Source organism: Mammaliicoccus sp. C-M13 (assembly GCF_022386845.1).
In the GTDB taxonomy this organism is placed as follows: domain Bacteria; phylum Bacillota; class Bacilli; order Staphylococcales; family Staphylococcaceae; genus Mammaliicoccus; species Mammaliicoccus lentus.
Genome location: NZ_JAJNHQ010000002.1, coordinates 57672 through 271431, shown reverse-complemented (window position 1 = coordinate 271431; position 213760 = coordinate 57672). Strand labels below are relative to the sequence as shown.

Genomic DNA, 213760 nt, shown 5'->3' with positions numbered 1-213760 from the left:
CACCTCTACAATATTTTCTTAGTCGATTACATTGTACTAAAGTGAGCTATATTTGGCTCTTTTTTTATTACACAATTATATGGACATATTCCACGTGGACCTCGTCTTGCAACATTCAGAGGCTTTATGTTGCACGTGGACTTCGTCTTGCAACATTCGAGGGCTTTATGTTGCACGTGGACCTCGTCTTGCAACATTCGCTACTTTATTTACACAAATAAGAGGCTGAGACAATTTATTTGTCTCAGCCTCTTTATGAATTACTTCTTATCTTTAAAGTAATAATTTATGATATCTCTACCTAAGTCCCCACCTGGTAACCATGGTTCTGGTACTGGTTGGTTTGTATATGTGATTGAGAATGATAACTCAGGGTCTTTAGCTGGTGCATATCCTACATATGTTGAGTTAACCTGTGGTTTACCATCTTTAAATACTTCTGCTGTTCCAGTCTTACCTGCTGATCTAACTACAGTATCATGGAAACTAGAATACCCTGTTCCTTCTTCTTTATTAAATGCCATATCGAAACCTTTTTGGACTTGTTTTATTTCTTTATCATTATTGTTTACTTTGTTCATCACTTCACCTTTAAATGATTTCTTAATAGGTCCAAGTGAATCTTCATTAGTAGAATTTCTAATTTCTTTTGCTAAGTGTGGTTTTAAGCGGTAACCATCGTTAGCTATTGTAGAAACATATTGTGATAATTGTATTGGTGTATAAGTATCAAATTGTCCAATTGCTAAATCAATATAGTTACCTGGATTATCTTTAATAGGTTCGATTTGACCTGCTGTTTCATTTGGTAAATCTATACCTGTTTTAACACCTAACCCTACTTGGTTTAACCCTTTTCTTAATTTAATACCGGCTTCTTCCACATCAGATGGTAATGACATACCACTATTATATGGTGTGCCCGCTAATAATAATGCTGTTTTATACATAAACACGTTAGATGAATGCATAAGTGCTTCAGCATCTGTTATTCTCTTCGTACCATCTTGGTTAAAGTAAGAACGTTTTGTTAAACCACCACTAAATTTTAATGGTTCATCGACCATTGAATCTCCAACTTTTAATGCATCGTTTTGATAACCCGCTAATAAAGTAGCGCCTTTTACAGATGAACCAACTGTATATTGACTTGTAATATTTCCGATATGATTGTCAGTAATTTTGCCATTTTCATCAATATCTCGACCTGCCATTGCAAGTACATCACCATTTCTTGGGTCTTGTACAACAACCATCACTCGATCCATATCTTTGGCACCTTTATTTCGTAATGATTCTATATGTTTATCAACATATTCTTCAACTTTTTTCTGTAAATCTATATCGATTGTTAAGACAAGATCATTACCTCTAGATCCTTCAGATATAACTTCAGAACTTGTTATTTTTCCGGATTTATCAGTAACGTATTTCATTTTTTTCTTAGAACCTTTTAGAATATCTTCATATTGGTATTCTAAATATGATTTACCTACTCTATCGTTTCTTGAATATCCTTTTGATAAATAGTCGTTTACTAATTCTTTCGGTAAACCTTCCTCTTTGCTAGAAACATCACCAAATAATGTTCTTAGTGTTTCTTCATATGGATATCTTCTTTCCCAGTCCATTGTCGTATTAACACCTGGTAATTCAGATAAATGTTGAGATACAGCTGCGTATTCTTCATTGCCTACATCTTCATTTTTTATGACTACCGGACTTAACTGAGAACCTGAATTCATCTCTCTAAAAATAGCTAAAACTTGTAAATCGTCTTTAGATAATTCATCTGTATATTTCTTCGTCACTTTATTGTATAAAGCTTCATCATAATCATCTTGACTTATGTTACCGTCAGAGAAAAGTGCTTGTTCATCTTTCATAAGCTTTTGCACTTTATCTTGATTTTTGATAATCCAGTAATCTTGTTTATCTCGATCTGTGATACGAGAAGTATCCATTTTTATTAAATGAGATAATTTTTCTGCAATATCTAAAATATCATCCTGACTCGTTCTTCTATCTCTTGTATATGTAATTGCTTTCTTAGATTCATTATCGACTAGTACTTTTCCATTTCTATCGTAAATTCGACCTCTAGGGACCGATTCGTTCACAGTTATTGATTCTGTACTATCAATTGTTCTCTTATACTCAGCACCTTTTACAATTTGTAAATACCCTAATCGCATAATTAAGACTGAGAATAAAATGACAACTATCCCTAAGATGATACTTACGCGTTTATTCATTAAAAGTCGAAATTCTTCTTCTTTAGATTTCTTTTTTAATCGTTTCAAGAACTAAACCTACCTTTTCAACTCTAATATAATACTTTCATAATATATGATTATAGCTAACAATGCCATTGATATAGTTGAAATTTTATAAAAAAAGAGAGCGAGAGGAAAATCTCTTTTTTCTAAAAAGATTTCGTTGTCTCACCCCAGCTTGGATGATTAGGAATGAAAAAAGCTTGATATAAGAGAATTTCAATCCAATCAACTACTGCCAATAAAAAAACAAGTCCGGGACAATTAATTATGCCCCGGACTCTATTAATAAATTATTTTGCTGCTTGGTATAATTCGTTTACTTTATCCCAATTTACAACATTCCAGAATGCACTGATATAATCTGGACGTTTGTTTTGGTATTTCAAGTAGTAAGCGTGTTCCCAAACATCTAATCCTAATACAGGAATTTTACCTTCAGATAATGGGTTATCTTGGTTTGGAGTTGAAACGATTGATAATTCACCGTTATCTACAACTAACCATGCCCAACCTGAACCGAAGCGTCCAGCTGCTGCTGCTGCAAACTCTTCTTTAAATTTGTCTAATGAACCGAAAGTAGAACTGATTGCATCTACTACTTCGCCTGATGGTTCAGAAGCATTTGGAGTTAACATCTCCCAGAATAATGAGTGATTGTAATGTCCGCCACCATTGTTTTGAACTGCAGTACGGATATCATCTGGTACAGAATTTAAGTTTTTAATAATATCTTCAATAGATTTACTTTCTAAGTCAGTACCTTTAACTGCATCATTTAGTTTTGTTACATAAGTGTTATGGTGTTTCGTATGATGAATCTCCATTGTCTCTTTATCGATGTGTGGTTCTAATGCATCATACGCATATGGTAATTTTGGTAATTCAAAAGCCATAAATAATCATCCTCCTCATTTGTTTTACATACTTATCTTATCAAGTTTATTCTATTTAAACAAATCTTTTGTTTATTAATATTCAAAATATTTAGTTTAGTATTTAATCATGTTGCACTTAAATCGATTTATCATTATTATTAATTAAGAATGAGGTGAACGCATGCAATATGTTAATGAATTAAAGAGATTGATTAAGCATCCAAAAAAATATCCCATGTATAGAATTACTAAATTGAGATATGTTTTTCTACATATATTACTACTGAGTATAATTCTAATTATACCGAATACTATTCAGTATTTTCAAATCACTCAAAATATATCTACATTAGCTCACGAAGAAGTTGATGAAATTCCTAAGTTTAAAATACATAATAATGAAATGAAACTGTCTGAAGAAAAAATCATTAAATTAAATGATAAACATTCTATTGTATTTACTAAATCACAACAATTTAAAATGAAACCCGAACATCTAGTCGTCTTTAAACCACAGGACATAGAAATTTCAAATTATAATGATCATACTAAAATAAGTTATGGTTCTTTATCAAGTGTAATTCATGATGAAAAGGATTTATCTAGTTTTATCGATACTATTAATGATTCCAAATATTTTTATTTCTCTATCATTATCTTACTATTATTGTTTATACAATTTATGAGCATTTCATTTAAAATTGCTATAGTTGCTTTTATAGGTCACTTAATTAGTATCCTGTTAAATAAAAAATCTAGATATATGACTTGGTTTAAAATGATAACATTTATTATATCTATTCCTACTTTAGTTTTATTATTAGGTATTCTTATTGGGAACGCTTTATTAATGTTTGTATCATGGTGTATAATAATTGTGGGCATTATTGTTACGGCGTATTATTTACCAAACGGAAAGAAACGTGCTAGTCTTAAACAATAATAAATTAAATAAAGGGGTCTTATCATGTCACAAATCACTCATCGTACTAAAACGAAGCCAGTTAAAGTGGGCAATTTAACAATAGGCAGTTCTGATGAAGTCGTTATTCAAAGTATGACGACTACTAAAACACATGATGTTGAAGCAACAGTAGCAGAAATCAAACGTTTAGAAGAAGCAGGTTGTCAAATAGTCCGTGTAGCTTGTCCTAACGAAGAAGATGCTTATGCTATTAAAGACATAAAGTCACAAATTAACATTCCACTTGTCGTGGATATACATTTCAATTATAAATTAGCATTAATTGCAATTGAAAACGGTGCTGATAAGATTCGTATCAATCCTGGTAATATAGGTAGAAGAGAAAAGGTAGAAGCCGTTGTAAAAGCATGTAAAGAAAAGAATATTCCAATAAGAATTGGCGTTAATGCTGGCTCTTTAGAAAAACATATTATAAAAAAATATGGTTACCCTACTGCAGATGGTATGGTAGAAAGCGCATTACACCATATTAAAATACTAGAAGATTTAGATTTCCATGATATTATCGTATCTATGAAAGCTAGTGATGTTAACTTAGCTATAGAAGCTTATACTAAAGCAGCACAAGCTTTTGATTACCCGTTACATTTAGGTATTACAGAAAGTGGTACGTTATTTAATGGTACTGTTAAATCATCAGCAGGCTTAGGGGCTATTTTAAGTCTAGGCATTGGAAATACTTGTCGAATTTCATTATCTGCTGATCCAGTTGAAGAAGTTAAAGTAGCTAAATCTTTACTTAAAGCTTTCGGCTTAGCTAGTAATGCGGCTACTTTAATTGCATGCCCTACTTGTGGACGTATTGAAATTGATTTAATATCCATTGCCAACGAAGTTGAAGAATACATTTCTAACCTTCAAGTACCTTTAAAAGTAGCGGTATTGGGTTGTGCAGTAAATGGTCCTGGCGAAGCTCGTGAAGCTGATATAGGTATCGCTGGAGCACGTGGAGAAGGACTTTTATTCATGAAAGGTAAAACAGTTCGAAAAGTGCCAGAAGAAACAATGGTGGAAGAATTAAAAAAAGAAATCGATAAACTGGCAATAGAAATGGAAAAAGCATAAAGTTCAACAAAACAGAAAAAACAAATTAAGGCACAATAAATTTTATTTATTGTGTTTTTATTAAATTTATAAAAAGGTGATTTAAATGACTCGGAAACCAAGATTAGGAATAGATATTGATGGTACAGTTACATGTCCCAAAACTTTCGTTCCTTATTTACAAAAAGATTTTAATGAGAAATTACGTTATGAAGATATAACTGAATACAATTTAGCTAATGTATTAAAGTGTGAGGAAGAAGAAATGTTAAACTGGTTCAAAAATAATGAATCTTATATATATCAAAATTCCCCAGTTGCTGAAGGCGCTAAAGATATATTAAACCAGCTAAAACACGAATATGAATTATATTACATCAGTGCCAGACACCACTATTTAGAAGATATAACTAAGACTTGGTTTGATACACACAATATTCCTTTTGATCAAATCATATTAACAGGGAGCCACGATAAATTAAAGGTTACTAAAGAACAACGTATTGATGTATTCTTTGAAGATAAATTAGATAATGCTTTAGATATTAACGAAAAGCTTAATATCCCGGTCTTTTTATTCGATACACCTTATAATCAAAAATCACTTAATAAAGGCATATATAGAATTAATAATTGGCATGACGTATCAAGCATTTTAAGTAAAATATAAAAAAGGACTTCTTCACTAGATTTAACAACTAATGAAGAAGTCCTTTTAATTTATCCCGTTTTACAATTTTCGCATTTACCGTATACTTCTAATTTATGTGAAGTAATTTCAACATTTCCTAACTGTTGTTTGATTACATCCATTGGACAAAAATCAATAACTTTTGTGTTTCCGCATGATTCACAAATAAAGTGATGATGGTGATGATCCTGACATGAAATTCTAAACTTCATTTCTCCATCTATTTCCGTACTTTCTATAATATTTAGAGATTTAAATAAATATAAGTTTCTATAGATAGTATCAAACGATAAACCTTTGTAATCATCTTTCAAAGCTTCTTGAATATATTTAGCCGTTATATATTTATCTTCATTAACAAATAATGAAATAATATCGCGACGTTTATTTGTATATTTATGTCCTTCACTCTTCAAGATTTGAATGGCCTCTTCTACTTTCAAGATGATAGCCTCCTTTTTTTATCAATACTTTACTATAAGTAATACTTCCTAATAACTCTATTATCAATAAACCTACTATAATACCACCCGGAGAAATATTCAAATAGAATGAAAGTATTAATCCCAGTATTACAGATAATTCACCAAATAAGATACTTAATCCTATTAGTTGTTTAAAGCCTTTTGCTAGTCTCATACTCGTAGCAACTGGTAAAGTCATTAGACTACTGACTAATAATATTCCTACAACTCTCATTGAAGCGGAAATAACTAGCGCTACAATGACAATGAATAATAATTGAATCCACTTAGGCATCCCTATTACTCGAGAATATTCTTCATCAAATGATAAAACGAAAAGCGATTTATACAGCAACATAACAAATATTAATACGATGATTGTTATAGCCAATATCGTAAATAAGTCACTTAAATTTACAGCACTAATTGATCCAAATAAATAACCAAATAAATCTTGATTAAAGCCACTAGCTAAAGAAATAAAAATAACACTTATTCCAATACCTGCGCTCATAATAATTGGTATCGCGATTTCTTGATAATGTTTGTATTCAGTTCTTAACTCTTCAATTAATAAAGCACCTGCTATCGAAAAGATAATACCGAACCATATAGGATTTACAGCAGCAAATACTGGACTAATGCTCATAAAGAACAGTCCCATAGAGATACCACCAAGCGTCACATGGCTCAATGCATCCGCGATAAGAGATAATCTTCTTACAACGATAAAAGCACCAATTAAAGGCGCAATTAGCCCAACAAGAATACCACTAATAAACGAATATCTTATAAAATCAAAATTCATAAAAGCATCGATCATACACAGCACGACCTTTCGAGCTCATATGATTGTGTATGCTGTTCATACGTAACCCAATACGCATTAGAATCATTGGGTGTACCTTCCATATATCATAACTCCTAACCATTTTTGTTTTGTTTATTATACTTTAGTTTATGTAGCAAGAAGCTAATCACTTAAAATCATATTTATCCTATTAACTAACATTTTCATTTAAGTTACACAATTCTTACTTTTTTATTAATAATTTTTATAGTCATTTAAAGTACTATTAGTAGTGTAAATCGTATTCATTACTAAATCAACCTTAATTGTTTTATAAAATAAAGTTTTAACCTCAATGTATTATTTTAAAATAGTAATAAAAAATAGCCGCTTGTGTAGCACCACAAACGACTAAACTTTAATAAGCTATGGTAAAGTAGACCTATTATTATCTATGGCCTAACATTTTACACTTAGTACACCACCCAAAGCTACTGAGTGTTTTTAGATTTATATAGTAACATTACATTTTGTAATGCGCAATATTTTTTGTCTATTCGCTTATGGCTTCTTCTTCAACACAACAACTTCTATCGTGCTGATGGTCTACGAACTGGACTGGATGTCCATATATTTTAGAAATAGCTACTTCATCTAATGATTTGAATGATTCGCTTGTTCCATGGAAATGTAAGTGTTGGTTTAGGCATGCTACTTTACTTGCCGTGTCTGCAACTACACCAATGTCGTGTGTTACTAAAATAATTGTGATTCCCTCTTCTTTCAGTTGTGTTAATAACTGATAGAATTCTGATACGTGTCGTGCATCTATACCAACAGTTGGTTCATCTAATATTAAAATGCTTGGTTTAGATATTAAAGCACGTGCGATAAAAGTTCTTTGTTGTTGCCCTCCTGATAATTGGGCTATATTTTCATTTTTTAAATTACTTATATTTAAACGTTCTAATATTTCATCGACTTTTGCTACATCATCTTTATTAAACCATTTAAACAAACCTTTATTTTTAGTTAATCCACTCATAACAACTTCTTTTACAGTTGCAGGAAATCCTGAACTAAATGCGTTAGATTTTTGAGATACATAACTTATTTTTTCCCATGATTTATATTGGTTTATTTTTTTACCACTTATATATATATCACCCTTTTGTAAAGGTAATAATCCTAAAATTAATTTTAATAACGTAGACTTACCTGATCCGTTCGGACCTACAATAGCTAAAAAGTCTCCTCTGTATATTTGGATATTAATATCTCTTAATGCTAATTTACTAGGATAACTATAACTTATGTTTTTTAATTCGAAAATTGGTGTTTCATTTTCCACATTATTCACCTCGTCAATAGATTACTATACAACGATTATTTATAAATGTAAATAGTAATGTTTACGAATAAAAAAAGAATGCTATATGATTAGCATTCTTTTTTTATTATTGATTAAATATTTTATCTTTTAAATCTGGATCAAATGTACCATTCTTTATCATTTCAATCTCAAATTTATATGGTGGTTTTTTATTTTTCTTATCATCACCGACATATGGTGTTTCTAATATTTTTGGCACGTCATTGAAAGCTTCATGGTTTACAATATAATGTAATGCATCATAGCCAATAGAACCAAAACCTATATTTTCGTGTCTATCTTTTCTCGCACCTTGTGGGTTTTTACTATCGTTAACATGTAGCACTTTAATTCTATCAAGCCCTACAATTTTATCGAACTCATTTAATACACCGTCAAAGTCTTCTTTAACATTATATCCAGCATCATTTGTATGACATGTATCAAAACATACTGATAACCTTTCGTTATGTTCTACACCATCAATGATTTGAGCAAGTTCTTCGAAAGTTTTACCACATTCTGAACCTTTACCTGCCATTGTTTCTAAAGCAATACGAACATCATTATCGTTAGTTAAAACTTCATTTAAACCTTCAATAATTTTTTTAATACCTTTTTCTTCTCCAGCCCCAACGTGAGCGCCTGGATGTAAAACAATATCTTTCGCCCCAAGTGCTTCAGTACGTTCAATTTCAGATTGTAAAAATTCTACGCCTAAATTAAACACTTCAGGTTTCGTTGTATTCGCAATATTAATAATGTAAGGTGCATGAACAACAATATTTGAAAGGCCATACTCTTTCATAGCTGCTTGACCATTTTCAATATTTAAATCTTCTATTTTTTTGCGTCGTGTGTTTTGAGGCGCTCCAGTATAAATCATAAATGTTGAAGCATTATAACTAGCAGCTTCCTCTGCTGCTTGAAGTAACATCTTCTTACCACTCATAGAAACGTGAGATCCAATTAACATATCTGACACCTATCCTTTTCTACTTTGCTTTTTTGTACGTTTAGAATGTGCTTTTTTCTCTTTGAATTTCAGCTCATCTAATTCTTTCTTGAATTTCTTTTTATATCCTGGTTTTACTTTATTTTTGTTGTTACGTTTAATTCTTTGTTTTAAACTTTGTTCTATATTATCTTCTTTTTTAACACGTCTTGTACGTTTTTGACGATCTTTAATCTCGACAAATTCACCATTTTTTATATCAACGTGATTAAATTTATAGTTTTTCTTTTCGATTTGCGTAATTAAATCATCTTCATCAGGCGTATATAAAGTTATAGCAATACCTTTATAGTCTCCACGACCTGTACGACCAACTCTATGTGTAAAGAAGTCAATTTCTTTTGGCAAGTCATAGTTAATAACATGGCTTACACCTTCAATATCGATACCTCTTGAAGCTAAGTCACTCGCAACAACAAATTCGAAGTCTAACTGCTTAACACGTTTCATTTGTTGTGTACGTTCTCTTGGTGATAATCCACCATGAATAACACCAACTTTATAACCATGTTCAGATAAATAAGCCACTAACTCATTTGCTCTATCACGACTATTAGCAAAAATAATTGCTAAGTATGGATTAATAACGTCCATTACTTTTAACATTTTCGCTTGTTTCTCTTCACCTTTAGTAGGTATTAAATAAAAATCTATATTATCTTTATTAGATGATTCTGTTTCTATTTCAACAAATTCTGGTTTATCTAAATATTTATTTAAAAATGGATGTAATGCTTTAGGTATAGTTGCACTAAACACAGAAATTTGAGCAGATTTATCAAGTCTGCTAGCAATGCTGTCTACTTTAGGCATAAATCCTAAATCAATCATTAAATCCGCTTCGTCAATTACCACTGATTTTGCTAAATGTAAATCTAATGCTTTTTCTACAGCCATATCATCAATTCTATTTGGAGTTCCTACCACAACTTGTGGCGTGTTCTTAGACTTATCTATATCTCTTGATTTATCTGTACCACCAATATATAAATTGACTTTTATACCTTTTTTATATTCCGCTAAATGAGATGCAGCGTCATACAATTGTTTAGCTAACTCTCTTGTTGGAGCTAATATAATAACTTGTGGCTCTTTTAAATCTACATCTATTTTATCAAATAGTGGTAATAAAAATGCATGAGATTTACCCGTACCAGTTTGTGATTGTCCTATTATATTTGAACCCTTTTTAATTTTTGGTATTACACGTCGTTGTACTTCTGTCGGCTGGTTAAATTTCAAATCTTTAACTGCCTCAACTAATTCATTTTCTAATTGAAAATGTTCAAACGGATGCTTAGACATAAGCGACCCTCCTCGTTTCTTTTTCACTTCATATATTATATAGTAAATGAAAGTAATATGATAGAGTTTAAGGTTATTTTGATACTTTAATTAGTTTCAATCATTCTTGACACTTGTTATAATGATTAAGAATAAGGGGGGCTTTGTATGGAAATCGTTAAAATAACGCCTAGAGGATATTGTTATGGTGTTGTAGATGCCATGGTTATTGCACGAAATGCTTCATTAGATAAAACGTTACCGCGTCCGATTTATATTTTAGGTATGATTGTTCATAATAAACATGTGACTGAAGCTTTTGAATCTGATGGTATTATTACTTTAGATGGCCCAAACAGACTAGAAATTTTAGAACAAATCAACGATGGAACTGTTATATTTACTGCGCACGGTGTTTCTCCAGAAGTTAAACGTCGCGCCAAAGAAAAAGGGCTTGTATGTATTGATGCCACTTGTCCTGATGTAGAAAACACACACCAATTAATTAGAAATATGAAATCAAATGGCTATAACGTTGTTTATATAGGTAAAAAAGGCCATCCAGAACCAGAAGGTGCAGTAGGAGTAGCACCAGATATTGTACATTTAGTTGAAACAATTGATGATATTAATGCTTTACCCGAGTCTTTAAAAGATAAAAAATTAATCGTAACTAATCAAACTACAATGTCTCAGTGGGATGTTAAACACCTTATGGACGAATTAAAAGAACAATATCCAAATATCGAAATACACGAAGAAATCTGCTTAGCGACTCAAGTTAGACAAGAAGCTGTTGCTAACCAAGCAAACCAAGCTGATTTATTAATTGTTGTTGGCGACCCAAAAAGTAACAACTCTAATAGATTAGCACAAGTCTCTAAAGAAATTGCACATACAAATGCCTATAGAATTTCAGATATAAGCGAACTAAAAATTGAGTGGTTGCAAGGTGTAAGTACCGTTGCAGTAACAGCAGGTGCTTCCACTCCTACACCAATTGTTAAAGAAGTAATTGATTATATTAAAAATTATGACCCAACAAATATTGACGTTGAAAAACTTAAAAGTAATGTGCCAGTTGAAAAAATATTACCAAAAATTAAAAAACCAAAGCCTGTAGAAATTATGAAGTAATAATGATTAAATATTATAAGTTGCAGTGAAAGATTCCAAATCGGTGGAGTTTTTCACTGCTTTTTTATAGGGTAAGTATTAAATAGATAAGTTTTATTGGATTAATTAAATAAAAAAGTCTGCGACACAAACAAATGTCCCAGACTAATTGATTAAACCTATTAATTGTACTTTTAGTTTATTACATATATTCGTAAGGATCAGTATTAATATTTGAAGATACAACGTTTATTTCACCATTAGTCCAATCTTCTAGTAATGATTTTAATCCGTCTTTCATGACATATTCACTATAGTGATTGGCATCTAATACGTTTATACCATCCATTATTGAATCTAAAGCTTCATGATGTTTCACATCTCCTGTAATAAATAAATCAGCCTGTTTATTTTTAGCGATATGAGCATAACCAATACCTGCTCCACCTACTATAGCAATTCTCTTAATAGTAGCTTTTTTATCACCTATAAAACGAACTGCTGGTATATCTAACTGTGTTTTATAATGTCCAACAAAATCCTCTACAGAAAGTTCTTGTGGTAATTCTCCTATAATACCTAAACCTACTGAAGAAGCTTTCTCCATTTTAATAAAATCAAAAACAGGTTCCTCATAAGGATGATATTCGTATAATAATCGTGTTGCTAAAGCTTTATCTTTCCCATCAATCATTAACTCTAATTTCGTTTCATAAACTATTTCTGTTTTATTAGATGTACCTATATGGGGATTAGCATTTTCACTTGGCTTGAATTGGCCTTTACCTTGTGATTGGAAAAATACATTACTATATTCTTCTGTTTGAGCTAATTGATGATTATCAAATGCCTTTTTCATTTCTTCTACGTTTTCATCTGGTATAAATATTTGCAGTTTATAATATGTTTCATTTTGCTTATCTAAAATTTCCATATTAGTAAGTCCTATTTTCTGACCTATCATATAACTTACACCTTTATCATACACATCTAAATTTGTATGAAGAGCAATTAATTGTATGTCATTTTGGATTAATTTTCTTATAATCGGTCCATAACTATCATTTGTGATGTTTTGAACACCTTTAAAAATTAAAGGATGATGTGCGATAATCGTATTGATATTTTGTTCAATTGCTTCATCTACTACTTCATTCGTGCAATCGAGAGCTGTTAGTATACCATTCACTTCATTTTCTTGGTTACCAATCAACAAACCTACATTATCCCATGATTCACTACTTGAGAATGGTACATGCTTATCTATTACTTGTAATAAGTCTTTAATAATCATCATAGCACCTCTTTAATCTGTTTTATTTGCGCCTGTATTTCATTATAACGAGTTTGGTCTTTATGATTTTTTAGCTGATTACTAATATTCTCTAAAGATTCAATTTCTCTTTCCCATTTATCATAAAATAATTCATCTTTTTCTATCATTAATTTAGGACCAAACTTTAATTCATTCTCACTTAATTGCATTTTCCCTTTTTTAGCAACAATAATCTCGTATATATGCTTTTTATCTTTAATCAATTGCTCTGCTTCAATGTTGTATCCTAACTTTTGCAATACTTGTCTAATTGGTAACGCATGTATATTAGCTTGTAATATTAAATCAGGGTAATGTGTCAATTTTTCTTTACCTTCATCTAATATTTGAGCAATTAAAGGTCCACCCATACCACATATTGTAATAACATCTACCGTATCATTTACAACTTCTAATCCATCGCCTAACTTTATCTCAATAGACTTCGAAAGTCCGTGTAACTCGGTGTTTTTTTGAGCTGATAGAAATGGCCCTTTAACAACTTCCCCTGCGATAGCTTCTTTTACTAAATTATTTTGAATGGCGTAAATAGGCAAATAAGCATGGTCTGATCCTATATCTGCTAATTTATTATGATTTAAGTACTCACTAACTTTTGTTAAACGTTTATTTATTTGGATCATGACATTTTCCTTTCATTAAAAAAATCTTTTGCCAAGGCAAAAGATTTTTTATTATTATTTAGCATCTTCTTTTAAATATTTGACAAGTGTGTCTAAATCTTTGTCTGAAATAGTCGCTTCGTCATGCGCAGGCATTGAACCTTTACCATCACGGATGATTTTTTTCATTTCACCAGCGTCTTTAGAACTACCAGCTAATTTAGGACCCATTCCACCTTCAAGATTTTGTCCATGACAACTTGTACAATTATCTTTTGCAAATGTTGCAGCGTCAAACTTCTCAGTTTTTTCACCGCCACCTTTGCCTTCTTTTTCTTCATCCTTGTTAGCACCATGTGCTGACATGAAGAATATTAATCCCACACCGAGTAATAAAATCAGAATAAACGGGAAAACAGGATTACGATTCATTCATACAACCTCCCTTTTATTAAACCTTCATACAATTATATTTTATATTAAAACAACGCATTGTCAAAGGCTTTTTGGGATTAATATTAACTTTTACAAATTAGTCCATAAAATCTTTCAAGCGTTTACTTCTTGATGGGTGTCTTAATTTGCGTAAAGCTTTTGCTTCGATTTGTCTAATACGTTCTCTTGTTACACCAAATACTTTTCCTACTTCTTCTAAAGTACGTGTACGACCGTCATCAAGACCAAAACGTAATCTTAATACATTTTCTTCTCTATCCGTTAATGTGTCTAAAACATCCTCTAATTGCTCTTTTAATAATTCATAAGCAGCGTGGTCAGAAGGACTTTGTGCATCTTGATCTTCTATAAAGTCACCTAAATGACTGTCATCTTCTTCACCAATAGGCGTTTCAAGTGACACTGGTTCTTGAGCAATTTTTAAGATTTCGCGTACTTTTTCTGGTGGTAAATCCATTTCTTCACCGATTTCTTCTGGTGATGGATCTCTACCTAAATCTTGTAATAATTGTCTTTGAACACGAATTAATTTATTAATCGTTTCTACCATGTGTACTGGAATACGTATAGTACGTGCTTGGTCAGCTATAGCTCTAGTGATAGCTTGACGAATCCACCATGTAGCATAAGTTGAGAACTTGAATCCTTTGTTAAAGTCGAATTTTTCTACAGCTTTAATAAGCCCCATGTTACCTTCTTGAATAAGGTCTAGGAATAACATACCTCTACCAACGTAACGTTTAGCTATACTTACTACAAGTCTTAAGTTCGCTTCAGCTAAACGAGACTTCGCTACTTCATCGCCTTTTTCTATTCTTTTAGCTAATTCAATTTCTTCTTGTGCTGTTAATAGATTTACACGTCCTATTTCTTTTAAGTACATTCTTACTGGGTCATTTATTTTTACACCTGGAGGAGCACTTAAGTCATTTAAACTTAATTTATCATCAGTATCAGTAGAATCTTTTTCGTTAATAAGGTTGATTTCATTTTCGTTGATCAAATCAAAGAAATCATCCATTTGATCTGAATCCATTTCATAATTTTGCAATTTATCAGCAATTTCTTCATGACTTAAATGTCCAGCTTTTTTACCTTGTTCAATTAATTGATGCTTAACTTGTTCAATTGTTAAAACTGCTTCATTGTTAGCGCTATTGATTTTATTTAATTCTTTGTCAGACATGAATAGGCCTCCCGGTTATTTAACTCTTACATTCTATTCCGATTATATTGTACAATTTGTTCCAAATACTGTCTTTGCAACGCCATATCACCTGATTGCATTGCTTTATTTAATTGTTCATTTAAATATTCGATTGTATTTTCTTTAATTTCTTCAGGACTGATTATATTAATATAGTCTTCAATTTCTTCACTTTCTGGATCGTCATTAATAAGCAATGAATCGAGGTACATAACGGTTTCCATAATATTATGATCTTCAATGTAACTCGAAAAATCACTAATATTAAAGACATCGTTATTCTTATAATACCCATTTAAACGTGAAAAAATCACTCTATTATTCAATGAAGTAAAATCTTCTTGATTAATCCTAGAATGATATTCTAAAAATAACTGTTTTTGATTCATAAAATGTTTTATTAATGCTTGTTCAGCTCTACCGACTTTATCTAGTTTTTTTTCCTTGAAATCCGGAACATATTGGTCGTAATCGATAGTATTTTGAACTATATTAGGCGAGAGTTGATTTTTTAGACTGTTAACATCTACTTTATACAAATCAGCAACTTGTTGCAATACTTTTTTTCTTAAAAAGTCTGAGCGAATAAGATTTATATCATTAATTAATTCTTCTAAGTGTTGCTCGTGTTTTAAATCGTTGTTTTCATTAGCATAATATAATTGTTGTGCTTTAAATCCAACAAATGATTGTTTTTGGCTATCTACAAACGATTTAAACGCTTCGTTTCCGTACTCTGTAATATAATCATCAGGGTCCATTTTTTTAGGTAAATGAACTACATAAACATTTATGCCTTCATTTAATAATATTTTACCTACATTTAAAGCCGCTTCATTCCCTGCGAAATCTCCATCATACAGCAAAGTTACATTAGATGCCAGTTTTTTGACCATAATAATATGTTCTTTTGATAAAGCTGTTCCCATTGTTGCTACAACTTGCTTTATATCCGCTTGATCTGCTTTAATAACATCCATAAAGCCTTCTAATAATATCACTTCATCGTTTTGTCTAATAAACTTTCTTGCACGATCGATATTATAAAGCATTTTTCTCTTTTGAAATATAGGAGTTTCTGGGCTGTTTAAGTATTTAGGTGTCTGATCTGTATATGTACGCCCTGAGAACCCAACTGTTTTACCTTGAAAGTTTAATAACGGGAATATTATTCTATCTCTAAATCTGTCGAAATAATCAAAAGTTTCATCATTTCTACTTAATAACCCTGCCTCAAACGCTAATACTGCATCATATCCATTTTTTTCAAGAAAATCATGAGTAAATTTAGAATGGTTAGGTGAATAACCAATTTTTCTATCATTAATTAATTCATCTGTAAATCCTCTAGATTTTAAATATGCTAAAGCTTCTTCGCCTTCTTCAGTATGTTTCAAAATATAATGAAAGTTATTTGCCATTAGTTCGTGCATTTCAATCATTTTTATATGATCGTCTACTATTGCCTCAGAAGAACTCGGTTCATTACTTTCAACATGAATATCTACTCTACTTCCAAGTTCTTTTACTGCTTCAACAAATGGAATATCCTTAATTTCTTGAATAAATTGAAAGACGTTACCACCTTTTTTACAACCAAAACAATGACATATTTGTTTATCTTCAGAAACAGAAAAGGACGGTGTTTTTTCATCATGGAAAGGGCAAAGTCCAATATAATTACGACCTCTTTTTTCTAACTTTACATATTCACTTACAACATCTAATATGTCATTTTTTTCCCGAATTTCGTTTATTGTTTCTTGTTCAATTCTCATTATTTCACCCTTTAGCGGTTTTGTTGAGTAATGATTTTTATAATATCATTAGCTGTTTCTTCTATTGCTTTATCTGACACATCAAGTACAGGACAGCCAATTTTATCAACTACTTCTTCAAAATAGTGTAACTCTTCTTCAATACGGTCATCTTTCGCATAATTTGCATCATCACTTAAACCTAATTGTATTAATCTCGCTCTTCTAATGGCATTTAAATTTTTTTGATTAATTTTAAGCGCTATACATTTTTTTGGATCAATATCAAATAATCCTTCTGGAGGTGCTACTTCCGGAACTAATGGAACGTTCATCACTTTATATCTTTTGTGAGCTAAGTATTGCGATAAAGGGGTTTTAGAAGTTCTAGATACGCCTATTAGTACAATATCTGCTTTAGGTAATCCTCGTGGGTCTCTTCCGTCATCATATTTAACAGCAAATTCAATAGCTTCTATCTTCTTAAAATAATCTTCATCTAATTTATGAATATTGCCTGGTTCATTAAGAGACTTTTCATTTAACTCATTGCTCAGTATTGTCATTAATGGCCCCATAATATCTACGTTTTCTATGTTATGTTCTTCTAGTTGTTCCTTTAAGTAATTTCTCATATCAGGTTTAACCAATGTATATACAACGATTGATTTTTGTTCTAAAGCGAGTGATACTACTTCATTAATATTATTTTCATTTTCGATGTAAGGCAATCTAACAATATCCAATGCATTACCTTCTGTTTTAAATTGTGAAGTACATGCTTTAGTTACAAGTTCAGCTGTTTCTCCTACTGAATCAGATGCAATGATTATTCTAATTTCTTCCATTTGAAATATTCCTCCTACTCGTCTTCGATAAGTGAAACAAAAGCCCTAGTTATAGTAGTTTTTGTTATTCTACCTTTAACCTTCAATTTATTATCTTTTACTTTTTTCACTACTGGTAATGCATCGATTTGCTTATCAATTAATAATTTAGCAGCATAGATTAATAAATCTTCTTCTAAACAAACTGTAATGTTTGGCATGCGGCTCATATTTATACTTACTGGTGTCTCTTTTAAGCTTTGACCACCAATTGCTGCTCTTAAAAGGTCTTTTCTTGAACATACACCTATTAAATAACCTTCTTTATCGATAACAAACAATGTTCCTACATCTTCTAAAAACATTTTACAAATTGCTTCATATACTGAAACACTTTCTTCTATAACAACTGGTATAGCCATAGATTCTTTAATTGTTATTTTTTTGATAGAATCACTTAATAATTGTGTACTAGATTTCCCTGTATAAAAATACCCTACCCTCGGTCTGGCATCTAAATATCCAGCCATTGTTAAAATAGCGAGATCCGGTCGTAAAGTTGCTCGCGTTAAGCTTAATCGTTGAGCAATTTTTTCTCCTGTTATCGGGCCATTATTTTTCACAATTTGAACGATTTGCTCTTGTCTTTGATTTAATTCGATTTCTCTCACCCCTTCAAACACAACTCAGTTATATTGATTATAACATGACTGATAAAATATACTCAATTTGAATACTTGTTTTTACTTGATTAGTACCAGATTGCGTGCTATATTTTAATTAACTTTGAAATTAAAAGCGAGTTAAGGACGGTGAAAGCTTAACAATAAAGTTTTGGCTTACAAATATATATATAAAGTGAGTGGCTACACTAATTTGGGTGGAACCGCGGGTAATATACTCGTCCCAAGGCATTGATACTTGATGTCTTGGGGCTTTTTTAATTAAATGAGGAGTGAATTTTTTTATGGCAAAAGATATGGATAAGATAGTTACGTTAGCGAAACACAGAGGTTTTGTATTCCCAGGAAGTGAAATTTATGGTGGTTTAGCTAACACATGGGATTACGGTCCTCTAGGTGTAGAATTAAAGAATAATATCAAAAAAGCTTGGTGGCAAAAATTTATTCAGCAATCTCCGTATAACGTTGGTTTAGATGCTGCAATTTTAATGAATCCAAAAGCTTGGGAAGCATCAGGACATTTATCAAACTTTAACGACCCAATGATTGATAACAAAGATTCAAAAATTCGTTATAGAGCAGATAAACTAATTGAAGATTACATGCAAAATGTTGAAGGCGATGAGAACTTTATTGCTGATGGCATGAGCTTTGATGAAATGAAACAGTTAATTGAAGACAAAGGTATCACTTGTCCAGAAAGTGGAACAGCTAACTGGACTGACATTAGACAATTCAATTTAATGTTTAAAACTTTCCAAGGTGTAACAGAATCATCTACAAACGAAATTTTCTTACGTCCTGAAACTGCACAAGGTATTTTTGTTAACTACAAAAATGTTCAGCGTTCAATGCGTAAAAAATTACCATTCGGTATTGGACAAGTTGGTAAATCATTTAGAAATGAAATAACACCAGGTAACTTTATTTTCAGAACAAGAGAATTTGAACAAATGGAACTAGAATTCTTCTGTAAACCAGGTACTGAAATTGAATGGCAAAATTACTGGAAAGATTTCGCAGCAAATTGGTTAACAGATTTAGGTATTAAAAAAGAAAATACTAAAATGCGTGATCATGATGAAGATGAATTAAGTCACTATTCAAATGCTACAACTGATATTGAATATAAATTCCCGTTTGGTTGGGGAGAACTATGGGGTATCGCTTCAAGAACAGACTATGATTTAAAACAACATAGTGAATTCAGTGGTGAAGACTTCAATTATCACGATCAAGAAACAAATGAAAAATACATCCCTTATTGTATTGAACCATCACTTGGTGCAGACCGTGTAACATTAGCATTTTTATGTGATGCTTATGAAGAAGAAAACGAAGGTGAAAAAGAGCAACGTACAGTAATGCATTTCCACCCTGCTCTAGCACCATATAAAGCAGCAATTTTACCATTAAGTAAAAAGCTATCACCTGACGCTATTAAAGTTTATGAAAAATTAAGTGCAAACTTCGCAATCGACTTTGACGAATCACAATCTATTGGTAAACGTTACCGTCGACAAGACGAAATTGGTACACCTTACTGTATTACTTTCGACTTCGACTCATTAGAAGATAATCAAGTAACAGTACGTGACCGTGATACAATGGAACAAATTCGTATGCCAATTGATGAAGTTGAAAACTTCTTAGCGGAAAAAATTAAATTCTAATTTTTAATTTAGAAAACATACACCCCTTAAATGAGATTTAAACGCTCATTTAAGGGGTGTTTTTATATTTTTAAATTTTCAAGTTGCTTTATTAACTTTTTGGTTTTAAAAATAACGCCTATATATTCATCGTACATATTATCGATAAGGTTTTGTATTTCTTTTTTTATATCATCATTGATTTTAAAACTATTTAAATTCTGTATTGGTAATTGATACATTAAATTCATAAGATACAATGCTCTATTTGAAATTCTAAATGCATGCTCATCATGAATTAATGCCTGATTACTTAAGGGACCATTATATATAAAGCTGTAAGCATTAAGTTGTTGTTGATCCATATCACCTGTTACAACACATGCATTAAACCTTGGTTCATAACCATATTTAGGCATACATTTTAAAGCGACAATCATACTCATTGTGTCAGCGTCGACACCCTTCTCTACCGCTTGAAAAACACCTAGCAATAATTCATAGAAAAATGCATCATGCTCTTCAGCTTCAAGTGCTTTATCTATTACTTCTATGCAATAAGCACCATAAGCGCTTTTAAATATATCACTTTGCATCATTCTATGACTATTAATAATGTCAGCAGAAGTTAAAGTGCCCATTCCTTTAAATTTAGAAAAAATAAACAAGCCATGTACAAAGGGTTGAGTAGCACCTTGTAAATGATGACTTGTTTTTTTTGCACCTCTAGCCATAAGCGGAACTTTATGACCATGTTCATTTAAAATTGTAATGATTTTATTATTTTCACCGTAATCTACAGAGCGAATGACAAAACCTTCTTGTTTATAAAGCACTTTATCATCGCCTCCATTCTCATTAATACTCGTCTTCGCGATAACCCATTTGCTTAATAAAGTTAGGTTTATTACGCCAATCTTTTTGTACTTTAACCCATAAATCTAAATAAACTTTAGAACCTAACAACATTTCAATGTCTCTACGTGCCCGTTTACCTATTTCTTTAAGCATTTTTCCACCTTTACCGATGATAATACCTTTTTGTGAATCACGTTCTACATAAATTGTTGCTTCTACATGAACTTTTTCATTTTCAGCTTTTGTCATTTTATCGACATTTACACCTACTGCATGTGGTATTTCTTGATTCGTCAAATGCAAAGCTTTTTCTCTGATTAATTCTGCTACAACAAATTGTTCCGGGTGATCAGAAATCTGGTCTTTTGGATAATACATTGGACCTTCTTCAAGATATTTTTTGAATTGAGCTAATAACGTTTCAATATTTAAGCCTTCTAAAGCTGATATTGGAACAATTTCTGCAAATTCCATAGTTTTTTGATATTTTTCAATTTCAACTAATAATTGGTCAGGGTGTATTAAATCAATTTTATTTAAAACTAAAAACACTGGTGTTTTAGTTTGTTTAAGTAACTCAATGATATATTCATCACCTTTACCTATGCTTTCATCAACATTTACCATAAACATGATTAAATCCACTTCTTTTAAAGTGTTTTTCGCTATTTTCATCATGTAATCTCCTAAAGCATGTTTAGGTTTATGAATACCTGGAGTATCAATAAATATCATTTGTGCATCATCCGTTGTTAATACACCTTGTACTTTATTTCTAGTAGTTTGTGCTTTATCTGACATAATCGCAACTTTATGACCTATAACTTTATTCATAAATGTTGATTTGCCGACATTAGGTCTACCTATAATAGATATAAAACCTGATTTAAATTCGCTCATTTATCCTAAATCCTTTCCTGAGAAACCGAGTGGTAATAATTCATTAACAGTCGTTTCAATTCTTTCTTCTGTTTGATTTGTTAAAAATACTGGCATATCATCGTCACATAGTTCTTTAAGTACTTGTCTACATGTTCCACATGGTGAAGAAGGTTCATCAGCATCAACTGTAATTGTAATACATTTGAAATCACCAGGTCTATAACCATCTGACATTGCCGCCACTAAAGCTGATCGTTCTGCACAAATAGTTGATGGATAGGCTGCGTTCTCAATATTTGCGCCATAGTATGTTTTCCCGTCTTTCGTTATTAAATAAGCACCTACATTAAATTTAGAGTAAGGTGTATACGCTCTTTTTTGCGCTTCCCTAGCACCTTCATACCATTCTTTTAAAAACTCCATATTTTCCATCCCCTTAAAAAATATTTAACAATTTAGGTAAAAATATTATTATCCCGATAATGATAGCCATAATAGATGCTAATAATACTGCTAAAGCAGCTGTATCTTTAGCGTGCTTTGCTAGTATATGAAAATCATCAGTGTACATGTCTACAATGTATTCTATTGATGTATTGAGCACTTCTGTTATTAAGACTATAAAAATGGCAATTAAAACAAATAACCATTCATACATATTTAACTTAAAAACAAAACTCAAAACAATAACAATCAGTGCCATTAATAAATGAAATAAAAAATTATTATCTTTCTTTAGAATCGTAAAAAGTCCTACTACAGGAAATTTAAACCTATTAAAAAATTTATTCACGTGTAAGTCCAAACTCAGTTAAAATTTCATCTTGTCGTGAAAACATTTCTTTTTCTTCTGATTCTGTCATATGATCATAACCTAGTAAGTGTAAAAAGCCATGTAATGCTAAAAATCCTAATTCTCTACTTAAGCTATGATTATATGATTCTGCTTGCTCTTTAGCAACTTCTAAACAAATTATGATATCACCTAATATTCTAGGCATATCTAATCCTTCAATCTCTGGTTCATCTTCTTCTAGAGAAAATGAAATAACATCTGTTACTTTATCTTTATCTCTATAGTCTCTATTGATTGCTTGTATTTCGCTTTCATCGACAAATGAAATAGATAATTCTGCTTCTTCTTCAATTTTTTCCTTTTTAGCAGCAAATTTTAATAGTGATTCTATTTGTTCTTTCGTATCTTGATTAATGACGTTGTGATCATCAATAAAATCCATTGTTAACATGTTATTTCTCCTCTTCATAAGCGTTAATTATTTTACCAACTAATGGGTGTCTGACAACATCAGTTTGTTCTAAGTAAGTAATTTCAATACCTTTAATACCACTTAGCTTTTGGTCCGCTTCAATTAAACCACTTTTAACGCCTTTAGGTAAGTCAATTTGTGTTCTATCACCCGTGACTACCATTTTTGAGCCAAAACCTAATCTTGTTAAAAACATTTTCATTTGCGGTAAAGTTGTATTTTGGGCTTCGTCTAATATAACGAATGCGTCATCAAGCGTACGCCCTCTCATATAGGCTAAAGGAGCAATTTCAATTGTACCTCTTTCTATTAAGCGCGCTGTTTGCTCAGTCCCTAATATAGTGTGCAAACCATCATAAAGTGGTCTTAAATAAGGGTCGACTTTTTCTTTTAAATCGCCAGGTAAGAATCCTAAAGATTCTCCAGCTTCAACAGCTGGTCTTGTTAATACGATTCTTTTAACTTTACCTAATCGTAACGCTCTTGCAGCCATTACGACAGCTAAGAATGTTTTTCCGGTACCTGCTGGTCCTATACCAAACACTAAATCATTATTCTTAATGTTATTAATATATATTCTTTGGCCCATTGTTTTGGCTCTAATTACTTTACCATTACTATCTTTCGCAACTTCTTCGTCGTATAAATTGACTAATTTATCAATTGTACCTTTTTCAGCCATTTTCACTGCTGCTTGTACATCATTTATCGTTATATTCGAACCACTTTCAATTACTTTAAGTAAATTCATTAATACACGTTCAGCTTTTTCAACATTTTCTAAACGTTTACCACGAACACTTATTTCTTGTCCTCGTGTTAAAATATCCACCTCGAGTTCTTCTTCAATATATTTTATATGCTCATCTCCATTACCTAGTAATGCTTGAGCTTGATCCATACTCTCGATTTGAATTAGTGTAGGCATTAAATAACTCCTTTATTAGTTGAATTGTCACCACTTTAAATGTACCAAACCTTTGTCTAACGTGCAATCTTATGCACTTTATTTTGAATATTATTTAAGTTTTCCTGTGATTTAATCATTTTATTTATTTTTTGAAATTCACGTAACCTATTACTATTATTTAACTTAATATTCGGATTGATTCGAATTAATGTAATAATAAATTCTCTTTCTTCTATTGGAGAAACTTTTTCTATAATTTCTCCTTTGTATACTATTTCTATCATACTATTTCCTTCGATAGATTTCGCCATATTTAACTGTTCAATATTAAATATATTATATGTTTTTTTGAAAAGACCTCTACGTATAGTCAAGAAGTGTTCTTTTACACTATATCTCTCTAGAAGTATATTAATTATAATTAAAAACACTAGAACAAAAGTAATAAAAATTAGTAATTTATTACTTATAAGTAACGGAATTAAAGATATTAAAAATAGCAAAATTGATATCATTATAGATGAAACACTTAGTTTCTTTTTAAATATCATTTTTATCACACCTTTGTTCTTACTAAGTTTATTGTAATTCTAAATCTACAATTTGTGAATAAAAACTAAAGGTATTATCAAAATAAAAACTCAGAGAAAATTCTAGTTGTAAGAATTTCCCCTGAGTTATGCTACTCTAATAAATGTTAATCTCTAGCTATTCAACTTATTTGATGCCCTCTGGTCTTTTAAGAATTTCTGACCAAATAATACCATTAACAACATTGTTCTCGTCAATATTTACAGCTTCATCATTAAATTTATGTTTACTATTTAAGTAGAGTTGTTTAACCATCGTTCTTCTAGTTCTTTCAGAAAGTTGAGTATTATGAATAATCTCATTAGCTTCTTCTTCAAGTTTTTCAAAGCTTTCCTGTTGAACTTTAGATAAAGATTGTTTTTCTTCTTTACTAAATTCTAATAAATTTTTGATTGCTTCTTTTTGACGCTTTGGTTTATTTTTATGAATTTCTTCTTTTCTTTTATTAATCAATTCATTTTCATGAGCATCTGTTGACTGAGCTTGGCTTTGAGTTTGTGGCTGAGTTTCACTATTATTTTGCTTTGTATTTACTTGCTCAACATCTATCCCTTGTTTCTCTAGATGAGTGGATAGTTGTTTAGCTAATTGTTTATAGTGGTTAGACATTCGATCAGTCGAACTAGTTTCAGCCTTTTCTTTATAGGAATAGAACTTTTTAACTAATTCTTGTAATTCTAGTTGAGCATTATCCACTTGATTACTAGCTTGTCTTTGGACTGGCTTTTTACTCGGATTTGGATGTGCAGGCCATTGAGTATTTTGCTTTTTCTTTTTATTTTTAGCGCCATTTTCAACTATGCCACTAATCACACTAATAATAATCCAAATAACAAAGATTATAATGCCTATCTCCATTTAAATCACCTCTCTTATTCGTTCGGTGAATTTGCGTCTTGTGGATTAGTACTCTTATTTATAGCTTCTCTCATACCAGTATCAGCTTCTATATTTTTTAAATTATAATAATCTTTAACGCCGATATTGCCTGATTTAAGTGCTTCAGCCATTGCAAGAGGTACTTCAGCTTCAGATTCAACAACTTTAGAACGCATTTCTTGTACACGTGCTTTCATTTCTTGTTCTGTAGCTACAGCCATTGCACGACGTTCTTCAGCTTTAGCTTGTGCAATATTTTTATCTGCAAGTGCTTGCTCAGTTTGAAGATCTGCACCGATGTTTTTACCGATATCCACGTCTGCGATATCTATAGATAAGATTTCAAATGCTGTACCTGAATCTAAACCTTTACTTAACACTGTTTGTGAAATACTGTCTGGATTTTCAAGTACTTTCGTATGGTGTTTACTTGAACCAATTGTTGATACAATACCTTCACCAACACGTGCGATGATTGTATCTTCACCAGCACCACCAACTAAGCGATCAATATTTGCTCTAACAGTAATTCTAGCTTTCGCTTTAACTTCAATACCGTTCATAGCAACACCAGAAATAAATGGTGTTTCAATTACTTTAGGGTTAACTGACATTTGTACAGCTTCTAGAACGTCACGACCAGCTAAATCGATAGCTGCACCACGTTCAAATGCTAAGTTAATCTCAGCTCTTTGTGCTGCAATAATCGCATCTACTACTCTATCAACATTACCTCCAGCTAAATAGTGAGATTCTAATTGATTTGTAGTTAATGCTAAACCTGCTTTATGTGCTTTAATTAACGGATTAATAACTCGTCTTGGTGAAACACGTCTTAAACGCATCCCGACTAATGTTCCTATTCCTACTTTAACGCCTGCAGCTACAGCTGAAATCCATAATCCAACTGGTACAAACGAGAATAGAATCATAAGTAATACAATAACAATTACCGCAATAATGATTATGGCGATTAAACCTGATAACATATGCAACTCTCCTTAATTTAAATTTCTCTTACGACTACTCTTGTACCTTCAACCTGTACAATTTTAACTTGTTGGTCTTTTTGAATAAAATTACCATCAGAAACAGCATCTATTCTATCATCATCAACAAGGATAATACCTGAGGGTCTCAACGCTGTAAAAGTTGTACACACTTTACCAATTAAATGACTTCTATCATCATGTGATGTATAACCTGACTCTTTGTTTGTAGAATCTCTAAGAATGACTTTTTCAAAGAATGGTATTTTTCGATTAAAACCTTTCACTAATATCACCCACTCTATAGTTGTTAAAATTAAAGCAACTGCAATAATAGCGCCCATGATTAATAAATTATCACCAACTAATATAAAACTGCCGATAATTGCAATAAAACCAAGGATACCAAGTACAGCGCCTACAACAAATAATTCAATAATGACTAAAATAACACCAATTGAAAACAATAAAACGGACATTAAACTAATTTCATCAACTATTACAAAACCTATAAAAAATATAAGTGTACATATAAAACTTGCAATGCCGGCAAAGTTTATACGTTCTGAATATAGTTGATAAAGTGCGCCTAGAAAAATAATACAAGTCAAAATCAATGTAATAATTGGCGAAGATATAAAGTCACCAAATGAAGAAACACTTTGACTTGAAACAATACCTAAATTTATGTTGTTTTGAATAAACATAAGTATGTATTCATACGCTGATGTCAATATTACCACCCCTCTATTTCATTATACAATAAATCACCAGTGAACTAAAACGTATATATCTTTTATTCTAAATATTTTATAGAAATTTTTTTATTTTCAATTTTTTCTAAAAATATCTTATACCCATGAATAGGATTGAAAAAGCTTGATATATTTATATTTTACTTAAGTCAGCTATTGCCTATATAAAAAAGCAGTCCGAAACCTATAGGTCTCGGACTGCTTTAACATTTAATTTACGCAAATAGATTTCATTATAATTAATTAATATTCTTTGAGGGAGTTCAATAGAAAATTAATTATTTAAATTTACGTTTGCGAGCTGCTTCTGATTTCTTCTTACGTTTAACGCTAGGTTTCTCATAGAACTCACGTTTACGCACTTCTTGAATCGTACCGCTTTTTGAAACTGTACGTTTAAAGCGACGTAATGCATCTTCGATTGATTCGTTTTTACGAACTACTGTTTTAGACATCTGTATTTCCCTCCCTCCAAATATCAACAAAGCTTTATATGTCAGTTACATAGTAAATATATTACTATGTACTTAAACATTATAAAATAAGTCATTTTTTAAGTCAATAATCATTTGCAATGAATCTTAATATGCAACTAATCTTTCGTCTTTATTTGTTGCATGATTGATTACTTTTACAAGTTTTCCTTTATTAATTGGATAACCTGGTTCTATTACTTTAACTTTTACTAATTCTCCAATTAGAGATTCATCTCCATCAAATTCTATCTTCATGTAATTATCTGCATAACCAACTAATTTACCATCTTTAGAGCCTTTTTCTTCAGGAATGACTTCTAATACAGTTTGGTCGAATTTTGATGCATAATCTTTTGCAAGTTGATTTGATAGTTCTATAAGTCTATGAACACGGTCATTTTTAATGTCTTCATCTACTTGATCTGTCATTCTTGCTGCAGGTGTACCTGTTCTCATTGAATATGGGAAAACATGCAGTTCAGAGAATTGATGCTTAACTATGAAATCATAAGTTTCTTGGAATTCTTCTTCAGTTTCACCTGGGAAACCAACTATAACATCACTTGTTACTGCTAAACCAGGTAATGCTTTATGAAGTTTTTGTAGTCTTTCTGAAAAATGAGCCATAGTATATTTTCTTCTCATACGTTTCAATACAGAATCAGAACCGGATTGTAATGGAATATGCAAATGCCTTACGACTTTTGTAGATTTATCGATAACATCGATAACTTCATCTGTTAATTGACTCGCTTCTATAGAAGAAATTCTAATTCTTTCTAAGTTTTCTACTTCTTCTAAATCACGTAATAATTGCGCTAAGTTATAATCTTTTAAATCTTCACCATATCCACCTGTGTGAATACCAGTTAATACGATTTCTTTATATCCTGAATTTACAAGTGTTGTCGCTTGGCTAACTACTTGTTTAGGATCTCTTGAACGCATTAATCCTCTAGCCCATGGAATAATACAAAAAGTACAGAAATTATTACAGCCTTCTTGAATTTTTAATGAAGCACGAGTTCGGTCAGTGAAATAAGGTACTTCTAGTTCTTCATATTTTCTATTCTTCATGATGTTTCCAACACCATTTATTGGCTGTCTGCTTGTCTTATAGTCTTCAATATAAGAAATTAACTTATGACGATCTTGAGTACCTACAACGATGTCTACCCCTGGTATCGCCATGATTTCTGCTGGAGATGTTTGCGCATAACAACCTGTTACACATACTACTGCATCAGGGTTTTTACGAATAGCTCTTCTTATAACTTGTCTACTCTTCTTGTCTCCTGTGTTAGTCACTGTACAAGTATTTATAATAAATACATCAGCGTTTGTTTCAAACTCTACTCTTTCGTAATCATTTTCCTTAAATAATTGCCAAATTGCTTCAGTTTCATAATGGTTAACTTTACAACCTAAAGTATGGAATGCTACTGTAGCCAACTATATTCACCTCATTAATTCTAATTGATAGCTTAAAGCAGCTAAAGCATACAATGGAGCGGTTTCAGCCCTTAATATTCTCGGTCCTAGACTTATGTTATATCCATCTTCAAATAAAGCAACTTCTTTTTCAGAAAGTCCACCTTCTGGCCCAAAGATGATTAAAACTTTTTGTCCCTTTTTTAAGTTAGAACCAATTTGATGTAAATTACTTGTTCCCCCACGTTTAGCTTCTTCTTCATAAGCTATTAATACATAATCATATTCATTTATAATATCACAAACAGAATTAAAATTCGACATATACCTGATATCTGGGATAGTCAAACGCATGCTTTGCTCACTTGCTTCTTTAATGATTTTTTGCCATCTATCAATCTTTTTAGACTGCTTTTTATGATCTAATTTAACTACAGAACGTTCAGATTGAACAGCAATAAAATGGTGTGCGCCCATTTCTGTTGCTTTTTGAATCATCCACTCATATTTATCGCCTTTTATTAATCCGCTAGCGATTGAAATCTCGACAGGTAATTCTGTCTGTCTCGTCGTGTCTTCTAATGTCAGTACTTCTATATTTTGTTCATGAAAATCTATAATTTTGCAAATCATCGATTTTTGATCATTAAAAGTGATGATAATCTCATCATCAACTGTCATTCTCATTACATTTTTTATATGGTGTATGTCTTCGTTATTATGTAGAAAAAAACGCTGATTTAACTCAGCGTTTTCAAGTAAGAAGTATCTTTGCATTGTTCTCCTACTTTCTAGCTCTTATTGAAACCCAGCCGTTTTCTTTTAAAACTTTCTCAATTTTAAAACCAACTTCGGTTAATCTATTAGTGATTTCATCGCATTTCTCATCAATGATGCCAGATGTTATAAAGAAACCACCATCGTTAAGTCTATCGTAACTATCTTCTATCATTAAATCTATAACATGCGCTAAAATATTTGCAATAATAACATCGTATTGCTCAGTTTCTTCTGTTAATAAATTCCCAGTCTCAACTTTTATACTATTTTCGCAATGATTTTTTTCAAAGTTTTCTTTAGCAACTTTAACAGCTAAGTCATCTAAATCAATAGCTTTGATAGATTTAACGCCTAATAAATAGCACCCAATGCTTAAAATGCCTGAGCCGGTACCAACATCAATCACTTTATGATTTGGCTCTACAACTTCTTCTATGTGTCTTAAACACATACTTGTAGTTGGATGATCTCCCGTACCAAAAGCCATCCCTGGATCAAGTTCTATACATAAACTGTCATCAGTGTTTTCATATTCTTCCCAACTAGGAACAATCGCAAAGCATTCTGAAGCTTTAAAAGGATGAAAATAATTCTTCCATTCATTTTCCCAGTCTGATTCTTGAATGACTGTCTTTGAAAAAGCCAATACTTCCGGTTTAATACCATCAATATTTGAAATTGTATTTTTTATTTCTTGTTCTAGCGATTCAGTAAATACTAGTTCACTAAAATAACATTTCACTCTAATATCATGATCTGGGTAATCATCAGGATTTAATTCATATATTTCACCATAAACATCGACGTGTTCTTTATCTAGTTCAGATGAATCTTCAATAACAACACCATTTGCACCTAATTCATTTAATAGTGCTGTTACGACAGGTTCTGATTCTTCATTTATCATTATAGAATACTCAATCCAATTCACGGGCTATTCTCCTTTAAAGAACTTTTTAGCTCTATCTTTTAAACTTGAAGGTTGTTCTGTTAATGTTTCTCCACCAATTTCAGCGAATTCACGTAGTAATTCTTCTTGACGTTCTGTTAATTTATCCGGTGTTACAACTTTTACAGTTACGAAATAATCACCTTTACCATAACCATGAACATTTTGAATACCTTTTTCACGTAATCTGAACTGCTTACCAGTTTGTGTTCCTGCAGGTACTGTTAGTGCCACGCTGCCATTTAATGTCGGAACAGTTACTTCATCACCTAATGCTGCTTGAGGGAATGATAGATTTAAGTCGTAGAATATATCGTCTCCATCACGTTTGAATTTATCATGAGGTCTAACTCTAAATACCACATATAAATCACCTGCTGGACCACCATTAACACCTGGTCCACCTTTGCCTGCTAAACGAATTTGTTGATCATTATCTACACCTGCTGGTACTTTAACTTTGATTGTAACTTTTTTATTTTGAGTACCTTTACCGTGACAATCTGGACATTTCTCTTCAAATTCTTGTCCAGTACCATTACATTCAGGACAAACTTTTTGCGTTTGCATTCTACCAAGAATTGTATTTTGTTCTACTGTTACATGACCTTGTCCATTACAATATGAACATGTTTTCTTCTTAGTTCCTGGTTTAGCACCATTACCATGACAAGTATCACATTCTACATCTTTACGAACTGTAATATCTTTTTCAGTACCAAATACTGCTTCTTCGAAAGATAACGTCATGCTATATTGTAAGTCATCACCTTGTCTCGGTGCATTAGGATCTCTTCTTGCACCGCCACCAAAGAATGAACCAAATATATCTTCGAATCCACCAAAGCCAGAGAAGTCTTGACCTCCAAATCCTTGTGATCCTCCACCAAATCCTTGTTGTGATGCATTATGTCCAAATCTATCATATTGAGCACGTTTATTTTCATCACTAAGAATTTCGTATGCTTCAGATAATTCTTTAAATTTGGCGTCAGCACCTTCTTCATGGTTTATATCTGGGTGATACTTTTTTGATAATTTTCTATAAGCTTTTTTAATTTCATCTTGTGAAGCATCTTTAGATACACCGAGTACTTCATAGTAATCTCTTTTAGCCAAAAAAATCTCTCCTTTACACATTGATATATTACTAGAAAAACTTGAATTAAAAAAGCCAAAGCCAATCACATTGACTTTGACTTTTTAATGAGTAATATTATTGTTTTTTATCTTCGTCGTTAACTTCAGTATACTCTGCATCTACTACATCATCATCTGAATTCCCTTGTCCTTCAGCTGATTCTGCACCTTGTTGTGCTTGAGCAGCTTGTTCATACATTTTCACTGATAATTGTTGAACGATTTCTTCAAGAGCATCTTTTTTAGTTCTGATATCTTCAATATCGTCGCCTTCTAATGCTTTTTTCAATTCTTCTTTAGCATCTTCAGCTTTAGTTTTTTCACTTTCGTCAACATTATCACCTAAGTCAGATAATGTTTTATCTACAGTGAATACCATTTGGTCTGCTTCGTTTCTTAAATCGATTTCTTCACGACGTTTTTTGTCTTCTTCCGCATTTTTCTCTGCGTCTTTAACCATACGGTCGATTTCATCGTCTGATAGTGAAGAACTAGATTCGATTGTGATTTTTTGTTCTTTATTAGTACCTAAATCTTTAGCTGTAACATTTACAATACCGTTTTTGTCGATATCGAATGATACTTCGATTTGAGGTACACCACGTGGAGCTGGTGGTATATCAGTTAATTGGAATCTACCAAGTGTTTTGTTATCAGCTGCTAATTGACGCTCACCTTGTAATACGTGAATGTCTACCGCTGGTTGGTTATCAGCTGCTGTAGAGAATACTTGAGATTTAGATGTTGGGATAGTTGTGTTTCTTTCGATTAATACTGTAGAAACGCCACCCATTGTTTCAATACCTAATGATAATGGTGTTACGTCTAATAATACAACGTCTTTAACATCACCAGTTATAACGCCACCTTGAATAGCAGCACCCATTGCTACTACTTCATCTGGGTTAACACCTTTGTTAGGATCTTTACCGATTTCTTTTTTAATTGCATCTTGTACAGCTGGTATACGAGTAGAACCACCTACTAGAATTACTTCATCGATATCTGAATTAGATAATCCAGCATCTTTCATAGCTTGTCTAGTTGGACCCATAGTTTTTTCTACTAATTCACTAGTTAAAGCTTCGAATTTAGCTCTAGTTAAAGTAGTTTCTAAGTGTAATGGGCCATTAGCGCCACCTGAGATAAATGGTAATGAAATTTGTGTTGAAGATACACCTGATAAATCTTTCTTAGCTTTTTCTGCAGCGTCTTTTAGACGTTGTAAAGCCATTTTATCTTGTGATAAATCAATGCCATTTTCTTTTTTGAATTCTTCAGCTAAATATTGAATGATAACGTCGTCAAAATCGTCACCACCAAGTTTATTGTCACCAGCAGTTGCTAATACTTCGAATACACCGTCGCCTAATTCTAGAATAGACACGTCAAATGTACCGCCACCAAGGTCAAATACAAGTACTTTTTGATCTTGCTCTGTTTTATCTAAACCGTATGCTAAAGCTGCTGCAGTTGGCTCGTTAATAATACGTTCTACTTCTAAGCCAGCGATTCTACCAGCGTCTTTAGTTGCTTGACGTTCAGAGTCATTAAAGTAAGCTGGAACTGTGATTACTGCTTTAGTTACGTTTTCGCCTAAATAACTTTCTGCTGTTGATTTAAGATTTTGTAGAATCATTGCTGAAATTTCTTGTGGAGTATACTCTTTATCTTCTACTTTTTCTTTGTAATCAGTACCCATATGACGTTTTACTGATTGAATTGTATTAGGGTTTGTTACTGCTTGACGCTTAGCAACTTCACCTACTTGAGTTTCACCGTCTTTAAATGCTACTACTGATGGTGTAGTTCTGTTACCTTCAGGGTTTTGAATAACTTTAGGTTCTCCACCTTCTAATACTGATACTACTGAATTTGTTGTACCTAAGTCTATACCTATTACTTTACTCATAAGAAAATTCCTCCAATTATTTATTTGCGTTTTAAATTCAATTAATTATTCATTTACTTTAACCATTGCTGGTCTTAAAACGCGTTCTTTTAATTTGTAACCTCTTTGTAGTTCTTCAGTAATAACACCTGATTCAAAATCAGGATTGCTATCTTGCATAACTGCTTGATGTACAGTTGGATCAAATTCTTTATTCTCTGACTCAATTTCTTCTAGACCATTTTCTTTTAATGATCTCAATAAGTCATCATAAACCATTTGTACACCTTTTTTAAATGATACGAAATCTTCTGATTCGCCTTCTTGTTTTAGTGCGCGATCCATGTTATCCAATGCTGGCAACACATCTGTTAAAACACGTTGTGCTTGGTAATCTTTCGCCACACTAGCTTCTTGTTTCATTCTACGCTTGTAATTTTCAAACTCAGCATACAAACGTAAGTATTTTTCTTCTTCTTCGTTTAATTTTTCTTTTAATTGTTCGAGTTCAGTTTCCGGAATTTCGACTGTTTTTTCAGTCTCTTCAACCTCTTCTACATTTTCAACTTCTTCATTTTCGTTACCATTAGTTTCTTCAGTGGCAACGTTTTGAGATTGTTCAGACGACTCGTCGAATTTTTCATTTTGATTTTCTTCCGTCATTTCATGCCCTCCATTTTCTTTCCTTATTTAAAAATGATTCAAAAGTTGAATCACTTTATTGTAATGCATTGCAGTTGGACCTATAACGGCTAAATGACCGCTTATATCTCCCGAAATCTCATAACTTGTACTTACTATTGAAATACCTTCTAAGTCCTGATTAATTTCTTGTCCAATGTTTACGCTAATGGAATCATTAGCTGTTTCGTTTAAAAATTGGGCAATTCGTTCAGATTCCAGATACTTTAAAATTGACTGTATCATGGACACATTCGAAACGTTTAACGCCTCAATCAAGTGCATTTTTCCACCTAAAAACATTTCTTCATTTTGATCATTAATTTGTGTAATTAGTGCGTACTTAAAATTATTTATAAATTGTTGATCAATAAATGACAACGTTAATGATTCTAACGTGTTTATCAATGTAGATAAAGTATTTTGCTTAAAATGTAGATTCAAGTAATTCATAAACTTTTCTATTTGTTCATGTGTTATGAGTTTAGAAATTTGTAAATGAACTTTCTCTACATATCCATCTGCAAAAACGATAACACTCATTAAATGATTAGGGTTCACTCTAACGAAATGAATTTCAAAAATATGTCTTGAAAATTTATTGGGTCCTAATACAACAGTCGTATAATGAGAGCGATTGGATATTTCCAAAGCTAACCATTTTAGCATTGCATTAACATCATATTGATTATCATCATAAAATTGGTTGAACCAGTCTATTGATTGTTTACTACGTGATTTAACCTTTAGTAATTGGTCAACATAATGTCTAATTCCTTTTTCAGAAGGAACTCTTCCTGATGAAGTATGTGTCTTCTCGAGGAGTTCTAATTCTTCTAATTGTTTCATCTCATTTCTAACTGTTGCTGGGCTTATAGGCAATTGATGCCTTTCAATAATCGACTTAGAACCAATTGGCTGGCCTAACTCAACATAATCCTCAACAATTACATTTAGTATTTGTAATTGTCTCTCAGTAATCATGTTATCACCTCGATTAGCACTCTATCTATCCAAGTGCTAATTATAATTTATCAAATTGGTCAAAGTAAGTCAACATTAAACCCTCGAATTTTTGAAAGATTTTTCATTCTTTTATTTAAGTTAATAAAAACTGCTCAAATACTTCGTTACCAATGATTTGACCACGTTCACTTAAGTATAAATAATCTTCATTTTCATTTAACAAACCATTTTCCAATAAATTATTAACCTTTTGACCAAATACTTCTTCAATCGTTTGATCAAATTTTTTATAAAATCTAGATTTTGAAACACCTTCAGTCATGCGTAAGCCTAAGAACATTTGCTCTTCCATTTGCTCTTTCAATGTAACTTCACTATTTTGCAGTACAGGCATTTCTCCATTAGTTAGTTTATTTATATATTGATTAACCGGATTAATATTACTATATCTCACACCGTTTATATATCCGTGTGCGCCAGCTCCGAAACCATAATATTCTTCATTCTTCCAATATACTTTGTTATGAAGTGATTCATGGCCTACTTTAGAAAAATTAGATATTTCATATTGATGTAGAGGTGATTTTTTTAATTTATTTTGTAAGTGTTGATACATTTCTTCACCTAAATCTTCATTAGGTAATTTTAATTTTCCTTTTCTATATAAATTATAGAATTGAGTTTTAGGTTCAAGTATAAGTGCATAGCTTGAAATGTGGTCAACATCAAGTGATAATGCTTTATCTATTGATTCATCAAATTGTTTCAACGTTTGACCAGGTAAGTGAAACATTAAATCTAAACTAACTGAGCCTATATTATGTTTTCTAGATAACTTAACTGCTTTTTCAATATCGTCACTATGATGTGTACGTCCTAAAATTTCTAATAAACCATCATCAAAAGTTTGCACTCCAAGTGATAACCTATTAACACCATATTTTTTTAAAAGTTGAATTTTACCTTCAGTTAGTTCATCCGGGTTTGCTTCAAATGTATATTCATCAGTTACAGTAAATAAATCATTTATTGATATTAGTAGTTTTTCTAATTGAACTTCTGATAATGCTGTTGGCGTCCCACCTCCAACAAAAATTGTTTCTACAACTTTATCTTTGCGAGTAGACATTTCTTTTATTAAGCAATCTAAATATTCATCAACAGGCTGATTGGCTATAAAAAACTTATTAAAATCACAATAAGTACAAATTCTAACGCAGAAAGGTATATGAATATATACACTTTTAGCCATTTAAATCCTCCTTTAAAAATAAAAACAGCTACTTAAACGCAGCTGTTTCTTGTTTAATCTTCATCCATTTTCAGTACTGCTAGGAATGCATCTTGTGGAATCTCAACGTTTCCGACTGACTTCATCTTAGCTTTACCGGCTTTTTGTTTTTCAAGTAATTTACGTTTACGACTAATGTCACCACCGTAACATTTTGCTAATACATTTTTACCCATAGATTTTATGTTTGTACGTGCTACTATTTTATTACCAATTGCTGCTTGAACTGGCACCTCAAATTGTTGTCTAGGAATTAATGTTTTAAGTTTATCTACAATTGCTTTACCTCTTTCGTAAGCAAATTCTTTATGCACAATAAAGCTTAACGCATCTACTTGGTCTCCATTTAATAAGATATCCATTTTCACAAGTTTACTTTCTTGATATCCGATTAATTCATAGTCGAAAGAAGCATAACCTTTCGTATTAGACTTCAATTGATCAAAGAAATCAAATACAACTTCAGATAAAGGAATTTCATAAATAATATTCACTCGAATATCATCTAAATAATCCATTGTAACGAAATTACCACGTTTTTTCTGACATAATTCCATTACTGCTCCTACATAGTCACTTGGTACCATCATAGTCGCTTTAACATACGGTTCATAAATCGTGTTGATTTTTTGTGGATCTGGGAATTGTGAAGGGTTATCAATTTCAACTTTCTCTCCATCTGTTAATTCACATTCGTAAATAACTGAAGGTGCAGTTGCTATTAATTCAATGTTAAATTCACGTTCAATTCTTTCTTGTATGATTTCCATGTGTAATAATCCTAAAAATCCAGTTCTGAACCCAAAGCCTAATGCTTGAGATGTTTCTGCCTCAAATTCTAAAGAAGCATCATTCAATTGAAGTCTTTCTAAAGCTTCTCTTAAGTCATTATATTTACTATTGTCTATTGGATAAAGCCCACAGAATACCATTGGATTCATTTTCTTATAACCTTGAAGTGGTTTGTCTGCAGGTCTGTCAGCATTTGTTATCGTATCACCTACGTCAGAATCAGCAACGTTTTTAATAGATGCAATTATATATCCAACATCACCTACTGATAAAGTTTCAACTGGTAATGGTTTAGGTGTATTAATACCTACTTCCGCAACTTCAAAAGTTTTACCTGTGGACATCATTTGAATTTTGTCTCCGGCTTTAACTGACCCTTCAACTATTCTAATTGAAGAAATTACACCTCTATAAGCATCGTAAGTAGAATCAAATATTAATGCTTGTAGTGGATTTTCTGGGTCACCTTCTGGTGGTGGTACTATTTCAACGACTTTCTCTAATATTTCTTCTATACCAATATTAGCTTTCGCACTTGCAAGTACCGCATCGCTCGCATCTAAACCAATAACATCTTCAACTTCTTGCTTTACCCTTTCCGGTTCAGCTGCAGGTAAATCGATTTTGTTTATTACTGGAATCAACTCTAAGTCATTGTCTAAAGCAAGATAAACGTTTGCTAAAGTTTGTGCTTCGATACCTTGAGCTGCATCTACGATTAGAATAGCCCCTTCACATGCAGCTAATGAACGTGATACTTCATAAGTAAAATCGACGTGTCCCGGTGTATCAATTAAATGTAGTATGTATGTTTCCCCATCTTTCGCTGTATAATTTAATTGAACAGCGTTTAATTTGATAGTTATACCACGTTCTCTTTCTAAATCCATTGAATCTAATAATTGAGACTTCATATCTCTCGTCTCAACACTTTTCGTATTTTCCAAAATTCTATCAGCTAATGTTGATTTTCCATGATCAATATGAGCAATAATAGAAAAGTTTCTTATTTTCTTTTGGCGCTCTAGGCGTTTCATTCTGTCCATTTGAACTCCAACTTTCTCGTTAATTTTACATCTTCAGATGTAAGTAGCATCTTTGATATGATACCTTCTTTATAGAATAAATGCAAACCAATTACCAAACTGTTCATAAAGTGTTAAGCTTTATAAGGAATATGTAAATAATGATTGCACTTAAGGCGTACATTTGATAAAATATTTTTTGTTGCAATCAAATTATTTGATCACGGACAACATATTTAGGAGGTGACTCTCATGCCAAACATTAAATCTGCAATTAAACGTGTTTCTGTAACTGAAAAGAAAGACGCTGCAAACATTTCACAAAAAAATGATATGCGTTCAGCTGTTAAATCTGCAAGAACTGCTATCGAAAATAATGCTGATAACAAAGGTGAATTAGTTTCATTAGCTATCAAAAAAGTTGATAAAGCTTCTAAAAAGAACTTAATTCATTCAAATAAAGCTAACAGAATTAAATCTAGCTTAATGTCTAAAGCTAACTAATTAACAAAAGCTACAGTTCATCTGTAGCTTTTTTATTTTTAAATTTTCAAGATAAACAACTCTAAAATTAAAACTTTATCCATGTATGAAGATTTTAATTCATAGTCAGTATCAGCACATATATCTATCGTCTTTAACAGTCTTTCTAAAGATAAATTTCTTATAATTCTTAAGGCTAGTTTCACTCTATAAGGATGTACTCCTATTGTTTTAGCAATTTGTTGCTCACTGTAACTTTTGCCGGCTAATATTTTACATTGATAGTACAATCTATAATTACTTGTTATTAATGCTAACAACTTAATAGGCTCTTCTTTCAAATTTATTAAATCTTTTAGCAATTCAATAGACTTCTCTTTTTTTCCTTTTTGTATATACTCCGTTAATAAAAATACATTTTGTTCAAGAGAACGGCTAACTATTTCAGTAACATCTTTTTTATTAATAACTGGTTCATCACCAATAAATAAAATTAATTTTTCTAATTCTGCATGTATAATATTAAATTGAATACCAGTTAACTCTAAAAATGCGACGAGTGCGTCTTCTTTAATGTCTTTATACTGCTCATTTAAATATGACTTAATCCATTGTTTCATTTCTTGTTCTGACATTTGCTCTATTTTATTTAGTGTTGCATTCTTTTTAACAGTTTTTACGAGTTTCTTTCTTTCGTCTAATTTTTCGTTACTTACATCAAAAACTACTAGCGTATCTCCATCATATTGCTCTATAAATTCAAGTAAAGCATCAGTACTATGGTTAATGCTATTATTCACTTTTTCACCTGTAAATAAGTAAGCATTTTTAATATGAACAACTTTCTTGTCTGAGAGGAAAGGTAAAGTTAACGCTTCTTCTATTGCATTAGAAATGGGTGTTTCGTATAAATCATATTTGGCGTAATTGAATTCATCACGCCCTTCTTTTAAATATTGATTGATAATTTCGTTAGATTTTTTCTCTATTAATGCATCTACTGCACCATAATTTAATACAATATTATCTTTCAAAATAAGTCTTCCTCTCTTATAAAGTTCTAATTAAGTATAGCATTTTTAAGCTTATTATCATATAATGAATGTAAGTATAGGAGGGAGTCATATGAACAGATTTGAAGGTGAAAATACTCAAGGGCGTAACAATGACGTTAAAGACTCTGGATTAGGTTTTATTGTAGGCTTCTTATTTTTAGCAGCGATTTATATCATTGCTCAAGTATTCAGCTTACTACCTAACTAATAGTACATATTTATATTTTTTAATCAAGGCTGGGACATAATAATGTCTCAGCCTGATTTATTGTAATCGTATAAACCATTAGTTGTTGATATCCCAGCTTTAGTCAATGTGATGGTTATTCCCCCTATATCTTGCGTGTTTAATATTTTACATTTATGGTTTTGAAGTTTTTTAATAGTTACTTTTTTAGGTAAGCCATATTTATTTCCTCTACCAGCACTTATAATACATAACCTAGGTTTCACTCGAGATAAAAATTCTTCAGTTGAACTCGTTGAACTACCATGATGTCCGACTTTTAAAATATCATATTGATGATCAATTTTATTTAAAACTGTTCGTTCATTATTCTGCGTTGCATCTCCTGTAGAAATTATCTTCTTATTGTAAACTTCTAATTCCGTTATGATTGAATTTTCATTTTTATCAGGATGACTTTTTGTATCTTGATTATAAAACCTATAAATCGCTTTACCTACTTTTATATTTTTCAACCCTACACTATCAATAATAGTTATTCCTTTTTGTTCAAAGCTACTAATTAGTAACTTCAATTCTTTGTTATCCCAAGTTCTTTTATTTATTATTAGATTTTTAATTTTTATTTTTTGGCTTAATTCTTCTAGTTCTCCCATATGATCTAAATGTGGATGTGATACAATTAAATAATCGATTTTTCGAATGCCTTTTTCATGAAGTTCAGGTATTAATACAGACTTTGTATAAGAAAGTTCATTATCTTTGATTTGCCAGTCTTTTTTATTTGATAACATTTTACCGCCTGTATCTATCATTACAATTTGATTTGTATCTTTATGATATGAAACCATTGCATCCCCTTGTCCCACATCCAAAAACCTTAATATCACTCTATCTTCTTTAAAATCATAAGTTACAGTTATAATAACTAATATAAAAATAATAATAGCTTTAAAAATTTTCTTTTTAAGAATATACATACTTATCATCACACAAATAATAAATATTAGAAAATACGATATATGAGAAAGATTCCTTACTACAATATCTTCTATATTGAAATTATTTATTATTTGTATAATATCAATAGTTATACTTAACATTAAATCTGTTAAATATATCAAAATATTAGGTACAAAGCCGATTGTTACATAGATAATCAAAAAAATCATAACTAGAGGGAATAATATTAATTCAAACCAAGGAATAAAAAAGAAGTTGGTTAATAAACCTAACCATTGAAAAGTATTAAAATGCATAATAAGAATAGGAAAAGTAGAAATTTGAGCTATTAAGTTAATACATATTAGTTTATAAATGAAATGAAATGTTTTAATAATGGGGATAGTAAGTAGTAAAAATGTAGAAACTAAATAAGATAATTGAAAACCTATGTCATAAATTATAAACGGTTTATACATGACAGACAAAATAAAGGTAATTGAAAGAATTTGTAGTGAATCAAGACGTGTAAACTTTTTAATCACAAGATATAACATTACAACAGCTACTGCTCTAATAACACTTGGGCTTAATCCTGTTAATACTGCATATATAGGTAATAAAATAAAAATAATCAGTTCTGCCTGATGATATCTTAGCTTAAATTTCAACAATATATTAAACAAAAACACACTGAGTAAAGCAACATGTGAACCACTTACTGCATACAAGTGGTATATACCTAAATGTTTTAATTCTTCAATTCGTTCGCTAGATAAATACTTCGTTTCGCCTAAAGTCAATGCAATAATATCTTCAATATATTCTGAATTTAACTTTTTTAAATTTAAAATAAGATGTTCCCTATGAAACTGCAATTTTTCTAAAAGATTCAATTTACTATTAATACAAGATTTGAGAAACGGTTGTTTAATTTTAATGATGCCTTCAATATCTTGTTGGATAAGATATTCTTTATAGTTAAACTTCAAACTATTAGTATTAGGTAAAGGGTCACTATAATCATAATAAACTTCACATTTTTTAAATAAAGGTAAGTTATTAAGGATTTTATCTTTTTCTTCTTTAGATTTAATTGTGTAATAAACTTGATAAGTTTTACCTTTTTGTTGAGCAATTGATTTAAATAAATCACCGTCAATTACCATATCATCTTTAAATTCTATAAAATCATGTAACGGTGCTTTGTTACGCTTTTCATGATTAAACGAATCCAATTGTGGTAGTTGTATTGACGGTAAAATTAAATAACCAATTACGACAAAGATAATACCAAGTATCGCAATTCTATATGATTTCAATTTGATCATACAACTTAGCATGACTATACTTAAAAATATCATCCCGATATAAATATTAAAGACAATTAAAATACCTGATAATAAATATAAGGCTAAGTAGAAATACATAACGCTGCGTAACCTATTATTTTAAATATTTCACAATATCTTCAGGGTGGAAATCAATTCTTTCAAAATGAACACCTGATTGTTCTAATAACTGAATCGCATATGTATGATTGTGATAATCGTCTGCATAATAAATTTGTTTAATGCCAGCTTGTATTATAGATTTAGTACAGTTTAAACAAGGAAAGTGTGTTACATATATTGTTGCATCTTCTGAAGATACACCCAATTTTGCGCACTGAATAATAGCGTTCATTTCAGCATGGATTGTTCTTATACAATGTCCGTCGACGACTAAACATCCATTATCAATACAATGTTCTTCACCTGAAACAGACCCATTATATCCCCCTGCAATCACTCTATTATCTTTAACGATAGTTGCACCTACCGACAACCTTTCACATGTTGACCTTAGTGATAACAAATGGCTTTGAGCCATAAAATATTCCTTCCACTTGATTCTTTCCATATTAATCATCCAACCTTTCATATACTATTATTGTAAGTATTATGTTTATGAAATGCAATTTCAATTTAAAATGACATATTCTTTCAAAGATTCTACTGTTTTATCTCCAAATCCTTTTATCTTCTTCATATCGTCTATAGATTTAAAATCTCCTTTTGCTTCTCTATATTTTATAATTGCGTCGGCTTTACTTGGTCCTATCCCGGGTATTTTCTGTATTTGTTCTTTAGTTGCAGTATTAATATTTACTTCAACATTTTCATTTTGACTACTTTGCTTATTCAAATTTGAAGGTATTTGTTCACCTTTCATTGGTACATATATACTCATTTGATCTTTTAATTTCTCTGAAAGATTTAATTTAGATAAGTCAGCTTGCTCATTTATTTGTGCTTTCTTTAAAACATCATTTATTCTTTCTGAAGATTTCATTTCATATGTTTTTGGAAATTTAACAGCTCCTTTAACATCTACAATTACTTCTTTAATATTTTCTTTAGATGATATTTCTCTCCTATCTATTTCTTGCTTTGATTCTTTACTTTCTTCATTTTCAATCATTCCACTATTATTTTTATTTATCGTTTCTATTGGCTCTTCATCTGGTTCATTCATTCCAAAAATTAATTTCAGTATGATAATCAAAGCTATAAATCCAATTAAAATATAACGATAATATTGCGAAAAATACTCCTTAATCATTTTGATTTTATCCAAAAAAACACCTCCTACATATATAAACGTAAAAGGTGTCAAAAATTACTTATTCATTTTTTGAGCAACGATAAATTGTCTATCGCCTTGTTCACTATACGTATCTATATCAAAATCAGTGAATTTTGTTTTAATTTCAAATCCTGCTAGTTTTAATAATTCTTCGTATAAACTTATTTCAAAAGTACATTGGTAGTGCTCTTCATCAAATCGTTCGTATAAACCATCTTCGCGTTCTACGAAAAATGACATCTGATGATAAACGCTATTAGGTTCTTCTCCTGTTATAGCCTGCCAAATTAGCGTAAGGCGTTCTTCTTCATCGATATAATTTTGATTATTAAATTGATGATTCATCTTATATATGCTATGGACATCAAAAATAAATATACCCTCGTCTTTTAAATATTTATCTATATAATTAAATACTTGTAATATATCTTCCGGTTCAGTCACATAGTTTAAACTATCACAAAATATAGTAATCATATCATATTGATTTGGTAGTTCTAAATCTCTCATATCTTGACAATACCAATTTATAGATGGATTACGAGACTCTGCTATTTCTAGCATTTCTTGACTAATGTCTACACCACTCACTTGACCATATTCAGTCAATTGTGAAGTTAATGTACCTGTTCCACAACCTATATCTAATATTTCATTTTCTGAGCTACTTATAAAATGCTCAACTATATATTTCCACTTATGATAAGGTTGATCAGCTGTCAACAAATCATAATAATCGCTCATTCTATTATAAGCCATTAAGACATAACCTCATTCAAGGTAATGATTGGTGCATCTTTGTATAATCTTTCCAAATTATAATAATCTCTTTCTTCTCTATGGAATACATGTACGACTACATTACCTAAATCGATTAAAATCCATCTTGCTTCGTTAAAGCCTTCTAGTCTTTTGACATTAACTTCATTGATTTCCGCTTCGTCTTTAACATTTCTAGCGATAGCTTGTACTTGTTTATCACTATTACCATGACAAACTACAAAGTAATCAGCAACATCACTAATACCTTGCATATCGATTGCTATTATATCTTCTGCACGTTTATCATCACATGCAATTAAACTTTGTTTCATTAATTCATTCGAATTCATTTAATCATTCCTTTATTGTTCTGTATGCATATTATAATAATTTAAGCATTCAATTGTTTTTAAATGTACAGTTTTATCTTTACCAACTAAATGTAACACTGTTCGTTTAGATATTTCATAAATCGCTTTATCTAAATTTTTATCTTTAAACACGATATCTCTAATATCATCTACACCAGGTTGCGTTCTTTTAGGTTCAATATAATCAGCGATAAAGATTATTTTCTCAGTTTTATTCATATGCGCTCTACCAGTAGTGTGGTTATATATCGCATAATATACTTCCTCATCATCAATTTCATATTCATCTTTTAATCTTGCAGCTGCCACTGGCCCATGTAAAATCTCAGATCCATAGCTTAATAAATCTTGACCTAAATCATACTTCGTTACACTTTGATACAACTCTGATAACTCTTCATATTTACATAAGTCATGTAGAATGCCTGCGAGCTCAACTTTTTTCGGATCTCCATCAAAAATTTCCGCCATTTTCTTACCAGTTTCTGCTACTCTTATTGAATGGTTATAACGTTTTGTGGGTAAAGTTTCTTCTACGAGTTTAACTACTTTTTTAATCTTCATACAACCGTCCCCTTTTGATATATCTTTCAATTCTTGGTGTAACTAACATCTTGACTGAATGATGATTTTTACAACGATTTCGTATATCCGTCGAGCTTATATCCATCCTTGGGATATTTAGGGATAACATACCACTATCAACATTTTGTTTATCTACTTCTCTATTGACCACTACAAACGTAACCATTTCTTTCAATTTATCAATATTTCTCCATTTATCTAAATTTACATATTGATCTGTTCCGATGATTAAATAGATTTGATATTCTGGATATTCATTTTGAATTTCACTAATAGTATCAAAAGTATAACTTGTTCCTTGTCTGTTTATTTCTCTTTTATCAATTACGCCGAATTCTAAATCTTCAATTGCTAACTTTAGCATGTCAATTCTTTCATTTTCTAACAACTGAGATTCATTGTGGCTTTTTAAAGGTGATTGATAACTTGGTAAAAACACAAACTCATCTGGTTTAACAAATTGATAGGCTTCACTCGCAACTAACATATGGCCTACATGTATTGGATTGAATTGGCCACCGTATATCATGATTTTTTTCATTTTATTTAAGGTAATTCTATTTTTTTGTTTTCTTTAGATTCTTTATAAAGAATAATGATACTACCTATAAGTTGAACGAGTTCACTTTCAGTTTGTTCAGATATTGAATTTGCTACTTCTTTATGATCATCCATGTAGTTTTGTAAAATGTGTACTTTAATTAATTCTCTTTTTTCTAATGCCTCGTTTAATTGTTCTATCATGTTTTCACTTATTCCGCCTTTACCTATTTGGAATATTGGATCTAAGTGATGAGCTTCTTTTCTTAAATATCTCTTTTGTTTACCTGTTAACATATTTATCTCCTTTTAAGTTCTTCTATAACTTTATTTTTCATTGATTTTATATCCGCAGTTTCACCTGTCCATATTTTAAAACTTTCTGCACCTTGGTATATAAACATATCTAAACCATTATATATAGTTAATCCTCTACTTTCACATGCTCGTAAAAGTGGTGTTTTGTCTGGGATATAAATAATATCACAGACTAAAGCATTTGCGTGAATTTCTTCTATAGGTATAATGAGTTCATCCGATGATTCATTCATACCAACTGGTGTCGTATTAATAATAATATCGAATTCGTTCAAAATAGGCTTTATTTTATCTAATTGATACTGATTAATATCTAAATTCCAATTTTCAAATCTTTCAAGACTGCGATTTGCTACAGAAATTTTCCTTTCAGTATACTTCATCATTTCAGCGACTATGCCTTTACTTGCACCGCCAGCACCTAGTACAAGTATATTTTTGCCTGCTATAGAACCATAATTATCTAGTAAACCTTTAACAAATCCAATACCATCTGTATTATAACCTGTCCATTTATCACCATCTATATGAACAGTATTAACAGCTCCTATATGCTCAGCATTTGTAGAAATTTCATCTAAGTATGGAATAATCGTTTCTTTATGTGGAATCGTAATATTAAATCCATCAAGTTCTTTTTCTTTTATGATATCTCTTATATGCTGCATATGTTTAGGGTCTATATCAAGTGATATATATTCATCATCTCTTTCTAACGCTTCAAAGTTATTTAAATGCATAATTGGAGAAAGAGAATGTCCTATTGGATGTCCTATAACTGCAAATTTCATGTCGCTCACCTCTTATAAAATTGATTTTCTTGATGTAACCTCTACCTCTTTAGGTGCTATTACGTTTATTTCTGCGCCTTCGTCCACTGTAATAAAGCCTAAACCAGAAATCATAATATCACGTCTTTCATCTTTAACAAATATTTCATTGTTTTTCAAATTATTAAAATCAAAATTTTCTTTAGAATATGGTGGTTTTAATAATTCCCCAATTTGGCGTTCCCATAGATCATCAGCATTTTCTAGCTTTGTTCTATGGATATTCAAATCATTTGAAATGAAACAAGTTAATGAACGACGTCCACCTTTTTTATAATCAACTCTTACTAGCCCACCTAAGAATAAAGATTGTTCTTCATTCAATTGATAAACTTTAGGTTTAATTTCTTTTTTCGGCATTATGACTTTTAATTCTTTATCTGTAACATAATGAGTCATTTGATGACTTTGGATAATTCCAGGTGTATCGAACATATAAGAATCATCATCTAAAGGTATATCTATCATATCTAAAGTTGTACCTGGAAAATGACTTGTTGTGATAACATCTTTTTCTCCAACACTCTTTTCAATCAAACGATTTATAAGCGTAGATTTACCTACGTTTGTCGTACCTACAACAAAGACATCTTTTCTATCTCTGATTTCTTCTATTGTGCCTAATAGTTCATCAATTCCTTGATTTTTAGCGGCAGAAATAAGTACAACTTTGTCAGGATTTAAACCATAATCTTTCGCTCTTTGTCTTAGCCATATTTCTACTCTCTTTTTATTAATGGCTTTTGGTAAAATATCCATCTTGTTTGCAACTAAAATCACTTTTTTCTTTCCTACAATATCCTTTAGTCGATGTATCATTGAACCTTCCAAATCAAATACGTCCACTACGTTTACAATCAAACCATCTTCATTATGAAGTGATTTCAACATATTTAAAAAATCATCACTTGTTAAATCTACATCTTGTACTTCATTATAATTTTTTAGTCTGAAACACCTTTTACAAATTACATCTTCTTTATTCAAGCTGGATTTTGGAACGTAACCCGCTTCGTTCGGGTGTTCTGATTGTAATGTTGCCCCACAACCAATACATTTTGCTGTTTCTGTCAAATTTATTCCTCCCAATTAATTAAACCTTTTCTTTTGAAACGATTTAATAATCTTCTTTCTATTAATCGATTAAATTTAGTAATTAAACCGTCTGTTTTTTTCACAGGAACAACCATAATTGTATATAAACCATTTCGGTTGCCTCCAAATACATCTGTTAACATTTGATCGCCTATTACAACCACTTCTGATTTTTGTACATTCATAAGATGAGAAGCTTGTCTAAACGCTTTACCTCTTGGCTTACGAGCTTTAAATATAAAATCAATGTTTAATGTTTTTGAAAATGATTCTACACGCTTTTGACCGTTATTAGAAACAATCGTTACAGTAATATCATTTTCTTTCATTCGTTCAAACCAATTTCTCACATCATCTGTTGGATCTTTAACATCCCAACCAACTAAAGTGTTATCTAAATCTGTAATAATAGCTTTTATGCCTTTACTTTTTAAATGCTCTGGACGAATATGATAAATTGATTCTACATATTCATTTGGTAAAAAATATTTTGTAAATATACCCATGTTTACACCTCTATATTATTTCTTATTCTAACATAAAAATAACTTAAATTTCTTTTACATAAAACAAAATAAAAGTGTTGCAAACCTTTAAAGATTTGCAACACTCAATATTATTCTGTAATTTCACGGTCAGAAGATTTTTCAACATCTGTATTCGCATAAATTACAAATCCAACAAGTGCTGTAGCAATGACAGCGATAGCCATTAATATTAACATTTTACTGCCTCCTTATGCCACTCTATTTAATAATAATTTTACAATTTTACTTGAGTTCACGCAAGCAACTTTTAAGAATTCATCAAAAGTCACATCTGATTCTTTATCAGCTAAATCTGAAACTGCTCTTGTTACTATAATCGGAACTTCATATTGATAACAAGTTTGCGCAATAGCGCCAGCTTCCATTTCAACGACACTAACTGTAGGGAATGTTTCTTTTATTACTCTTCTTTGTTCTAAAGAACCAATAAAACTATCAGCTGTTGCAACTTCTCCAACAACTCCGTTTAATTCTAATTCTTCAATTGTTGAACGCGCACTTTTAATTAAATGATTTTCTGTCGTATAAGATTCAGGCATGCCAGGAACTTGTCCCATTTTATACCCAAATGCAGTAGCATTTACATCATGATAGTAAACTTTATTACTTATAATAATGTCACCTATATTTAAATTAGGATCAATAGCTCCAGCTGAACCAGTGTTAATAATTAGATCTGGTTTAAAATCATTAATCATTAAAGCGGTAGTGATTGCTGCGTTAACTTTACCAATTCCACTTTGTGCAAGAACTATTTCTTTTCCTTCTAAATGTCCTTTATAGAATATAACATGTGCTTTTTTAATTGTTTCTTTATTTTCTATAGCGGATTTTAATATTTCAACTTCTTCTTCCATTGCTCCAATAATACCTATCATGTTAAATCACTCCATCATGTTCATTCTTATATATATTAACATAATAGACTTAATTATAGATATAAATTTAATTATTCCATAAATCTTGTAGACCTTGTAGAGATAAGACACCTGCTATCAATGTCGTTAATACAGCTATTACACCTATTACAAGCATCCAAGTTGGATGTCTATAATCTCCAACAATACTCTTTTTACGAGACGCTATTAAGATTGTTCCTAAAGTAACTGGTAATATTAATCCATTCATAGCACCTGCAATTATTAATAACTTAACTGGTTTACCAATCGTTAAGAAAATAATAGAAGAAATTACAATAAATAATATAATTACTAAGTTTTTATGGTTTTTAATTGATGGATGTAGCGATTGTATAAAAGTAGTACTTGTATAAGCACAACCAATAACTGACGATAAAGCCGCTGCAAATAATACAACTCCAAAAACTTGTTTGCCAACTGGACCTAGGACATGTTCAAATACCGATGCTGGAGGGTTATCTGGATTAAGTGTAAATCCAGTGACTACAACACCTAAAACAGCTAGAAATAAAAATGTTCTCATTACGCCTGTTGTTAATATACCCGAAATTGCAGCTCTGTTAACAAAAGGAATGTAATGCTTACCAGTTATACCGGCCTCGAGTAATCTATGTGCTCCAGCAAATGTAATATAACCACCTACCGTACCACCAACTAATGTAATAATCGGTACTATCAGCTTATTAATATCATCTGGTACTATCATTTTTTGAGCTGCTTCCATTACAGGTGGTTTTGTTAAAACCATAACATAAGCAACAATTGCTATCATTAGAACACCTAGTATTTGTGTAATAATGTCTACAACTTTCTGTGCATTTCTAACAATAAATATTAATATTGCTAATATACCAGTTATACCGGCACCTATCCGTACATCAATACCAAAAATTGCATTTAAACCTAGACCTGCACCTGCTACGTTACCAATGTTAAATGCAAGTCCACCAATAGCAATTAATACCGCAATAAATGTACCTAAACCTTTGAATACATCATTAGCAATATCTTGGCCGCCTTTACCGACTACTGTAATTACTCGCCATATATTAATTTGAGCACCTATGTCTATAATAATAGATGCTAAAATAGCAAAAGCAAAACTAGCCATAAACTGTTCTGTGAATACTGCCGTTTGTGTTAAAAATGCTGGGCCAATAGAAGATGTGGCCATCAAGAATACGGCACCCCATAGTATTCTACGATGTTTATTAGTATATTCAAATGGCTTGCTTAAATCATCATACCCCTTTTGTTCTTTCATGTACATTCCTCCTAGTTTAACGCTTTAATCTCAATACCTTCAGATTTAAATTGCTTTATTATTTCTTTTACAAAATTTAAAGCATGTTCACCATCACCATGAACACAAATTGTATCTGCTTCTATATCTATTTCTTTTCCGTTTATAGATGTTACTTTCGATTCTTTTACCATTTTTAATACTTGATTAACCGCTTGTTGTGTATCGGTTATTAGAGCACCTTCTTTCTTTCTAGAAACCAACTGTGCATCGTCTTCATAAGCTCTATCAGCAAAAACTTCACTTTTATATTTAAGATCAAGACGCTTACAAGATTTAATAAGTTCACTGTTAGACAATCCTACGAGAAATAACTGGTCATCAAAGTCTTTTACAGCCTTAACAATAGCATCAGCTATCTTTGAATCCCTAGCACCCATTTGGTACAAAGCGCCATGAGGTTTTACATGATAAAGTTTTGTATCATGTATTTTACAAAATGCTGACAGTGCACCTAATTGATAAATAACCAAATCATATACTTCTTGCGGTGTTACATCAATATTTCTTCTTCCAAACCCTATTAAATCTTGGTAGCCCGGATGTGCACCGATATGAATATTATGTTGTTTAGCAATTTCAACTGTTTGATTCATAACATGTTGATCACCTGCGTGAAAACCACATGCTACGTTTGCTGAAGTTATTAAAGGTAATATCGTCTCATCATCACCTAATTTATAATTACCAAAACTTTCACCTAAATCACAATTTAAATCAACTTGCATGATTCCCATCTCCTTTATACTATTTTATGTTCATGTAAGAATTTAATTGTTATATCATTGTCTATGTATGGTTGATAACTTAAGACTCGATACAAGAAGTCTAATGTAGTAGGAAATCCTTCTATTACAGTCTCTTCAAGCGTACCTTTCATTTTTTCTATAGCTTCTTGACGATTAGCCCCTTTAACAAGTATTTTAGCAACTAATGAATCATAATAAGGCGGTATTTCATAGCCATTATATAACATGCTATCTATTCTTGTATTAAATCCATTAGGTAAGTGAAGCGCATTCACTTTACCAGCAGCCGGTCTAAATTTCTTCTCAGGATCCTCTGCATTAATTCGACATTCAATAACATGTCCATTAAAATTAATATCTTCTTGTTTGATTTTTAAATGTTCACCATTAGCCATTAATATCTGTTGTTTAATTAAATCAATATCAGTTAATAGTTCTGTGACAGTATGTTCTACTTGAATTCTTGTATTCATTTCTAAGAAATAATAACCATCATCTGTCAATAAAAATTCAATTGTTCCTGCCCCTTCATAATCACAAGCTAATGCAGCTTTTACAGCATCTTCATGTAGTGAATCTCGTGTGTCTTTGTCTAAGGCCGCACAAGGTGCTTCTTCTATTAATTTTTGGTTCTTTCTTTGTATAGAACAATCTCTTTCACCTAAATGGACAGCTTCTTTATGTTTACTTCCTAAAACTTGTACTTCCACATGTCTTGCTTTATCTATAAATGCTTCGATATATACTCGTTTATCATTAAAATATTTTTCACCTTCAGATTGTGCTTCTTTAAAATATTTTTCTACTTCGGTTTCATCATTTACGATTCGAATACCTTTACCACCACCACCGCTAGCAGCTTTAATCACAAATGGATAATTAATTTCTTTAGCTATGTTTTTTGCATCGGCGACATCTGTAACCTCCCCAATAGATCCTGGGATAATTGGTACATCAGCATTATACATTGTTTCTCTAGCTTTAATTTTATCTCCCATCAAATCCATAGTGTTATAACTTGGACCTACAAATATAAGATTTTCTTCGTCTACTCTTTTTCTAAATGTAGTTGATTCAGATAAAAAGCCATAACCAGGATGTATTGCCTCAGCTTTACTCATTCTACATGCTTCTAAAATACGCTCGATATCCAAATAACTGTCTATAGATTGATTGGGTCCAATACAATACGCTTCATCTGCTAATTGTACATGTAAACTATCTTTATCTGCTTCTGAATAAATAGCTATGGTTGTGATGTTCATCATCCTACAAGTCCTGATAATTCTAACAGCAATTTCTCCTCTATTAGCTATTAATAAACGTTTAATCATTACAATTCCCCTTTTTTACTTTAATGTAAAGATTGTTTGTCCGTATTCAACTGGTTCTCCATGGTCAATATGTATTTCTTCAATAACACCATCTTCATCACTCGTTATTTCATTAAGAACTTTCATCGATTCTATATATCCTACTACTTGTCCTTTGTTTACTTTATCTCCTATATTAACTAATGGATTAGATAACGTTTCTTCATCTTGAAGATAAAAAGTACCAATAATTTCAGCATTTATAGATTTTGGTTCAGATTCTTCATTAGTATTTTGTTTAGTTGTTTCTTTAGGTTGTTGTACTACTTCTGAATTATGAGAATTTAAATCTAATTCAACTTGAAACTGTTCTTCTTTATATTTCATATAAGGAATATCATTCGTTTTCATTAAATTGATTAATTGTTCTACTTTTTCTATACTCATTTTTATTTCCCCTTTATTAATTGTCCTAATTTTTTAGATTTAGGTCTAATAAAATCTAATGATTTGAATTTTTTAATCTTTATTAGGTCTAAATCACATTTCACATTGTTTGAATATTCTTTGTATGATTCATTGGCTTCTTCGACTGAAATCCATTTAAATGTTATTTCATCATTTGCCTTTAATTGAGACAATCTTTCTCTGCCCACGAAACTAACTGTAGCTATCTTAGTGTAGCCACCTATTGTTTGTCTGTCGTTTAGAAGAATAATAGGTTGGCCATTGCTTGGTATTTGGACGCTACCAGGTGCAATTGGTTCAGATATAATATCCGCACTATCCAGATGTTCTAAGTTAGATTCTCCGATTATTCGATAGCCCATCCTATCTGACATATCCGAAATCTTATAAACTTGTTCTGTTAATAACCTTTTTGAAGCATCAGTAAACTGGTCGAATTGTAATCCTTTTATTATTGGTATAATATATTTTTCCTCGTCTTCTTCAACATTAAACTTATTACCTATGACGTCTTGGTTTAAATTTTTATCTTTAAAGCTTAAAGTGTCACCAGACTTTAATGTTCTACCTTTGTACCCACCTATACCACTACGTGTATGAGTTGATAAACTACCTAAAATAGGATCAATATTCAACAATTTATGAAATGCTAAGTATCCTCTTGTTCCTTTAGTGATTTGCTTAATATTTAAAACTTGACCTTTATCTACAAAAATTGCAGTATTTACCGGTACAGTTAAATCATCTAAATATATTTCAGCGTCATATGCGACAAATGTAATAATGTTTGCTTCTGAAAATTTCAATGTCGGACCATTTAAAGTAACTTCTAACACTGCTGAATTTTCATTATCTACCAATGCAGTAGCTAATTTATAAAAATATTGGTTCATAACGCCAGCAACTGAAAAACCATCTTTTTCATGTTTATACCTACCTAAATCTTGTACTGTTGTAAACAATCCAGGTTTTATTACTTTCATCTCACTTCACCAACTAACTGATTATAATCATACGTACCATCTAATATCTCTTTCTCAATTTTGTTATAAGTTTCTTCGTCTATTGATTCAAAAGAAATATAGTCTCCAGCTTCATATAAAATCATTGGATTACGATTTAAATTAAATACATCTATAGGTGTCCTACCGATAATTTGCCATCCCCCTGGAGATTCTTTAGGGTATAAACCAGTTTGGTTATTAGCAATCCCAACAGATCCAGCTGCAATTTTCTTTCTCGGTGTTTCCTTCCTCGGTGTATGTATTTTCTTGTCTAATCCACCTAAAAATGGAAATCCTGGTAAAAATCCTATAGCATATATTAAATATTGCCCACCAGTGTGAATATTAATAACATCCTCTTTTGTTATATTTGCATGATCTGCAACTACATTTAAGTCCGGTCCATATTGCTCCCCATAAACAACTGGTAATGTAATGCACTTTTTAGATTGGTTAGATGATTTTTTAGTTTTTTCTATTTCGTTTAATTTCAAGTCTTCTAACAATTGCTCATATGTAAAATTCAAACCATCAAACTCAACCATAATAGAATTATACGAAGTTGTAACACTTAGTACACCTGGATGATTTAATTCTTCTAGTTGCATAGCTAAAAATGAAATTTTTTCTTTTACATCAGGATTAATTTCATTTTTATCATAAATCATGAAATGTGTTTCGCTAATCGCTTTTATATTCAATTTTACACCCCTTTTTATTAGCCATAATAATCAGACTATTTAAATTAATACTTCACTATAATAACATGAATTAAATCAAAACAAAAAGGCTGTTTATACATTTAATGGAAATGCGTAAACAGCCTTTTTATATTTTGTAAAAATATTTAGTCTATTTTTACTATTTTAACTTTCATTTCATTACCATTTGGTAATGGAACATTTACTTCTTGATTTAATTTTTTACCTATTAATGCTTTAGCAATTGGAGATTCGTTAGAAATTTTACCTTCAAATGGGTCTGCTTCAGCTGAACCTACTATTTTGTAGCTTTCTTCTTCGTCGCCTGGTATTTCTGTAAAAGTAACTGTTCTACCAATTTGAATTTCATTTTTAGCACCATTATCTTCGATAATTTGAGCGTGACGAATCATATTTTCTATTTTTTGAATTTCTTGTTCAATAAAGCCTTGCTCATCTTTTGCTGCATCGTATTCTGAATTCTCAGATAAGTCACCAAAGCTACGAGCAACTTTTATTTTTTCAACGACTTCTGGTCGTTTAACTGTTTTTAATTCTTCTAATTCTTGTTCTAATTTTTCAAAACCTTCCTGTGTCATAGGAAATTCTTTTTGTGTTTCCATTCTTCCATCTTCCTTTACTTTGTAATTATTTAGATATTTTGGACTAATGATTGAATCTTAGTCGTCATGATGTCTATTGCAACCTTATTACTACCACCTTCAGGGATAATGATGTCTGCATATTTTTTTGTAGGTTCTATAAATTGAATATGCATAGGTCTAACAACTGATAGGTATTGATCTATTACTGAATCCATTGTACGTCCACGCTCTTTAATATCTCTCGTTAAACGTCGAAGTATTCTAAGATCAGCGTCAGTATCAACATAAATCTTAACATCCATCAAATCTCTTAAATCTTCATTTTCTAAAGCGAATATACCTTCAAGTATAATTACGTCTTTAGGTTCGAACCTAATTGTCTTATCACTTCTAGTATGATTTGAATAATCATAAGTTGGAACTTCAATTACATTTCCCTCTTTAAGATTTTTTAAATCATTCACTAACCTTTCGTTATCGAAAGCAAATGGATGATCATAATTTGTCTTCAACCTATCTTCAAAAGACATATGTGATTGATCTTTATAATAGTAATCTTGTTCAATTAAAGCAACACTATATCCATCTAAATCTTTCATTATCTCGGATGTTACAGAAGTTTTCCCTGAACCAGAACCCCCTGCAATACCTATTATTGTTGTCTTTCCCATCAAACTAATCCCTTTCTCATCATATTATTTGGGTATATTGGATGATCCACTTTAATTTGTATTATTTGTAGTGGATGTCTCGCTGCATCTAATTCCACGCCATCTTCGTCATATATTTTATCAATAACTTGTGTGAAATTATCAATTTCAGGTCCAAAGAATTCAATTTTCTGACCAGGCTTAAAATAATTTCTTTGTTGAATAGTTGCAATTTGTGATTCTGGGTCATAGTCTATCACTAAACCACAAAAATCAAAAGGTGTTTTTTTATTTGCTTCGCGGCCAAACATTTGCTCTTCAAAATGAGGGACACCTTCAAAGAATGCTGGAGCTGTATCTCTATTAGCACATTTATCAAGTTCAACTAACCATTCTGGATCAATTTTAAAGTTCTCTGGATCTTCAGCGTAGCTATCGATAACTTTTCTATAAACGGATACAACTGTTGCGATATAGTGCATAGATTTCATACGACCTTCAATTTTTAAAGAATCAATACCGATGTCCATCATTTTAGGTATAGATTCGATTAATTTCAAGTCTTTTGGACTCATTGCAAACGGTGTAGTATCTTCACCGCCAAAATAAGGCTCTAATTCGCCATCTTCTTCAACTGTTATTAAATCATAATCCCAACGGCAACTTTGACAACAACCACCTCTATTTGAGTCTCTCGCTGTCATATGATTGCTTAATGTACATCTGCCAGAGTATGCAATGCACATAGCACCATGGATGAAAGTTTCTATTTCAATATCTACTTTTTCTTTCATTTCACGCATTTCTTCAGCACTAGTTTCACGAGCTAACACTACTCTTTCTAAGCCTTCTTCTTTCCAATATTGAACAGCGCGATAATTAGATAATGACTGTTGTGTACTTAAATGAATTTCTAAATTAGGCGCAACACGTTTACATGTTTCAATAATAAGTGGATCGGCAACTATTATGCCATGAGCACCTGTATTACTTAATCCTTTTAAGTAATCTTCCAAGCCTGGAATATTCTCATCATGAGCAAATATGTTTGTCGTAACGTATATTTTAGCACCATATTTATCAGCAAACTGAACACCTTCAGCTATCTCTTCCATAGTGAAATTATCAGCATTAGATCTCAACCCATATTCTTGTCCACCTAAAAAGACAGCGTCTGCACCATAATGGACAGCAATTTTTAATTTTTCTAAATTGCCTGCAGGTGCTAGTAATTCTGGTTTTTTCAATTTTGATTTACGACTAGCGCCAATAGGTTCTAATACTTTCATTTTAATCATTCCTTTAATCTAACTTAGTAAACTGTTTGTTTAAATAAGAAACCTTGATCCATTGGACGATGATCTTTTTGAACATCTTCAATAGGCTCTAATAACATAAATTTTTCATCTTCATACAATTCTGGGTCTTCGTTATATAAATCGATGGCTTGTCTATACTGCTCTGTAGCTACATTTATATATTCTTCTGTTTGTAAAACACCATCAATTTTTAAACTGTCAATATTTGCTTCTAATAGCTCTTCTAAATCTTCAATTAAACAAATGTCATTAGGGCTCATAATATGCGTACCATTGCTATCTTCATAAATTGGATATTTATTACTTCGTTCTTCATCATACAATAGCATATCTTTATTTTCTTTTCTGTTTTCTATCTTCATTACTTTATCTTGATACATAAAGTAATTACCTAGCAGTTTACGTTTAGATTGGAACATACATGTCATTCCATGAACTTGCACTTCTATTTCCACATTGCTGTTTTTCTTTATTTCGATTACTTCTTCTATGCTTAGTTCACGTGCAAGAACTGCTCTATTAGCACCGCGTTCTCCCCAATAATTACATTGGAAATGATTTGTGACAATAGTTTCAGCATTCCAATTTAAAGGTATTGGGTTCTCTTGTTCTTTTACTGCCATCAATACTGCAGGATCTCCAAAAATAATGCGGTCAACGTTTAATTCATGTAATAAATCAATATATGCTTCTAGATCAGCTATATGTTCATTATGAAAAATAGCATTTACAGCTACATATGCTTTTTTACCATGTTCATGAATAATTTTAATAGCCTCACGTAATTCGGGTTCTTTAAATTCTCCTGCTAGTCTTAAGCCAAATTTTTCTTCACCAATGACAAACGCATCTGCACCTAATTCAATTAAAGTCTCAATGTGGTTGATTGACTTAGGCGTAACTAGTAATTCTGTCATACTTCTAACTCCTTTTTAGAAATAGCTATGCCATCTCCTACGTTCATTAAAGTTGTTTTATAGTCTCTGCGATTTATTAACCACTCATTATAATTTTTAACTTTTTTAACCATTTGTCTTACATTTCTACTTCTAACAATATCGATATCACTTACAAATCCATGATATAAAATATTATCAGTAATAATGACCCCATCATTTTTTAAAAATGGCTCATATAGCTCGAAAAACTTTTGTGATTGAGCCTTAGCTGCATCAATAAATATCATATCAAATTTAATTTCATTTGGAATGAATTTTTCTGCTTTTAAAGCATCAGCGAAAATGGGATGAACTTGATTTTCAAAACCATATTGTTTTATATTGCGAGCAGCTAGCTCATACATTTCTTCATTTCTTTCAATAGTCCAAACTTTAATATCGTTATGACATGAAGCGAAATGCATTGCACTATATCCAATAGCTGTACCAATTTCTAAAATATTTTTAGCTTCTTTTATTCTAATAATTTGTTTTACAAATTCGGTCGATATCTTATCCATAATTGGGACATTATGTTGAGCAGCATACGGTCTCAAATCATCAATTTGAGATGAGTTTTGAAATAACAATTGTTCAATATACTCTATATCTTTATCCATGTCATGACTTCCTTACACTTGAATATAATAAAAAACCCAACTAGCTTATATAACTAGTTAGTATGTCTCACTCATTTATTTATATGGTTTTATAAACATTAGATATTTTATCACATAATGACATAAATAGTAAGAGTAAATTTAAAACAAGAACGCTTATAATCAGTTTCAGCGTTCTTGCTTTAATATTTTATTTAGATTGGTTTTCTTTTTGTTCTTTTAAACTAGATGAGAATAATACTTTACCACTATTGTTTTTTGTAAAATAATAGTAATCCGTATCTGGTGGATTAATTGTTGTACTAGCTGTTTCTTCAGAAATATTGCTTATTGGTCCAATTGGAATACCCTTGTGTGTATAAGAGTTATATTTGGAGTCATTATTAAAGTCACTTTCTGACAAATCCTCATTTGGTTCTTTTCTAACTGCATAACTAACAGTCGCGTCAGAATCTAAAGCACTTTGCGGGTTATTTTCTATTCTGTTTATTAATAACGAAATATATCTTGATTTGTCAGTTATCTTCTTCATTTCCGACTCAACTATTGAAGATAATGTCATATATTCATGGAATGTAATTTCAGTTTCTTGGTAGTTTTTTGTTATCTTAAAAGCACCATTGTCTTTATATTTCTTAAATGTAGTGTCATAAGTATTCTTCAACATTTCATCTATAATATCATCTAATGATACATCACTTTCTGAATATTGATATGTATTCGGAGCTAAATACCCTTCTAAAGGATATCTAATATCTTTATTCATTATCTCGTCAGTTAACATGTCAGGATATTTTTTTTGGAATTTCTTTATGTAGTCTCTATCCCGCATTTTCTTCTTAAAAGTTTCTCTTGATATTGAAGTGTTCTCTTCTACTACTCCCGCTATTAGTTCAATTGTAGAACCTTCTTTTATTTCAAATTGAACAGCAGTTTTTAAATAAACTTTACCAGATTCTAAACTTTTCGCTATTTCTTTGAGCGTCATAGATGGCGAAAACTTATATTCACCTGCTTGAAAGCTAGAAATATTATTTAATTTTAAATAATATTTGAATGTCGTAGCGTTTCTTATAATATTTTTATCTGCAAGTTGGTGACTTAACGTTTCAGTCGTAGTATTTGGATTAACAGTTATGATGATTTTTTCATTGCTGTCAGCATTTACTGGTCTCGTATTTACTCCTGCAACAATTAACCCTATTAAAACTGTTAGTATAAATAATAAGAAAAGGATGACTAAAATCGTTAAACTTATATACTTAGATAACAACCTTGCATCTTTATAAATACTATTTTTCTTCATAAGCCACTTTTACTCCTTAGATAAATAAATTGTCCCTAATGATTATATCACATTAGGGACAAAGTGTACTATTACAAGTGAAGTTTAGATATCATCCATTTCAGTGTTTACGATTTCTTCAATCATATCCCACTCTTCATCTGTTTCAACTGGTAATAATTTTCCGCCTTCACCGTCATCATTAGCTTCATTAATCATTGGAATCAGTTCAATTTCTTCGTCTTGATCCGAACCTTCTTCTGCTAAGATGATATATTCTTTTTTGAATTCAGGATGGTAGAATTCTAACACTTTACGATAAAGAACTTCGTTATTATTCTCATCGATTAAAGTTAGTAATTCCTCTTCGTTATTAATTTCTAAATGTCCTTCATGATTTTGTTCACTCATTATTAATTCTCCTCTGTATGCGTTATTTAATAGAATCCAAATAACCTTGTAATATAAATACTGCAGCCATTTTATCTATTACTTTTTTTCTTTTTTTACGAGATACGTCCGCTTCAAGTAATGTTCGTTCAGCGCCGACAGTACTTAATCTTTCATCCCACAATTTCAACTTCAAATCAGGTCTTTTCTTCTCTAATAATTCTTTAAAGTAGATGGAAGCTTCACCACGTGGGCCGATTGAATTATTCATATTCTTAGGCAATCCAATAATGACAGTGTCAACATCATATTGATCTATAATTTTGATTAATTCATCAAAGCCAAAATCTTCTGTTTCTTCGTTAATTTGGAGTGTATCGATACCTTGAGCTGTCCATCCCATAGCGTCACTTACAGCTACACCTATAGTCTTACTTCCAACGTCTAAACCAATTATCCTCTTGTTAAGCATTGAATTCATTTTCTTGCTTTAAATAAGTTGATACTAGTTCTTCCATTATATCATCTCTGTCTAAGCGTCTTATTTGATTTCTAGCTTCATTGTGTCTAGGGATATACGCAGGATCACCAGAAAGTAAATATCCAACAATTTGATTCACTGGATTATATCCTCTTTCTTCTAAAGTGCGATAAACATTTTGTAGTACTGTTTTGACATCTTCTTTTGGAAATTCATCATAATTAAATTTCATTGTTTTATCAAAATTATTCATCTTTTTTTACACTCCTTAACTCCATTAACTTAGTATTAATTATATCATATTCCTTTAATACTTAAAATTATAGAGTTTTAATGTAGTTTTTAACAAACTGTAATGCTTCTGTTACTTTGGAAGGATCAGTACCGCCACCTTGTGCCATATCAGGACGACCGCCACCTTTACCATTTGTAATTTGAGCAGCTTCTTTAATGATATCTCCTGCTTTAACTTTATCTGTTAATGATTTTGGAACTGAAGCTACTAATGATACTTTTTCGCCGTTAACACTTGCTAACAACAATACGGTATCTTGCATTTTTGATTTATAGTCATCCATAATTGTTCTCAATACTTTTGGATTTTCTGCTTCAACTTGTGTAGACAATACTTTTATACCGTTAATTTCTTCTACACTTTCTTCAATATTACCTGTTTTTAAGTCCGTAATAACTTTATTTTTATGTTGAAGTTCTTTTTCTAAGTCTTTAATTTGTTGTTGAATTTGATCGATTTTTTCTATTGTTCTATCTTGCTCTTTTACTTTAACATGACTCATTACATCGTTAAGAATTTGCTCTGTTTCTTTTAATGTTTCGTATGCTACCTTGCCAGTTACTGCTTCTATTCTTCTTACACCTGCACCAGTACCTGATTCTGAAACGATTTTAAACAATCCAATTTCGCTTGTGTTTTGGACATGTATACCACCACAAAGCTCAATAGAGAATGGCGACATATCTACAACGCGTACAATATCACCGTATTTTTCACCGAATAATGCCATTGCACCTTTTTCTTTAGCTTTATCGATAGACATTTCTTCAATTTGGACTGCAATGTTTTCCCAAATTTTTTCGTTCACTATTTGCTCTATTTGTTCTAATTCTTCAGCAGTTACTTGTCCAAAGTGAGAGAAATCAAATCTTAATCTTTCGCTTTCAACTAATGAACCAGCTTGGTTAACATGATTTCCTAATACTTCTTTTAATGCTGCATGTAATAAATGTGTAGCAGAATGATTTTTTGTAATACTTCTTCTTTCATCTTTATTTACAAATGCATCAACTGTAGTGCCTACATGAACTTGTCCAAATGTAACATGACCAGTGTGTAAGTTTTGACCATTTGGTGCTTTAGTAACTTCTGTCACTGCAATTTCGAATTGATCATGTCTAATGATTCCTGTATCGGCAACTTGTCCACCAGAAATTGCATAAAATGGCGTTTCTCTTAAAATAAATTGTATCGTTTCTCCACTTTCTGCTTCTTCACATATTTCGCCGTTTAGAATAATATCTGTAATTTCTGTTTGTATTTCTGTTTTATCATAACCAACAAATGTGCTCGGTGTTGTTAATTTACTCAACACTTCATTTTGAACTTGCATAGATTGCGTTTTTTGACGAGCTGCTCTTGCTCTTTCTCTTTGCTGACGCATTTCATCCGCAAAGCCTTCTTCATCTATTGATATACCTTCTTGAGTTGTGATTTCTTCTGTTAACTCAATTGGGAAACCGTAAGTATCATAAAGTTTAAATGCATCTGAACCTGATAATATATGATTATTCTCTTTAGCTTTAAGCATCATCGTGTTAAGAATCGCAAGACCTTCTTCTAAAGTTTCATGGAAACGGTCTTCTTCTGATTTAACTACTTTCTTGATGAAATCGCTTTGTTCTTTTACATTTGGATAGTATGGTTCCATTATTTCTGCAACAATATCAACTAGTTTATATAAGAATGGTTCATTAATTTTTAAACTTTGGCTAAAACGTACTGCTCTTCTTAATAACCTTCTTAATACGTATCCACGACCTTCGTTAGCAGGTAGTGCGCCATCACTAATAGCAAAACTAATCGTTCTAATATGATCAGAAATAACTTTGAATGCTGTATCTTGTTCTTTATTTTCTCGATATTTCAAACCACTAATAAGTTCTACTTGTTCAATAATTGGAATAAATAAATCAGTATCATAGTTTGTTGGAACATCTTGAGCAATAGATGTCATTCTTTCTAGACCCAATCCCGTATCAATATTTTGATTAGGTAATGGTGTATATGTGTGATCACTATTATGGTTAAACTCACTGAATACTAAATTCCAAACTTCTAAGTAACGCTCGTTTTCTCCACCTGGATACATTTCTTCTTCAGGATCTTCTTGTCCATATGTTTCACCGCGGTCATAAAAGATTTCAGTATTAGGTCCAGACGGTCCTTCACCTATATCCCAAAAGTTACCTTCGATTCTAATAATTCTACTCTCTTCCAAACCAATCATGTCATGCCACAAATCATAAGCTTCTGTATCTTCTGGATGTATCGTAACGTACAGTTTTTCAGGATCCATAGCCATCCAACGTTCGCTTGTTAAAAACTCCCATGCATATTGAATAGCTTCTTTTTTGAAATAGTTACCAATTGAGAAATTACCTAACATTTCAAAGAATGTATGATGTCTTGCCGTAAACCCTACATTTTCAATATCGTTTGTACGAATTGCCTTTTGAGCGTTAACAATTTTAGGATTTTTAGGTATTTCACGGCCATCGAAATATTTCTTCAATGTCGCAACCCCAGAATTTATCCATAATAACGTATCATCATCGATAGGTACTAAAGGTGCTGATGGTTCAACCATATGCCCTTTTTCTACGAAGAAATCAATGTACATCTGTCTTATTTCACTAGCTTTTAAATTTTTCATTCAAATCACTCCTCAAAATAAATAAAAAACGCCCATCCCTAAAAAAGGGACGAACGTATCGCGGTACCACCCTAGTTATGACACAATGTCATCACTTTAAGTTTATTTGATTATAGTTCAAAGAAGCAGCGTTCAATAAATAATGTCATGTTTTTCACCAACCAACATGTCTCTCTAAGCGATTATTTATTTACTCCTCTTCTTTTCTTATTCTATTTGATTATAAGCAGAGTTATTTTGTATGTCAATTATTTCATGAAGTCATAAGGTGTTTTATTTTGCATGTTTATCATTGGATCAACTTCATACATATTTTCTTCTGTCAGTATCAAATTTTTGATTTCAGTTGGTTCCTCTGTATCATCATTACTAAAATACAGTTTAAGTTTTGTATCGAAAGACGTCATACGTCCATTTCCTAATGTTTTAATACCTTGATTAAAAGCATTTTCCTCACCACAGACAACTAAAGACTGTTTTGCTCTTGTTAAACCAGTATATAAAATGTTTTTCTGTAACATTCTAAAGTATTGTCTAACAATAGGCATGATAACAATCGGAAATTCCGAGCCTTGTGATTTATGAATTGAACAACAATATGCATGTGTAACCTCTGATAAATCTTGTTTCGTGTAAGTTATTTCATTTCCCTCATAATCAACGATAATAACATCTTTCCCTAAAGCATTTTCTTCAGCTTTATATACGCCTATAACAACACCAATATCACCATTAAACACGTTATCGTCCGGTCTATTAATAAGCTGTAGTACTTTATCCTGTTCACGATACTCTACTTCACCGTATTGTAAAAACCTTGTTTCTTCAGTTTTAGGATTTAAAATGTCTTGAAGTAATTGATTTAACTTATTGATACCTGCTGGACCACGATATATTGGCGCAAGAACTTGAATATCTTGCATATTATATCCTTTTTTAACTGCACCTTGAACAACTTTTTCAACGACTGAAGCAATTTGGTTACTGTTACAACTGATAAATGAGCGGTCATGATGTTTTTCATTAATAGAAACTGGAATATTATTTTTTATTTTATGTGCTAAATCAATGATTGATGAACCTTCTTGTTGCCTATATACTTCTGTTAAGTTCACACGTGGAATGACTTTTGAATCAATTAAATCTTTGAATATTTGACCAGGCCCAACTGAAGGTAATTGATCTTCATCACCTACAAAAATAATTTGCGCATAATCAGGTACTGCTCTTAAAAATTGGTACATTAACCATGTATCAACCATAGACATTTCATCCAATATAATTAAATGAGCATGTATATCATTATCTAATACATCATCAGGTTGAGTATCTTTACTCCAACCTATCAATCTATGGATAGTCATGGCTTCTAAACCAGTTGATTCACTTAATCTTTTAGCTGCTCTTCCTGTTGGAGCTGCTAAAACTATTGGAAAATCAGTTCCTTCTTGATAATCATCATAATCCAAACTAACGCCATGAATTTCAGAATATAGCTCACATATTCCTCTTATAACAGTCGTCTTACCTGTACCAGGACCACCTGTTAATAACATCATTTTATTATTGATGGCTGTTTCGAGTGCATTCTTCTGCCCTTCAGCATAAGAAACGTCATTCATGTCTTCTATTTCACCAATATGAAGTTGTAAATCACTTTTTTCAATTTCTTTTAAATCTTCTTGGTGTTGATACAATCTATGCATAATTTGAACACTTTTAGCTTCTGAGTAATATAAAGATGGCATGAAACAATTATTGTCTTCTATTATAATTTTACTTTCTTCACTCATCTCAACGATAACATCATTAATTTGCTCTTTTGCTACAACTTCAGGTTGGTTATGATTTAATAATTCATATGCACCATTGATTAAAATATCAATCGGTAAAAATGTATGACCGTTTTGTAACGATTGCTGATCTAAATAGTAATTCACACCCGCCACAACACGTTCATTATGGTCTTTTGAAATACCAATTTGTTCAGCGATTTGGTCTGCTCTTTGAAAACCAATACCATTTATATCCATAACTAATCGATAAGGAGACTGTTTTATGATGTTCATTGTTTCTTCTTTATACGTTTGATAAATACTCATGGCTAGTTTAGGTCCAAACCCTAATTCATTTAACTTTATCATTATGCGTTCTATCGCTTGATTTTCTCTTATAGATTCTACTATAGTACTACGTTTTTGTTTGTTTAATTTAGGTATTTCTTCTAATACATCTGGATCATCCAATATTTTTTGTAGTGCATTTTCACCCAATTTATTGACGATTGTCTCTGCAGTTTTCTTACCTATTCCTTTAAATAAATCACTGGACAAATAATGAATGACACCTTGTTTCGTTTGAGGTAATTCTTTCTCGAAAGTGTCAGCTTGAAGTTGCTTTCCATATTTAGGATGTTCAATAACCTTACCTTTAAAAAGATAAGTTTCACCTTCTACAATTTGAGGAAAATACCCTACTATAGTGACTTCATGGTCAAAATCTTCATTTGAATCCATCACATCAACTTTTATAACAGTGTAATAGTTATCACTATTTTGAAATAATATTCTAATAACTTCACCTTTAACATGTGAAAGATCAAATAAAGATAAATTTTCCAATGCTAGTCCTCCTCTGACATTTGTTCAAACATTTTAATTGCGTGTCCACTTAATAAATGGTCCGGTTGTATCTCTACTGCTTTATTGAAGTATTGTAACGCTTCTTCAGCATCTTCATTTTTCATATATTTTGCTAATCCTAAATTATATAATGCATCCACATGTTGTGGATCTTTTTCAAGCACATTTTCTAATTGGATTATGGCTTCTCCAAACATTTCTACTTGGCAAAGTGTTAAACCATATTGAAAAGCTATTTCTAAATCATCTGGTTTTAGTTCATGAGCTCTCATAACGTATGGCATTGCTTCAGTATGTGCTCCTAATTCGTTAAAACACATGCCTAACATAAAGTTAGTATCTGAATCATTTAAACCTTTTTGAATAGCAAATTGATATAGTTTAACAGCTTCATCAAATCTTTGTTGATTGTAATATAAATTCGCTAAACTATAATATGCACCACCGTGCTCTTCATTTATAGTAATAGCTTTTTGGAAGAATTTTTCTGCTTTTTCTAGTTCATCCGCTTCTGCCAAAATAGTACCCGCATTAATGTAATTCGTCACTTCATTTGGATTCTCTTCTATATTTTCAAATAAACATTTGAGTGCTTCATCAAATTTTTTATTTTCTATTAATTCTACGATTTCATTTTCGTTATGCATGATTTAACTCCTTTAAAATTATCATTGACTACCATTATAACAAAATTAAAAAGAGGTGTATCTTAAAAGATATCACCTCTAAAAATTTTATACCATATAATCTAATTGCTTTTCAGTTTTATATACTTCATCAATTGTAGCGCCACCTAAACAAACTTCACCATCATATAATACGACAGCTTGTCCAGGTGTAATTGCTCTTACTGGTTCTTCAAAAATGACTTTAATTTGGTTATCTGAAATTTTTTCTACTGTAACATTTGTATCTTTTTGTCTATATCTAAATTTTGCAGAACACTGAATTGGTGTGCTGAAATCTAATTCATTGATGAAAGAAATATCAGAAGCGATTAAGTAATCACTATATAAAGCTTCATGGTGAAAGCCTTGTTCAACATATAACACATTATCTTTAAGGTTTTTACCTACAACAAACCATGGATCTCCGTCTCCGCCAATTCCTAGACCATGTCTTTGTCCAATTGTATAATACATTAAACCAGTATGTTCTCCCATATCTAGGCCATCAAGTGTTTGCATTTTACCATTTTGAGCAGGTAAATATTGAGATAAAAATGTTTTAAAGTTTTTTTCGCCGATAAAACAAATCCCCGTAGAATCTTTCTTTTTAGCAGTTGCTAAATCTTGTTCTTCTGCAATTTTTCGTACTTCACTTTTTTCTAATTCTCCTAATGGGAACATAACTTTAGAAAGTTGTTCTTCTGTTAATTGGTTTAAGAAATAAGTTTGGTCCTTATTATTGTCTACGCCTCTAAGCATTTCTACTTTATCACCATCGCGTCTTACACGAGCATAATGACCTGTAGCAACATAATCTGCTCCAAGTTTTAAAGCATGATTTAAAAATGCTTTGAATTTAATTTCTTTATTACACATAACATCAGGGTTTGGTGTTCTTCCTTTTTTATACTCATCTAAGAAATACGTAAACACTTTATCCCAATATTCTTTTTCAAAATTTACTGCATAATAAGGAATATCTAATTGGTTACATACTGCAATAACATCATTATAGTCTTCAGTAGCTGTACAGACACCATTTTCATCAGTGTCATCCCAATTTTTCATAAATATGCCTACGACATCATAACCTTGTTCTTTTAATATATGCGCAGTTACAGAACTATCTACGCCCCCGCTCATACCTACGACTACACGGGTAGATTGATTATTCATTTTCTTCCTCCTTAAATTGATGATATATTTTCATAATTGCACTTACAATATAGTTAATCTCTTCTTCAGTTGTCTCTAATCCAAAACTAAATCTTACAGATTTTTTCGTTCTTTCTTCATTGCCAAACATCGCTTGTAGTACATGAGATGGTAGTGTAGATCCAGCTGTACAAGCAGAACCACTTGAAACATAAATATTAGACATATCCAATAACGTAAGCATTGTTTCAACTTCTATAAATGGAAAGTATAAATTCGTTATATGGCCGGTTGTATCTGTCATACTTCCATTAAGTTCAAATGGTATCGCATTTTGTTGTAATCCTACGATTAAATTTTGCTTTAAATTCATTAAGTGTACATTTTGGTAATCCATATTTTCATTAGCTTCAATTATAGCCGTTGCCATTCCACAAATATAAGGAACATTCTCAGTACCTGCTCTTCTCTTTAGTTCTTGTTCTCCACCTTGAATAAATGTATTAAACTGAATATCCTTTTTAACAAGCAAAGCACCTATACCTTTTGGACCACCAAATTTATGAGCTGTAATACTTAGCATATCCATAGGCATTTCATTAAAATCAATAGGCATATGTCCAATTGCTTGAACAGCATCGACATGGAATGTAATTTCTTGTCCTTCAATTATTTCGGCAATCTCATATAAAGGTTGAACAGTTCCAACTTCATTATTAACAAGCATAATTGAAATTAAAGTTGTATCTGGTCTAATGCTCTCTTTTAAATGTTCTAAATCTACAACACCATTTGGATGAACATCTAAATAAGTGACTTCAAATCCTTCACGCTCAAGTTCTTCAAAGACATGCAATACAGAATGATGCTCTATACTGCTTGTGATAATATGCTTTCCTTGATTTTCTTTTTTTCTCGCAACGCCTTTTATTGCCGTATTGTTTGCTTCTGTCGCACCACTTGTAAATATAATTTCATTTGGTTGAGACCCTAAAACAGATGCAATGTCTCTTCTCGCTTGATCTAAATATTTCCTCCCATCTCTACCTATAGAATGTATAGAAGATGGATTTCCATAATGCTCTGATAATATTTCTGTTATTTTTTCAGTAACAATAGGTTTTACTGGCGTGGTCGCTGCATAATCTGCATATACTTTCATCTTGAACGTCCTTTCTTAGTTTTCAATGTCACTATTCTAGCACCATTTTATAAAATTGACTAGAAGTCTGTTTCTTTATTTCTTTCATCTGTATATTGCTCTAATATTTTTAACTCATCCTTCATCGATTCAGCATCAATAGGTGTATTAATAGATACATTTTCATGAATGAGCTTACAGTTTTCAATCTTCCAAACTTGGTCTCTTATTTCATCTTTAAAAATTTCATCATGCGACACAATAATTACTGCACCATTAAAACTTTGGATTAATTGTATGATTTTCTCTTGCATACCAATATCAAAATAATTAGTTGGTTCATCTAAAATTAAGATGTGTGGGTTAGAAAAATATAATTTTACAAATTGTAACCTGCATTTTTCTCCCATTGATAACTGACGAACTTTATCATTCATCCTGCTCTTATCAAAATAAAAACTCGCTAAAATAGTCCTCGCGTCTGTTATCGTCATATTCTCAATATCCATAACTTCTTCTAATACCGAGTTATTTGGGTTTAAATTTTGAAAATCTTGCGAGAAGTATCCTATGTCTAAGTCTGGGTGCTTTTTGACAGCTCCACTCATTGGTAATAAGTTACCTAAAATTAATTGTATCAATGTAGATTTACCGGACCCATTTTTACCTTCTATAATTACAGTTTGATTTCTCTTTATTTCAAAATAAGTGTCTTTAAAAATTTCACGACTCTTATATGAAAATGAAACATTTTCGAATCTTACTAAATAATGTGATTTAAATTCATTATTTTCTATAGAAAAGGATTTATTTTCTTCTAACGGATTATCAGATTTTGATTCTTCTAATTTACGATTTAACTGATGTTCTTTTGATTTAAATCTTTTAGCTAATTTACTTAATTGTTTTTGAGCATATGGACTTCGAACAGAAGCTTTCTGAGCAGCTCTTTGATACCATTCTTTGTATTTCTTAATACTTTCTTCTATTGCTTTTTGTTCTTTCTGTTCTTTTTCATATTTTAATTTTTCTGTTTCAATTTCAATATCTATTTGATTTTTATAATCATCATAATGACCTGAATATCGAGTTGCACCATCTTTTGTGAGTTCTAAAATAGCATCTGGTGTTACATTTAAAAACTCTCTATCATGCGAAACGAATAGAATAGCTCTTTGTTCTGATTTAAAAGCTTTTATTAGCCACACTTTCATCTCTTTATCCATATGGTTAGTTGGTTCGTCTATTAATAATAATGGTGCATCTGATAAAATAACTTTTAAAAATGAGACTTTAGTTTGCTCACCACCACTTAAAGTGCCTATCTTTTGCTCAAAATGTGTTGATGATAATCCTAATTTATTTCCTTCAATAATAATGTTATTTTCAACGTTATATCCGTCTAATTCTATATAACTATTTAAAGAATCAATGTCAGATAAATCTTTTCTCAATTCAACTAACTTTGGATATGCAGACATGACATAATCCATAACATCAATATCATCATATTTACTTAAATCTTGTTCCATCATGGCTGTATCAATCAATTCATTTTTATGAATATGATGTAATAGCGTAGATTTACCAACACCATTAACGCCGATAATGGCTAAATGCTCATGGTCTTCGATATGAAATGACAAACGTTTTATAAGCTGTTTATTCTCAATTTCTAATGGTTTTTCTTCAAATAAAAATAGCATAATGTTGCCTCCCGACCCATGTATTACACATACAAGGACGCACCATTACACTATTCTCAGTAATGGTGGCTTACAATATTTAGACATATTTATCCAATCATCATTGTGTAATACAATGGTATTTTTACGTAATCAAATTAAGTGCGTAAAAATTATTGGATGTCCATGTCTAATATTGATGCCACCTTTCGCTAAATTTTCATATAGTATAACGAGAAGTTTTACATTAGTCAACTTTTAATGAGCAATTTCATAGAGCGCCTTCTTTACTATTGTTATACTTCGATTATATAAATAAGTAAGGAGAATTAAACATGCAATCACATTTCCCAATTTCTGCTTTGAATCTTGTTCCTTTAAGAAAAGGAGAATCAGAGCAAGAAGCGATTCAAAATATGGTACAACTTGCACAACATGTAGAAAAATTAGGTTACGAACGTTATTGGATAGCTGAACATCATAATGCACCTAATTTAGTAAGTTCTGCAACTGCTTTATTAATACAACATACTTTAGAACATACAGATTCAATCATGGTAGGTTCAGGTGGTATCATGCTTCCTAACCACGCTCCACTAGTCGTAGCAGAACAATTTGGTACAATGGCTACTATGTTTCCAAACCGTCTTAATTTAGGACTTGGTCGCGCTCCCGGCACTGATATGATGACTGCTTCTGCACTAAGACGTGATTCACATAAAGGTGTATATACATTCGGAGATGACATTAAACAATTATTAAAATATTTCGGTCCTGAAGAAAATCAATCATATGTAAGACCTTACCCTGGTGTAGATACAAATATCCCTATATACGTGTTAGGTTCATCAACAGATTCTGCACACTTAGCAGCTCGCCTTGGTCTACCTTATGTGTTTGCAGCTCATTTTGCACCACAACAAATGGCACAAGCTATAGAAATTTATCGTGATTTATTCGAACCATCTGAGTATTTAGATAAACCACGTGTGACAGTATGTTTAAATGTCATAATAGGAGAAACAGATGAAGAAGCAACATATTTATCATCCACTATGCATTTAATGTTCTTAGGTATTGTTAGAAATTCACGTTTACCATTACAACCACCAACAGATCAATTAGAAAACATTTGGTCACCTCAAGAAAAATATATGGCACAAGATAAAACAAACACTTCATTTATAGGTAGTGAAGAAACAGTTAAAAAACAATTTTTAGCATTCCAAGAAAAATATAATGTAGATGAAATTATGGCAGTTAGTTATATTTATGATTTAGATAAACAGTATAAATCGTTTGAATCATTCAAAAAAGTAGTAGACGAAATATACAGTGAGTAAATTAGATATAAAAACACACAGTCCGAGACATTTAAAAATGTCTCGGACTGTGTGTTTATGTTCTATTTTAAATTATTATTAATATATTCTTGTACACTTGAATTGAATAGGACTCCACTGTTATGTTCACCTGTAACGCCACCATAATGAATACCAATCAATTCTTTATTAGCGTTAAATATAGGTGAACCTGAGTTACCACCGTATGTGCTTAAATCATATGTAATGCTACTGCCTGAAGCGGATAATACATTACCTTTACTTTCCCATAAAGTAGCTAATGGCTTGTCACCAGGATAACCTGTAACTGTAATTGGATCACCTTTTTTCACAGATGATGTATCTACTGGACTTGAAGGTTGAACTACATCACCAATAGACTGTCCTTTACTATTCTTACCAACATGGACTACAGCTAAATCTTCTCCATCTGGCGCAGTTGTGTAATCAGTAGCTGTGAAAGTACCAAACGGGTAATTTCCTTCGCCATTTGCTCCTGGTGAGAATTTCAATTGAGATGCATCACCATTCGTAAAGTCTACTACATGTTTATTTGTTAAAATTGTATTTTTACCTACTACAACCCCAGATGCTATAGACGTACCGCCTATATCAGCAAATGCAACAGATTGGTAATGTCCAGAAGTCGTGTCTGTTATTTGCGTGCGGTCATTCTTAGGTAATATGACCCTTGGTTGTTTTGGTTCATTATGTGCATTTGCTTCTAATGGTGCACTAACTAGACCAACCATAATAACGGAGACTAAGGCCAACATAAATATTTTTAATCTATTCATTTAAAACACTCCTTTGTTGTAATGTACAATTATTTTAATATGAAATTAATATTCTAGGATAAAAATACCCTACTTTGATATTATTTATACCCAACTGTTAACTTTTATAGCAGTTTTTTACAGTTGGGCACTGAAATCGTACACTTAGGCATAAAAAAAGAGATTGAACGCGAGCGTTCAATCTCAATTATTTTTAAATATAGAACATATAACCTTCTAATTCATCTTGGTTTGTATAGTTCGCTAAATATTCTAAAGTCGTATTATCCAGCACTTCTTTAACAGCGTCACGTATTCTTATCCATAACTGTTGTTGAGCTGGAGGTTCATCTTCTATTCCTTCGACTGGTGTAATTGGTCCTTCTAATAACCTTATAACATCCCCAGCAGTGATTTCAGATGGTGATTTTTGTAATTCATATCCCCCTTTTGCACCTCTGACACTTTTAATAAGACCAGCATTTCTTAATGGCCCTACCAATTGTTCTAAATATAAATCACTTAAATTATTTTCTTCGGCGATAGACTTCAATGATGTACATCCTTGACCATAACGCTTGGTCAACGATATCATTAGTGTTAAGCCATATCGTCCCTTAGTTGAAATTTTCATGTACTACACCTCTTGTTTTCTTTAAAAAGTATTGTTTAACTTATTTTATCATTTTTTTGACAGTTTGAGTAATTAGAAAGGTTGATCACAGATGAAAAACGAACCGTTAGCATATAGAATGCGTCCAAAAACGATAGATGATGTCATTAGTCAAGATCATTTAGTTGGACCTAAAGCCATTATTAGACGAATGGTAGAAACTAAAAGATTAACGTCTATGATTTTTTATGGGCCCCCAGGAATAGGAAAAACAAGCATTGCACAAGCTATTGCAGGTAGTACACAATATAAGTTTAGACAGCTTAACGCTGTTACAAACACGAAAAAAGATATGCAACTTGTCGTAGAAGAAGCTAAAATTTCTGGACAAGTTATATTACTGTTAGATGAGATTCACAGATTAGATAAAGCGAAGCAAGACTTTTTATTACCTCACTTAGAATCGGGCAAAATAGTTTTAATTGGTGCAACCACTTCAAATCCATATCATGCTATTAACCCAGCGATTAGAAGTAGAGCTCAAATTTTCGAATTATATCCGCTAGAAGAGGAAAACATTATAGAAGCTTTAAATCGTGCATTAAACGATGAAGAAAATGGATTATTATCATATCAACCTGAAGTAGATGAAGAAGCAATCGCTTATTTCGCACAAGCTAGTTATGGTGATGTAAGGAGCGCTTTGAATGCATTAGAACTAGCTGTATTAAGCGCAGATATCGAAAATGATACTCGACACGTTACGGTTGAAGACGCAAAAACATGTATACAAAAAAGCGCTTTTCAACATGACAAAGATGGTGATCAACACTACGATGTCATGAGCGCATTCCAAAAATCTATTAGAGGTAGTGATGTAGATGCTGCACTACATTACTTAGCACGACTTATAGAAGCTGGAGACTTACCTACCATAGCTAGGCGTTTATTAGTTATTAGCTATGAAGATATTGGTTTAGCTTCACCAGGCGCTGCAGCAAGAACATTATCAGCAATTGAAGCAAGTGAACGATTAGGATTTCCCGAAGCACGTATTCCATTAAGTCAGGCAGTTATAGAGCTGTGCCTCTCTCCTAAATCTAACTCAGCTATTACCTCAATAGATTCAGCATTATCAGATATTAAAAATGGTAAAGCAGGTCTTGTGCCAAAACATTTAAAAGATGGACACTATCAAGGTGCTAAAGAATTAGGTAACGCAATAGGCTATAAATATCCTCATAACTATGAAAATAGTTATGTAAAACAACAATATTTACCTGATACATTAAAGCATAAACAATACTACCAACCAAAATTAACGTCCAAAGCAGAACAACAATTTGCAGAAGTCTACAAAAATTTAAAAAACAAAAACTAATATATAATAAAATCATCTAGAATATAAAGATAGGTGTCAGCACTTTACACAAACGTAGAAAATATAGATTTAATGGGCTTGTTTACAATCTCTAGCTCGTTAGAGAATGTAACGAGCTTGTCTTATATTTCTTGTACGTTAGAGAATCCATTATTCTCTTATTCATTATAAACAATAAGCTACACGTGCTTATATAATAAAAACAGGCTGGGACATATAAATGTCTCAGCCTGTTGTTTTTACTTATCTTTAACTCTCTTAACATGAATATCTTTTAGTATGTCATTCACTACATAACTTGCACAAATCAATCCTACTGTACTTGGTACAAAAGCATTTGAAGATGGTGGCATTTGTGCTTTTCTAACTTTAGCATTTTTATCTCCGACGACTTCATTAACATCTTCTCTTATTACAATAGGACTTTCATCACTAAATACTACATTTATTCCTTTATGAATTCCCATTTTTCTAAGTTTAAGACGAATAATTTTTGCCATTGGATCAGTATGTGTTTTTGAAATATCAGCAATTTCAAATCTAGTAGGGTCTGTTTTATTTGCAGCCCCCATACTTGAAATCACATTGATGTTTCTTTCTAAACATTCTTTCATAAGATGTATTTTGTACATAATTGTATCACTAGCATCTAAAAAATAATCTATATCGTATTCATTAAATAATGCTTCGTATGTTTCTTCTGTATAAAACATATGTAATGAAGTGACTTTGCAATCTGGGTTGATTAATCTAATGCGTTCTTCCATTAAATCAACTTTAGATTGTCCAATTGTTGTAGTAAGTGCATGTAATTGTCTATTCACATTTGTAATATCTACATCATCTTTATCGATTAAAATTATATGTCCTATATTCGTTCTTGCTAGTGCTTCAGCAGCAAAAGAACCAACGCCGCCTACTCCTAGTACAACAACTGTTTTGCTTTTAAGTAAATCTAATCCTTCTTTACCAATCGCTAACTCATTTCTTGAGAATTGATGTTTAGTCATATTTTTAACTCCTTTACACAAAAATACGCAAGACATAGAGTCTTGCGTACCGATAGAATCCAATTGTGCCGTAATATTGCGTGCTAGATCATTTTGGCCTGCTAAATACAGGTGGGTGCCCTGTTTCTTATTTTGCATGTCCTCCTTAAGAGGCGTATGCGCTATTAAGAAAACCCATTAGGCTCCCTTGATCGAAAGTGTTAGGTCAAAATACATAAAGCGTATCACGAACACTTCAGATGTCTACCTTATAAATTTATTTTATCATAATTCTTTTAAATAACAAGTATTTATACTTTTGTTATTCTTCGTCTAAATCTAATTGTAAATGTAATTCTTGTAATTGACTATTTGATACTTTGCTTGGTGCGTCAGTTAATAAACAAGATGCGCTTGCTGTTTTAGGGAAAGCAATTGTATCGCGTAAATTAGTTCTACCAGCCAATAACATAACAAGTCTATCCAACCCTAAAGCAATTCCACCATGTGGAGGTGCTCCATATTTAAACGCTTCTATTAAGAAACCGAATTGTTCTTGAGCTTCCTCATCTGTAAATCCTAAAGCTTTAAACATTTTTTCTTGTAAGTCAGATTTGTGGATTCTGATTGAACCCCCACCTAATTCAAATCCATTTAATACAATGTCATAAGCATTTGCTTCAACATTTGTAGGATCTGTTTCTAACATATCTTCGTGTTCTTTTTTAGGAGCAGTGAATGGATGATGGGCAGCAACATAACGGTTAGTATCTTCATCATATTCAAATAATGGCCAATCTGTAACCCATAAGAAGTTATATTGATTAGGATCTATTAAGCCACGTTCTTTACCAAGTTTATTTCTTAATTGAGCTAAACTAGCTGCAACAACATCTTTTTTATCTGCAACAAATAGAATTAAATCACCAGATTTTGCTTCTGTTTCCTTTAATAATTCTTCTGTGTGTGATTCATTAAAGAATTTGCTAATTGGACCGTTTAATCCTTCATCAGTTACTTTAACCCAAGCTAAACCTTTAGCTCCGTATATACTTGCAAATGATTGTAATTGATCAATATCTTTTCTTGAATAGTCGTCTGCTCCATTTTCAACAACTATCGCTTTAACTTCCCCACCGTTTTCAACAGCACCTTTAAATACTTTGAATTCCATTTGTGAAGCTAATTGTGATAAATTTATTAATTCCATACCGAAACGTGTATCTGGTTTATCAATACCATATCTCTCCATTGCTTCAGCGTAAGTCATACGAGGGAATGGTGTCGTAATATCGATTCCTTTAACGTCTTTCATAATACGTTTCATTAAACCTTCGTTCATTGTCATAACATCTTCTTGATCAACGAAACTCATTTCGATATCTATTTGAGTAAACTCAGGCTGTCTATCAGCTCTTAAATCTTCATCTCTGAAACATTTAACGATTTGATAATACTTATCAAAACCGCCTATCATTAATAACTGTTTAAAAATTTGTGGTGATTGAGGTAATGCATAAAATTCACCATCATGGACACGTGATGGAACTAAGTAGTCTCTAGCCCCTTCTGGTGTTGATTTCGTTAAAACAGGTGTTTCAACCTCAAAGAAATCTCCTTCATCTAAGTAGTTTCTAACAGAGCGTGTAATTTGATGTCTCATTTTAAATGTTTGAGCTAAACTTTCTCTACGTAAATCTATATATCTATATTTAAGACGAACATTTTCATCTATATCATTTACATCTGTAATTGAGAACGGTGGTGTTTCAGATTCATTTAATATTTCTATACTTGAAACTTGCACTTCTACTTTACCAGTTTTAATTTTATCATTAACTGATTTTTCATCTCTTTTAGTTACTTGACCTTTAACTTGTATAACATATTCAGAACGAACTTTATCAGCAATTTTTAAAGCTTCTTCTGAAAAATCTGGGTTAAAAACAATTTGTACTACGCCTTCACGATCACGTAAATCTATAAAAATAAGTCCGCCAAGGTCACGTCTTTTTTGTACCCATCCGTTTAAAGTTACTGTCTGTCCAATATATTCTTCTGTTACACTTCCACAATAAGTTGTTCTTTTATCCATTATGATTCCACCTTTAAATAATTCTCTAATTCTGAAAATGCTACTGGTTCACTTTCGCCAGTTTTCATATTTTTAACTTCTACTTGCTCTTTTTGTAATTCATCTTCACCAATAACAATTGTATAAGTTGCATTTAATCTGTCAGCTTGTTTCATTTGGCCTTTTAATTTTCTACTTAAGTAATCTTTGTCACAACTAATACCTGCTAATCTTAGTTTATTAAGTAATTCTACTGAATAATGATCAGCTTGTTCTCCCATAGTAGCGATAAATAAATCTATAGAGTCTTCTTGTTCTATTTCAATGCCTTCCGCCTCTAGAGCGAGCAATAGTCTTTCAATACTTAAAGCAAATCCTATACCTGTTTCTTTTGGACCATCTAATAATTCTAATAATCCATTATAACGTCCACCGCCACATAGAGTTGTAATAGCTCCGAATCCTTCTGCATTGCTCATTACTTCAAATGCAGTGTGCGTATAATAATCTAAACCACGTACTAAATTGCTATCAATTTCATATTCAATACCAATTTCATCTAATAGTGTTTTAACTTCTTCGAAATAACTTTTTGAATAATCATTCAAGTATTCAGTAATTTTCGGCGCATTTTTTACAGCTTCTTTATCTCGATCAACTTTACAATCTAGAATGCGCATTGGATTTGTATAAAGTCTGTTTTGACAATCTTGACAAAATGTATCAATGACTGGCTCAAAATGTTCTTGTAATGCTTTAGAATAATCTGCTCTTGATTCAGCATCACCAATACTGTTAATAACTAGTTTTAAGTTTTTCAAACCGAATGACTGATAAATGTGTACAAGCATTGCAATAATTTCAACATCGATTGCAGGATTTTCTGATCCAATTGCTTCTACTCCAAATTGAACGAATTGACGATAACGTCCTTTTTGTTTTCTTTCGTATCTAAACATAGGACCAGTATAATATAATTTTACAGGCTGATTCGCATTACCTTGCATTTTATTTTCTATGAAACTTCTCACTACACTAGCAGTACCCTCAGGTCTCAATGTGAGACTTCTATCACCTTTATCTTTAAATGTGTACATTTCTTTCTGTACGACATCAGTTGAATCTCCAACACCTCTACTAAATAAATCCGTGCTTTCAAATATAGGTGTTCTAATTTCTTTATAATTATAAATTTTCATCAGTTCGTGTAATTTATTTTCAATATACTGCCATTTATAACTATCTTTCGGCAAAATATCTTGTGTGCCACGTGGTATATTTATCATTTAATTTCCTCCTTAAAATTAAAAAAGTCCCTTGTATGCTTAATAAACATACAAGGGACGAAGATTCCGTGTTGCCACCCTAATTAGTATTCTCTAAAAAAGAATACTCACTTAACAACATTGTAACGGATGTCAATCGATCTTACTTTCATAAGATTCCCTCTTCTTGTGTTCAAAAGTATACGTGGCATCTTTATAACTTTCAGCACATGTTATAATCTCTGTGTTCAGCCTAAAGTGTATACTATTCAAGAATAAACGGTAAGTTTATATTTAGTAATTTATATTAATAGTAACCCCATACTTAATTTCAGTCAACATTTAATTTGAAAAGTAAACTTTCAAACCATCTACAATACCAGTTTCAACTATGTGTCTGTATTTGCGATCAACGATTAAGTTTTCATCAGTTGGGTTGCTTATATATCCAAGTTCTAATAATACAGCAGGTGACTTAGCTTGTCTAATAACTTGGAAGTTTTCATTTCTTACCCCTCTATCAGACAAGATAGACTTTTGATTGATTGAAGTGTGTAAAGTTTTTGCGAAATCTTTATGACTTTCATGATGATAATAAACTGTTAAACCATGTGGATTAGAAGATTCAAGTGCGTCATTATGTATGCTTATGAATACATCTCCATCAGCTTGTCTATCTTTTAATTTAACGTACTCATCTTTTGAACGTGTTAATTTTACTTTAGCACCTTCATCTTTTAACATTTTTTCCAATTCTTTAGCAGTTTTTAACGTCATTACTTTTTCTGTTACGTCTTTGTGTTTGGAGCTTGCCGCGCCTTGATCACTTCCACCGTGCCCTGGATCAAGTACAATGGTTTTACCCTTTAATGGTTTTTGGACTGGATCCACATCTTCTTTAATATCTAAATTTGTATGCCAACCAGCAATCCAACCCTTTTCATTGTCACTATTAATGACTTCAAACCATTTACCTTCTCTATCTATGATTTCAAACTTATCTCCATCTTTAACATCAAATATAATTGGATAAAATGCAGCTGGACCGGTTCTCAGTTCACCATCTTCTATCATAGAAAGTGACTTAGGTTCTTCATCTTCTTGTGTTAAGAGATTAATAATAATAATAATTAATGCTAATAATATTAATCCCACGATAATAATCGGTATTGGCTTTAGTTTCTTTTTTTTAAACCATAAGCTTATTCGGTTCATTGAATAATACCATCCTTGCTTTCGAAAATAATCGTTATTGGACCATCATTAACAAGTGATATATCCATATGTGCACCAAATTCACCACTTTTGACAGGTATACCATAAGAAGCTAATTGTTCATTAAAATATCTATATATATTGTTAGCTTCGGTTGGTTCTTTAGCATTCGTAAACCCAGGTCTATTTCCTTTTTTTACTGAAGCATATATTGTGAATTGTGAAATAGATAGTATTTCCCCATCAACTTGATGTATATCTAAATTCATTTTACCTTGGTCATCTTCAAAAATTCGAGTTTTGGCGATTTTTTTAGCAATGGCGTCAGCATCTTTATACGTTGACTCTTCACCAACTCCTACTAGCAATAAAAAACCTTGTTTAATTTCATTTTGAATATTTTCAGATGTCACTTTAGCTTGACTTACTTTTTGTAAAACAACTTTCAAAATATCACCTCTTAATTCCATACACGGGTAACTGTATAGATATCGCCTAATTGTTTTATTTTATCAACAATTCGATAAACGTCATTAACGTTTTTAACCATAACACTTATGTTTATAACAGCATTTTTATCTATATCAGCTTTACCTGAAACTTTTACTAATTGTACTTTAATTGAATTTACAACTTGCAAGACTTCATTTAACAAGCCATTTCGATCGTATCCTGTAATTTCCAGATCAACTTGGTAACTTTTTTGTTCATTTGTATTTTTAACCCATTCTACATCGATTAATCTTTCGGTTTCATTAATAATATTAGGGCAATCTTTTCTATGTACTTTTACCCCGTGTCCTTTTGTAATGTAACCGATGATATCATCACCAGGGATAGGGTTACAGCACTTCGATAATTTGATTAGCATATTGTCCAAGCCTTCTACATAGACACCTGTTTCAGTACGTATATCATTTTTAATCGGCATAGACTTACTGACTTCTTGAACTTGGTTTAATGACTGTTTTTTACGTTCTATTCTAATTTTTTCAGATAATCTATTAACAGCTTGTAACGCGGTGATGCCTCCAAATCCTACTGCTGCATATAAATCATCTTCGTTCGAAAAATTATATTTCTCATTTACATTTTTGATATTCTCAGAAGTTAATACTTCATCTACGTTGAAACCTTGTTCTTTAATTTCAGCTTCAATCATAAACTTGCCTTTTTCAATGTTTGCAGATCTATCTTGTTTCTTAAAGAAACTGCGAATTTTGCTTTTAGCACTTGAAGAACGCACAATTTTCAACCAATCTCGACTCGGTCCATATGAATGTTTACTCGTTCTAATTTCAACTATATCTCCAGTAGATAATTTATAATCAATCGGCACGATTTTACCGTTTACTTTTGCTCCTATCATCTTATTCCCCACTTCACTGTGGACAGAGTAAGCAAAGTCTATTGGTACAGCACCATAAGGAAGTTCTACAACATCACTTTCTGGCGTAAAGACGTAAACTTTATCACTTTGTAAATCATATTTTAATGATTCCATAAATTCTTCAGCGTCTGGAGATGTGTTATCTGTTTCAGCTATCTCTTGTAACCAACTCATTTTTTGTAAATATTCTTCAGATTTATTGCTTAAGTTTTTACCTTCTTTATAAGCCCAATGAGCAGCAACACCGTGTTCAGCTATTTCATGCATCTCATAAGTTCTGATTTGAATTTCTAAAGGATCGCCATTTGGTCCAACTACCGTTGTATGCAATGATTGATACATATTTTGTTTTGGCATAGCTATATAGTCTTTAAATCTGCCAGGCATAGGTTTCCAAAGTGTGTGCACTAAGCCCAATACAGCATAACAATCTTTAATAGATGGCACTATGACTCTAATAGCTAATAAATCAAATATTTGTTCAAATTGCTTTTTCTGTTTAACCATTTTTCTATAGATGCTATATATATGTTTAGGTCGTCCGCTTATGTCGCCAGAAATATCCATAACTTCCATTTCTGATTCAATATCTTTAACAGCATTAGCAATATATGTTTCACGTTCACTTCTTTTTTTCTTCATAAGATTAACTATTCTGAAATATTGAACGCTATCTATATATCTTAAAGAAATATCCTCCAGTTCCCATTTAATCGTATTAATACCTAATCTATGAGCTAAAGGTGCGTATATTTCTAATGTTTCTTTTGCTATTCTTTTTTGTTTTTCTTTTGGCATGGCTTTTAAAGTTCTGACGTTATGAAGCCTATCTGCTAATTTCACAAGTATAACTCTTACGTCCTTAGCGATTGCTATAAATAGTTTACGATGGTTTTCAGCTTGTTGCGTTTCTTTTGATTTATATTTTACTTTTTTAAGTTTTGTCACACCATCTACTATAATTGCAACTTCTTCATTAAACATTTCAACCAAATCATCGTAAGTATAAGGTGTATCCTCAATTACATCATGTAAAAATCCAGCAACAATTGTTGGGCCATCTAACTTCATTTCAGTCAAAATACCTGCAACTTGTATTGGATGCATAATATAAGGTAAATTATTTTTTCTAATTTGGCCTTGATGTGCTTTAAAAGCTAAATCGTAACTTTTTTCAACTAATTTGTAAGCTTCTTCGGATAAGTAGCTTTTAGCTTTATATAAAACATCATCAGCACTATAAGGATATTCTTTATTCATAGGGACACCACCTCATCACAAATTTCTCTTTAATATTACTATTATAGCAATTAATATAAGTAATATGCCACATATAATTATTATATTTAATCTAAAAATAAAATAGTCACAAAAGTGACTATTTTATTTTAGTATTTACATACTATTCATCATATGAAATTAAAGATACAACATCGTATCCTTTTAGTTTATCTATTCCGTGTAAATATTTCAATTCTATTAAGAAAGCAATACCTACTACAATACCACCTAGTGATTCCACCAAATGGATAGCAGCTTCTATTGTACCGCCTGTTGCTAATAAATCATCAGTAATAAGCACACGTTGACCAGGTTTAATTGCGTCTCTATGCATTGTTAAAACGTTAGAGCCATATTCTAAATCATATTCATAACGAATAACTTCACGAGGTAATTTACCTTCTTTACGAACAGGTGCAAAACCAATTCCCATAGCATAAGACACAGGGCACCCTATAATGAATCCTCTTGCTTCAGGTCCAACTACTACATCTACTTGTTTGTTTTTAGCATAACTTACAATTTGGTCAGTTGCATATTTATATGCTTCCCCATTGTCCATAATTGTTGTAATATCTTTAAAATTAACCCCTTCTTTTGGCCAATCTTGTACTTCTGAAACATATTGTTTTAAATCCATTAAACTTCCTCCTCAACGTTGCCTATCAATGACTGAATCCATTTGATTAAAGATTGACTATCATTATATAACAATGTCTTTTCAATTTCTATTTGTCTTTTCTTCTCTTGATACAACGGCGCACTTTGAATGCTATTCTTTTCCGCTTCTTTATTCACTTTTATTATACCATCATTTATTGTAATAAAGTCTAATTCATAAAAGCAATTTAATATGAATTTTAATTGATCAGGTTTAATTTTCAAAAATTGACAAAGTTGCATACCTTCAGTTTGAATATTTGTTTCTGCTTTACTGAGTAATGCTTTATATGTTTCTTTAAATTTTTGTTCATTAGGTAAACCTTCAAAGTATGAATTAGATTGACCTTTAAAAACTAAATAATATTTATCTGCATTAACTTGATTTAAAGTTGTTTTTAAATCATCTAAATCTTTTGGTAAATCTCTAAGCACACACGCTTCAACATTTCTTTCATATCCTTCTCCATAGAACACATATCTATCATTTAGTTTTTCTTCTGTTGAATTAACTACAAACAAAGCGTCTTTTTGATTAATTTTCAATAAGTCTTGTTTATTTTTACTTCTGTAATCGAATACTGTATGTTCATTACCTAACTCTAAATCTTTTACGATTATTTGTGGAGATTGGTGTCCATTCCATTCGTTTACATTTAAGCTGCCTGCTATATTAATAGTTGTTTCATTTGTTATGTCGTGTTGAAGATGTCCGAAATTCCAATGAAGTGCTGCAATATTTTTGTCGGTTAATGTAAGTTTTAAATGTTTTTCACTTTGTCCAATACCTTTCACCGAATTAACCTGCACATTTTTCACTGCAAATAATGGTGCAGAAATATCAGTTCCAAAAGGTCGTAATCTCTCTAAGTCAAAAATATTTTCAACTGAAATGTCAGATACTTGAATTTCTGAATCCACAGTTAATTGCGGTAATAGTGGTTTACCTTCTGTTAACTTATACATTTCATCATTTAAAGCTTTTTTTAATGATTCTATAGCATCAATATCTAACGTCATACCTGCTGCCATATGATGACCACCAAACTTTTGTATAAGTTCAGAGTTATTTTGAAGAAATTCAAACATAGATACTTGTTCAATACTTCTAGCTGATCCTTTAGCATGATTTTGCTCTATATCCACATTTAACACGATAGTTGGTAAATGATATTGTTCAACAATTCTTGATGCTACTATTCCGAGAACACCCTCGTTCCAATCTTCTTTTGCTAAAACTAAAAATTGTGCGTTGGTGTCAATTTGTTCTTGAGCGAGCACAAGAGCTTCTTCTGTAATAGTTTCAACTATTGCTTTTCTTTCCGTATTAAAATGATCCACTTCTTCAGCAAGAAATGTCGCTTCATCGCTGTCTTCACACATCAATAATTCACATGCTAATCTAGCATCATCCAGACGACCAACCGCATTTAATCTTGGGCCAATTATAAATCCTACAGTTTGTTCACTGACTTCATCAGTGTAATCTGCGACTTCTAATAGTGCTTTAATACCTGGGGAAGGTTTTTCATTTAAAATGTTTAAACCTCTCTTGACCATATATCTATTCTCATCAGTTAAACTCACTAAATCTGCAATAGTACCGATTGCTACAAGTCCAAGAAAATAATCGGGCAAGTCCGCCTTAAGTGCTTTACATAATTTATAAGAAACCCCTACACCTGCTAAATATTCAAATGGATAGTCGAAGTCAGGGTGCATAGGATGGACGATAGCATATGCATTGGGTTTTGTAATACCAAATTCGTGATGATCTGTTACGATAACGTCTATCCCTAATTCATTAGCAATATCTATTTCATGATGTCCTTGAACACCATTGTCTACTGTAATGATTAAAGTAACGTCTTCATCATGAGCATTTCGAAATGCCCCTTCACTTGGACCATATCCTTCTGTAAATCTATTCGGAATATACCAACCGACTTGAGCTCCAAGTGATTCTAATGTTTTTACGAGAATTGTTGTTGATGTCACACCATCAGCATCATAATCACCATATACTAATATTTTCTCACTATTTTCTATAGCTTTATGTATTCTTGAAACAGCTTTCTCCATATCACTTAACAACATAGGATCATGAAAAAGTTCTTCTTTAGAAAGTAAATGTTCGATATCAGTTTGTGTTGTATAACCTTTAGAAACTAATGCTTTTTCTAATAGCGGGGAAATATTAAATTTTTTAATTATCTGCTTGTCTATTTCTATAGTTTGTCTAGGTATAGACCATTGATAACGTGCTTTAGTCATAACAAATCTCCTCATTTCTACTCAAAACATTATACATGAAAAATTAATGATTCTCTACTAAACAAATTAAGCATATCAAAATAAATATTTTTTGCATAGAATTGATAAACTTCAACTGCATAAAAAAGCACTTATCAAAGCAGACACATAAAGTGTAGCTTTGATAAGTGCTCATGAATTTTAAACGAGTATTTTTTCGTCGTTTGATTTTTTCTCTTCGTAGACAACTAATTTGCCGTCATCAGAATTTTTAAGTTGTTTCTTTTTCAACATGCCCCATAGCGGAACTGCCACGAACACAGATGAGAACACACCTGAAATCAGTCCTATAAGTAATGCTAATGAGAAGTTGAATATACTTGATGATCCAAAGATTAATAGTCCAATTACAACTATTACAACGGTTAACACTGTATTAATTGATCTCGTCATCGTTTGTCTAATAGATGAATTTACAATCATATCAATTGTTTCTGGGTCTTTTATAACTTTGATTTTACGTAAGTTTTCACGAACCCTATCAAATGTAACGATTGTATCGTTTATGGAATAACCGATTATCGTTAATACAGCAGCAATAAATGTAATATCTACTTCTAATCTAAATAAGCTAAACACTGTTACAATCATGAACACATCGTGTAGAAGTGCTAATACTGCAGTAGTTCCCATTCGCCATTCGAATCTAAATGTAACATAAATGACGATACCAAGCGCTGCAATGCCTAAAGCTTTCAATGCGTTTACTGCGAGCTCTTGGCCAACTACAGGAGATACTGTACTAACATTAGGGTCATGACCTAAAGTATCTTTAAAATCAGATTTAACTTTTTTTATCTCCGATTTATCTAAAGCATCTTTAAACTGTACAGTAGCCATTTTATTACCCGAACCACTTGTCGTAACTTGAGAAGGTTCTAATCCCATATCTTTAAATTGTTTAGATACTTGTTCAGTTTTTATTGCATTATCAGATTGTAAATCAACTCTTGTACCACTTGTGAAGTCGATACCGAGATTTAATTTAAATATAGATATTATAATCGCACCAACAATAATAGTTATGATACTAAATGTTAAGAGCGGTTTTGCAAGTTTAACAAAATTAACTTTATCATAAGGTGTGCTTAAATCATGCACATCTAATTTTTCGCTAATATCATGTCTTGATTTTTTAGATATGCCGAACCAAGTATACTTTTTGTTAAAGTAATTTGAGTTAATCAAGATTGATAACAGTAATCTTGTTAAGAATACTGATGCTACAAAACTCATCAGAATAGATAGTAATAACATTGTTGCGAAACCTTTAACGGAACTTTCACCAAATACAAATAATACTAATGCAGCTAATATTGTCGTTAAGTTAGCATCTAGTATTGTAACAAATGATGAACCCGAACCTTTTTTGAAGGCTTGTTTCAATGTCCTTCCGATTCTTAACTCATCTTTTATCCGTTCATACATAATAATATTCGCGTCTACAGCCATACCTACACCTAACACCAGAGCAGCTAGACCAGGTAAAGTAAGAACACCTGAAATAAAGTTGAATGCTAATAATGTTAAATAAACATAAGCGCTTAATGTAACAACAGCAACAACACCAGGTAATCTATAGTAGATTAACATGAATAAAAATACGATACCTACACCAATTGTAGAGGCAAAAATCGTTTCATCTAAAGCATCTTGACCAAACTGAGCACCTACTGAAGTAGAATAAACTTCATCTAATTTAACTGGTAAAGAACCTGAATTTAATAAGTCAGCGATTTGTTTTGCTTCTTTAACGCCTTCTTCACCTTTAAATCCGCCTGATATTTCTACATTTTCAGAATTGATAGGCTGACTAACTGTCGCTGCAGAAATATACTTAGGCTCTTTGCCTTCTTGTTCTTTCTTAGCTTCTTTTTCGTAGCTATCTCCATTTTCGTAATCCATCCAAATAACCATTAGGTTTGGATTCATTTTAGATACTTTTTCAGTTACTTCTTTAAATTTTTCTGCATCTTTTAATTTAAGTGTAACTGCTACTTCGTTTGTATTATCTTTAAAACCTTGTTTAGCGCCACCTTGTACTAAATCTTTACCTGATAATAGTACATTATCTTTAGCATCTCTAATTGTTAAGTTAGCTTGAGTCGAAAGTACTTCACGAGCCTCGTTTTGATCTTTAATACCCGCTAATTGTACTCTTATTCTATTGCCTTCCTCAACTTGAATCTTCGGTTCAGAAACACCCAATACGTTAACACGTGATTCCAAAGTTTTGGCGGTCGATTTAACAGCGTCTTTATCTATTTTGTCACCTTTATCTAAAGGATTGACTTGATAAAGAACTTCAAATCCACCTTGTAAGTCTAGACCTAAATTTACATTCTTCGTTATATTTTTACCGGTTGATCCTATTAAAGTAAAAATCAACACCGAGAGAAGTAAAAAGGCTATAATTCTACTACGCTTTTTCACGATAACACCTCTTACTTTTTTTAGTTCACTATATATGTTATAGCATACATTACCAGTTTTTGAATAGTCATAACGTACATGTATCAAAAAAAGACATGGATAACCATGTCTTTAACGTTAAATATATTAAACTAATTCCATCAAAATGTAAACTTTTTTATGAAGGGTCTACTTGTTTGATAGCAGGTTTTTCAAAAGTAATTTCTTGGCCTTTGTCATTTACAGTAACAACAACGATTGATTCGTCAACTGCTCTAACTGTACCTTTAATTCCACCAATTGAAGTAACTTTTTGACCTACTTCTAAGCGGTTTAATAATTCGCGATGCTCTTTTGCTCTTTTTTGTTGTGGTCTAATCATTAAGAACCAAACAAGTGCAAATATCAAAATAATTGGTAATAATTGTACTAATACTTCCATAATCATACTCCTTTAAAAGTTTTTGGGGTTATCTACATTTAGTCCATATTGTTCGAAAAATTCATCTTTGAAATCAAGTAATCGATCTTCTCTTATTGCTTGGCGAACATTCTCCATCAATTTTAATAAGAAATACAAATTATGATATGTAGTAAGACGAATTCCAAATGTTTCATCTGCTTTAATCAGATGACGCAAATAAGCTTTAGTATAGTTTCTACATGTGTAACAATCACATTCAGGATCTAATGGTGATAAATCTGTTTGATATTTCGCATTTTTTATCACTACTCTACCTTGTGAAGTCATACATGTACCATTTCTAGCTATACGTGTTGGTAAAACACAATCAAACATATCGATACCTCTAATTGAGCATTCGATTAATGCATCAGGTGAGCCAACGCCCATTAAATATCTTGGTTTATTAAATGGCATTAACGGTGTCGTATGTTCAACCATTCTGTACATAACAGGTTTCGGTTCTCCAACTGATAAACCGCCAATCGCATAACCAGGAAAATCAAGTGAAACTAAATCTTTAGCACTCTGCTCTCTAAGATCGTTGTATTCCCCACCTTGGATTATACCAAATAGAGCTTGATCTTCAGGACGTTTATGAGCTTCAAGACATCTCTCAGCCCATCTAGACGTTCTTTCAATTGATTTCTTTACATAATCATACTCAGATGGCATAGGAGGACACTCATCAAACGCCATCATAATGTCTGAACCAAGATCGTTTTGAATATGCGTTGCCTTTTCTGGACTTAAAAACAATTTAGAACCATTTAAATGATGTCTAAAATGCACACCTTCTTCTTCAATCTTTCTCATATCACTTAAACTGAATACTTGAAAGCCTCCTGAATCAGTTAATATTGGTCCATCCCAATTCATAAACTTATGTAATCCACCCACCTTAGAAATGATATCACTTCCAGGTTGTAACCACAAATGATAGGTATTGCTTAAAATGATTTTCGCTTCCATTTGTTTAAGTTCTTCAGGACTCATCGTTTTTACAGTTGCTTTTGTACCAACTGGCATGAACATTGGTGTCTCAAATGAACCATGTGGTGTATGAACGATTCCCAATCTTGCACCAGACTGTTTACAAGTTTTAATATGCTCATATGTTACTGCAGGCATGTCTTTTTCTCCTTCACTATATAATAATCATTGCATCCCCAAAACTAAAGAATCTATATTCAGATTCAACAGCATGACGATAAGCATTTAAAATATTTTCGCGCGATGACAGCGCTGAAACTAACATGATTAAAGTAGATTTTGGTAAATGGAAATTTGTAATTAAGCCATCAATCGCTTTAAATTCATACCCAGGATATATAAAGATATCTGTCCAGCCACTTTCGGCTATGAATTTATCATTCCTACTTCGTATTGTTTCTAACGTTCTTGTTGAAGTAGTACCAACTGAAATAATTTTTTTACCATCGGCTTTAACTTTATTTAATAATTCAGCAGTATCTTCAGACATTTGATAATACTCTGAATGCATTTCATGTTCGTCGATATTATCTACACTTACCGGTCTGAATGTACCTAATCCTACGTGTAAAGTTATAAATGCAACATGTACACCTCTATCTCTAATTTCTTGTAATAGATTTTTAGTGAAATGTAGTCCTGCAGTTGGTGCTGCAGCTGATCCAACAGCTTTAGCATAAACAGTTTGATATCGGTCTTGATCATCTAGTCTTTCTTTAATGTAAGGAGGTAATGGCATTTCACCAAGTTCATCCAAACGTTCTTGTAAAATGCCTTCATACGAAAGTTTCATAATTCTACCACCTTGGTCTAACTCTTTAACACAAGTAGCAATTATTTTACCTTCCCCAAAAGATACACTTTGATTTATCTTTATACGTTTTGCAGGTTTGATAAGTACTTCCCATTCGTCATTCTCTTGTTGTGTTAGCATTAACATTTCAACTTTCGCACCAGTTTCTTCTTTAATTCCAAATAATCTAGCAGGCATGACTTTTGTATCATTTAGTACTAAACAATCTCCCGGTGATAACTGATGTATAACATCTTTAAATGTTAAATCTTCTAATTCACCTGTAACTTTATCGCATTTTAGTAGTCGACTACTTTCTCTATTAAGCAACGGTGTTTGAGCGATCAAAGACTCAGGTAAATCAAAATCAAAATCTTCAATATTCACAGGCTTTGCCTCTTTCCTCATTCTAATATTATTTCTTTATCTCAAAATGGTCATAACTCACTGCAGTTGCTTTTCTACCACGAGGCGTTCGTTCTATAAAGCCTTTTTGAATGAGATATGGTTCGTACACATCTTCTAATGTAATACGTTCTTCCCCAATGGTAGCAGCAATTGCATCTAGGCCAACTGGTCCACCTTTATAATTATTCAATATACAGTGCATAATTTTATAGTCAATATGGTCTAACCCTTCTTTATCAACTTGTAATAAATCTAATGCATGTTTAGTTGTACCAATTGTTATTGAATCGTCACCTTCAACTTGAGCAAAATCTCTCACTCTTCTTAACAATCGGTTAGCAATTCTTGGTGTCCCTCTGCTTCGTTTTGATAACTCATTTGTACTTTGGTCATCTATTTCAACATTAAAGACTTCAGCAGTACGTTTAATGATTTCTTTTAAACTTCCATCATCATAATATTCTAAACGTAAATGAACGCCAAATCGATCTCTTAAAGGAGCTGATAGACTTCCTACTCTAGTCGTAGCACCCACTAATGTAAATGGCGGTAAATCAATTCTAATACTTCTTGCTTCTTCACCTTTACCAACTACTATGTCTAAGAAAAAGTCTTCCATAGCTGGGTATAAAACTTCTTCTACTACACGACTCAAACGATGTATTTCATCTATAAATAGTACATCACCGGGTTGTAAAGCTGATAAAATCGCAGCTAAATCTCCTGGTCTTTCTATAGAGGGTCCACTAGCTGTACGTAAATTAACGTCCATCTCATTAGAAATGATGTTAGCAAGAGTCGTTTTACCTAAACCTGGAGGTCCATATAACAAACAATGATCAAGAGGTTCTTCTCTTAATTTCGCAGCTTTAATAAAAATATCTAAATTAGATTTAATATTATGTTGACCTATATACTGATTCAATGTGTCCGGTCTTAATGATAATTCATTTTGCAAATCTTCTTCAAGTTCATGTTCATCAACTACACGATCATCCAAAAAATCACCTCATTTATTGAATAAGTAGTGCTAAAGCCCTTTTAACACATGCATCTACAGTATCGAATGTTTCTTTTTCTAAAGATTTTTTAACCTTAGTAATTTCACGTTTAGAATAACCTAATGCTTCTAACGCTAATACCGCTTCTTCTAATACATCATTTTTACTTTCGTCAGCTTGAGCAAAGAGCTCTGATTCTTCGGTAATAGTTAATTTACCTTTTAAATCTAATATAATTTGTCTAGCTGTTTTCTTTCCTATACCAGGGAATTTTGTTAAATATGCTTCATTTTCATTCTCAATAGCAATTTTAACTTCATTCGGTGTACTGGCTGCTAATATTGCTAGTGCAGATTTAGGACCAATACCGGTAACTTTAATAAGATTTAAAAACATGTCTTTCTCTTCTAAATCTATAAAACCATATAATAGATGCGCGTCTTCACGTACAATTAGTTGTGTAAAGACTTGCGCCTCTTCTTCTAATTGAGATTGAAAACGATATGAATTTGGTGTTTGTATTTCATAACCTATACCGTTATTTTCAACTACTATATGTGTTGGATATAATTGAGAAATTTTACCTTTTATATATGCATACATTAGATAACTCCCTTTACATGCTCATTCCAATAACTTCAACTTCATCTACGTGTGGACTTTCTTTAATAGCATCCATCAATTCTTCTAGAGATAATTCTATATTAGAGGCATTTAATGAAATCGTTATAGTAGCTCTGTCTTTCATAGGTAAACTTTGATGAATCGTTAAAACAGATCCTTTTAATTCAGCAATTTTATTTAATACAAAAGCAAGCATACCTACTTCATCTTGAACATACAAAATTAAAGTTAAATTTCGTGTTTGTTCCTCTAATCTATCTATAGGGAAAATCGTATCCTTATATTTATAAAATGCACTTCTAGAAAGATTAAACTCTTTCACTGCATCATAAATAGTCAAATTGTTATTTTTCATGAGCGCATTTTTTACTTTTATAGTTTTTTGAACAGATTCTGGCAATACATCTTCCCTAATTAAATAAAACTTCTTTGTTGATTCATTTGATTTTTTCAATTAGAACACGCCCTATTCGACAAATTCAAATTCTCCACCTAATATTCTTACAATATCACCATTAGAAGCGCCTTTTTCTCTCAAGGCATCATCGATACCCATTGATCTCATCTGTCTAGCAAAACGTCTAACAGCTGCATCACGATTGAAGTCAGTCATCATGAATAATCTTTCAATTGAATCACCTGTAACAACATAAGCTCCATCGTCATCACGAGAAATAACAAAATGGTCTCTTGATTTTTCATGTTTATAGACAACTCTATGAATACCTGTTTCTTCTTCTATACTATCGAAATCTACACCTTCAGTTTCATCGAGTAAGTCAGCGATTTGATATAATAATTGATCAACATTTTCGCGTGTAACTGTACTAATAGGAACAATTTTTACATCTTCCTCAAGCTGTTCTTTAAACATCTCTAATTGTGCTTCTGAATCTGGTAAGTCCATCTTATTTGCAACAACTATCTGCGGTCTTCTTGATAAGTTTTCATTGTAAGATTTCAACTCTTGATTAATTGTAACATAATCTTCATAAGGGTCTCTGCCTTCCATTCCACTCATATCAATAATGTGAACTATCACTCTCGTACGTTCAACATGACGTAAAAATTGATGACCTAGACCTACACCTTCTGAGGCTCCTTCAATTAAACCAGGTAAATCTGCCATTACAAATCCTCTGCCATCTTTAGTTTGTACAACACCTAAATTAGGCTTAATAGTTGTGAAATGATAAGCACCTATTTTAGGTTTAGCTTTAGATACAATTGATAGGAGTGTCGATTTTCCTACGCTTGGGTAACCTACTAAACCTACATCAGCCATTAATTTCAATTCTAGAATAACTTCAATTTCTTCTCCAGGCTCACCATTTTCACAAAAGTCTGGTGCTGGGTTACTCGGTGATGCAAACCTTGAATTGCCTCGACCACCACGGCCACCTTTTGCTACTGTAGCACGTTGTCCATGCTCTACTAAATCGGCTAGCACTTCTTCATTTTCTACTTTTTTTATAATTGTGCCAGGTGGAACTTTTAATACTAAATCACCTGATCCTCTACCATGCATGTTACTGCTTTGTCCATTTTCACCTTTATCAGCTTTAAATTTTCTTTGGAATTTAAAATCTAATAAAGTACGTAATCCTTCATCTACTTCAAATACTACTGAGGCACCTTTGCCTCCATCTCCTCCGGCCGGACCACCAAACGGAACATACTTTTCACGACGAAAAGCAACTAAACCGTTACCGCCATCACCAGCTTTCAAAGATATCTTGACCTGATCTATAAACATGTTTACACCTCTAGTTCATTAATATTAATAAAAAATTCTAATTCACATATTTCTTGATTATACGAAATAATTTCTATATTATAGTTTGAAAAAATTTGTTTAATTTCATTTTCGTTTATCGTAATACCTTTAGCTGACATTATTAATGTAACAAATTCCTGTTCAATAATTAATCCGATATGTGTATCTAAATCGTCAATTTCATTGACGATATGATTCATCCATTTGTGATAAATATTTAACAAAATGTTATCTGATAGGAATAAATTCCTTTGATAATCTTCATCGCTATTACATTCAATTTCAAATGTCCATTTAGAGCCTGACAATGAGATTTTGTGTGAAAATACTTCTTGAACAAACTTTCTGCATGGTGCATTTAAAAATAATTGTTCTTGTTTAAGTTCTTGATACAATTCATCTATTAATGAATTAACTTTACTTTCTTTACCCAACTGTTTATAAGTGTATAACAGTTGAAATTGATTGACAAAATCGTGTCTCGACTTTAAATACACATCTAAATCATCCATTTTATCACCTATATTGTAAGTATTCATAAATACTATTATACCATTTTAATCATTTGATTAAAAAAAGAAACACCAGAAAAAATTCTGGTGTCTCAATTTAGTGATTATTCAGCAGCTGTATATACAGATACTCTCTTTTTGTCACGACCAAAACGTTCGAATTTAACAACGCCGTCGATTTTAGCGAATAATGTATCGTCTCCACCGCGACCTACGTTTTCACCAGCGAAAACTTTAGTTCCACGTTGACGATAAAGGATAGAACCACCTGTAACGAATTGACCGTCAGCACGTTTAGCTCCTAAACGTTTTGATTCAGAGTCACGACCGTTCTTTGTAGAACCAACCCCTTTTTTCGATGCGAAAAATTGTAAGTTTAATTTTAACATGAGTTACACCTCACTTGTAATTTAGTTTAATATATTGCCCGTATTCTTCTTCAATAGTCTTTAAAGAAATGATTAGGCCTTGTAATAAAGTTTGCGCTTGTTCATTTTCTAAGTTTACACTACGTATATGAAAATATCCACCATCGTCACTGTAATCTATATCAGGTGTTTCATCAGTTAAACCGATGATTGCATTAGTCGTACCAAACACGACTGCAGATGCGCCAGCGCAGACTATATCTTTGCCGTATTCACCTGAATCAGCATGTCCAGACATAATAATATCTGTAACTTGCCCTTCATCGTTTAAACTAATATCTACTTTAATCATTGCTTACGCGTTAATTTTTTCGATAGTTAATTTAGTGTAAGGTTGACGATGACCTTGTTTACGCTTGTAGTTTTTCTTAGCTTTGTATTTGAAGACAGTGATTTTTTTACCGCGTCCTTGTTTTTCAACTTTAGCAGTAACTGAAGCACCTTCAACAACTGGTGATCCAACTTTAACTGAATCTCCACCTACAAATAATACTTGGTCAAAAGTGAATGAATCACCTTCATTTACGTCTAATTTCTCAACCCAAATTGTTTGACCTTCTTCTACTTTAACTTGCTTTCCGCCAGTTTCAATTATAGCAAACATACTTGCACCTCCTAATTTTTTAAGTCACGCCATTCATAGGTGACGTTCGTACTTAATACCTATGATTGAGCGGTTGTATGTAGCTTGAAACTACTCAACTTCAATAGATTACCATCTACAGTTACTATTGTCAATATTCTTTAATTAATTTGTATTTCTTTCTAATAATTTCAAAACGAAAGGAAAAATAATAACTAAACAAATTAAATTAAATATTATTGTTGGAATTAATCGGAATAATATAAGATTAGCAAAATCTATTGAAATAAATCCTAATATGCCATAAAAAGCCATAACCCATATTTCTAATAATACCACCGAAATAATGAGTAAAATGACCATCATTAAAATATCTCTATAAAATACTTTGAATAATTTATCCATCATTACTACAAATAATGCATAACCAAATGTGTAAACACCATATACGCCGCCATAATAAATGTCAGTAAATATTCCAGTAACGATTGCTAGGATAATCGCTACTTTAGGGTTTTTATAAACTGCAATTATTAGTAAGTATAAGATTGTAAGGCGTGGAACGATAACGAATGTTTCATTAAATAGATGAATAGGTGATATTCTAGTTAATAAAGAATCTAGATAAAATAGTAAGACGCCAATCAGAGGAATAACATATAATCTCATTATTCCTCACCACTTTCGTCTGCTGAAGGGATAGTCTCAGGATCTCTATTAGCCACATAGACATGATTAAGGTCTTTAATATTTGTTGAAGTTTTTATGTATGCTACTTTAGACAATCCGTATTCGTCATTTTCGACTTTCTCAACTTCTCCTACCAATAAACCTTTAGGAAGTTGATCGCCTAAACCATTTGTTACTACTTTAGATCCTTTTTTAATTTTGTATTTATTATCGATATCACTAATAACGAGAAGCCCTTTTTCTTCGTCATATCGATTAATCATACCAAAGACATTTTCGCCTTCTTGTTGAATATCCACAGAAAGCTTACTCGTTTTTACACTTGTAGAAATCAGTTCAACTTGAGATGAAAATTGGTTAGCTTTTTTGATTCTTCCTACTAACCCTTCACTAGTGATTACAGCCATATTTTCTTTCATTCCACTTTTTTTACCTTTATCAATAATAATCGTGTTCATCCATTGATCTGGACTTCTTGCAATTACAGTAGCAGATATTGGATTAAATTGTGAAATGTCTTTCATATCAAGTTCTTTTTTTAATTCTTTGTTTTCTTTTTCCAAACGAGCTTTATCAGCTTTAATCTGTTCAGTGCGCTTTGCTTCTTCTTTTAATTTTTTAACATCATCTTCCGAAGTTGTTAAATTAGTGAAAAAGTTCGATACCATCGTCACAGGATAAGAAACAATTCTACCTCCAAATGATGATGTATCACTAGCATATTGTTCACTAAGCGATGCAGATTGTGCCCTCATTGAATACCCTACTATTACTATTAACAAAACCATGGAAATTAGAAAAAATACTAATTTATTATTTTTAAAAAAATTCGACAATCTAAACACCTCTTAATTTTCAAATGTCTAAATAACAATGATATTACTATTTTATCTTACAGTTCCATTTAAATAAAGTACGAGACTGTCGATATAGTAAAAAAGTTAATATGCTTCTTCAGGTAAGAGTTCAATATTTTGATTCATTTCATTTAAATCATCTTTCAAATCTTGCTCTGTGTGATAAACGTACATTTGTGGTTCACCAAATTTATATAGTATATATTCAGTGCCTCTTTGACCAGCTACGTAATTTTCATTATAGCCCATTCTTTCTAAATCAGACACAGCCATAAACTCTCTCTTATTAATCCAGCTAAAAGCTTGTTTCGTTTGTCCTAAAGGTACATTTCTTAACAAAGGTGTATCTTCTATTGTATAAGTAGAATTAGCTCTCCCAGGAACAACTTGTTCACTTTGTGGTGTTTCATCACTATGATCGAAAGGATTTAATTCACTTAAAGCAGGTACATTTCTATATACAATGATAATAATAACAATAATTGCTATTAATGCTAATAAATTTCTAATTAACCTAAATAACCATCTCAATTTTATGGCACCTCTCATTCAAATTTATTATACATAATTGTTTTAAAACTATCATCAGACTTGGGACCTAACTCTTTAATCATGCTGTAGTCTGATGTAAGATATGTTTGAAGCCTTTATAATGATATTAAGAGGTGAGAATTATGGAGTTAATTTATATTTTCATAGCAATATTATTGTTAATTATATTTTTTAGATTTTTCGTTGGAATATTAAGATTCGCTATAAAATTAGCTATTATCGCTTTAGTAATATATTTTGTATATCAAGGCGTTATGTATTTCATGTGAAATTTATATAATTTTTAAAGCCAACTATACGATTAAGGCCGTATAATTGGCTTTTAATTCTGTGAGAATATTCTTTATCACTTATTTAATAATTTACTTAAAATAAACAATGTAATAGAAACTAATAATCCCCACACAATCCCAGCACCAATACCACCTATAAATAAACCGAAATTGATATTAGTACTACTATCATTTATAGCAATTAAAATAGAACCTAGAAAGACACCAACTATACTCAATCCCATTACAACGCCATAATCCTTTTTAACAATAGCTCGTCTATTTTTATTTTGAAAAACAGTAATTATAAATAATACAGGTAAAATAACTAATATAAACGTAATAATTTGCAAAACTAAAACTCCTGACTTCATTTTACATATATTATAACATTGTATGATTATGAACGTTCAATAATTTCTAAATCTTCTTTTGTAATATAATCATCTTCAAATAAACTTATAAATTCTCCATCTCCTATAATGATATGATCTAGTAAATCAATTCCCATTAAATCACAACAATATAATAGTCTTTTCGTAGTTTTGATATCTTCTAAAGATGGAGTCGGATCTTATCAAGAGTAAATTACTAAAAATCCATTAACATCAATGTTTTTACTTTAAGAACATATATTTAACGTGTTAAATCAAATGAAAAAATACAATGTAATTATTAGATGACAATTGATTACGGTCAGAAGAATGTACCACAAATAAAAAAACTAATTCCTTTTTATTTTATCGAGGAATTAAGCTTTTGACCTGCAACAATCACGCCCAATTTCGGAATATCTATAATATGATTTCGATCTTAAATTATCTACTTTAACTGACGCTACCTGCTCGTTAAAGAAGACCTATTTAAAAAAGTTTATACTGCACCTGCCTTTATTATGTAAGTAAAAGTAGTAAAGCTTTAAATTGGTTTTCAAAAAAGTAGGGTTGATTATTTCTTTTTCATCAATTATTATTGTGTTATTATCACAATATGAGAAAGGAGGCAAAAAGTAATGGGAATTGATTTCATTAATGTCGAGTTTAGAAAGCATGTAAAAGTTTCAGGGGATTTAGGTACAACGGGATCAGTATGTCCTTTTTCACAAAAACAAAAAATGGAAACACTACCGGAAAACTTTTTGCCTCCTTTTATATAATGGGCAAAAATTTATGAATCTATTGCATTTGTAAAAATGCATACGAATGATTAGGCACCGGTTGTTAAACTGGTGCCTTTTTTTTGTTTGATCAGTTCAGTTAGTTTGGAGAACCGAATCTTTAATCATGCTGTAGAAATATGGTGAGTTCGTTGATTTGGTTTTACAATATAAATAGATATGAGGTGAGGTTTATGGTGAAAGCAGTGGATTTAGCCTCCTAAAATCACAATATATTTTAGGAGGAAATAAAATGAAAAAGGATAGTAAATCTAAAGAAATGATTCAATCTGAAAAAAGGGGTTCTACTAGGCTTTTAATGATGGTACTCTCCCTATCTGTACTTGTAGGTGCAATTACGGCTGATTTAGTCAATCCCGTACTTCCACTAATAAGCAAAGATTTAGAAGCTTCGAAATCTCAAGTGAGTTGGATAGTTAGTGGTATTGCACTTGTTCTTGCGATTGGAGTTCCGATTTATGGTCGAATCTCAGACTTTTTTGAGTTACGAAAGCTATATATCTTTGCCATTATGATTCTGGCAAGTGGTAGTCTTTTATGTGCAATTGCCCCGAACCTCCCATTGTTGGTTTTGGGAAGAATGGTTCAGGGTGCTGGGATGTCCGCAATTCCAGTTCTATCAGTCATTGCAATTTCGAAGGTTTTCCCACAAGGAAAACGTGGGGGAGCTTTGGGAATTATCGCAGGAAGTATTGGTGTTGGAACTGCTGCTGGTCCAATATTTGGTGGAGTAGTTGGTCAATATTTAGGGTGGAATGCCTTGTTTTGGTTCACATTTTTGTTAGCCATTATGATTGTTATTGGTGCCTACTACGCGTTACCGACAATTAAACCGGCAGAATCCGTAGGAAGCAATAAGAACTTTGATTTCATTGGTGGTTTATTCCTCGGCCTCACAGTAGGATTACTCCTTTTTGGCATCACTCAAGGAGAAACTTCTGGTTTTTCTTCGTTCTCATCGTTAACTAGCCTAATTGGTTCTGTTGTAGCTTTGGTGGGATTTATTTGGAGAATTGTTACCGCAGAAAATCCATTTGTACCACCTGTCCTGTTCAATAACAAGGATTATGTCAATACGGTCATAATTGCATTTTTTTCGATGTTTGCTTATTTCGCTGTTCTTGTGTTCGTCCCATTACTAGTCGTTGAGGTGAATGGACTCTCTTCTGGACAGGCTGGAATGATATTGTTGCCAGGTGGTGTGGCTGTTGCAATCTTATCTCCCTTCGTTGGCCGTCTTTCTGATCGATTTGGGGATAAACGTCTGATAATTACTGGGATGACTCTGATGGGGCTGTCTACCTTATTCTTGTCCACCTATGCATCTGGTGCTTCACCTCTGTTAGTTTCCGTGGGGGTCCTCGGAGTAGGGATTGCTTTTGCATTCACGAATTCTCCCGCAAATAACGCCGCAGTAAGTGCACTCGATGCAGACAAGGTTGGTGTCGGAATGGGGATTTTCCAAGGTGCTTTGTACCTTGGAGCAGGAACTGGAGCAGGTATGATTGGAGCATTATTATCCGCTCGACGTGATGCTACTGAGCCGATAAATCCATTATATATATTGGACGCTATGTCCTACTCAGATGCGTTCCTTGCAGCTACAGGGGCAATACTCATTGCCTTAATAGCTGGATTAGGTTTAAAAAAGCGTGGGTAATAACTTAGTTATGTAAAGATTAGTTATTGTTTAGTTCATCTTCTATAGTTTAAGCTGTAAATAAATAGCTTAGGAATCACGCAAATTTGAATTTCTTAGAATAGAATACTTTTAAGTAACTCAACTTTCGTACACTGTTTTATTGGTGCGAAAGTTGAGTATGTTAAGGATGAAACAATGAAAACATTGGTGATCGTTTCTCACCCAGATATGCCAAATTCTCGAATCAATAAAGTTTGGGTAGAAAAAGCAGCGTCTTATTCAAACGAAATTACCATTCATGATCTTTATAGAGAGTATCCTGATTTTATTATAAATGTAAAAAGAGAGCAGGAATTAGTTGAAAATCATGATAATATTATTTTTCAATTTCCATTATATTGGTATAGTTCTCCTTCATTATTAAAAAAATGGATCGATGAAGTGATTATATATGGATGGGCTTACGGATCAAAGGGTAAAAGAATATTTTATAATCGAAAATTAGGATTAGCTATATCAGCTGGCGTAAAAAAAGGTGAATTTACAAGTATGGGTAAAAACAAGCATACATTAACCCAGATGTTAACACCATTCAAATCTTTATGTGCATAGATTCATGCTGAATATGTACCAGAGTTTGTACTTTACGGTGCTAATTCGGATATGAAGGGCGAAGAGATACAGAAAAGTGCTAATGAGTATTTGCAATATATTAAAAAGTATTATTTAAGAGCATAAAACACTTCTGCGATCATGCCAACAATACTAGAAGAAAGCCCATTTCCCCTTAACACATTTAGGGAAATGGGCTATTGAAGTTATTGAAGGTTTTAGCGATTTCATTTTAGGTAGCCAATTCAAAGTGCCCAATAAATTCCAAGAAACACAAATCTGCTAAAACAGCTTGCCATGTAATTTTTGAACTTGATCCTTTAACCGTTCATTCTCTTCTTCTAACGCCTTTATACGGCTTTTTAAGGTTTTTATTAATACGTCCTCTGAACGAGGGCTTTTACTAGGTTTACGGGGGGTTAACTCACTTATCTGCATCCCTCTTAATGTCTCCACTCTAGTTCTAATATCTTTTTGTTTGTAAAGCCATGACTTTGAAACATTTGCTTTTTGTGCAACGGAATTAAAATTAATCTTCTCTTCTTTCAATGCCATCTCTGAAATTGTCTTTTCAACCCTAATTCTTGTTTTCTCCGACTTGTCTTTAGCTAGCTGAACTATGGCAGTTGTGTTACCTTTTCTAATCATTTTAATTCGTCTCCTTTAACGAATGAATAATCTGTTCTAATCTATTTTTAACACGTTCATTGGTTTCAACCTGACGCTGCCATTGGTTTTGTTTAGCCCTATTTAGTATTTCTTTAGTTCGCTCTAAGTGCTCTTCATGTTCAGTAAGAAATTGTTTACTTGTACAGAAATTCGTACAATCTAAACATGCATTTGCGTGAGGACATGGTCCTGCAATTACTGGTAACCGACAATAGCCATTAGGAAGTGCCTGTGCATTGATATTCTTTTTAAACCATTGAAGATCTGTATTGTCAGCTTCAGTATTTTCCTCACTTAAATCCAGAATGCTACCGTTATTCGTTACTAAGGTTTCCTTAAATTTCGTAAATTCCTTCTTTAGGGTTTCATCAAAAATATGTGCATATCTTGCCGTCATTTCCGGTGATTCGTGACCCAAGAACTTCTGGACAATATGTTGTGGCACTCCGTTATTTATCATTCTAGTGCCAACTGTATGCCGAAAGGCATGAGCATGAAAACGAAAAATTTCTCCGTTGCTGTCCGTTATCTTTTCTTCATAAGCTAGTTCATTTAATTTAACCCTAAAGGTATCTTGTTTCAATGGTGAGCAATCTTTTCGGGGAAACACATATACACATCCATCATCGAGTTCATCAGCCACCCTTTGCTCTTGAACTAATATCAATGCAGCAATTTCTTTAGAAATAGGAATGATATGCTCTTTCTTCATTTTCCACTGATAATACTTTAAAAAGCAATCCCCTTCTTTATCGGTTATGACGCTCCCTTTTTTCAATGTACAAAGTTCACTGATACGCATCCCGCATTCTTGAAGTACCATAACCATTGTAGCAATATAAGGTTCCAATTTATCTAATTTCCCATTTAATTGTTCAAGTATATGTTCATCAATATAACGTGGTAGTGCCTTCGGCACTTTAGGGTAATCTTCTTGAAAGATAAGGATCTTAGAAGGTGTATCCTTCCAGTCATATCTTTGAATTGTAGTAAAAAAAACGTCTAAAGTAGATATTCGTCCAGTTACAGTACTGGGTTTTAAACCTTTTAAATTAATATAATTAAAATATTGCTCAATTTCATTTCTAGTTAATTGATGAATCCTTTGTATACCTTCACAATTTTTGTTCATGAAATTAAAAAATTCTTTTAATTTTGAAGCTATATCTACTACGTGAGAAAAGCTAGCTGTGTTTAACATTAGTTTACAATATCGCTTAACTATTTCTTTAAAATAATTATTCTTAAAACCCTTAAAGTTGATCGTATATTCGTAGGATGTTGGGTTTACCTTATCTTCCGGTAATGATAATTTTCTTCGATTCCAAACATCTTTTTCCCATTCTTCCCCATCAAAATAGAAGTCCTCATAGAATTCCATAAACTGCTTAAGATGAGTAACGTAATAGGAATTCGCATGTACAGTAACTTTCTGCTGATTTACATCAAGTTTGTAATTAGTAGTCGTAGTTTTTACTTTTTGTTCTGTTAAGTAGGTCCGGTATTCTGTCAAAGCTTTTTTTATAGGCACTTCGGTTATCGATGTAATATTAGGATATTTTAAATTTAAAAATCCCATCATCCGGCTTATCACTGTTCCCTTTCTAATCCAAACGGATTTTGCATTCCAAGCTCCATTATTCAAGTGAAGGTAATAAAAATATTTTAATTCTGTTTTCAACCAGACATTTTCCACCTTATCGAAATTTACCCAACGATTTCTTAGTGACGGATTCTTACTTAACTCAATTGCACTAGGATGCGGACAAATTCTTATATCCCATCTATCTGCTGCCCAATAACCTTTTAAAACACTTGTCATATTAGCTATTTTTTTATTAATCTCTGTACTAGCGATAAGCTTTCGATTAGTTGCTACACTTGGAAATTTCATTGTCATGTTTCTCTCCCTTGAAGATACTTTTTATATTCATTCTTCATATCTTGATCAGAAAGATGAACATACGTATCAAGTGTTGTTTGTACATGGGCATGCCCTAATCTTTTTTGTACATATGCAGCATCCCATCCACTTCTAATAAGCTCTGTGGCATGCGTATGACGTAATATATGGGCAGTGAAAGTAATCCCTGTCCGTTTTCCTAGTCTTCTTATTAAGTCTAATACACTTTGATATTTTAGAGGGTGGCCAAAATAAGAATCTTTAAGATTAATAAATATATAATCATGATCTAAATCTTCCCCATATTCATGTACTAAGTAATCGGTATATAATGCCATTAATTCCTTACTTACATCAATAGTTCTTTCTTTTTTAAGTTTAATATAAGCTCCATTTTCATTATGATCTCTTGGCCTGATGTTAATCTGGTTATCCCATGTTGAAATATCTTCAATACGAAGGGATAATGCTTCTCCTATCCGAAGTCCCCCTTCATACATAAGCATAATAAGTAACTTATCTCTTTTGGTATGACATGCCTCAATTATTGCTTTGACTTGTCCATGTTCTAATACTTGTACAAGTTTCTTTTTGACCCTAAGCTTTAAAATATTTTTTTTATAGGATCTACCTTTAGAAATATGGTGAAGAAACCCCTTAAAGTTTCTTCCTCTTGCTTCTTTAGACATATCTATAGCTTTAAAATTTTCTGTGCGATTTAAATACTCTAAGAAACTAGTTACAGCGTTAAGTATGGAATTAACTGATGTTTCCTCTCTTTTAGCCTTCTTTGGTTGTATATCTATTACCTTTAAATGCCCTGCTGGATTTCTTAACCATCCTACAAAGTTTGCTAAATCCTCAAATTGTAAATCTCCTAATTCGATTCTACTTTGGCTCATAAATTCATAAAACAGCTTGAGATGATAACAATATGTTTTAATGGTATTTGGAGCTTTGCCCGTATTATCCAAGTACTTTATAAATCGCTTAACCGGTTCTATCACTTCAAATTCTTTATCTAGCAGTATGTATAACGGATATGATTTTTCCTCCACAATTACTTTCTGAACCTTCATCTTTCCACCACCTTTAAATACTTTAACTACTATTAATAATACCCTTATATATTTAATAGTTAAAGCACTGTAATTAAAAAATCCTAAACTTCGAGTACTTAGAGTACTCTAGTTTAGGATACTATGTTTAAAGGATCTCCACTAGGATGATTATGTGCTATTACAATAGACGCAGCTGAATGTTTAACCGCTTCTCTTAATAAATCACGTGGATGTACAATCGACATATTTAAAGAACCTATGAATATAGATTGCTCATGAATAATTTGATTTTTTGTATTTAATAAGAGTGCAACAAAATGCTCTTGCTTTAAATATCTTAATTTTTCCATAAGATAATCTGCAACATCTTGAGGTTCATTTATTTCTATTTTGTCCAATACAGTATTGCTATGCATTCTCTTTGCTAATTCTATCACTGCCAATATTGTCAAAGCTTTCTTCTCACCAATTCCATTTACACTTAATAACTCTGGTAATGTTAGGTGCCTTAAATCACGTAATTGATTTACAAGTTTTAGCACTTGATTTGCACAATCTATACTAGAAAATTGTTTACTACCTGAATTGATTATAATTGCTAATAATTCTCTATTTGTTAATCTATCAGCACCATATGATTTTAATCTCTCTCTTGGCTTGTCTTCTTGTTGTAAGTCTTTGATTTTCAATGACATATTAACCTCCTAAAAAATAAAGTAGTAATTGATTATTAAATATACATACACTTATTGATGAAATTGCTATATAAGGTACTAATGGAACTTTTGTTATAATAGATTTTTTAAATAAAATATAACTGATAGCAGAAATACCTGAAATGATAAAAGTAAACATAAATATAAGTAAAAATTGCTTCCAAGTTAAAATGAGACATAATATACAAAACAATTTCACATCCCCATAACCTATTCCACCTTTAGATAAAAAGTATAAAGTATGGATGATAAAAACGATTTCTAATGAAATTAATATATTTTCTAAATCGGGTTTGAATATCAAAATACCAGTTATAAACATGAGAATTAAAATATGATTAGGAACAATGTAGTATTTCATATCATATATAGCTAAAGGAATTAAAAATATAATTAAAAAATAATACAAATGAGGATTATGTATTTGAGGTGAAATTAGTGGCATAATAAATAAAATACTTAATAATATTTCAACAGTGATTAAATCTTTAGGTATGGACGTATTACAATATCTACATTTACCTTTGAGATAAATATAACTAAAAATTGGAATTAAATCTTTATATTCTAGTTTATGATTGCAATATGTACACTTTGAACGACATGTTAATGTTTTAAAATTGATGATTGTTGTACTTGTTAATTGATACATATAACTTGCTAAAATAGATCCTAAAATAAAGTATAAAAGCATTATTTATATCTCCTTAGTTGATATAAAATAATATATCAATTAAGGCCATAATATTCCTAATTTCATAAATTCAAAATTTTTAACTAACAAAATGAATAAGTTTTAAAACAGACAAAAAAACTTGAAAAAACCGCTATTATTAAGCAATTTCTTTCAAGTTTTTCATATTATTAATTAACTAGTATTAAAGCGACAAATATTCCGACCATACAAACGATTACCCATAGTAATAATAACTTCCATATAAATTTAACCCACTGTGTATACGGGATACCTGCTACAGCTAGTCCACCCATAAGTGAAGCAGAAGTAGGAAAAATACTATTACTAATTGCATCACCATATTGGAAAGCTAGTACAGCCATTTGTCTATTAATATTTAGGATATCAGAAATTGGTACCATTAATGGCATCGTTGTCATGGCTTGTCCTGAACCTGATGGTATAAAGAAATTAAGAAATAATTGAATAATAAACATCGTTCCAACAGTTATACTAGCAGGTAAATCTTGAATTGAATTTGTTAAATAGAAGACTATAGTATCAATTATTTTACCATCTTCCAATACAACTACAATTGCTTTAGCAAATCCTACTATTAACGCTCCAAACAAAATGGATTTCATACCATCGATTAGCGCATCAAATGTTCCATTGAAACCTAAACCACCAATAAATCCTGCCAGCAAACCTGCTACTAAGAAGTTTGCACTCATTTCATTGAATGACCAACCGAACTTGAATATCCCAAAGACATTAAAACAAATTGTACTTACAAGCAAAATTAAACATATAATTTGTCTTTTTGTAAATCGTTCGACTTTTTGGTTATCTTCACTTTCCTCAACTTCCTTTACTTCTATATCATATACTAAACTTTTAGAAGGGTCTTTTTTCACTTTTCTAGCATAGAACATTACGTAAAGTATGCCTACAATCAGAATAGCAATATAAATCGGTGTTCTTATTTCCCATCCTGAAAATAATGGCAATTCTGCGATCTTCTGTGCAACACCGACTGTAAAAGGATTGAGCATACCTCCTAGAAATCCAGCAGCTGCTCCCATTATAATCATAGCGGCTCCAGTCATTGCATCATAACCTGCTGCTCTTGCTATAGCTATTCCAATTGGTACAAATATAATCGTTTCTTCTGCTAAACCTATTGAAAATCCTAATAACGAGAAGATAAGCATCGTTAAAGGTATCATAAACTTACTATTTTTACCTAGCTTATTCATCGCTGCGTTTACACCGTTTGTGATAGTGCCAGTCTTATGTATTACGCCAAACGCGCCACCAACTAAAAAGATATAAAATATAATATCAGCACCACTTATTAAACCTTCAGGAATAGATCTAAAAATATCTAAAAAGCCAGAAGGTTCACTTTTTACAAAATGGAACGTCCCAGAAATTACTTCTTCTCTATCATTAACAGTTTTTCTATCAAACTTTCCAGCCGGTATAATATAAGTCAAAATAACACTTATCACGATAATGAATAACAAAATAGCATAAGTATGTGGATTTTTAAATGTGATATTTCTTTTCTTTTTTAACCCCATTAAATTCTCTCCTTCTTCGTTTGATTTTCTTTTACCCTATTATTCAGAAAATAATGAAAATATAAAAAAAGTATTGGATTAAAAACCCAATACTTTTTATCCATTATACAAGTAATTTACGAACTTCACTGATGAAATATAAACTACCAGTTATTATAAGCAAATCACCTTGATATGATTCAATGAACTCTCGATAATTTTTAACTTTCTCTATATGCGAATGCTCAACACTTTCATAAATTGTATCAATTGGTAATGCTTTTGGAAAATCAAATGTTGTAACGAAAAATCGATTCGCTATGTCTTCAAGACTATTTAACATTTTCCCAATAGGCTTTCCATCAATAGCAGCAAATAACACGTCAATCTTCTTATCTGAGTAATAATGCTGTAATGTTTTTACTAAAGCATCAATACTTTCTTTATTATGAGCACCGTCTAAAAAGATTAAAGGATTATCATTTATCTTTTCAATTCTTCCATACCACGTTACATTTTCAATTGCGTCAATCATCTTATTGAAGTCTAACTGGATTAATCCTCTTTGATACATTTCAATCAACGTTGTAATTGCTAGCGCAGCGTTTTCATGTTGATGATTACCTATCATTTTTAGTTTGATATTTTCTAATTCATAGTTGTCATAACGATACGTGAATTCTTCGCCTTCTGACACAACATATATATCCCTATCTAATTCCAAACCTTTATTATGATGATGTTCTACAACTTCTCTAATAAAATTCAAAGCATCTTTAGGTTTGATTGAATATACAAGAGGCACACTAGGCTTGATTACACCTGCTTTTTCACGTGCAATATCCATGTAAGTCTCGCCTAATATATTAGTATGGTCTAATCCGATGCTTGTTAATACAGTCATAATAGGTTGGAATACATTTGTTGAGTCGTTTAAAGCACCTAATCCCGCTTCTACTACAACAAAGTTAACTGGTCGAATTGTACCAAAATAAACAAACATAATTAATGTAATAACCTCAAATTCAGTTGCAGGACCTAGGTCTGTTTCTGCTTCAAGTCTTTCAGTTATAGGTTTGACTATTTGAACTAATTCAACTAGTTCCTCATTTGTAATTGGTTTACCATTTAAACTTATTCTTTCATTAAAAGTAATGATATAAGGTGAAGTAAAAGTACCGACTTCATATCCATTTGCTATTAGTGCATCACGAATATAACTAACTGTCGATCCTTTACCATTTGTACCAACTACGTGAATACCTTGTATTTTATCTTCTGGATGATCAAGCTTACTTAACATCCATTTCATTCGTTTTACACCTGGTTTTATCCCGAATTTAGTGCGTTCATGTATCCAATGTAAACTATCTAAATAATTCATAAGCCTTCCTAGCCTCTCAATTGTTCAATTCTTGCTAAAACACCGTCATATTTTTCTTGATAAGTTAATTTCTTTTCTTTTTCTTCGTTGATGATTTTTTCAGGTGCTTTTGCAACGAATTTCTCATTGCTTAATTTTTTGTTCACACGATCAAGTTCTTTTTGCCATTTGTCTAATTCTTGTTGCAATCTTTCAATTTCTTTATCCATATCAATTAAACCTTCAAGCGGTAATATTACTGTAGCACCATACACTACTTCAGTCATCGCTTTTTCAGGAACTTCAATTTTAGTATCAATTATTAACTCACTAGGATTACAGAAACGTTCTAAATAATCCTTATTGTTTATTAATTGTTCTTGTACTTTTTCATCTTTAGCTTCAATATGAATTGGCACTTCTTTAGACATAGGCGTATTAACTTCTCTACGTGCTTGACGAACTGATTTTATAATTTCAACTAATAATTGCATTGAAATTTTACTATTTTCATTAGACAATTCTGGTCTTACTTCTGGCCATGAAGCTTGGATAATCGTTTCGCCCTCATGTGGTAGAGCTTGCCAAATATGTTCAGTAACGAAAGGCATAAATGGATGTAACATACGCATAGTTTGATCAAGTGTATATGATAAAACAGAACGCGTCATTTGTTTTTTAGACTCGTCGTCACTATTCATAGGAATTTTACTCATTTCAATATACCAATCACAGAATTCATCCCAAATAAAGTTATATAATACGCGTCCAACTTCGCCAAACTCATACTTATCACTTAACTCTGTAACATGAGCGATTGTTTCATTTAAACGTGTTAATATCCATTCATCAGCAACTGATTTTTCTCCTGATAAATCAATATCCTCAACTTTAAATGATTCACCTATATTCATTAAGCTAAAGCGAGAAGCGTTCCAAATTTTATTAATAAAGTTCCATACTGATTCAACTTTTTCAGTTGAATAACGTAAATCATGTCCTGGTGAAGAACCTGTAGCTAAGAAGTATCTCAAACTATCTGCACCGTACTCATCAATCACATCCATTGGGTCTACACCATTTCCTAGTGATTTACTCATCTTACGTCCATCTTCAGCTCTAACTAATCCGTGAAGTAAAACATCATTAAATGGTCTTTGATCAGTAAATTCTAAACCTTGGAAAATCATACGACTAACCCAGAAGAAAATAATATCATAACCAGTAACTAATGTATTAGTTGGGTAGTAACGTTTGAAGTCTTCATCTTCTACATTTGGCCAACCTAAAGTTGAGAATGGCCATAAAGCAGAACTAAACCAAGTATCTAATACATCTTCGTCTTGAGTCCAATTTTCGATATCTGAAGGCGCTTCTTCGCCTACATATATTTCACCTGTTTCATTATGATACCACGCAGGAATTTGATGACCCCACCATAATTGACGTGAAATAGTCCAATCACGAATATTTTCCATCCATCTGTTAAATGTGCCTTCAAAACGGTCTGGTACAAAATTAATTCGTCCATCAGTCTCTTGATTATCTAAAGCTCGTTTAGCTAATGGTTCCATTTTTACAAACCATTGAGTTGATAAATATGGTTCTACAACTGCACCACTTCGCTCTGAATGACCAACAGAATGCTCATGCTCTTCAACTTTAATCAATTCACCAGAAGCTTTTAAATCTTCTACTAATTGCTTACGACATTCAAAACGATCTAAACCATTATATTTACCTGCTAATTCATTCATCGTGCCATCTTCGTTCATTACATTGATTTTTTCTAATTGATGACGTTCACCAATTTCAAAGTCATTTGGATCATGAGCAGGTGTAACTTTCATTGCACCACTACCAAATTCCATATCAACATAGTCATCAGCTATAATTGGTAGTTCTCTACCAATTATCGGTAAAATAACAGATTTCCCTATAGAATCTTTGTATCTATCGTCATTTGGGTTAACAACGATTGCAGTGTCACCAAGCATCGTTTCGGGACGTGTAGTTGCAATTTCAATAGAACCTTCTCCATCTTTAAATGGATAATTTATATGATAAAAATGACCAGTGATATCTTCGTGAATTACTTCGATATCTGAGATAGCTGTTTTTGTTTGTGGATCCCAGTTAATGATTCTTTCACCACGATATATAAGATCTTTTTTATACATCTCAACAAATACTTTCTTTACAGCTTGAGATAAACCTTCATCTAAAGTAAATCTTTCGCGACTATAGTCTAATCCAAGACCTAACTTTGCCCATTGAGCACGAATAAAATCTGCATACTCTTCTTTCCAAGACCAAGATTGTTCTAAAAATTTCTCTCTACCTAAATCATGTCTCGTTAAACCTTGCTCATTTAATTTAGCTTCAACTTTAGCTTGAGTAGCAATACCAGCGTGATCCATACCAGGAAGATAAAGTGTATCGTAGCCTTGCATTCTTTTCATTCTTGTTAAAATATCTTGTAATGTTGTATCCCATGCATGACCTAAATGTAGTTTCCCAGTAACATTTGGTGGCGGAATTACAATTGTATAAGTTTCTCTATCTTTATTCTCACTTGGTTTAAAATAATCATTTTCTAACCATTGTTCATAACGACCTTCTTCAACCTTTTTGGGGTTGTACTTAGGTTCCATTTCCATATAAATCACTCCTCATTAAAATAAAAAACCCGTCCTATAAACTAGGACGGGCTCAACCGTGGTACCACCTAAATTCAATATAAAATAAATTATATTGCACTCTTACGATTATCGCTCGCTCACGCGTTAACCTACTTAGTTTCAGATAACGTTCCAAACAAGGCTACCTTCAATCACCATTAATATGCATTTTCACCAACCATGCACTCTCTACCATTAATCAATGATTTACTCTTCCTCTTTAAATATTCGATTACTTTAATAATATAAGTACCGACTATATAAGTCAATATTGATTTATATTAATTCTTATAATTTTTAGATTGTTTTGTTAAAAATACTTTTATTAATGGCGCAACGATTAGCAAAATGAAAAATATTCTAAATATATGGTAACTGGATATCATTGCAACATCACCACCTGTTTCTAAAGCTACAACAATTATTTGTGCCATACCTCCAGGTGCAGCACTTAAGAATAAATCATTTATATTTTCATTAATAAATAGTTGGAATAAAAAGACGAGTAAAAAAGCACCAATAATAAGCATAATATTTTGAAATGCAATCGCAAAAATTGTTTTTTTCGTAATATTATCTATTAAATCAGCGATTTGAACCCCTATTCTAATACCAAATAGTATTTGAGCTATGATAATAAATTGATAATCTAAAGTGAAAACTTGGCCAGTTAATAAGTTCCAAGTTAACATGACTAAAATAGGAGATAATAAATAAGGAACTGGAAATCGGAATTTATAAAAAATGAGAAATGTTACTGCGATGCCAATTAAAATAATAAATAACTCTGGTATACTCAATACGTTAAATATAGAAGGTTCTTGTGCTACGTGACCACTTTGTTCACCATTACTACCATATATAGATGAAATAATAGGTACTAAAATAACTACGAACATAATTCTTGATGTTTGAGTTAAAGTAACTACTAATAAGTCAGCTTTTTTATTTTCTTCTGCCATAACAACCATTTGACTTAGCGCCCCAGGAATTGCACTTAACAAAGCAGTTTCAAATGTGACATTAGCAATTTTCTTAAAAACAATAGAAATTAATAATGCAATTAACAAAATGAATACTGACATTAGTACAATTTGTAACCATTCACCTTTAATATCATTTAATACGACAGGCGTAAAGGTTGATCCCATTTGTACACCTAATATTAAAAGACCTAAATTACCTAACCATGTTGGCCAAATAATTTTTCTTTTCATGAATTTGATTACAATTAAACTCGCAAATATTGGGCCAAACATCCATGGTAAAATCATATGGATTTTATCAAGGAAAAACCCTAGTACGATAGCAAGTACACTTACTAATAAAATATTCCATTTATTACTATTCATGAAATAACACCTCGAATAGATTATATCATTTTTACAATTAAAGACCCCGAAAAACGGATTATAATCCAATTTTCCGGGGATATATTAAACTTATTTTACAATTCTTGATAGAGCATTATCAAAAGCTTGGATTGTTTTTTCAATATCTTCTTTCGTATGTGAAGTAGATAAGAATGTACCTTCAAATTGTGAAGGTGGTAAAAATACACCTTCTTTAGCCATTTCTCTATACATATTACTAAATAATTCTAGATCAGATTTATTAGCTTCGTCAAAATTCGTAACTGGGCCTTCGTTTAAGAAGTAACCAATCATTGATCCAGCACGATTAACAGTTATTGGTACATTGTATTTACTGAATACATTTTTCAAACCTTCTTCTAATAAATCTCCTAATTCATTGAAGTATTCATAACTTTCTTCAGTCAATTGAGTTAATGTAGCATAACCACTCGTCATAGCAAGTGGATTACCAGATAATGTGCCCGCTTGATATACTGTACCTACTGGTGCTATTTGTTCCATAATGTCTCTTCTACCACCAAAGGCACCAACTGGCAAACCGCCACCAATCACTTTTCCAAGACAAGTTAAATCTGGTGTTACACCGAAATAGCCTTGTGCACAATTATAACCAACTCTAAATCCAGTCATTACTTCATCAAAAATTAATAAAGTATCATTTGATGTAGTTATTTCACGAAGTCCTTCTAAAAATCCGTCAACAGGTGGTACAACACCCATATTACCTGCAACTGGTTCTACTATTACAGCTGCAATATCATCACCATAATGTTCGAAAGCTACCTTAACTGATTCAATATCGTTATAAGGTACTGTAATTGTATTTTTAGCTGTACCTTCTGGAACACCTGGAGAATCTGGTAGACCTAGAGTGGCAACACCAGAACCTGCTTTAATAAGCAATGAATCACTGTGTCCATGGTAACAACCTTCAAATTTCAATATTTTATTTTTTCCTGTAAAACCTCTAGCTAAACGCAATGCTGCTAGCGTAGCTTCAGTACCTGAAGAAACCATTCTCACCATTTCTATAGATGGTACACGATCAATAACTAATTGAGCCATTTTATTTTCAAGAATCGTTGACGCACCGAAAGAAGTCCCTTTGTCCACCGCTTCATGTAATGAATTTCTCACTTTATCATCAGCATGACCAAGGATTAATGGTCCCCAACTTAATACATAATCTATATACTCATTACCATCAATATCATAAATCTTTGAACCTTTACCATATTCCATGAATATTGGATCAGTGTCTACTGATTTAAATGCACGAACCGGACTGTTAACACCACCAGGCATTAAATTTACGGCTTCGTTGTAAGCTTGTATTGATTTTTCATAACTCATATTAGTATTCTCCTTCATCTAGATATTTACAAATGTCTTTTGCAAAGTAAGTAATAATCATATCTGCACCTGCACGTTTCATAGAAATCATTTGTTCCATAACAATTTTTTCTTCATCTATCCAACCATTTAACGCTGCTGCTTTAGTCATGCTATATTCTCCACTTACATTATAAGCAACTACAGGTACATCAGTATTATTACGTACATCACGAATAATATCTAAATAACTTAAAGCCGGTTTAACAATCATCATGTCACAACCTTCTTTTAAGTCACTTTCTAATTCTCTAAAAGCCTCTAATCTATTACTTGGATCCATTTGATAAGTCTTACGATCTCCGAATGAAGGCGCACCATCTGCTGCTTCTCTAAATGGACCATAGAAACTTGATGCATATTTTATACCGTAACTCATAATAGGTATGTTTTTGAATCCTGCTTCATCTAAACCTTGTCTAATCTCCGTTACAAAGCCATCCATCATATTACTTGGTGCAATAATGTCTGCTCCTGCTTTTGCTTGTGATACAGCTGTCTTAACTAGTAATTTTAATGATTCATCGTTATCTACATCATGAGTCGTTTCATCTATAACACCACAGTGACCATGGTCAGTGTATTCACATAAACACGTATCTGCTACAACTAATAAATCAGGGAATTTACTTTTTGCTAAACGAGTGGCTTTCTGTATGATGCCGTCATCTACAAAAGCACCAGTACCACATGCGTCTTTTTCATTTGGAATACCGAAGAACATAACACCTCTTACACCTGAGTCATATGCTTCTTTAAGTTCTTCTTCTAATAAGTTTAAGCTTAATTGATATATACCTGGCATAGACGTTATTTCATTTTTAATGTTATCTTCTTCTATTACAAAAATAGGATAAATTAAATCTGCTTTATGAACATAAGTTTCTTTTACAAGATTTCTCATTGATTGTGAAGATCTTAATCTTCTATGTCTATCAAATTTCATTACTCTACCTCTTCCAATATTTTATTTAACATATCATTCAGTGTTGCACGTGGAGCAACTTTACATTCTTGATGGTATGTTTTTAATTTTTCTTCTGTTATTTCACCAATCGCATACACTTCAATATTATCAATCTTATTATACTTTTCAAAATAACTCGACACAGCAGATGAACTAGAAAATGTAACATGCGTTACTTCGTTATTTTCAATAAGTTCATGAACTTTATCTACATTTTCATAATTCGTTTTTGGTTCGTAAATATGAAGTCGTTGAACTTCATTGTCCCATTCTCTCAAATGGTCTGTTAATTTATTTCTTGCTAGTCTACTACAAGGGATTAATATTGATTGTTTATGCAATCGATTCTCTAAAGAATCCAATAAACCTTCTTGTGTAAATGTACTTGGCATAACTTCAATCGGTATTGAATAATCTTCAGCGAGTGCTTTAGTTTTTGTACCGATTGCTGCTATATGCTTTACATTTATTAAATTTAAATATGGCTGAAATAATTTAATGGCGTTTACAGACGTAAAAATAAGCCAATCATAGTATGGTTTTATACAAGATTCGTCAACTTCGATTGGAACAATATCTATAAAAGGATAATGTTTCAGTTCTATATCTTCGCGTTGAACAGTTCTTGTACTTGTAACCACTACAATTGGCTTCATTTTAACGACTCCTTATTACGCTTCTTCTTCATTTAGCTTTCTAATAATCTCATAAGCACCTTGGGCTTTTAACTCGTCAGATACTTCTTTACCTATTTCTACTGGATCAGTTCCAACTTTAGTAGATTCATATCTTTCTTTACCATCTGGTGACATTATTAAACCTGTGAATGTAATTTCGTTGCCTTCTTTAGTTGCATAACCAGCAATAGGCACTTTACAACTACCATCCATTTCACTTAAGAAAGTTCTTTCACTTGTAACACATGTTTTAACTTCTTCATCATGAACAGCATTTAATATATCTAGTAATTCTTTATCATCACTTCTACATTCAATGCCGAGCGCACCTTGACCGATTGCTGGCATCATCGTATCTTCACGTAAGTACTCTGTAACTATATCGTCACCCCAGCCCATACGTTTTAATCCAGCTGCTGCTAATATAATTGCATCAAAATCTTCAGTACGTAACTTTTCTAAACGTGTATCAATATTACCTCTTATCCATTTAATTTCTAGATGTGGGTATTTCGCTAAAATTTGAGCGCCTCTTCGTAATGAGCTTGTCCCAACAATACTGCCTGGTTTTAAATCAGCTAGTTTGACGTGATTGTTAGCTACATATGCATCAAAAGGTATTTCACGTGGTGGTATGCAACCTAATGTAAGACCATCAGGTAACACACTTGGCACATCTTTCAATGAATGAATAGCAAAATCAATTTCACGGTCGAATAAAGCTTGTTGAATTTCTTTAACGAACAAACCTTTTCCACCTACTTTAGATAATTGAACATCAATTATTTTATCGCCTTTAGTGACAATTTCTTTAATTTCAATATCTAAATCTGGAAATTTTTCTTTCAATTTATCAATAAATTGCTGACTTTGTGTCATCGCTAATTTACTTCTTCTTGAGCCGACAATAATTTTACGCATATTTTCCTCCATGATCATTTAGTTAAACCATTGATGAAATCCTGAAAATTTCGAAACCACCAAATAATTTATCATACAAACTAAGAATATCATAATATTAGCAACTACTAATGTCTTAGTTTTAACAGTTTTTCTTACTCGTAGGAATAAATATATACCATATAGCAATAAGACAATTAATGATCCAATTACTTTTAAGTCCAACCAAATCTCACTACCAATAATGATTAGACCCCATTGTATTCCTAATATTAAACTTATTAACAAGACTAAGAAGCCTACTAAAGAAAATCTAAATACATTTTGCTCTAGCTGTTCAATGCTTCCCATTCTAAAAAACTTTTGGTTAAATGTCTTTTCTTTTAAATTTTTTCTTTGTAATAAGTATAAAATTGCATGTGATGTACTCAATGCAAAGATAACATAACTCAAAATCGCTAATGAAATATGAATGAGTAATAATTCATTCATCATGTTTGCGGCAGTATTTTCGGCATCATATTGTTCAGGTCTGAAAGTATGAATTGTTAAAAATACAAAACCAATTAAATTAATTATAAATACTGTTAAGTCAGTTGATTTAAAATAGTTTAAAACTAACGAAACTGTAATAATCATCCAGGTGTAAAAATAAAAACCTTCAAATAGGGTTAATATCGGAAATTGTTTAGTCGTAATGATATACATGCATAAAAAGATTGTTTGAAATATCCAAACAATCCCTAATGCATAGTAACCAAGTTTTCGTACTTTATTATTCTTTTGAATAAAATCATAAAAGTAACACCCTAAACATATCATATAGATGATTAAAACAACCTCATGCAAACGTACTGCAATTATATCTTGCATAGCATCACCATTTAATTAAATTAAGATTCAACTGTATTAGGCGTCAATTGAACTTGTTTAGATTCTTTCTTTGTTTCTGTTTTATTTTCATTTATTCTCTCAACTTCATTTGTAATGTTGAAGATTTCTTGGAATAATTCTAATTTTTCATCAGATTTTTTATCTGTTGATAATTCTTTAGCTTGTGTAATAGGATCTTTAAGTAACTGATTGACGATGCTCTTCATATGTTTAGAGATTACTTTACGTTCTCTTTCAGTCATGTCAGGTAATTTTCTCTCAATGCTTGTCATTGTATCTTGTTGTATGTGAGAAGCTTTGTCTCTCAAAGCAGTTATTACTGGTACAACACCTAACATATTAACCCACTCTTCATGCTTATCAATTTCTTTAGCAATTAATAGTTCAATTTCACGCGCAGCTTTCTCACGTTCTGCTAAGTTTGCATCTACTAGACCATTTAAGTCGTCTACATCATAATTAAACATTAATTCTAAATCGTTAACTTCTGGATCAATGTCACGTGGAACAGCAATGTCGATAAGAACTAAAGGTTTATGCCTTCTAAATCTTTCAACATCTCTCATCATATCTTTTGTTAATACATATTGCTCAGCACTTGTTGAACTAATTACAATATCAGCTTCCATTAAAGAACATTGCAATTCGTTTATGCTTTTTGCTACACCTTTATATTGCATAGCTAAAGCCTCAGCTTTTGCAACAGTACGGTTTAAAACAGTTATATCTGTCACGCCACTACCGTTCAAATTCGCAACAGCTAATTCTGCCATCTCACCGGCACCTATGATTAACGCTTTTTTATTATCTAATCTGCCTAATACTTTTTTAGATAGTTCTACTGCAGCATAAGAAACTGAAACAGCATTAGATGCGATATCTGTTTCACTGTGAGCACGTTTAGCTAATGTAACTGCTTGTTTAAATAAACGATTAAACATCGTTCCAGTAGTTACTTCTGTTTGTGCAGTTTGGAAAGCGTCTTTCATTTGTCCTAAAATTTGAGTTTCACCTAATACCATAGAATCTAACCCAGATGTCACTCTGAATAGATGTTCTATTGCATCATTCTCAGTTAGAACATTTGTGTACGTCTTAATTGTATCTAATGATTGATTAAACCAGTCAGCTAAAAATGATTGTATATAGTATCTGCCTGTGTGTATTTGATCTACTACGGCATATACTTCTGTTCTATTACATGTTGATAAGATTACACATTCTAATATAGATTTTTTGTTACTAAGAGTTACAAGCGCGTTTTCAATTTCTTGATCATTAAACGCTAATTTCTCGCGCATCGCAACGTCTGCAGTTTTATAGTTTACACTTACTACAACTACATGCACTTCTAACGCCCCCATTAATTTATGTCCAATGTCTTAATTATAACATTTCTAATCTAGGAATGTGAGGAATTTGTTTAAATAAATTGTGACAATAATGCCCAAATATTGTCCGTCTTGTCTTTATTTAATGAAGAATAACTAATTAATACGTCCTCAGATTCTATTTCCAGTGTTTCTCGAATAATTTTGAGATGTTTTTGAACTTTACCTTTTGGTATTTTGTCTTCCTTAGTAGCAACTATAATCGTAGGTATTTCAAAATGCTTTAAGTAATCGTACATCAATATATCATCTTGTGTAGGTTTGTGGCGTATATCTATAAGTTGTATTACACATTTAAGTTCTTTTCTCGTTGTTAAGTACTGTTCAATCATCTTGCCGAATTGTTCTCTTTGTTTTTTACTTACTTTAGCATAACCATATCCAGGCACATCTACAAATATTAATTGTTCATCAATGTTAAAAAAGTTTAAAGTTTGTGTTTTACCTGGTTTAGATGAAGTTCTCGCTACTTTTTTTCTAGAAATAAGTGTGTTAATAAATGTTGATTTACCTACATTTGATCTTCCACTCAATGCTATTTCAGGTAAGCCTGTTTCCGGATATTGTTTAGACTCTACTGCACTAATTATAATGTCTACATTATTTGGATTTATTTTCATTGTAATCTCCTACATCATTCGTTTCTTTTATTATAGCTTAAATCATTAAATAATTAAACATAGCAATGTAGTGAAACAACAAGCTCTTATTTTTAAAAAGTCTTTGTAATGTCACCACTGCTAAAGAAAGAGTCCGAGACAATTATCATGTCCCGGACTCTAGATTTTATAATTTAAGCTGATGTTTTTTCATCGTTTAATAAGTTACCTTCGCTATCATATAAGCTTGGGTTCTTATGATCTCTAATTGTCTCTTCTGTTATAACGACTTTCGTTACATCATCGCTTGATGGAATATCAAACATGATATCAATTAGAGCTTCTTCAATGATTGAACGAAGACCACGAGCACCAGTCTTGCGCTCTATAGCTAATTCACTGATAGCACCTAAAGCCTCATCAGAGAATTCAAGTTCTACATCATCTAGCTCTAACATTTTAGTATATTGTTTAACTAAAGCATTTTTCGGTTTAGTTAAGATATTTTTAAGAGCTTCAACATCTAACGTATCTAAGTTAGCTACAATTGGAATACGACCAATAAATTCAGGAATTAAACCATATGACTGTAAGTCTTCAGGTCTAATTTGTGAAAGTAATGATTCTTCATCGCTGATTTCTTCTCCAGCACTACTAAAACCAATTACCTTTTCACCTAAACGACGTTTAATAACTTCATCGATACCATCAAAGGCACCACCAAGAATAAATAAGATATTTGTTGTATCAATTTGGATAAATTCTTGGTTAGGATGTTTTCTTCCTCCTTGAGGTGGTACGCTTGCTGTTGTACCTTCAAGAATTTTAAGAAGTGCTTGTTGAACACCTTCACCTGATACATCACGAGTTATTGAAGTATTTTCAGATTTACGTGCAATTTTGTCGATTTCATCCACATAGATGATTCCTTTTTCAGCGCTTTCAACATCAAAGTCTGCAGCTTGAATTAATCTTAATAATATATTTTCAACGTCTTCACCAACGTAACCTGCTTCAGTTAAACTTGTAGCATCTGCAATTGCAAATGGAACATTTAATGATTTAGCTAATGTCTGAGCTAGTAATGTTTTACCACTACCAGTTGGACCTATTAGTGCAATATTACTTTTTTGTAATTCAATACCATCTTCACTTTCTGAAGGTTGTTGAACACGTTTGTAATGGTTATAAACAGCTACTGCTAATGATTTTTTAGCGCTTTCTTGACCAATTACATAGTCATTTAATTGCTCTAATATTTCTTTAGGTGTAGGAACTTCAGTAAATTGTTCTGGTTCTTGTGATTTTAACTCTTCTTCTACTATTTCTGAACAAAGTTCTATACATTCATTACAAATGTAAACACCACTACCAGCTACAAGTTTCTTAACTTGATCTTGTTCTTTACCACAGAAAGAACATTTTAAGTTTTCTTCACCATCGTTAAATTTAAACATTTTTACACCCCTATTCTTCTTCTAGACTATACTAAAAGTACTTTATTATTTCAAATTAAACGGGTTAAAAAAGAATAGTAGCAGAAATATTCTGCTACTATGATCTATTTTAATACCGAATAACGATTATGCTTCTTTAGATTCATTAACTAATAAGTCGATAACTTTTTGGATTTTTAGGTCATTAACTAAGATATCATTATTACCTAAAGTAGATTTAATATCTTCTACAGATAATCCGAATTGTTCACTCATTTTTGTTAACTCAGCTTCAACATCTTCGTCTGAAATTTCAATGTTCTCAGCATCCGCAATAGCTCTTAAAGTTAAATTAGTTTTAACACGTTTTTCAGCGTCTTCTTTCATTTGAGCTTTAAGTTCTTCTTCTGATTGTCCTGAGAATTGATAATATAAATCAAGGTTTAATCCTTGTTGAGAAATACGTTGTTCAAACTCTTGCATCATACGATCTAATTCAGTGTTAATCATAGCTTCTGGAATATCTACAGTAGCATTATCAGAAGCTTTTGTAATTGCTTCTTCTTTTTCAGTAGCGTCAGCTTGGTTAACTTTAGCTTCTTCTAAGTCTTTACGTAATTTTTCTTTATATTCATCAACTGTTTTTACAGATTCATCAAGTTCTTGAGCTAATTCATCATCTAATTCAGGAACTTCTTTACCTTTAACTTCGTTGATTTCTGTTTTGAAAGTAGCTTCTTTACCAGCTAATTCTTCAGCGTGGTATTCTTCAGGGAATGTGACAACAACATCTTTGCTATCATTAGCTTTAAGACCGATAAGTTGTTCTTCAAATCCTGGAATAAATGAACCTGAACCAATTTCAAGATCATAACCTTCAGCTTGTCCACCTTCAAAAGCTTCTCCATCAACATAGCCATCAAAGTTAATGTTAGCTACATCACCTTCAGCAATTTCACCATCTTTAACTGTTAATTCAGCTTGACGACTTACCGCATCATTTAAAGCTTCTTCGAATTCTTCGTCAGTTACTTCACGGTCTTGCTTTTCAATAGCTAAACCTTTGTATTCACCTAATTCTACTTCAGGTTCTACAGTTACAGTTGCTTCAAAGATAAGTTCTTTACCTTTTTCCATTTGTGTAACATCGATTTCTGGACGATCAACAGGGTTGATTTCTGCTTCCTCTACTGCATTACCATATGCTTCAGGTAAAATAAAATCTAAAGCATCTTGGTATAATGATTCAACACCAAATCTTTGTTCAAATAATGGTCTTGGCATTTTACCTTTACGGAAACCAGGCACATTAATTTGTTTAACAACTTTTTTGAATGCTTTGTCTAATCCTTTATCTACTTCTTCTTTTGGAACCGTAACAGTTAATAAACCTTGGTTGCCTTCTTTCTTTTCCCATGTTGCTGTCATGAATAAAAACCTCCGTGATTATCCTAATTTATTAATTTTCAACTCTTTAATTATAACATAGCTTTTCAATGTTTCAACTATAGTGTTTATATTCATTCAAATTTCTGAATAACGCCAATAAATTGTTCCCAATCATCTTGGCTCACACTTTCATAGTTAGCGTCTATATTAAGGCGTTCTGATAAAAGTTTCAAGTAACATGCTATTAAAACTTCATTTTTAATAGATTTAAATTCGATTGGATAAAGTAAAATGGCATGTTGATTTAATATAGAGTTACTTAATTCTATAGACGCTGGGCTATCTATTTCAAGTTGTTCAATAATTTTAGGTATAATATTTATTTTAAAATCTGTTCTTTCAATGCCACTAAGTTCTGTAGGAACAATAGCTATATTTGTATCTATTTTATTAAATTTAACTTCAGCTGACCATTCTCCCAAACGTAAATACTCTAATATTAAGCTTTGAACATTTGGATGTAACGGTTCATTCTCAATAATTTGAGCTAATGTTAAATTGAAAATACCTAGATGGTTATCTATTAAATCTATTAATAATTGCACTTGTTCCTCAAAGTTTGTATCTTTAAAAGTCTTTAAAATTTCTGAAGCTTTAAGTTTCCTTTGTTCTAGCTTATCTTTTGCTAAATCTTGCATTGGTATTAAAGTCATTCTTGTTGCATGGTCAATAGCTTCATCTTTAATTTGATTTATGATTTCCACTACAGTTTGATACTGTTCTAATTGAAATAGGCTTTCTACAAAATATATTACAACTTGATCATATTGTTCGTGACCTTGGTTTAATAATATACTTGCTTCTTCTCTTAATTCTAGATAATGACCGCAAGACTTTAAAACTTCACATTTCATCAACGATAATTGTTCATCCATTTCAAAATGTTGTTCATATGTTTCGAATGATTCATATGCTTTATCATATTCACCATCTTGCATTGAAGTTTTAATATTTGTAATTAATTGATTCTTTAATTTAGGAAATGGAATGATATCAGACAAGGTCACTCACCTCTTCTATATAAGCCGTCTATAATTAAGCTACTCCATGTTTCATAATTTTTATTATTCGCTAAATCTGATTGTTTAACCCAATTAATTTTCAAGGTATCAGTTTCTTTAGCTTCAACACTTGATTCATTTACTTTTAATTTAAAAACTAATCCGATGTGTACTTTACCAACTTCGTTTTGGTCGTCATTAATAAAGCCGATTAGTTCCATATTTTTAACATTTTCTTTATCAAGCCCTACTTCTTCTTCTAATTCTCTTTCTGCATTATCTCGAATCACTTCTTCTACATTTGTAGCATTTGGAACATCATTCATATGACCGCCTACACCAATAGAACTTAAGCCATGAAGTCTACCTTCTCCTCCACCTGTTAGTCGTTCATATACAAGTATTTCATCATTTTCATTTTCTAAAATACAATATGAAATAAGTTGTTTATATGAAGGATCTTCTTCCATGTCCCCACGTCTTTTAACTTCGTACTCATTAATTGTTTCATAAATATATTTCGTTTCTTCATCTTGAATAGATTTAAAACCATCGAATTGATAAGCTTCATCTTTAAAAATTGTCTTTCTAGGGACAACTGTAATCATTTCATCAAATTTAGACATAGTATTCTCCTTATAAGTTGTTCTTCTTTATTTTATCAAAGCGTATATAAGGCGTAAAGAAGATACCTTTATATTAAATTTAATCTTCTTTATAAAAAAAGAGTCCAGGACATGGTAAATGCCCCCGGACTCTATATATATTTATTATTTTGCTAAAGCATCTTTAGCTTTAGTAGCTAATTCAGCAAAAGCTTTTTCGTCTGAAATAGCGATTTCAGATAACATTTTACGGTTAACTTCGATACCAGCTAATTTAAGACCATTCATTAAACGGCTGTAACTGATGTCGTTTTGACGAGCCGCAGCGTTGATACGAGCAATCCATAATTTACGGAATTCACGTTTTTTCTGACGACGGTCACGGTAAGCATAGTTACCTGATTTCATAACTTGTTGCTTAGCAACTTTGTATAATGTATGTTTTGATCCAAAGTAACCTTTAGATAATTTTAAGACTTTTTTACGACGAGCTCTCGTCACTGTTCCACCTTTAACACGTGGCATGATAATTCCTCCTTGAACTGGACCATTAGTCCAATAAATTTATTATTTTACGTACGTTAACATTTGTTTAACTCGTTTTACATCTGATTTAGATACTAAAGTAGATTTACGTAATTGACGTTTAGCTTTAGTTGATTTGTTTGCGAATAAGTGTGAAGTAAACGCTCTAGAACGCTTTAATTGTCCTGAACCAGTTCTTTTAACACGTTTAGCTGCTCCGCGATGAGTTTTCATTTTAGGCATTGAGTTTTCCTCCTAGTATTTCGGTTTATTTTTCGTTTGTGATAGGCGCTAACATTAGGAACATTGAACGCCCTTCCATTTTAGGTCTTTGCTCAACTGTTGCTATATCTTTACAAGATTCTGCAAAGCGTTCAAGCACGCGTTGACCAATTTCTTTATGCGTAATCGCACGACCTCTAAATCTAATAGATACTTTAACTTTATCTTCTTTAGATAAGAATTTTTGAGCATGTTTTAGTTTAGTTTCAAAGTCGTGTTCTTCGATAGTTGGACTCAATCGAATTTCTTTAACATTAACAACTTTTTGCTTTTTACGAATTTCTTTTTCTTTTTTCTGTTGTTCGAATTTATATTTTCCGTAATCCATAATTCTTGCAACAGGTGGTTTAGCACCAGGTGCTACGATAACAACGTCTAAATCTACTCTTTCAGCCATTTCAATAGCTTCTTGTTTAGATTTAACACCTATCTGTTCACCATCTTGGCCAATTAGTCGAAGTTCTTTTGCGCGAATTCTGTCGTTAACTTGAGTCTGATCTTTAGCTATGGTTGACACCTCCTAGATTTTTACGAAGTCGTCCAAGAAAAAAAGAGCGAATGCATAAATGCACCCGCTCTTATCCATAAACATTAAAGGTTTATTTTTACCTGCCAACTGCTTAAAGCGTCACTACAGGTGAGAAGCGGGTATGCTTCTACTTGGTCCGTTTCGTATTCAACATGACCTATCATACCAACTATAAACCTTTATGTCAATATTTATTTAATATTCTTTTCGAATTCTTCCATATCAACATCTTGACTTAAGTCCACTTTTTCTAATGGAATTAATTTCGTTTTATATTTTAACTTATGGAAAATGTAAAATACTAAGAATACAGGAATACCCATATAAGTAATGAAAAATCTTCTAGGATCAAATTCACCCGTTTGTATAAAGTCTACATCTTGGCCTACTATGACAATCGCACATAATATAAATGCGAACAATGGACCAAATGGGAATAATTTAGCTTTATATTTTAGTTTTGTTTTATCATAATCTTGTAAATCAAAAGCTCTTCTAAATCTATAATGACTGATCGCAATACCTAACCAAGCAATGAAGCCTGTCATACCTGAAGCTGCGATAATATATTCATAAGCGCCACCACTTAAATGTTCTATTATAAATATTAATACAACTACAAATGCAGTAGCGATTAACGCTGTATAAGGTACACCAGCTTTATTTGTTTTTGAAAATACTGGTGAAGCCAATTTATCTTTACTCATTGAAAACAGCATTCTTACAGAAGCATACATACCTGAGTTTCCTGCTGATAATACTGAAGTTAAGATTACTGCGTTCATAAATGAAGCTGCAAATGCTAATCCTGCATTTTCAAATACAAGCGTGAATGGCGATTTAGCAATTTCATCCCCACCCATTAGGTTCGGATTTGTGTACGGAATAATCATTCCTATTACAAATATAGCTAAAATGTAAAATAGTAATATTCTCCAAAACACTTGTTTAATTGCTTTCGGCACTGCTCTTTCAGGATTTTCAGATTCTCCTGCCGTAATACCAATAAGTTCTGTACCTTGGAATGAGAACCCTGCAACTAAGAATACTCCTAATGTTAATAAGAATGTATTCACATTTGAATCTCCTAGGAACGGTGCATCTCCTACAACAAAATTATCAAATCCTAAGTATTGACCACCTATAATACCAAATATCGTTAATAAACCGATACCGATAAAGATAATAACTGTTGCAACTTTAATAAATGCAAACCAGTACTCACTTTCACCATAAACTCTAACAGATAGTGCGTTAAGACCAAATATAATCAACATGAATATGATACTCCATAGCCATGAAGGTAATATTTCTAATGGTTCCCAATAGCTAATAACTTGAGAAGCAATTGTAATATCAGCTGCTACTGTAATAACCCAGTTAAACCAATAGTTCCAACCTAAAGCGAAACCTAATGATGGATCAACAAATCTTGTAGCATATGTACTAAATGATCCCGAAACTGGTAAATATGTTGCCATTTCTCCTAACGATGTCATAAGGAAGAAGACCATAATACCAACTACTGCATATGCTAATAATGCACCACCTGGTCCCGCGTCTCTTATAGCACCACCCGAAGTCATAAATAAACCTGTACCGATACAACCACCGATAGCAATCATAGAGATGTGTCTATCTTTTAACTTCCTTTGAATATTATTAGTTGTTTTTTCTTGCGACATTGATCTTTCCCTTTCTACAATTCCACAATAGAGCCACTAAAAAAGTCGCATACCCTATTCGATATGCGACCATATATGAACATTCCATACAAATTGGTAGCACATCACTTAGTGTGACAGTCCAGTATTTATTTAACACTGGCCCAATAAATAGCATTATGGTCACTATTTATTTCGGCAATATCCCCTTTCTACATTTCAACATATGTGCCATAACACTTCTGAATGTATAATCTTGAACATCGCAACCTCTAACTCATTACTGAGGAATATTAAATTAATTTTTACTATTAAACTATAACTGAAGAATCCGAAATTTTCAATAGCCTCTTATTTTTTCAAGCGAATTTCATCAACAAGATTCCAAATAAACTCGTCTTTTTCGACTGTTTTTGAATCTTTTGATCCATACTGTCTAACATTAACTTCTTGATTTTCTACTTCTTTGTCACCTACAACAAGCTGATAAGGTATTTTTTTCATTTGAGCTTCTCTTATTTTGTAGCCCATTTTTTCATTACGATCATCGATATGAACACGAACACCTTGTGATTTCAATTCATCTTGTAATAATCTAGCATAATCATAATGTAAATCTACGTTAACAGGTATAATTTCAACTTGATTTGGTGCTAACCACGTTGGGAATACACCTTTAGTTTCTTCTATTAAGAAAGCAGTGAAACGTTCCATAGTTGAAATAACACCTCTATGGATAACAACTGGACGGTGTTCATCTCCATCTTTACCAATATATGTTAAGTCAAAGCGTTCCGGTAATAGGAAATCAAGTTGCGCAGTTGATAAAGTTTCTTCTTTACCCATTGCAGTTTTCACTTGAACATCTAATTTAGGACCGTAGAATGCCGCTTCACCAATCGCTTCTTCATATGGTAATTCCATTTCATCTATTACTTCTTTCAATACTGCCTGAGCTCTATTCCACATTTCATCATCATCGAAGTATTTCTCTTTATCTTCAGGATCACGATAACTCAATCTGAAAGTATAGTCTTTGAATCCAAAGTCTTCGTAAACATCTAAAATCATGTTTACTACACGCTTAAATTCTTCTTTAATTTGATCTGGTCTAACAAAGATGTGCGCATCGTTTAAAGTCATACCACGAACACGTTGTAAACCTGATACTGCGCCACTTGCTTCATATCTATGCATCATGCCTAATTCAGCAATACGTATAGGTAATTCACGATAAGAATGACGACTATTTTTATAAATCATCATGTGGTGTGGACAGTTCATAGGTCGTAAAACTAACGATTCATTACCTACATCCATAGGTGGGAACATGTCTTCTTGATAATGATCCCAGTGACCTGATTTTTTATAGAAATCAACGTTAGCCATGATTGGTGTATAAACATGGTCGTAACCCATACTTACTTCTTTATCTACAATATATCGCTCTAATTCACGTCTAATTACAGCACCATTTGGCAACCATAAAGGTAGTCCAGCGCCAACATCTTGGTTAGTTGTAAATAGTTCTAATTCTTTACCGATCTTCCTATGGTCACGTTCTTTTCTCTCTTCTAAAATTTTCAAGTGAGCTTTCAAATCTTTTTTATCGAAGAATGCAGTACCATATATACGCTGCAACATTTTGTTATTAGAATCGCCTCTCCAATAAGCCCCTGCAGTTGATAAAAGTTTAAATTCTTTAATTTTCGAAGTTGAAGGTACGTGTACACCTCTACATAAATCAGTAAATTCACCTTGTGAATATAGTGTTACATTTTCGTCTTCAGGTATAGCATCAATTAACTCTAATTTATATTCATCGTTTTTGAAAAATTCTTTAGCTTCATCTCTAGATACAACTTTACGTTCAATTTTGAAGTTTTCATTTACGATTTGTTTCATTTCCTTTTCGATCGTTTCGAAGTCGTCACTAGAAATTTTGTGTTCTGTATCTATATCATAGTAGAAGCCACCTTCAATGACTGGACCAACACCAAATTTCACATCTCCATATAATCTTTGCAATGCCTGTGCCATTAAATGTGCAGTTGAGTGTCTTAACACTTCTAAAGCTTCGTCACTACCAGGTGTTACAATTTCAATATCCCCATCTTCCTCTAAAGGTCTAGTTAAATCGACTAGTTGTCCATTGAATTTACCTGCTACTGCTTTTTTTCTTAACCCAGGGCTAATAGATTGAGCAATATCTTCAGTTGTTGTGCCTTGTTCAAATCCTTTCACATTGCCATCTGGAAATTTGATATTTATTTCGCTCATAACGACTTCCTCCTCATTAAAATTATTAAAGAACATAAAAAAGAGACCTCATCCAAAGGGACGAAATCTCTCGCGGTACCACCCTCATTAACGCAAACTTATTGTGTTTACGATAACTCTACATAAGATAACGGTCTTGAGCCGAATGTGGATTAACACATCATGTATGAGGGAGTAACCGAATATATCGCATTATCTCAATTTCAGCTAGATGAGACTCTCTGTGAATGCTAAATAGACGTCATGTCCTCTAAATTTAAATATTCATTTAAGATAATTCAATTATACAACTCTATTATAAAATATCAAGCTAAAATTACGCTCTATAGTTTTTGCCTTCAAGTTCATAGTCTTCAGTAATTGTCTTAATTCGTTCCATAATTCTACTTGCTTTCGTTATTTCAGCACCTTGTCTCGTTTTGCTCAAATGAAATTCTAATTCTTCAAAATTAAAGTTCGAGCTAAAGAAAGTCGTTAGTTTATGGACCATTCTATAATGTAATAACGGACCTAATACTTCATCCCTTACCCAAGGGGTTATTTCTTCCGCACCAATATCATCAAGCATTAATACTTTTGCTTCTCGAGCAGATTCAAATCTTTGGCTAAATGAACCATCATTAAAACCATTTTTTAATACTCTAATAAATTCTGGTAAATATATAATTGTTGAAGCTTGGTTTTTCAATTTCAATTGATTAGATATTGCACCAAGTATATATGATTTACCTGTTCCAAATGGACCGTGTATATAAAGTCCTTTAGTATCTTCACCATTCACTATTTTATTACAAATTTCCATAGCTTTTTTAATAATAGTCATTCTCGCTTCATTATCTACGTATATATCTTTAATTGTTGCCTGTAATGTTTCTTCAGGCATTTGAAAAGATGTTACTAAGTTAGATTGGAAGCGTTGTTCATCATGTTCTATTTTATTCGGGCATGGTAAATATCTAATTTTAATGTGATCATTTTGAATGTATAATTCTGGAACATGCCCTTTAACAAAGTTAATGCATTTATTGTAACAATCACATTTTTCACAACTTTTCGACTGGTCTTTAAATGCTTGCAGTTGATCTAAATCTCTATCTATCATAGCATTTGTCAATTCAGATTGATGTGCTTCTATAAATGCTTTCACTTCTTTATTGGCAAGTGTATCCCTTTTTATTTTATCTAGTCTTTTTTGAAAATCTTTATTTTGTTGCAAATGCTGCCCTAGCGGTTCCATCAATGATCACCTTCTTTCCAAAATGCTTCCATTTCTCTTTGTAGAGCTTTTTTTCTTTTTTCAAATTCTTCATCAGTTTCATCTTGTTGTTTATCATTATTGGCGCCGTCTTCTTTTTCTTCACTCGATTTTTGTTTTAATAGCCAATCCGGTGTTTTTTCAATCGATTTCAATTTATATGAATTATAATTACCTTTTTCTTGACGTTGCTTTTTCTTTTCTTTAGTTTTCTTTTCAAATTCTTTAATGTAATTATAAGCTTCCTCTGCTGAACTTAGCTTTAACTTCTTCCAGTTAGAAGCGATTTCCTCAATATAAGCTTTCGGTAATTGCATGTTATTCTTGAACATAACATATTGTAATAGTATGTTCATAACCCCGTAAGGTAATTTTTCTCTAGTAATGATTTCTTCTACAAGTCTTTTCTGGGCAACGGTTGGCTCGGATTCTGTAAACGAAGATAACATTTCAATAGGGCTTGTAGTATCTAATAATTCATACCAAGATAATAATGAGTTTACTTCTTCACTTGGTTGTTCATTTTGACTTGATGTTATACTACCTTGCTTTACTTCTAATGCTGGTAAAGCACCTTCATGCTCTATTTGATAAATTGAGCGAGCATGTTTCCTTAAATCCTCTAAAGAGATTGTTTGGTTCTCTGTTATAGATTTTAAAATGATAGATTTCATATCTACAGGTGTTATACCATATAATGTAGCAATTTGTATAATTACTTCTTTTGTCTTTTTATTTAAAATCTCTTTAGAAATTAAATGATTATTCAGTAATAACTCAAGCATTTCAAAATCGAATTTTACATCGGATAAATCCAAACCTTTGTTTTTAGCATCTTGTTGTATTTCTATTGAATCTGTAGGCGCTACTTGTGACATATTAGGCACTTTAAAAACATCTGTGAAAGTTTTGGTAACATCGTTATAATCTGAAGTAGAAACACTTTTATCTTTATATCTATTTTTCAAGGCAACAAATCTTGCCTTACCTATTTGTTGGTATAAAAAAACTGATAATAAAGGATCATTAAAGAATTGTTCAGTTGTAGCAGGTTGTTGTAACGAGTATATAAATGTTTGCTCTTGTTGGTTTACTTTCATAAAAGTTTTAATTAATCCAATACCTTCTAATAAATCTAACGAATCTCTAAAATTTGATAAATTAATTTTTAAATCATTCATAATTGTATAATGACTATAAGCGTCATGTTCATTATGAAAATTAAATTGTGATAAATATAAATAAACACCTATTGCATCAGTACCAATTAACGGCGTATATAAGCTAGTTAATATGTCTTGATGGACATGTGTGTAATTATAATTTGATTTCACGTAAAAGCCATCTCCAGGCTTTATACCACTAAAATATTCCGCCATTAATAATCACCTTACTTTCGGTCTTTCAAAATACCTTGCATTGATTGTAGCAATTGATCGACATCTTTGAACTCTCTGTATACAGACGCGAACCTTACATATGATACTTGATCAACATCCATTAAATGTTCCATTACTTTTTCTCCAATATCATTAGAAGATACTTCAGTAACTCCTTCAGCTCTTAAGTCTTTTTCAACTTGGTTTGTAATATCTTCTAGTTTTTGAAAAGCAACTGGTCTTTTTTCACATGAACGAACGAGACCATTTAATATTTTATCTCTATTAAAAGTTTGTCGAGCTCCATCTTTTTTAACTACTATTAAAGGTGATAGTTCAACTCTTTCGAATGTCGTGAAACGAAATCCACATGATTCACACTCTCTTCTTCTTCTTATAGCAGTCAGATCATCAGCGTGTCTTGAATCCACTACTTTAGAATTATCATATTTACAATTTGGACATCTCATTCGTTTCACCTCTCAGAACTTATATTTTCATACATAGATTATACAGTAGTTTCGGATATTTTTAAACGCTCACTACTTTACATTTGTAAATCATCAAATAAAAACACAATGCAAATTTCAAAATTCGCATTGTGTTTATTAAGTATATCAATTATGAAATTTTTTGTTCTTGTGTTTCAGTTAAAATGTTTGCCACTTGCTCAGCTAATTCAACAACTCTCATTGAATATCCCCATTCATTGTCATACCAAGCCAATACTTTAACTTTATTATCTCCAATGACCATCGTAGATTGTTCATCAACAATAGCTGAATGTGGGTCAGTATTGAAATCAATTGAAACTAAAGGTTCATCGCTTACAGCCATAATCCCTGCCAATTCTCCATTACTTGCTTCTCTTAATGCATCATTCACTTTTTCTATCGTTACATCAGTTTTCAAATCAACAACTAAATCAACTAAAGAAACGTTTGAAGTTGGTACTCTTAATGCCATACCATGCATTTTACCTTCTAATTCTGGTAATACGAGTGATAAAGCTTTTGCAGCTCCAGTCGAAGTTGGTATTATGCTGTCAGTACAAGAACGTGCTCTTCTTAAATCTTTATGCGGATTATCTAAGTTCTTTTGATCATTTGTAAAAGCATGAACGGTTGTCATTAAGCCATTTTCAATACCAAACTTATCATTTAAGACTTTAGCTACAGGGCTTAAGCAATTTGTTGTACAAGAAGCATTTGAAATAATATCAAATTCTTTTAAATTAAGTTGATTATCATTTACACCTTTAACAATCGTTTGAACTTTTCCACCTTTAGCAGGACCAGTCAATATTACTTTTTTAGCACCTGCATCTATGTGTGAAACTGCTTTATCTCCATGGTTGAATTTGCCTGTTGCTTCAATAACAATATCAATATTTAATGTTCCCCATGGTAATAATTTAGGGTCTCTCTCTGACACTAATAAAATTTTATGATCATTTATTACAATTCCATCTTCAACTGCTTTTATTTCTTCATCTAATTTGCCATGTGTTGAATCATACTTAATTAAATGTGCAATTGTTTCTGGCGGATAAGACGCATTTATCGCAACAATATTTAAATCATCAGATTTAAGTGCACCTCTTAATACCATTCTACCTATTCTTCCTAATCCGTTAATCGCAATATTTTTTTTCATAATCGAGAACCCCTTTTAATGTGATATACTATTTGTTACAATTAGTATATCACATTAAAATCGTATTGAAAACGTTTACTATTATGTTTTTGAAAATTTTATTTTTATTAATAAAACTACGTTATTAAGTATTTTTACTCATATATTATATTTAGTATGTAACATTGAATTTTCTAGTAAAACAAAAATGCGCTCTTCAATTTAAACACTTAAAGTGTCTATCTTAAAGAACGCATCAAAATATCAGTAATTCAAACTTGAAATTATTATAAAATCATGTGGTTTTATAGTTTTTAGCAGTTAAAAATTGAATAATAGTCGATTCTAAATCTTCTTTTGTGCCATTGTTTTCAATAGTTTCATCTGCTAAATGTCGTTTTTCTTCAATTGGAATTTGTGAACGTATACGTGATAGTGCTTCGTCATCAGTCAATTGATTTCTTTCTTTCAATCTATTAATTTGGTTTGTTTCATTTGTATATACTAACCATGTTTCATCAACTGTATCTTGTAATTGGTTTTCAAATAATAAAGGGATATCCATTATAACGTTTTTTCCCTCGTTCAATGCTTGTTGTTTCTCATCTTCCATTATTTCACGAACTTTAGGATGTATAATGTTATTTAATTTATTTCTCATATTTTCATCATTGAAAACAATCTGGCCAATATACTGACGATTCATTTCACCATCAATAATTGCTTCGTCACCAAATACTTCACGCACTTCTTCTAATCCTTTACTGCCTTTTTCAACAGCTTTACGACTAGCTAAATCAGCGTCCACGATATGAAATCCATGTTTTTTTAGTAGATTAGATACTGTTGATTTCCCCGTAGCTATCCCGCCAGTTAAACCTATTACACGACTCATCTTTACACCTACTTTTGACAATTTGGACAATAGTGAGTGTTTCTTGTAGCTATAATTTCTTGTTCAATAGTACCACCACATTGTCCGCAAATATTTTTACCATATACAAGATGTCTTTCTTGCATCGTTCCTTTTTCTCCATCGGCATTATAATAATCCGAAATACTTGATCCACCGTTATCAATACCTTCTTGGAGAACTTTTACTACCTCATGAAAAACTTTTTCTTGTTCTTGTTCACTTAAATCTTTAACACTTCGACTAGGCAATACCCCCGCGCGCAATAAAGCTTCACATGCATATATGTTTCCACACCCAGAAATCACTGTATGGTCTAGTATTGCCACCTTTATAGGTTTATTAATAAACTTTTTTGTCTTAATTTGTTCTTTATAGTGATTAAAAGCTTCTTCAAAAAATGGCTCTGGCGCTATTTTTAATACTGAAGGATATTCTGTTAAATCTTTCAAAGCTCTTATTTCACCAAATCTTCGAATATCAGTATAAATAAGTTTAATTCCATTATCTAACTCAAAAATAACGTGCCAATGCTTTTTATGATTTGGTATCGTAATATCTTCTAATTGCGGAACTGTAAAGAAAGCACCTGTCATACCAAAATGACACATCATAATATGATGATTTTGATCTTTTTCTAATTCTATAAATATATATTTACTTCGTCTGTATACGTTCGTAATCGTATAATTTTCAATACGTGCTTTAAATTCTTCTAAAGAGGTACCTTTAACAATCGTTTCTTTACCTGTATCTTTACCTATTTTCACTTTATCTGAAAATTTAATATGTTGAATCGTTCTTCCAATTAATTTAGGTTCGATACCTCTCTTAACATGTTCTACTTCTGGTAATTCTGGCATTTTCAGTCTTCTTTCTCTTCATTATTTTGCATCATACCATGTGTCTCCATAACTTGATTCAACACTTAATGGTACGCTCAGTTCAAGCGCATTATCCATGATTTCCTCTACAAATGGCCTAAATTCATCTATTTCATCATTTGGTACTTCAAATATTAATTCATCGTGAACTTGTAATAATAATTTTGCATTAAAGTTTGTATCTTTAATTTTATGAGCAAACTGAACCATTGCAAGTTTGATGATATCAGCTGCACTACCTTGTATAGGTGTATTCATAGCTGTTCTTTCTGCAAAGCTTCTTAAATTAAAGTTTCTATTTGTAATATCAGGCGTATATCGTCTTCTATGAAGAAGTGTTTCTACGTATCCTTTTTGTTTTGCATCTTGCACTATTGTATCCATATATTCTTTTACTTTAGGGAAACTATCTAAATAGTCATCGATAAATTTCTTAGCTTCTTTTCTCGTAATACCTAAACTTTGACTCAACCCATAATCACTGATTCCATAAACGATACCAAAGTTAACAGCTTTAGCTTGTCTTCTCATATTTCCAGTAATTTCGTCTTTACTATCTATGTTGAAAACACGCATTGCAGTTTTCGTATGAATATCTTCATTAGATGTAAATGCTTCTTTCATATGTTCGTCCCCTGTAATATGTGCCAATACACGTAACTCAATTTGAGAATAGTCAGCTGCAAAAATAACATGGTCTTTCTTACTTGGTCTAAATGCTTTTCTAATTTTACGACCTTCTTCTAATCGAATCGGTATGTTTTGCAAGTTAGGTTCAACAGAACTTAAGCGACCAGTTTGTGCCAATGTTTGGTTAAATCGCGTATGAATCTTACCTTCAGGTGTAATCATTTTTTGTAGGCCTTCAATGTAAGTAGATTGCAATTTAGATAATTGTCTATAAACTAAAATATCTTCAATTATAGGATGTTCATTTCGTAATTGTTCTAACACATCTACTGCTGTTGAATAGCCAGTCTTAGTCTTTTTAATGATTGGTAATTTTAAATCTTCAAATAATACTACACCAAGTTGCTTAGGTGAATTAATATTGAATTCAGAACCCGCATAATTATGAATTTGTTCAATTAATTTCTCAAGTCTTGAATTTAAATCTTCTTGCATATTTACTAAAGTATCCTTATCAACTGTTATACCTAATCTCTCCATATCAGCTAAAACTGTCGCTAGTGGCAACTCTAAATCATCGTGTAATGAAAGTTGTTCTCTTTCTTTTAATAGGTCAATCATTTTTTCTTTTGATTCTGAAATCGCAGTCACTTTTTTTGCGATACATTCAAATAAAACGTCTCTTTCTGGCACGTGTAACTTTTTGCCTTTTCCATAGATGCTTTCGTCATTAGGCACGTAATAAATTCCAAATTCAGACACGACTGAATATACATCATCTATTGTTCTAGAAGGATCTAATATATAACTCGCTAACATTGTATCAAATGTAACACCTTTAATTTTTACACCTAATCTATGTGATAACACAATAGTCTTTTTAACGTCATAAGCAGACAACCATACCTCTTCTCGTTCTAACCATTCATGCAAATCTTTATTTTGTTTAAATTCTTCTTCTGTTATCACAAATACCTGATTTTCCGTTTGAATAGCGAAACCTAGAACGTCTGCTTTTAGATAATTGTTTTCATTCGTCTCAAAATGTATGGACGCTTCTTTTGTATTTTTAAAATCAAAGTCATCCATACTATCTATATATTCAATAACACGATCATCTGAAGCTTCTGTACTTGCATCCATTTGATCTAACAATTGTTTAAATTCTAAAGTTTTGAATAGTTTAATTTTCTCTTCATCGCTATAGTCTGTTAATTTTAAATCATCTATCGTTACTTCTATAGGGCTATCTCTATTAATCGTCGCTAAATCTTTACTTAATTTTGCATTTTCTTCATTTTCAATTAGCTTTTCTTTCATTTTAGATTTTTTTAATTCATCTATATTTTCGTAAACGCCCTCAACTGTTTCAAATTGTTTCAATAACTTGATAGCAGTCTTTTCACCAATACCAGGGACACCTGGTATATTATCTGATTTATCTCCCATAAGGCCTTTCATATCAATAATTTGATTTGGTACTATTCCATCATACTTTTCAGCGATGAATTCAGGTGTATAGTGATCAATATCTGTCACACCTTTTTTAGTGTAATAAATTGTTACGTTTTCGCTAGCTAATTGTGTTAAATCACGATCGCCAGTTATAATTATAGTTTTTAAATTTTGATTATCAGCTTGTTTTGATAGCGTACCGATAATATCGTCCGCTTCATAATTTTCAAGTTCATAGTGTTTAATATTATAACTTTCAACTAATTGACGAATATATGGCAATTGGCTACGTAATTCATCCGGCGTTTTTTCACGTCCACCTTTGTATTCACTATACATGTTATTTCTAAATGTTGTTTTTCCAGCATCAAATGCAACCATAAAATGAGTCGGTTGTTCTTCTTTTATTATTTTATCTAAAATCATTGTGAAACCATAAATTGCATTTGTGTATACGCCCGCTTTATTAGTTAAAAGAGGCAATGCAAAAAAAGCTCTAAATGATAAACTATTTCCGTCTATAAGTACCAATTTTTCCAATGTGAGATACCTCCATCATTATATTGATTTCATTTTATCATATATAAGTCCATATTTAGATTGTTTCGCATAAAATAAAAAAGCAAGATACCGAAGTATCTTGCTCAATCATCAAAATGAAGGGGTCTAGATTCATTCTATCTATAAACCATGAAACTAGTGTGAATTTATTGTAAAGATTATATGAAGATTATTCATTAAATAATTTAACTATAAAATTAGAGCCCTCGCCTACTTTAGATTCTACTTTAATTACACCATTATGTGCTTCTATAATATGTTTTGTAATAGACAGTCCTAAGCCAGTACCTCCAGAATCTCTACTTCTTGCTTTATCAACTCTATAAAAGCGTTCAAATATACGAGCATGCTCTTCTTCAGAAATACCTATACCATTGTCTTTAACAGAAATAATTTGTCCGTCTGTTTCATTTTTAATTGTTAAAACAACTTCACTAGATGGCGAAGAGTAACTAATGGCATTCGTTAACAAATTAATAAGAACTTGAGTGATTTTATCTTTATCTCCAAGTGCATATACATCATTATCGATATTACCTATCAATTCAATATCTTTTTTATGTGCTGCATTACTTACAGTTTGTATACAATGCTCTCCTATTTCAGTTAAAGAAATACGTTCTTTTGGAATTTTATTACTTTGTTCAATTTTAGATAAATCTAACAAGTCTTGTACTAATGATTGTATCCTGTTTGATTCTTCAAGAATGATATTTAAAAACATATCTAAAGATTCTGGATCATCTTTAGCACCATCTAATAAAGTTTCAGCAAATCCTTTAATAGAAGTTATAGGTGTCCTCAGTTCGTGAGATACATTTGCAACAAAGTCTTTGCGCATATGTTCTAATTTTTTCAATTTTGTAATATCATGCATTACTACTACGAGACCTAAAAGATTTTTCTTACGTCTTGATAGGACTGGTATAGTAGATACTTCGAAAAATTTATTATGAACATTGTTAATATACAATTCAATTTGCTCAAATAAAGGTTGTTCTAACTTCAAAGCTTCGTTCATCATTTGGCTGATTTCTTGATTAGGCATAACATCTTTAAACAATTGCCCTTCTGCATTCCCAACTCTATCAAATAAATCATGATAAGTTTTATTAGCTATAACAATATAACCATCTCTATCGATCATCAACGTTGCACTTGGAATGTTTTCTAATGTCGTTTCTAATCTATTTCTTTGGAGTTTCTGCTCATTATTTAAATCGTCTAGCGTTCTAGCGAGCTCATTAGTGTTAATGAATAAGTCTTTCGTTTCTTTAACATTACTTTCTGGAACTCTTACTCTATACTTACCAGAAGCTAATAATTTAGTAGCATATGTTACTTCTTTTATAGGATAGATGTAAGAAGTATTGATGTATCTAACTACGAAATAAATAAGTGGTAAAGTAAATAATAAGACGATTAACAAGTATTGCCAAATATCTTTTTGAATAATTGCTATAGTTTCAGATTCTTTTGCTAAAACAATCGTATATTCACCATATTTTTTAGCAGAAATTAATTCACTTTTTTCTTTATTAAGTTTAAATGATTCATCGAATTTTCTAGCTTCTTTAATGGCATCATCTTTTTCATCATCAAAAATTTTAGTCCCTTGATTTTGAGAACTATATAATTCTTTATTATTCTTCATGACTAAAACATCTTGTACAAATACATTTAATATATTATCCAAATCCTCTGGATGTTGTTTGGCAATATCGTAAATCTTTCTAGAATCGTTTTTCATTTGTTTATCTTCTTGCTTAGATATTAGATCATAACTTGAATTATGTAGGAAAAACCCTAATATAAGAAAACTTACAACGGTAACTGTTGTAAGTATAATTAAAAGCTTATTATAAAACTTAATCATTATTTTTTGGTCTTTCTAACTTATAACCTAAGCCTCTCACCGTTTTTATAAACTGAGGCTGTTTAGGGTTTTCTTCAAGCTTATCTCTTAAATGACTTATATGTACATCTACAATACGTGAATCTCCTGCAAATTCATAATTCCATACTGAATTCAGCATATGTTCTCTAGTAATCACACGGCCTTGTCTTTCGATTAAATATAGTAATAATTCGAATTCTTTCGGTGTTAATTCTAAAAGCTCGTCATTTCGATAAACTTCAAAATAATCTGGACGTATTCGAATTGAACCTAATATAATATCTTCATCTTCATCTAATTGACTAGATTCGATTTGGCTAACTCGTCTTAAAATTGCTTTAACTCTTGCTACCACTTCTCTTGGTGAAAATGGCTTTGTCATGTAATCATCTGCACCTAGTTCTAAACCTAATACTCTATCAAATTCATCATCTTTTGCTGTTAACATTAAAATAGGAACTTGATTTTTATCTGAACGTATTGTTTTACATACTTCAATACCATCCATTTCAGGTAACATGACATCTAAAACCACTAAATCCGGTTTTTCTTCGTTGACTTTCTCTAATGCTTGGACACCATCATAGGCTACAATAACTTGGTAACCCGCTTGTTCTATATTATATTTAAGCAAAGTGACGATTGATTGTTCATCGTCTACTACCAATACTTTTTGTGACATGCAAGAACCTCCTTAAGCGATTTAACATAATTATAACGTAAATTATTAAAAAAATAATACGTATTTAGAGAACTTTACAAAAAGTTAACACTGTATTAACAATTAAGCTAATAAAATAGGGAGTAGGACAAAAATCTCATTTTCAAAAATTTCGTAGTCCCACCCCCATTAAAAATGACTAAGTATGAAAAAGCTTGATTTAAGCACGTTTTAATACCTAATCAGATACTGCCTTGTAATGAATGAAGCTGAGACATTTATTTATGTCCCAGCCAGTACTTTAACTATATTATTCCTATTGTAACACTTCTTTAACTGATTTAACTGCTTCTGCAGATTCATCTAATAATTCTTTTTCTTCATTTGTTAAATCTAATTCAATAATTTTTTCTATACCATTACTACCTAGCACAGTTGGTACACCTAAATAGATATCCTCATACCCATATTCGCCTTCTAAATAAGCAATAGAAGGTAATACGCGTTTTTGATCTTTCAAAATAGATTCCGTCATTTCAATTAATGCAGCTCCAGGAGCGTAATAAGCAGATCCATTTCCTAAAAGGTTAACAATTTCTGCCCCACCTTTTCTTGTACGATCTACAATTGCATTAATTTTTTCTTCTGAAAGTAATTTTTCTAATGGAACTCCACCAGCTGCTGAGTATCTAATTAAGGGAACCATAGTATCCCCATGACCACCAAGTACAAAACCTGTTACATCTTTAACAGACAAGTCTAATTCTTCTGCAACGAATGTTCTGAACCTAGCTGTATCTAATACACCCGATTGACCAATAACTCTCTCTTTAGGAAATCCTGATGCTTTATATACAGTGTACGTCATAGCATCAACAGGATTTGTTAAAACTAAAATAATTGCATTAGGTGAATATTTAACTATTTGTTCAGTAACTGATTTCATGACTTTTTGATTTGTTTGTACTAAATCATCTCTCGACATACCAGGTTTTCTAGCTATACCCGCTGTAATAATTACAACGTCAGAGTCTTTTGTATCTTCATAGTTTGATGTCCCAATAACTTTAGAATCAAACCCAAGTACTGGTGCGCTTTCAGCTATGTCTAATGCTTTACCTTTAGTAGGATCTTCAGATTGAGGTATATCAACTAATACAATATCCCCTAATTCTTTTTGTGCTGCTACAAAAGCTGCTGTAGCACCTGTAAAGCCGGCGCCAATAATTGATACTTTTTTTCTTGTCATAAATTACATCTCCTTAAAATAAAAGGGAGGTTATATATAACCCCCCTCAATTAATCACATTATGGTAAATTTTTAACTAATTCATCAGCGAATTCTGAAGATTTAACTTCAGTTGCGCCTTCCATTAAACGAGCAAAGTCATATGTTACTACTTTAGATGCAATAGTCGCTTCTACAGATTGTGTAATTTTATCTGCAGCTTCTTGCCAACCAATATGTTCTAATAATAGAACACCACTTAATAATACTGATGAAGGATTCACTTTATCTAAACCAGCATATTTTGGTGCAGTACCATGTGTAGCTTCAAAGATTGCATGACCAGTTTCATAGTTGATGTTAGCTCCTGGTGCAATACCAATTCCGCCAACTTGTGCTGCTAAAGCATCTGAAACATAGTCACCATTTAAGTTCATTGTAGCTACAACATCAAATTCAGCAGGGCGCGTTAAAATTTGTTGTAAGAAAATATCTGCGATTGAATCTTTAATGATTAATTTACCTTCAGCTTCTGCATCAGATTGTGCTTTGTTCGCAGCATCTTTACCTTCTTCTTCAACGATTTTATCGTATTGTTGCCAAGTGAATACACGGTCACCAAATTCACGTTCAGCTAAATCATAACCCCATTGTTTGAACGCACCTTCAGTAAACTTCATAATGTTACCTTTGTGAACTAATGTAACGTTGCGACGATTGTTATCAAACGCGTAGTTAATCGCTGCTCTAACTAATCTTTCAGTACCTTCTTTAGAAACAGGTTTAATACCAATTCCTGAAGTTTCAGGGAATCTAATATTTTTAGCACCCATTTCATTTTGTAAGAAATCAATAACTTTTTTAGCATCATCAGAACCCTCTTGGAATTCGATACCAGCATAAATGTCTTCTGTATTTTCACGGAAAATAACCATATCTGTATCTTCAGGACGTTTTACCGGTGAAGGAACACCTTTAAACCAACGTACAGGTCTTAGGCAAGTAAATAAATCTAATTCTTGACGTAAAGCAACGTTTAATGAGCGAATACCTCCACCAATTGGTGTAGTTAAAGGACCTTTAATGGCGATTAAATATTCTCTAATTGTATCTAAAGTCTCAGCAGGTAACCACTCGCCTGTTTCATCGTAAGCCTTTTGACCAGCTAATACTTCTTTCCATTCGATTTTCTTTTCGCCATTATAAGCTTTTTCTACAGCTGCATCTAATACTTTACTTGCTGCATTCCAGATATCTGGACCAATACCGTCTCCGATAATATACGGAACAATAGGATTATTCGGAACATTTAAAACGCCTTGATTTGTTGTAATTTTTTCTGCTGTCATTATATGATTCCTCCATTTAAATATGTTTATTTATATTATATTTATAAAACTATCTATTTTCAATTGGTTCATACTTACGATTACGTTCACCTGTATATTCAGCTCTTGGTCTCATAATTCTATTTTCTCTATATTGTTCTAGAATATGAGCGGTCCAACCTGCCATACGGCTTACTGCAAATATCGGTGTGAATAAATCATGGTCTATACCCATGCTATGGTAAACAGTTGCACTAAAGAAATCAACATTAGGTAATAAACCTTTTTCTTCTTTCATTATTTCTGCAATACGTAATGAAATTTCGAATAACTCTTTTTGACCAGTTTCATCAGTGATACGACGACTCATTTCTTTTAAGTACTTAGCTCTTGGGTCACCATTTTTATATACTCTGTGACCGAATCCCATAATTTTTTCTTTATTTTCGATTTTTTCTTTAATATAACTATCTGTCTTATCAACAGTTCCAATTTCAGTCAACATTTTCATAACTTGCTCATTAGCGCCACCATGCAATGGACCTTTTAAAGCTCCAGCTGCTGCTGTTACACCTGAATACATATCTGATAATGTTGAAACTGCTACCCTAGCTGTAAATGTTGATGCATTAAATTCATGATCTGCATGTAAAATTAATGCTTTATTAAATCCTTCAATTTCTACGTCGCTAGGAACTTCCCCTCTTAACATGTACAAGAAGTTACCTGCATAGCTTAATTCCTTTTTAGGTTTAACAACTTCTTTACCATTTCTAACTCTTGAGAAAGAAGTTACTAATGAAGCTACTTTTGCTTGAATTCTTATCGCACGTTCATAATTTGTTTCATCATCAAACACTTCAGCTTGTGGATCAAAATGAGCTAAGTATGATAATGACGTACGTAAACCTGTCATCGGATGTACTTTATCCGTTGCATAATCTTCAAAATGTGAGTACATTCTCGGGTTTAAAGTCATATAATGCAATAATTTTTCTTTTAAGTCTTCTAGTTCTTCTTTATTTGGTAATCTTAGATTCCACAGTAAAAACATTACCTCTTCAAATAATGCATTTTCTGTTAAGTCATCTATATCATAACCAGCATAAGTTAGTTGATTATCTATAATAGAACTAATTTTTGTTTCAGAAGCAATAATACCTTCTAGTCCTTTTGCTACTTGTGCCATATTGTTTATCCCCCTTACTAAATAATTGCCCATGTATGTAATGGCTTTCATATACATTATATATAATTTAAGCCATTTTGTGAATGCGAACACCTTTTAAACTTTTAAAAAGTTAATTAATATCGTTAAATAAATTAGGATAAGTGTAAAATTATTGAAAATACAATTTTCATATAACTTTTAGACGATAAGCTTTGAACCAAGTGTTATAAAGGTTTTGAACACTTTTAATTCTTATAAAAGTTATCAGATATATACGTTACTCCTCTTTAATCATTCATTTTATTTATTGTTTATGATAAAAATAATAAATCATTTTTAATAGACTTAACTGCATACAATTTATGTATATTTTAATTGCTATTTTAATAGTGTAAGTGCATAATAAAATATATATTAAGACGTATTAAGGAAAGAAGGAATTAATTTTTATGTCAAATAATTTACAAAGGGAATTAAGTAATAGACACGTTCAACTAATTGCTATAGGTGGAGCAATAGGAACTGGTCTATTTTTGGGTGCAGGTGAAACAATACATTCAGCTGGCCCTTCAATTTTATTAACCTATATCATAATAGGTTTCATACTGTTTATGTTTATGAGAGCTTTAGGGGAAATATTATTATCTAATACAGACTTTCATTCATTTGCAGACGTTACACATACATATATTGGTCCATTTGCTGGATACATTACAGGTTGGACTTATTGGTTCTGTTGGATAGTTACCGGCATGGCAGAAGTAACAGCCGTAGCAAAATACATAAGCTTTTGGTTTCCTGAAATACCAACTTGGATTACAGCACTATTCACAATACTCGTACTAATGACAATGAATTTAATGACCGCAAAATTATTTGGAGAATTAGAATTTTGGTTCTCAATCATTAAAATTACAACAATTATTGCCTTAATTGTTGTAGGAATCATCATGCTAGTCATGGCTTATAAAACGCCATATGGTACAGCTTCACTTACTCATATTTGGAGTCATGGTGGATTGTTCCCTAATGGGATGAATGGATTTTTCTTATCATTCCAAATGGCGGCATTTTCATTCGTAGGTATTGAATTGATAGGTGTAACTGCAGGAGAGACTAAAGATCCACACAAAACTATTCCAAGAGCTATAAACAGCGTACCTATTAGAATTATGTTATTTTACGTAGGGTCACTAATCATTATCATGTCTATAACACCATGGAATCAAATTGATCCTGCTGAAAGCCCATTCGTAAAATTATTTGGTCTAATAGGCATACCTATTGCTGCTAGTATTATTAATTTTGTTGTCTTAACAGCAGCAGCTTCATCTTGTAACAGCGGTATTTTCTCTAATAGTAGAATGCTTTATGGTTTATCCCAAAACAATCAAGCAAATAAAGGTTTCGGTGAAACAAATAGCAGAGGCGTACCATATAAAGCAACTTTATTTAGCTGCTTATTATTAATGATATCTGTACTTTTAAACTATATTATTAAAGACGCAGGCGAAGTTTTTAAATATGTTACATCAGTATCTACTGTACTATTCTTAGTTGTTTGGTCATTGATAACAATAGCATATATTAGATATAGAAAATTAGCACCAGAACTTAACAAAACGTCAAACTTTAAATTACCTGGTGGTGTTCCGATGGCATGGATTACATTAATATTCTTTATTTTTGTATTTATATTGCTTATGACTAACAAAGTAACTTTAATCGCTATTTTAATTACACCAATTTGGTTTGTTATATTGACCATCATGTATTTTATACAAAAAAGAAAATTTAAATAGATTCACTTAAAAACCATCAAAATTCTTATTTATTAAAGAATTTTGATGGTTTTTTATTTATATATAAATAAAAAAAGTCCAAGACAAAAAATTGTCTCAGACTCTTTCATTATATTGATTAAAGTACGTTAGCGTATCCTTCATAAATCTTATGTTGTTTTGGATCTAAAGTGATTAATGTGCCGTCAACAATTTTTTGACGAGCATCTTCTACGCCAACTATAGTCGCAATACCTAAGTTTAATCCAACTACTGCAGCGTGTGAAGTTAATCCACCTTCTTCAGTAACTAAACCTTTAGCATTTTCAAGGTAAGGAACCATATCAGCATCACTAGATTGTGTAATAACTATAGCTTCGCTTAAATCTTTACCTTCTAAATCTTCAGCTTTATCAACTACTACAGCTTTACCGACAGCAGATGAATGGCCAATACCTTGTCCTTTAGCTAAATCATCACCTACTAAGTGAATTTTCATTAAGTTAGTTGTACCTGTTTCACCTGTTGGTACACCAGCAGTAATGATGATTAAGTCACCATTATCCACTAAACCAGTATTTACTGCTGTTGAAACAGCATTGTTTAATAATTCGTCTGTAGTTTGTTTACCTTTTCTAACTACTGGTAAAACGCCCCAAACTAATGACATATGACGTGCAGTTGTTTCATTAGGTGTTACTGCAATAATATGAGAATGTGGTCTATATTTAGATATAGTTTGTGCAGTAGCACCACTTTCTGTTGCTGCTACAATTGATTCAACATTTAAGTTTAATGCAGTGTGAGCTACTGATACACCAATTGCATTAACTAAGTTTGTATCAATCATCTTAGAACGATCTGATAATAATTTTTTATAGTCTTGTGCTTTTTCAGCCGCTACTGCAATATTTTGCATTGTGCGAACAGCTTCTTCTGGATATAACCCAGCAGCTGTTTCACCTGATAACATAACAGCGTCTGATCCATCGTAAATAGCGTTAGCTACGTCACTTGCTTCAGCTCTCGTACAACGTGGGTTTCTTTGCATAGAATCCAACATTTGTGTTGCTGTAATAACAGGTTTACCTAGTTTATTACATTTTTGAATTAATTGTTTTTGTACCATTGGAACTTCTTCAGGTAAAATTTCAACACCCATATCTCCACGAGCAACCATTAAACCATCAGAAACTTGAAGGATTTCATCGATGTTTTCAATACCTTCTTCGTTTTCTATTTTTGGAATTATTTTAATGAAATCAGTATTACTTTCTTCTAAAATAGCGCGAATATCTAATACATCCGAAGGTCTTCTTACGAAACTCGCCGCTATGAAATCAATACCTTGTTCAATACCAAAACGAATATCACTAGCATCTTTATCTGTAATACCAGGTAAGCTTACTTTAACGCCTGGTAGGTTTACACCTTTTTTATTTTTAAGTTCTCCAGAGTTATCAACTGAACAATGAACTTCTCCTTTAGATGCATCAATAGATTTAACTGTTAATTCAATTAATCCGTCATCTAAAAGTATTTTAGAACCAACTTCAAGATCTTCAGCTAAATTCTCATAAGTTACTGAGAAAGCTTCTGTCGTCCCTTCTACTTCTGTAGTTTTAACAGTAATATCATCACCTTTAGTCAATTCAATAGAACCATTTTGCATAGTATGCGTTCTAATTTCTGGACCTTTAGTGTCTAATAAAATACCAATGTTTTTGTTTAATTTCTTACTTACTTTACGAATCGTATCGATACGATTTTTATGTTCGTCATGATCACCATGTGAAAAGTTTAATCTTGCAACGTTCATACCTGCAAGCATTAATTTTTCTAACATTTCTTCAGACTCTGAAGCTGGACCTATTGTACATACAATTTTTGTCTTTCTCATTTTAAATGACCTCCGTATTTTTGTTTTATATAGATAGCTGATTTGCTAATTCATACATTTTATTATCAATGCTATGCTCTGATTGGAATATTTCATCAAAGTTTGTACGAGTTAGTATATTTTTTTGGATACCAACTGCTTTTGCACTTTCGCCTTCAATAAGTAATTCTACTGCATATCCGCCCAATCTAGAAGCTAAAACTCTATCCATACCTGTTGGTGTACCACCACGTTGGATGTGTCCTAAACAAGAAACACGTGTATCTATATTTATAAATTTCTTAAGCTCTTCGCCACATTGATTACCTGTCATAACGCCTTCAGCACAAACAATGATTGAATGTTTTTTACCACGTTCCATACCTTGTTGAATCTTTTCAGCAATTTCTTCAATGTCAGATTTAACTTCAGGTATTAATATTGTTTCAGCTCCAGCAGCAAGTCCAGACCATAAAGCTAAGTCTCCTGCATCTCTTCCCATTACTTCTATAATAAAAGTACGTTCATGGCTTGATGCTGTATCACGAATTTTATCGACTGAATCAATAATCGTATTAAGTGCAGTATCAAAACCAATTGTAAAATCTGTACCATTTATGTCATTATCGATTGTTCCTGGTACGCCGATTGTTTTAAGACTTTTAGCTTCTTCACTTAATCTTTGTGCACCTCTGTAGCTACCATCTCCGCCGATAACTACTAACCCTTCAATACCTCTTTTTTCAAGGTTTTCAATTGCTTTAGCGCGGACTTCTTTTTCTTTAAATTCTGGACATCTAGCAGAATATAAGAAAGTTCCACCTCGTTGAATCATATCTCCAACTGATCCTAATTCTAGTTTTTCAATGTTATCATTAATTAAACCTAGATAACCTTGATAGACACCATAAACTTCAATATCATGGTATATTGCTTTACGAACGACAGCACGAATAGCTGCATTCATCCCTGGTGAATCTCCACCACTCGTTAATACTGCAATTTTTTTCATAAATATACAGACCTCTCTTAATATATGATTGTTAATTTAAAAATAACACAAATGTGAACTTGATTCCATTAAAACTAACGTTATTTAGATATGTAAACGTCTTCTTTGATAAAGCTTCACACTTTCGCAATAATCAATTTATTGAAAACGTTTTATAATAATGAATATTATGCATATATACTCATTATAAACAAAAAGAAAAGTCTTACATAAGTAAAAGACTTTTCTTTTTGTTTATAAAATATTAATCAATATAACTTTCAATATTTCGGTACTTATTAAATCTATCTTCTACTAAATTATCAGGTGATAATTTTCTTAGCTCTGATAAATGAAGTTCCAAAGAATTTTTAATTAGTTTAGCTTGGTTTTCGACATCTTTATGTGCACCACCAAATGGTTCTTTAATAACTTCATCTACAACATCCAATTCATTTAAATCAGGTGCAGTAATTTTCATTGTCTCAGCAGCCATTTGAGCTAAATTAGAATCTTTCCATAGTAAAGCAGCTGCCCCTTCTGGTGATATAACAGAATATGTACTATTTTCTAACATCAGTAAGCGGTTTGTAACACCTAATCCAAGCGCACCACCACTGCCTCCTTCACCTATTACAATTGAAATAACAGGCACACTTAAAGAAGCCATTTCTACTAAATTTTTAGCAATAGATTCACTTTGACCTCTTTCTTCGGCAGCTTTTCCTGGATATGCACCTTTAGTATCGATAAACGTAACAATCGGTCTATTGAATTTCTCCGCTTGTTTCATTAATCTCAATGCTTTCCTATACCCTTCAGGGTGAGCCATACCAAAGTTTCTATATATATTGTCTTTCGTATCTTTACCACGTTGATGACCGATAACAGTTACAGGGACACCGTTAAAATAAGCTAATCCACCAATTAAAGCAGGATCATCTCTGAATGTGCGGTCACCATGTAATTCAATAAATTCATCAAAAATATACGGAATATAATCTAAAGTAGTTGGTCTTTCCTGTAGCCTTGCGAGTTGTACTCTATCCCATGGTTGTAAGTTTTCATATATTTTCTCTGTTTCTTTTATTAATGTTGCTTCTAGCATTTCAATTTCATCTGCTAGATTAACATTATGCTTTTCTTGATAAGCTTTTATTGATTCAATTTTTTCTTTTATTTCCTTTAGTGGCTTTTCAAATTCAAGCATTATCTTTCACCTCATTATAATGCATACTTAGTACTGTACTAAGTGTACGGTACATATCTTTTCTATGCACTACTTTATCTAATTGACCGTGTTCTAACAAGAATTCAGCAGTTTGAAAATCATCCGGTAATTTTTCACTAATTGTTTGTTCTATAATTCTACGACCCGCAAAGCCAATTAAAGCTCTAGGCTCAGCAAAATTCAAATCACCAACTGAAGCAAAACTTGCAGAAACACCACCTGTTGTTGGGTGGGTCATATATGAAATAAATAATAAACCTTTATCACTATGACGCTTAATAGAAACACTAGTCTTGGCCATTTGCATGAGTGAGATAATACCTTCTTGCATTCTTGCTCCACCACTTGCTGTAAATAAAACAAAAGGCAAATTATTATCAGTGCAGTAATCTACTATTCTACAAATTTTTTCGCCTACAACTGCGCCCATACTACCCATTCTAAATCTAGAATCCATAACACAAACACCATATGGAACGCCATCTATTTTTGAAATACCAGTTACTACTGCATCATTCAAACCTGTTTTCTGTCTGTCTTTTTGTAGTTTTTCTTCATAACCTGGAAATTCTAATGGATTCGCTGCTATCATCCCTGCATCAAATTCCTGGAATGCACCTTCATCACTTATAGCTTGAATTCTATCATGAGCAGTTAAAGGTATATGATGATCACAATTGAAACAAACATTCAAATTTTGTACAAGTTCTTTAGTATACATAATTTTTTTACATTTAGGGCATTTCGTCATAATACCTTCAGGAACGTCGTTATCTTTGCTGTTTTGAACTGTCACATATTTTTTCTTTTTCTGGTTACGATTGAACAAGTCTTTAAACATGTCACTACCCCCTGACTTAATTACTATTATCTCTTTCAAATCTATCGCTATATTGAGAGAGTAACTTCCAAATCATATACATAATTTGGTTATTATTTGAAGAAACAAGTTCTTCTTTTGATTGTGCTTCAATGTTAGTATGCTCTTCACAGAAGTTCTCAATCATCCACTTAAGTTCGTTTATTTCATCTAATTGAGAATCATTGTGTATCAAAAATCTACCAATTAAATCAAAAAGTTGGTGTTGGTACATATCACTTAAGAATGTACCTTCACCTCTTCTCGTATGTATCACACCTAGTAACTCTAAAGCTCTAAGTGCTTCTCTTATACTTGAACGTCCAACATTAAGCGTATCGCTGAGAAATCTTTCAGAAGGTAGTTTTTCTCCCACTTGAATATTTTTTTCAACAATAATTGTTTGAATTTGTTCAACAATTTTGATTAAACCTTTTTGTTTATCTTTATCCAATGTGGTGTCTCCTTCCGAAATTATGATAAATCTGCTAGTTCATATGTCTTACGTTCAATTTCATCTATATCTACTTCAATACGTGCAACGCCTGATTCCATTCCTGCTTTAGCTACCGCCTTTGCTACGTAAGGTGCTACTCTAGGATCAAATGGGCCTGGGATGACATAGTCAGCGTTTAATTCTTTATCTGAAACTAAGTTAGCGATTGCTTCAACAGCTGCTTGTTTCATTTCTTCATTAATATGAGTTGCACGAATATCTAATGCACCTCTAAATATACCAGGGAATGCTAGGACATTATTAATTTGGTTTGGAAAGTCAGAACGACCTGTACCGATTACTTTTGCTCCTGCTTCTTTAGCTATATCTGGCATGATTTCTGGAACTGGATTTGCCATTGCGAAGATAATTGAATCTTCAGCCATAGTGTCAACCATATCTTTAGTTAGAGCACCTTCAACAGACACACCAATAAAGACATCAGCATCATTAATGACATCTTCTAATTTACCTTCAATTTTATCTTTGTTAGTCCATTTAGCTACAAATTCTTTAGTAGGGTTCATGCCATATTCACGACCTTCAAAGATTGCACCTCTAGAATCACACATAATCATATTTCTAACACCATAACTGTATAGAAGTTTGATAATTGCGATACCTGCTGCACCTGCTCCGTTTAATACAACTTTGATATCAGCTAAATCTCTATCCGTCAATTTAAGCGCGTTTAATAAGCCTGCAACTGTAACAATTGCAGTTCCGTGTTGATCATCATGAAAAACTGGTATTTTTGTTTCTTTTTTTAGTCTTTCTTCAATTTCAAAACATCTTGGAGCTGAAATATCTTCTAGGTTTACGCCACCATAATTTGGCTCTAGTAACTTCACTGTATTTACGATTTCATCTACATCAACTGTATTTAATGCAATTGGAATACCATCTACTCCAGCAAAACTTTTAAATAATACAGCTTTACCTTCCATTACCGGTATACTTGCTTCTGGACCAATATCCCCTAATCCAAGAACAGCTGTACCATCAGTTATAACAGCTACTGCATTAGATTTCATTGTGTAATCATAAACCTTGCGGACATCTTCATGAATGTCCTTACATGGTTCAGCTACCCCTGGAGAATAAGCTAAACTTAATTCTTCTTTATTTGTGACTTTAACTTTTGCGTAAACTCCTAATTTTCCTTGTTTTTCTTTGTGCATGTATAAAGCATCGTCTCTTAATGACAATATAATCATCCCTTCGTTATTATATGTATCTCCCAATATATTATACATGAAATTTCCTATTTTTAATTAAAAAATTCTCCATAGTGGTCAGACCACCATGGAGAATACTATATCATAATTTAATTGATTAATAAAGCCTATATCAATCGTATATTTTCGTAACCTATCATATCGATAAAATCTTTAATATTTCCTTTATCAGAATTTAAAAAACCCATATTATGAGATGTATAATCTTCGTCATTAAAATAAGTTACTTTAATGCCACTTTTATGATTTTGCGTAACCCAATCATTAAGTTCAAATACATTTCGAACAACTAATTCAGAAGTTGTTTTGATTTTGTACTCTTTATAATCTTCTAATAAATCTATTTGGTTGATAATTATTTGCATTTTACCGTTTCTGTTTTCGAATTTGCCTTGAATAATTAAAGGTTTATTTTCTATATTCATTGTTTCAATTTTTTTATACGTATCCGGAAAAATAACGCCTTCAACTTCATTAATGCCGTCAATTAAATTAACGAATGCCATGTTTTGTCCTTTTTTAGTTCTTATTTTTCTTAAAGAAGCAATCATAACAAGCATTGGCACTTTATCGTTTTGTACTCTAATTGGATAAATCGTTAAATATTGATGCTGCTTAAATAATGTTAAGATAGGATGTTCTGTAGCATAAAATCCTAAATATTCTTTTTCATATTCACTTTTCATTAAACTAGGCATTTCTTCTACTTCTTTAAATTCTTTTTTAACATTTAAACCCAACTCTGAAAGTAAATTATTCGCATCTCCAACAGATGCGCTACTTTCGAAAACATCATCTAAAGACTGTAGCATTGTTGCTCTAGTTTGCTTAAAATCATCTAACGCCCCAGCATAAATAAGTGCTTGAATTAGTTTTTTATTCTTAACTTTATTTGGTAGCCTATGCACTAAGTCGTACATATCTTTATAAGGTCCTCTATACTTTCTTTCTTCTACTAAACTCTTTACGCTTTGATAACCGACAGTTTTAATTGCACCTAAAGATGTGTATATACCAGTTTTGGTTGCTTTGTAGAACCATTCACTATGATTAATAGAAGGCGGATAAATTTTTACACCTATCCTTTTTAATTCTGTAACCATTTGTTCAGTTTTATTTTCATTACCAACTACATTAGATAAAATAGATGCATAAAAGTAAGTAGGATAATGCACTTTTAAATAAGTCATAATGTAAGCTATTTTACTATATGCGACAGCATGAGCTTTAGGGTAACCATAATCAGCGAATTTTAAAATTAAATCAAAAATTTTAATAGCTGTCTGTTCTTCATAACCACGACTTAAACTTCCATTTATAAAATGTTTTCTTTCATTTTCAAGAACAGATCTATTTTTCTTACTCATAGCCCTTCTTAAAATATCAGCTTCACCATAGGAGAAACCAGCAAATTTACTAGCTATTTGCATAATTTGTTCTTGATAAATAATAACACCATATGTAGACTTTAAGATTTCTTCTAAATCAGGATGCAAGTATTCAATTGGTTCAACTTTTCTTCTTCTTTTTATATAAGTAGGTATTTCTTCCATAGGTCCTGGTCTATATAAAGAAGTCACTGCTACTATATCTAAGAAATGGTCAGGTTTTAACCTTTTCAACACACTTCTTACACCTTGAGATTCTAGTTGGAATATTCCAGTAGTTTCTCCACGTGATAATAGTTGAAATACTTTTTGATCATCATAAGGTATATTTTCGATATCAATTTCAGTTTTTTCTTGATACTTAACTTGATTCACAACTTGCTGAATGATTGATAAATTCCTTAATCCTAAAAAGTCGATTTTTAACAGACCTAATTTTTCAGTTTCTGTCATCGTCCATTGTGTTAATACACCTGTATCTCCCATCATTGTCGGTACAAATTCATGTAAAGGTTGATCGTTTATAATGATACCTGCTGCGTGTGTCGAAGTATGTCTTGGTAAACCTTCTAATTGTTTACATAATTGGAACCATTTTTCGTTTAAATGGTTTTTACTGACGAATTGTTTAAATTCATCACTTTCATATGCCTCGTCTAAAGTTATACCTAACTTGTGTGGTATTAACTTAGATATATAATTTAAAGTTGGTTCATCAAATTGTAATATTCTACCTACATCTCTGGCAACTGCTCGTGCTAGCAAATGACCGTAAGTCACTATACCTGCTACTCTATTATCACCGTACTTCTCTTGGACATATTGAATAACTTTATCCCGCTTCGTATCTTGGAAATCAATATCAATATCCGGCATAGTTACACGTTCTGGATTTAGAAAACGCTCAAATAATAGGTCATATTCAATAGGATCCAATGTCGTAATATTTAGTATATAACTTACGAGCGAACCACCTGAAGAGCCACGCCCTGGACCAACTAACACATCATTTGATTTCGCATAATTTATTAAGTCACTCACTATAAGGAAGTAATCTGAATATCCCATGGATACTATAATGTCATACTCATATTTCAACCTTTCAGCATAAGTGTCGTTAAATTGTGGAAAGTTTGATTTATTGTTCATCAATAATTCCCACAGATAAGTATCACTATCTTTGCCATTTGGAGTAACATACTTCGGCAATAAATCTTGATGGTATTGAATTTGTACATTACATTTTTCAGCTATTTCATCAGTTGTTTTGATAAATTTAGATGAGACGTCAATTTGGCTTAATTCTTCCATAGTTAAAAAATGTTGGTTTAAATGCGTATTAAAATCAGATATTGTTAATTTTTCATTATTTTTAATAGCATTTAATGCAATTAAACTATCGCTATCTTCATCATTTAAATATAAAGCCGATTGCATATACACTTTTTTATAATTTTCTTCAACTGATGAATCATGGGATATGTACTTGTCTTGGTCAGATATTTTTATTGAATGGAATAAATGTTCATTATCAATATTTAAGTTTTTACCTATTATGATTAAACCTTCTGAATAAGTATTTAACCACTCGATTGGCGTTGAATGTCTTTCTTTAAGAGATATCGCTGAAGATAATTTAACTAAATTTTGATAACCAGTTTGATTTTTGGCTAACAACACACATTCTAATTCATTTAATTGATCATCTAAATAAATGGTCAAACCAAATATAGGTTTAATACCTTGTTTTAAACATTCATCATAAAATTGCAAAGCTCCATACATGACATTTAAATCTGTTATAGCAAGCGCTTGATAATTTTCATTTTTAGCCTTTTTAATAACATCTGGAATTCTCAAACTAGAATTCAACAAATCAAATGACGAATGAATATTTAAATGACTTACCATGCGCTTTACCTCCTATATTTCAGATTTAATATCTCTAGCTAATTCATCGAACTCTTCCCAACTGTATACAGAAGCACCTGATGCATTAGGGTGTCCTCCACCATTGTATTTTGCCGCAATATGATTTATTTTTATACCTTTAGATCTAATGCGACATCTAATTTCTTTTCCTTCATCGACTGCAAACACCCAAGCTTTCACACCTTTAATATCTGCAACTGCATTGACAAATAATGATGCTTCATTTGGTAAAATATCAAATTTTTCTAATATATCTTTCGTTATTTTTATATAACAAAATCCGTTTCCATCATAGTTGAAGTTTTGAAGGATGTACCCTTGAAAATGTAATAGCTTTGGTTCACGTTCACTAAGTTGATTAAGCATTTCATTGCGGTTAAATTCTTTAGTCATAAGTGAAGCGGCTACTTCCATAGTATGAGGTGTCGTATTATCAAACAAGAAACGACCAGTATCTCCTACTATACCTAAATATAATACACGACTTGCTTTTGTATTAATTTCAGATTGGTTTAAATTCCACTCTTGATTTAAATCATAAATAATTTCACTTGTTGAAGAAGCTTCAGTGTTAACATAATTAATATCGCCATATGAATCAACTGGTGGATGATGATCTATTTTAATGAGCTCTTTACCTAGTTTAAATCGATTATCATCGATTCTTGGTTCATTTGCCGTATCACAAATTATTACTAAAGCATTTTGGTATACTTCATCCTCAATATTGTCTAATTCACCAATAAACTCTAATGAAGGTTCTGATTGTCCAACTGCATAAATATTTTTTTCGGGAAAAGCTTCTTCTAAAATATATTTCAGTCCTAGTTGCGAGCCGTAAGCATCAGGGTCTGGTCTTACATGTCTATGTATAATTATTGTTTCGTATTCTTTAATTTTATTTAAAATGTCATTCATATTGGTCCCTCTTTCTATATATTTACTTATATTTTATAAATTGATATAATGCTTCTTGGTAGGAGGATTAAACTATGTCACCTGAAATTATGTCCGTATTGGTTGCGTTATCCGTAACCGTAATGATTCTCGCTTTAATTTTTACTATTTTAAACTTTGCCCGTTCATTCAGAACAAAAAGAGATGTTAGAAAAGCATATCATAAAGAACGTGCGAGATTTTTCTTTGGTATCTTCTTAATAGCATTCTCAGCAGACCAAGTACTTTTGTTTCCAACTTTAGTTACTTACATAATTGTCTTAGTATTGGTGTTCTTTGGTATTGTTAATATTACCTATGGACATAAAGCAAGTAAATACTTTAAAGGTAATTTACCGATTGAGAACAAAGCTTGGGAAGAATTCGAACGAAAAAAACGTAATCAATCATCTTAAAAACGGAGTGGGACAGAAACCTCATTTTACTAAAAAGGTTTCGTTGCCCCACCCCGGCAAGAATGATTAGAATTGAAAAGCTTGATATAAGTGCATTTTCAGTTCAGTCATCTATTGCCAATATTTTTCTTTGGTCTGGAGCATTTATTGTTTTCCAGACTTTTTTATTTATCTAGTAATTGACACATCAACAATGCTTTCGCAACAGTATTATTACCATTCATCATAGATATTTCAAATTTAGCAGACAACCTGCCCATATCTAAAACTGATATATTAACAGTAACTTCTTCATCAATTTGTACCGTTTTAAAATAATAAATGTCTATATGTTCAATCATCAACTCTGATTTCTTCAATTTTCTCACTTCATATCTAAGTGCTTCTTCTATTACTGCTATATAAATTGATTTCGTCATCATACCAAATTGATTTGTAAGTTGTGGAGAAATATTAACTTTTATTTTGCCGTTCTCCATACTAATTTGTTTAGCAATTTGATCATGAATTGTTTCTCCTATCTGAGGCTGTCTACTCATCAGTTGCATTGTCTTTAACACATCTTCTCTTGAGATTATACCAATTAATTCTTTCGTATTTGAGACAACTGGTAACAATTCAATACCTTCCCAAATCATCAAATGAGCACATGTAGCTATCGTTGTATTTAAATGCGCAACGATTGGTGCTTTAGTCATTAAAGCTTTAATCTGTTTATCTGGCTCTTCATTAACAATATCTTTACTCGTTAAAATACCGATGACCTTTAGTTCATTATCGACAACTGGAAATCTAGTATGAGAAGTTTGTTGTGACATTTCGTTCCAATCTCTCACTTTTTGGTTATCAAATAAATAAGAAGTTTCTTCAATTGGTATCATGATATCTTCTACCATAAGAATTTCTTTTTTAATCATTTGGTCATAAATAGCTCGATTGATTGCATTGGCTACTAAAAACGTATCATAATTAGAAGATATTATAGGTAAATCATGCTCATTGGCATATTCGATAATGTCATCATCCGCTTCAAATCCACCCGTTATTAATACGGCTGAACCTCTTTTCAACGCTTCCATTTGAACATCTGCTCTATTACCGACTATAAGCAATGTATTCATCGTTAAGTATTTAACAACATCTTTGATTTCCATAGCACCAATTGCAAATTTAGATAACGTTTTATGTAAGCCTTGTTTACCACCTAAAACTTGTCCATCTACTATTTTCACAATTTCATTAAAAGTTAAGTTTTCAATTTGTTCTCTTGATTTTCTTTCAATTCTAACTGTACCTACTCTATCAATTGATGCTACTAACCCTTTATTATCAGCTTCTTTTATCGCCCTGTATGCAGTACCTTCTGAAACATTTAAATCTTTAGCAATCTGTCTGACAGAGATTTTATGTCCAACAGATAACGATTCAATGTACTTTATTATTTGTTCATGTTTCGTCATGTTTTATACCCTCTATCGATTATAATGAATTAATTATATTATACATTCTTGAGAGATTAAAAGATATGTTTACATAAGAAAGAATCATTAACAAAATATAAGAGACTGGGACATTTATTTCTGTCTCAGTCTCTTAAATTAATTATAATTCTACATGTTCACCTGGTTTTAAAATATGAACTTCTGCTTTTGTTACAGCTTTTTCAAATTCTTTTGGATCTTGTTTAATTAAATCAAATGTGTCGTAATGGATTGGAACGACTTTTTTAGGTTTGATAAACTCATTGATGGCATAACTTGCATCATCAATACCCATTGTAAAGTTGTCACCGATTGGTACAAAACATAAATCAACAGGATGTCTATCAGCTATTAACTTCATATCGCTGAATAAACCTGTATCACCTGTATGATAAATTGTGCCACCTTCAGTTTCTAGAACAATACCTGCAGGCATTCCTAAATAAATTATTTCGCCATTTTCTTCTGTAAAACTATTACTGTGGAATGCTTGAACAAATTTTACTTTACCAAAATTAAATTCAATGTTCCCACCAATATTCATTGGATGTAGGTTTTCAAGTCCATGTTTATTAGATAAATAATCAATTGCTTCAGGTAATGCAATAACTAGTGCACCTGTTCTTTTAGCAATATCTACTGTATCCCCAATATGGTCGCCATGACTGTGTGTCAATATGATATAATCTGCTTCTACTTCATCTACATTTAAGTCACTCATAGGATTGCCAGATATAAATGGGTCTACAATCACTTTATGATTTTTACTTTCGAAATATATAACTGATTGACCATGAAATGATACTTTCATGAATTTCCCTCCTCACAATATCTTTTCTCTATATTATATACCCTAAATTTGAATTTATTAAGCAGGAAGTCTAGAATAATGATGTACGAAAGATAATTGGGAGGCTGAATTATGAAACACAATGAAATTACAACGTTTTTAAATGAGAAAAATGTAGATGCTGCATGGATAACAACACCTTTAAATATTTTTTATTTAACTGGTTATTTATCTGAACCTCATGAACGTTTATTTAGTTTATTAATTACAAAAGACGGAGAAGAAACACTATTTTGTCCAAAAATGGAAGTTGAAGAAGCTAAAAATGCTGGGTTCAAAGGGGATATCGTTGGATATTTAGATACTGAATCAGCTTTTGACTTAATTGAAGAAAGAACTTATAAAACTTTCGCTATTGAATCCGAACATTTATCTGTTAAACGTTTTCGCGAAGTAGAAAAAGCTTTTAATGTTGAAAAATTCGAAGATATTGATCAAGTGTTGAAAGATGTAAGAAACATTAAAACTCAAAGTGAAATTGAATTATTGCATGAAGCGGCTAAATACGCAGATTTAGCAATTAAAGCTGGTGCCGAAAAATTGGCTGAAGGTGTAACTGAAATCGAAGTACTTAATCATATTGAAACAACTATGAAGCAACATGGTATTTCAAAAATGAGCTTTGATACGATGGTATTATTCGGAGATCACGCAGCAGCACCACATGGTACCCCGGGAGATAGAAAATTACAAAACAATGAATATGTTTTATTTGATTTAGGTGTTATATACAAAGGTTACTGCTCGGACATTACAAGAACAATAGCATTTGGTACACCGCCTGAAAAAGCTCAAGAAATTTATAACATTGTATTAGAAGCAAATAAAAAAGCAATTGATATTATTAAACCAGGCGTTAAAATCTCTGAATGTGATAAAGTAGCACGAGATATTATAAGTAATGCTGGATATGGTGATTACTTCCCACATAGACTCGGTCACGGTTTAGGATTAAGTGTTCATGAATTCCCTGATATTTCTAGCGTTAACACAGATACATTTAAAGAAGGTATGGTTTTAACTGTTGAACCAGGCATTTATGTTCCTGGAGTAGCTGGTGTTAGAATTGAAGACGATATTGTTGTAACAAAAGACGGCCATGAATTTTTAACAGGTTATGAAAAATGATAAAAGAATCTTGCGTTGAAACAATTGAACAAATTAACCATGCGATTAAAAACGGAGCAAATCGTATAGAATTATGCGATAACTTATCTGTAGGTGGCACTACACCTAGCTATGGTATGGTTAAAATTGCAACTGAGTTATGTCATCAAAATGATGTACAAGTTGCTGTTATGATCAGGCCTAGAGGTGGAGACTTTAATTACGATTATTTTGAATATGAAGTAATGAGACAAGATATTATTCAACTTAAAACTTTAAATGTAGACGCATTTGTTTTTGGTTGTTTAGATGAAAATGAACAACTCGATGAATGGAAAATGGATGCTTTAAAAGAAACATGCGGAGATACACACGCTGTATGTCACATGGCATTTGATTTAATCAATCCATATATTCAATTAAAGTCTCTTGATTGGCTAATTGACCACGGCTTTGAGCGCTTGTTAACACATGGCGGCCCAAGTGACCAATCAGTCTTTGATAACGTATTCCATCTCGGTAAATTGCTAATGCATTCAAAAGGCAACATCACAATTATGCCAGGTGGCGGACTTAATAAAGATAATTTACAAACGTTACTTAACGACATACCGTTTGATGAAGTACATGGAACTAAGATTGTTTGAATAAAGTATTATGCAAATGCTGTGTTTAAGAGAGTTAGCTACTGCTATTATAATGAATTAGGCTGAGACATAAATACATGTCTCAGCCTCTTTTTTTATTGTCTTTTCTTGCTAAACTTGTCAATAACAGTACCCTAACAGTACCCTTATTGTCTTTTCTTGCTAAACTTGTCAATAACAGTACCCTTATTGTCTTTTCTCACCAAACGTGGCAACAACAGTAGCAATTTCTATGTTTCTGCAATAACAGATATTTTCAGTGGCATCTAATAATGATTTATAATCAAGTTCGTTCATAATTTTCTTCTATCAAAAAAAGCACAAAATGTTTAATATACCAACATTTTGTGCTTTCTCTATTATTTCAAGATGTCTTGATAAGGTGTAAATTCCTTATCAAATGTTTTTGCTACTTCTTCGTAAGTTAATTTACCATGAATTGTGTTTAAACCTTTTGCTAGTGCTTCATTTTCTTGGCATGCTTTTATATAGCCTTTGTTTGCAAGTTGTAATGCGTATGGAGTTGTTGCATTATTTAAAGCTATTGTTGACGTTCTAGGCACTGCGCCAGGCATGTTAGCAACTGAATAATGAAGGACACCGTGCTTAACATATGTAGGATCGTCATGCGTTGTAATTCTATCAGATGTTTCGAATGAACCACCTTGATCAATTGCAATATCCACAAGTACTGAACCAGGTCTCATTTTCTTAACCATATCTTCAGTTACAAGCTTTGGTGCCTTTGCACCAGGGATAAGAACAGAACCTATCACTAAATCACTTTCAACTACAGATTCTTCGATGTTTAATGGTGATGACATCATTGTTTGTACACTAGAACCAAATAAATCATCTAATTGTTGTAATCTAGTAGGATTTAAATCAATAATTGTAACATCAGCACCAAGACCGACTGCCATTTTAGCAGCATTTGTTCCTGCTTGTCCGCCGCCAATTATTGTGACTTTTCCACGTTTAACACCGGGTACACCAGATAATAGAATTCCAATTCCACCATTAGTTTTTTGTAAGAATTGAGCACCAATTTGTGTAGACATTCTTCCTGCAACTTCACTCATAGGTGCTAATAATGGTAGAGAGCGATCTTTTAATTGAACAGTCTCATAAGCAATTGCTGTTACTTCATTTTCTAATAATGCATTAGTTAACGATTCTTCTGCTGCTAAATGAAGATATGTAAAAAGTATTAAATCCTTTTTGAAAAATTGAAATTCTTCTTCAAGAGGTTCTTTAACTTTCATAACCATTTCAACATTCCAAGCTTCTTTTTGATCAACAATTTCAGCACCTAAAGCCTTGTAGTCTTCGTCTGTAAATTGTGAACCTAAACCTGCACCAGTTTCTACTTTAACTGAGTGTTTTTGGTCAATTAAAGTTGCTACTCCACTGGGTGTTAACGCCACCCTATTCTCATTATTTTTTATCTCTTTTGGTACTCCAATTATCATAATAAATTCCCTCCTTGACTCAATCATAACGCCATAATTTTGAAAGCGCAATCATTTTTATTCAAAAATTATACTATTGCTAATGTCTTAAATTTCTAAATATTCAAACGATAATTATACTTTATCATATTATGATTAAAAATGTGACATTATCTCTATTATTAAAAAGTTAATTTGTTATTTTTTCAGAAAATTATGATATAATAAGATAAAAGAACTAGGAGGCGGTTCAGATGTTAAATTATAAAAATATTCTTATAGCAGTAGATGGATCAACTGAGGCAGAATGGGCTTATAACAAGGCAGTAGCTGTAGCAAAACGTAACGATGCTAAATTAACAATTGTTAATATTGTTGATTCTCGCTCATACGCTAGTGTTGAGGCTTATGATACTCAAATAGTAAATAAAGCTACAAGCTTCGCTGAAAGTTTATTATCTGGATATAAAGAAAATGCTGAAAAAAATGGTGTAGCAAATGTTGCAACTAAATTAGAATTTGGCTCACCTAAAACGATTATTCCTAAAAAGTTAGCTGATGATTTTGAAGTCGACTTAATCATGTGTGGTACTTCAGGACTAAATGCAGTAGAACGCTTCATTGTAGGTTCAGTTTCAGAAGCAATTGTTCGAAATTCTCCATGTGACGTTTTAGTTGTTAGAACTGAAACAATGCCTGAAGATTTCGAACCAACAGTTGCAACAAAAGAATTATTCGATCAACATCACGATGGAAAATAATTTTTAAGAACTAAATATTAATAGAGTTTAGGATATAATTCCACACTTCCAAAAAGCTTGGGAGTTGGGCAGAAATCTCATTTTATTAAACAGATTTCGTAGTCCTACCCCGGCAATGAGGCTGAGACATGTATTTATGTCTCAGCCTCAAATTTTTTATTATTTTTGTTCGTTATTTTGGTCTTGTATATCTTCATTACTTTTTTGCTTTTGTTTTTTCGCTTGTTCTCTACCTACTCTTCTCATTACAATTCTAACTAATCGTAACAGTGCTCTCTCTGGTCTCATGATATTCCTCCTCATTGCTTCTTTAATTATGTATAGCCTTAACGATAAATAGATAAACATAAAGGAATTGGATAACTAACATTAAAATTTTCATATAAATAAAAGAGGTTGAAACAATTAATTTGTTTCAACCTCTTGATTATTAATAATTATTTACCTAAGTTACCAAATTTCATAACATCACGAGCGATTACAACTTCTTCGTCAGTTGGAATAACAATTACTTTAACTGGTGAATGTGGGTAGTTGATAAATGCTTCTTCACCATGTAATCCTGTGTTTAAGCGTGGGTCCCAATATACACCCATGAATTCTAAACCTTCTAATACTTTAGCACGTACAGTATCAGAGTTTTCACCAACACCTGCAGTGAATACAATAGCGTCTAGACCATGCATTCTTGTTGCATAAGAACCCATATATTTATGAATTCTAGAAGCGAATACATCTAATGCCAATTTAGCTCTTTCATTACCTTCGTTTGCATCTTGTTGTATATCTCTTAAATCACTTGAAGAACCTGAAATACCAAGTAATCCTGATTCTTTGTTTAAGATATTTAATACTTCTTCTGCATTTTTGCCCGTTTTTTCCATGATAAATGGAATTAAAGCTGGGTCTAAGTTACCTGAACGTGTTCCCATTGTTACACCAGCTAATGGTGTGAAGCCCATAGATGTATCTACAGATTTACCGCCATCAATAGCTGCGATTGACGCGCCATTCCCGATATGGCATGAAATAATTCTTAATTGATCTATAGGACGATCTAATAATTCAGCTGCTCTTTCTGATACATATTTATGACTTGTACCATGGAAACCATATTTACGAATACCGAAATCTTTATAGAAGTTATAAGGTAAACTATATAAATATGATTCTTCTGGCATAGTTTGATGGAATGAAGTATCAAATACTGCAACGTGAGGAATATTTGGTAATAGCTTTCTGAAAGCCTTAATACCCATAATGTTTGCTGGGTTATGCAAAGGCGCAAGTTCTGTTAATGATTCAATTTTTTCTAACACATCATCTGTTACAAGTGCTGATTCAGGGAATAATTCTCCACCATGTACTACACGGTGACCAGTTCCTTGAATATCATTAATATCATTGATAATGTTATGATTTTTCAGTGCATCTAACATAATGTTAACTGCAATATCATGATTTTCAATATCTAATGTTTCAGTAATTTTTTCTCCGTTTACTACAATTGAGAAAACTGAATTTTTTAAACCAATACGTTCTATCAAGCCTTTTGTTATTACTTTTTCTTCAGGCATTTCAAATAATTGAAATTTTAATGATGAACTACCGGCATTAATTGCTATTATTTTTGTCATTTAGACTTCCTCCTGATAATACTTTTCTATACTATTTAAACACTAATACAGATACTAATCAAGTATTAATACAGTTTATGAAGGATGATTTTCTTTCATCCATTCATCAACTTCATCTAAAAACGTTTTCAGTTGGGCTTGTGCTTTGAAGTCCGGAATATTCGCTAATAATACCTCAACAGAATGAGTTTTCCCTGAGTCTTTCTTTTGTAAGATTAATAATGATTTTTTAGATTGTTCTGTCTTAAACAATGTTTTAGGGAAGTTTAAAAATGCTTGCATTTCTGTTTCTGTTGCAATAAATTTTTGAAGCTGTTTCACTTCTTCACCTTCGAATAATTGACTTGGAACAATTAAAAATACATAACCACCTGGTCTCACTGCATTGACTGCTTGTTCTAATAATAAATAATGGCTATAACTGTGACCATCTTCGAAACCTAATTTCATTTCTTTACTACGTTCATCAACTGGATAATACCCAACTGGTAAATCCCCTACTACAACGTCCGCTTCTTCTAATGGCAGTGGCATAATTGCATCATGTGGATATACATCGAATGGTATTTCCAAGAAGTTAGCAAGATGAATACTTACACGCTGTAATACTGGGTCTACTTCTATTAAATGATGCATTACAGTTTTTTCTTGGTTCTGTTCATTTATTGTCGCACTTAAATGTCCTGTTCCACTTGCTATATCTACAACATTTAATTCCTCTTTATTCTTATTAAATAAGTTAACAAGGTAGCTTAATATAAAGCCTATTGAGTCCGGTGTCATTTGATGATTAGGTTGAATGATTTCTTCTTTTAGCAAACTTAAATATGCAAATTGAAATGCTTTTCTTCTCTCTTGTATTGTCGATTGTTCTAAGAGGTCTCTTTGGTTGGTATAAATATCTTCCATTGCTAAACCTAAGTTTTCAATGTAACTTTGTCCATTTTCATCATGTAATTTTTTACTATTTTCATCCAGTTTCTCATACAATGTTTCCATAATATTTTTTTCTTCAGTCATAATTGCCCTCTTTCGTATAAAAAGCTGCCCATTCATATGGACAGCACTTTATAGTTGTTTATTAGTTTAAGTTTTTGAAAGCTTCTAAAGCTTTATCATAGTCTGGGTGATTTGTGCCTTCACTCACAATTTCTGAGTAAACAACTTTATTGTCTTTATCTAATACAAAGACAGAACGTGCTAGTAAACGTAATTCTTTCATTACTACACCATAATTTTCACCAAATGATAAGTCACGGTGATCACTTAATGTAATTACGTTTTCTAAACCTTCAGCTGCACACCATTTCTTTTGAGCAAATGGTAAGTCGTTTGAAATTGTTAGAACAACTCCATCTTGTACATCTGCTGCTTCTTCATTAAATTTGCGAGTTTGTTGACTACAAACACCTGTATCTAAAGAAGGTACGGCACTAATGAGTTTCTTTTTACCTTCATAGTCTTTTAAAGTTCTTTCTGATAAATCATTTGCTAATACAGTAAAGTCTGGTGCTGTTGAACCTACTTCTACTTCTTTACCTACTAATGTAATAGGTTCATTCTTGAATGTAACTTGCGCCATTAAAAAAGCCTCCTTAATCTTGATAGGTATATTCTATCATGATTAAAGAGACTTTGAAATTCATTTGTTTATGAGTTTTGACTCGTTACTCTTTGGAAATCTTTTCTCATTTCAATGTATTTATTTTTCAAAACAACTGTATCACCAAAGTAATCGTGAATACCTTTATGTTTTTTATTAAATGCTACGACTATATAAGGTAAGCCAAGCAATATGCCCGAAATAATTCTACCTATCCATTCTCTAAATAACACATCAGTAAATTTTAACGGCTTTGCATCTTCTCGATAAACACTCAAGCCAAGTATCATTTTTCCTAATGTTGCCTTAAAATAATAAGTCATTAACACAAAATATAAATAAAATATCAATGCGCTAACAATATTTTCAACACTGAAATATGGTACGAATAGGTACTCACTCTTAATACTTGTTGACGCGAATAGCGGTCCTAATACAATACCTTTAAACCCAGCTAAAGCAAGTAAATCAATGATATAAGCTAAAAATCGAACCCAGAATCCAGCAAATACGATAGATTTTATACTAGACATATACTTATTTACAGTGCGTTCTATGTCACTTTGTTCACGAGAAGAAGCGACTTGTTCGTAATGTACTTCAGTCATTTAAAATCCTCCTTACTCACCATATAGATACATAGGTTGTGGTGAATTATTTGCTTTAATAAGTGCTTCATATTTACTTATATCATCAAAACCTAACATAGATGAAATTTTACTTTTAGCTCCCATTGGGAAGTTCATGAATGAACCAGTTGTATCATAAGTAACTACTTGTGCATTTTTAGATTTTACTGCATTTCTTAAATCTTTAATTGCATCATCTTCATAACCAATTTCATCGATTAATCCGTTTGATTTTGCTTGTTGTGAAGAATATATTCTTCCGTCTGCTAATTTCTTAACTTTATCTTCTGGCATATCTCTGCCATCTTTAATAACTTTAACAAATTGTTTATAGCTATCATCTATGATTGATTGCATAATGTCTTTTTCTTCTTTAGACATATCTTTCATAGGGTTTAATATTTGTTTATGTTTACCTGAAACAACTGATTGATCTTTTACGCCTAAGTTATCTGCTAGTTCAGCATAATTAATACTAGAAATAATAACCCCTAATGAACCAGTTAAAGTTTGTGAACCTGCATAAATTTTATCAGCTGGAGTAGAGATGTAGTATCCCCCAGATGCAGCCATATTTTTCATTTGTACATAAACTTTCTTGTTTTTCGCTTTTATTTCTTCAAGTTTTTTATGTATTTCGTCACTTTCGTATGTACCACCACCTGGTGAATTAACTTCTAATAAGACGCCTTTTACGCTATTATCTTTTTTAATTTTATCTAATTTCTTTAAAAATGATTGATGATTATACCCACTGCCACTGAATAATGATTCTTCAGTTCCAGTATCTTGTATAGTTCCATCAACAGATAATTTAACTATTTTACTACTGCTATCACTTCCTGATTGGACTGATTCACTTATGCCGTCAGAACCTGTAACAGTATTTTTCCAAGAATTATCAAGAAATACACCTACTGTACTCATCACAATACCACCAATAACAAGTACTAGTGCAATAATAATTGCAACTAACCTTTTTGACATACTATCTTCCTTTCTATTTTAAGATTTTACATTTATAATGATAACAGACTTTCATATCAACTGTAACAATTTGGGAGGAAGATTTTATGAATTCTAATAAACATATTTATTTTTTCACATCTAAAGATAAAGACATACTTCAAACATGTGACGAAATCAAAGCACAGATGGAACCATATGGCTTTAAATTCGTAAATAATCACGAAGAAGCGGATATTATCGCTTCAATTGGAGGGGATGGTAGCTTCTTACAGGCATGTCGCAAAACTAATTTTAATAAAGACAAAATTTATGTCGGGATTCGTACACGCTTAGATCAAAATTACTTATATGTTGATTTTAGTGTTGATGACATACAAAACTTGATCGATTCTATTAATTCAAATGATGTAATGGTCCGTAAATACCCAGTTTTAGAAGTAAACCTTAACGATCAGATGTCATATATGTGTTTAAATGATTTTTACATTAAATCTAGTGTTATTAAGCCAATGAAGATGGAAATTTATATTGACGATGAATACTTTGAAGCATTTAATGGTGATGGTTTACTAATCTCTACCCCTACAGGTTCAACAGGTTATAATAAATCTTTAGATGGCGCTATAATTGACCCGATGATTCGAAGCATGCAACTAACTGAAATTGCTTCATTAAATAATAATAACTTTAGAACAGTAAGTAGTTCTGTCGTCTTAGGCGAAACGCGTACCCTTAAAATTGTATTAGATAAAGAAGGCAATTATTATCCTATCATGGGATTAGATAATGAAGCATTAAGTATACAAGAAACTGAGTTTGTTAGACTTCAAATAAAAAATAAATATATACGTACACTCAGACTCCCACACAATTCATTTTGGAGCAAAGTACAAAGGAAATTTTTATAATAGAAAAAAGCCCGAGACACATTTATGTTTCGGGCTTTTATTATATATGTGAGGTAATGACCTCTAACGTGCAAGAAATTATTAACAAGCTCGTTAGCGTTATAGGCCTATATTTTAAAATCGTATATATTAAAAATCCTCCTAATTTGTTAATTAATATCTCAACGGATTAGGAGGATTTTTTGAGCTAATGAATTATCTCCCTGTCTCATGTTATTTTAATCACATTAACTGTACAGTCACATAATCATAAATATTTTTAATAATCAAAATGATAGTCACAACAATAAATAATACTTTTACATAAGAAACGCCTTTTTTAATAGCAAACGTCACTCCTAAGTATGAACCTGCTACCATTGATGCGGCCATACATAATCCATATACATAATTGACTTGTCCGAGAAACATGAACAATAATAACGCACCAACGTTTGAAGCAAGGTTTAAAAACTTTGCATTACCTGCTGCATGTAAGTAGTCAAGGCCAATTAATAACAACATGAATAGGAAAAACGAACCTGTTCCACCACCTAAGAAGCCATCATAATAACCAATAACAATTACACCAATAATAAAAAGTATCGCCTTTTTTAATGATAATTTTTTATATTGGTTAATATCTCCCCAATCTTTCTTTACAATGGAATACACTGTAACAAGAGCAAGAATGATAATAGCTAACGGCTTTAAATATTCTGGTGGTAAATAGGTCGCAGTTATTGCTCCGAAGATTGAGCCGATAAAGCTTAAAGGAAATAACTTTCCGACAATATCAAAATCCACTTTCTTTGCTTTAATAAACTTCATTGTACTTGTAAATGTACCAAAAGAACTTGCTAATTTATTTGTACCTAACGCAACCGCTGGATCCATTCCAACTGCTAGTAGCGCCGGTAAAGAAATCAAACCACCGCCACCTACAACAGAATCTATAAATGACGCAATTAAACCAAATACTATAATGATAAGTAGGATATTAATATCAAACTCCATCGTCTCATCTCCTCTACTTTATGAATACGACATCCCAACGTCTATTTTAAAGTAGATCATCCATCCATTCTTCTTTCTCTTTTTGAATATCATCATGTTTAGAAATTGTGATTGTTTCTACATTTTCTACCGCTTCATCAATTAATGGACCAAAATCAAAATTCGATTCAAAATATTCTACTTTTTCTAATTTTGGATTTGTTTTCGGGTTTTTCGGCGTAAAAATTGTACAACAATCTTCAAAAGGTTGAATCGATAAATCGAAAGTGTTAATAGCTTGTGCTTTTTTAACAATTTCATCTTTATCGAATGTTAATAGTGGTCTTAAAATAGGCATAGATGTAACACTATTTATTGCATACATACTGCCAAGAGTTTGACTAGCTACTTGTCCTAAGTTTTCTCCATTAACGATAGCATGTGCTCCAATATTATGAGCAACTTTTTCTGTAACTCGAAGCATCATTCTTCTCGTACTTGTCATTGTATAACTTTCTTCAACAACTTTATGAATTTGTTTTTGTAAATTCGTAAAAGGTACAATATGAAGTTTAATGTCCCCTGTTAAATAAGAAAGCTGTTTCGTTAAGTCGATAACTTTTTGTTTTGCTTGTTCACTAGTATATGGTGGGCTATGAAAATGAATAGCTTCAATTGTTACACCACGTTTCATTACCTCCATGCCAGCTACTGGAGAATCTATTCCACCAGAAAGCATTAATAAAGTTTTACCCCCAGTTCCTACAGGTAAACCTCCTGCACCTTCTAGGACTTTATTATACATATAAATTGCATCTTTTCTTACTTCAACTTTAATTTTATGATCAGGCTGTTTAACATCAACCGTGATGTTGTTAGTGTTTTCGAGTACATGACCACCTAGAGCTTGGTTTAGTTGAAAAGTATCCATTTCAAATGTCTTATCTGCACGTCTAACATCTATTTTAAATGTGTCACCATCATTAAATTCATTCGCGAATTGAAGTGCAATTCCCTTCATAACATCTAACTCTTTTTCAATTCTTACTACTGGGCTAACTGAATGTACACCAAACACCGACGTTATACGTGTCATCATTTCTTCAATATCTGAACCTTCATAGACATCTATATACATTCTATCTCGATTAGCACGTACCTTATATCCTTGTAGTGGCATTAAGCGATCTTTAATGTTTGCTCTTAACTTATTTACAAACATCTTTCTATTGCCTGATTTTAAAGTTAATTCACCGTACCTAACTAATATATGATCATAATTCATTTTTTAATAACTCCTTTACTTCTATATATACTTTATTAAAGGCTTCTTTAAATGTTTCGATTTGTTCTTCTGTTATATCATACGTTATGCTAATTCTTATACTACCTTCTATACGACTATTACTCATACCCATAGCTTTTAGCGTTTCATTATGCGAACTTTTTTTCGAAGAACATGCACTTGTAGTTGAAAGGTAAATATCAAATTTTGAAAAAGCATTAACCAATACTTCACCTTTTACTCCCGGAAATGAAATATTCAAAATATATGGAACTGCGTCGGTCGGAGAGTTTATTACTATACCTTCATAATTTTCTATAAACGAACGAATTTCAGATCCCTTCGCATATAATACTTTACGATGTTGTTCACAATTCTCTTGCATAAATCTCATAGCTTTAGCTAAAGAAACATTAACTGGGGCATTTACTGTACCACTTCTAATACCGTATTCTTGTCCCCCACCAAATATGATTGGTTTAATAGATCTGAGTTGGTTCAACACTAAAATTCCAGATCCTTTTAACCCATGGAATTTATGAGCGCTTAAACTATAACTATCCATTAAATTGATATCTAAAGGGATTTTACCAAATCCTTGAACACCATCTACATGAAAATGAACTTTAGGATAAGCTTCAAGCATTTTGCTAATCTCTTCTATAGGTTGAACTTGGCCCATTATATTATTGACATGCATACAAGTTACAAGGATGACATCATCATTAAGTAGCTTTTCTAAAGAATTTAAATCTAATTTACCATCAGCAGTTGTATTAATATATTTCAGGTTAAATCCTTGTTCTTCTAACGCTCGCACCGTTTCAAGTATAGATGGATGTTCCATTTTAGTTGTTAAAATCGTATTCCCAAATCTTTTCTTCGTTTGAGCCATACCTTGCAAGGCTATATTATTTGATTCAGTGGCTCCACTAGTAAATATGACATCAAATTTATCATTTAAATTTAAGTATTGTTTTATATTTTTTCTTGCTTTATCAATCAAATGTGCAATTTTTATTCCTGCACCATGAGGGCTATTTGGATTAAAAAAATAATGTTGGTTCATTTGAGTATATGACTTAATAACATCCTCATGAGGCTTCGTAGTTGCAGCATTATCTAGATATATCATACTGTCACCTCTTTTTTTCATTATATAATGATACCACAAGTCAAATGGTATAGATATACTTAAAAATGATAGAATAGCTAACGTGAAAAAATGAAGTTTGACAATTGATTATCCAAAAATAACAAGCTAGAACAATAATTTGTTCTAGCTTGTTATTATAAATATTTATTAATTTTGCTGATAAACTTCTTCTTCGATTTTATCACTGATTCCAGGTTCAACTTTTTCTAAAGCCGCTTCTGAAATTTCTATTGCACGTTTGTATCTATTATTAGCGAAAAGTCTTTCTGCTTCATTAAGACTTTTGTTTAATTCGTTATTTTCTTTTCTATATCTATTACCATATTGAATTAATGTTTCAGCATGAACTGCATTAATTAAAACGTCTGTTGTTTCATCTTCAAACTTATTCATTTGTAAAACGATATTGCTCACTTTATCTTTCACAAACTGAACATTAATCGGTCTTTGGCTAAAGATTTTATTAACTTCGCGTATTTCATGATCGATTTCATTTTTCATAATGATAAATCTTTCAGGTACGCTAGGTAAATTTGAAGCAAGTAAATTTCTGTATATTTCTTCTTTCTTAGATTGAACTCTAAGTGTGTTTTGTTGAGCTGTTGCTTCATCTTCACGTAATGAAACAAGGTGATTTTGAATTTTTTCTTGATTGTCATTAATAACTTTTACGTGTTCTTCAATATATAGTAAATTATCTTCTACTTCACTGTATCTAACACTTGCTTTTGCCATCTCACTCAAAATTTCATCATATACAGTTATTAAATTTTGAATCTCATTTTCATACTGTCTTACTTTATGAACATCTTCTTCAGAAATATAATAGTTTTCTTTTACATATTCAATTTCTGTTTGTAGCGTATAGTTCATATCTTTAGCATGGAATAATTCATCTGTAATAATTTCTTTAGATTGTTCAACTGTATTTTTAGATTTAACTTCATGTTCGATTAAATCGTACATATCATCTAATGAATCGTTAATCTCAGTAATAATGTTTTCAGCTTCACTTAGTTCTAATCTACCTATTAATGGTTCAACTAAATTCAATCTGCCTCTTAAAGTTTGTAAAGTACTTTCTACTTTAACATGTTCTAAATTATAACCTTCTACTTTTAAATCGCGACAACCAAATTTTAAATCTTGGAATTGTCCTGGTAATTCTTTTTGAACGTCTTTGATTAATAGAGGAATTTCATTCATGTCTTCTTGCATGCGTTTCATATCTGTATGTAATTGATCAATATGACCTTTTGCTTTAACATAATGTCCCTCATCAATAAGTTCTTCATACTGCTCAATTCTAGGATAAAATGCTTCGATATTTTTTTCGATTAAATCAGCTGCATCACCGAATTGGTGTCTGTTTGCTAACACTTCTCTTTTGGTTTCTCTGTAGATTTGCTTACATTCTTCATACAATTTATCGCTTGATTCTACTGTTGTAATTAATTCTGTAACACTCTGAGTTAAGCGCGTATATTTCTTTTCGATGCCATCCATAATCTTATCTGCATCAGCTATACTTTCTTCCGATTGCGAAAACTTAAATTTATCTAGCTCTGCATCGGCATCATGTATTTTAGCATCCACTACTTTCAAATCTTCTTGTAGCACTGTTTGCCACTCTCGTTTAAATTGATCATACTTATCTTTAGCTTCGCCGCGCACATTTAATTTTTTAAGTTTAGCTAACTCATCTTGAAACGGTAATTGTTTAATTTTTTGTTTACGCTGTTCAGTCTCAGTAATCAAATTTCGCTTTGATGTACGCAACCATAACATTATACCAATACCAATTAATATAATGATGATAATTGCAAGTGTTATATAAATTGCCATTATGTATTCTCCTCCTAAATCGTTCTCTTTATTATAACGTAAAATATTTATCCAACAAACCTTTTTCTGTGCAATTTGTATCTAAAGTTCTAAAATAGATTTATAATTTAAAAAAATAATGAAAAGAGGAATAAATATGTCTGAACATAATTTGAATTATTCACTATTAAGCAAACAATTAGATGGCCTTTTATCAGGTGAAAAAGACCTAATTGCAAATTTAAGTAATACATCTGCTTTTATTAATCAATTTTTACCCGAAATTAATTGGGTAGGTTTTTATCTTATTAAGAATAATGCATTAAAACTTGGTCCGTTTCAAGGATTACCTGCTTGCGTTGATATAGAAATTGGTAAAGGCGTATGTGGAACAGCTGTAGAAAATAACTCAACTCAGCTTGTAGATGATGTCAATGCCTTCCCTGGGCATATAGCTTGTGATGCAAACAGTAAATCTGAAATAGTTATACCACTATATTATAACAAAGAAGTTATCGGTGTGTTAGATATAGATGCACCAATAAAAGCAAGATTTACAGAAAAAGATAAAGATGGTTTAGAACAACTTGTGCAAGTACTCGAAAAGCATCTCTATATCTAAAAATAGTTTGACATTATCCATCAAAAACAGTATACTATTCTTTGTGTGAATTAACGGAAGTAGCAGTTAAATATTATAGGGCTCTATGTTATTCCCAGAGAAGGCGTGTTGTGTAACCGCGGCTGCAAGGTGAAGGCACACAAATATAACATATCCATATGAGCATTTAACATTCTTTCTTGTTTCTTCATAACAATCAAACAAGAAAAAGGAGGAACTTCAAAATGGCAAGATTTAGAGGTTCAAACTGGAAAAAATCACGTCGTTTAGGTATTTCATTAAGCGGCACAGGTAAAGAATTAGAAAAACGTCCATATGCACCAGGACAACACGGCCCTACTCAACGTAAAAAATTATCTGAGTATGGTATGCAATTACAAGAGAAACAAAAATTACGTTACATGTACGGAATTAACGAACGTCAATTCCGCACTATCTTCGACAAAGCTGGTAACATGCAAGGTGTTCACGGTGACAACTTCATGGCACTATTAGCTTCTCGTTTAGATGCTGTAGTATACCAATTAGGTTTAGCACGTACTCGTCGTCAAGCACGTCAATTAGTTAACCATGGTCACATCACTGTAGATGGTGGTCGCGTAGACATCCCATCTTACACTTTAAAACCAGGTCAAACTATTGGTGTTCGTGAAAAATCACAAAAATTAAACATTGTTGCTGAATCTGTAGAATTAAGTAACCACGTACCTGAGTACTTAACATTTGATGCTGATAAATTAGAAGGATCATTTGTACGCGTTCCAGAACGTAGTGAATTACCTGCTGAAATCAATGAACAATTAATCGTTGAGTACTACTCTCGTTAATAGTTTAAATTTATATCCCCACTCCATTCGGAGCGGGGATTTTTTTATAAGATTTTATTCATTTAACCATTCACTTAAACTTTGAGGATAATCTGTAATAACGCCATCTACTCCAATTTCTATCATTCTTACAAAATTATGATAATCATTTACAGTGTAAGGTAATATTTTTAAACCATGCGCATGTATACTTTTCACAAACCCTTTCGTAAGCAATTTATAATTTGGATTTAAATACTGAGCATATTCACTTATTTTTTGTATTGTATCATTTCTAATAAGACGATGTCTTTTACTTATCAGCACACCAAGTTTTATATTTTTATTTAATTCTCGAACCTTTTTCACGCTGTTTCTATCAAAAGATTGGATAATAATACGATTGATATCAAGCCCTGTCTCAATAATTTCATTTAATAATTCTTCCTCTATGCCTGGATATTTATCTGGATGTTTAACTTCTATTAGTAATTTAATATTGGTAGGCTTGATAAGCTGTAATACTTCTTGTAGCAATGGTATACGTTCTCCTATAAATTTCTCTCCTTTCCATTTACCTATATCATATTTTAATAATTCATCATAAGTTAAATCTTTAATGGTACCTTGTTCTAAAGTTGTTCTTTCAGTCGTAGGATCATGCATAACAACTAATTTTCCATCTTTAGTTCTATGTATATCAATTTCTAACATATCGATGTTTAATGTGAGAGCATATTTATAAGATGCTATCGTATTTTCAGGTATCAATGAAGGAACACCTCTATGTGCTACCTTAATTATTGAATTTATACTGTTCAGATTCATTGTCTACTCCTTAATTATCCGTCATAATGTAAAGTATACCTAAAATTATTTATTTAAAGAAAGGAAAAATAATTATGACTACACATATTTTTGACTTAAAAGGAACATGGACTAAAGGTAGAAATACTTCAGGCCATATTACAACTAATAATTTATCAACGAGAGTTTCGATTCCAGAGGTTATGGACGGGCCTGAAATTGGCACAAATCCTGACGAAATGTTACTAGGCGCAGCTTCAACTTGTTATATGATTACTTTAGCAGCTATGATTGAGCGTTCTGAAATTGAAATCGAAAGAATTGAAGTTGATTCAAAAGGATATGTTGATGTGGAAAATGGTGTCATTACTTATAAAAAAATAGAACACTATCCTGTAATTTATATTGGGGATGAACCCGATGAAGATTTACAAGGAAAACTTAAAAGACTTGTTCAAAAAGCAGAAGAATCTTGTATGGTGACACGTGCCTTAGCTGGAAATGTTCAAGTTATTGCCAGTGGTGAAGTAAGATATTGATATGAAAGCGTTTTAATCTGAATTTTCTATAAATTCACTATATTTTTATTATTTTCTTTGCTACAATATAGAACATAAATTCAATAAGGAGTGTATATAAATATGTATCAACATGATTCTTTATTACTCGCACCAGGTCCTACGACAGTTCCTAGGCAAATTCTAGAAAGTATGAACTTACCTATGACTGGTCATAGAACAAAGGAATTTAGTCAAATTATTCATCAAGCATCAAGAGATCTACAAACAATTTTTGGGGCTAAAAACCCTGTAGCTATCCTTACTTCTTCAGGGACAAGCGCTTTAGAGGCGGCAATGGTCAATATCGTAAACCCAGACGACCATATCGTGATTATAGTATCAGGCGCTTTTGGAGACAGGTTTAAAAAGATAGCTGCTTCCTATCCATTTAACGCTCATATTTTTGAAGTTGAATGGGGAAATGGTGTAGACATAGAAGAATTCGAAGCATATATTAATGCACTCGACGAAAATATAACTGCTGTATTCACTCAATTTTGTGAAACATCGACTTCAGTGAAACATCCTATCCGTGAATTAGGTAAATTAGTACATGATATTGATCCAAATATTTATTTTGTAGTAGATGGTGTAAGCATCATTGGTGCTGTAGACGTAGATATGGAAAGAGACAATATTGATTTATTAGTTGCGGGTAGTCAAAAAGCTATCATGCTACCTCCAGGTGCTGCTTTTGTAGCTTATAATAATCGATCTATAGAAAGATTTAAAGAAGTTACAACATCACGTTTTTATTTAGACTTAAATAAATACATTACTTCATTAAATGATGATTCTACTCCTTTCACACCAGCAGTTTCACTTATAAGAGGTGTTCAAACTTATTGTGATTTAATTAATGAAGAGCAATTCGAAAATACTATTAAGCGTCACGAAGTGTGTAAAGAAGCTGTTAGAGCTGGTATAAAAGCATTAGATATCGATTTATTAGTAGAAGATCAATTTGCATCCCCTACTGTTACAGCATTTGTACCTAATAAAGAAGAAGTAAAACCAATTAAAGATGAATTACTAAATCGTTTTAATATAACAATTGCTGGTGGTCAACAACATCTTAAAGGTTCAATTTTAAGAGTTGGACACATGGGTAAAGTGTCGCCTAATGATATGTTGAAATTCATTAGTGCATTAGAAATTGTATTATCAGAACTAAGAGGTACATCCGTACTCGGAAAAGGTATCACAAAATTCCAGGAGGTAATTAATCAATATGTTTAAAGTTATAGTCGTAGACCCAATTTCAGAAGAAGGTCTAAAAAGTTTATTAGAACATGATAATTTTGAAGTTGATATTAACACAGGTCTATCTGAATCTGAACTTACTGAAATTATAGGCAATTACGATGCATTAATAGTAAGAAGTCAGACTCAGATAACTCCTCCTATATTAAGTGCTGCAAAACAATTACGTGTGATTGCACGCGCAGGTGTTGGCGTTGATAATATTGATGTTGATTATGCAACAAAAGAAGGAATATTAGTAATCAACGCACCAGATGGTAATACAATTTCTGCAACTGAACATTCTATGGCTATGATTTTAGCGATGGCTAGAAATATTCCCGAAGCTCATCGTTCATTGCAAGAAGGAAACTGGGATAGAAAAACATTCCGCGGTACGGAGTTATATCAAAAAACACTAGGTGTTATTGGTGCTGGCCGAATTGGTCTTGGTGTTGCAAAAAGAGCACAAAGCTTTGGTATGAATATACTCGCATTCGATCCTTATTTATCAAGCGATGAAGCAAAGCGTTTAGAGGTTACACGAGCTACAGTTGAAGAAATTGCAGAACAAGCAGACTTTATAACAGTACATACTCCTCTTACACCTAAAACTAAAGGTATTGTAAATGAGGACTTTTTCAATTTAGCGAAACCCAATTTACAAATCATTAACGTTGCTAGAGGTGGTATTATAGACGAAGACGCCTTAATTAAAGCATTAGATGAAGGTAAAATTGCTAAAGCTGCACTCGATGTATTTACAGAAGAACCAGCAAACAACACACCTTTAACGCAACACGATAAAATCATTGTAACTCCTCACCTAGGTGCATCTACAATTGAAGCACAAGAAAAAGTAGCGGTATCTGTGGCGAATGAAATCATTGATATTTTTGAAAATAATAATGTTTTACATGCTGTGAACGCCCCTCAAATTTCTGGTGATGTCGAAGAAGAATTAAGACCGTTTGTACAGTTAAGTAGAACTACTGGTGAAGTAGGTATACAATTATTTGATAAAGGACCACGTGAACTTAAAATTAAATATCATGGTGAAATAGCTTTAGATGATACAAGTTTAATTACACGCCAATTAGTAATGGGTGTGCTAAAACAAGATTTAGGCGATCACGTTAACCTTATAAATGCATTAGTTTTACTAAATGAACAAGGTGTAACTTATCAAATTGAGAAGAATAGTAAAAAATATGGTTTCAGTAACTATATAGAACTTGAGTTAATCAATAAAGAACATTCAGTTAAAATTGGTTCAACCGTTCTTAATGGATATGGTCCTCGCATCGTAAGAATCAACGACTATCCGGTAGATTTCAAGCCTGAAAAACATATGTTAATTATTAATCATAATGACCGTCCAGGTATTGTTGGTAAAATGGGACAATTACTTGGAGAGCATAAAATAAATATCGCTTCAATGCACTTAGGTAGACATTCTATCGGCGGCGAAGCAATGATGGTACTTTCAATTGACCAAGAAGCAACTGATGAAACTATTTCAGACCTTTATGGCATTGATGGTTTCCAAAGAATTAATAAAGTAGAATTAGATAAACCAATAGATTAATCTATAAATATAAAAGAGAGTCTGGGACAATTATTATGTCCCAGACTCTCTTTTTTATCTTTATCAACTCTATTTAATTAGTATATTTCTAATATCCAATACATTATCTACTATATAATCTGCGTCATTTTCTTCTAATTCTGCTCTAGCTGCTTGCCCTTTCAGTCCTGTTAAAGTGCCTATGAAAGTTGCGCCTGTTTTCTTAGCGCTTAGAAGATCTGCTAACGAATCGCCTACTATATATATTTCTTTATCTTTAAATGCTTCTTCTTGATTATTAATATAAGTTAAATAATTTTCATCACTATTACCACCGTGTGCTATTAAATAGCTAAATGGGTTTGGTTTACCTAAAGGTTTGTGCTCTGGGTATGTAGTTTCAGCATTTAGCACTTCCGAAGCAGTACCAATATGATATTCATCAAATTGTGTTAACCAACCAATCGTTTCAAAAGGCACTAGTGTTTCTGTTCTTGGTCTCCCAGTTGCTATACCAATTTGAAAACCATTATTTTTTAAATCAGTTAATAATTCATTTACTTTAGTAATGTCTGCTAACACAACTTCTTCTTTTATGTAGCCTTTCTTAAAATCAGTTTTAGCTGATTTCTTTTCAACTTCTTCATATAGTTCGAAACCTAAATACCATTCTTGATAAAGTTCTTGCGCGATATCCCAGAAACGGCTTTTCAATTCAAAAATAGAAGCATCTTCAATATTTAATTGGGATTTTGCAAATTCAATTAAGTCAGAGTAAATATTTTCTTTACCAGAAGTTGCTTGAGATAAAAATTCAAGTGGCGTTTCAAGCTCGATATTATAGTTACTTAATTCTTTAGACCACCCTTTTAATGTTTCTATAGAAAAGTTTTGATTACTCAAGTCAAATTTACTTGTATTTGCTTTTTTTAATAAATCAATTAAATGTGTACTAATCACTATAAAAAGCATATCCCAATTGGAATTTAAGCCTAATGATTTAAGTTGATTTAAAATTTTGTCATCTAGAAATACATCTTTTCTAATTTTTCTAATATCATTTTCACTTAAATGAGTTAAATCTATAGTGCTTTGTAAATTTAAAAATTGGTCACTATATAACATTTCATATACAGTTAAAGCCGAAACGTCAAAACACCTTTCTTCACTTAAAAACACACCATCTACATCGAACAATATTTGTTTCATAATATGCCTCCATTTTTAGAACATTCTGATTATAATTTTATCATATCTATATATTTAAAACAGTAGATATTGTGGTCCTTTTATATGAAAACGTTTTATATTAAAATTCTATAAATATTTAAGAAAGCGAGGCAGAAATCTTATAAAAAAATAAGATTTCTGCCTCGCTTTCTTAAGATAAATTGTTATTTTTTATTAGCTTTATTAGCAATATAAGTTACTTCTTTTTGAAGTGTATTTGTTCTTTCTTCTAATAATTCCATTACTTTTGCAATTTTTTCACTTTTTTTCATATCACTAGGAAATTCACTTGGATTTATAGGATCGCCATATTTGATAAAAGATTTATGTCTAAATGTAAAAATAGACTTCACTTTTTTAGGTCCTTCAAACGCTGCAGGTATAATAGGTTTATTACTTAAGACAGCTATTGTTGCAGCGCCTCTTTTTAGTGGCGCTTCGCCCGCTTCTGCTCTATGTCCAGATGGAAATATTCCTACGCTTTTTCCTTGGTTTAATAGTTTTACAGGTGTTTTTAAAGTGCTTGGTCCTGGTTTTTCTCTATCTACTGGAAAAGCATTTAACGAATGGAAAAACTTATCTGACCAGTCTTTAGAGAACAATTCTTTTTTAGCCATATAATGAATTTCTGTAGGATATAAACTTAGTGCTAACATAATTACTTCAACATAACCACTGTGTGTACATGTCACAATATATGGTTGTTCTGGTACTTTTTCTTTATTAATAATCACGAGTTGTTTTCCGAATTTTTGAAACACTGAATACAATACACTACTTGCAAATTTATACATATGTTGACCACTCTCTTCTTAATGATATTCATATTTTATCACTCTACAACTTTAGTCTCAAGTTTTCATACAAAATATTGTAACAATTAAAATACATCATATTATTGGCAATTTTTCTTGATTTCTATAATAATTATTTTATGGATAGCATTAAGGAGGCGTTAAGTAAACATGGATCAAAATGATCAAAATCAAAATTCAAATCAACTAAATGGTACTTCAAATGAATATTACTACAAAAAGAAAAATAATATTCCGTGGTACCAAAGTTGTCTTATTCCATTTTTATCAGGTATTCTTGGTGCAGCTTTAATACTTGCACTATTTTTTGGCGGTTCTAAATTATTGGATGTATTTAATTCAACCAATGATGATGCCAATGTTACAAACGCGCCAGCAAGTGAAAAAGGTGGAAACACTAAAGATAAGGAAGCGAAAAACAATTCGGTTTCTAAAATGGTCGAAGATGTCTCCCCTTCTATTGTCGGAGTTATAAACAAACAAAAAGTGAGTGGCTTAGAATCATTTTTTGGAGGTAATAATTCTGAAGGTTCAGATGAATCACAAGAAACTGGTGCCGGAACAGGCGTGATTTATCAAGTCGATAAAAATAGCGCTTATATTGTGACTAATAATCACGTTATTGAAGGTGCTAATGAAATTGAAGTTAGACTTCATAACGATAAAGCTGTAAAAGCTAAATTAGTTGGTAAAGATGTTATGACAGATTTAGCAGTACTTAAAATTGATGGTAAATATGATATTAATCCTGTTAAATTCGCAGATTCTTCAAAAGTTAAAGCTGGTGAAACTGTATTTGCATTAGGTAATCCTCTTGGTGTAGAATTTGCAAATAGTGTTACCCAAGGTATTATATCTTCTGAAGAACGTACTATGAATGTTCAAACATCTGAAGGTGTTACAGAAGCAACTGTTATTCAAACTGATGCTGCAATCAACCCAGGTAATTCTGGTGGTGCTCTTGTCGATTTAAATGGTAATTTAATCGGTATTAACTCTATGAAAATATCACGACAAGATGTTGAAGGTATAGGTTTTGCCATACCAAGTAATGAAGTTAAACATATCATTAAAGATATTATGGACGATGGAAAAGTAACTAGACCATACATTGGTATTAGTATGATTTCAATCGACGATATCCCTGACCAATATAAAAAAGAATTAAAACTTACTGTTGATAGTGGCGTATACATTTCAGAAGTTGACGAGAAAGCAAATAATGGAATTAAAAAGGGCGATGTCATCACTGAAATAGATGGTAAGAAAGTTAAAGATGATTCGGATATTCGAAATTATATTTATAATGATAAAAAACCAGGTGACAAAATCACTCTAAAAGTCGTTAGAGATGGTAAAGAAAAATCAGCAAAAGTCACATTAAAAGAACAGAATTAAAAACTAACTAGGGGCATAAATATTAATTCAAAATAAATAAGCATATCACTTAACTAATATTTTAGTTCATAAGTGATATGCTTATTTTTATAAAAACATGACTATTACACATTTTAATGTCTCAGCCTGGTTCTTTATAAAGGCAGTGTATGTGTTATTAGAATCCTCTGCCAGCACCACCGCCGGAGAAGCCGCCGCCTCCGCCGAAACCGCCGCCAGAAAATCCGCCACCGGAACTACCAGGTGGCCCACCAAACATAAACGGTCCAGCCGAACCTCTTCTCGTTCTTCTTCTTGTACCGCCTCGTGGTGGTTTACCTCCACCATTTAAGAAATAAATAATGAAAAATATAATGATAAAAATAATAAATACTATAAAGGGAATTTTACCTAAACCACTACTTTGTGGTTCATCCTCAGTAAATTTTTTCCCGTCATATCCATAGCTTTTAGCAATTTCGTCCCAAACTGCGTCATACAATTTAGTTAAACCTTTACTATAATATGCTTTAGATTTATTTTTATCGGAAGTTTTTGCTGCTTTTTCTTGATAAGGCATAAAATTATCATCTATTAATTGTCCTACTTTTGAATCATTTAATACGCCTTCAAGTCCATCTCCAACAGCTATATCTATACCTCTATTATTATTTTCATTGCCATTATCTAAATTAAGTAGAATAACTATACCACGGTTATGTTTCTGGTCGCCTACTTTATAATGACGTCCTGCCTCGAGCGCATAGTCTTGTCTAGGTGTTTGACCAATTGATTTCATTGTCATTAACATAATATCTGCGTCGGTACCATCTTGTAGTTTTTGACCTTTTTTATTTATGTTGTTCTTATCTTTATCTAATACTAAATTAGCGTGATCTTGAACAAATACTGGCTTTTCAAGTTTAGGAAATTTATCCGCTGCAAAAGCTGTCGAGCTAAACGTGAGTAAAATTGCGATTATTAATAAATTTACGCGTTTTAAAAATTGATTCATTAAGAATCATCTCCACCAAAGTCAACTTTAGGTGCATCTTTTGCTTCACCTTTTGCTTGGAAGTATTCTTTCTTATCAAAATTGAATAAACCAGCTATGATACTTGATGGGAATTTACGTGTTGCTTGATTATATTCATTAATAGAATCGTTATAATCTTTTCTTGCAACAGCAATTCTGTTTTCTGTTCCAGCAAGTTCATCTCTTAAACCTGTGAATTGTTTATCTGCTTTTAAGTCTGGATAATTTTCACTTATCGCTATTAATCGGCTTAATGCACTATTTACTTCACCATTTGCTTCTGCTTTTTCTTGTGGCGTATTTGCACCGGCTAATTTACTTCTTGCATCTGAAACATCTTTAAACACTTTCTCTTCATGTTTCGTATAACCTTTTACTGTATCAACTAAGTTAGGTATTAAATCTACACGTCGTTGTAATTGGTTGTCGATATTAGATAGAGATTTGTCCGCTTCTTCTTCTAATCCTACCAACCTGTTATATGGTCCAATCATGATTAAACCAAGAATAACAAATACTGCTACAACAGTAATTATGGGTGCTAAGTATTTTTTCATTATTAAACTTCCTTTCACTGAATTTTACACTATTCATTATACATTATATGGTAGATAAAACTATAATTCTACAATAGAAAAGGAGTGGTAAAGAAATCTAGTAGTTATAACAAGATTTCATTGTCCCTCTCCTTTTCTAAATTTTTATGAATATTTAACCATTGTATATTTCTTCTTACCTCTTCTTACAATTGTAAATTCATCTTCAATTTTGTCTTCAGTAGTAATTTCATGATTAACATCTTGAATTCTTTCACCATTTAAATATATTGCACCATTATTAATGTCTTCTCTTGCCTGTCTCTTAGATGGAGATACACCCGCTTCTATAATAAACTCTACTAATTGAGTTGTTTCTTTACTAACTACAGCTGTTGGCACATCTTTGAAACCTGCTTCGATTTCATCTTTTGTTAAAGATTTAATATCTCCTTTGAATAAAGCATTTGTAATTCTTTTTGCTTCTTCTACAGCATCTGGACCATGGATAAACCCAACCATTTCTTCAGCAAGCACTTTCTGTGCTTCTCTTAAATGAGGCGCTTCTTCTACTGTTTTTTCTAATCTTTCAATTTCTTCTCTGTCTAGGAAAGTAAAGTATTTCAAGTATTTAACAACATCTGCGTCTTGTGAATTAATCCAGAATTGGTATAACTCGTATGCAGAAGTTTTACTTCTATCTAACCAAACTGTACCTGATTCTGATTTACCGAATTTTTTGCCATCTGCTTTTGTAACTAATGGAATTGTGAATCCAAACGCCTCAGTTTCACCATACATTCTTCTCATTAAGTCAAGACCCGCTGTAATGTTACCCCATTGATCTGAACCACCGATTTGCATTTTACAGTCGTAATTTTTATTTAAATAACCGAAATCAATAGCTTGTAAAATCATATAAGTAAATTCAGTGTATGATATGCCCATTTCCAAACGTGCTTTTACTGAATCTTTACCTAACATATAATTCACACCAACATGTTTCGCATAATCTCTTAAGAAAGAAATTAAATCTATTTCTTTCAACCAATCTTTATTATTTACTAAAATTGCAGCATCTTCGCCTTCAAATTCAAAAATCTTATGCATTTGATTCATAATGCCACGAACGTTTTCTTCGACTTGTTCATCAGTCTGTAATTTTCTTTCCTCAGTTCTTCCAGAAGGATCACCAATCATACCTGTACCTCCGCCTACTAAAACAATAGGCGTATGACCATGATTTTGGAATCTTCTTAAAGTTAAATAAGGTAATAAATGCCCTATATGTAAACTATCTGCAGTTGGATCTGCACCACAGTATATTTTTACTGACTCTTTATTTAATAATTCTTCAATTCCCTCTTCATCAGTTTGCTGATAAACAAGGCCTCTCCATTTTAAATCTTCTAATAATGCATTTGCCATAATATTTTCCTCCTCCAAAATAAAATAAAATAAAAAAGCACCCTTACAATAAAATGTAAGGGTGCTTGAATACACGGTACCACCATACTTATGACATTATTATGTCATCTCTCATTAATGTTACGTACATTAAAAACGTAGAACTATTTTTTATAAGGTGTATTCACAATTACCTCTTTATCAGTTCCCAGCACCACTGACTCTCTTAAAAAGATAATAATCACTACTTCTCCTTTAGTTCATCACAATCTGCAATTAATTACAAAGTATAAAGCTAACAATTTTAAAAGTCAATATTATTTATATATGTTATAATTATGATGATTAGATTGGAGGTTAAAATTTGAGTTCAAATCAGTCTAAAAATAAATTCAAAGATCAATTTAATCGTTCAAGTAAGAAATATAAAAATACTTTTAAAGAAGCAAAATGGACTCCAAAACTAATATTCTTTACAACTTACCAAGTCATAAGCAATTTGTTTTTTATTATTCTTTTTATTAGTTGTTTATTACTAGCATTAGGTTTAGGTATTGGTGGCGGATACTTTGCAGGCCTCGTCAAAGATGAAAAAGTGATGTCTAAGAAAGAAATGAAAGAACAGCTTTATTCTATGACCGAAAGCACGTCTGTATATTTTGGTTCTGGAGAATCTCTTGGCCGATTAAAAAGTGATGTCCAAAGGGATGTTATTAAGGGAAATGAAATAAGTGATAATGTAAAAAATGCACTTATAGCAACAGAAGACGAAGAGTTTTACCAACATAATGGTATTGTACCAAAAGCATTTTTACGTGCCTCAGTACAAGAAGTACTAGGTAGTTCAAATTCTTCTGGTGGTAGTACTTTAACGCAACAATTAGTTAAAAATCAGTTATTAACAAATGAAACATCATTCGAACGTAAAGCAAAAGAAATGCTGCTATCTATGAATGTCGAAAAAAACTTATCAAAAGATGAAATTATAGACAGTTATTTAAATGTAGTATCATTTGGACGTAACTCTAATGGGTCTAATATTGCAGGTATTGAATCAGCTGCACAAGGTGTATTTGGAAAATCTGCTAAAAATTTAAATGTTGCACAATCAGCTTATTTAGCAGGATTACCTCAAAACCCATATACTTACACACCATTTTTACCAAACGGTGATTTAAAAGATGATAAATCATTAGAGTTTGGTATTAATCGTCAGCACTATGTACTTAAAAGAATGTATCAAGAAGAAAAAATCAGTAAAAAAGAATACGATGAAGCTTTAAAATTTGATATTAAAAAATCATTTGTCGATAAAGTTGAAGAACCAAATCAAAAATATCCATTCTTAACTGAAGAAGTGGAAGATCGTACAATCGACATTTTAAAATATCATTTAGCTAAAAAAGATAACATTTCTAAGAAAGAATTAGACCAAACGCCAGTGTTAATGACTAAATATACTGAGAAAGCTAATAAAGCAATGCGTACTGAAGGATACAGAGTCGATACAACAATCGAAAAAGATATGTATGACACTCTTCAAGATGTAAAAAATAATTCAAATAGCTATTCTTGGGATAGAGAAGCAAGCTACACTAATGCGGAAGGCAAAAAAGCAACAAAAGATTTCCAACACGAAGTTGGTGCACTACTAAAAGAAAATGGTAGCGGTAAGATCTTAGCATTTGTAGGTGGTCGTGATTATGAAAAATCACAAATCAATCACGCAACAAAAGCAAAAAGATCACCTGGTTCTACAATGAAACCACTCTTAACATATGCACCAGCATTTGAACATGGTTTAATCACACCAAACACTGCTTTACTAGATAAAAAGTTTGATATCAATGGTTATTCACCTGATAACTATGATAGAAGAGAGTTTGGACCCGTAACTGTAGATTATGCATTAAGAAATTCACTTAACTTAAGTACATTAAGATTATACAGTAACGTACAGGATTATAAACCATGGGAAAACCTTAATAAAATGGGTATGAACGTACCAGAAAACGTACAAGATGGATTAGCTCTAACATTAGGTACAGCTGACTTCACTTTAGGACAAGATGTTGATGGATTTAGTACTTTAGCTAATAAAGGTGAATATAACGATAGTTATATGATTGAATCCATTAAAACACGTGACGGTGAAGTTGTTTACCAACATAAGAAAGACCCTAAACGTATATTCAGTGAATCTACTACTTATTTAACAACTGATATACTAAAAGGTGTACTAGACGATGGGTCAGGTTATCAAATTAAAGATTCTTATGATGGAACATGGGCAGCTAAAACAGGTACATCAGAATCTGGTAAAGACAGCTTATTAGTAGGATATACACCGAAAGTAACATTAGGTATTTGGATGGGCTATGATCAACCAATTACATTTGACGAAGATAGTCATTATCAAATCTTTATGTGGAGAGATATGGTTAACGCCCTATCAAATACAGATAGAGAGAAATTAGGATATGACAGCGATTTCGAAAAACCAAGTACAGTTAGTGAGAAGACAATTTGTCAATACACAAACTCTACTGGTAGTTGTAGTAAAGGTGAATCAAAAGCTTCTACATTAATCTCTGATAAAGTAGATACTTCTGAAAAAGACATTTATTCAGAATCAGTATTGAAACGACTCGGTATTGCTGTAGATGGAAATACATCATCTAAAATCAAACCTAAAGAGAAAGTATCTAAAAACTCTAAAGAAGCTTGGTCATACAACTCAAGCGAAAACAAAAAAGCAGATTCAGATAGCGGTAAACCATCCAGTGGTACAAGTACTAAACCACCAAGTGGTGACTAACCTAGTTATCATAAAACGAATATAATAAAAACAGGTTGAGACAATTATTTATATCCCAACCTGAAACTTAAAACATCAATCCTTTAGTTTTATAACTTTCGGATTGATGTTTTTTTCTTTGATATATGATATTTTTTAGAATAAACCTTTCGCTGTGCCATCTTCATTAACGTCCATATTCAAAGCAGCTGGTCGTTTCGGTAATCCAGGCATCGTCATAATATCTCCTGTCAATGCTACTATAAAACCCGCCCCTGTTTTCGGCAATAATTCTCGTATTGTTATATCAAATTCTGTAGGCGCACCTAATTTTGTAGGATCATCGGTAAATGAATATTGTGTTTTAGCGACGCATACTGGATATTTATCCCAACCATTTTCTTTTATTGTTTTCAATTGTTTATAAGCTTTATCTGTAAATTTGACTGTACGACCACCGTAAACTTTTTGAACGATGGTTTCAAGCTTATCTTCTATAGACATTTCTAAATCATATAGTGGTTTAAATTGTTGAGGTTTTTCTAGTACTTTTAAAACTTCTTTTGCTAAATCTATACCTCCTTTACCACCTTTTTCCCAAACTTCAGTTAAAGCAACTTTCACACCTTGCTCTTTACACCAATCTTCAACAAATTTTACTTCTTCATCCGTATCATGAATAAAAGCATTGATTGCTACAACTGGCTCTACACCAAATTGTTTAATATTTTCAATATGTTTATTTAAGTTTACAATACCTTTTTTGACTGCTTCTACATTCTCAGTTTTTAGTTCATTTTTTGAAACGCCGCCGTGCATTTTTAAAGCTCTAATAGTAGCTACAATTACAATAGCACTTGGATCAAATCCTGCTTTACGCGCTTTTATGTCTAAAAATTTTTCTGCCCCTAAATCGGAACCAAACCCACTCTCTGTTACAACAACATCCGCTAGTTTACGCGCAGTATTTGTTGCAATAATTGAATTACAACCGTGAGCAATATTAGCAAATGGCCCACCATGTACTAGTGCTGGTGTACCTTCAATAGTTTGAACAATATTAGGTTTGATAGCATCTTTTAAAATGAGCGTTAAAGCTCCTTCTACTTTTAAGTCTCTTACTGTTACAGGTTTTTTATCGACTGTATAACCGACAGTTATATTGGCAAGGTTTTCTTTCAAATCTTCTATTCCGTTTGAAAGACAGAATATCGCCATTATTTCAGACGCTACAGTTATATCAAATCCATCTTCTCTTGGAACACCTCTACCTGGTCCACCTAGTCCAACAACTACTTGTCGTAGTTCTCTATCGTTCATATCTAATACACGTTTCCATTCAATTCGTCTTGAATCTATATTGAGTTTATTACCATGATATATATGATTGTCTATAAAAGCAGATAATGCATTATTAGCAGTTGTAATAGCATGTAAGTCACCATTAAAATGCAAATTAATTTCTTCCATTGGGAGTACTTGAGCGTAACCTCCCCCAGTCGCTCCACCTTTCATGCCAAAAACAGGTCCTAGTGATGGTTCACGTAGAGCTACCATAACTTTTTCATTCAATTGATTTAAAGCATCAGCTAGACCTACTGTTACAGTAGATTTCCCTTCTCCTGCTGGTGTGGGACTTAATGCTGTAACTAATACAACTTTCCCTTTTTCTGTTTTATCTTTTAATTTTGTAATATCAACTTTCCCGCGAAAATGTCCATAAGGTTCAAGTGCCTCGTTTGTTATACCTACTTTTTCAGCTATTTCATTAATGCGTTTTAACGTACTTTGATTTGCAATTTCTAAATCTGATAAATGACTCAAGCTCATTCACTCCTTAAATTTAAATAACAAATTCATATGTATACCTTTTCAACTTCTATCTTTAGCATATACAAATATGCATAAAAAGTCGATTAATATTATTGTGAAATTCATATGAAATACTGTTGTTAAAAATCAAATTTTTGACATAAAGAAAGCCAAGAAACTCCTTTATATTTAAGGGGTTATTCTTGGCTTTTTAACATGATTAATATTAACTTATTCTTCTAAAGTAGATAAATCTCCTGCTGGTAAGTCTAGTTCCCAAGCTTTTAATACACGTCTCATAATTTTACCTGAACGTGTCTTAGGTAATTTATCCTTAAATTCTATCTCACGAGGTGCTGCATGCCCAGCTAAACCTTCTTTAACAAACTTTCTTATTTCTTCTTTTAGTTCATCAGATTCTTCATATCCATCTCTTAAACCAATGAATGCTTTAATAATTTCTCCACGAACTGGATCTGGTTTACCTATTACACCCGCTTCAGCAACTGCTGGATGTTCAACAAGTTTAGATTCAACTTCAAACGGTCCTACTCGTTCACCTGCAGTCATGATGACATCATCAACACGCCCTTGGAACCAGTAATAACCATCTTCATCTTTATAAGCTGAATCTCCAGAAACATACCATTCGTCGTTAATGAAATATGAATCATATTTAGGCTGGTTATTCCAAATTGTTCTCATCATTGAAGGCCAACCTTTTTTCAGAGCTAAATTACCCATTCTATTTGGTGGTAGTTCATTACCTTGATCATCAACAATTGCTGCTTCAATACCTGGTAATGGTTTACCCATTGAACCAGCTCTAATATCCAATGAAGGATAGTTAACAATCATGTGTCCACCTGTTTCAGTCATCCACCAAGTATCATGTACGCGGTGGTTGAATACATTATAAGCCCATTTAATTACTTCTGGGTTTAGTGGTTCACCCACTGAAAGAACATGTCTTAATGATGAAAGGTCATACTTTTTAACAATGTCATCACCAGCGCCCATTAACATTCTTAGTGCAGTTGGTGCTGTATACCAGATTGTAACGTTGAATGTTTGGATGAATTCATACCATCCTTCAGGTGAGAATCTTCCACCTGCCACACAATTTGTTACGCCATTTAGCCATGGACTAAAGATACCGTATGATGTTCCTGTAACCCAACCCGGATCAGCAGTACACCAGTATACATCATCTTCTTTAAAATCTAAAACATACTTACCAGATATATAATGAACTAACATTGCTTCTTGTACGTGTAATACACCTTTAGGCTGTCCTGTTGAACCTGAAGTGTAATGTAAAATTAATCCGTCTTCTCTATCTAACCATTCTATTTCAAATTCACTATCAGCTTTTTCGAGTTCTTTATTGAAGTCAATATACTCTTCAGAAACATTTTCATCAACAATTACAATATGTTCTAAATTCGGTAATTCATCTTTAGGTATTCGATCTACTAGATCATTAGTTGTGATGATTACTTTAGCTTCACTATTTTCTAAGCGATCTTTTACCGCTTTTTCCATAAACGCTTCAAACAATGGTCCAACAATACCACCAATTTTTAATGTTCCTAACAAAGCAAAATATAATTCTGGTGTTCTTGGCATAAATATAAATACACGGTCACCTTTTTCAACATTTGCTTTATCTTTTAATAGATTAGCGGCTTTATTACTAGCAATTTGTAAGTCTTTAAACGTATAACTATCTTGTCTATTTTGATCTTTATAGTGGAGTGCAAATTTGTCCCCTTTACCATTGTCCACATGACGATCTATACATTCATATGCCATGTTTATTTTACCAGTTTCACTCCAACTGAAATTTTTCTCAATATCTTTCCAGTTATGATTATTAACTGCATTCTCATAATTTGATAGATTATAATCTTCGTTTAATGCTTCGTATACTTCGACTTTCATCTAAATCTCCCCTTTTATAAATGTAATCGTTTCCAATAAAGCCTGAGTCTATTATAATATAAGTAGATGATACTTTTCAAAAAAATTTGATTATTCAAAATAAACTTTATATTTACACATTACCATATTAATAGGAAGGAGGTATACTATGGACTATAAAAAGACCTTCATATCAGAAACTATACCCTTTACATCTGATTCTAATATAACAATTGAAGGTCCTGTAGAACCCGAAAAATTAAAAGAAATGACTTTTGATGAAGGGTTAGATAGTTTTCGCGTACCTAAGGAACAATTTGAAGCGCTAATAGAAATTTCTGAATTACCTGAAGGAAGAATTATTGTATGTAGAATAGATCAACATATTATCGGTTATACAACTTACGTTTATCCTGATCCACTTGAGCGTTGGTCAGATGGTAACCTACCCTATATCCTTGAGTTAGGTGCTATTGAACTTTCTTTAGAATACAGAAAATATGGACTTGGAAAGAAAATGCTCAAATTAGCTATGAAGTCACCAGAAATGGAAGATTATATCGTTATCACTACAGAATACTATTGGCATTGGGATTTAAAAAACAGTGGTTTAGATGTTTATGAATATCAAAAAATCATGCATAAAATGATGGCAGAAGGTGGTTTAGAAGTATTTGCGACTGATGACCCAGAAATAATTAGCCATCCTGCCAATAGTTTAATGGCAAGAATAGGAGCAAATATTAGCCAAGAGCAAATGGAAGCTTTCGACAGACTAAGATTTATGAATCGGTTTTTCTTTTAAGGAGGTATATTATGTTAGTTGAAAAAATTATGACTTCACCTTGTACAACAATTCAAGGTAACCAATCTATTGAAAATGCTTTAGAACTTATGACACAAAAAGAAATTAGGCATTTACCAATTGTAAATGAAAAAGACGAATTGTTAGGAATTATTTCAGATAAAGATATAAAAATGGCTTTACCAAGCATTTTATCTGATGAAGATCCAAATAATAGTTTAAGTTTATCTGTTTCTAAAATTATGAGAAGAAATGTTATTAGATGTCATCCTTTAGATTTTGTAGAAGATATAGCTTTAGATTTTTACGAAATGGCAATTGGAGCTATACCCGTTCTCCGTGATAATAAAGTAATTGGTATCGTCACACAAAAAGATATGTTAAATACATTTTTAGAACTAACTGGTGTTACAATTCCTGGTTCTATAATTGAAGTACATATTGACGATAAAATTGGTGCATTACACGATATTACTGCTATATTTAAAGAACAAAATATTGATATATTAAACGTCCTTGCTTATGCTGATCAAGAAAATGTTAAGAAAAGATATCTTATGTTACGAGTAAAATCAATGAATCCTGAAAAAATATATAAATTATTGGAAGAAAAAAATTACCATGTCATATATCCATTTGGTATAAGAAATGACTAATGTTAAATATGTGTATTCAGAGGATTTATTGAAATATCGTTTTTCAGATAGTCACCCTTTCAATCAAATGCGTTTAAAGTTAACGACTGATTTGCTTATTGACCTAGGTGTGCTTAAATCTGAACATTTGATACAACCAAGAATAGCAACTGACGAAGAATTAGAACTCGTTCATGAACCGAGCTACATAGAAGCTATTAAAAAAGCAGGCAATGGAGATTTACCTATAGAAGAATATGATAAATATGGATTAAATAGTGAAGACACCCCTCAATTTGTAAACATGCATGAAAATAGTGCAAGAGTTGTAGGTGGAACTTTGAATGCAGTTGATGCAGTTATGTCTGGTGAAGCAAAGAGAGCATGCCATTTAGGTGGTGGATTACATCATGGATTCAAAGGGAAAGCAAGTGGATTTTGTATTTATAATGACAGTGCTGTTGCAATACAATATTTACAATCCAAATATAAACAAAGGGTTTTGTATATTGATACAGATGCACATCATGGAGATGGCGTTCAATGGTCATTTTATACTAATGAAGATGTTATGAATTATTCTATTCATGAAACAGGTCGATATTTATTCCCTGGAACAGGTGCCATTACTGAGCGTGGAGATGGTAAAGGATTTGGTAGAACTGTAAACATACCATTAGACGCATACACGGAGGATGAATCATATATAGACGTATTTAAAGAAACAGTAGAAGCTGTATGTAAAGCTTACAAGCCAGATATTATACTAAGTGTAAATGGTGTCGATATTCATTATTTAGATCCACTCACGCATTTAAGTTGTACTTTGAATACGTTATATCAAATACCATATATCGTAAAAAATCTAGCAGACGAGTATTGTGATGGTAAAGTCATTATGATCGGTGGAGGCGGATATAATATTTGGAGAGTTGTACCTAGAGCTTGGTCTCATGTTTGGTTTGCTTTAAATGATCTTGATACCCCAAAAGGAAATATACCACAGACTTGGCTTGATAAATATCAAAGCAGCGCTCCGTTTCCTTTACCAAAAACATGGATAGATGAAAAAGATGATTATATGGAAATACCAAGAAAAACCGAAATAACTGAAAAAAATAATAACACGAAATTAAGAATTTTAGAGTGGTATAAATAAAAAAGAGGGAGATTCGTTTATCGAATTCCCTCTTTTATTATTTAGTTGTGCCTCTATATTCTATTCTATACGGCAATATAACATTAGGCTCGTCAATTTGTTCGTCATTCATATATTTAGTTAACAATCTCATTCCAACAGCTCCAATGTCATAAAGCGGTTGAGTAACACTTGATAATTGTGGTCTAACCATATGAACAAGTCTTGTGTTATTAAAGCTGACAACTTGCAATTCTTCAGGTATTTTAACACCTGCATCTTGAGCAGCATGAACAATACCAATTGCTTGTTCATCACTTATACAAAGAATTGCATCAGGATTAGCTTGAGATACTGTCTCATATGCTTTACTGCCATCTTTATATGTTTCATTACCAACATATTTAGCATTGTCATTAATATCTAGACCAGCCTCTTCTAATGCAGACTCAAGACCTTGGATAGCATCGTCTTGTGCTTTCTCTGAGTATCCACCACCAACAAATGCAAACTTCTTAGCACCGTTCTCAATAAGTGTATTTGCTATTTCTTTACTAGCTTGTGTGTAATTAATGTTTACAGATGCTAATTTTGATTCTTTATCATTTGTTCCAGATACTACAACTGGTACAGATGATTTCTCAATTAACTCAACAGTTTCGTCAGTTAATGTTCCACCAAGGAAGATAATACCATCAACTTGTTTACTCAATAAGTTGTTAAATATTTCTTGTTCTTTATCACTATCGTTATCAGAGTTAGAAATAATTGTATGATATTTATACATTGTTGCTATATCTTCTAATCCTCTTGCTAATTCAGAATAATAAACATTCGAAATATCTGGTATAATTACGCCAACTGTTGTAGTTTTTTTACTTGCTAAACCACGTGCAACAGCATTTGGTCTATAGTTTAATCTCTTAATAACTTCGTTTACTTTATCTCTAGTTGACGGTTTAACATTTTGGTTACCATTTACAACACGAGATACAGTAGCCATTGAAACTTTTGCTTCTCTTGCTACATCATATATTGTTACAGTCATAATATCCTCCCATTTTTGAAAACGTTTTCCAGTACATTCTATCACGTTTTCATATTGTTTTCAAAGCATATGAAAGCGAACTCACAATTACTCATTATAAGATATTCATAAACTCTTGTCGATAAAAGAAACTTAAGTTTTTAAAAGAAAGTGTAAAATGAAAATTGTTTTTCAGAAAACGGCGATAAATTAAACTATACCACATAAAGCTTATGTTTTTCCATAATAAAATCCCTCTAAAGTGAACACATATTATGTTTACTTAAAGGGATAATATTTATAAATATTTTTTAATTGAGCTTATTTCTCATAAAGTTTTGCAGCTTTTACAATTTCTTTGTAAAATGCATCAAACTCATTTAAATCCATTTGTTGTCCAGCATCACTTAATGCTACTGATGGATCTGGATGTACTTCTGCCATAACACCATCAGCTCCTACTGCTAATGCTGCTTTAGCACATGGTAACATGATATCTTTACGGCCAGTACTATGTGTAACGTCAACCATAACTGGTAAGTGTGTACCTTGTTTTAAGATTGGAACAGCTGAAATATCTAAAGTATTTCTAGTTGCTTTTTCATACGTTCTAATACCACGTTCACATAGGATGATATTGCTATTACCTTGTGAATGTATGTATTCTGCAGCGTAAATAAATTCTTCAATAGTTGCAGATAATCCGCGTTTTAATAATACAGGTTTATTCGTTTTACCTGCTTCTTTTAATAACTCAAAGTTTTGCATGTTACGAGCACCTATTTGGAATACATCTAAGTAGTCGTCTGCTAATTCAAAGTGAGCAGGGTTTACGATTTCACTTACAACATTTAAACCGTATTTATCTTTAGTATTTTTTAAAATTTGTAGACCTTCTTCTCCAAGCCCTTGGAAATCATATGGAGATGTACGTGGTTTGAATGCGCCACCTCTTATGAATTTCTCGCCTCTATTAGCTAAATCTTGTGCTACTGTATCTACTTGTTCTTGTGACTCTACAGAACATGGACCAAATACAAATTGCTTTTTATTATTACCTACTATTGCACCATTATCAAACTGTACGATAGTATCTTCTGGTTTTAATTTACGAGAAACATATAAATGTTTTTCATTTTCAGATTTTTGTAAGTCAGTTGAAGCTTTAAATATTTCTTTAAATAATTGCTTAATAGTATTATCGTTAAATGGTCCTTTATTAGCGTCAATTAATTTATTTAACATTTCTTTTTCACGCTGTGGATCATAAACTTGAGTACCTTGTTTACTTTTTTCTTCACCGATCTTTTTAGCTAGGTCACCACGTTCTGATAACAATCCTAAAATTTCGTCATTAATTTCTTCTACTCTCTGTCTTAAATTCTCTAATTCATTTGTCATCCTCTTCACCTCATGTAAACAATTTAACTCACATACTTTAAAGCGATAAAATATATAAGTGATTAGATAGTAGTATAACAATTAAAATCGAGCTATTCAACCTTAATTGTTATTTTTCTGAAAATAATTATAATTTATGTTTATGTTATATATAATACCTCATATGTATAAATATTAAAAAGAAAGTGGAACAGAAATCTCATTTTTTTAAAAGAGATCGTAATCCCACCTTTGTTAGCTACTGTCAATATAATAAATCAGGCTGAGACATTAATATGTCTCAGCCTGGCTTCTATCTTTAATGCTTACTTTTTATCAAAAGTCTTTTTTTCTACTACTGTTTTAGGTCCTTTTAGATCTTCATCATTAACTTCAGACTTAATCGCACCTTTTTGTGCTTTTAATTCTTCGTCATCGACATCGTCAGCTGTTACAACATTTTTGTTTGCTTTCTTTTCAGCTTGTTTAGATTTTACTTCGTCAGCTTTTTTCTTTGTTTCTGTTTTTTTCTCTTCAGCTTTTGCTTTAGCTTGTTCTGCTTTATCAGCTGCTTCTTCTTTCTTTTCTTCAGTTTTAGCTTTTACTTCTTCTTTTTTGTCTTCAGCTTTAGCTTTTACTTCTTTTGCTTTTTCAGTTGCTTCTTCCTTCTTTTCTTCTGCTTGTGTACGAAGTTCTTCAGCTTTTGTTTGAGCTTGAGCTTTTAAATCGTCTGTTTTAGTTTTAACATCTTCAATAATTTTATTTGACTGTTCGCTTAAATCATCTTGAAGAGCTCTACCTGATTTAGGCGCTAATAATAAACCGGCAATCCCACCTACTACTGTTCCTAAAATCACACCAAATACAAAATCTCTACCACTTGTATTATTTTCATGTTTTGCTTCATATGTTTCTAAACCATGTGTATATAAATCTCTATTATATTGATTTTCCATCAATAAAACCTCCTGTTTAAATTAATTAATGTTAATAGACAATAAAATGTTTGAGGCTGAGGCATTTAATTATGTCTCAGCCTCATTAACTTTATTTTTTCAATCCTGCATTAATTTTATCTTCGTCTAATTTATCACCAGACGTCGTTTGTTCATTATAATCTTTAGGAACTTCCGCTTCATAATCTTTAGAAGTCGTTGTACCATTTTTAAATGAAGCATAACTTCTACGATTCTTTCTCATTTGCCATTTGTCTGCAACTTCCATTGCAACATTTGACCATTGTACTACTTGAGAAATTTTATCTTCATTTTGAGAGATATTATGCGTAATTGAATTTGTAACTCTATCTACTGAAGAGTTAAGTGTTTGTACTGAATCTCCAACACCTTTAACTGCATCTACAACAGAATTTAAACGTAATGATTTATCTTGAATATCTTCAGTTAAGCGGTTTGCCTTGTGAAGTAAGTCAGTTGATTCACGTGTAATTCCTTGTATTTGGCCTTGAATGCCATCTAAAGTTTCATTGATTCCTTTAACTGTTTTTAATAATTGCACTAAGAACATTGCTAATACTACACAAATAACTAAAAATGCAATAGCAGCAATAATACCTGCTAATGGTAATAACCAATCCATACTGAACGCCTCCTAATAATTATAAAACTTAATATGATTTACTAATATTTAATACCCTTAATCATTATGCATAAACATAATATTATGATTCAGTAAGAGTACTCACATAGGCTCTTTGAACTTTTTGTATGTCTCCAGCGCCCATAAATAGTATAACACCATTTGAATGGTTTTTAAGTTGTGAAACTGTTTCTTCACTAATTAATTTTGAATTTTCAATTAACGCTTGTAGATCATTTATTGTTAATTCACCTTGTTGCTCTCTTATAGAACCAAATATATCACATAAATAAACTTGATCCGCTTGATTTAAGCTTTCTGCAAATTCATTTAAAAATGTTTCAGTTCTTGAAAAAGTGTGTGGTTGAAATACTGCAATCACTTCTTTTTCAGGATATTTTTTTCTCGCTGACTCAATTGTAGCATTAATTTCCCTTGGATGATGTGCATAATCATCTATTAAAACTTGATTATCATAAAAACTTTCACTAAATCTTCTTTTTACACCGCCAAATGTTAATAATGCTTCTTTTATATTATTAATATCTAAGTTTTCTAAATAACATACTGCAATAACTGCAAGTGCATTTAATACATGGTGGTCTCCATACATAGGTGTCGTAAATGAACCTATATATTGCTTACCATTTTTAAAGTAAACATCAAAAGTAGTGCCTTTTGAAGAAGTTTGAACGTTTTCAGCATAAACATCATTTTCATTTTCAAATCCATAAAAATAAATCGGAATATCTGCTTTTATTTTTCTTAATTCTGCGTCGTGGCCCCAAGCTATAATAGCTTTCTTTACGTTATTTGCCATTTCTTGAAAGGCATTCGTCACATCTTGTAAATTCTTGAAGTAGTCGGGGTGATCGAAATCAATATTTGTCATAATTGCATAATCAGGGTAGTAACTTAAGAAATGCCTTCTATATTCACATGCTTCAAATGCAAAATAAGAACTATCAGGTAAGCCCATACCCGTTCCATCCCCAATTAAAAATGATGTTTTTTGATCACCATTCATTACGTGAGAAAGCAAACCAGTTGTTGAAGTTTTTCCGTGAGCACCTGTTACTGCTACAGAAGTATATTGAGACATAAATTCACCTAAGAATATATGATATCTTTTAACTTCAAGACCTAACTCGTATGCTTTAGCAATTTCGGGATGAGTATCAGGAAAAGCATTTCCAGCTATAACTGTCATACCTTCATGAATATTTTCTACATCAAAAGGTAATATTTTTATTCCTTTATTTTTCAATGCAATTTCAGTAAACACTGTATTTTCTATATCAGAACCTTGTACATTATGGCCCATGTCATGCATAATTTGTGCTAAAGAACTCATTCCAGCCCCTTTTATTCCGACAAAATGAAATAATGTCATTTCATGTCACTCCTTCTATTTCTTATATGTTAGTTTTTCCATTTTCTAATGTATCTTTTGAAATTAAAACCTCTCTCGGTTTCGAGCCATTTGGTCCTGAGATAAAGCCGTTTGCTTCTAAGTTATCAATCATTCTAGCAGCTCTATTATAACCAATTTGGAAATGCCTTTGTATCAATGACGTAGATATATGACCTTCATTAACCATAAATTCACATACATCATCAAATAGTGCATCAGCTGGTTGCTCATTCACTTTTTTCAATAATGTTTCTTGTTTAAATAAATAGTTAGGTTCCATTTGATCGCTTACATAGGAAACTGTCTCGTCAATTTCATCATCTGACACAAATGCACCTTGTACTCTAATCGGTTTATTCATACCATTTCCTAGATATAACATATCACCGTTACCAAGTAGTTTTTCAGCACCACCAACATCAAGAATTGTTCTAGAATCTATAGAAGATGAAACCATGAATGATATTCTAGTAGGAACATTTGCTTTTATCAATCCTGTAATAACATTTACAGATGGTCTTTGTGTAGCTAAAATCATGTGAATACCACATGCTCTCGCTTTTTGTGCAATCCTAGCTATTGATTGTTCAACTTCTTGTGGAGACATCATCATTAAATCTGCTAATTCGTCTATTACAATTACAATTTTAGGCATGCGTTTTTCATAAGTGGCTTTCTTATTATAAGCCGTAATATTTCGAACATGCAATTCCGCAAACTCTTTATACCTTTTTTCCATTTCTTCTACAGCCCATTTAAGACTTGCTGTAGCAGCTTTAACATCTGTAATAACTGGTGAAACTAGATGTGGTAAATCGTTATATGGCGCTAGTTCTACCATTTTTGGATCAATGAGTAGCAACTTCAATTCATCAGGATGATTTTTGTATAACAAACTCGTCAAAATTGCGTTGATACATACTGACTTTCCTGAACCAGTAGCTCCAGCTATTAATGCGTGCGGTGTTTTTGAAATATCCATTAATAAAGGTTCATTATTAATCTTAAAGCCCATAGCTACTGTTAATTTACTTTCAGCTTGTTGAAAAGCTTTAGATGTAATCATTTGACCTAATGGTATTTTTCTAGGTGTTTGATTTGGCACTTCAATACCTACTAAACTCGTTCCTGGAATTGGCGCTTCGATTCTTATATCTTTTGCTGCTAATGCCATTTTTATATCATCTTGAAGTGCTGTAATTCTTGAAACTTTAACGCCTTTTTCTACAGATAGTTCAAAGCGAGTTACAGTTGGCCCTTGTATCATATTGACAACATGAGCAGGTACATTAAAGTGATAAAACGCTTCGTCTAATTCTTTTTTCTTCTCTTCTAACCATTCTGTATTATCCTCTTGTTCAACTACATCGTCTAAAATTGTCAATGGTGGTAATACAAATGATGGTCCTTTACGTTTTGTCACTGTTTCATGGCTCTCGTTGTCGAAATCATTATTCGTCTGATTATTTTCAGAAGCATTATTCACTTTAGTTTCTTGCTTTACATTTGTTGAAGTCTGATTTTTAAATGTATGATATTTCTTTTTATCTGAAGGTGTCATAACAACATTAAATGGAGATGATTTTTTATTATTAGGTTTAAGTACTGGTTCTAAAGATTTCTTTTTATTTTTTGGTTCATCTCTCAACTGTGACTTATCTTCAAGTTCTTCGTTTGATTCAGAGATTTCAACTTTAGATTGAGTATCTTCAGTTTCATTTAATTCTTTTTCTGATGTCGTAAACTCATCATCTATAAATGACAGTTCTTCGTCGTCATCTTTTTCTTCAAAGTCTTCATTAGTCGTTTCTGGGACTTCTTCAAATTCAATATCATCTTCTACAAAATTATCTTCTTTGAAATTATCGTTATTTTCATTTCCATTAAAGGCGGACTCTACCCCTTCTATAACTTCTTCTTCAAAATATTCATTAGAGTTTTCTGGAACTTCCTCAAATTCAATATCATCTTCTACAAAGTTTTCTTCTTCGATACTATTATATTCACTTTCATTAGGAACACGCTTTATTTCTGTATCTTCAACTTCTTCAAATTGTAAATCTGAGGATTTCGCTGTTTCTTCTACTGGTTCTCTGTTTTCAGATTGATTATCTAAAGACTCATTATTTGATTCTTCTGTAGCTAATTCTGTTAATTCTTCAAACTGTACGTCTAAATCTTCTGAGTTTTCTTCTTTAGCTGGTTCTATTCCATCGATTTCTTCAACATCAAGATTTTCTTCTTGTTGTTGTTTTTGTTCTTCTGGTTCTTCATCAATATCCAAATTTATTTCTTTAAATTCATATGTAGTCATGTCGTTTACATCTGGTTGCAATGACTCTTTAGAGCTTTCTTCTTCAAATTTCAACTCATTTTCGTCACTGTTAGGTTGTGTAATATAATCATCTGATGACTTAATGTCTTCAGTTGTAGTTTCTTCAGTGTTATCTTCCGGCTCTTCATCGATTTGATTATTTTTAATAAAAGATGCCTGTTTTTTGAAAAATTCGTCTTGTTGTTTAATTTGAGATTTTTCTTCTTCAGATTGAATATTTTGTAGTTCTTGTTCTCTTTTTTCTCTTAAAGCTTTTTCAAATTGTTTTTTCTTTTGAAGCTTCTTTTCTCGCTCTTTTCTAATTTCAGAAACAATTTGAGAAGCGTATATATTTTCAATATTTATAGTATTGTCCGTCTTTGAATAAGTGGGCGTATCACGTACCACTTCACTATTGCTACTTTGATTATCAGTGCTCTCATATCCGTTACTATCTTTGTTATCTTCTTCTTTGATGTTAGAAGTATCAGGTGTAGAAGGTTCTTTTAAACCACTGTTTGGAACATCTTTTTGTTTTCTCATTCCAAATATAGCAGAAGGCACTTCTGAAGCGTGAAACTTAGGTTGATTTAAAGAAGATAATCTTCGATTGAAAGCATCGTCTTCTTTATCATGAACAGATTTCTTTTTGAAAACTGAAGAATATTGTTCAGTGCTAGAAGGTCTTGTTAAACGTTTGTTCTCATAAACACCCTTGTCTTTTTTAGGTTGTGGTTCAGAGGGTGCTTCTTCTCCGTCATGACTTCTTCTGCGACGCCTTCTTCTATTTGTTGGATATGACGCTTCATTTTCATTGTAAAATCGCTCATCATAGTAGTTATATTCTTGTTGTGAATCATGCTCTTGATCAGAATTTTGTTCAGTCTCTGTTTCAGTTTCAGCGTCAACATCCATATCTATTGGAAATCTAAATTTACCTCTTGGTCTTTTATAAATTTCTTCATTTACTTCTTCATCTTCTGAACCATGGTCAAAAGAAATATTTTCATTTTCTTTTTCTTTATTTTTTTGTTTATTTTTAGACTGACCGAATATATCATCAAACCAACTCATAGGTTCACTACCTTTCATCTTCAAAAAATGGTGTTCCTACAGTATAACTATCATCTAATACCATTATACCTTTTTCTTTCGGAGCACCTTCTAAATCTAGCTCTTTCATAGAACAAACCATGCCACTTGAAGGAACGCCACGTAATTCTGCGTCTTTAATAATCATACCACTTGGCATAACTGCTCCTACTTTAGCTACGACTACTTTTTGATCTTGCTCTATATTTGGAGCTCCGCATACAATTTGTAATGTTTCGTTTCCAACATCGATTTTACATACAGATAATTTATCTGCATCCGGATGTTTAGATTTTTCTTTAACAAACCCTACTACAAATTTAGGTGATAAATCAACTTCTAATTTATAGTTGATATTATTCTTTTCTAGTAAATCTTGAATACTACTAACATGTTTTTCTTCAGTTTTGATATTTCCATTTCCTTCAATTTGAACATATTTAGAAGCATTAAAAATATTAAAACCAACAATGTTGCCATCGCTTTTTATAATTGTAATATCATTTTGATTTTCATATTCCAAATTTTCTGTTGATGGTTCTAATGAAACTAACAATACATCCCCAATACCATTTTTATTATAAAATAAATTCATAATTATAACTCCTTATCATTTCTTTTCATTATTTTTCATATTTTTAAATATTTCTCTATTTTTTTCTAATCTTTCTATTACTTCTTTATTCCTTTTACGTGAATGATTTTTACCTAATATAAATATAGGTTCTAATGGTTCATCCGGTTTGTAAGAGAATGACAGCGAAGTTATAGGCACTAAACCATTTTGGAAGAAATGCATATTCATTTGCGCTACCACATCATAGCCTATTTCATTTTTGATGTCACAAATAACCAACACATCTTGATGAGGTGTTGCAAGAAGCATTTCTCCTTCGATATTTTGATAAACATCCTTAAGGAATGACTGATTTAAAATTCTAGAAGCATCATATCCATCATTTGTATTCACAAAATAAAATGTATTACCTTGTACTTCATCAGATTTATATGATGTTTTTCTTTTTTTAATGTTAAATAAAGCTTGTTCTTTTATTTGATTATGAGACATATTTAGTTCTTCTAACATAGATTCATCGATTAATCTATAAGTGTTGCCTAAATCCAACGCATAATAAATATTTGTTTCGGCTGTATGTTCATCTATTATAAATGGAGTACCTTCTTTAGTTTCTTTATGGAAACTTGTAGATCTAATTACAGGTAGTATTTCTATTTTACTGATTTCCTTAGTAGATTCATCTTGCATTGCATGAATTGTTTCAGTTACATAATAAACAATTTCATCTACAATTTTATCTCCACTATTTTTATACTTTGCAATAATTGGTGAAATTTTTACTGATAAACCTTTTTGGTTATCTTTACGTTCAATTCTTAAACTTTCATCTTCTCTATCAAACTTGAAATTAGCATCTAATGATTTCAAGCGTTCTTTTAGTAAATCTCTCATTTGAAAGACATTCATACATAACACTCCTATTTTTATACCTTTATCTAGTTTACAACAAATTAGCGCCATGTTACAGTGATAAACTTATTTAAATCAATGAAAAAAGTAGGTTTCGAGAAATAAAATCAACTTTTATTTCAACCTACTTTTTTTCAATTTATTTCTTCAATCCTTCTATAAATTCACTTATTTGTTCTATAGTTTTTCTTTCTTTTCCAACATATCTTCCTAGTTCTTTTTGATTATCAAATGCTACAAAACTCGGAATACCCATCACACCAACTTCTTGGCATAATTCAATAAATTCATCTCTATCTACCGAGACGAACTGATAATCATTGTATTTTTGTTCTAATGCCGGTAAATCCGGGTCAATAAAATGGCAATCAGGACACCATGAAGCCGTGAACATGAAAACGGTTGGGTCATTTGTTAATTGATTAAATTCTTCTATTGATGTTAATTGTTTCATTTTTTTACACTTCCTATCATAATTGTTTGTTGTCCACCTTTAATCATATGATATCTTTTCAGTATATGATAAACAAATAAACTGACTACAGCCGGTAATAAGAAATGGAAGAATAGAATTTGTAACCATACTTCTGTAGATGCGCCCATCGTTTGTATTGTCATAATTTGACCAACAAACCCACTTGAACCCATGCCAGCTCCAGCTGCATTATTTTCCATCGGCCAAAACACTGTCATTATTGGAGCTACTACAATACTGGCTACTACAGGTGGAATTAAAATAAATGGGTGTTTTAAGTAATTTGAAATTTGTAACTTACTTGTTCCAATTCCGTGTGCAATGATACCTGAAATACCATTATCTCTATATCCTGTTACTGCAAATCCTACCATGTGACAACATCCACCAATAGTGGCTGCTGCTGCGGCTGTTCCACTCAAACCTAACATTAAAGATAAAGCTGCACTAGAAATCGGACTAGATAAAGTCATTCCTACTAAGCAACTTACGAATATTCCCATCAATAAAGGCTGTTGTTCCGTGCTTATTTGGATCCAATTTCCTAAGTGTTTCATAAACGCATCTATAAATGGTGCGATAAATTTCGCAATACAAACACCTACTAATAATGTCAAAATTGGAGACAAAATAATATCTATTTTAGTTTTCCCTGAATATACTTTTCCTAATTCACTTGCAAAGACTGAAGATAAATAACTGCCAACCGCCCCTCCTTGTTCGTAACCATACATACCAGTTACCACTGTTGCAAAAATGATGAGCGGCGAGGCACCTAAACCATAACTAACAGCTACCCCTACCCCAGCTCCAGTTAAATTTTGTGCTAACTTTCCTATTTCAATCATTATTGATGTATCAAAATATGTATTCAATGTACGGCCAAGTGTTTCAATTATAAGCCCTACAATTAAAGTACTAAATAAACCTAAAGCCATATAACTTAATCCATCTATAATCGTTCTACTAAAAAAAGATTTTATTTTGATCATTATTCACACTCCTTAAAAAAGATTATACTATAAAAAAACACATATCATTATTAAATTTAATATTAATAACGACATGTGTCTTATATAATTAACCTTAATAATAGCAAGATATGGAATTTAACTATCTGCTAGTTTATTTAAATTCTAATTATATTTTAAATGTTCGATTTTTTCTTTATTAATGTCTTGAACAATTTCTACTAATAATTGTTTAGCATTTAAATAATCTCTAACATCATATATCGCTTTACTTGTATGAATATAACGTGCACAAACACCAATAACTGCAGTTGGTATACCTGTTAATGCTTTATGAATCTCACCGCCATCTGTACCTCCCGGTGATTGGAAATATTGATGATTAATATCTTTTTCTTCAACTATATTAATTAAATAGTCTCTCATTCTTTCAGATAAAATCATAGTTCTATCAAGAATTCTTATTAACACACCTTCACCTAGTGCTCCAGATAATCCGATATGACCTTTCATATCATTGGCAGGTGAACAGTCTACTACTAAGGCTAAGTCAGGTTCTATTAAGTTAACACTTGCTGAAGCACCGCGTAATCCAACCTCTTCTTGTACGTTAGCGCCTACATATAAATCAACATCTAAATCAATATCTTTAACTGCTTCTAATAATTCTAACCCAACTAAACATCCATATCTATTATCCCATGCTTTAGCTAAAATTCTGTTTTCAGTGAGTTGCTCTAGATTTGTTCTAGGTACAATTGTATCTCCAATATTGATTCCCATATCTTTAAGTTGTTGCATATTTTCTGCTCCAACGTCTAACAACATATCTTCAATTGCAACACCAGATTCTTTACCAGTTCTAAAATGTTTCGGAATACTACCTACTACGCCATTGTAATATTGATTATCTCTTGTTTTTAATTGCAACGTTTGTGATAACCATACATCAGATGATACACCACCTAAAGGTGTGAATTTCAACATGCCTTCTTTTGTCATTTCTGTTACCATAAATCCAATTTCATCCATATGGGCTGCAACTAAAACTTTTGGTGCATTTTCTTTTTTAGATTTTTTTACACCATAAATACTCCCCATATTATCTCCGATTATTTCATCAACAAAAGGTTTCATTTGTTCTTTTAAATATTCACGAGCTTCACCTTCAAAGCCAGGTACAGCATGTAATTCAGTCAAAGTTCTCATTCTATTTATTGTTTCTTGTCCAATTTGTGTCATAATGATTCTCCTTGCTAAAATTTTATCTATCATTCTTTCTTTATGGTACACTAGATTTAAGTTAAAGGAGGCATGGTCATGCAAAATAATAAGTTGCGACTAGTCATGTTATTGTTTTCAATTTTTACTGGTATAGGGATTCTTACAGCATTAATTTACTTTAAACAATTTAAACATTACAGCTGCGAAGAAATTTTAAAACAAGTAAAAAGCCAATTTAATGACGTTGAAGGTTCTTACATTTTACATATCCCAAAGACCTACCAAAAGTTTGGTATTGAAACTAAAGTAGTTCATGGTGGAATAACAATTAACAAAAATGGTAGCCCAGTCCATTACGAATTTATTGCCGATGCTTTCAATGGTCAAGTTATAGACATTTATGAAATTTAATTTTCAAAGAAAACATAACGTACATTTTTTGTACGTTATGTTTTCTTTATTCTATTTCATCGTTGTCTAAAGCGTTAAATGATTGTTTAATAGCTTCTAATCCACCAATTAATTTATCTTCACTACATGCTACATTAAGTCTAAAGTGATGACTTTCATCAAGCTCATATGAATTTCCAATACCAGTCGCGATTTTACCAACAGACTGTAACGCTTTTTGTACTTTTTCCTCGCTATAACCACTATTCGAGAAATCAATCCATGCTAAATATGTCGATTCAGGCTTAATGAAACTTAATTGATCTGACATTTCATTATCTACGAATTCTTTTAAAATTCTCATATTTCGTTCTATATGATCGTTTAATTGATCAACCCACTCTTCAGCTTGGTTATATGCAACTTTTACCGCCTCTACCGCTAAAGTATTTGCAGCTGCAAGTCCATAATAAGTTCCTAGTTTTCTATTAAATTGCATTGTAAAATAGCGATGTTTTGTAATCATATAGCTACTTGCTAAACTAGCTAAGTTAAATGTCTTTCCTAAGCCTGTTACCACTAAAATTGGAGAATCTAACTGCATAAGATTTGCCATAGAATAAAAGCCGTTTTCACTTCTTACAAAATCCATATGAATTTCATCAGAAACTATAAACACATCATGTCTCTCACATATTTCTTTTATTTGCTCACATTCTTCTTTAGTCCAAACTTTACCTGTTGGATTGTGAGGATTACAAAATACTAAAACTTTCACATCTTCCCTAGAAGCTACTTTTTCAAATTGTTCTACGTCTAATTTATAGCCTTCATCAGTTTGGATAAGAGGAGATTCAACTACCTCTCTTTTATTTCCTTCTATAAGGTTAAGAAAAGCATTATAAGATGGTGTATGAATAAGAACACCTTCGCCTTCTTTCGTAAATTCACGAATCACTTCTGTGACTGTGAATAATATACTTGGCACATAGTATATATCATTTTTTTGAACGTTAACGCTGAATCTTTTTTTATACCAATTTTTAATCGCATTTAAATATTCATCTTGTTTCCACACTAAATAACCAAAATGTGCTTGATCTAATTTATTTTTCAAATGTTCTATAATAAATTCAGGCGTTTTAATATCCATATCAGCTATCCAAAATGGTTCTAAATTCTCGTAATCATATACTTTTTGTTGCCCGTCATAAGCAACTGTAGCTGTACCTCTTCTATCGATAACTTCATCAAAATTATACTTCAATTAGCTCATCCCTTCTGATATCGTTTTTAATTTTTCTCGTTTCATCATCAATCTTAACTGCAAAATGATTAATATCGTGATAAAACAAGAACCAATAATTTTCTTTTATATATTTTTGTATTAATCTTTCTTTAGCATTAATAGAATCCATAGGATAATCGTCATATGCTGTAACCCAAAGTGGATTTAAGTGTGCAAATGTTGGAAATATATCTGCCATATGAACTGCTTTTTCCCCATTGCTTTCAATTTCAATAACTGAATGTCCCGCGCTATGGCCTCCTGTATGTTTCATCGTTATACCAGGTATAACTTCAAATTCATCTTTGAATGTAACAACTTGATGTTCAATATTTTTATGGTTTTCTTCCCAATAAGTAGACTTACTTCTAATATTAGGTGCTCTCATTTCATTCCACTCTATTTGCGAAGTGTAAATGACAGCATTTTTAAATACAGATTGACCATCCGGCGTTGTTAGCCCACAAGCATGATCAAAGTGCATATGTGACATAATTACAATATCTATATCATCAACTGTTAAGTTAAATTGTTCTA

General features: G+C 31.8%; 202 protein-coding genes, 1 other RNA gene, 1 pseudogene, 1 riboswitch and 5 other annotated features (1 of these 210 running past the window's edge). Of the genes and pseudogenes, 29 read left to right on the top strand and 175 right to left on the bottom strand.

What is annotated here, in order from left to right:
* Positions 1-260: 260 nt before the first annotated feature.
* Together LQ615_RS03010 and LQ615_RS03005 are read right to left on the bottom strand one after the other, a co-directional pair.
* The gene (locus LQ615_RS03010) at positions 261-2255 is read right to left on the bottom strand and encodes a peptidoglycan D,D-transpeptidase FtsI family protein (RefSeq protein ID WP_064211060.1); all 1995 of its coding nucleotides are present in this window, start codon (positions 2253-2255) and stop codon (positions 261-263) included.
* A 314-nt stretch (positions 2256-2569) separates the two neighbouring features.
* Entirely contained in the window at positions 2570-3172 is a 603-nt protein-coding gene (locus LQ615_RS03005) for a superoxide dismutase (RefSeq protein ID WP_016998592.1), read from the bottom strand.
* A 163-nt stretch (positions 3173-3335) separates the two neighbouring features.
* Between LQ615_RS03005 and LQ615_RS03000 the strand changes: the two genes are divergently transcribed.
* From LQ615_RS03000 to LQ615_RS02990, 3 genes are all read left to right on the top strand, one after another.
* Positions 3336-4097 carry a DUF1189 family protein gene (locus tag LQ615_RS03000; protein WP_239703651.1) on the top strand — a complete coding sequence of 254 codons (762 nt, stop codon included), beginning with the start codon at positions 3336-3338 and terminating at the stop codon, positions 4095-4097.
* 33 nt (positions 4098-4130) lie between these two features.
* On the top strand, positions 4131-5204 hold the full coding sequence (gene ispG, locus LQ615_RS02995; protein WP_239703717.1) for a flavodoxin-dependent (E)-4-hydroxy-3-methylbut-2-enyl-diphosphate synthase: 1074 nt from the start codon (positions 4131-4133) through the stop codon (positions 5202-5204).
* An 85-nt stretch (positions 5205-5289) separates the two neighbouring features.
* Positions 5290-5853, top strand: coding sequence for a 5' nucleotidase, NT5C type (locus LQ615_RS02990; protein ID WP_064204530.1), 564 nt, complete (start codon positions 5290-5292; stop codon positions 5851-5853).
* 50 nt (positions 5854-5903) lie between these two features.
* Here LQ615_RS02990 and LQ615_RS02985 read toward each other — a convergent pair whose 3' ends face one another.
* From LQ615_RS02985 to LQ615_RS02965, 5 genes are all read right to left on the bottom strand, one after another.
* A complete protein-coding gene (locus LQ615_RS02985; RefSeq protein WP_016998588.1) occupies positions 5904-6317 on the bottom strand; it encodes a Fur family transcriptional regulator in 414 nt (137 codons plus the stop codon).
* Complete coding sequence (locus tag LQ615_RS02980) at positions 6280-7161, bottom strand: metal ABC transporter permease (protein WP_016998587.1); 882 nt, start codon at positions 7159-7161, stop codon at positions 6280-6282. The genes LQ615_RS02985 and LQ615_RS02980 overlap by 38 nt, the downstream gene beginning before the upstream one ends.
* A 520-nt stretch (positions 7162-7681) precedes the next feature.
* Positions 7682-8479 carry a metal ABC transporter ATP-binding protein gene (locus tag LQ615_RS02975; protein ID WP_064204529.1) on the bottom strand — a complete coding sequence of 266 codons (798 nt, stop codon included), beginning with the start codon at positions 8477-8479 and terminating at the stop codon, positions 7682-7684.
* A 106-nt stretch (positions 8480-8585) separates the two neighbouring features.
* On the bottom strand, positions 8586-9476 hold the full coding sequence (locus LQ615_RS02970) for a deoxyribonuclease IV (RefSeq protein ID WP_016998584.1): 891 nt from the start codon (positions 9474-9476) through the stop codon (positions 8586-8588).
* 9 nt (positions 9477-9485) lie between these two features.
* Positions 9486-10820: a DEAD/DEAH box helicase gene (locus LQ615_RS02965; RefSeq protein WP_016998583.1), complete on the bottom strand. Its 1335-nt coding sequence runs from the start codon at positions 10818-10820 to the stop codon at positions 9486-9488.
* Positions 10821-10967: 147 nt separating this feature from the next.
* On the opposite strand from LQ615_RS02965, the gene LQ615_RS02960 reads away from it, so the two are divergent.
* Positions 10968-11936, top strand: a complete 969-nt coding sequence (locus LQ615_RS02960) for a 4-hydroxy-3-methylbut-2-enyl diphosphate reductase (RefSeq protein ID WP_016998582.1) — start codon at positions 10968-10970, stop codon at positions 11934-11936.
* Positions 11937-12117: 181 nt separating this feature from the next.
* Here the strand turns inward: LQ615_RS02960 and LQ615_RS02955 are convergent, their stop codons facing one another.
* The 7 genes from LQ615_RS02955 to ccpN all read right to left on the bottom strand — a co-directional run bounded on the left by LQ615_RS02955 (position 12118) and on the right by ccpN (position 18771).
* Positions 12118-13209: a Nif3-like dinuclear metal center hexameric protein gene (locus LQ615_RS02955; protein WP_016998581.1), complete on the bottom strand. Its 1092-nt coding sequence runs from the start codon at positions 13207-13209 to the stop codon at positions 12118-12120.
* The gene (locus LQ615_RS02950) at positions 13209-13874 is read right to left on the bottom strand and encodes a tRNA (adenine(22)-N(1))-methyltransferase (RefSeq protein WP_218729390.1); all 666 of its coding nucleotides are present in this window, start codon (positions 13872-13874) and stop codon (positions 13209-13211) included. The genes LQ615_RS02955 and LQ615_RS02950 overlap by 1 nt, the downstream gene beginning before the upstream one ends.
* 54 nt (positions 13875-13928) lie before the next feature.
* On the bottom strand, positions 13929-14285 hold the full coding sequence (locus tag LQ615_RS02945; RefSeq protein ID WP_064204527.1) for a c-type cytochrome: 357 nt from the start codon (positions 14283-14285) through the stop codon (positions 13929-13931).
* A gap of 100 nt (positions 14286-14385) precedes the next feature.
* Entirely contained in the window at positions 14386-15495 is a 1110-nt protein-coding gene (gene rpoD / locus LQ615_RS02940; RefSeq protein ID WP_016998578.1) for an RNA polymerase sigma factor RpoD, read from the bottom strand.
* A 26-nt stretch (positions 15496-15521) separates the two neighbouring features.
* Positions 15522-17294 (bottom strand): DNA primase, encoded by a 1773-nt coding sequence (gene dnaG, locus LQ615_RS02935; protein ID WP_016998577.1) that lies wholly within the window; start codon positions 17292-17294, stop codon positions 15522-15524.
* A gap of 11 nt (positions 17295-17305) precedes the next feature.
* Positions 17306-18121 carry a pyruvate, water dikinase regulatory protein gene (locus LQ615_RS02930; protein WP_016998576.1) on the bottom strand — a complete coding sequence of 272 codons (816 nt, stop codon included), beginning with the start codon at positions 18119-18121 and terminating at the stop codon, positions 17306-17308.
* 14 nt (positions 18122-18135) lie between these two features.
* Positions 18136-18771, bottom strand: a complete 636-nt coding sequence (ccpN, locus tag LQ615_RS02925; RefSeq protein WP_016998575.1) for a transcriptional regulator CcpN — start codon at positions 18769-18771, stop codon at positions 18136-18138.
* A gap of 296 nt (positions 18772-19067) precedes the next feature.
* On the opposite strand from ccpN, the gene LQ615_RS02920 reads away from it, so the two are divergent.
* Entirely contained in the window at positions 19068-20456 is a 1389-nt protein-coding gene (locus LQ615_RS02920; RefSeq protein WP_064204526.1) for a glycine--tRNA ligase, read from the top strand.
* A gap of 62 nt (positions 20457-20518) precedes the next feature.
* On the opposite strand, the gene recO is transcribed toward LQ615_RS02920, so the two are convergent.
* From recO to lepA, 20 genes are all read right to left on the bottom strand, one after another.
* On the bottom strand, positions 20519-21271 hold the full coding sequence (gene recO / locus LQ615_RS02915; protein ID WP_016998573.1) for a DNA repair protein RecO: 753 nt from the start codon (positions 21269-21271) through the stop codon (positions 20519-20521).
* A 22-nt stretch (positions 21272-21293) separates the two neighbouring features.
* Positions 21294-22193 carry a GTPase Era gene (era, locus tag LQ615_RS02910; RefSeq protein WP_016998572.1) on the bottom strand — a complete coding sequence of 300 codons (900 nt, stop codon included), beginning with the start codon at positions 22191-22193 and terminating at the stop codon, positions 21294-21296.
* Positions 22194-22598, bottom strand: coding sequence for a cytidine deaminase (cdd, locus tag LQ615_RS02905; protein WP_064204523.1), 405 nt, complete (start codon positions 22596-22598; stop codon positions 22194-22196).
* Positions 22599-22611: 13 nt separating this feature from the next.
* Positions 22612-22968 (bottom strand): diacylglycerol kinase family protein, encoded by a 357-nt coding sequence (locus LQ615_RS02900; RefSeq protein ID WP_016998571.1) that lies wholly within the window; start codon positions 22966-22968, stop codon positions 22612-22614.
* A complete protein-coding gene (ybeY, locus tag LQ615_RS02895; protein ID WP_064204521.1) occupies positions 22961-23422 on the bottom strand; it encodes an rRNA maturation RNase YbeY in 462 nt (153 codons plus the stop codon). Before ybeY ends, LQ615_RS02900 begins: the two co-directional genes overlap by 8 nt.
* Before the next feature lies 1 nt (position 23423).
* A complete protein-coding gene (locus LQ615_RS02890; RefSeq protein WP_064204520.1) occupies positions 23424-24371 on the bottom strand; it encodes a PhoH family protein in 948 nt (315 codons plus the stop codon).
* A gap of 56 nt (positions 24372-24427) precedes the next feature.
* The gene (locus LQ615_RS02885) at positions 24428-24868 is read right to left on the bottom strand and encodes a PH domain-containing protein (protein ID WP_323711096.1); all 441 of its coding nucleotides are present in this window, start codon (positions 24866-24868) and stop codon (positions 24428-24430) included.
* A 202-nt stretch (positions 24869-25070) separates the two neighbouring features.
* The gene (locus LQ615_RS02880; protein ID WP_016998567.1) at positions 25071-25802 is read right to left on the bottom strand and encodes a hypothetical protein; all 732 of its coding nucleotides are present in this window, start codon (positions 25800-25802) and stop codon (positions 25071-25073) included.
* Between the two features lie 14 nt (positions 25803-25816).
* A complete protein-coding gene (gene floA / locus LQ615_RS02875) occupies positions 25817-26812 on the bottom strand; it encodes a flotillin-like protein FloA (protein WP_016998566.1) in 996 nt (331 codons plus the stop codon).
* A 17-nt stretch (positions 26813-26829) separates the two neighbouring features.
* Positions 26830-27519 carry an NfeD family protein gene (locus LQ615_RS02870; protein WP_026023587.1) on the bottom strand — a complete coding sequence of 230 codons (690 nt, stop codon included), beginning with the start codon at positions 27517-27519 and terminating at the stop codon, positions 26830-26832.
* 326 nt (positions 27520-27845) lie between these two features.
* Positions 27846-28022: a 30S ribosomal protein S21 gene (gene rpsU, locus LQ615_RS02865; RefSeq protein ID WP_016998564.1), complete on the bottom strand. Its 177-nt coding sequence runs from the start codon at positions 28020-28022 to the stop codon at positions 27846-27848.
* Positions 28023-28148: 126 nt separating this feature from the next.
* Positions 28149-29495 (bottom strand): tRNA (N(6)-L-threonylcarbamoyladenosine(37)-C(2))-methylthiotransferase MtaB, encoded by a 1347-nt coding sequence (gene mtaB, locus LQ615_RS02860; RefSeq protein WP_016998563.1) that lies wholly within the window; start codon positions 29493-29495, stop codon positions 28149-28151.
* Positions 29496-29501: 6 nt separating this feature from the next.
* The gene (locus LQ615_RS02855) at positions 29502-30251 is read right to left on the bottom strand and encodes a 16S rRNA (uracil(1498)-N(3))-methyltransferase (protein WP_016998562.1); all 750 of its coding nucleotides are present in this window, start codon (positions 30249-30251) and stop codon (positions 29502-29504) included.
* Between the two features lie 7 nt (positions 30252-30258).
* Positions 30259-31185, bottom strand: coding sequence for a 50S ribosomal protein L11 methyltransferase (prmA, locus tag LQ615_RS02850; protein ID WP_239703656.1), 927 nt, complete (start codon positions 31183-31185; stop codon positions 30259-30261).
* 3 nt (positions 31186-31188) lie between these two features.
* On the bottom strand, positions 31189-32322 hold the full coding sequence (dnaJ, locus tag LQ615_RS02845) for a molecular chaperone DnaJ (protein WP_016998560.1): 1134 nt from the start codon (positions 32320-32322) through the stop codon (positions 31189-31191).
* Between the two features lie 97 nt (positions 32323-32419).
* Positions 32420-34255 (bottom strand): molecular chaperone DnaK, encoded by a 1836-nt coding sequence (dnaK, locus tag LQ615_RS02840; protein ID WP_016998559.1) that lies wholly within the window; start codon positions 34253-34255, stop codon positions 32420-32422.
* A gap of 45 nt (positions 34256-34300) precedes the next feature.
* On the bottom strand, positions 34301-34897 hold the full coding sequence (grpE, locus tag LQ615_RS02835) for a nucleotide exchange factor GrpE (protein ID WP_064204516.1): 597 nt from the start codon (positions 34895-34897) through the stop codon (positions 34301-34303).
* 27 nt (positions 34898-34924) lie between these two features.
* The gene (gene hrcA, locus LQ615_RS02830; RefSeq protein ID WP_016998557.1) at positions 34925-35899 is read right to left on the bottom strand and encodes a heat-inducible transcriptional repressor HrcA; all 975 of its coding nucleotides are present in this window, start codon (positions 35897-35899) and stop codon (positions 34925-34927) included.
* A gap of 115 nt (positions 35900-36014) precedes the next feature.
* Positions 36015-37133, bottom strand: coding sequence for a radical SAM family heme chaperone HemW (gene hemW / locus LQ615_RS02825; protein ID WP_016998556.1), 1119 nt, complete (start codon positions 37131-37133; stop codon positions 36015-36017).
* Between the two features lie 53 nt (positions 37134-37186).
* Positions 37187-39010: a translation elongation factor 4 gene (lepA, locus tag LQ615_RS02820; RefSeq protein WP_016998555.1), complete on the bottom strand. Its 1824-nt coding sequence runs from the start codon at positions 39008-39010 to the stop codon at positions 37187-37189.
* 231 nt (positions 39011-39241) lie between these two features.
* Between lepA and rpsT the strand changes: the two genes are divergently transcribed.
* Entirely contained in the window at positions 39242-39493 is a 252-nt protein-coding gene (gene rpsT / locus LQ615_RS02815; protein ID WP_064204513.1) for a 30S ribosomal protein S20, read from the top strand.
* 38 nt (positions 39494-39531) lie between these two features.
* Here the strand turns inward: rpsT and holA are convergent, their stop codons facing one another.
* Positions 39532-40506: a DNA polymerase III subunit delta gene (gene holA, locus LQ615_RS02810; protein ID WP_016998553.1), complete on the bottom strand. Its 975-nt coding sequence runs from the start codon at positions 40504-40506 to the stop codon at positions 39532-39534.
* A 91-nt stretch (positions 40507-40597) separates the two neighbouring features.
* Between holA and LQ615_RS02805 the strand changes: the two genes are divergently transcribed.
* On the top strand, positions 40598-40735 hold the full coding sequence (locus LQ615_RS02805; protein WP_016998552.1) for a YqzM family protein: 138 nt from the start codon (positions 40598-40600) through the stop codon (positions 40733-40735).
* A gap of 47 nt (positions 40736-40782) precedes the next feature.
* On the opposite strand, the gene LQ615_RS02800 is transcribed toward LQ615_RS02805, so the two are convergent.
* The 33 genes from LQ615_RS02800 to sal(B) all read right to left on the bottom strand — a co-directional run bounded on the left by LQ615_RS02800 (position 40783) and on the right by sal(B) (position 72342).
* Complete coding sequence (locus LQ615_RS02800; protein WP_239713486.1) at positions 40783-43086, bottom strand: DNA internalization-related competence protein ComEC/Rec2; 2304 nt, start codon at positions 43084-43086, stop codon at positions 40783-40785.
* A gap of 16 nt (positions 43087-43102) precedes the next feature.
* On the bottom strand, positions 43103-43558 hold the full coding sequence (locus LQ615_RS02795; RefSeq protein WP_026023586.1) for a ComE operon protein 2: 456 nt from the start codon (positions 43556-43558) through the stop codon (positions 43103-43105).
* Positions 43559-43618: 60 nt separating this feature from the next.
* Positions 43619-44260 (bottom strand): helix-hairpin-helix domain-containing protein, encoded by a 642-nt coding sequence (locus tag LQ615_RS02790; RefSeq protein ID WP_037539188.1) that lies wholly within the window; start codon positions 44258-44260, stop codon positions 43619-43621.
* A 57-nt stretch (positions 44261-44317) separates the two neighbouring features.
* Positions 44318-45043 (bottom strand): class I SAM-dependent DNA methyltransferase, encoded by a 726-nt coding sequence (locus LQ615_RS02785; protein ID WP_070045616.1) that lies wholly within the window; start codon positions 45041-45043, stop codon positions 44318-44320.
* Positions 45043-45396: a ribosome silencing factor gene (gene rsfS / locus LQ615_RS02780; RefSeq protein ID WP_016998547.1), complete on the bottom strand. Its 354-nt coding sequence runs from the start codon at positions 45394-45396 to the stop codon at positions 45043-45045. Before rsfS ends, LQ615_RS02785 begins: the two co-directional genes overlap by 1 nt.
* 12 nt (positions 45397-45408) lie before the next feature.
* Complete coding sequence (gene yqeK / locus LQ615_RS02775; RefSeq protein ID WP_239703663.1) at positions 45409-45981, bottom strand: bis(5'-nucleosyl)-tetraphosphatase (symmetrical) YqeK; 573 nt, start codon at positions 45979-45981, stop codon at positions 45409-45411.
* On the bottom strand, positions 45971-46543 hold the full coding sequence (nadD, locus tag LQ615_RS02770; protein ID WP_064211032.1) for a nicotinate (nicotinamide) nucleotide adenylyltransferase: 573 nt from the start codon (positions 46541-46543) through the stop codon (positions 45971-45973). Before nadD ends, yqeK begins: the two co-directional genes overlap by 11 nt.
* A gap of 5 nt (positions 46544-46548) precedes the next feature.
* A complete protein-coding gene (gene yhbY, locus LQ615_RS02765) occupies positions 46549-46839 on the bottom strand; it encodes a ribosome assembly RNA-binding protein YhbY (RefSeq protein ID WP_218688389.1) in 291 nt (96 codons plus the stop codon).
* Between the two features lie 2 nt (positions 46840-46841).
* On the bottom strand, positions 46842-47651 hold the full coding sequence (aroE, locus tag LQ615_RS02760) for a shikimate dehydrogenase (protein WP_239703666.1): 810 nt from the start codon (positions 47649-47651) through the stop codon (positions 46842-46844).
* A 12-nt stretch (positions 47652-47663) separates the two neighbouring features.
* Positions 47664-48764, bottom strand: a complete 1101-nt coding sequence (gene yqeH / locus LQ615_RS02755; RefSeq protein ID WP_239703669.1) for a ribosome biogenesis GTPase YqeH — start codon at positions 48762-48764, stop codon at positions 47664-47666.
* Between the two features lie 2 nt (positions 48765-48766).
* Positions 48767-49291 carry a YqeG family HAD IIIA-type phosphatase gene (locus LQ615_RS02750; RefSeq protein ID WP_016998538.1) on the bottom strand — a complete coding sequence of 175 codons (525 nt, stop codon included), beginning with the start codon at positions 49289-49291 and terminating at the stop codon, positions 48767-48769.
* Between the two features lie 230 nt (positions 49292-49521).
* Complete coding sequence (locus LQ615_RS02745; RefSeq protein WP_239703672.1) at positions 49522-50211, bottom strand: 5'-methylthioadenosine/adenosylhomocysteine nucleosidase; 690 nt, start codon at positions 50209-50211, stop codon at positions 49522-49524.
* Positions 50212-50278: 67 nt separating this feature from the next.
* The gene (locus tag LQ615_RS02740; RefSeq protein ID WP_239703675.1) at positions 50279-51517 is read right to left on the bottom strand and encodes an NRAMP family divalent metal transporter; all 1239 of its coding nucleotides are present in this window, start codon (positions 51515-51517) and stop codon (positions 50279-50281) included.
* Between the two features lie 11 nt (positions 51518-51528).
* Complete coding sequence (gene pxpA / locus LQ615_RS02735) at positions 51529-52284, bottom strand: 5-oxoprolinase subunit PxpA (RefSeq protein ID WP_016998531.1); 756 nt, start codon at positions 52282-52284, stop codon at positions 51529-51531.
* Positions 52285-52298: 14 nt separating this feature from the next.
* Entirely contained in the window at positions 52299-53639 is a 1341-nt protein-coding gene (locus LQ615_RS02730; protein WP_135020632.1) for an acetyl-CoA carboxylase biotin carboxylase subunit, read from the bottom strand.
* 15 nt (positions 53640-53654) lie between these two features.
* Positions 53655-54065: an acetyl-CoA carboxylase biotin carboxyl carrier protein gene (locus LQ615_RS02725; RefSeq protein WP_064211028.1), complete on the bottom strand. Its 411-nt coding sequence runs from the start codon at positions 54063-54065 to the stop codon at positions 53655-53657.
* Positions 54066-54067: 2 nt separating this feature from the next.
* The gene (locus LQ615_RS02720) at positions 54068-55069 is read right to left on the bottom strand and encodes a 5-oxoprolinase subunit C family protein (protein ID WP_239703677.1); all 1002 of its coding nucleotides are present in this window, start codon (positions 55067-55069) and stop codon (positions 54068-54070) included.
* Positions 55066-55791, bottom strand: coding sequence for a 5-oxoprolinase subunit PxpB (gene pxpB, locus LQ615_RS02715; protein WP_082894574.1), 726 nt, complete (start codon positions 55789-55791; stop codon positions 55066-55068). The genes LQ615_RS02720 and pxpB overlap by 4 nt, the downstream gene beginning before the upstream one ends.
* 146 nt (positions 55792-55937) lie before the next feature.
* Positions 55938-56414, bottom strand: coding sequence for a transcription elongation factor GreA (gene greA / locus LQ615_RS02710; RefSeq protein WP_016998523.1), 477 nt, complete (start codon positions 56412-56414; stop codon positions 55938-55940).
* 29 nt (positions 56415-56443) lie between these two features.
* Positions 56444-57067 (bottom strand): uridine kinase, encoded by a 624-nt coding sequence (gene udk, locus LQ615_RS02705; RefSeq protein WP_016998522.1) that lies wholly within the window; start codon positions 57065-57067, stop codon positions 56444-56446.
* Positions 57067-58335 (bottom strand): peptidase U32 family protein, encoded by a 1269-nt coding sequence (locus tag LQ615_RS02700; protein WP_070045751.1) that lies wholly within the window; start codon positions 58333-58335, stop codon positions 57067-57069. The genes udk and LQ615_RS02700 overlap by 1 nt, the downstream gene beginning before the upstream one ends.
* A gap of 23 nt (positions 58336-58358) precedes the next feature.
* Positions 58359-59282 carry a peptidase U32 family protein gene (locus LQ615_RS02695; RefSeq protein WP_016998520.1) on the bottom strand — a complete coding sequence of 308 codons (924 nt, stop codon included), beginning with the start codon at positions 59280-59282 and terminating at the stop codon, positions 58359-58361.
* Complete coding sequence (locus tag LQ615_RS02690; RefSeq protein ID WP_239703682.1) at positions 59279-59923, bottom strand: O-methyltransferase; 645 nt, start codon at positions 59921-59923, stop codon at positions 59279-59281. The genes LQ615_RS02695 and LQ615_RS02690 overlap by 4 nt, the downstream gene beginning before the upstream one ends.
* 190 nt (positions 59924-60113) lie before the next feature.
* Positions 60114-61229: an endolytic transglycosylase MltG gene (mltG, locus tag LQ615_RS02685; RefSeq protein ID WP_064211025.1), complete on the bottom strand. Its 1116-nt coding sequence runs from the start codon at positions 61227-61229 to the stop codon at positions 60114-60116.
* An 84-nt stretch (positions 61230-61313) separates the two neighbouring features.
* A complete protein-coding gene (locus LQ615_RS02680; protein ID WP_016998517.1) occupies positions 61314-61619 on the bottom strand; it encodes a DUF1292 domain-containing protein in 306 nt (101 codons plus the stop codon).
* Between the two features lie 22 nt (positions 61620-61641).
* Positions 61642-62070 (bottom strand): Holliday junction resolvase RuvX, encoded by a 429-nt coding sequence (ruvX, locus tag LQ615_RS02675; protein ID WP_016998516.1) that lies wholly within the window; start codon positions 62068-62070, stop codon positions 61642-61644.
* The gene (locus LQ615_RS02670; RefSeq protein WP_016998515.1) at positions 62063-62332 is read right to left on the bottom strand and encodes an IreB family regulatory phosphoprotein; all 270 of its coding nucleotides are present in this window, start codon (positions 62330-62332) and stop codon (positions 62063-62065) included. Before LQ615_RS02670 ends, ruvX begins: the two co-directional genes overlap by 8 nt.
* A gap of 67 nt (positions 62333-62399) precedes the next feature.
* Complete coding sequence (gene alaS / locus LQ615_RS02665) at positions 62400-65030, bottom strand: alanine--tRNA ligase (protein WP_070045747.1); 2631 nt, start codon at positions 65028-65030, stop codon at positions 62400-62402.
* 42 nt (positions 65031-65072) lie between these two features.
* Positions 65073-65240: a binding site (T-box leader), on the bottom strand.
* Between the two features lie 38 nt (positions 65241-65278).
* A complete protein-coding gene (gene recD2, locus LQ615_RS02660) occupies positions 65279-67651 on the bottom strand; it encodes an SF1B family DNA helicase RecD2 (protein WP_016998513.1) in 2373 nt (790 codons plus the stop codon).
* A gap of 2 nt (positions 67652-67653) precedes the next feature.
* Entirely contained in the window at positions 67654-68319 is a 666-nt protein-coding gene (locus LQ615_RS02655) for a tetratricopeptide repeat protein (RefSeq protein ID WP_016998512.1), read from the bottom strand.
* An 87-nt stretch (positions 68320-68406) separates the two neighbouring features.
* On the bottom strand, positions 68407-69516 hold the full coding sequence (mnmA, locus tag LQ615_RS02650; RefSeq protein WP_016998511.1) for a tRNA 2-thiouridine(34) synthase MnmA: 1110 nt from the start codon (positions 69514-69516) through the stop codon (positions 68407-68409).
* The gene (locus tag LQ615_RS02645) at positions 69509-70657 is read right to left on the bottom strand and encodes a cysteine desulfurase family protein (RefSeq protein WP_239703684.1); all 1149 of its coding nucleotides are present in this window, start codon (positions 70655-70657) and stop codon (positions 69509-69511) included. The genes mnmA and LQ615_RS02645 overlap by 8 nt, the downstream gene beginning before the upstream one ends.
* Before the next feature lie 59 nt (positions 70658-70716).
* On the bottom strand, positions 70717-72342 hold the full coding sequence (gene sal(B), locus LQ615_RS02640) for an ABC-F type ribosomal protection protein Sal(B) (RefSeq protein ID WP_239703685.1): 1626 nt from the start codon (positions 72340-72342) through the stop codon (positions 70717-70719).
* 314 nt (positions 72343-72656) lie between these two features.
* On the opposite strand from sal(B), the gene LQ615_RS02635 reads away from it, so the two are divergent.
* Complete coding sequence (locus LQ615_RS02635; protein ID WP_239703686.1) at positions 72657-73664, top strand: LLM class flavin-dependent oxidoreductase; 1008 nt, start codon at positions 72657-72659, stop codon at positions 73662-73664.
* A 62-nt stretch (positions 73665-73726) separates the two neighbouring features.
* Here LQ615_RS02635 and LQ615_RS02630 read toward each other — a convergent pair whose 3' ends face one another.
* Positions 73727-74461, bottom strand: a complete 735-nt coding sequence (locus tag LQ615_RS02630) for a trypsin-like serine peptidase (RefSeq protein WP_016999256.1) — start codon at positions 74459-74461, stop codon at positions 73727-73729.
* A gap of 193 nt (positions 74462-74654) precedes the next feature.
* On the bottom strand, positions 74655-75074 hold the full coding sequence (gene cymR / locus LQ615_RS02625) for a cysteine metabolism transcriptional regulator CymR (protein ID WP_016999257.1): 420 nt from the start codon (positions 75072-75074) through the stop codon (positions 74655-74657).
* 91 nt (positions 75075-75165) lie between these two features.
* Here cymR and LQ615_RS02620 point away from each other — a divergent pair, with 91 nt between their 5' ends.
* Positions 75166-76434: a replication-associated recombination protein A gene (locus tag LQ615_RS02620; RefSeq protein WP_239703687.1), complete on the top strand. Its 1269-nt coding sequence runs from the start codon at positions 75166-75168 to the stop codon at positions 76432-76434.
* 239 nt (positions 76435-76673) lie between these two features.
* Here LQ615_RS02620 and LQ615_RS02615 read toward each other — a convergent pair whose 3' ends face one another.
* From LQ615_RS02615 to LQ615_RS02490, 26 genes and pseudogenes are all read right to left on the bottom strand, one after another.
* Positions 76674-77444: a tRNA threonylcarbamoyladenosine dehydratase gene (locus LQ615_RS02615; RefSeq protein WP_016999259.1), complete on the bottom strand. Its 771-nt coding sequence runs from the start codon at positions 77442-77444 to the stop codon at positions 76674-76676.
* Positions 77445-77496: 52 nt separating this feature from the next.
* A non-coding RNA gene (ssrS, locus tag LQ615_RS02610) (6S RNA) lies at positions 77497-77689 on the bottom strand.
* A 56-nt stretch (positions 77690-77745) separates the two neighbouring features.
* Positions 77746-79518, bottom strand: a complete 1773-nt coding sequence (gene aspS / locus LQ615_RS02605; protein WP_239703688.1) for an aspartate--tRNA ligase — start codon at positions 79516-79518, stop codon at positions 77746-77748.
* Positions 79518-80783 (bottom strand): histidine--tRNA ligase, encoded by a 1266-nt coding sequence (gene hisS, locus LQ615_RS02600; RefSeq protein ID WP_016999261.1) that lies wholly within the window; start codon positions 80781-80783, stop codon positions 79518-79520. The genes aspS and hisS overlap by 1 nt, the downstream gene beginning before the upstream one ends.
* A 321-nt stretch (positions 80784-81104) precedes the next feature.
* Positions 81105-81977 carry an N-acetylmuramoyl-L-alanine amidase family protein gene (locus LQ615_RS02595; RefSeq protein ID WP_070044715.1) on the bottom strand — a complete coding sequence of 291 codons (873 nt, stop codon included), beginning with the start codon at positions 81975-81977 and terminating at the stop codon, positions 81105-81107.
* Positions 81974-82426: a D-aminoacyl-tRNA deacylase gene (gene dtd, locus LQ615_RS02590; protein WP_026023630.1), complete on the bottom strand. Its 453-nt coding sequence runs from the start codon at positions 82424-82426 to the stop codon at positions 81974-81976. Before dtd ends, LQ615_RS02595 begins: the two co-directional genes overlap by 4 nt.
* Before the next feature lie 11 nt (positions 82427-82437).
* Positions 82438-84627 (bottom strand): RelA/SpoT family protein, encoded by a 2190-nt coding sequence (locus LQ615_RS02585; RefSeq protein WP_064211066.1) that lies wholly within the window; start codon positions 84625-84627, stop codon positions 82438-82440.
* A 142-nt stretch (positions 84628-84769) separates the two neighbouring features.
* Entirely contained in the window at positions 84770-85288 is a 519-nt protein-coding gene (locus LQ615_RS02580; RefSeq protein WP_064204324.1) for an adenine phosphoribosyltransferase, read from the bottom strand.
* Positions 85288-87582, bottom strand: a complete 2295-nt coding sequence (recJ, locus tag LQ615_RS02575; protein WP_064211067.1) for a single-stranded-DNA-specific exonuclease RecJ — start codon at positions 87580-87582, stop codon at positions 85288-85290. Before recJ ends, LQ615_RS02580 begins: the two co-directional genes overlap by 1 nt.
* A 180-nt stretch (positions 87583-87762) precedes the next feature.
* Positions 87763-90054 carry a protein translocase subunit SecDF gene (gene secDF / locus LQ615_RS02570; protein ID WP_016999266.1) on the bottom strand — a complete coding sequence of 764 codons (2292 nt, stop codon included), beginning with the start codon at positions 90052-90054 and terminating at the stop codon, positions 87763-87765.
* 157 nt (positions 90055-90211) lie between these two features.
* Positions 90212-90475: a preprotein translocase subunit YajC gene (yajC, locus tag LQ615_RS02565; RefSeq protein ID WP_016999267.1), complete on the bottom strand. Its 264-nt coding sequence runs from the start codon at positions 90473-90475 to the stop codon at positions 90212-90214.
* A 12-nt stretch (positions 90476-90487) separates the two neighbouring features.
* On the bottom strand, positions 90488-91627 hold the full coding sequence (tgt, locus tag LQ615_RS02560) for a tRNA guanosine(34) transglycosylase Tgt (RefSeq protein WP_016999268.1): 1140 nt from the start codon (positions 91625-91627) through the stop codon (positions 90488-90490).
* A 16-nt stretch (positions 91628-91643) separates the two neighbouring features.
* Positions 91644-92669, bottom strand: coding sequence for a tRNA preQ1(34) S-adenosylmethionine ribosyltransferase-isomerase QueA (queA, locus tag LQ615_RS02555; protein WP_064211068.1), 1026 nt, complete (start codon positions 92667-92669; stop codon positions 91644-91646).
* Between the two features lie 28 nt (positions 92670-92697).
* On the bottom strand, positions 92698-93690 hold the full coding sequence (gene ruvB, locus LQ615_RS02550; RefSeq protein ID WP_016999270.1) for a Holliday junction branch migration DNA helicase RuvB: 993 nt from the start codon (positions 93688-93690) through the stop codon (positions 92698-92700).
* A 13-nt stretch (positions 93691-93703) separates the two neighbouring features.
* The gene (gene ruvA, locus LQ615_RS02545) at positions 93704-94294 is read right to left on the bottom strand and encodes a Holliday junction branch migration protein RuvA (protein WP_064211069.1); all 591 of its coding nucleotides are present in this window, start codon (positions 94292-94294) and stop codon (positions 93704-93706) included.
* A 13-nt stretch (positions 94295-94307) separates the two neighbouring features.
* Complete coding sequence (locus LQ615_RS02540) at positions 94308-94769, bottom strand: ACT domain-containing protein (RefSeq protein ID WP_064211070.1); 462 nt, start codon at positions 94767-94769, stop codon at positions 94308-94310.
* Between the two features lie 12 nt (positions 94770-94781).
* Positions 94782-96071, bottom strand: coding sequence for a GTPase ObgE (gene obgE, locus LQ615_RS02535; RefSeq protein WP_016999273.1), 1290 nt, complete (start codon positions 96069-96071; stop codon positions 94782-94784).
* A 2-nt stretch (positions 96072-96073) separates the two neighbouring features.
* A complete protein-coding gene (locus LQ615_RS02530) occupies positions 96074-96604 on the bottom strand; it encodes a Spo0B domain-containing protein (RefSeq protein ID WP_239705398.1) in 531 nt (176 codons plus the stop codon).
* Between the two features lie 104 nt (positions 96605-96708).
* Positions 96709-96993, bottom strand: coding sequence for a 50S ribosomal protein L27 (gene rpmA / locus LQ615_RS02525; RefSeq protein ID WP_016999275.1), 285 nt, complete (start codon positions 96991-96993; stop codon positions 96709-96711).
* A 10-nt stretch (positions 96994-97003) separates the two neighbouring features.
* Positions 97004-97324, bottom strand: coding sequence for a ribosomal-processing cysteine protease Prp (locus tag LQ615_RS02520; RefSeq protein ID WP_016999276.1), 321 nt, complete (start codon positions 97322-97324; stop codon positions 97004-97006).
* 3 nt (positions 97325-97327) lie between these two features.
* Entirely contained in the window at positions 97328-97636 is a 309-nt protein-coding gene (gene rplU, locus LQ615_RS02515; RefSeq protein WP_016911517.1) for a 50S ribosomal protein L21, read from the bottom strand.
* A 12-nt stretch (positions 97637-97648) separates the two neighbouring features.
* Positions 97649-97721, bottom strand: a sequence feature (ribosomal protein L21 leader region).
* 59 nt (positions 97722-97780) lie between these two features.
* Positions 97781-98284 (bottom strand): rod shape-determining protein MreD, encoded by a 504-nt coding sequence (mreD, locus tag LQ615_RS02510; protein WP_239703690.1) that lies wholly within the window; start codon positions 98282-98284, stop codon positions 97781-97783.
* Positions 98284-99141: a rod shape-determining protein MreC gene (gene mreC, locus LQ615_RS02505; RefSeq protein ID WP_026023631.1), complete on the bottom strand. Its 858-nt coding sequence runs from the start codon at positions 99139-99141 to the stop codon at positions 98284-98286. The genes mreD and mreC overlap by 1 nt, the downstream gene beginning before the upstream one ends.
* Before the next feature lie 105 nt (positions 99142-99246).
* Positions 99247-99693 carry a DUF4930 family protein gene (locus LQ615_RS02500; protein ID WP_016999279.1) on the bottom strand — a complete coding sequence of 149 codons (447 nt, stop codon included), beginning with the start codon at positions 99691-99693 and terminating at the stop codon, positions 99247-99249.
* A 367-nt stretch (positions 99694-100060) separates the two neighbouring features.
* Complete coding sequence (locus LQ615_RS02495; RefSeq protein WP_016999281.1) at positions 100061-100339, bottom strand: hypothetical protein; 279 nt, start codon at positions 100337-100339, stop codon at positions 100061-100063.
* A gap of 47 nt (positions 100340-100386) precedes the next feature.
* Positions 100387-100548 (bottom strand): annotated as a pseudogene (locus LQ615_RS02490) (JAB domain-containing protein); the annotation flags it as partial.
* Between the two features lie 450 nt (positions 100549-100998).
* Here LQ615_RS02490 and LQ615_RS02485 point away from each other — a divergent pair.
* The 3 genes from LQ615_RS02485 (at position 100999) to LQ615_RS02475 (ending at position 103417) form a co-directional block, all read left to right on the top strand.
* Positions 100999-101142, top strand: coding sequence for a hypothetical protein (locus tag LQ615_RS02485; RefSeq protein ID WP_002360221.1), 144 nt, complete (start codon positions 100999-101001; stop codon positions 101140-101142).
* Positions 101143-101395: 253 nt separating this feature from the next.
* A complete protein-coding gene (fexA, locus tag LQ615_RS02480) occupies positions 101396-102823 on the top strand; it encodes a chloramphenicol/florfenicol efflux MFS transporter FexA (RefSeq protein WP_031883922.1) in 1428 nt (475 codons plus the stop codon).
* Between the two features lie 177 nt (positions 102824-103000).
* Entirely contained in the window at positions 103001-103417 is a 417-nt protein-coding gene (locus tag LQ615_RS02475; protein WP_000855243.1) for an NAD(P)H-dependent oxidoreductase, read from the top strand.
* Between the two features lie 282 nt (positions 103418-103699).
* Here the strand turns inward: LQ615_RS02475 and LQ615_RS02470 are convergent, their stop codons facing one another.
* From LQ615_RS02470 to LQ615_RS02290, 37 genes are all read right to left on the bottom strand, one after another.
* Positions 103700-104065, bottom strand: a complete 366-nt coding sequence (locus LQ615_RS02470) for a DUF6262 family protein (RefSeq protein WP_000619629.1) — start codon at positions 104063-104065, stop codon at positions 103700-103702.
* A gap of 1 nt (position 104066) precedes the next feature.
* Positions 104067-105980 carry a tyrosine-type recombinase/integrase gene (locus LQ615_RS02465; protein WP_029658482.1) on the bottom strand — a complete coding sequence of 638 codons (1914 nt, stop codon included), beginning with the start codon at positions 105978-105980 and terminating at the stop codon, positions 104067-104069.
* A gap of 2 nt (positions 105981-105982) precedes the next feature.
* A complete protein-coding gene (locus LQ615_RS02460; RefSeq protein ID WP_000867971.1) occupies positions 105983-107068 on the bottom strand; it encodes a tyrosine-type recombinase/integrase in 1086 nt (361 codons plus the stop codon).
* Between the two features lie 113 nt (positions 107069-107181).
* On the bottom strand, positions 107182-107745 hold the full coding sequence (gene radC / locus LQ615_RS02455; RefSeq protein WP_239703691.1) for a RadC family protein: 564 nt from the start codon (positions 107743-107745) through the stop codon (positions 107182-107184).
* 1 nt (position 107746) lies between these two features.
* The gene (locus tag LQ615_RS02450) at positions 107747-108460 is read right to left on the bottom strand and encodes a prepilin peptidase (RefSeq protein WP_070044708.1); all 714 of its coding nucleotides are present in this window, start codon (positions 108458-108460) and stop codon (positions 107747-107749) included.
* Positions 108461-108630: 170 nt separating this feature from the next.
* Positions 108631-110028 (bottom strand): YfcC family protein, encoded by a 1398-nt coding sequence (locus LQ615_RS02445; protein ID WP_064211073.1) that lies wholly within the window; start codon positions 110026-110028, stop codon positions 108631-108633.
* A gap of 103 nt (positions 110029-110131) precedes the next feature.
* Positions 110132-111391, bottom strand: a complete 1260-nt coding sequence (locus tag LQ615_RS02440; RefSeq protein WP_239703692.1) for a bifunctional folylpolyglutamate synthase/dihydrofolate synthase — start codon at positions 111389-111391, stop codon at positions 110132-110134.
* 8 nt (positions 111392-111399) lie between these two features.
* On the bottom strand, positions 111400-114030 hold the full coding sequence (locus LQ615_RS02435; protein WP_070044706.1) for a valine--tRNA ligase: 2631 nt from the start codon (positions 114028-114030) through the stop codon (positions 111400-111402).
* A 39-nt stretch (positions 114031-114069) separates the two neighbouring features.
* Positions 114070-114284 (bottom strand) — a binding site (T-box leader).
* 48 nt (positions 114285-114332) lie between these two features.
* Positions 114333-115403 (bottom strand): AbrB family transcriptional regulator, encoded by a 1071-nt coding sequence (locus LQ615_RS02430; RefSeq protein ID WP_016999287.1) that lies wholly within the window; start codon positions 115401-115403, stop codon positions 114333-114335.
* Positions 115404-115493: 90 nt separating this feature from the next.
* On the bottom strand, positions 115494-116780 hold the full coding sequence (gene hemL, locus LQ615_RS02425; RefSeq protein WP_064204336.1) for a glutamate-1-semialdehyde 2,1-aminomutase: 1287 nt from the start codon (positions 116778-116780) through the stop codon (positions 115494-115496).
* Between the two features lies 1 nt (position 116781).
* Positions 116782-117765 (bottom strand): porphobilinogen synthase, encoded by a 984-nt coding sequence (hemB, locus tag LQ615_RS02420; protein ID WP_239703693.1) that lies wholly within the window; start codon positions 117763-117765, stop codon positions 116782-116784.
* Positions 117765-118442, bottom strand: coding sequence for a uroporphyrinogen-III synthase (locus LQ615_RS02415; RefSeq protein ID WP_064204338.1), 678 nt, complete (start codon positions 118440-118442; stop codon positions 117765-117767). The genes hemB and LQ615_RS02415 overlap by 1 nt, the downstream gene beginning before the upstream one ends.
* A gap of 15 nt (positions 118443-118457) precedes the next feature.
* Positions 118458-119384 (bottom strand): hydroxymethylbilane synthase, encoded by a 927-nt coding sequence (hemC, locus tag LQ615_RS02410; protein ID WP_016999291.1) that lies wholly within the window; start codon positions 119382-119384, stop codon positions 118458-118460.
* An 18-nt stretch (positions 119385-119402) separates the two neighbouring features.
* Complete coding sequence (locus tag LQ615_RS02405) at positions 119403-120236, bottom strand: cytochrome C assembly family protein (protein WP_016999292.1); 834 nt, start codon at positions 120234-120236, stop codon at positions 119403-119405.
* Between the two features lie 20 nt (positions 120237-120256).
* Positions 120257-121606 (bottom strand): glutamyl-tRNA reductase, encoded by a 1350-nt coding sequence (gene hemA / locus LQ615_RS02400; RefSeq protein WP_016999293.1) that lies wholly within the window; start codon positions 121604-121606, stop codon positions 120257-120259.
* A 74-nt stretch (positions 121607-121680) separates the two neighbouring features.
* A complete protein-coding gene (gene yihA, locus LQ615_RS02395; RefSeq protein ID WP_016999294.1) occupies positions 121681-122268 on the bottom strand; it encodes a ribosome biogenesis GTP-binding protein YihA/YsxC in 588 nt (195 codons plus the stop codon).
* Between the two features lie 173 nt (positions 122269-122441).
* Positions 122442-123704, bottom strand: a complete 1263-nt coding sequence (gene clpX / locus LQ615_RS02390; protein ID WP_016999295.1) for an ATP-dependent Clp protease ATP-binding subunit ClpX — start codon at positions 123702-123704, stop codon at positions 122442-122444.
* 126 nt (positions 123705-123830) lie between these two features.
* On the bottom strand, positions 123831-125111 hold the full coding sequence (gene tig / locus LQ615_RS02385; RefSeq protein ID WP_016999296.1) for a trigger factor: 1281 nt from the start codon (positions 125109-125111) through the stop codon (positions 123831-123833).
* A 92-nt stretch (positions 125112-125203) separates the two neighbouring features.
* Complete coding sequence (locus tag LQ615_RS02380) at positions 125204-126139, bottom strand: hypothetical protein (protein WP_239705955.1); 936 nt, start codon at positions 126137-126139, stop codon at positions 125204-125206.
* Positions 126136-126759, bottom strand: a complete 624-nt coding sequence (locus LQ615_RS02375) for an NUDIX domain-containing protein (RefSeq protein WP_016999298.1) — start codon at positions 126757-126759, stop codon at positions 126136-126138. The genes LQ615_RS02380 and LQ615_RS02375 overlap by 4 nt, the downstream gene beginning before the upstream one ends.
* Positions 126760-126903: 144 nt before the next feature.
* On the bottom strand, positions 126904-127263 hold the full coding sequence (rplT, locus tag LQ615_RS02370) for a 50S ribosomal protein L20 (RefSeq protein ID WP_016999299.1): 360 nt from the start codon (positions 127261-127263) through the stop codon (positions 126904-126906).
* A 42-nt stretch (positions 127264-127305) separates the two neighbouring features.
* Positions 127306-127506, bottom strand: coding sequence for a 50S ribosomal protein L35 (gene rpmI, locus LQ615_RS02365; RefSeq protein ID WP_016999300.1), 201 nt, complete (start codon positions 127504-127506; stop codon positions 127306-127308).
* Between the two features lie 25 nt (positions 127507-127531).
* On the bottom strand, positions 127532-128062 hold the full coding sequence (gene infC / locus LQ615_RS02360) for a translation initiation factor IF-3 (protein WP_064204340.1): 531 nt from the start codon (positions 128060-128062) through the stop codon (positions 127532-127534).
* A 23-nt stretch (positions 128063-128085) separates the two neighbouring features.
* Positions 128086-128213: a sequence feature (ribosomal protein L20 leader region), on the bottom strand.
* A 52-nt stretch (positions 128214-128265) separates the two neighbouring features.
* On the bottom strand, positions 128266-129759 hold the full coding sequence (locus tag LQ615_RS02355) for an amino acid permease (RefSeq protein ID WP_064204341.1): 1494 nt from the start codon (positions 129757-129759) through the stop codon (positions 128266-128268).
* A gap of 89 nt (positions 129760-129848) precedes the next feature.
* A riboswitch (Lysine riboswitch) is annotated at positions 129849-130021 on the bottom strand.
* Between the two features lie 68 nt (positions 130022-130089).
* Positions 130090-132018: a threonine--tRNA ligase gene (thrS, locus tag LQ615_RS02350; protein ID WP_016999302.1), complete on the bottom strand. Its 1929-nt coding sequence runs from the start codon at positions 132016-132018 to the stop codon at positions 130090-130092.
* Between the two features lie 316 nt (positions 132019-132334).
* The gene (dnaI, locus tag LQ615_RS02345) at positions 132335-133255 is read right to left on the bottom strand and encodes a primosomal protein DnaI (protein ID WP_239703694.1); all 921 of its coding nucleotides are present in this window, start codon (positions 133253-133255) and stop codon (positions 132335-132337) included.
* Positions 133255-134652, bottom strand: a complete 1398-nt coding sequence (locus LQ615_RS02340) for a replicative helicase loading/DNA remodeling protein DnaB (protein ID WP_016999304.1) — start codon at positions 134650-134652, stop codon at positions 133255-133257. The genes dnaI and LQ615_RS02340 overlap by 1 nt, the downstream gene beginning before the upstream one ends.
* An 11-nt stretch (positions 134653-134663) precedes the next feature.
* Positions 134664-135122 (bottom strand): transcriptional regulator NrdR, encoded by a 459-nt coding sequence (gene nrdR, locus LQ615_RS02335; protein WP_016999305.1) that lies wholly within the window; start codon positions 135120-135122, stop codon positions 134664-134666.
* Positions 135123-135273: 151 nt separating this feature from the next.
* A complete protein-coding gene (locus tag LQ615_RS02330; RefSeq protein WP_064204343.1) occupies positions 135274-136308 on the bottom strand; it encodes a glyceraldehyde-3-phosphate dehydrogenase in 1035 nt (344 codons plus the stop codon).
* A gap of 274 nt (positions 136309-136582) precedes the next feature.
* Positions 136583-137182, bottom strand: coding sequence for a dephospho-CoA kinase (coaE, locus tag LQ615_RS02325; RefSeq protein ID WP_064211079.1), 600 nt, complete (start codon positions 137180-137182; stop codon positions 136583-136585).
* Between the two features lie 8 nt (positions 137183-137190).
* Positions 137191-138063, bottom strand: coding sequence for a DNA-formamidopyrimidine glycosylase (gene mutM, locus LQ615_RS02320; protein WP_064211080.1), 873 nt, complete (start codon positions 138061-138063; stop codon positions 137191-137193).
* 21 nt (positions 138064-138084) lie between these two features.
* Complete coding sequence (gene polA, locus LQ615_RS02315) at positions 138085-140709, bottom strand: DNA polymerase I (protein ID WP_239703695.1); 2625 nt, start codon at positions 140707-140709, stop codon at positions 138085-138087.
* Between the two features lie 190 nt (positions 140710-140899).
* The gene (gene pnpS, locus LQ615_RS02310) at positions 140900-142606 is read right to left on the bottom strand and encodes a two-component system histidine kinase PnpS (RefSeq protein WP_064211082.1); all 1707 of its coding nucleotides are present in this window, start codon (positions 142604-142606) and stop codon (positions 140900-140902) included.
* Entirely contained in the window at positions 142599-143309 is a 711-nt protein-coding gene (locus LQ615_RS02305; protein WP_016999311.1) for a response regulator transcription factor, read from the bottom strand. Before LQ615_RS02305 ends, pnpS begins: the two co-directional genes overlap by 8 nt.
* Positions 143310-143604: 295 nt before the next feature.
* Positions 143605-144537, bottom strand: coding sequence for a malate dehydrogenase (gene mdh, locus LQ615_RS02300; RefSeq protein WP_016999312.1), 933 nt, complete (start codon positions 144535-144537; stop codon positions 143605-143607).
* A gap of 59 nt (positions 144538-144596) precedes the next feature.
* Entirely contained in the window at positions 144597-145865 is a 1269-nt protein-coding gene (icd, locus tag LQ615_RS02295; RefSeq protein ID WP_016999313.1) for an NADP-dependent isocitrate dehydrogenase, read from the bottom strand.
* A gap of 49 nt (positions 145866-145914) precedes the next feature.
* Positions 145915-147033, bottom strand: a complete 1119-nt coding sequence (locus tag LQ615_RS02290) for a citrate synthase (protein WP_016999314.1) — start codon at positions 147031-147033, stop codon at positions 145915-145917.
* A gap of 431 nt (positions 147034-147464) precedes the next feature.
* Between LQ615_RS02290 and LQ615_RS02285 the strand changes: the two genes are divergently transcribed.
* Entirely contained in the window at positions 147465-148817 is a 1353-nt protein-coding gene (locus LQ615_RS02285) for an amino acid permease (RefSeq protein WP_064204347.1), read from the top strand.
* Between the two features lie 118 nt (positions 148818-148935).
* Here LQ615_RS02285 and pyk read toward each other — a convergent pair whose 3' ends face one another.
* The 8 genes from pyk to LQ615_RS02245 all read right to left on the bottom strand — a co-directional run bounded on the left by pyk (position 148936) and on the right by LQ615_RS02245 (position 159728).
* Positions 148936-150696 (bottom strand): pyruvate kinase, encoded by a 1761-nt coding sequence (gene pyk, locus LQ615_RS02280; protein WP_017000652.1) that lies wholly within the window; start codon positions 150694-150696, stop codon positions 148936-148938.
* A 25-nt stretch (positions 150697-150721) separates the two neighbouring features.
* Positions 150722-151687 carry a 6-phosphofructokinase gene (gene pfkA / locus LQ615_RS02275; RefSeq protein ID WP_017000651.1) on the bottom strand — a complete coding sequence of 322 codons (966 nt, stop codon included), beginning with the start codon at positions 151685-151687 and terminating at the stop codon, positions 150722-150724.
* A gap of 244 nt (positions 151688-151931) precedes the next feature.
* Positions 151932-152876 carry an acetyl-CoA carboxylase carboxyltransferase subunit alpha gene (locus tag LQ615_RS02270; protein WP_239703696.1) on the bottom strand — a complete coding sequence of 315 codons (945 nt, stop codon included), beginning with the start codon at positions 152874-152876 and terminating at the stop codon, positions 151932-151934.
* Positions 152869-153738: an acetyl-CoA carboxylase, carboxyltransferase subunit beta gene (accD, locus tag LQ615_RS02265; protein ID WP_017000649.1), complete on the bottom strand. Its 870-nt coding sequence runs from the start codon at positions 153736-153738 to the stop codon at positions 152869-152871. The genes LQ615_RS02270 and accD overlap by 8 nt, the downstream gene beginning before the upstream one ends.
* A 16-nt stretch (positions 153739-153754) precedes the next feature.
* A complete protein-coding gene (locus LQ615_RS02260) occupies positions 153755-154210 on the bottom strand; it encodes a FadR/GntR family transcriptional regulator (RefSeq protein ID WP_017000648.1) in 456 nt (151 codons plus the stop codon).
* 20 nt (positions 154211-154230) lie between these two features.
* Entirely contained in the window at positions 154231-155460 is a 1230-nt protein-coding gene (ystJ, locus tag LQ615_RS02255) for an NADP-dependent malic enzyme (RefSeq protein WP_070044736.1), read from the bottom strand.
* Positions 155461-155597: 137 nt separating this feature from the next.
* Positions 155598-158789 (bottom strand): DNA polymerase III subunit alpha, encoded by a 3192-nt coding sequence (locus tag LQ615_RS02250; protein ID WP_239703697.1) that lies wholly within the window; start codon positions 158787-158789, stop codon positions 155598-155600.
* 12 nt (positions 158790-158801) lie between these two features.
* A complete protein-coding gene (locus LQ615_RS02245; RefSeq protein WP_017000645.1) occupies positions 158802-159728 on the bottom strand; it encodes a DHH family phosphoesterase in 927 nt (308 codons plus the stop codon).
* A gap of 74 nt (positions 159729-159802) precedes the next feature.
* Between LQ615_RS02245 and LQ615_RS02240 the strand changes: the two genes are divergently transcribed.
* Positions 159803-160162 carry a YtpI family protein gene (locus LQ615_RS02240; protein ID WP_064204351.1) on the top strand — a complete coding sequence of 120 codons (360 nt, stop codon included), beginning with the start codon at positions 159803-159805 and terminating at the stop codon, positions 160160-160162.
* A 164-nt stretch (positions 160163-160326) separates the two neighbouring features.
* Here LQ615_RS02240 and LQ615_RS02235 read toward each other — a convergent pair whose 3' ends face one another.
* Complete coding sequence (locus LQ615_RS02235; RefSeq protein WP_017000643.1) at positions 160327-161622, bottom strand: DRTGG domain-containing protein; 1296 nt, start codon at positions 161620-161622, stop codon at positions 160327-160329.
* Positions 161623-161764: 142 nt separating this feature from the next.
* A complete protein-coding gene (locus tag LQ615_RS02230) occupies positions 161765-162454 on the bottom strand; it encodes a metal-dependent hydrolase (protein ID WP_194201351.1) in 690 nt (229 codons plus the stop codon).
* Between the two features lie 108 nt (positions 162455-162562).
* Here LQ615_RS02230 and LQ615_RS02225 point away from each other — a divergent pair, with 108 nt between their 5' ends.
* Both LQ615_RS02225 and LQ615_RS02220 read left to right on the top strand, forming a co-directional pair.
* Positions 162563-163621, top strand: a complete 1059-nt coding sequence (locus LQ615_RS02225; protein WP_481817006.1) for a M24 family metallopeptidase — start codon at positions 162563-162565, stop codon at positions 163619-163621.
* A complete protein-coding gene (locus LQ615_RS02220; RefSeq protein ID WP_017000640.1) occupies positions 163618-164247 on the top strand; it encodes a copper homeostasis protein CutC in 630 nt (209 codons plus the stop codon). The genes LQ615_RS02225 and LQ615_RS02220 overlap by 4 nt, the downstream gene beginning before the upstream one ends.
* A 359-nt stretch (positions 164248-164606) precedes the next feature.
* On the opposite strand, the gene ald is transcribed toward LQ615_RS02220, so the two are convergent.
* Positions 164607-165719: an alanine dehydrogenase gene (gene ald, locus LQ615_RS02215; protein ID WP_017000639.1), complete on the bottom strand. Its 1113-nt coding sequence runs from the start codon at positions 165717-165719 to the stop codon at positions 164607-164609.
* A gap of 233 nt (positions 165720-165952) precedes the next feature.
* On the opposite strand from ald, the gene LQ615_RS02210 reads away from it, so the two are divergent.
* Entirely contained in the window at positions 165953-166459 is a 507-nt protein-coding gene (locus LQ615_RS02210; protein ID WP_017000638.1) for a universal stress protein, read from the top strand.
* Between the two features lie 159 nt (positions 166460-166618).
* Here the strand turns inward: LQ615_RS02210 and LQ615_RS13440 are convergent, their stop codons facing one another.
* The 6 genes from LQ615_RS13440 to sppA all read right to left on the bottom strand — a co-directional run bounded on the left by LQ615_RS13440 (position 166619) and on the right by sppA (position 171315).
* Positions 166619-166747 (bottom strand): hypothetical protein, encoded by a 129-nt coding sequence (locus tag LQ615_RS13440; RefSeq protein ID WP_017000637.1) that lies wholly within the window; start codon positions 166745-166747, stop codon positions 166619-166621.
* A gap of 149 nt (positions 166748-166896) precedes the next feature.
* Positions 166897-168096 carry an acetate kinase gene (locus LQ615_RS02205; RefSeq protein WP_017000636.1) on the bottom strand — a complete coding sequence of 400 codons (1200 nt, stop codon included), beginning with the start codon at positions 168094-168096 and terminating at the stop codon, positions 166897-166899.
* Between the two features lie 75 nt (positions 168097-168171).
* Positions 168172-169116 carry a class I SAM-dependent methyltransferase gene (locus LQ615_RS02200; RefSeq protein ID WP_017000635.1) on the bottom strand — a complete coding sequence of 315 codons (945 nt, stop codon included), beginning with the start codon at positions 169114-169116 and terminating at the stop codon, positions 168172-168174.
* Between the two features lie 61 nt (positions 169117-169177).
* Entirely contained in the window at positions 169178-169678 is a 501-nt protein-coding gene (tpx, locus tag LQ615_RS02195) for a thiol peroxidase (protein WP_017000634.1), read from the bottom strand.
* Between the two features lie 68 nt (positions 169679-169746).
* The gene (locus tag LQ615_RS02190; RefSeq protein WP_017000633.1) at positions 169747-170307 is read right to left on the bottom strand and encodes an RDD family protein; all 561 of its coding nucleotides are present in this window, start codon (positions 170305-170307) and stop codon (positions 169747-169749) included.
* Between the two features lie 12 nt (positions 170308-170319).
* A complete protein-coding gene (gene sppA, locus LQ615_RS02185) occupies positions 170320-171315 on the bottom strand; it encodes a signal peptide peptidase SppA (protein WP_064204352.1) in 996 nt (331 codons plus the stop codon).
* Between the two features lie 86 nt (positions 171316-171401).
* Between sppA and LQ615_RS02180 the strand changes: the two genes are divergently transcribed.
* On the top strand, positions 171402-172205 hold the full coding sequence (locus tag LQ615_RS02180; RefSeq protein ID WP_017000632.1) for an NAD kinase: 804 nt from the start codon (positions 171402-171404) through the stop codon (positions 172203-172205).
* Positions 172206-172427: 222 nt separating this feature from the next.
* Here LQ615_RS02180 and LQ615_RS02175 read toward each other — a convergent pair whose 3' ends face one another.
* The 4 genes from LQ615_RS02175 to ezrA all read right to left on the bottom strand — a co-directional run bounded on the left by LQ615_RS02175 (position 172428) and on the right by ezrA (position 177466).
* The gene (locus tag LQ615_RS02175; protein ID WP_017000631.1) at positions 172428-173201 is read right to left on the bottom strand and encodes a sulfite exporter TauE/SafE family protein; all 774 of its coding nucleotides are present in this window, start codon (positions 173199-173201) and stop codon (positions 172428-172430) included.
* A 46-nt stretch (positions 173202-173247) separates the two neighbouring features.
* Positions 173248-174465 (bottom strand): tRNA uracil 4-sulfurtransferase ThiI, encoded by a 1218-nt coding sequence (gene thiI, locus LQ615_RS02170; RefSeq protein WP_239703699.1) that lies wholly within the window; start codon positions 174463-174465, stop codon positions 173248-173250.
* On the bottom strand, positions 174455-175600 hold the full coding sequence (locus LQ615_RS02165; RefSeq protein WP_239703700.1) for a cysteine desulfurase family protein: 1146 nt from the start codon (positions 175598-175600) through the stop codon (positions 174455-174457). The genes thiI and LQ615_RS02165 overlap by 11 nt, the downstream gene beginning before the upstream one ends.
* 168 nt (positions 175601-175768) lie before the next feature.
* Entirely contained in the window at positions 175769-177466 is a 1698-nt protein-coding gene (gene ezrA, locus LQ615_RS02160) for a septation ring formation regulator EzrA (protein WP_064211086.1), read from the bottom strand.
* 136 nt (positions 177467-177602) lie between these two features.
* Here ezrA and LQ615_RS02155 point away from each other — a divergent pair, with 136 nt between their 5' ends.
* Positions 177603-178067, top strand: a complete 465-nt coding sequence (locus tag LQ615_RS02155) for a GAF domain-containing protein (RefSeq protein WP_017000628.1) — start codon at positions 177603-177605, stop codon at positions 178065-178067.
* 224 nt (positions 178068-178291) lie between these two features.
* Entirely contained in the window at positions 178292-178894 is a 603-nt protein-coding gene (gene rpsD, locus LQ615_RS02150) for a 30S ribosomal protein S4 (protein ID WP_017000627.1), read from the top strand.
* A gap of 54 nt (positions 178895-178948) precedes the next feature.
* On the opposite strand, the gene LQ615_RS02145 is transcribed toward rpsD, so the two are convergent.
* Positions 178949-179701, bottom strand: a complete 753-nt coding sequence (locus LQ615_RS02145) for a glycerophosphodiester phosphodiesterase (protein WP_239703701.1) — start codon at positions 179699-179701, stop codon at positions 178949-178951.
* Positions 179702-179775: 74 nt separating this feature from the next.
* Here LQ615_RS02145 and LQ615_RS02140 point away from each other — a divergent pair, with 74 nt between their 5' ends.
* The 3 genes from LQ615_RS02140 to serA all read left to right on the top strand — a co-directional run bounded on the left by LQ615_RS02140 (position 179776) and on the right by serA (position 183070).
* Positions 179776-180219: an SACOL1771 family peroxiredoxin gene (locus tag LQ615_RS02140; RefSeq protein ID WP_017000625.1), complete on the top strand. Its 444-nt coding sequence runs from the start codon at positions 179776-179778 to the stop codon at positions 180217-180219.
* A gap of 102 nt (positions 180220-180321) precedes the next feature.
* Complete coding sequence (locus tag LQ615_RS02135; protein ID WP_064211089.1) at positions 180322-181479, top strand: pyridoxal-phosphate-dependent aminotransferase family protein; 1158 nt, start codon at positions 180322-180324, stop codon at positions 181477-181479.
* Entirely contained in the window at positions 181472-183070 is a 1599-nt protein-coding gene (serA, locus tag LQ615_RS02130) for a phosphoglycerate dehydrogenase (RefSeq protein WP_017000623.1), read from the top strand. The genes LQ615_RS02135 and serA overlap by 8 nt, the downstream gene beginning before the upstream one ends.
* A gap of 69 nt (positions 183071-183139) precedes the next feature.
* Here the strand turns inward: serA and LQ615_RS02125 are convergent, their stop codons facing one another.
* A complete protein-coding gene (locus tag LQ615_RS02125; protein WP_194201359.1) occupies positions 183140-184258 on the bottom strand; it encodes an HAD family hydrolase in 1119 nt (372 codons plus the stop codon).
* A gap of 185 nt (positions 184259-184443) precedes the next feature.
* Positions 184444-185073: a lysophospholipid acyltransferase family protein gene (locus LQ615_RS02120; RefSeq protein WP_064204360.1), complete on the bottom strand. Its 630-nt coding sequence runs from the start codon at positions 185071-185073 to the stop codon at positions 184444-184446.
* A 171-nt stretch (positions 185074-185244) separates the two neighbouring features.
* Here LQ615_RS02120 and LQ615_RS02115 point away from each other — a divergent pair, with 171 nt between their 5' ends.
* On the top strand, positions 185245-186492 hold the full coding sequence (locus LQ615_RS02115) for a S1C family serine protease (protein WP_064204361.1): 1248 nt from the start codon (positions 185245-185247) through the stop codon (positions 186490-186492).
* Positions 186493-186649: 157 nt separating this feature from the next.
* Here LQ615_RS02115 and LQ615_RS02110 read toward each other — a convergent pair whose 3' ends face one another.
* The 3 genes from LQ615_RS02110 to tyrS form a co-directional block, all read right to left on the bottom strand.
* Positions 186650-187486 (bottom strand): TPM domain-containing protein, encoded by an 837-nt coding sequence (locus tag LQ615_RS02110; protein ID WP_070044694.1) that lies wholly within the window; start codon positions 187484-187486, stop codon positions 186650-186652.
* Positions 187486-188064, bottom strand: coding sequence for a LemA family protein (locus LQ615_RS02105; protein WP_017000619.1), 579 nt, complete (start codon positions 188062-188064; stop codon positions 187486-187488). The genes LQ615_RS02110 and LQ615_RS02105 overlap by 1 nt, the downstream gene beginning before the upstream one ends.
* 144 nt (positions 188065-188208) lie before the next feature.
* Complete coding sequence (tyrS, locus tag LQ615_RS02100) at positions 188209-189471, bottom strand: tyrosine--tRNA ligase (RefSeq protein WP_064204362.1); 1263 nt, start codon at positions 189469-189471, stop codon at positions 188209-188211.
* Positions 189472-189525: 54 nt separating this feature from the next.
* Positions 189526-189714 (bottom strand) — a binding site (T-box leader).
* A gap of 100 nt (positions 189715-189814) precedes the next feature.
* On the opposite strand from tyrS, the gene LQ615_RS02095 reads away from it, so the two are divergent.
* Entirely contained in the window at positions 189815-192268 is a 2454-nt protein-coding gene (locus tag LQ615_RS02095) for a transglycosylase domain-containing protein (protein ID WP_017000617.1), read from the top strand.
* A gap of 135 nt (positions 192269-192403) precedes the next feature.
* On the opposite strand, the gene LQ615_RS02090 is transcribed toward LQ615_RS02095, so the two are convergent.
* Together LQ615_RS02090 and acsA are read right to left on the bottom strand one after the other, a co-directional pair.
* The gene (locus tag LQ615_RS02090) at positions 192404-194071 is read right to left on the bottom strand and encodes a formate--tetrahydrofolate ligase (protein ID WP_239703702.1); all 1668 of its coding nucleotides are present in this window, start codon (positions 194069-194071) and stop codon (positions 192404-192406) included.
* 219 nt (positions 194072-194290) lie between these two features.
* The gene (gene acsA / locus LQ615_RS02085) at positions 194291-196003 is read right to left on the bottom strand and encodes an acetate--CoA ligase (RefSeq protein ID WP_064211703.1); all 1713 of its coding nucleotides are present in this window, start codon (positions 196001-196003) and stop codon (positions 194291-194293) included.
* Positions 196004-196151: 148 nt separating this feature from the next.
* On the opposite strand from acsA, the gene LQ615_RS02080 reads away from it, so the two are divergent.
* The 3 genes from LQ615_RS02080 to LQ615_RS02070 are packed head-to-tail and all read left to right on the top strand — an operon-like array spanning position 196152 to position 198581.
* Positions 196152-196787, top strand: coding sequence for a GNAT family N-acetyltransferase (locus LQ615_RS02080; RefSeq protein ID WP_070044693.1), 636 nt, complete (start codon positions 196152-196154; stop codon positions 196785-196787).
* Between the two features lie 11 nt (positions 196788-196798).
* A complete protein-coding gene (locus LQ615_RS02075; RefSeq protein WP_017000613.1) occupies positions 196799-197443 on the top strand; it encodes a CBS and ACT domain-containing protein in 645 nt (214 codons plus the stop codon).
* The gene (locus LQ615_RS02070; RefSeq protein WP_017000612.1) at positions 197436-198581 is read left to right on the top strand and encodes an acetoin utilization protein AcuC; all 1146 of its coding nucleotides are present in this window, start codon (positions 197436-197438) and stop codon (positions 198579-198581) included. The genes LQ615_RS02075 and LQ615_RS02070 overlap by 8 nt, the downstream gene beginning before the upstream one ends.
* Before the next feature lie 37 nt (positions 198582-198618).
* Here LQ615_RS02070 and ccpA read toward each other — a convergent pair whose 3' ends face one another.
* The 11 genes from ccpA to LQ615_RS02015 all read right to left on the bottom strand — a co-directional run bounded on the left by ccpA (position 198619) and on the right by LQ615_RS02015 (position 211563).
* Positions 198619-199608 carry a catabolite control protein A gene (ccpA, locus tag LQ615_RS02065; RefSeq protein ID WP_017000611.1) on the bottom strand — a complete coding sequence of 330 codons (990 nt, stop codon included), beginning with the start codon at positions 199606-199608 and terminating at the stop codon, positions 198619-198621.
* Positions 199609-199908: 300 nt separating this feature from the next.
* Positions 199909-200988, bottom strand: coding sequence for a bifunctional 3-deoxy-7-phosphoheptulonate synthase/chorismate mutase (locus LQ615_RS02060; protein WP_064204367.1), 1080 nt, complete (start codon positions 200986-200988; stop codon positions 199909-199911).
* Positions 200989-201293: 305 nt separating this feature from the next.
* Positions 201294-201923, bottom strand: a complete 630-nt coding sequence (locus LQ615_RS02055; RefSeq protein WP_017000609.1) for a YtxH domain-containing protein — start codon at positions 201921-201923, stop codon at positions 201294-201296.
* Between the two features lie 91 nt (positions 201924-202014).
* On the bottom strand, positions 202015-202566 hold the full coding sequence (locus tag LQ615_RS02050) for a DUF948 domain-containing protein (RefSeq protein WP_017000608.1): 552 nt from the start codon (positions 202564-202566) through the stop codon (positions 202015-202017).
* An 82-nt stretch (positions 202567-202648) separates the two neighbouring features.
* Positions 202649-203959, bottom strand: a complete 1311-nt coding sequence (murC, locus tag LQ615_RS02045) for a UDP-N-acetylmuramate--L-alanine ligase (RefSeq protein ID WP_064205241.1) — start codon at positions 203957-203959, stop codon at positions 202649-202651.
* A 22-nt stretch (positions 203960-203981) separates the two neighbouring features.
* On the bottom strand, positions 203982-207368 hold the full coding sequence (locus LQ615_RS02040) for a DNA translocase FtsK (protein ID WP_239703703.1): 3387 nt from the start codon (positions 207366-207368) through the stop codon (positions 203982-203984).
* A gap of 7 nt (positions 207369-207375) precedes the next feature.
* Positions 207376-207981, bottom strand: a complete 606-nt coding sequence (gene ytpR / locus LQ615_RS02035) for a YtpR family tRNA-binding protein (RefSeq protein ID WP_017000605.1) — start codon at positions 207979-207981, stop codon at positions 207376-207378.
* Positions 207982-207996: 15 nt separating this feature from the next.
* The gene (locus tag LQ615_RS02030) at positions 207997-208872 is read right to left on the bottom strand and encodes a DUF1444 domain-containing protein (RefSeq protein ID WP_017000604.1); all 876 of its coding nucleotides are present in this window, start codon (positions 208870-208872) and stop codon (positions 207997-207999) included.
* 142 nt (positions 208873-209014) lie between these two features.
* Positions 209015-209329, bottom strand: coding sequence for a thioredoxin family protein (locus LQ615_RS02025; protein ID WP_017000603.1), 315 nt, complete (start codon positions 209327-209329; stop codon positions 209015-209017).
* Positions 209326-210342, bottom strand: coding sequence for a PTS sugar transporter subunit IIC (locus tag LQ615_RS02020; RefSeq protein ID WP_017000602.1), 1017 nt, complete (start codon positions 210340-210342; stop codon positions 209326-209328). Before LQ615_RS02020 ends, LQ615_RS02025 begins: the two co-directional genes overlap by 4 nt.
* 144 nt (positions 210343-210486) lie before the next feature.
* A complete protein-coding gene (locus LQ615_RS02015) occupies positions 210487-211563 on the bottom strand; it encodes a M42 family metallopeptidase (protein ID WP_064205240.1) in 1077 nt (358 codons plus the stop codon).
* A 78-nt stretch (positions 211564-211641) separates the two neighbouring features.
* On the opposite strand from LQ615_RS02015, the gene LQ615_RS02010 reads away from it, so the two are divergent.
* Entirely contained in the window at positions 211642-211956 is a 315-nt protein-coding gene (locus tag LQ615_RS02010; protein ID WP_017000601.1) for a hypothetical protein, read from the top strand.
* Positions 211957-212002: 46 nt separating this feature from the next.
* Here LQ615_RS02010 and LQ615_RS02005 read toward each other — a convergent pair whose 3' ends face one another.
* Complete coding sequence (locus LQ615_RS02005) at positions 212003-213202, bottom strand: MalY/PatB family protein (protein ID WP_064211699.1); 1200 nt, start codon at positions 213200-213202, stop codon at positions 212003-212005.
* A protein-coding gene (locus tag LQ615_RS02000; protein ID WP_239703704.1) for a YtnP family quorum-quenching lactonase crosses the window boundary here: on the bottom strand, positions 213192-213760 show its 3' portion. The gene runs 274 nt beyond the window's last position; only the last 569 of its 843 coding nucleotides appear in the window; the start codon falls outside the window, past its right edge; its stop codon occupies positions 213192-213194. Before LQ615_RS02000 ends, LQ615_RS02005 begins: the two co-directional genes overlap by 11 nt.

Bases quoted from the DNA above. Each gene is read 5' to 3' on its own strand.
- LQ615_RS03010 (WP_064211060.1), bottom strand. From the start codon at position 2,255: ATGAATAAACGCGTAAGTATCATCTTAGGGATAGTTGTCATTTTATTC.
- LQ615_RS03005 (WP_016998592.1), bottom strand. From the start codon at position 3,172: ATGGCTTTTGAATTACCAAAATTACCATATGCGTATGATGCATTAGAA.
- LQ615_RS03000 (WP_239703651.1), top strand. From the start codon at position 3,336: ATGCAATATGTTAATGAATTAAAGAGATTGATTAAGCATCCAAAAAAA.
- LQ615_RS02990 (WP_064204530.1), top strand. From the start codon at position 5,290: ATGACTCGGAAACCAAGATTAGGAATAGATATTGATGGTACAGTTACA.
- LQ615_RS02980 (WP_016998587.1), bottom strand. From the start codon at position 7,161: ATGATCGATGCTTTTATGAATTTTGATTTTATAAGATATTCGTTTATT.
- LQ615_RS02970 (WP_016998584.1), bottom strand. From the start codon at position 9,476: ATGTTAATTGGATCTCACGTTTCTATGAGTGGTAAGAAGATGTTACTT.
- LQ615_RS02965 (WP_016998583.1), bottom strand. From the start codon at position 10,820: ATGTCTAAGCATCCGTTTGAACATTTTCAATTAGAAAATGAATTAGTT.
- LQ615_RS02960 (WP_016998582.1), top strand. From the start codon at position 10,968: ATGGAAATCGTTAAAATAACGCCTAGAGGATATTGTTATGGTGTTGTA.
- LQ615_RS02955 (WP_016998581.1), bottom strand. From the start codon at position 13,209: ATGATTATTAAAGACTTATTACAAGTAATAGATAAGCATGTACCATTC.
- LQ615_RS02950 (WP_218729390.1), bottom strand. From the start codon at position 13,874: ATGATCCAAATAAATAAACGTTTAACAAAAGTTAGTGAGTACTTAAAT.
- LQ615_RS02945 (WP_064204527.1), bottom strand. From the start codon at position 14,285: ATGAATCGTAATCCTGTTTTCCCGTTTATTCTGATTTTATTACTCGGT.
- rpoD (WP_016998578.1), bottom strand. From the start codon at position 15,495: ATGTCTGACAAAGAATTAAATAAAATCAATAGCGCTAACAATGAAGCA.
- dnaG (WP_016998577.1), bottom strand. From the start codon at position 17,294: ATGAGAATTGAACAAGAAACAATAAACGAAATTCGGGAAAAAAATGAC.
- LQ615_RS02930 (WP_016998576.1), bottom strand. From the start codon at position 18,121: ATGGAAGAAATTAGAATAATCATTGCATCTGATTCAGTAGGAGAAACA.
- LQ615_RS02920 (WP_064204526.1), top strand. From the start codon at position 19,068: ATGGCAAAAGATATGGATAAGATAGTTACGTTAGCGAAACACAGAGGT.
- era (WP_016998572.1), bottom strand. From the start codon at position 22,193: ATGAGCGAATTTAAATCAGGTTTTATATCTATTATAGGTAGACCTAAT.
- cdd (WP_064204523.1), bottom strand. From the start codon at position 22,598: ATGGAGTTTTTAAAAGAATGGTATGAAGGTGCTAGGGAAGCGCAAAAA.
- ybeY (WP_064204521.1), bottom strand. From the start codon at position 23,422: ATGTTAACAATGGATTTTATTGATGATCACAACGTCATTAATCAAGAT.
- LQ615_RS02890 (WP_064204520.1), bottom strand. From the start codon at position 24,371: ATGCCTACACTAATTCAAATCGAGAGTATGGATCAAGCTCAAGCATTA.
- LQ615_RS02885 (WP_323711096.1), bottom strand. From the start codon at position 24,868: ATGATATCAATTTTGCTATTTTTAATATCTTTAATTCCGTTACTTATA.
- LQ615_RS02880 (WP_016998567.1), bottom strand. From the start codon at position 25,802: ATGGAGATAGGCATTATAATCTTTGTTATTTGGATTATTATTAGTGTG.
- floA (WP_016998566.1), bottom strand. From the start codon at position 26,812: ATGTTATCAGGTTTAATCGCCATAATCATTATTGCGGTAATTGTTATT.
- LQ615_RS02870 (WP_026023587.1), bottom strand. From the start codon at position 27,519: ATGTTTATTCAAAACAACATAAATTTAGGTATTGTTTCAAGTCAAAGT.
- rpsU (WP_016998564.1), bottom strand. From the start codon at position 28,022: ATGTCTAAAACAGTAGTTCGTAAAAACGAATCAATCGAAGATGCATTA.
- LQ615_RS02855 (WP_016998562.1), bottom strand. From the start codon at position 30,251: ATGCAAAGATACTTCTTACTTGAAAACGCTGAGTTAAATCAGCGTTTT.
- dnaK (WP_016998559.1), bottom strand. From the start codon at position 34,255: ATGAGTAAAGTAATAGGTATAGACTTAGGTACAACAAATTCAGTAGTA.
- grpE (WP_064204516.1), bottom strand. From the start codon at position 34,897: ATGACGGAAGAAAATCAAAATGAAAAATTCGACGAGTCGTCTGAACAA.
- hrcA (WP_016998557.1), bottom strand. From the start codon at position 35,899: ATGATTACTGAGAGACAATTACAAATACTAAATGTAATTGTTGAGGAT.
- hemW (WP_016998556.1), bottom strand. From the start codon at position 37,133: ATGGCTAAAAGTGTATATATTCATATACCTTTCTGCGTTAGAATTTGT.
- lepA (WP_016998555.1), bottom strand. From the start codon at position 39,010: ATGGACAGAATGAAACGCCTAGAGCGCCAAAAGAAAATAAGAAACTTT.
- rpsT (WP_064204513.1), top strand. From the start codon at position 39,242: ATGCCAAACATTAAATCTGCAATTAAACGTGTTTCTGTAACTGAAAAG.
- LQ615_RS02805 (WP_016998552.1), top strand. From the start codon at position 40,598: ATGAACAGATTTGAAGGTGAAAATACTCAAGGGCGTAACAATGACGTT.
- LQ615_RS02800 (WP_239713486.1), bottom strand. From the start codon at position 43,086: ATGTATTTCTACTTAGCCTTATATTTATTATCAGGTATTTTAATTGTC.
- LQ615_RS02795 (WP_026023586.1), bottom strand. From the start codon at position 43,558: ATGGAAAGAATCAAGTGGAAGGAATATTTTATGGCTCAAAGCCATTTG.
- LQ615_RS02790 (WP_037539188.1), bottom strand. From the start codon at position 44,260: ATGATTAAGGAGTATTTTTCGCAATATTATCGTTATATTTTAATTGGA.
- LQ615_RS02785 (WP_070045616.1), bottom strand. From the start codon at position 45,043: ATGGCTTATAATAGAATGAGCGATTATTATGATTTGTTGACAGCTGAT.
- rsfS (WP_016998547.1), bottom strand. From the start codon at position 45,396: ATGAATTCGAATGAATTAATGAAACAAAGTTTAATTGCATGTGATGAT.
- yqeK (WP_239703663.1), bottom strand. From the start codon at position 45,981: ATGAAGATTAAAAAAGTAGTTAAACTCGTAGAAGAAACTTTACCCACA.
- nadD (WP_064211032.1), bottom strand. From the start codon at position 46,543: ATGAAAAAAATCATGATATACGGTGGCCAATTCAATCCAATACATGTA.
- yhbY (WP_218688389.1), bottom strand. From the start codon at position 46,839: ATGTTAACAGGTAAACAAAAGAGATATTTAAGAAAAGAAGCTCATCAC.
- aroE (WP_239703666.1), bottom strand. From the start codon at position 47,651: ATGAAATTTGCAGTTATAGGACATCCAATAGGACATTCTCTTTCTCCA.
- LQ615_RS02750 (WP_016998538.1), bottom strand. From the start codon at position 49,291: ATGGGTATATTTACAAAATATTTTTTACCAAATGAATATGTAGAATCA.
- LQ615_RS02745 (WP_239703672.1), bottom strand. From the start codon at position 50,211: ATGATAGGTATTATTGGAGCAATGGAAGAAGAAGTTGAAATATTAAAA.
- LQ615_RS02740 (WP_239703675.1), bottom strand. From the start codon at position 51,517: ATGAAAGAACAAAAGGGGTATGATGATTTAAGCAAGCCATTTGAATAT.
- pxpA (WP_016998531.1), bottom strand. From the start codon at position 52,284: ATGCAAGTTGATTTAAATTGTGATTTAGGTGAAAGTTTTGGTAATTAT.
- LQ615_RS02730 (WP_135020632.1), bottom strand. From the start codon at position 53,639: ATGATTAAACGTTTATTAATAGCTAATAGAGGAGAAATTGCTGTTAGA.
- LQ615_RS02725 (WP_064211028.1), bottom strand. From the start codon at position 54,065: ATGAGTATAGAAAAAGTAGAACAATTAATCAATTTAATGAAAACGAAT.
- LQ615_RS02720 (WP_239703677.1), bottom strand. From the start codon at position 55,069: ATGAAAGTAATAAAACCTGGATTGTTTACAACAGTACAAGATTTAGGT.
- greA (WP_016998523.1), bottom strand. From the start codon at position 56,414: ATGGAAACACAAAAAGAATTTCCTATGACACAGGAAGGTTTTGAAAAA.
- udk (WP_016998522.1), bottom strand. From the start codon at position 57,067: ATGGGAAAGACAACAATAATAGGTATTGCAGGGGGTTCTGGTTCAGGG.
- LQ615_RS02700 (WP_070045751.1), bottom strand. From the start codon at position 58,335: ATGAAAGTATTAGAACCTATTGGCGCTAGTCGTAAATCAAAATTGAAA.
- LQ615_RS02695 (WP_016998520.1), bottom strand. From the start codon at position 59,282: ATGACAGAATTACTAGTTACGCCTAAGTCAATCAACCACATTGAGACT.
- LQ615_RS02690 (WP_239703682.1), bottom strand. From the start codon at position 59,923: ATGGATAAAGATATAGAGTATATTGAACAATTGTTATTTCAAAACTCA.
- mltG (WP_064211025.1), bottom strand. From the start codon at position 61,229: ATGAAGAAAAATAGTATTTATAAAGATGCAAGGTTGTTATCTAAGTAT.
- LQ615_RS02680 (WP_016998517.1), bottom strand. From the start codon at position 61,619: ATGAGTGAACAAAATCATGAAGGACATTTAGAAATTAATAACGAAGAG.
- ruvX (WP_016998516.1), bottom strand. From the start codon at position 62,070: ATGCTTAACAAGAGGATAATTGGTTTAGACGTTGGAAGTAAGACTATA.
- LQ615_RS02670 (WP_016998515.1), bottom strand. From the start codon at position 62,332: ATGAATAATTTTGATAAAACAATGAAATTTAATTATGATGAATTTCCA.
- alaS (WP_070045747.1), bottom strand. From the start codon at position 65,030: ATGAAAAATTTAAAAGCTAGTGAAATAAGACAGATGTACATTGATTTC.
- LQ615_RS02655 (WP_016998512.1), bottom strand. From the start codon at position 68,319: ATGCATAACGAAAATGAAATCGTAGAATTAATAGAAAATAAAAAATTT.
- mnmA (WP_016998511.1), bottom strand. From the start codon at position 69,516: ATGAATAATCAATCTACCCGTGTAGTCGTAGGTATGAGCGGGGGCGTA.
- LQ615_RS02645 (WP_239703684.1), bottom strand. From the start codon at position 70,657: ATGAAAGTATATGCAGATTATGCAGCGACCACGCCAGTAAAACCTATT.
- LQ615_RS02635 (WP_239703686.1), top strand. From the start codon at position 72,657: ATGCAATCACATTTCCCAATTTCTGCTTTGAATCTTGTTCCTTTAAGA.
- LQ615_RS02630 (WP_016999256.1), bottom strand. From the start codon at position 74,461: ATGAATAGATTAAAAATATTTATGTTGGCCTTAGTCTCCGTTATTATG.
- cymR (WP_016999257.1), bottom strand. From the start codon at position 75,074: ATGAAAATTTCAACTAAGGGACGATATGGCTTAACACTAATGATATCG.
- LQ615_RS02620 (WP_239703687.1), top strand. From the start codon at position 75,166: ATGAAAAACGAACCGTTAGCATATAGAATGCGTCCAAAAACGATAGAT.
- LQ615_RS02615 (WP_016999259.1), bottom strand. From the start codon at position 77,444: ATGACTAAACATCAATTCTCAAGAAATGAGTTAGCGATTGGTAAAGAA.
- aspS (WP_239703688.1), bottom strand. From the start codon at position 79,518: ATGGATAAAAGAACAACTTATTGTGGAAGTGTAACAGAAGAATATATT.
- hisS (WP_016999261.1), bottom strand. From the start codon at position 80,783: ATGATAAATATACCACGTGGCACACAAGATATTTTGCCGAAAGATAGT.
- LQ615_RS02595 (WP_070044715.1), bottom strand. From the start codon at position 81,977: ATGAACCGAATAAGCTTATGGTTTAAAAAAAAGAAACTAAAGCCAATA.
- LQ615_RS02585 (WP_064211066.1), bottom strand. From the start codon at position 84,627: ATGAATAAAGAATATCCTTATAGTGCTGATGATGTTTTATATAAAGCT.
- LQ615_RS02580 (WP_064204324.1), bottom strand. From the start codon at position 85,288: ATGGATTTAAAACAATATGTTTCAGAAGTACAAGATTGGCCAAAAGAA.
- recJ (WP_064211067.1), bottom strand. From the start codon at position 87,582: ATGACTAAAGCACGTTATCAATGGTCTATACCTAGACAAACTATAGAA.
- yajC (WP_016999267.1), bottom strand. From the start codon at position 90,475: ATGGAAGTATTAGTACAATTATTACCAATTATTTTGATATTTGCACTT.
- tgt (WP_016999268.1), bottom strand. From the start codon at position 91,627: ATGCCTGCAGTAACATATGAGCATATTAAAACTTGTAAACAGTCTGGT.
- ruvA (WP_064211069.1), bottom strand. From the start codon at position 94,294: ATGTATGCATATATAAAAGGTAAAATTTCTCAATTATATCCAACACAT.
- obgE (WP_016999273.1), bottom strand. From the start codon at position 96,071: ATGTTTATAGATCAGGTCAAGATATCTTTGAAAGCTGGTGATGGCGGT.
- LQ615_RS02530 (WP_239705398.1), bottom strand. From the start codon at position 96,604: ATGGATGATTTAGATGTGTATTTAAAGTCGAGACACGATTTTGTCAAT.
- rpmA (WP_016999275.1), bottom strand. From the start codon at position 96,993: ATGTTAAAATTAAACTTACAATTTTTCGCATCGAAAAAAGGGGTTGGT.
- LQ615_RS02520 (WP_016999276.1), bottom strand. From the start codon at position 97,324: ATGATTAAAGTAGATATTAGTTTAAACGATGAAGGGCAAGTTACAGAT.
- rplU (WP_016911517.1), bottom strand. From the start codon at position 97,636: ATGTTTGCTATAATTGAAACTGGCGGAAAGCAAGTTAAAGTAGAAGAA.
- mreD (WP_239703690.1), bottom strand. From the start codon at position 98,284: ATGAGATTATATGTTATTCCTCTGATTGGCGTCTTACTATTTTATCTA.
- LQ615_RS02485 (WP_002360221.1), top strand. From the start codon at position 100,999: ATGGGAATTGATTTCATTAATGTCGAGTTTAGAAAGCATGTAAAAGTT.
- fexA (WP_031883922.1), top strand. From the start codon at position 101,396: ATGAAAAAGGATAGTAAATCTAAAGAAATGATTCAATCTGAAAAAAGG.
- LQ615_RS02475 (WP_000855243.1), top strand. From the start codon at position 103,001: ATGAAAACATTGGTGATCGTTTCTCACCCAGATATGCCAAATTCTCGA.
- LQ615_RS02470 (WP_000619629.1), bottom strand. From the start codon at position 104,065: ATGATTAGAAAAGGTAACACAACTGCCATAGTTCAGCTAGCTAAAGAC.
- LQ615_RS02465 (WP_029658482.1), bottom strand. From the start codon at position 105,980: ATGAAATTTCCAAGTGTAGCAACTAATCGAAAGCTTATCGCTAGTACA.
- LQ615_RS02460 (WP_000867971.1), bottom strand. From the start codon at position 107,068: ATGAAGGTTCAGAAAGTAATTGTGGAGGAAAAATCATATCCGTTATAC.
- radC (WP_239703691.1), bottom strand. From the start codon at position 107,745: ATGTCATTGAAAATCAAAGACTTACAACAAGAAGACAAGCCAAGAGAG.
- LQ615_RS02450 (WP_070044708.1), bottom strand. From the start codon at position 108,460: ATGCTTTTATACTTTATTTTAGGATCTATTTTAGCAAGTTATATGTAT.
- LQ615_RS02445 (WP_064211073.1), bottom strand. From the start codon at position 110,028: ATGGGGTTAAAAAAGAAAAGAAATATCACATTTAAAAATCCACATACT.
- LQ615_RS02440 (WP_239703692.1), bottom strand. From the start codon at position 111,391: ATGAATTATTTAGATAGTTTACATTGGATACATGAACGCACTAAATTC.
- LQ615_RS02435 (WP_070044706.1), bottom strand. From the start codon at position 114,030: ATGGAAATGGAACCTAAGTACAACCCCAAAAAGGTTGAAGAAGGTCGT.
- LQ615_RS02430 (WP_016999287.1), bottom strand. From the start codon at position 115,403: ATGAATAGTAATAAATGGAATATTTTATTAGTAAGTGTACTTGCTATC.
- hemL (WP_064204336.1), bottom strand. From the start codon at position 116,780: ATGAGTTATGAAAAATCAATACAAGCTTACAACGAAGCCGTAAATTTA.
- hemB (WP_239703693.1), bottom strand. From the start codon at position 117,765: ATGAAATTTGATAGACATAGAAGATTAAGATCTTCACAATCAATGAGA.
- LQ615_RS02415 (WP_064204338.1), bottom strand. From the start codon at position 118,442: ATGAAGCCAATTGTAGTGGTTACAAGTACAAGAACTGTTCAACGCGAA.
- hemC (WP_016999291.1), bottom strand. From the start codon at position 119,384: ATGCGTAAAATTATTGTCGGCTCAAGAAGAAGTAAATTAGCGATGACA.
- LQ615_RS02405 (WP_016999292.1), bottom strand. From the start codon at position 120,236: ATGCAAGATATAATTGCAGTACGTTTGCATGAGGTTGTTTTAATCATC.
- yihA (WP_016999294.1), bottom strand. From the start codon at position 122,268: ATGAAAATAAATCCAAATAATGTAGACATTATAATTAGTGCAGTAGAG.
- clpX (WP_016999295.1), bottom strand. From the start codon at position 123,704: ATGTTTAAATTTAACGATGGTGAAGAAAACTTAAAATGTTCTTTCTGT.
- tig (WP_016999296.1), bottom strand. From the start codon at position 125,111: ATGACAGCAACATGGGAAAAGAAAGAAGGCAACCAAGGTTTATTAACT.
- LQ615_RS02375 (WP_016999298.1), bottom strand. From the start codon at position 126,759: ATGTCTAAATTTGATGAAATGATTACAGTTGTCCCTAGAAAGACAATT.
- rplT (WP_016999299.1), bottom strand. From the start codon at position 127,263: ATGCCACGTGTTAAAGGTGGAACAGTGACGAGAGCTCGTCGTAAAAAA.
- rpmI (WP_016999300.1), bottom strand. From the start codon at position 127,506: ATGCCTAAAATGAAAACTCATCGCGGAGCAGCTAAACGTGTTAAAAGA.
- LQ615_RS02355 (WP_064204341.1), bottom strand. From the start codon at position 129,759: ATGTCGCAAGAAAAAACAACTAATAATATTCAAAGGAAGTTAAAAGAT.
- thrS (WP_016999302.1), bottom strand. From the start codon at position 132,018: ATGAGCGAAATAAATATCAAATTTCCAGATGGCAATGTGAAAGGATTT.
- dnaI (WP_239703694.1), bottom strand. From the start codon at position 133,255: ATGGAACCGCTAGGGCAGCATTTGCAACAAAATAAAGATTTTCAAAAA.
- LQ615_RS02340 (WP_016999304.1), bottom strand. From the start codon at position 134,652: ATGGCGGAATATTTTAGTGGTATAAAGCCTGGAGATGGCTTTTACGTG.
- nrdR (WP_016999305.1), bottom strand. From the start codon at position 135,122: ATGAGATGTCCAAATTGTAAATATGATAATTCTAAAGTAGTGGATTCA.
- LQ615_RS02330 (WP_064204343.1), bottom strand. From the start codon at position 136,308: ATGAAAAAAAATATTGCGATTAACGGATTAGGAAGAATAGGTAGAATG.
- coaE (WP_064211079.1), bottom strand. From the start codon at position 137,182: ATGAGTCGTGTAATAGGTTTAACTGGCGGGATAGCTACGGGGAAATCA.
- mutM (WP_064211080.1), bottom strand. From the start codon at position 138,063: ATGCCAGAATTACCAGAAGTAGAACATGTTAAGAGAGGTATCGAACCT.
- pnpS (WP_064211082.1), bottom strand. From the start codon at position 142,606: ATGATTAAGTTTTATAATAAGCTTTTAATTATACTTACAACAGTTACC.
- LQ615_RS02305 (WP_016999311.1), bottom strand. From the start codon at position 143,309: ATGTCACAAAAAGTATTGGTAGTAGACGATGAACAATCAATCGTCACT.
- mdh (WP_016999312.1), bottom strand. From the start codon at position 144,537: ATGACAAGAAAAAAAGTATCAATTATTGGCGCCGGCTTTACAGGTGCT.
- icd (WP_016999313.1), bottom strand. From the start codon at position 145,865: ATGACAGCAGAAAAAATTACAACAAATCAAGGCGTTTTAAATGTTCCG.
- LQ615_RS02290 (WP_016999314.1), bottom strand. From the start codon at position 147,033: ATGGCACAAGTAGCAAAAGGACTAGAAGGTATTATTGCTTCTGAAACA.
- LQ615_RS02285 (WP_064204347.1), top strand. From the start codon at position 147,465: ATGTCAAATAATTTACAAAGGGAATTAAGTAATAGACACGTTCAACTA.
- pyk (WP_017000652.1), bottom strand. From the start codon at position 150,696: ATGAGAAAGACAAAAATTGTATGTACAATAGGTCCAGCTTCAGAGTCT.
- pfkA (WP_017000651.1), bottom strand. From the start codon at position 151,687: ATGAAAAAAATTGCAGTATTAACGAGTGGTGGAGATTCACCAGGGATG.
- LQ615_RS02270 (WP_239703696.1), bottom strand. From the start codon at position 152,876: ATGCTTGAATTTGAAAAGCCACTAAAGGAAATAAAAGAAAAAATTGAA.
- accD (WP_017000649.1), bottom strand. From the start codon at position 153,738: ATGTTTAAAGACTTGTTCAATCGTAACCAGAAAAAGAAAAAATATGTG.
- LQ615_RS02250 (WP_239703697.1), bottom strand. From the start codon at position 158,789: ATGGTAAGTCATTTAAATATTCATTCGTCATTTGATTTGTTGAATTCT.
- LQ615_RS02245 (WP_017000645.1), bottom strand. From the start codon at position 159,728: ATGAATGACATTTTAAATAAAATTAAAGAATACGAAACAATAATTATA.
- LQ615_RS02240 (WP_064204351.1), top strand. From the start codon at position 159,803: ATGTCACCTGAAATTATGTCCGTATTGGTTGCGTTATCCGTAACCGTA.
- LQ615_RS02235 (WP_017000643.1), bottom strand. From the start codon at position 161,622: ATGACGAAACATGAACAAATAATAAAGTACATTGAATCGTTATCTGTT.
- LQ615_RS02230 (WP_194201351.1), bottom strand. From the start codon at position 162,454: ATGAAAGTATCATTTCATGGTCAATCAGTTATATATTTCGAAAGTAAA.
- LQ615_RS02220 (WP_017000640.1), top strand. From the start codon at position 163,618: ATGATAAAAGAATCTTGCGTTGAAACAATTGAACAAATTAACCATGCG.
- ald (WP_017000639.1), bottom strand. From the start codon at position 165,719: ATGATAATTGGAGTACCAAAAGAGATAAAAAATAATGAGAATAGGGTG.
- LQ615_RS02210 (WP_017000638.1), top strand. From the start codon at position 165,953: ATGTTAAATTATAAAAATATTCTTATAGCAGTAGATGGATCAACTGAG.
- LQ615_RS13440 (WP_017000637.1), bottom strand. From the start codon at position 166,747: ATGAGACCAGAGAGAGCACTGTTACGATTAGTTAGAATTGTAATGAGA.
- LQ615_RS02205 (WP_017000636.1), bottom strand. From the start codon at position 168,096: ATGACAAAAATAATAGCAATTAATGCCGGTAGTTCATCATTAAAATTT.
- LQ615_RS02200 (WP_017000635.1), bottom strand. From the start codon at position 169,116: ATGACTGAAGAAAAAAATATTATGGAAACATTGTATGAGAAACTGGAT.
- tpx (WP_017000634.1), bottom strand. From the start codon at position 169,678: ATGGCGCAAGTTACATTCAAGAATGAACCTATTACATTAGTAGGTAAA.
- LQ615_RS02190 (WP_017000633.1), bottom strand. From the start codon at position 170,307: ATGACTGAAGTACATTACGAACAAGTCGCTTCTTCTCGTGAACAAAGT.
- sppA (WP_064204352.1), bottom strand. From the start codon at position 171,315: ATGTCAAAAAGGTTAGTTGCAATTATTATTGCACTAGTACTTGTTATT.
- LQ615_RS02180 (WP_017000632.1), top strand. From the start codon at position 171,402: ATGAATTCTAATAAACATATTTATTTTTTCACATCTAAAGATAAAGAC.
- LQ615_RS02175 (WP_017000631.1), bottom strand. From the start codon at position 173,201: ATGGAGTTTGATATTAATATCCTACTTATCATTATAGTATTTGGTTTA.
- thiI (WP_239703699.1), bottom strand. From the start codon at position 174,465: ATGAATTATGATCATATATTAGTTAGGTACGGTGAATTAACTTTAAAA.
- LQ615_RS02165 (WP_239703700.1), bottom strand. From the start codon at position 175,600: ATGATATATCTAGATAATGCTGCAACTACGAAGCCTCATGAGGATGTT.
- ezrA (WP_064211086.1), bottom strand. From the start codon at position 177,466: ATGGCAATTTATATAACACTTGCAATTATCATCATTATATTAATTGGT.
- LQ615_RS02155 (WP_017000628.1), top strand. From the start codon at position 177,603: ATGTCTGAACATAATTTGAATTATTCACTATTAAGCAAACAATTAGAT.
- rpsD (WP_017000627.1), top strand. From the start codon at position 178,292: ATGGCAAGATTTAGAGGTTCAAACTGGAAAAAATCACGTCGTTTAGGT.
- LQ615_RS02145 (WP_239703701.1), bottom strand. From the start codon at position 179,701: ATGAATCTGAACAGTATAAATTCAATAATTAAGGTAGCACATAGAGGT.
- LQ615_RS02140 (WP_017000625.1), top strand. From the start codon at position 179,776: ATGACTACACATATTTTTGACTTAAAAGGAACATGGACTAAAGGTAGA.
- LQ615_RS02135 (WP_064211089.1), top strand. From the start codon at position 180,322: ATGTATCAACATGATTCTTTATTACTCGCACCAGGTCCTACGACAGTT.
- serA (WP_017000623.1), top strand. From the start codon at position 181,472: ATGTTTAAAGTTATAGTCGTAGACCCAATTTCAGAAGAAGGTCTAAAA.
- LQ615_RS02125 (WP_194201359.1), bottom strand. From the start codon at position 184,258: ATGAAACAAATATTGTTCGATGTAGATGGTGTGTTTTTAAGTGAAGAA.
- LQ615_RS02120 (WP_064204360.1), bottom strand. From the start codon at position 185,073: ATGTATAAATTTGCAAGTAGTGTATTGTATTCAGTGTTTCAAAAATTC.
- LQ615_RS02115 (WP_064204361.1), top strand. From the start codon at position 185,245: ATGGATCAAAATGATCAAAATCAAAATTCAAATCAACTAAATGGTACT.
- LQ615_RS02110 (WP_070044694.1), bottom strand. From the start codon at position 187,486: ATGAATCAATTTTTAAAACGCGTAAATTTATTAATAATCGCAATTTTA.
- LQ615_RS02105 (WP_017000619.1), bottom strand. From the start codon at position 188,064: ATGAAAAAATACTTAGCACCCATAATTACTGTTGTAGCAGTATTTGTT.
- tyrS (WP_064204362.1), bottom strand. From the start codon at position 189,471: ATGGCAAATGCATTATTAGAAGATTTAAAATGGAGAGGCCTTGTTTAT.
- acsA (WP_064211703.1), bottom strand. From the start codon at position 196,003: ATGAAAGTCGAAGTATACGAAGCATTAAACGAAGATTATAATCTATCA.
- LQ615_RS02080 (WP_070044693.1), top strand. From the start codon at position 196,152: ATGGACTATAAAAAGACCTTCATATCAGAAACTATACCCTTTACATCT.
- LQ615_RS02075 (WP_017000613.1), top strand. From the start codon at position 196,799: ATGTTAGTTGAAAAAATTATGACTTCACCTTGTACAACAATTCAAGGT.
- LQ615_RS02070 (WP_017000612.1), top strand. From the start codon at position 197,436: ATGACTAATGTTAAATATGTGTATTCAGAGGATTTATTGAAATATCGT.
- ccpA (WP_017000611.1), bottom strand. From the start codon at position 199,608: ATGACTGTAACAATATATGATGTAGCAAGAGAAGCAAAAGTTTCAATG.
- LQ615_RS02060 (WP_064204367.1), bottom strand. From the start codon at position 200,988: ATGACAAATGAATTAGAGAATTTAAGACAGAGAGTAGAAGAAATTAAT.
- LQ615_RS02055 (WP_017000609.1), bottom strand. From the start codon at position 201,923: ATGGAAAATCAATATAATAGAGATTTATATACACATGGTTTAGAAACA.
- LQ615_RS02050 (WP_017000608.1), bottom strand. From the start codon at position 202,566: ATGGATTGGTTATTACCATTAGCAGGTATTATTGCTGCTATTGCATTT.
- murC (WP_064205241.1), bottom strand. From the start codon at position 203,959: ATGACATTATTTCATTTTGTCGGAATAAAAGGGGCTGGAATGAGTTCT.
- LQ615_RS02040 (WP_239703703.1), bottom strand. From the start codon at position 207,368: ATGAGTTGGTTTGATGATATATTCGGTCAGTCTAAAAATAAACAAAAA.
- ytpR (WP_017000605.1), bottom strand. From the start codon at position 207,981: ATGAATTTATTTTATAATAAAAATGGTATTGGGGATGTATTGTTAGTT.
- LQ615_RS02030 (WP_017000604.1), bottom strand. From the start codon at position 208,872: ATGAATGTCTTTCAAATGAGAGATTTACTAAAAGAACGCTTGAAATCA.
- LQ615_RS02025 (WP_017000603.1), bottom strand. From the start codon at position 209,329: ATGAAACAATTAACATCAATAGAAGAATTTAATCAATTAACAAATGAC.
- LQ615_RS02020 (WP_017000602.1), bottom strand. From the start codon at position 210,342: ATGATCAAAATAAAATCTTTTTTTAGTAGAACGATTATAGATGGATTA.
- LQ615_RS02015 (WP_064205240.1), bottom strand. From the start codon at position 211,563: ATGACACAAATTGGACAAGAAACAATAAATAGAATGAGAACTTTGACT.
- LQ615_RS02010 (WP_017000601.1), top strand. From the start codon at position 211,642: ATGCAAAATAATAAGTTGCGACTAGTCATGTTATTGTTTTCAATTTTT.